General features: G+C 64.0%; 218 protein-coding genes, 3 tRNA genes, 1 other RNA gene and 1 riboswitch (1 of these 223 cut by a window edge). Of the genes, 128 read left to right on the plus strand and 94 right to left on the minus strand.

The features are described 5' to 3' along the window. Positions 1–16 precede the first annotated feature (16 nt). From FNB15_RS10360 to FNB15_RS10380, 5 genes are all read right to left on the minus strand, one after another. Positions 17–382 carry a response regulator gene (locus FNB15_RS10360; RefSeq protein WP_144068627.1) on the minus strand — a complete coding sequence of 122 codons (366 nt, stop codon included), beginning with the start codon at positions 380–382 and terminating at the stop codon, positions 17–19. Next, positions 379–693: an STAS domain-containing protein gene (locus tag FNB15_RS10365; protein WP_185973808.1), complete on the minus strand. Its 315-nt coding sequence runs from the start codon at positions 691–693 to the stop codon at positions 379–381. Before FNB15_RS10365 ends, FNB15_RS10360 begins: the two co-directional genes overlap by 4 nt. Before the next feature lie 176 nt (positions 694–869). Then, a complete protein-coding gene (locus tag FNB15_RS10370) occupies positions 870–1,328 on the minus strand; it encodes a hypothetical protein (protein WP_144068629.1) in 459 nt (152 codons plus the stop codon). Between the two features lie 195 nt (positions 1,329–1,523). Further along, the gene (locus FNB15_RS10375) at positions 1,524–2,060 is read right to left on the minus strand and encodes a hypothetical protein (protein ID WP_144068630.1); all 537 of its coding nucleotides are present in this window, start codon (positions 2,058–2,060) and stop codon (positions 1,524–1,526) included. A 108-nt stretch (positions 2,061–2,168) separates the two neighbouring features. Continuing rightward, positions 2,169–2,597, minus strand: a complete 429-nt coding sequence (locus FNB15_RS10380) for a hypothetical protein (RefSeq protein ID WP_144068631.1) — start codon at positions 2,595–2,597, stop codon at positions 2,169–2,171. 362 nt (positions 2,598–2,959) lie between these two features. Here FNB15_RS10380 and FNB15_RS10385 point away from each other — a divergent pair, with 362 nt between their 5' ends. The 4 genes from FNB15_RS10385 to FNB15_RS10400 all read left to right on the plus strand — a co-directional run bounded on the left by FNB15_RS10385 (position 2,960) and on the right by FNB15_RS10400 (position 5,914). Continuing rightward, positions 2,960–4,150 (plus strand): pentapeptide repeat-containing protein, encoded by a 1,191-nt coding sequence (locus FNB15_RS10385; protein ID WP_144068632.1) that lies wholly within the window; start codon positions 2,960–2,962, stop codon positions 4,148–4,150. 24 nt (positions 4,151–4,174) lie between these two features. Beyond that, complete coding sequence (locus FNB15_RS10390) at positions 4,175–4,831, plus strand: chemoreceptor glutamine deamidase CheD (protein WP_144068633.1); 657 nt, start codon at positions 4,175–4,177, stop codon at positions 4,829–4,831. 24 nt (positions 4,832–4,855) lie between these two features. Further along, positions 4,856–5,407, plus strand: a complete 552-nt coding sequence (locus FNB15_RS10395) for a response regulator (protein WP_144068634.1) — start codon at positions 4,856–4,858, stop codon at positions 5,405–5,407. Positions 5,408–5,488: 81 nt separating this feature from the next. Continuing rightward, positions 5,489–5,914 (plus strand): DUF2794 domain-containing protein, encoded by a 426-nt coding sequence (locus FNB15_RS10400; protein WP_144068635.1) that lies wholly within the window; start codon positions 5,489–5,491, stop codon positions 5,912–5,914. Positions 5,915–5,994: 80 nt separating this feature from the next. Here FNB15_RS10400 and FNB15_RS10405 read toward each other — a convergent pair whose 3' ends face one another. From FNB15_RS10405 to FNB15_RS10420, 4 genes are all read right to left on the minus strand, one after another. Continuing rightward, complete coding sequence (locus FNB15_RS10405) at positions 5,995–6,219, minus strand: hypothetical protein (protein ID WP_144068636.1); 225 nt, start codon at positions 6,217–6,219, stop codon at positions 5,995–5,997. 149 nt (positions 6,220–6,368) lie between these two features. Continuing rightward, the gene (locus tag FNB15_RS10410; RefSeq protein WP_144068637.1) at positions 6,369–7,682 is read right to left on the minus strand and encodes a tetratricopeptide repeat protein; all 1,314 of its coding nucleotides are present in this window, start codon (positions 7,680–7,682) and stop codon (positions 6,369–6,371) included. A 1-nt stretch (position 7,683) separates the two neighbouring features. Further along, positions 7,684–9,189: a M81 family metallopeptidase gene (locus tag FNB15_RS10415; protein ID WP_144068638.1), complete on the minus strand. Its 1,506-nt coding sequence runs from the start codon at positions 9,187–9,189 to the stop codon at positions 7,684–7,686. Between the two features lie 163 nt (positions 9,190–9,352). Beyond that, positions 9,353–10,078 (minus strand): Bax inhibitor-1/YccA family protein, encoded by a 726-nt coding sequence (locus FNB15_RS10420; protein WP_144068639.1) that lies wholly within the window; start codon positions 10,076–10,078, stop codon positions 9,353–9,355. Positions 10,079–10,331: 253 nt separating this feature from the next. Between FNB15_RS10420 and FNB15_RS10425 the strand changes: the two genes are divergently transcribed. Continuing rightward, a complete protein-coding gene (locus FNB15_RS10425) occupies positions 10,332–11,534 on the plus strand; it encodes a Bcr/CflA family multidrug efflux MFS transporter (protein WP_144068640.1) in 1,203 nt (400 codons plus the stop codon). 1 nt (position 11,535) lies between these two features. Here FNB15_RS10425 and FNB15_RS10430 read toward each other — a convergent pair whose 3' ends face one another. Genes FNB15_RS10430 through FNB15_RS10440 form a run of 3 tightly spaced genes read right to left on the minus strand, consistent with a single transcriptional unit; the run spans position 11,536 to position 15,415 of the window. Then, positions 11,536–12,141, minus strand: a complete 606-nt coding sequence (locus tag FNB15_RS10430) for a class I SAM-dependent DNA methyltransferase (RefSeq protein WP_221932629.1) — start codon at positions 12,139–12,141, stop codon at positions 11,536–11,538. After that, the gene (locus FNB15_RS10435) at positions 12,138–14,645 is read right to left on the minus strand and encodes an ABC transporter permease (RefSeq protein WP_144068641.1); all 2,508 of its coding nucleotides are present in this window, start codon (positions 14,643–14,645) and stop codon (positions 12,138–12,140) included. The genes FNB15_RS10430 and FNB15_RS10435 overlap by 4 nt, the downstream gene beginning before the upstream one ends. Beyond that, positions 14,645–15,415 (minus strand): ABC transporter ATP-binding protein, encoded by a 771-nt coding sequence (locus FNB15_RS10440; RefSeq protein WP_144068642.1) that lies wholly within the window; start codon positions 15,413–15,415, stop codon positions 14,645–14,647. Before FNB15_RS10440 ends, FNB15_RS10435 begins: the two co-directional genes overlap by 1 nt. Before the next feature lie 98 nt (positions 15,416–15,513). Between FNB15_RS10440 and FNB15_RS10445 the strand changes: the two genes are divergently transcribed. The 5 genes from FNB15_RS10445 to FNB15_RS10465 all read left to right on the plus strand — a co-directional run bounded on the left by FNB15_RS10445 (position 15,514) and on the right by FNB15_RS10465 (position 20,255). Then, entirely contained in the window at positions 15,514–16,116 is a 603-nt protein-coding gene (locus tag FNB15_RS10445) for an arylesterase (RefSeq protein WP_246068659.1), read from the plus strand. Positions 16,117–16,221: 105 nt separating this feature from the next. Continuing rightward, positions 16,222–17,280 carry an NADP(H)-dependent aldo-keto reductase gene (locus FNB15_RS10450; RefSeq protein ID WP_144068644.1) on the plus strand — a complete coding sequence of 353 codons (1,059 nt, stop codon included), beginning with the start codon at positions 16,222–16,224 and terminating at the stop codon, positions 17,278–17,280. A 51-nt stretch (positions 17,281–17,331) separates the two neighbouring features. After that, positions 17,332–17,979: an RNA 2',3'-cyclic phosphodiesterase gene (gene thpR, locus FNB15_RS10455; RefSeq protein WP_144068645.1), complete on the plus strand. Its 648-nt coding sequence runs from the start codon at positions 17,332–17,334 to the stop codon at positions 17,977–17,979. A gap of 9 nt (positions 17,980–17,988) precedes the next feature. Beyond that, the gene (gene cobB / locus FNB15_RS10460) at positions 17,989–18,699 is read left to right on the plus strand and encodes a Sir2 family NAD+-dependent deacetylase (protein ID WP_144068646.1); all 711 of its coding nucleotides are present in this window, start codon (positions 17,989–17,991) and stop codon (positions 18,697–18,699) included. A gap of 128 nt (positions 18,700–18,827) precedes the next feature. Further along, positions 18,828–20,255: a sensor histidine kinase gene (locus tag FNB15_RS10465; protein ID WP_144068647.1), complete on the plus strand. Its 1,428-nt coding sequence runs from the start codon at positions 18,828–18,830 to the stop codon at positions 20,253–20,255. Positions 20,256–20,273: 18 nt separating this feature from the next. Here FNB15_RS10465 and FNB15_RS10470 read toward each other — a convergent pair whose 3' ends face one another. Continuing rightward, a complete protein-coding gene (locus FNB15_RS10470; protein ID WP_144068648.1) occupies positions 20,274–20,681 on the minus strand; it encodes a metallopeptidase family protein in 408 nt (135 codons plus the stop codon). A gap of 92 nt (positions 20,682–20,773) precedes the next feature. On the opposite strand from FNB15_RS10470, the gene FNB15_RS10475 reads away from it, so the two are divergent. The 7 genes from FNB15_RS10475 (at position 20,774) to FNB15_RS10505 (ending at position 25,605) form a co-directional block, all read left to right on the plus strand. Then, positions 20,774–21,106, plus strand: a complete 333-nt coding sequence (locus FNB15_RS10475) for a 4a-hydroxytetrahydrobiopterin dehydratase (RefSeq protein WP_144068649.1) — start codon at positions 20,774–20,776, stop codon at positions 21,104–21,106. Next, the gene (locus tag FNB15_RS10480; RefSeq protein ID WP_144068650.1) at positions 21,103–21,720 is read left to right on the plus strand and encodes an SCO family protein; all 618 of its coding nucleotides are present in this window, start codon (positions 21,103–21,105) and stop codon (positions 21,718–21,720) included. Before FNB15_RS10475 ends, FNB15_RS10480 begins: the two co-directional genes overlap by 4 nt. 193 nt (positions 21,721–21,913) lie before the next feature. After that, the gene (locus FNB15_RS10485) at positions 21,914–23,158 is read left to right on the plus strand and encodes a polyhydroxyalkanoate depolymerase (protein ID WP_144068651.1); all 1,245 of its coding nucleotides are present in this window, start codon (positions 21,914–21,916) and stop codon (positions 23,156–23,158) included. A 64-nt stretch (positions 23,159–23,222) separates the two neighbouring features. Further along, positions 23,223–23,693 carry a YcgN family cysteine cluster protein gene (locus tag FNB15_RS10490; protein ID WP_144068652.1) on the plus strand — a complete coding sequence of 157 codons (471 nt, stop codon included), beginning with the start codon at positions 23,223–23,225 and terminating at the stop codon, positions 23,691–23,693. A 59-nt stretch (positions 23,694–23,752) separates the two neighbouring features. After that, entirely contained in the window at positions 23,753–24,046 is a 294-nt protein-coding gene (locus tag FNB15_RS10495) for a hypothetical protein (RefSeq protein WP_144068653.1), read from the plus strand. Between the two features lie 108 nt (positions 24,047–24,154). After that, positions 24,155–24,667, plus strand: coding sequence for a KdsC family phosphatase (locus FNB15_RS10500; protein WP_185973515.1), 513 nt, complete (start codon positions 24,155–24,157; stop codon positions 24,665–24,667). Positions 24,668–24,699: 32 nt separating this feature from the next. Then, positions 24,700–25,605, plus strand: a complete 906-nt coding sequence (locus FNB15_RS10505; protein ID WP_144068655.1) for an SDR family oxidoreductase — start codon at positions 24,700–24,702, stop codon at positions 25,603–25,605. An 11-nt stretch (positions 25,606–25,616) separates the two neighbouring features. On the opposite strand, the gene FNB15_RS10510 is transcribed toward FNB15_RS10505, so the two are convergent. After that, complete coding sequence (locus tag FNB15_RS10510; RefSeq protein WP_144068656.1) at positions 25,617–26,939, minus strand: 3-deoxy-D-manno-octulosonic acid transferase; 1,323 nt, start codon at positions 26,937–26,939, stop codon at positions 25,617–25,619. Between the two features lie 117 nt (positions 26,940–27,056). Here FNB15_RS10510 and FNB15_RS10515 point away from each other — a divergent pair, with 117 nt between their 5' ends. Next, positions 27,057–27,827: a crotonase/enoyl-CoA hydratase family protein gene (locus FNB15_RS10515; RefSeq protein WP_144068657.1), complete on the plus strand. Its 771-nt coding sequence runs from the start codon at positions 27,057–27,059 to the stop codon at positions 27,825–27,827. On the opposite strand, the gene mutY is transcribed toward FNB15_RS10515, so the two are convergent. Further along, positions 27,784–28,893, minus strand: coding sequence for an A/G-specific adenine glycosylase (mutY, locus tag FNB15_RS10520; protein ID WP_144068658.1), 1,110 nt, complete (start codon positions 28,891–28,893; stop codon positions 27,784–27,786). The two genes, FNB15_RS10515 and mutY, sit on opposite strands and share 44 nt — an antisense overlap. Before the next feature lie 101 nt (positions 28,894–28,994). Between mutY and FNB15_RS10525 the strand changes: the two genes are divergently transcribed. From FNB15_RS10525 to FNB15_RS10555, 7 genes are all read left to right on the plus strand, one after another. Continuing rightward, a complete protein-coding gene (locus FNB15_RS10525) occupies positions 28,995–30,164 on the plus strand; it encodes an ABC transporter substrate-binding protein (RefSeq protein ID WP_185973516.1) in 1,170 nt (389 codons plus the stop codon). Between the two features lie 9 nt (positions 30,165–30,173). Further along, positions 30,174–30,554: a fluoride efflux transporter CrcB gene (crcB, locus tag FNB15_RS10530; RefSeq protein ID WP_144068660.1), complete on the plus strand. Its 381-nt coding sequence runs from the start codon at positions 30,174–30,176 to the stop codon at positions 30,552–30,554. Continuing rightward, positions 30,551–31,063: a DUF721 domain-containing protein gene (locus FNB15_RS10535; RefSeq protein WP_144068661.1), complete on the plus strand. Its 513-nt coding sequence runs from the start codon at positions 30,551–30,553 to the stop codon at positions 31,061–31,063. The genes crcB and FNB15_RS10535 overlap by 4 nt, the downstream gene beginning before the upstream one ends. Before the next feature lie 106 nt (positions 31,064–31,169). Further along, a complete protein-coding gene (locus FNB15_RS10540; RefSeq protein ID WP_144068662.1) occupies positions 31,170–31,787 on the plus strand; it encodes a DsbA family protein in 618 nt (205 codons plus the stop codon). A 35-nt stretch (positions 31,788–31,822) separates the two neighbouring features. Further along, a complete protein-coding gene (locus FNB15_RS10545) occupies positions 31,823–35,944 on the plus strand; it encodes an AAA family ATPase (RefSeq protein WP_144068663.1) in 4,122 nt (1,373 codons plus the stop codon). Between the two features lie 71 nt (positions 35,945–36,015). Next, positions 36,016–36,651, plus strand: a complete 636-nt coding sequence (locus FNB15_RS10550; protein WP_144068664.1) for a hypothetical protein — start codon at positions 36,016–36,018, stop codon at positions 36,649–36,651. A 26-nt stretch (positions 36,652–36,677) separates the two neighbouring features. Then, a complete protein-coding gene (locus tag FNB15_RS10555; protein WP_144068665.1) occupies positions 36,678–37,280 on the plus strand; it encodes a hypothetical protein in 603 nt (200 codons plus the stop codon). Here FNB15_RS10555 and FNB15_RS10560 read toward each other — a convergent pair. The 6 genes from FNB15_RS10560 to FNB15_RS10585 form a co-directional block, all read right to left on the minus strand. Beyond that, positions 37,277–38,209 carry a pentapeptide repeat-containing protein gene (locus tag FNB15_RS10560; RefSeq protein ID WP_185973517.1) on the minus strand — a complete coding sequence of 311 codons (933 nt, stop codon included), beginning with the start codon at positions 38,207–38,209 and terminating at the stop codon, positions 37,277–37,279. The genes FNB15_RS10555 and FNB15_RS10560 overlap by 4 nt on opposite strands. 139 nt (positions 38,210–38,348) lie before the next feature. Next, positions 38,349–39,341, minus strand: coding sequence for a 2-hydroxyacid dehydrogenase (locus FNB15_RS10565; RefSeq protein ID WP_144068667.1), 993 nt, complete (start codon positions 39,339–39,341; stop codon positions 38,349–38,351). Positions 39,342–39,524: 183 nt separating this feature from the next. After that, a complete protein-coding gene (locus FNB15_RS10570; RefSeq protein WP_144068668.1) occupies positions 39,525–40,136 on the minus strand; it encodes a hypothetical protein in 612 nt (203 codons plus the stop codon). A gap of 201 nt (positions 40,137–40,337) precedes the next feature. Then, positions 40,338–41,282 carry an Hsp33 family molecular chaperone gene (locus tag FNB15_RS10575; RefSeq protein ID WP_246068660.1) on the minus strand — a complete coding sequence of 315 codons (945 nt, stop codon included), beginning with the start codon at positions 41,280–41,282 and terminating at the stop codon, positions 40,338–40,340. 19 nt (positions 41,283–41,301) lie between these two features. Beyond that, a complete protein-coding gene (gene argF, locus FNB15_RS10580) occupies positions 41,302–42,273 on the minus strand; it encodes an ornithine carbamoyltransferase (protein WP_144068670.1) in 972 nt (323 codons plus the stop codon). Next, entirely contained in the window at positions 42,270–43,457 is a 1,188-nt protein-coding gene (locus FNB15_RS10585; protein WP_185973518.1) for an aspartate aminotransferase family protein, read from the minus strand. The genes argF and FNB15_RS10585 overlap by 4 nt, the downstream gene beginning before the upstream one ends. Before the next feature lie 303 nt (positions 43,458–43,760). Between FNB15_RS10585 and FNB15_RS10590 the strand changes: the two genes are divergently transcribed. The 4 genes from FNB15_RS10590 (at position 43,761) to FNB15_RS10605 (ending at position 46,116) form a co-directional block, all read left to right on the plus strand. Continuing rightward, positions 43,761–44,927, plus strand: coding sequence for an iron-containing alcohol dehydrogenase (locus FNB15_RS10590; protein WP_144068671.1), 1,167 nt, complete (start codon positions 43,761–43,763; stop codon positions 44,925–44,927). A gap of 2 nt (positions 44,928–44,929) precedes the next feature. After that, positions 44,930–45,376: an acyl-CoA thioesterase gene (locus FNB15_RS10595; protein ID WP_144068672.1), complete on the plus strand. Its 447-nt coding sequence runs from the start codon at positions 44,930–44,932 to the stop codon at positions 45,374–45,376. Further along, positions 45,373–45,771, plus strand: coding sequence for a DUF4440 domain-containing protein (locus tag FNB15_RS10600; protein WP_144068673.1), 399 nt, complete (start codon positions 45,373–45,375; stop codon positions 45,769–45,771). The genes FNB15_RS10595 and FNB15_RS10600 overlap by 4 nt, the downstream gene beginning before the upstream one ends. Before the next feature lie 159 nt (positions 45,772–45,930). After that, positions 45,931–46,116 carry a hypothetical protein gene (locus tag FNB15_RS10605; protein ID WP_144068674.1) on the plus strand — a complete coding sequence of 62 codons (186 nt, stop codon included), beginning with the start codon at positions 45,931–45,933 and terminating at the stop codon, positions 46,114–46,116. A gap of 313 nt (positions 46,117–46,429) precedes the next feature. Here the strand turns inward: FNB15_RS10605 and FNB15_RS10610 are convergent, their stop codons facing one another. Next, complete coding sequence (locus tag FNB15_RS10610) at positions 46,430–47,245, minus strand: ABC transporter permease (protein ID WP_144068675.1); 816 nt, start codon at positions 47,243–47,245, stop codon at positions 46,430–46,432. 59 nt (positions 47,246–47,304) lie between these two features. Between FNB15_RS10610 and meaB the strand changes: the two genes are divergently transcribed. The 4 genes from meaB to FNB15_RS10630 all read left to right on the plus strand — a co-directional run bounded on the left by meaB (position 47,305) and on the right by FNB15_RS10630 (position 51,888). Beyond that, on the plus strand, positions 47,305–48,270 hold the full coding sequence (gene meaB / locus FNB15_RS10615; RefSeq protein ID WP_144068676.1) for a methylmalonyl Co-A mutase-associated GTPase MeaB: 966 nt from the start codon (positions 47,305–47,307) through the stop codon (positions 48,268–48,270). A gap of 12 nt (positions 48,271–48,282) precedes the next feature. Then, the gene (locus FNB15_RS10620; RefSeq protein WP_144068677.1) at positions 48,283–49,446 is read left to right on the plus strand and encodes a pyridoxal phosphate-dependent aminotransferase; all 1,164 of its coding nucleotides are present in this window, start codon (positions 48,283–48,285) and stop codon (positions 49,444–49,446) included. An 18-nt stretch (positions 49,447–49,464) separates the two neighbouring features. Then, the gene (locus FNB15_RS10625; RefSeq protein WP_144068678.1) at positions 49,465–50,613 is read left to right on the plus strand and encodes an acyl-CoA dehydrogenase family protein; all 1,149 of its coding nucleotides are present in this window, start codon (positions 49,465–49,467) and stop codon (positions 50,611–50,613) included. A gap of 90 nt (positions 50,614–50,703) precedes the next feature. Continuing rightward, a complete protein-coding gene (locus FNB15_RS10630; RefSeq protein WP_144068679.1) occupies positions 50,704–51,888 on the plus strand; it encodes an acetyl-CoA C-acyltransferase in 1,185 nt (394 codons plus the stop codon). Here the strand turns inward: FNB15_RS10630 and FNB15_RS10635 are convergent, their stop codons facing one another. Together FNB15_RS10635 and FNB15_RS10640 are read right to left on the minus strand one after the other, a co-directional pair. Continuing rightward, complete coding sequence (locus FNB15_RS10635) at positions 51,889–52,314, minus strand: DUF3293 domain-containing protein (RefSeq protein WP_144068680.1); 426 nt, start codon at positions 52,312–52,314, stop codon at positions 51,889–51,891. Next, positions 52,311–53,012: a lipid-binding SYLF domain-containing protein gene (locus FNB15_RS10640; RefSeq protein WP_185973519.1), complete on the minus strand. Its 702-nt coding sequence runs from the start codon at positions 53,010–53,012 to the stop codon at positions 52,311–52,313. The genes FNB15_RS10635 and FNB15_RS10640 overlap by 4 nt, the downstream gene beginning before the upstream one ends. A gap of 169 nt (positions 53,013–53,181) precedes the next feature. On the opposite strand from FNB15_RS10640, the gene FNB15_RS10645 reads away from it, so the two are divergent. The 6 genes from FNB15_RS10645 to FNB15_RS10670 are packed head-to-tail and all read left to right on the plus strand — an operon-like array spanning position 53,182 to position 59,747. Next, the gene (locus tag FNB15_RS10645; protein ID WP_144068682.1) at positions 53,182–53,457 is read left to right on the plus strand and encodes an exodeoxyribonuclease VII small subunit; all 276 of its coding nucleotides are present in this window, start codon (positions 53,182–53,184) and stop codon (positions 53,455–53,457) included. A gap of 1 nt (position 53,458) precedes the next feature. Next, complete coding sequence (locus FNB15_RS10650) at positions 53,459–54,400, plus strand: polyprenyl synthetase family protein (protein ID WP_246068661.1); 942 nt, start codon at positions 53,459–53,461, stop codon at positions 54,398–54,400. A 16-nt stretch (positions 54,401–54,416) separates the two neighbouring features. Continuing rightward, complete coding sequence (gene dxs / locus FNB15_RS10655; RefSeq protein WP_144068683.1) at positions 54,417–56,339, plus strand: 1-deoxy-D-xylulose-5-phosphate synthase; 1,923 nt, start codon at positions 54,417–54,419, stop codon at positions 56,337–56,339. Between the two features lie 15 nt (positions 56,340–56,354). Next, the gene (locus tag FNB15_RS10660) at positions 56,355–57,713 is read left to right on the plus strand and encodes an MATE family efflux transporter (protein ID WP_144068684.1); all 1,359 of its coding nucleotides are present in this window, start codon (positions 56,355–56,357) and stop codon (positions 57,711–57,713) included. Continuing rightward, the gene (locus tag FNB15_RS10665; protein WP_144068685.1) at positions 57,710–58,471 is read left to right on the plus strand and encodes a TlyA family RNA methyltransferase; all 762 of its coding nucleotides are present in this window, start codon (positions 57,710–57,712) and stop codon (positions 58,469–58,471) included. The genes FNB15_RS10660 and FNB15_RS10665 overlap by 4 nt, the downstream gene beginning before the upstream one ends. Continuing rightward, the gene (locus tag FNB15_RS10670; protein WP_144068686.1) at positions 58,464–59,747 is read left to right on the plus strand and encodes a class I SAM-dependent RNA methyltransferase; all 1,284 of its coding nucleotides are present in this window, start codon (positions 58,464–58,466) and stop codon (positions 59,745–59,747) included. Before FNB15_RS10665 ends, FNB15_RS10670 begins: the two co-directional genes overlap by 8 nt. A 192-nt stretch (positions 59,748–59,939) precedes the next feature. Here FNB15_RS10670 and FNB15_RS10675 read toward each other — a convergent pair whose 3' ends face one another. After that, the gene (locus tag FNB15_RS10675; protein WP_221932630.1) at positions 59,940–60,827 is read right to left on the minus strand and encodes a decaprenyl-phosphate phosphoribosyltransferase; all 888 of its coding nucleotides are present in this window, start codon (positions 60,825–60,827) and stop codon (positions 59,940–59,942) included. A gap of 109 nt (positions 60,828–60,936) precedes the next feature. Here FNB15_RS10675 and FNB15_RS10680 point away from each other — a divergent pair, with 109 nt between their 5' ends. Both FNB15_RS10680 and FNB15_RS10685 read left to right on the plus strand, forming a co-directional pair. Continuing rightward, positions 60,937–62,184 carry an FAD-binding oxidoreductase gene (locus FNB15_RS10680; protein WP_221932631.1) on the plus strand — a complete coding sequence of 416 codons (1,248 nt, stop codon included), beginning with the start codon at positions 60,937–60,939 and terminating at the stop codon, positions 62,182–62,184. A gap of 10 nt (positions 62,185–62,194) precedes the next feature. After that, positions 62,195–62,935 (plus strand): SDR family NAD(P)-dependent oxidoreductase, encoded by a 741-nt coding sequence (locus FNB15_RS10685; RefSeq protein ID WP_144068688.1) that lies wholly within the window; start codon positions 62,195–62,197, stop codon positions 62,933–62,935. Here the strand turns inward: FNB15_RS10685 and FNB15_RS10690 are convergent. Further along, positions 62,909–64,072, minus strand: coding sequence for a hypothetical protein (locus tag FNB15_RS10690; protein ID WP_144068689.1), 1,164 nt, complete (start codon positions 64,070–64,072; stop codon positions 62,909–62,911). The two genes, FNB15_RS10685 and FNB15_RS10690, sit on opposite strands and share 27 nt — an antisense overlap. Positions 64,073–64,326: 254 nt before the next feature. Between FNB15_RS10690 and FNB15_RS10695 the strand changes: the two genes are divergently transcribed. The 3 genes from FNB15_RS10695 (at position 64,327) to FNB15_RS10705 (ending at position 65,509) form a co-directional block, all read left to right on the plus strand. Continuing rightward, positions 64,327–64,560, plus strand: coding sequence for a hypothetical protein (locus tag FNB15_RS10695; protein WP_144068690.1), 234 nt, complete (start codon positions 64,327–64,329; stop codon positions 64,558–64,560). Between the two features lie 84 nt (positions 64,561–64,644). Further along, positions 64,645–64,718: transfer RNA gene (locus FNB15_RS10700), tRNA-Gln, on the plus strand. Positions 64,719–64,804: 86 nt separating this feature from the next. Next, positions 64,805–65,509, plus strand: coding sequence for a hypothetical protein (locus FNB15_RS10705; RefSeq protein WP_144068691.1), 705 nt, complete (start codon positions 64,805–64,807; stop codon positions 65,507–65,509). A 27-nt stretch (positions 65,510–65,536) separates the two neighbouring features. Here FNB15_RS10705 and pgmG read toward each other — a convergent pair whose 3' ends face one another. Further along, positions 65,537–66,955: a phosphoglucomutase/phosphomannomutase PgmG gene (gene pgmG / locus FNB15_RS10710; protein ID WP_144068692.1), complete on the minus strand. Its 1,419-nt coding sequence runs from the start codon at positions 66,953–66,955 to the stop codon at positions 65,537–65,539. A 969-nt stretch (positions 66,956–67,924) separates the two neighbouring features. Between pgmG and FNB15_RS10715 the strand changes: the two genes are divergently transcribed. The 12 genes from FNB15_RS10715 to FNB15_RS10770 all read left to right on the plus strand — a co-directional run bounded on the left by FNB15_RS10715 (position 67,925) and on the right by FNB15_RS10770 (position 85,372). Beyond that, positions 67,925–68,740, plus strand: a complete 816-nt coding sequence (locus FNB15_RS10715; RefSeq protein WP_144068693.1) for a response regulator transcription factor — start codon at positions 67,925–67,927, stop codon at positions 68,738–68,740. A 94-nt stretch (positions 68,741–68,834) separates the two neighbouring features. Beyond that, positions 68,835–70,304 carry a sensor histidine kinase gene (locus tag FNB15_RS10720; protein ID WP_185973520.1) on the plus strand — a complete coding sequence of 490 codons (1,470 nt, stop codon included), beginning with the start codon at positions 68,835–68,837 and terminating at the stop codon, positions 70,302–70,304. A gap of 133 nt (positions 70,305–70,437) precedes the next feature. Continuing rightward, on the plus strand, positions 70,438–71,901 hold the full coding sequence (locus FNB15_RS10725; RefSeq protein WP_144068695.1) for a mannose-1-phosphate guanylyltransferase/mannose-6-phosphate isomerase: 1,464 nt from the start codon (positions 70,438–70,440) through the stop codon (positions 71,899–71,901). After that, complete coding sequence (gene galE, locus FNB15_RS10730; RefSeq protein WP_144068696.1) at positions 71,888–72,898, plus strand: UDP-glucose 4-epimerase GalE; 1,011 nt, start codon at positions 71,888–71,890, stop codon at positions 72,896–72,898. The genes FNB15_RS10725 and galE overlap by 14 nt, the downstream gene beginning before the upstream one ends. A 54-nt stretch (positions 72,899–72,952) precedes the next feature. After that, positions 72,953–74,254: an outer membrane beta-barrel protein gene (locus FNB15_RS10735; protein ID WP_144068697.1), complete on the plus strand. Its 1,302-nt coding sequence runs from the start codon at positions 72,953–72,955 to the stop codon at positions 74,252–74,254. A gap of 157 nt (positions 74,255–74,411) precedes the next feature. Continuing rightward, positions 74,412–75,092: a polysaccharide biosynthesis/export family protein gene (locus FNB15_RS10740; protein ID WP_144068698.1), complete on the plus strand. Its 681-nt coding sequence runs from the start codon at positions 74,412–74,414 to the stop codon at positions 75,090–75,092. Continuing rightward, the gene (locus FNB15_RS10745; RefSeq protein WP_144068699.1) at positions 75,092–77,374 is read left to right on the plus strand and encodes a GumC family protein; all 2,283 of its coding nucleotides are present in this window, start codon (positions 75,092–75,094) and stop codon (positions 77,372–77,374) included. The genes FNB15_RS10740 and FNB15_RS10745 overlap by 1 nt, the downstream gene beginning before the upstream one ends. Before the next feature lie 3 nt (positions 77,375–77,377). Then, entirely contained in the window at positions 77,378–79,834 is a 2,457-nt protein-coding gene (locus FNB15_RS10750) for a glycosyltransferase (protein WP_144068700.1), read from the plus strand. A gap of 142 nt (positions 79,835–79,976) precedes the next feature. Next, a complete protein-coding gene (locus FNB15_RS10755; RefSeq protein ID WP_144068701.1) occupies positions 79,977–81,569 on the plus strand; it encodes an undecaprenyl-phosphate glucose phosphotransferase in 1,593 nt (530 codons plus the stop codon). Positions 81,570–81,587: 18 nt separating this feature from the next. Beyond that, a complete protein-coding gene (locus FNB15_RS10760) occupies positions 81,588–82,778 on the plus strand; it encodes a glycosyltransferase (protein ID WP_144068702.1) in 1,191 nt (396 codons plus the stop codon). Further along, complete coding sequence (locus tag FNB15_RS10765; RefSeq protein ID WP_144068703.1) at positions 82,775–84,130, plus strand: hypothetical protein; 1,356 nt, start codon at positions 82,775–82,777, stop codon at positions 84,128–84,130. Before FNB15_RS10760 ends, FNB15_RS10765 begins: the two co-directional genes overlap by 4 nt. 3 nt (positions 84,131–84,133) lie before the next feature. Then, positions 84,134–85,372: a glycosyl hydrolase family 28-related protein gene (locus tag FNB15_RS10770; RefSeq protein ID WP_144068704.1), complete on the plus strand. Its 1,239-nt coding sequence runs from the start codon at positions 84,134–84,136 to the stop codon at positions 85,370–85,372. A 16-nt stretch (positions 85,373–85,388) separates the two neighbouring features. Here the strand turns inward: FNB15_RS10770 and FNB15_RS10775 are convergent, their stop codons facing one another. From FNB15_RS10775 to FNB15_RS10790, 4 genes are read right to left on the minus strand one after another with little or no spacing between them, the layout of a single operon-like run. Then, on the minus strand, positions 85,389–86,942 hold the full coding sequence (locus FNB15_RS10775; RefSeq protein ID WP_185973521.1) for a lipopolysaccharide biosynthesis protein: 1,554 nt from the start codon (positions 86,940–86,942) through the stop codon (positions 85,389–85,391). Then, positions 86,939–87,907: a GDP-L-fucose synthase gene (fcl, locus tag FNB15_RS10780; RefSeq protein ID WP_221932632.1), complete on the minus strand. Its 969-nt coding sequence runs from the start codon at positions 87,905–87,907 to the stop codon at positions 86,939–86,941. The genes FNB15_RS10775 and fcl overlap by 4 nt, the downstream gene beginning before the upstream one ends. Then, complete coding sequence (gene gmd, locus FNB15_RS10785) at positions 87,900–88,976, minus strand: GDP-mannose 4,6-dehydratase (protein ID WP_144068706.1); 1,077 nt, start codon at positions 88,974–88,976, stop codon at positions 87,900–87,902. Before gmd ends, fcl begins: the two co-directional genes overlap by 8 nt. Before the next feature lie 46 nt (positions 88,977–89,022). Continuing rightward, positions 89,023–90,192, minus strand: a complete 1,170-nt coding sequence (locus tag FNB15_RS10790; protein ID WP_185973522.1) for a glycosyltransferase family 4 protein — start codon at positions 90,190–90,192, stop codon at positions 89,023–89,025. A 263-nt stretch (positions 90,193–90,455) separates the two neighbouring features. Here FNB15_RS10790 and FNB15_RS10795 point away from each other — a divergent pair, with 263 nt between their 5' ends. Continuing rightward, a complete protein-coding gene (locus FNB15_RS10795; RefSeq protein ID WP_144068708.1) occupies positions 90,456–91,649 on the plus strand; it encodes a glycosyltransferase family protein in 1,194 nt (397 codons plus the stop codon). 17 nt (positions 91,650–91,666) lie between these two features. Here the strand turns inward: FNB15_RS10795 and FNB15_RS10800 are convergent, their stop codons facing one another. After that, entirely contained in the window at positions 91,667–92,443 is a 777-nt protein-coding gene (locus FNB15_RS10800) for an FkbM family methyltransferase (RefSeq protein WP_185973523.1), read from the minus strand. A gap of 164 nt (positions 92,444–92,607) precedes the next feature. On the opposite strand from FNB15_RS10800, the gene FNB15_RS10805 reads away from it, so the two are divergent. The 5 genes from FNB15_RS10805 to FNB15_RS10825 all read left to right on the plus strand — a co-directional run bounded on the left by FNB15_RS10805 (position 92,608) and on the right by FNB15_RS10825 (position 96,473). Further along, on the plus strand, positions 92,608–93,810 hold the full coding sequence (locus tag FNB15_RS10805; RefSeq protein ID WP_144068710.1) for a multidrug effflux MFS transporter: 1,203 nt from the start codon (positions 92,608–92,610) through the stop codon (positions 93,808–93,810). 204 nt (positions 93,811–94,014) lie between these two features. After that, positions 94,015–94,320, plus strand: coding sequence for an HU family DNA-binding protein (locus FNB15_RS10810; RefSeq protein WP_144068711.1), 306 nt, complete (start codon positions 94,015–94,017; stop codon positions 94,318–94,320). Between the two features lie 196 nt (positions 94,321–94,516). Then, positions 94,517–95,374: a UDP-2,3-diacylglucosamine diphosphatase gene (locus tag FNB15_RS10815; RefSeq protein WP_144068712.1), complete on the plus strand. Its 858-nt coding sequence runs from the start codon at positions 94,517–94,519 to the stop codon at positions 95,372–95,374. Positions 95,375–95,509: 135 nt separating this feature from the next. Beyond that, a complete protein-coding gene (locus FNB15_RS10820; RefSeq protein WP_246068662.1) occupies positions 95,510–95,923 on the plus strand; it encodes an FKBP-type peptidyl-prolyl cis-trans isomerase in 414 nt (137 codons plus the stop codon). A gap of 118 nt (positions 95,924–96,041) precedes the next feature. Beyond that, the gene (locus FNB15_RS10825) at positions 96,042–96,473 is read left to right on the plus strand and encodes an FKBP-type peptidyl-prolyl cis-trans isomerase (RefSeq protein ID WP_144068713.1); all 432 of its coding nucleotides are present in this window, start codon (positions 96,042–96,044) and stop codon (positions 96,471–96,473) included. Positions 96,474–96,561: 88 nt separating this feature from the next. Here FNB15_RS10825 and acnA read toward each other — a convergent pair whose 3' ends face one another. Beyond that, positions 96,562–99,258, minus strand: coding sequence for an aconitate hydratase AcnA (gene acnA / locus FNB15_RS10830; RefSeq protein WP_144258724.1), 2,697 nt, complete (start codon positions 99,256–99,258; stop codon positions 96,562–96,564). Between the two features lie 631 nt (positions 99,259–99,889). On the opposite strand from acnA, the gene FNB15_RS10835 reads away from it, so the two are divergent. The 21 genes from FNB15_RS10835 (at position 99,890) to FNB15_RS10935 (ending at position 119,994) form a co-directional block, all read left to right on the plus strand. Next, positions 99,890–101,869: an AMP-binding protein gene (locus FNB15_RS10835; protein WP_144068714.1), complete on the plus strand. Its 1,980-nt coding sequence runs from the start codon at positions 99,890–99,892 to the stop codon at positions 101,867–101,869. Between the two features lie 5 nt (positions 101,870–101,874). Continuing rightward, positions 101,875–102,666, plus strand: a complete 792-nt coding sequence (locus tag FNB15_RS10840; protein ID WP_144068715.1) for an ABC transporter ATP-binding protein — start codon at positions 101,875–101,877, stop codon at positions 102,664–102,666. Between the two features lie 12 nt (positions 102,667–102,678). After that, positions 102,679–103,563, plus strand: coding sequence for a branched-chain amino acid ABC transporter permease (locus FNB15_RS10845; protein ID WP_144068716.1), 885 nt, complete (start codon positions 102,679–102,681; stop codon positions 103,561–103,563). Positions 103,564–103,585: 22 nt separating this feature from the next. Further along, a complete protein-coding gene (locus FNB15_RS10850) occupies positions 103,586–104,650 on the plus strand; it encodes a branched-chain amino acid ABC transporter permease (RefSeq protein ID WP_144068717.1) in 1,065 nt (354 codons plus the stop codon). Between the two features lie 123 nt (positions 104,651–104,773). Beyond that, positions 104,774–106,084 carry an ABC transporter substrate-binding protein gene (locus tag FNB15_RS10855; protein WP_144068718.1) on the plus strand — a complete coding sequence of 437 codons (1,311 nt, stop codon included), beginning with the start codon at positions 104,774–104,776 and terminating at the stop codon, positions 106,082–106,084. 67 nt (positions 106,085–106,151) lie between these two features. Further along, positions 106,152–106,994, plus strand: a complete 843-nt coding sequence (locus FNB15_RS10860; RefSeq protein ID WP_144068719.1) for an ABC transporter ATP-binding protein — start codon at positions 106,152–106,154, stop codon at positions 106,992–106,994. A 115-nt stretch (positions 106,995–107,109) separates the two neighbouring features. Then, positions 107,110–108,342: a phenylacetate--CoA ligase family protein gene (locus FNB15_RS10865; protein ID WP_144258725.1), complete on the plus strand. Its 1,233-nt coding sequence runs from the start codon at positions 107,110–107,112 to the stop codon at positions 108,340–108,342. A 48-nt stretch (positions 108,343–108,390) separates the two neighbouring features. After that, the gene (gene ccmA / locus FNB15_RS10870) at positions 108,391–109,023 is read left to right on the plus strand and encodes a heme ABC exporter ATP-binding protein CcmA (RefSeq protein WP_144068720.1); all 633 of its coding nucleotides are present in this window, start codon (positions 108,391–108,393) and stop codon (positions 109,021–109,023) included. Continuing rightward, a complete protein-coding gene (ccmB, locus tag FNB15_RS10875) occupies positions 109,020–109,685 on the plus strand; it encodes a heme exporter protein CcmB (protein WP_144068721.1) in 666 nt (221 codons plus the stop codon). Before ccmA ends, ccmB begins: the two co-directional genes overlap by 4 nt. A 25-nt stretch (positions 109,686–109,710) precedes the next feature. After that, a complete protein-coding gene (locus tag FNB15_RS10880; RefSeq protein WP_144258726.1) occupies positions 109,711–110,442 on the plus strand; it encodes a heme ABC transporter permease in 732 nt (243 codons plus the stop codon). Between the two features lie 72 nt (positions 110,443–110,514). After that, entirely contained in the window at positions 110,515–110,703 is a 189-nt protein-coding gene (ccmD, locus tag FNB15_RS10885; RefSeq protein WP_144068722.1) for a heme exporter protein CcmD, read from the plus strand. Beyond that, on the plus strand, positions 110,700–111,167 hold the full coding sequence (ccmE, locus tag FNB15_RS10890; protein WP_144068723.1) for a cytochrome c maturation protein CcmE: 468 nt from the start codon (positions 110,700–110,702) through the stop codon (positions 111,165–111,167). Before ccmD ends, ccmE begins: the two co-directional genes overlap by 4 nt. After that, positions 111,164–113,143 carry a heme lyase CcmF/NrfE family subunit gene (locus FNB15_RS10895; protein WP_144068724.1) on the plus strand — a complete coding sequence of 660 codons (1,980 nt, stop codon included), beginning with the start codon at positions 111,164–111,166 and terminating at the stop codon, positions 113,141–113,143. The genes ccmE and FNB15_RS10895 overlap by 4 nt, the downstream gene beginning before the upstream one ends. A 4-nt stretch (positions 113,144–113,147) precedes the next feature. Continuing rightward, positions 113,148–113,702, plus strand: a complete 555-nt coding sequence (locus FNB15_RS10900) for a DsbE family thiol:disulfide interchange protein (protein ID WP_144068725.1) — start codon at positions 113,148–113,150, stop codon at positions 113,700–113,702. Continuing rightward, positions 113,696–114,166 (plus strand): cytochrome c-type biogenesis protein, encoded by a 471-nt coding sequence (locus FNB15_RS10905; RefSeq protein WP_144068726.1) that lies wholly within the window; start codon positions 113,696–113,698, stop codon positions 114,164–114,166. The genes FNB15_RS10900 and FNB15_RS10905 overlap by 7 nt, the downstream gene beginning before the upstream one ends. Beyond that, complete coding sequence (ccmI, locus tag FNB15_RS10910; RefSeq protein ID WP_144068727.1) at positions 114,163–115,542, plus strand: c-type cytochrome biogenesis protein CcmI; 1,380 nt, start codon at positions 114,163–114,165, stop codon at positions 115,540–115,542. The genes FNB15_RS10905 and ccmI overlap by 4 nt, the downstream gene beginning before the upstream one ends. Positions 115,543–115,662: 120 nt before the next feature. Next, the gene (locus tag FNB15_RS10915; protein WP_144068728.1) at positions 115,663–115,950 is read left to right on the plus strand and encodes a hypothetical protein; all 288 of its coding nucleotides are present in this window, start codon (positions 115,663–115,665) and stop codon (positions 115,948–115,950) included. A gap of 109 nt (positions 115,951–116,059) precedes the next feature. Then, positions 116,060–117,094 (plus strand): ABC transporter substrate-binding protein, encoded by a 1,035-nt coding sequence (locus FNB15_RS10920; RefSeq protein ID WP_144068729.1) that lies wholly within the window; start codon positions 116,060–116,062, stop codon positions 117,092–117,094. A 23-nt stretch (positions 117,095–117,117) separates the two neighbouring features. After that, on the plus strand, positions 117,118–117,891 hold the full coding sequence (locus tag FNB15_RS10925; RefSeq protein ID WP_144068730.1) for an ABC transporter ATP-binding protein: 774 nt from the start codon (positions 117,118–117,120) through the stop codon (positions 117,889–117,891). After that, positions 117,884–118,678 (plus strand): ABC transporter permease, encoded by a 795-nt coding sequence (locus FNB15_RS10930; RefSeq protein ID WP_144068731.1) that lies wholly within the window; start codon positions 117,884–117,886, stop codon positions 118,676–118,678. The genes FNB15_RS10925 and FNB15_RS10930 overlap by 8 nt, the downstream gene beginning before the upstream one ends. A gap of 11 nt (positions 118,679–118,689) precedes the next feature. After that, positions 118,690–119,994 (plus strand): FAD-dependent oxidoreductase, encoded by a 1,305-nt coding sequence (locus FNB15_RS10935; protein ID WP_221932633.1) that lies wholly within the window; start codon positions 118,690–118,692, stop codon positions 119,992–119,994. Between the two features lie 24 nt (positions 119,995–120,018). Here the strand turns inward: FNB15_RS10935 and FNB15_RS10940 are convergent, their stop codons facing one another. Next, entirely contained in the window at positions 120,019–120,498 is a 480-nt protein-coding gene (locus FNB15_RS10940) for a MarR family winged helix-turn-helix transcriptional regulator (protein WP_144068732.1), read from the minus strand. A 177-nt stretch (positions 120,499–120,675) separates the two neighbouring features. Between FNB15_RS10940 and FNB15_RS10945 the strand changes: the two genes are divergently transcribed. Continuing rightward, positions 120,676–121,212, plus strand: a complete 537-nt coding sequence (locus FNB15_RS10945; RefSeq protein ID WP_144068733.1) for an NUDIX hydrolase — start codon at positions 120,676–120,678, stop codon at positions 121,210–121,212. A gap of 9 nt (positions 121,213–121,221) precedes the next feature. On the opposite strand, the gene ftsY is transcribed toward FNB15_RS10945, so the two are convergent. The 5 genes from ftsY to FNB15_RS10970 form a co-directional block, all read right to left on the minus strand. Then, on the minus strand, positions 121,222–122,169 hold the full coding sequence (gene ftsY / locus FNB15_RS10950; protein ID WP_144068734.1) for a signal recognition particle-docking protein FtsY: 948 nt from the start codon (positions 122,167–122,169) through the stop codon (positions 121,222–121,224). After that, a complete protein-coding gene (mtaB, locus tag FNB15_RS10955; protein ID WP_144068735.1) occupies positions 122,166–123,425 on the minus strand; it encodes a tRNA (N(6)-L-threonylcarbamoyladenosine(37)-C(2))-methylthiotransferase MtaB in 1,260 nt (419 codons plus the stop codon). Before mtaB ends, ftsY begins: the two co-directional genes overlap by 4 nt. Beyond that, entirely contained in the window at positions 123,425–124,246 is an 822-nt protein-coding gene (dapF, locus tag FNB15_RS10960; RefSeq protein WP_144068736.1) for a diaminopimelate epimerase, read from the minus strand. Before dapF ends, mtaB begins: the two co-directional genes overlap by 1 nt. 136 nt (positions 124,247–124,382) lie before the next feature. Continuing rightward, positions 124,383–124,889 (minus strand): Hpt domain-containing protein, encoded by a 507-nt coding sequence (locus tag FNB15_RS10965; protein ID WP_144068737.1) that lies wholly within the window; start codon positions 124,887–124,889, stop codon positions 124,383–124,385. A gap of 14 nt (positions 124,890–124,903) precedes the next feature. Continuing rightward, positions 124,904–125,401, minus strand: coding sequence for a response regulator (locus FNB15_RS10970; protein ID WP_144068738.1), 498 nt, complete (start codon positions 125,399–125,401; stop codon positions 124,904–124,906). Positions 125,402–125,625: 224 nt separating this feature from the next. Between FNB15_RS10970 and FNB15_RS10975 the strand changes: the two genes are divergently transcribed. Continuing rightward, complete coding sequence (locus FNB15_RS10975) at positions 125,626–126,831, plus strand: multidrug effflux MFS transporter (protein WP_144068739.1); 1,206 nt, start codon at positions 125,626–125,628, stop codon at positions 126,829–126,831. 30 nt (positions 126,832–126,861) lie between these two features. Here FNB15_RS10975 and thyX read toward each other — a convergent pair whose 3' ends face one another. Next, on the minus strand, positions 126,862–127,800 hold the full coding sequence (thyX, locus tag FNB15_RS10980; protein WP_144068740.1) for an FAD-dependent thymidylate synthase: 939 nt from the start codon (positions 127,798–127,800) through the stop codon (positions 126,862–126,864). A gap of 110 nt (positions 127,801–127,910) precedes the next feature. Between thyX and ssrA the strand changes: the two genes are divergently transcribed. The 3 genes from ssrA (at position 127,911) to FNB15_RS10995 (ending at position 130,589) form a co-directional block, all read left to right on the plus strand. After that, positions 127,911–128,252, plus strand: a transfer-messenger RNA (tmRNA) gene (gene ssrA / locus FNB15_RS10985). A 155-nt stretch (positions 128,253–128,407) separates the two neighbouring features. Further along, positions 128,408–128,920: an SspB family protein gene (locus FNB15_RS10990; RefSeq protein ID WP_144068741.1), complete on the plus strand. Its 513-nt coding sequence runs from the start codon at positions 128,408–128,410 to the stop codon at positions 128,918–128,920. A 58-nt stretch (positions 128,921–128,978) separates the two neighbouring features. After that, entirely contained in the window at positions 128,979–130,589 is a 1,611-nt protein-coding gene (locus tag FNB15_RS10995; protein WP_144068742.1) for a fumarate hydratase, read from the plus strand. Between the two features lie 49 nt (positions 130,590–130,638). On the opposite strand, the gene FNB15_RS11000 is transcribed toward FNB15_RS10995, so the two are convergent. From FNB15_RS11000 to FNB15_RS11040, 9 genes are all read right to left on the minus strand, one after another. Next, complete coding sequence (locus FNB15_RS11000) at positions 130,639–131,352, minus strand: ABC transporter ATP-binding protein (protein ID WP_144068743.1); 714 nt, start codon at positions 131,350–131,352, stop codon at positions 130,639–130,641. Further along, positions 131,349–132,080: an ABC transporter ATP-binding protein gene (locus tag FNB15_RS11005; RefSeq protein ID WP_144068744.1), complete on the minus strand. Its 732-nt coding sequence runs from the start codon at positions 132,078–132,080 to the stop codon at positions 131,349–131,351. The genes FNB15_RS11000 and FNB15_RS11005 overlap by 4 nt, the downstream gene beginning before the upstream one ends. Then, a complete protein-coding gene (locus FNB15_RS11010) occupies positions 132,077–133,078 on the minus strand; it encodes a branched-chain amino acid ABC transporter permease (protein WP_144068745.1) in 1,002 nt (333 codons plus the stop codon). Before FNB15_RS11010 ends, FNB15_RS11005 begins: the two co-directional genes overlap by 4 nt. Next, a complete protein-coding gene (locus FNB15_RS11015; RefSeq protein WP_144068746.1) occupies positions 133,075–133,944 on the minus strand; it encodes a branched-chain amino acid ABC transporter permease in 870 nt (289 codons plus the stop codon). The genes FNB15_RS11010 and FNB15_RS11015 overlap by 4 nt, the downstream gene beginning before the upstream one ends. Before the next feature lie 36 nt (positions 133,945–133,980). Beyond that, a complete protein-coding gene (locus FNB15_RS11020; RefSeq protein WP_144068747.1) occupies positions 133,981–135,213 on the minus strand; it encodes an ABC transporter substrate-binding protein in 1,233 nt (410 codons plus the stop codon). A gap of 29 nt (positions 135,214–135,242) precedes the next feature. After that, on the minus strand, positions 135,243–135,881 hold the full coding sequence (locus tag FNB15_RS11025; RefSeq protein ID WP_144068748.1) for a MarR family winged helix-turn-helix transcriptional regulator: 639 nt from the start codon (positions 135,879–135,881) through the stop codon (positions 135,243–135,245). A gap of 296 nt (positions 135,882–136,177) precedes the next feature. Further along, a complete protein-coding gene (locus tag FNB15_RS11030; RefSeq protein WP_185973524.1) occupies positions 136,178–136,777 on the minus strand; it encodes a response regulator in 600 nt (199 codons plus the stop codon). Between the two features lie 160 nt (positions 136,778–136,937). Then, a complete protein-coding gene (gene dapD / locus FNB15_RS11035; RefSeq protein ID WP_144068750.1) occupies positions 136,938–137,792 on the minus strand; it encodes a 2,3,4,5-tetrahydropyridine-2,6-dicarboxylate N-succinyltransferase in 855 nt (284 codons plus the stop codon). 83 nt (positions 137,793–137,875) lie between these two features. Beyond that, a complete protein-coding gene (locus tag FNB15_RS11040; protein WP_221932634.1) occupies positions 137,876–138,592 on the minus strand; it encodes a pyrimidine 5'-nucleotidase in 717 nt (238 codons plus the stop codon). Between the two features lie 122 nt (positions 138,593–138,714). Here FNB15_RS11040 and FNB15_RS11045 point away from each other — a divergent pair, with 122 nt between their 5' ends. Both FNB15_RS11045 and FNB15_RS11050 read left to right on the plus strand, forming a co-directional pair. After that, positions 138,715–139,971 (plus strand): sensor domain-containing diguanylate cyclase, encoded by a 1,257-nt coding sequence (locus tag FNB15_RS11045; protein WP_144068751.1) that lies wholly within the window; start codon positions 138,715–138,717, stop codon positions 139,969–139,971. Continuing rightward, positions 139,968–141,203: a DUF2336 domain-containing protein gene (locus tag FNB15_RS11050; protein ID WP_144068752.1), complete on the plus strand. Its 1,236-nt coding sequence runs from the start codon at positions 139,968–139,970 to the stop codon at positions 141,201–141,203. The genes FNB15_RS11045 and FNB15_RS11050 overlap by 4 nt, the downstream gene beginning before the upstream one ends. A gap of 10 nt (positions 141,204–141,213) precedes the next feature. Here the strand turns inward: FNB15_RS11050 and xdhC are convergent, their stop codons facing one another. The 5 genes from xdhC to FNB15_RS11075 are packed head-to-tail and all read right to left on the minus strand — an operon-like array spanning position 141,214 to position 147,401. Next, the gene (gene xdhC / locus FNB15_RS11055; RefSeq protein WP_144068753.1) at positions 141,214–142,017 is read right to left on the minus strand and encodes a xanthine dehydrogenase accessory protein XdhC; all 804 of its coding nucleotides are present in this window, start codon (positions 142,015–142,017) and stop codon (positions 141,214–141,216) included. Beyond that, positions 142,014–144,338, minus strand: a complete 2,325-nt coding sequence (xdhB, locus tag FNB15_RS11060; RefSeq protein ID WP_144068754.1) for a xanthine dehydrogenase molybdopterin binding subunit — start codon at positions 144,336–144,338, stop codon at positions 142,014–142,016. Before xdhB ends, xdhC begins: the two co-directional genes overlap by 4 nt. Beyond that, on the minus strand, positions 144,335–145,792 hold the full coding sequence (gene xdhA, locus FNB15_RS11065; protein WP_144068755.1) for a xanthine dehydrogenase small subunit: 1,458 nt from the start codon (positions 145,790–145,792) through the stop codon (positions 144,335–144,337). The genes xdhB and xdhA overlap by 4 nt, the downstream gene beginning before the upstream one ends. 44 nt (positions 145,793–145,836) lie before the next feature. Continuing rightward, entirely contained in the window at positions 145,837–146,610 is a 774-nt protein-coding gene (locus FNB15_RS11070; RefSeq protein ID WP_221932635.1) for an ABC transporter permease, read from the minus strand. Further along, positions 146,607–147,401, minus strand: coding sequence for an ABC transporter ATP-binding protein (locus tag FNB15_RS11075; RefSeq protein WP_144068756.1), 795 nt, complete (start codon positions 147,399–147,401; stop codon positions 146,607–146,609). The genes FNB15_RS11070 and FNB15_RS11075 overlap by 4 nt, the downstream gene beginning before the upstream one ends. 212 nt (positions 147,402–147,613) lie before the next feature. Between FNB15_RS11075 and FNB15_RS11080 the strand changes: the two genes are divergently transcribed. Beyond that, a complete protein-coding gene (locus tag FNB15_RS11080) occupies positions 147,614–148,837 on the plus strand; it encodes an MFS transporter (protein ID WP_144068757.1) in 1,224 nt (407 codons plus the stop codon). On the opposite strand, the gene FNB15_RS11085 is transcribed toward FNB15_RS11080, so the two are convergent. The 4 genes from FNB15_RS11085 to FNB15_RS11100 all read right to left on the minus strand — a co-directional run bounded on the left by FNB15_RS11085 (position 148,803) and on the right by FNB15_RS11100 (position 154,898). Then, positions 148,803–149,876, minus strand: coding sequence for a PepSY-associated TM helix domain-containing protein (locus FNB15_RS11085; protein ID WP_144068758.1), 1,074 nt, complete (start codon positions 149,874–149,876; stop codon positions 148,803–148,805). The two genes, FNB15_RS11080 and FNB15_RS11085, sit on opposite strands and share 35 nt — an antisense overlap. A gap of 29 nt (positions 149,877–149,905) precedes the next feature. Continuing rightward, entirely contained in the window at positions 149,906–152,056 is a 2,151-nt protein-coding gene (locus FNB15_RS11090; RefSeq protein ID WP_185973525.1) for a TonB-dependent receptor family protein, read from the minus strand. 161 nt (positions 152,057–152,217) lie between these two features. After that, a complete protein-coding gene (locus FNB15_RS11095; protein WP_144068760.1) occupies positions 152,218–154,434 on the minus strand; it encodes a xanthine dehydrogenase family protein molybdopterin-binding subunit in 2,217 nt (738 codons plus the stop codon). Positions 154,435–154,436: 2 nt separating this feature from the next. Beyond that, positions 154,437–154,898, minus strand: a complete 462-nt coding sequence (locus FNB15_RS11100; protein WP_144068761.1) for a (2Fe-2S)-binding protein — start codon at positions 154,896–154,898, stop codon at positions 154,437–154,439. 350 nt (positions 154,899–155,248) lie between these two features. Here FNB15_RS11100 and FNB15_RS11105 point away from each other — a divergent pair, with 350 nt between their 5' ends. Further along, complete coding sequence (locus FNB15_RS11105; protein WP_144068762.1) at positions 155,249–155,695, plus strand: winged helix-turn-helix transcriptional regulator; 447 nt, start codon at positions 155,249–155,251, stop codon at positions 155,693–155,695. On the opposite strand, the gene FNB15_RS11110 is transcribed toward FNB15_RS11105, so the two are convergent. Next, entirely contained in the window at positions 155,692–156,168 is a 477-nt protein-coding gene (locus FNB15_RS11110; protein ID WP_144068763.1) for a PAS domain-containing protein, read from the minus strand. The two genes, FNB15_RS11105 and FNB15_RS11110, sit on opposite strands and share 4 nt — an antisense overlap. Before the next feature lie 255 nt (positions 156,169–156,423). Here FNB15_RS11110 and FNB15_RS11115 point away from each other — a divergent pair, with 255 nt between their 5' ends. Then, a complete protein-coding gene (locus FNB15_RS11115) occupies positions 156,424–156,789 on the plus strand; it encodes a nuclear transport factor 2 family protein (protein ID WP_144068764.1) in 366 nt (121 codons plus the stop codon). An 88-nt stretch (positions 156,790–156,877) separates the two neighbouring features. Here FNB15_RS11115 and efp read toward each other — a convergent pair whose 3' ends face one another. Next, positions 156,878–157,450 (minus strand): elongation factor P, encoded by a 573-nt coding sequence (gene efp, locus FNB15_RS11120; RefSeq protein WP_144068765.1) that lies wholly within the window; start codon positions 157,448–157,450, stop codon positions 156,878–156,880. A 121-nt stretch (positions 157,451–157,571) separates the two neighbouring features. Here efp and epmA point away from each other — a divergent pair, with 121 nt between their 5' ends. From epmA to argE, 9 genes are all read left to right on the plus strand, one after another. Beyond that, complete coding sequence (gene epmA, locus FNB15_RS11125) at positions 157,572–158,654, plus strand: EF-P lysine aminoacylase EpmA (RefSeq protein ID WP_144068766.1); 1,083 nt, start codon at positions 157,572–157,574, stop codon at positions 158,652–158,654. Beyond that, positions 158,633–159,325, plus strand: a complete 693-nt coding sequence (locus FNB15_RS11130) for an extensin-like domain-containing protein (protein WP_144068767.1) — start codon at positions 158,633–158,635, stop codon at positions 159,323–159,325. The genes epmA and FNB15_RS11130 overlap by 22 nt, the downstream gene beginning before the upstream one ends. Positions 159,326–159,496: 171 nt before the next feature. Continuing rightward, positions 159,497–160,837, plus strand: a complete 1,341-nt coding sequence (locus FNB15_RS11135) for a Y-family DNA polymerase (RefSeq protein ID WP_185973526.1) — start codon at positions 159,497–159,499, stop codon at positions 160,835–160,837. Positions 160,838–160,993: 156 nt separating this feature from the next. Next, the gene (locus FNB15_RS11140) at positions 160,994–162,016 is read left to right on the plus strand and encodes a glycosyl hydrolase family 28-related protein (protein ID WP_144068769.1); all 1,023 of its coding nucleotides are present in this window, start codon (positions 160,994–160,996) and stop codon (positions 162,014–162,016) included. A gap of 117 nt (positions 162,017–162,133) precedes the next feature. Beyond that, positions 162,134–162,215: riboswitch (SAM riboswitch) on the plus strand. Between the two features lie 77 nt (positions 162,216–162,292). Then, on the plus strand, positions 162,293–163,507 hold the full coding sequence (metZ, locus tag FNB15_RS11145; RefSeq protein WP_144068770.1) for an O-succinylhomoserine sulfhydrylase: 1,215 nt from the start codon (positions 162,293–162,295) through the stop codon (positions 163,505–163,507). A gap of 154 nt (positions 163,508–163,661) precedes the next feature. Next, the gene (locus FNB15_RS11150) at positions 163,662–164,702 is read left to right on the plus strand and encodes an OmpA family protein (RefSeq protein ID WP_144068771.1); all 1,041 of its coding nucleotides are present in this window, start codon (positions 163,662–163,664) and stop codon (positions 164,700–164,702) included. A 218-nt stretch (positions 164,703–164,920) separates the two neighbouring features. Next, a complete protein-coding gene (gene apaG / locus FNB15_RS11155; RefSeq protein WP_144258730.1) occupies positions 164,921–165,313 on the plus strand; it encodes a Co2+/Mg2+ efflux protein ApaG in 393 nt (130 codons plus the stop codon). A gap of 79 nt (positions 165,314–165,392) precedes the next feature. Beyond that, the gene (gene folE / locus FNB15_RS11160) at positions 165,393–166,004 is read left to right on the plus strand and encodes a GTP cyclohydrolase I FolE (protein WP_144068772.1); all 612 of its coding nucleotides are present in this window, start codon (positions 165,393–165,395) and stop codon (positions 166,002–166,004) included. 76 nt (positions 166,005–166,080) lie between these two features. Further along, a complete protein-coding gene (argE, locus tag FNB15_RS11165) occupies positions 166,081–167,277 on the plus strand; it encodes an acetylornithine deacetylase (RefSeq protein WP_144068773.1) in 1,197 nt (398 codons plus the stop codon). On the opposite strand, the gene FNB15_RS11170 is transcribed toward argE, so the two are convergent. Next, a complete protein-coding gene (locus tag FNB15_RS11170; RefSeq protein WP_144068774.1) occupies positions 167,254–168,648 on the minus strand; it encodes a formimidoylglutamate deiminase in 1,395 nt (464 codons plus the stop codon). The genes argE and FNB15_RS11170 overlap by 24 nt on opposite strands. A 72-nt stretch (positions 168,649–168,720) precedes the next feature. Here FNB15_RS11170 and ybaK point away from each other — a divergent pair, with 72 nt between their 5' ends. The 3 genes from ybaK to FNB15_RS11185 all read left to right on the plus strand — a co-directional run bounded on the left by ybaK (position 168,721) and on the right by FNB15_RS11185 (position 170,932). Further along, positions 168,721–169,200, plus strand: a complete 480-nt coding sequence (gene ybaK, locus FNB15_RS11175; protein WP_144068775.1) for a Cys-tRNA(Pro) deacylase — start codon at positions 168,721–168,723, stop codon at positions 169,198–169,200. A 9-nt stretch (positions 169,201–169,209) separates the two neighbouring features. Further along, positions 169,210–170,451, plus strand: coding sequence for an imidazolonepropionase (hutI, locus tag FNB15_RS11180; RefSeq protein ID WP_144068776.1), 1,242 nt, complete (start codon positions 169,210–169,212; stop codon positions 170,449–170,451). A 133-nt stretch (positions 170,452–170,584) separates the two neighbouring features. After that, positions 170,585–170,932: a hypothetical protein gene (locus FNB15_RS11185; protein WP_144068777.1), complete on the plus strand. Its 348-nt coding sequence runs from the start codon at positions 170,585–170,587 to the stop codon at positions 170,930–170,932. Positions 170,933–170,945: 13 nt separating this feature from the next. Here the strand turns inward: FNB15_RS11185 and FNB15_RS20955 are convergent, their stop codons facing one another. Next, complete coding sequence (locus FNB15_RS20955; RefSeq protein ID WP_185973527.1) at positions 170,946–171,755, minus strand: creatininase family protein; 810 nt, start codon at positions 171,753–171,755, stop codon at positions 170,946–170,948. Between the two features lie 591 nt (positions 171,756–172,346). Here FNB15_RS20955 and FNB15_RS11195 point away from each other — a divergent pair. Then, a complete protein-coding gene (locus FNB15_RS11195) occupies positions 172,347–173,741 on the plus strand; it encodes an RsmB/NOP family class I SAM-dependent RNA methyltransferase (RefSeq protein WP_246068663.1) in 1,395 nt (464 codons plus the stop codon). Here the strand turns inward: FNB15_RS11195 and FNB15_RS11200 are convergent. The 3 genes from FNB15_RS11200 to FNB15_RS11210 form a co-directional block, all read right to left on the minus strand. Next, positions 173,685–174,437, minus strand: a complete 753-nt coding sequence (locus tag FNB15_RS11200; protein WP_221932636.1) for a glutamine amidotransferase-related protein — start codon at positions 174,435–174,437, stop codon at positions 173,685–173,687. The two genes, FNB15_RS11195 and FNB15_RS11200, sit on opposite strands and share 57 nt — an antisense overlap. Positions 174,438–174,521: 84 nt before the next feature. Continuing rightward, positions 174,522–175,283, minus strand: coding sequence for a glucose 1-dehydrogenase (locus FNB15_RS11205; RefSeq protein WP_144068779.1), 762 nt, complete (start codon positions 175,281–175,283; stop codon positions 174,522–174,524). 72 nt (positions 175,284–175,355) lie between these two features. Continuing rightward, positions 175,356–176,582: a threonine ammonia-lyase gene (locus FNB15_RS11210; RefSeq protein ID WP_144068780.1), complete on the minus strand. Its 1,227-nt coding sequence runs from the start codon at positions 176,580–176,582 to the stop codon at positions 175,356–175,358. A gap of 114 nt (positions 176,583–176,696) precedes the next feature. Between FNB15_RS11210 and FNB15_RS11215 the strand changes: the two genes are divergently transcribed. Continuing rightward, a complete protein-coding gene (locus FNB15_RS11215) occupies positions 176,697–177,212 on the plus strand; it encodes a DUF2244 domain-containing protein (RefSeq protein WP_144068781.1) in 516 nt (171 codons plus the stop codon). A gap of 1 nt (position 177,213) precedes the next feature. On the opposite strand, the gene dapB is transcribed toward FNB15_RS11215, so the two are convergent. From dapB to dnaK, 3 genes are all read right to left on the minus strand, one after another. Next, positions 177,214–178,029, minus strand: a complete 816-nt coding sequence (dapB, locus tag FNB15_RS11220) for a 4-hydroxy-tetrahydrodipicolinate reductase (protein WP_144068782.1) — start codon at positions 178,027–178,029, stop codon at positions 177,214–177,216. 85 nt (positions 178,030–178,114) lie between these two features. Continuing rightward, entirely contained in the window at positions 178,115–179,263 is a 1,149-nt protein-coding gene (dnaJ, locus tag FNB15_RS11225; protein WP_144068783.1) for a molecular chaperone DnaJ, read from the minus strand. A gap of 85 nt (positions 179,264–179,348) precedes the next feature. Beyond that, complete coding sequence (gene dnaK, locus FNB15_RS11230) at positions 179,349–181,292, minus strand: molecular chaperone DnaK (RefSeq protein ID WP_144068784.1); 1,944 nt, start codon at positions 181,290–181,292, stop codon at positions 179,349–179,351. Between the two features lie 198 nt (positions 181,293–181,490). Between dnaK and rarD the strand changes: the two genes are divergently transcribed. The 3 genes from rarD (at position 181,491) to FNB15_RS11245 (ending at position 183,916) form a co-directional block, all read left to right on the plus strand. Beyond that, positions 181,491–182,423 (plus strand): EamA family transporter RarD, encoded by a 933-nt coding sequence (gene rarD, locus FNB15_RS11235; RefSeq protein ID WP_144068785.1) that lies wholly within the window; start codon positions 181,491–181,493, stop codon positions 182,421–182,423. A gap of 96 nt (positions 182,424–182,519) precedes the next feature. After that, positions 182,520–183,230, plus strand: a complete 711-nt coding sequence (pncA, locus tag FNB15_RS11240) for a bifunctional nicotinamidase/pyrazinamidase (protein WP_144068786.1) — start codon at positions 182,520–182,522, stop codon at positions 183,228–183,230. A gap of 53 nt (positions 183,231–183,283) precedes the next feature. Continuing rightward, a complete protein-coding gene (locus FNB15_RS11245; RefSeq protein WP_144068787.1) occupies positions 183,284–183,916 on the plus strand; it encodes an alpha-ketoglutarate-dependent dioxygenase AlkB family protein in 633 nt (210 codons plus the stop codon). On the opposite strand, the gene FNB15_RS11250 is transcribed toward FNB15_RS11245, so the two are convergent. From FNB15_RS11250 to FNB15_RS11275, 6 genes are all read right to left on the minus strand, one after another. Further along, positions 183,888–185,111, minus strand: coding sequence for a sensor histidine kinase (locus FNB15_RS11250; RefSeq protein WP_144068788.1), 1,224 nt, complete (start codon positions 185,109–185,111; stop codon positions 183,888–183,890). The two genes, FNB15_RS11245 and FNB15_RS11250, sit on opposite strands and share 29 nt — an antisense overlap. A gap of 156 nt (positions 185,112–185,267) precedes the next feature. Continuing rightward, complete coding sequence (gene grpE / locus FNB15_RS11255; protein WP_144068789.1) at positions 185,268–185,957, minus strand: nucleotide exchange factor GrpE; 690 nt, start codon at positions 185,955–185,957, stop codon at positions 185,268–185,270. Between the two features lie 92 nt (positions 185,958–186,049). Further along, entirely contained in the window at positions 186,050–187,087 is a 1,038-nt protein-coding gene (gene hrcA / locus FNB15_RS11260; protein ID WP_144068790.1) for a heat-inducible transcriptional repressor HrcA, read from the minus strand. A 140-nt stretch (positions 187,088–187,227) separates the two neighbouring features. Then, complete coding sequence (locus FNB15_RS11265) at positions 187,228–188,031, minus strand: transporter substrate-binding domain-containing protein (RefSeq protein ID WP_144068791.1); 804 nt, start codon at positions 188,029–188,031, stop codon at positions 187,228–187,230. A gap of 77 nt (positions 188,032–188,108) precedes the next feature. Next, the gene (locus FNB15_RS11270) at positions 188,109–188,627 is read right to left on the minus strand and encodes a TspO/MBR family protein (RefSeq protein ID WP_144068792.1); all 519 of its coding nucleotides are present in this window, start codon (positions 188,625–188,627) and stop codon (positions 188,109–188,111) included. A 216-nt stretch (positions 188,628–188,843) separates the two neighbouring features. Then, positions 188,844–189,686 (minus strand): dCTP deaminase domain-containing protein, encoded by an 843-nt coding sequence (locus FNB15_RS11275; protein WP_144068793.1) that lies wholly within the window; start codon positions 189,684–189,686, stop codon positions 188,844–188,846. 30 nt (positions 189,687–189,716) lie between these two features. Here FNB15_RS11275 and FNB15_RS11280 point away from each other — a divergent pair, with 30 nt between their 5' ends. Continuing rightward, a complete protein-coding gene (locus FNB15_RS11280) occupies positions 189,717–190,208 on the plus strand; it encodes a deoxycytidylate deaminase (RefSeq protein WP_144068794.1) in 492 nt (163 codons plus the stop codon). A gap of 74 nt (positions 190,209–190,282) precedes the next feature. On the opposite strand, the gene FNB15_RS11285 is transcribed toward FNB15_RS11280, so the two are convergent. After that, positions 190,283–190,357, minus strand: a tRNA-Gly gene (locus FNB15_RS11285). 332 nt (positions 190,358–190,689) lie between these two features. Here FNB15_RS11285 and FNB15_RS11290 point away from each other — a divergent pair. Continuing rightward, positions 190,690–190,765, plus strand: a tRNA-Glu gene (locus tag FNB15_RS11290). A 35-nt stretch (positions 190,766–190,800) separates the two neighbouring features. Here the strand turns inward: FNB15_RS11290 and FNB15_RS11295 are convergent. Next, positions 190,801–191,604, minus strand: a complete 804-nt coding sequence (locus FNB15_RS11295; protein ID WP_144068795.1) for a class I SAM-dependent methyltransferase — start codon at positions 191,602–191,604, stop codon at positions 190,801–190,803. 56 nt (positions 191,605–191,660) lie between these two features. Beyond that, positions 191,661–192,158, minus strand: coding sequence for an Lrp/AsnC family transcriptional regulator (locus FNB15_RS11300; protein ID WP_144068796.1), 498 nt, complete (start codon positions 192,156–192,158; stop codon positions 191,661–191,663). 739 nt (positions 192,159–192,897) lie between these two features. Between FNB15_RS11300 and trxB the strand changes: the two genes are divergently transcribed. From trxB to FNB15_RS11315, 3 genes are read left to right on the plus strand one after another with little or no spacing between them, the layout of a single operon-like run. Further along, positions 192,898–193,869 carry a thioredoxin-disulfide reductase gene (gene trxB / locus FNB15_RS11305; RefSeq protein WP_144068797.1) on the plus strand — a complete coding sequence of 324 codons (972 nt, stop codon included), beginning with the start codon at positions 192,898–192,900 and terminating at the stop codon, positions 193,867–193,869. Positions 193,870–193,903: 34 nt separating this feature from the next. Next, positions 193,904–194,800 carry a LysR family transcriptional regulator gene (locus FNB15_RS11310; protein WP_144068798.1) on the plus strand — a complete coding sequence of 299 codons (897 nt, stop codon included), beginning with the start codon at positions 193,904–193,906 and terminating at the stop codon, positions 194,798–194,800. A gap of 2 nt (positions 194,801–194,802) precedes the next feature. Next, on the plus strand, positions 194,803–196,995 hold the full coding sequence (locus FNB15_RS11315) for a PAS domain-containing sensor histidine kinase (protein ID WP_144068799.1): 2,193 nt from the start codon (positions 194,803–194,805) through the stop codon (positions 196,993–196,995). 270 nt (positions 196,996–197,265) lie between these two features. On the opposite strand, the gene FNB15_RS11320 is transcribed toward FNB15_RS11315, so the two are convergent. The 5 genes from FNB15_RS11320 to FNB15_RS11340 form a co-directional block, all read right to left on the minus strand. Continuing rightward, positions 197,266–197,919, minus strand: coding sequence for an HAD family hydrolase (locus FNB15_RS11320; protein ID WP_144068800.1), 654 nt, complete (start codon positions 197,917–197,919; stop codon positions 197,266–197,268). Positions 197,920–197,943: 24 nt separating this feature from the next. Further along, a complete protein-coding gene (gene msrP, locus FNB15_RS11325; protein ID WP_144068801.1) occupies positions 197,944–198,912 on the minus strand; it encodes a protein-methionine-sulfoxide reductase catalytic subunit MsrP in 969 nt (322 codons plus the stop codon). A 143-nt stretch (positions 198,913–199,055) separates the two neighbouring features. After that, the gene (locus FNB15_RS11330; protein WP_144068802.1) at positions 199,056–199,535 is read right to left on the minus strand and encodes a Dps family protein; all 480 of its coding nucleotides are present in this window, start codon (positions 199,533–199,535) and stop codon (positions 199,056–199,058) included. Between the two features lie 148 nt (positions 199,536–199,683). Continuing rightward, on the minus strand, positions 199,684–200,775 hold the full coding sequence (gene ada / locus FNB15_RS11335; RefSeq protein ID WP_221932637.1) for a bifunctional DNA-binding transcriptional regulator/O6-methylguanine-DNA methyltransferase Ada: 1,092 nt from the start codon (positions 200,773–200,775) through the stop codon (positions 199,684–199,686). A gap of 56 nt (positions 200,776–200,831) precedes the next feature. Beyond that, entirely contained in the window at positions 200,832–202,628 is a 1,797-nt protein-coding gene (locus FNB15_RS11340) for an acyclic terpene utilization AtuA family protein (RefSeq protein WP_144068804.1), read from the minus strand. A gap of 88 nt (positions 202,629–202,716) precedes the next feature. Here FNB15_RS11340 and FNB15_RS11345 point away from each other — a divergent pair, with 88 nt between their 5' ends. The 3 genes from FNB15_RS11345 to FNB15_RS11355 are packed head-to-tail and all read left to right on the plus strand — an operon-like array spanning position 202,717 to position 204,685. After that, on the plus strand, positions 202,717–203,505 hold the full coding sequence (locus FNB15_RS11345; RefSeq protein WP_144068805.1) for a ComF family protein: 789 nt from the start codon (positions 202,717–202,719) through the stop codon (positions 203,503–203,505). Positions 203,506–203,548: 43 nt separating this feature from the next. After that, positions 203,549–203,806, plus strand: coding sequence for a glutaredoxin 3 (gene grxC, locus FNB15_RS11350; protein ID WP_144068806.1), 258 nt, complete (start codon positions 203,549–203,551; stop codon positions 203,804–203,806). 21 nt (positions 203,807–203,827) lie between these two features. Then, positions 203,828–204,685 carry a carbon-nitrogen hydrolase family protein gene (locus FNB15_RS11355; protein ID WP_144068807.1) on the plus strand — a complete coding sequence of 286 codons (858 nt, stop codon included), beginning with the start codon at positions 203,828–203,830 and terminating at the stop codon, positions 204,683–204,685. Here the strand turns inward: FNB15_RS11355 and FNB15_RS11360 are convergent. Genes FNB15_RS11360 through FNB15_RS11370 form a run of 3 tightly spaced genes read right to left on the minus strand, consistent with a single transcriptional unit; the run spans position 204,640 to position 206,520 of the window. Then, the gene (locus tag FNB15_RS11360) at positions 204,640–205,473 is read right to left on the minus strand and encodes an inositol monophosphatase family protein (RefSeq protein WP_144068808.1); all 834 of its coding nucleotides are present in this window, start codon (positions 205,471–205,473) and stop codon (positions 204,640–204,642) included. The genes FNB15_RS11355 and FNB15_RS11360 overlap by 46 nt on opposite strands. Positions 205,474–205,525: 52 nt before the next feature. Next, the gene (locus FNB15_RS11365) at positions 205,526–206,083 is read right to left on the minus strand and encodes a GNAT family N-acetyltransferase (protein WP_144068809.1); all 558 of its coding nucleotides are present in this window, start codon (positions 206,081–206,083) and stop codon (positions 205,526–205,528) included. Beyond that, the gene (locus FNB15_RS11370) at positions 206,080–206,520 is read right to left on the minus strand and encodes a class I SAM-dependent methyltransferase (protein ID WP_246068664.1); all 441 of its coding nucleotides are present in this window, start codon (positions 206,518–206,520) and stop codon (positions 206,080–206,082) included. The genes FNB15_RS11365 and FNB15_RS11370 overlap by 4 nt, the downstream gene beginning before the upstream one ends. 189 nt (positions 206,521–206,709) lie before the next feature. Between FNB15_RS11370 and FNB15_RS11375 the strand changes: the two genes are divergently transcribed. Continuing rightward, positions 206,710–207,129: a DUF1178 family protein gene (locus FNB15_RS11375; protein WP_144068811.1), complete on the plus strand. Its 420-nt coding sequence runs from the start codon at positions 206,710–206,712 to the stop codon at positions 207,127–207,129. A gap of 3 nt (positions 207,130–207,132) precedes the next feature. Here FNB15_RS11375 and ubiG read toward each other — a convergent pair whose 3' ends face one another. Continuing rightward, entirely contained in the window at positions 207,133–207,876 is a 744-nt protein-coding gene (ubiG, locus tag FNB15_RS11380) for a bifunctional 2-polyprenyl-6-hydroxyphenol methylase/3-demethylubiquinol 3-O-methyltransferase UbiG (protein WP_144068812.1), read from the minus strand. A 165-nt stretch (positions 207,877–208,041) separates the two neighbouring features. Between ubiG and FNB15_RS11385 the strand changes: the two genes are divergently transcribed. The 8 genes from FNB15_RS11385 to FNB15_RS11420 all read left to right on the plus strand — a co-directional run bounded on the left by FNB15_RS11385 (position 208,042) and on the right by FNB15_RS11420 (position 218,037). Then, complete coding sequence (locus tag FNB15_RS11385) at positions 208,042–209,262, plus strand: aspartate kinase (protein ID WP_144068813.1); 1,221 nt, start codon at positions 208,042–208,044, stop codon at positions 209,260–209,262. 69 nt (positions 209,263–209,331) lie between these two features. Further along, the gene (gene ptsP, locus FNB15_RS11390; protein ID WP_342777558.1) at positions 209,332–211,602 is read left to right on the plus strand and encodes a phosphoenolpyruvate--protein phosphotransferase; all 2,271 of its coding nucleotides are present in this window, start codon (positions 209,332–209,334) and stop codon (positions 211,600–211,602) included. A gap of 64 nt (positions 211,603–211,666) precedes the next feature. Continuing rightward, positions 211,667–212,791: a helix-turn-helix domain-containing protein gene (locus FNB15_RS11395; RefSeq protein ID WP_144068814.1), complete on the plus strand. Its 1,125-nt coding sequence runs from the start codon at positions 211,667–211,669 to the stop codon at positions 212,789–212,791. 96 nt (positions 212,792–212,887) lie between these two features. Then, complete coding sequence (gene ispG / locus FNB15_RS11400; RefSeq protein WP_144068815.1) at positions 212,888–214,024, plus strand: flavodoxin-dependent (E)-4-hydroxy-3-methylbut-2-enyl-diphosphate synthase; 1,137 nt, start codon at positions 212,888–212,890, stop codon at positions 214,022–214,024. A 30-nt stretch (positions 214,025–214,054) separates the two neighbouring features. Further along, the gene (gene hisS / locus FNB15_RS11405; protein WP_144068816.1) at positions 214,055–215,293 is read left to right on the plus strand and encodes a histidine--tRNA ligase; all 1,239 of its coding nucleotides are present in this window, start codon (positions 214,055–214,057) and stop codon (positions 215,291–215,293) included. Positions 215,294–215,295: 2 nt separating this feature from the next. Next, positions 215,296–216,387: a peptide chain release factor 1 gene (gene prfA, locus FNB15_RS11410; protein ID WP_144068817.1), complete on the plus strand. Its 1,092-nt coding sequence runs from the start codon at positions 215,296–215,298 to the stop codon at positions 216,385–216,387. After that, the gene (prmC, locus tag FNB15_RS11415; protein ID WP_246068665.1) at positions 216,380–217,264 is read left to right on the plus strand and encodes a peptide chain release factor N(5)-glutamine methyltransferase; all 885 of its coding nucleotides are present in this window, start codon (positions 216,380–216,382) and stop codon (positions 217,262–217,264) included. The genes prfA and prmC overlap by 8 nt, the downstream gene beginning before the upstream one ends. A gap of 377 nt (positions 217,265–217,641) precedes the next feature. Next, positions 217,642–218,037, plus strand: a complete 396-nt coding sequence (locus tag FNB15_RS11420; protein ID WP_144068818.1) for a DUF4167 domain-containing protein — start codon at positions 217,642–217,644, stop codon at positions 218,035–218,037. An 82-nt stretch (positions 218,038–218,119) separates the two neighbouring features. On the opposite strand, the gene FNB15_RS11425 is transcribed toward FNB15_RS11420, so the two are convergent. Then, positions 218,120–219,142 carry an alpha/beta hydrolase family protein gene (locus tag FNB15_RS11425; protein ID WP_185973528.1) on the minus strand — a complete coding sequence of 341 codons (1,023 nt, stop codon included), beginning with the start codon at positions 219,140–219,142 and terminating at the stop codon, positions 218,120–218,122. Positions 219,143–219,450: 308 nt separating this feature from the next. On the opposite strand from FNB15_RS11425, the gene trxA reads away from it, so the two are divergent. Further along, positions 219,451–219,774, plus strand: coding sequence for a thioredoxin TrxA (trxA, locus tag FNB15_RS11430; RefSeq protein ID WP_144068820.1), 324 nt, complete (start codon positions 219,451–219,453; stop codon positions 219,772–219,774). Here the strand turns inward: trxA and FNB15_RS11435 are convergent. From FNB15_RS11435 to FNB15_RS11465, 7 genes are all read right to left on the minus strand, one after another. Further along, on the minus strand, positions 219,771–221,117 hold the full coding sequence (locus FNB15_RS11435) for a bifunctional folylpolyglutamate synthase/dihydrofolate synthase (RefSeq protein WP_144068821.1): 1,347 nt from the start codon (positions 221,115–221,117) through the stop codon (positions 219,771–219,773). The genes trxA and FNB15_RS11435 overlap by 4 nt on opposite strands. Then, complete coding sequence (accD, locus tag FNB15_RS11440; protein WP_144068822.1) at positions 221,089–222,033, minus strand: acetyl-CoA carboxylase, carboxyltransferase subunit beta; 945 nt, start codon at positions 222,031–222,033, stop codon at positions 221,089–221,091. Before accD ends, FNB15_RS11435 begins: the two co-directional genes overlap by 29 nt. A 16-nt stretch (positions 222,034–222,049) precedes the next feature. Then, positions 222,050–222,871 carry a tryptophan synthase subunit alpha gene (trpA, locus tag FNB15_RS11445; protein WP_144068823.1) on the minus strand — a complete coding sequence of 274 codons (822 nt, stop codon included), beginning with the start codon at positions 222,869–222,871 and terminating at the stop codon, positions 222,050–222,052. Continuing rightward, positions 222,868–224,079: a tryptophan synthase subunit beta gene (gene trpB / locus FNB15_RS11450; RefSeq protein ID WP_144068824.1), complete on the minus strand. Its 1,212-nt coding sequence runs from the start codon at positions 224,077–224,079 to the stop codon at positions 222,868–222,870. The genes trpA and trpB overlap by 4 nt, the downstream gene beginning before the upstream one ends. 44 nt (positions 224,080–224,123) lie before the next feature. Next, complete coding sequence (locus FNB15_RS11455) at positions 224,124–224,768, minus strand: phosphoribosylanthranilate isomerase (RefSeq protein WP_144068825.1); 645 nt, start codon at positions 224,766–224,768, stop codon at positions 224,124–224,126. Position 224,769: 1 nt separating this feature from the next. Next, positions 224,770–225,507, minus strand: coding sequence for an orotidine-5'-phosphate decarboxylase (pyrF, locus tag FNB15_RS11460; protein WP_144068826.1), 738 nt, complete (start codon positions 225,505–225,507; stop codon positions 224,770–224,772). A 71-nt stretch (positions 225,508–225,578) separates the two neighbouring features. After that, on the minus strand, positions 225,579–225,592 hold the final stretch of the coding sequence (locus FNB15_RS11465; protein ID WP_144068827.1) for an SGNH/GDSL hydrolase family protein. Its footprint extends 760 nt past the window's final position; the window shows 14 of its 774 coding nt (coding positions 761–774); its start codon lies off the right edge, out of view; its stop codon occupies positions 225,579–225,581.

Here is a 225,592-nt window from a genome sequence, read left to right on the forward strand (position 1 = left end):
CCGTTCCGCCGGCCCGTTACGGGCTGACCTTGCGGATCACTTCCAGCAGTTTGCCCGGGTCGAACGGTTTGACGATCCAGCCGGTGGCACCCGCGCTGCGACCCTCTTCCTTCTTGGACTGGCTGCTTTCGGTGGTAAGAATCAGAACCGGCGTCGCCTTGTTCTTCGGCTTCTTGCGCAGTTCCTTGATGAAGGTGATGCCGTCCATCACGGGCATGTTGATGTCGGTGATGATGACGTCGACGGTATTGGCTTCCAGCAGGTCGAGACCTTCCTGGCCATTCTCGCCCTGAATGACTTCAAAACCACCCTGCTTCAGCGCGAATTGCAGCATCTGCAGCATGGTCTTCGAGTCGTCGACAGTGAGAACGCGCTTGGTCATGTCTGTACCGGCCATTTCATGAGATACGAGAAGAGGCCCAGGTCGTCGAAGGCGCTCACGAAGGCATCGCTGGGCGATTTCACGACGAAGGGAATGCCATGCTGTTCCATATGCTGGGCAGCCGACAGCAGGATCTGCACGCAGGGGGTCGACAGGCGCTCGACGGGCGCTGCGTCGATCACCACCTTGCCGCCCTGCGCCATCATCTCGTGCAGGCTGTGCAGCAGCGGCTCGGCGGCGCGCAAATCCATGCTGGCCACCAGGCCGAGCTGGCTCGCATCGTCGGTCTTCGTAACCGTGAACGGTTCCATCAACTCCCCCACAGCACCCGCAGAGCGAGCGCTGACCGCCCCCATATCGGCAGTCGTAAACCTTTATCTGCGCGAGCCTAGCCGAGGGCCCGGCGCGACGGAAGGGGGATGCTTCGGGGGTTATTAAAAAACCACATGCCTATCGGCACTTCGGCTCACCCAAAGGGCTGAGCCGGTTACTGGTTGCGGCCCAGATCGATGGTGGCGAGGCTCTGCGCCCGCATGGCCAGCTTGATTTCGTGATAACGCTGGCGGAGCTCCTGGCGGGTGCCGCCGGCGAGCTGGAACATCATGATGATGGCGCTTTCCAGGTCATCGGCGCAGCGGCCGATGCTGTCGAGATCGCCGTCGGCCATCTCGGTTTCGCCGAGCTGACGCAGATAATCCGCGATCCACAGGGAATGAACCGCAAGTTGCGAAAGCGACTGGCCCTGGAAGCGGGTTTCGGTGTTGAAGCGTTCGCTGATCCGGGGCAGGCGCGCCACCGGCGGAGCCGGCTCGATATCCTCGGCCTCGACGTCGATGATGGCATCGTCGGACGGCCCATAGCCGAAGCCCGCCCCATGACTGTAGGCGGCATCGTCCTGACCGTAATCCCGGTCGTGTTCTGCGAACAACCCTTGATCGAGATCCACGGGTGTTCCAATCCCTGAAGGCAGAATCTGGCATGACGAATCGGCGCCTGGTCCGATTCGGTTTCAACTTACCTGCCACGATTCGGGGGGTCAAGGAGAACCGCTAGATGACGGGGTTCAGCCCAGAGTCAACACAATCCGTTGGGGTTAGGCGGATTTCCGGCTCAGATGGTCGCCACAGCGGAGCGGGGCGGTTCAGCCGCCGATGCGGGCACCGGTCTTGAGCACCACTTTTTCCAGGCCCGACACCAGTTCGCGGCCGATGGCCCCGCCGTCGCCGCTGATCTTCTGGCTCAGCACGACATAAAGCGCGTCGATATGCGGCGACACCACGGCGGTACTGACCTTGGCACCTTCGGTATTCAGGCAATGTTCGAGATAGTTGCTCAGGTAATGCGTGATCGTGGTGACCAGCGGATAGCCGAAGGTGCCGCCCAGGCCCTTCATGTCCCAGCAGATGCGCAGCATCTTTTTGACGCTGTCCGGGGAATCGAGGTCGGTCGCTTTGAGTTCCTCGAAGGAGGCGCGCATGCGGCCGAGATCGTCATCGGCCCATTTCGCATACATCTTGTGGCCGAGCACCTGTACGGCGATCTCGGCTTCCTTGATGGCTTCCTTGTCGATGCCACCGCCGCCTACCTTCATTTTGAGGTAATTGGGCGGGGTGACGAATTCCGCACCCTTGGAGGGTTTGGACGCGCCATCCGTCTTTGCGCTGTCGTTGTCGGCCATTCTAGCTTTCAAAGCTCCCGCAGCGGCGTAACAGCCGTGCAATACCACAGGCAAAGTAAACGTCCCGTTTCACAGCCGCAACCGAATACATACTGATCCTTACAAAGACTAGAACAGTTCGACGTCGCTCTTGGCTGCGATTGTGGGAGCACTGCGGCCTGCATCCTCAGATGGAGCGCCGAGCAGGTAATGCTGGAAATGCGCCCGCACCTGTTCCAGCGTCTGGCTGGCAATGAGGCCTTCGCCCCAGCCTGCCGCACGTTCGGTCAGGCGCGGCGCCCAGTCGCGGCCCGACTGGTCGCGGATGATGTCCTCGACATACCGGAGTGCGTTGATCAGATGCTGCTGGCGCTGGCTGCGCAGGTCGTCGCCCTGCATCAGCGCGATGGCTTCGCCCATGAGAGGCGAGCCCGGCATCTGGCTGCCAAGCTCGACCAGTTTGGCGGCAAAGGCCTGGCCATTGGCGTTCTGCGCCTTCTGCAGGTCCTCGACCTCTTCTTTCAGGGCGAGCAGCACCAGCGCGATGAAATCCAGCAATTCGCGCGAACCGGCAGGGCTGATGCCCTCCGTGCTGCCCGATTGTGTAGTGTGATTATCCCTCGGCAATGCCCGAGCCTTCCCCATTTGCTGACTTTTGGCACAGTTCAGGCCGCTTTGCACCCGTTCTGCCGGTTGCTGTTGCGGTAATCTTTGGTCGTATCCGGTCCTCTTCGGTGGGAGTTCGCCCTTGCGGACTACGACCGGTGGTTGTTGTCAGATCTGGCCTCGCCGCCATCCTCCCACTTTGGCCAAAACCGTTGCGAGCCGGTACTTAAAAGCCGGTAATGATGGCCAGCATACATATGCCGCTGTGGAGAAACGTGCTAACTAGCTGACTGATAAGGGGGCGACGCGCGGATATGGATCCGATCGACATCAAAGAGATGCTGCACCATCACCATCTTTGGCTGAAGGGCATGCCCAGCGGCAAGCCGGCGGATTTCGCTGGCCGCGATCTGACGGGTGCAGATTTCAGCGGCGCCGATCTGCGTCGTGCGTCATTCCGCATGGCGAAGTTGCGCGATGCCCGCCTGACCAAGGCGCAACTCGTGCAGTGTGATCTCTTCAAGGCCGATCTCAGCGGCGCCGATCTCAGTGAAGCCGATCTCAGCCGCGCCGACCTGCGCGGCGCGACGCTGGAAAGCGTCAACATGGCCGGCGCCAATCTCACCGGCGCGAATTTCCGCCGCGGCCTCGAACTTGGCCAGGATGCCGGCGAAGGCGTCGAAGTGCTGCGTCAGAATGTCACCGGCAGCAATTTCGCCGGCGCCACGCTGGTCGGCGTCGATGCGCTGGGCGCGGATTTCAGCGGCAGCAATCTGGCGGGTGCAAACCTGCAGGATGCCGCACTCACCGACTGCCAGCTGGTCAGCGTCGATCTCACCGGCGCTGATCTGGCCGGCGCCACGCTGGCGAGTGCCAATCTGGTTGGCGCGGAACTGAGCGGCGCCAATCTTGCCGGCGCCACATTGCAGGGCGCCAACCTGACCGATGCGCATCTGCACGGCGTCGATCTCAGCAATGTCGAAACCTTCGGCGCCAATGTGGTGATGGCCAATATGGCCCCCGAGCCCGCATCTGCGGCACCCAAGCCGATGACCGAGGCGGAAATCCACGCCGCGCTGGCCGCTCACAAGAGCTGGGTCGGCGGTGGCGATGGCCGCCCGGCCAACCTGCGCGGCCAGGATCTCAGCGGCTTCGATCTCGCCGGTCTCGATCTCTCGGGCATCAAGTTGCGGGGCGCGGCCCTGCGCGATGCCACGGTCGACAACACGACCTTCCAGTTCGCCGATCTCTCGGGCGCCGACATGCGCGGCTGCAGCGCGCTGGGCACAACCTTTGCCGGCTGCAACCTGACGGGTGCCGATCTGCGCAATGGCCGGTTCAGCGGCAGCCGGTTTGCCAGCGCCGAAATCCTCTCGGGTACGGGGGAGCGGACCGGCCGTCGGATCTATACGGATTTGTCGAATGCGCGCCTGGCCGGTGCCACCTGCGACGGCGTCGACTGGGCGGATGCCATCCTCCACGACGTCAGCGGTCTTGAACCGTGACCGGCGCATAGCCATGATGATCCGATGAACACCACTCCCGGCAGCATCCTGCGGCGTCCCGCCGCGACCGAGGGCAGCGCGGCTGGCCCTACGGCGGAGCGCCGGCGGTATTACGACCCGATTCTAAAAGTTAACGTGGTCCAGGTGTTCCAGGGCGATTTCTTCGTCTCCACCCGCGAGGGTGAGATGCTGGCGACAGTTTTGGGCTCTTGTGTGGCAGCCTGCATCCGCGATCCGGTGGCCGGAGTCGGCGGGATGAATCACTTCCTGCTGCCCGACAAGGGCGGCGACACCAATCCGGATTTGCCGTTCTCCGCCTCGTTGCGCTACGGTAGTTACTCGATGGAACAGTTGATCAACGGAATTCTCGGCGCTGGCGGACGGCGCGAGCGGCTGGAGGTGAAGGTCTTCGGCGGTGCCAATGTGCTGGCCGGCCTGCGCGGTATCGGCCATCAGAATGCCGACTTCGTCGAACGCTATCTGAAGGATGAAGGCTTCCGGGTCATGGGGGCCGACCTGCGCGGCACGCTGCCGCGCAAGGTTCAGTATTTCCCGGCCACCGGCGTGGTGCGCATGAAGCAGATCGAGGATGCCAGCGCCAAGGCCGTGTTCCAGCGTGAGAGCGCCAAGAAGATCACTGCGGTGCAGACCACGGCCGGCAGCATCGAGCTGTTCGACTGAGGCTGGCTTACAGAGCACCGTTCCATGCCATATAAACTCAACAATGTCGCAGTGCTTGTGATCGACAGCAATCACAACCACATGCAGCTTATTAAAGAGGTTCTTCGACCGCTCGGTGTCACGCGCATTGCAGAATGCCTGAATGCGAAGGATGCACTCACCTATCTCGAAAACAACGTCGTCGATATCATCTTCACCGAGTGGCATATGGACGGCGAGATGGATGGCCTTGGCCTCGTCGAGTGGATCCGCAAGAACCCGGCGTCGAAGAACGTGTTCGTGCCGATCGTGATGGTGACCGCGCAGTCGGAAGAGTGGAAGGTAATTAAGGCGCGCGATGTCGGCGTCACCGAATTCCTGGTGAAGCCGTTCTCGGCCAAGACGATGGCGCGCCGCATCACCATGGTGATCGAATATCCGCGCCAGTTCGTGCGCACCGACGACTTCTTCGGCCCCGACCGGCGGCGCCACAAGGTGTCGAACTACACCGGCGAGGAACGCCGCAAGGACATGCTGGAGAAGGGCGACCAGCAGATGGACGACAGTGCGGTTCAGAACCTGCTGAACGAGCTTTGAGAGTTTTCTCGGCTTGACGGCCCGCAATTGCGGGACCAAGATTCACATCACCGAAACATGCGGGAGGTTGGCCGTTCCGGTATGAGCGAGGTTGTCACCTTGCAGCAGTTCAGGCGTTTGCCAGAGGACTCTGCCCATGACGGGGCGGGGCATGGTGCTGACGTCAAGCTGATCGTTGCCAGAAGCACCGACCCGAGGCCGGCGACAGAGCCGGCCGTTTTTTTTGACCGCCGCGAATTCAACCTGATCCTCAATCTCTACGCCCGCATGGTCGGGATGGGCGAATGGCGCGACTATGCCATCGGGCATGACCGCGAAAGCTGCAGTTTCGCCGTTTTCCGCCGCACCGCCGACGGCGCGCTTTATCGCATCGTGAAAACGCCGAAGCTGGCGCGCAAGCAGGGTGCGTTTGCCATCGTCGCGCAGGGCGGTCGCATCGTGCGGCGCGGTAAGGAGCTTGCTGTCATGCTGCGCTTCTTCGAGCCCAAGCGCGAAGCCACGCTTTAATTCTGCAAAGAAAAAGGGCCCCCGCCAATCAGCGGAGGCCCGGACCAGAAATCAGTCCTGATCAAACGGTCAACTGGTGATCAGACCTTCTTGGCCTTCTTGGCGGCCGGCTTGGCAGCAGCCTTCTTCTCGCCAGTCTTTTTCTTGGCGGGCGCAGCAGCCTTTTTCTCGGCCTTCTTGGCCGGCTTGGCGCTCTGCGTCTGGCCGGCGGCCTGCGCGGCCGGGGCGAAAGCAGGAGCAACGGTGCCAGCCAGGAAGCCGGCCATTGCGAAAGCAGCGGCAATCATTTTCACGCGGGTCAACATCAGGGTCCATCCCTATGCAATGTGCTGCAAACCGGTCCGTCGCATAGCTTGGCGAATCACCGGCTGCATCGCGTTCACGTTGCGCCTCTCGCATGCAATCGGCAATGGGCGATATTTTGCCTGCGACGCTGTGTCGGTTTACGGGAAGTTTATACCTGCAGGAGCGTGACGAGCTCGCGACGATGTTTCGCGACGTTTGGCCGATCCTGCAAACGACGCTCCAGATGCGGCTTTATCGCGGCTTTCTCGCCTGCTTTCGCACCGGCCTGCAGCCACACCTGCCAGAACAGATCGCGTTGCGCATGGCTGCCGCCGATCTGCTGCAGGCCCTCCAGTGCCGAAGGTAATTTTTCGTATACCTGTCGCCACTCGCCGCGACCGTAGGCCACAACCCCCTCGGCCAGCGGCAGACCGACCAGGCGCCAGATCTGCGTCGTCAGCTGCTCAGGCTGGCTGGCGACGTGATTGCGCAGGCTGCGGAGCAATTCCTTGGCAGCAGCATCTCGTCCGGCGCGGCTGAGCGCCAGCAGGTAATGCGCATCCAGGAAAGGCTCGACATGCTCGGGCCCGCGCTTCTCGATATAGTCCGCGACATCCTGCCAGCGGTTGCCGATCTCGAGACCGGCGAATTCCAGCCGCGCCAGCAAAGCCACGGCATTCACCTGGTCCTGGCTGTAGTCCTTCCACACCCCCCAGACCTGTTCGTCATAGAGGCGGAGCGCGTCTTCGGGCCGGTCGGCGTCGATCGCGAACAGCGCGGCATGCCACCAGTTGTGGCTGCGCATGAAGGAATTCTTCTCGGCCCAGCAATCGGAAAAGCCGAGCATGGTCTCCAGACCCTCGGCGCAGCGGCCCTGCGTTTCCATCACATGCGCCAGCGCATGATGCGCCCATGGTTCGCAGCGCTTCAGCGCGATCGCCTGCCGCGCGGCGGCTTCGGCCTCGTCCAGCCGGTTCATTTCCTCCAGGCCAAACGCCAGCATGCCATGCATCTCGGCCGCATCGCGATGATGCGGCAGGGCGGCCTGCGCGATGCGCAGCATCCCGGCGAGGTCGCCGACATGGAACATATGGAACTGCGTCATCTTCACGGCGGCCAGGTCCTGCGGCCAGCGTGTGGCGATATCTTCGGTCAGCCGGATCGCTGTCTCGGCGTCATTGGCCACCCAGGCAGACACCTGCGCATGCCACAGCCGCTCGCGTTCGGTGGCACGCGCCAGATGCGGTTCAGCATTGCGCAGCCAGGGCCGGGCCTTGGTGACCGACTCTCCGGTCTGCAGGAACATCTCCAGCGCCGCCGCCTTGGCCTGCGCGATCACGCAGGCCGGGTCGGCGCGCGCCGCCTCCCACACGGCGGCTGCCGTGGTGCCGTAAGTCAGGAAGCTGGTGTCGAAGGTGTTCAGGCCTTCGATGCAGGCCGGGTTGTCGGTGGCAATCTCGAGGCCCCAGCGGTCTTTCAGCATGTTATTTCGCGGCGTCCTGCCAGTCGTTGATCTTGTCGAGCGGATAGATCGGCCGGCGCACGTTCCGGTAGGGGATGATGCTGTTGTCCGACGTCGTGACGCCTTCGCCATCCAGCGTAAACGTCGCTTTGGCCAGCGGTGCGAAACCGGCGCGATAATGGATGCGCGATTTCAGCAGCAGGAATTTCTTGTGCTCAGGCTCAATGCCGACCGAGCGGAACACGCCGGTATCCCAGGGCTCGTGATGCCGCGACACGATCACGATCTGCATCCGGCCGTCGACTTCCAATACGGCTGTGGGGCCCATCATCACCTTGTAGCCCGTATACATCGGGCCACGCACGATCCATTCGCCGTCGGTCAGCGTCTTGACCTTGCCGGTGACTTTCAGCGGCTTGCCCTTCAGTTTCAGCGACGGCATGTCGCTCTTGCCGCCGAGATCGAGCGTCACGGTCGCGCCGACGCCGGCCTTCTGCATCGCCTCGACCGCCGCCGGATCCCAGACCGCGCCGACGGCGACGTCTTCCAGACCCTGCTTCAGCACTTCGGCGATCACCATCATCACATCCTGCGTGCCGCCCGAGCCGCAGTTGTCGGCGTGATCCAGCAGGATCACCGGGCCGCCGAGATTTTTCGCACCGGTCTGCTTGGCCTTGGCCACCGTGTCGCCGAGGTCGCGATGCTGGTAGATATGCAGATCGCGCTTGTCCCACACCTTGGCAGCGATCGCATCGGCGGCGGTATCGGCCTGCTTCTGGTCGTTGCCGACGGTGATCACCGTGGTGCCGGCTTCCGTGATGTCGGCCATGGCAAAACCGCCGAACACACTGGCGCAGGGCAGGCCTTTGGCTTCCTCATCCACGCAGGCCTGGATCGCCGATTTCATCGGCTCGTCATCCGTGCCCTGGCACAGCGTCTGCGACAGCAGCGGCAGCTGGCGCAAGGCCATCGCCGGTTTGGCCCGCTTGCCGGCCAGGAAATCCATCACCACGCGGCCGACCTGGCCGGCCACCACGTCCATGTCGACATGGGGATAGGTCTTGTAGCCGATCAGCGCCGTGCAGTTGTTCACCATCTTGGGCGTCAGGTTGCAATGCAGGTCGAGCGTGACGGCAATCGGCAGGTCGGGCGCGATCTTGCGGATGTTTTCCAGCAGCGTGCCTTCGCCGTCTTCCAGGCCTTCCACCGCCATGGCGCCATGCAGGTCGAGCAGGCAGCCATCGCAGCCGGCGCGCACCGCCTCCAGGATCGGATCGGTCAGCCGCTTGTAGGCGTCGGCCGTGACCGGTCCGCTCGGCATGGCTTCCGCGGCCATCGGCAGTACGACCTCGGCGCCGTATTCCCTGGCGAGGTTGAGATAGACGCCGAGCGGCATGTTGGTCTTGCCATAGGCGTCGATGGCGGCCTGGCCCGTGTACAGCCCCCAGGCCTCGAAGCGGGCGAAATCTGTGACGAGCGGCGAAAACGTATTGGTTTCGTGCTTCACCATCGCGAGGACAAGTTTCATGGGGCCGGCAATCCTTGTTCGTAAGCAGATGATTTCAGCTTACGGCTGCCGGCTTGGGCTTGTCACGGGGGAAGCGAATGGTTCAGGCGTGGTTCGGCACTGCACAAAAAAAGCCCCGGCAGTTACCTGCCGGAGCTCTTTGGAAACCGGGTTTTAGCCGGGATCACTCGTTCTTCTGGCCGAACAGGCTGAGCAGGGCCATGAAGATGTTCAGGAAGTTCAGGTACAGCGAGGTCGCGCCGAACACCGCCTGCTTGGTCTGGATATCCGAGGCATCGCCCTCGTAGAACTCAGACTTGATGCGCTGCGTGTCGAAGGCGGTCAGGCCGGTGAAGACCAGGACGGTGATCGCCGAGATCGCGAACTGCAGCACGGTCGAGCCCAGGAAGATGTTCACCACGCTGGCGATCACCAGACCGATCACGCCCATGAACAGGAACGTGCCCATGCCGGTCAGGTCGCGCTTGGTGGTGTAGCCCCACAGGCTCATCGCGCCGAACATCGCCGCGGTGATGAAGAAGATGCGCAGGATCGACGTGCCGGTGTAGACCATGAAGATGGTCGAGATCGACAGGCCCATCGTGGCGGTGAAGGCCCAGTAAAGGCCCTGCACTGCGGCGGCCGACATCTTGTTGGCGCCGAAGCTCATCACCAGCAGGATGCCAAGCGGAGCCAGCATGACCACGAAGGACATGCCGCCGGTGAAGAGGGTGCTCATCAGGGCGGGAGACTGCGAAACCACGAGGGCGACGATGGCGCTCAGCGCCAGGCCCGAGCCCATGTAGTTGTAGACCCGCAGCATGTAGCTGCGCAGGGCCTGATCCACCACGGCACGATCGATCGTGGTGGTGCCGTAGCCAAAGCGCGGCTGATTGAACGGGGTCGCCATAGGTTTGCCTCCTCAGACAAATGTTGTTCCCAGCATATTGTCAGTGCCGGGGTGAAATTCAAGAATAAACCCTGCATAAAATTTCTTTATAAGTCATTCAGGTGACGGAGATTTTTCATCCGGATGGGGGATTTGCCGCCAAACTGGGCTGCTGCAGATTTTGTGAGTCCGGCCCTCGTCAGGCGGCAGGGCGCGGCGTACAAAGACGACGCCCCGACGTGATGGCGGAAAACCGCCAATTTTTCAGGTTCTTATGACCGCAACCCCGAGCAATCCAACGGCCAGTGCGCCCTCACTCTGGCGTCTGACCCTGATTCTGGGGGCGCTCAGCGCCTTCACGCCGCTGGCGGTCGACATGTATTTGCCGGGCCTGCCGGCGCTGGAGCGCACGCTCGCCACCGATTCAGGCGGCGTGCAGCGGACGCTCTCGGTGTTTTTTCTCGGCCTCGCCATCGGCCAGCTGGTTCTCGGGCCGCTCAGCGATCGGTATGGCCGGCGCGGACCGCTGCTGGTCGGCAACCTGCTGTTCATCGCCGCTTCCATCGCCTGCGCACTGGCGCCCACCATCGACAGCCTGATCGCCGCGCGCTTCGTGCAGGCTTTCGGCTCCTGCGCCGGCATGGTGATCTCGCGCGCCATGGTGCGCGACCTGTTCGAGCCGCGCGAAGGCGCGCGGGTGATGTCGCTGCTGATGCTGGTCACCGGCGTGGCGCCGATCCTGGCGCCGCTGATCGGCGGCTACATCCTGGCGGTGTTCGACTGGCACGCGATCTTCTGGCTGATGGCCGGCATCGCCACGCTGGTGATGATCGCGGCAAGGCTGTGGCTGCGCGAAACCCGCGGGCCCCAGCCCGACATGCGGCTGACCCTCGGCTCGGCCTTGCGTGTCTATGCCGACCTGCTCACCACGCGGCGCTATATGGGCTACGCGCTGGCCTCCGGTTTCGGCCTGGGCGGGCTGTTCTCCTATATCGCGGCCTCGCCCTTCGTGTTCATCGATCTCTTCCATCTGTCGCCGCAGGCCTTCGGTTGGGTGTTCGGCATCAATGCGGTCGGCATCATCGGCTTCTCGCAGGTCAACCGCGCGCTGCTGCGGCGCTTCACGCTGGACGAAGTGCTGATCGTCGCGCTCTTTGTCATGGCCTCGGCCGGTTTGCTGCTGCTGGTCTGCACGGGCTTTTCCATTGGCGGCATCTGGGGCGTCTGGCTGCCGCTGTTTCTCTACATCACCAGCCTGGGTGCCGTGCTGCCCAATGCCGGTGCGAGCGCCATGGCCGCCGAAGCACATCGCGCCGGTTCGGCCGCGGCATTGATCGGCACGCTGCAATTCGGCCTGGGTGCGGTGACCAGCGGCCTTGTCGGCCTGCTGGCGGCCAGCCCGGCGCTGGGCATGGGCATGATCGTTGCCGCCTGCGGTGTCGCCGGCCTCGCGGCGCGGCTGACTTTGGCGCGCTGACTTAAGCCTTTCGCTGCGCCAGCCAGACGGTATGGCCGGCGCAGTCGGCGTCATTCGCTTTATGCGCCACGACGGTAAAACCGGCTTCCGCCAGTAGCAGGCGATATTCTTCGGGCGCGAGGCTGGCATGATACAGCGCCTCGCCGGCATGGTCGCCGGTGGCTTCGCCATGCGCCGGCCCGCTGGTGAACATCAATGCGGCATCGGGCGCGGCATGGCGGCGGAAAGTCTCGAACATGGCGCGCTGGTCGTCATAGGTGAGATGGAAGAAGCTGTCCCAGGCGACAATGCCGTTGAAGCTGCGCTGCAGCGCAAGGCCGCGCATGTCGGCCTCGATCCAGTCATGCGCGGGGAAGCGCTGGCGACAGAGTGTGAGTAAAGTCGGCGCGGTATCGATGCCGGTGACGCCGAAACCCTGCGCGATCAGCCAGGCCGCGATCGGCTCCGCATGACCGCAGCCGAGATCCAGTACGGCAGCCTTCGCGGGCAGCAAAGCGGCGAAACGCTCCAGCCAGCTACGCTCGAACAGCGCGCGGCTGCGGCGGGTGTCGAATTCGCCCGCCTTGCGTTCGTAGATGCCGATGATCTGCTCTGGCTGTGCCATCATACAGTGCGCAGCAGCGGTGCGGGTTTCGCGGCCAACGCCTGCCAGGCACCGGCCAGACCGAGCAGCAGCGTGGCCGCGACACCGCCCAGTGCCGTTGCCGCGGCCACGCCAGGTGCGAAGTAGAATTGCGCATTCATCATCACCGTCACCATCGCCCAGGCCGCCGCCCAGCCGAGCAGGAAGGCGAGCGCCGCGCCGACCAGACCGACAGTGCCGTATTCGATCACATGCGCCAGGATGATGTCGCGGCGTGTAGCCCCCAGCGCTTTCAGGATCGCGCCTTCCTTCAGGCGGCGGCGATGTTCGGCGGCCAGCGCACCGGCCAGCACGATCAGGCCGGCGACCAGCGTGATCGCCGCCGCGCCACGTACGGCGGCGCCGAGCTTGAGCACGATGCTGTTCAGTTCGGTCAGCACGTCTTTCATGCGCACGACCGAGATGCCGGGGAATTTCTGCGTCACGATGCGGAACAGGTTAAGTTCCGCCGCCGGGCTGGCTTTCACGGTGGCGAGGAAGGTGTGCGGTGCGCGTTCCAGCAGGCCGGGCGAGAAGACCAGCACGAAGTTGATACCCATCGAACTCCAGTCGAGCTGGCGGATGCTGGCGACCTCGGCCTCGATGTCGCGGCCCAGTACATTCACCGTCAGCTTGTCGCCGATGCCGACATTAAGCCCCTGCGCGGCCTTCTCCTCGATGGAGATCAGCGGCGGGCCGTTATAGTCGCGCGGCCACCATTGCCCGGCGGTCAGCTTCGAGCCGGCCGGCAGGTCGCGCGCATAGGTCAGGCCGCGATCGCCCTGCAGCACCCAGCGCTGCTCGGCCGCCACGTCGATCTGCGCCGAGGGCACACCCTTCACCTGCGTGATGCGGCCGCGCAGGTTGGGCACGGTTTCCAGATCGCGCGCCCCGGGCGAGCCGAGCACGGTGGCGCGGAAGTCGTCCATCTGGTTGTTCTGGATATCGACAAAGAAGAAAGCCGGCGCTTCGTCTGGCAGGCGTTCCTCCACCTGGGCATGCAGGTTGCTTTCCACCAGCGTGATCGCCACCAGCAGCGTGAGCGACACCCCGAGCGACAGCAGCAACGCGGCGGTGGCCGCACCCGGCCGGTGCAGGCTGGCAAAGGCCAGTTTCAGCCGCACGTCGCGCGGGCGGATGTGGCGGGCCACTTTTGCCACGCCGGCCGCGATCACACGGAACAGCACAAAGGCAATGATGGCGGCGAAGACGAAGGCCGAGGCGAAGCGGCGCTCCTCGGTGCCGAGGATGGCGAGGGCGGCCAGCGCAACAAACAGCGCCAGTGTCGCGATCACATAGCCGGGGCGGGGCAGACGGCGACCGGGCGCGACCAGATCGCGATACAGGGCGGCCGGGCGTATTTCGGCGGCGCGCGCCAGCGGCCAGATGGTGAAGGCCAGCGCCACCAGCAGGCCGTAAGCCGCCGCCAGCGCGAGTGGCTGCCAGTAGACGCCCGGCACGAGTGGCAGCGGCAGCACCTGGGCCAGCGCGCCGGCGGCGAGATTGGGCAGTGCGGCGCCCGCGACGAGCCCGATGCCGATACCGAAGACGGCGAGCAGCAGCGTCTGCCACAGATAGACACGGAAGATGAGTCCTGATGTCGCGCCGAGCGATTTCAGCGTGGCGATGGTCGGCGTCTTGCCGCTCAAGTGAGCATGCACGGCATTGGCGACGCCGACGCCGCCGATCAGCAGCGCGGTCAGGCCGACCAGTACGAGGAACAGTCCGGCACGATCGAGGAAGCGCCGCACGCCGGGGCTGCCTTCCTTCCAGTCACGCATGCGCCAGCCGGACTCGGCGAAGTCGCGCTTGGCGATCTCCTGAACCTGCGGTGCGGTCAGGCCCGAGGTCAGCTTCACGCTGTAATGCCAATAGGCCATGGTGCCGGGCTGCACCAGTTTCGTGGCGCCCAGCGCACTGGTGGCGATCATGACGCGCGGGCCAAGAGTCAGTCCCTCGGTGGCGCGGTCGGGTTCGCGTGCGATGACCGTGCGGATTTCAAATTCGGCTTCACCGATGCTCAGCCTGTCGCCGATGGCGGCATCCAGCCGGATCAGCGTCTGCGGATCGACGGCCACGCCGGCCACGCCGTTCTTCACCGCCAGCAGGTCGTGGATATTTCCCGGCTGTTCCAGATCGATGTGACCATAGAGCGGATAGGCGCTGTCGACGGCCTTCAATTCCACCAGCGTGCGCTGGTCGCTGCGGATGGCATGCGCCATGGCGCGCATCTGCACGGCCTGCGCCACTTGGCCCTGACTTTCGAGGAAGGCCTGTTCCTGCGGCGTGGTAGGGCGGTGGATCAGGCGGAATTCGATATCGCCGCCGAGCAGGCTGCGGCCATCGCGTTCCAGGCCGGCCACGATGGATGCGCCCAGCGTGCCGATGCCGGCAATCACCGCGACGCCGAGGCCGAGACAGGCAACGAACAGGCGGAAGCCGCGCAGGCCGCCGCGCAGCTCACGAAGCGAGAAACGCAGGGACAGCATCAGTCGGCCGCCTGCTGCCGGGAAGCAGTATTGGGACTGGTTTCAATTGCTTTCACCTTGCCGTCCTCGATCCGCACCACGCGGTCGCAGAGCGCGGCCAGGTTTTCGTCATGCGTGATCAGGATCAGCGTCGAGTTCAGCTTGGCGGCCTCGCCGAACATCAGATCGATAATGGCATGGCCAGTGCTGCCATCCAGGTTGCCGGTCGGCTCATCGGCCAGCAGCAAGGCCGGATGCGGCGCCACGGCACGGGCCAGCGCCACGCGCTGCTGCTCGCCCCCCGAAAGCTGCGCCGGATAATGCGTTTCGCGCTTCGCCAGTCCCACCTGCGCCAGCGCTGCGCGGGCGCGGTCGATGGCATCACGCGCGCCTGCCAGTTCCAGCGGAACGGCGACGTTTTCCAGCGCCGTCATGGTCGGGATCAGGTGGAAACTCTGGAACACGATGCCGACGCGGCTGCGGCGCCATAGCGCCAGCTTGTCTTCATTCAGCGCATTCAGATCGCCGCCGGCGACCTGAACCTTGCCGCTGGTCACGCGTTCCAGCCCGGCCAGCACCGCCAGCAGGGTGGATTTGCCAGATCCCGAAGGGCCGACAATGCCAATGCGTTCGCCCGGCATCACATCCAGGTCAATGCCGCGCAGGATATTGACCGGCCCGGCCGTGCTGGCGAGAGTGAGGTGGACATCGTTCAGTTGAACAATGGGGTTCAGGCGAACGATGGGCTCGCGCTCGGCTTGAGTGGGCGGGTTCGCGCTGGATGACGCCATCGGTGGTCAGGTCCCCGTCAGGAAGGCAGATTGTGAAGTTATACGAAAGATATGGGTTTTTCCGGCGCTGTCACAATGTCGCAGCCCTGCTTGGGGTGATGCTGATCACGCTGTTGTCAGCGGCAACGCCTGTTCAGGCGCAGAATCAGGCGCCGAGCCGCCTGCTGGTGTTCGGCGACAGCCTGGTGGCGGGTTACAGTTTGCCGCCCGATGCTTCTTATCCGGCCCAGCTTGAAAAGGCGCTCAAGGCGAAGGGCGTCAATGTCGCGGTGATGAATGCCGGCGTCTCGGGTGATACTACGGCGGCTGCCGCGTCGCGGCTCGACTGGGCGCTGGCCGACAAGCCGACCCATGTGATTGTCGAACTGGGCGCCAACGACATGTTGCGAGGACTGGCACCTGAACAGGCGCGCGCCAATCTGGACAGCATCCTCGCCAAACTGAAACAGGCCAACCTGCCGGTCCTGCTGATGGGCATGCTGGCGGCACCCAATCTGGGGGTCGATTACGGCCGTCGCTTCAACAGCATCTATCCGGATCTGGCCGCCAAGCATGGCGTGCCGCTCTACCCCTTCTTCCTCGAGGGCGTGGCTGGCGATGCCAAGCTGAATCTCGGCGACGGGATCCACCCCACGCGGGACGGTGTTGCCATCATGGTGGATCGCACGCTCCCCCACATTTTGCGGTTCCTGGGGCAGTGACCCTCAATTCGTTGTTGTAAAAGCCGAGTCTGGCCGACAAAATAGGCTTGCCGCCGAAACAGCTGGGCGGCTTTTTGGCGCCAGTACCGGGTTGGGAGTTTTGTCATGGAGTTCCGTCGTTTAGGCCGCACCGACATTCAGGTCAGCCTGATCTGTCTTGGGACCATGACCTGGGGCGAACAGAACACCGAGGCCGAGGCGCATGCCCAGCTGGATTATGCGCTGGACCACGGCATCAATTTCATCGACGCAGCCGAGATGTATCCGGTGCCGCCCAAGGCGGAAACGCAGGGCCGCACTGAAAGCTACATCGGCACCTGGCTGAAAAAGCGCAAGGATCGCGACAAGATCGTGCTGGCCACCAAGGTGGCCGGGCGCGGTGGCGGCCCGCGCGGCGAGTTCGACTGGCTGCGCGACGACAAGCAGCCGCCGAATCTGAGCCGCAAGCAGATTTTCGAAGCCGTCGACAAAAGCCTGAAGCGGCTGCAGACCGACTATATCGATCTCTACCAGACGCATTGGCCGGATCGCCTGACCGTCAATTTCGGCCGCGCCGAATATCCGTGGAACGACGAGGCCTCGATCGCCATCGCCGAAACGCTGGATGCGATGGGCGAGCTGGTGAAGGCCGGCAAGATCCGCACCATGGGCGTGTCGAACGAAACCGCCTGGGGCGTGATGCAGCATCTCAAGGATGCCGACGCCCATACAGCGCGCCCACGCATCGTGTCGATCCAGAACCCGTACAGCCTGCTCAATCGCTGGTATGAAGCCTCGCTGTCCGAGGTCACCAGGATGGAAGAGGTCGGCCTGCTGGCCTATTCGCCGCTCGCCATGGGCGTGCTGAGCGGCAAGTATCTCGGCGGCGCCAAGCCTGCGGGCGCGCGGCTCACGCTGTTCACCCGGTTCACCCGCTACAGCAATCCGCGCGTCGACAAGGCGACGGAGAAATATGTGGCGCTGGCGCAGCAGCACGGCCTCGATCCGTCGCAGATGGCGCTGGCCTTCGTGAATACGCGGCCCTTCGTGGCCAGCAACATCATCGGTGCCACCAGCCTCGAACAGCTGAAGGCCGATATCGACAGCCTCAACGTGAAACTGCCGCAGGAGGTGCTGGACGGGATCGAAGCGATTCACCGCGAATATCCGAACCCGAGTGCCTGAATAGGGCGCTCGTTCCGGGCCGCAAGGTCACTTTCAGCGGAGGCCCCAGCCATGATCCGCTTGTTCGTCGCCCTGAGTTTCCCTGATGAGATTCGCCAGTCGCTGGCCGCACTCTGCGCCGGCGTCCCTGGCGCGCGCTGGGTCAATCCCGACCAGTTTCACCTCACGCTTCGCTTCATCGGCGAAGTCGATGGCCGCACCGCTCGCACGGTGTCGGATGCGCTCTCCACTATCATCATGCCGGATTTCGACCTCGAACTGTTCAGCGTCGGTACCTTCGGCGACAGGCGCAAGGCCAATTCGCTCTGGGTCGGCGTGCGGCCGAATGCTGCGCTCAACCGCCTGCAGGAAAAGGTCGACAATGCCGTGCTGCGCTCCGGCATTGCACCCGATCGTCGCAAGTTTGCCCCGCATGTCACGCTGGCGCGGCTGAACAACGCGCCGTTCGACCGCATTGGTGCATACTTGAGCCATCACGCGCTCTATGCCGGGCCGCGCACTCGCTGCGACCGCTTCACGCTTTATTCCAGCTTCCTGTCCTCATCGGGCGCGATCTATACGCCGGAGCAGGTCTATCGCCTGGATGGCGGCCTCGCCGAGGATGCCGAGCATGACTGGATGGCGGATGAGGCCGAGGCCTGGGATCAGGATCACGGCGACTGGGACAAGGCGGAAGCGGCGGCCTACGGTGCAGAGTAGTTGGGCCGGGTGACGCGACGTTTTAAGTCGATCGTCATCCTCACCGGCGCCGGCATCTCGGCCGAGTCCGGGCTTGGCACTTTCCGTGACAAGGACGGCCTCTGGACCAAATACGATCTGAACGAGGTGGCGACGCCGGAAGGCTTTGCGCGCAATCCTGAGCTGGTGCACGACTTCTACAATGCGCGGCGCAGGAATCTGGTCGAGGCCTCGTGCAATGCGGCGCATGTCGCCCTTGCCGAACTTGAGCAGAAATTCGACGGCGACGTCCTGCTGGTGACGCAGAATGTCGATGACCTGCATGAGCGCGCCGGCTCAGCCAGGCTGATGCATATGCATGGCGAGCTGCTGAAGATCCGTTGCGAGGCCTGCGGCAGCGTGCTGGCATGGCGCGAGGATCTCGATCTCGCCACCACCTGTCCCGCCTGTGCCATCACGGGCCGCTTGCGGCCGCATGTGGTCTGGTTCGGCGAAATGCCGCTCTACATGGAGGCGATTTACGACGCGCTGGCGCTCTGCGACCTGTTCGTCTCCATCGGCACCTCGGGGCAGGTCTATCCGGCGGCGGGTTTCGTGGCCGATGTGCGCCGGCGCGGCCTGGCCCATACCGTCGAGCTCAATCTCGATCCCTCCGACGGCTTTTCGCTGTTCGCCGAGAAAATTTATGGCCCGGCGACGCAGGTGGTGCCGACTTTCGTCGAACGCCTGCTCAGCGTCTGAACTTCCGCGGCTGTTACTCGCGGCTTAGGTTCTGGCGTGCGATGCGCCGCATAGGTTGAAACTCGTTCCGTATCCTGATTCTCAGTTGCGACAAGGGAGTTGATACGACTAGGTTTTCGGTCGCCATCATGACCGCCTCCCCCAACATGTCCGCCCTGTCGTCTGCGACCGCCCTGCGCTGGTACGACACTGCTTTTGCCGATGCGGCGAAGGAGCGCGAGTTCCAGCAGGCGGAGGGGCCGAGCGCGATTGTCTATGCACGGCTGGCGCTCGGTCTGGCCGCCGTGCTGTTCGCCAGCTTCGGCATTACGGACTGGCTGTTCGCGCCCAATGCGCTGGCGATGAGCGCGATCCGCGCCGCCAGCATCCTCGTCCTGCTGATCGCCTTCGGCGCCACATACTCGCCGCGCGTCCTGCCGCATCACCAGTTGCTGATGCAGGTCGGTGCGCTGTCGGTCAGCATCGGCTATATCGGCATCGTCGCGCTGGCGCCGCCGCCGCTGCTGCCGCTTTACCTCGATTGCGTGGTGCTGATCATCATCGGCATCTTCGTCGTGCTGCGCATGGGCACGCTGCGCGCGTCCCTCTCGGTGCTGGTCGTGATGGCGCTGCTGGATGCCACCTATCTTTATGTGGGTCTGGGGACACAGCAGGATTTCATCGTCTATCAGCTGATCATGCTCACGGCCTTCGCGATTGGCTTCTTCTCCAACTACATCTACGAACGCCAGCGCCGCATAGCCTATCTCGGCCGTCGCGGTGCCGAGCAGCAGGCCGCCCGGCTGGAGCAGGCTTTGCGCCGCGCCGCAGAAGCCCAGATGCAGGCCGAACAGGCCGCCCGCGTCAAAAGCGATTTCGTCGCCCATGTCAGCCATGAACTGCGCACGCCGCTGAATGCGGTGATCGGGTTCGGTGAAGTGCTGGAACGCCAGATCTTCGGCCCGCTCGGACATGCCAAATATGCCGAATATGCCCGCGACATCCGCGAGAGCGGCCAGCATCTGCTGTCGCTGATCAACGACGTGCTCGATCTGTCCAAGGTCGAGGCCGGCCGCATGGAGCTGCATCGCGAACTGCTGGCGCCGCATGAACTGGCGCGCGCCAGCCTGGTGCTGGTGTCGGGCCTGTCACATGTCCGCGGCACGCGGATCGCGGTCGATGTGTCGCAGGAGCTGCCGCCGGTCTTTGGTGACTCGCGCGCGATCAAGCAGATGCTGGTCAACCTGCTGTCGAATGCGCTGAAATTCTCGCCGCCGGGTGGTCAGGTCAGCATCACGGCGGACGCCGGCGACCGCCATATCCGCTTCGTGATCAGCGACAACGGTCCGGGCATGACGGCCGAGCAGGTGCAGATCGCGATGACGCCGTTCGGCCAGGTCAGCGGCATGGTGGCAGACAGCGAACGCGGCACCGGGCTGGGACTGGCGCTGGCCAACAGTCTGGCCGAATTGCATGGCGCGCCGCTGCGGCTCGAATCCGAGCCCGGGCGCGGCACACGCGCCATCATCACGCTGCCGCGCGGCCATGCGCATCTGCTGGCCCCCGCAGAAGTGTAATCCGTGTAAGCCTGGGCTTTAGTCGGGAACACTGGCCTCGATGCGGTCCATGTCGTCGTCCGACAGGCCGACATGGTGGCCAATCTCGTGGATCAGCACATGGCGCACGACATGGCGCAACGATTCGCCGCTCTCGCACCAGTAATCCAGCAGCGGCCGGCGATAGAGGAAGATCATCGCCGGCATCGTGCCGGTCTCGCCGCGCTGTTCGGCCAGGAAGCTGCCGCCGGTATATAGCCCCAGCAGGTCAAACGGCGTCTCGCAGCCCATCTCCTGCAGCACCTCGTCGTCGGGGAACTCCGCCACCTGGATCGGCACGCCGTCGATATAGCGGCCCAGCGCCGGACGCAGGCGTTTCAGCTCGGCCTCGCCGAGGGCGGCGAGGTCATCCAGCGTCGGAGCGATCAATTTGGCGGCATCACTCATGCGGCAGAACGTCTCAAGCGGTTGGGGCGTGGTTGAAGCGGGGTATCCTGCGCGCTAGCTTGCGCAGCAACGAAGGGTCCGAGGAGGATGACATGGCCATTGCCAAACTGGAAGGCGCCGCCCGCCAGGCCGCAGTGCAGGCGCTGGCCGGCTGGCAGGAGGCCAAAGGCCGCGATGCCATCGTGAAGACTTTCGTCTTCGCCGATTTCAACACGGCTTTCGGCTTCATGACGCGTGTCGCGATCCAGGCCGACAAGGCCGATCATCATCCCGAATGGTTCAATGTCTATAACCGCGTCGAGATCACGCTGACCACGCATGATGCGGATGGCCTGAGCGAGCGCGACGTGAAACTGGCGACATTCATCGATACGGCGGCTGCAGCCGCCGGCGCCAAGCATAGCCAAAGCGGGGTAAAATCATGAGCGCGGCATCCCGCGGCCTGAAGCGCGGCCTGGTTCTGGCCGCCATCGTCGCGCTGTTCGGCGTCGTCGGCTATCTCGCCATGCCCTATCTGCTGCCGCAACGCGGCGACGAAAATGCCGGTAGCGGCGTGGTCAGCATCGGCGGGCCGTTCAGTCTGACCGACCAGGACGGCAGGGCCGTCACCGACAAGGATTATGCCGGCAAGCTGATGCTGGTCTATTTCGGCTTCACCAACTGCCCCGATATCTGCCCCACCGGCCTGCAGACGATTGCACTGACGATGGACCAGCTCGGCAATGATGCAGCCAAAGTGCAGCCGATCCTGATCACCGTCGATCCCGAACGCGACACCGCGCCGGTGATGAAGGACTACGTGCAGGCCTTCCACGAGCGCCTGGTCGGCCTGACCGGTACGCCGGAGCAGATCGCCGCCGTCGCCAAGGCCTACCGCGTCTACTACCAGAAGGTCACCCTGAAGGATTCCAGCCTCGGCTACTCGGTTGACCATTCCGGCTTCATCTATCTGATGGATGGAAAAGGGCAGTATCTGACCCATTTCCGTCATGATGCGACGCCGGATCAAATGGCGCAGCGAATCCGCCAGCGCCTCTAATTCCTTGGGATTACTGGATTTCCACCCGCCTGCACGCATATGTTGCAGTGCAAAATAAATCGTGCGGCCACGGAGGAAGCAGCGTAAGCTGTGACCTGTCAGGCCGGGCGGCCACGATTCTCTAACGGTTATGTCCGAGCCTTGTTATGCGGCCGCCTTACTTGGGCCGCGCTCCGGCATCAGGGTGGGACCTATGCTCTACCAGCTCTTCGAAATACATCAGGCGGCTCTGCAGCCCTTCCGCGTCCTCGCCGAGGCGCAGACCCAAGCGCTGAAACTGCCCTATCTGCCGATGAACTACACGGCGGCGGCGCGCACGCTGGCCGCCGGGCTGGAAGTGTTCAGCAATATCACCCGCCGCTATCCGAAGCCGGAATTCGGCCTCGCCACCACGATGGTGGACGGTATCGAGTGCGACGTGACCGAACATGACGTGCTGGTGCTGCCATTCTGCCGGCTCAAGCATTTCCAGCGCGCGGGCTGCGAGGCCCGCAACGATCCCAAGCTGCTGATCGTGGCGCCGCTGTCGGGCCATTATGCCACGCTGCTGCGCGGCACCGTGGAAGCGATGCTGCCTAATCACGAGGTCTACATCACCGACTGGGTGGATGCCCGCGACGTGCCGCTGAGCGAAGGCACGTTCAGTCTCGACGATTACGTCGATTACGTCCGCGAATTCTTCGCCGCCCTGGGTCCGGGCGCGCATGTGATGGGCGTGTGCCAGCCTTCGGTGCCGGTGCTGGCCGCCGTGGCGTTGATGTCGGCCGAGAATGACGCGCATGTGCCGCGTTCGATGACGCTGATGGGCGGCCCGATTGATACCCGCCTCAGTCCCACCGTGCCGAACGACCTGGCGCAGGAACATTCCATCGAGTGGTTCGAGCACAGCGTGATCAATCGCGTGCCCTTCCCGCATGCCGGTTTCATGCGTCCGGTCTATCCCGGCTTCATCCAGCTGACCGGTTTCATGACCATGAACCTGGATCGCCATGTCGGCGCCCATGTCCGCCTGTTCCATAACCTGATCAAGGGCGACGGCGACAGCGCCAAGGCGCATACCGATTTCTATGACGAATACCTCGCCGTGATGGACCTGCCGGCCGAATACTACCTCCAGACCGTGAAGACCGTGTTCCAGGACCATGCCCTGCCGCGCGGCATCATGACCGTGCGCGGCGAGACGGTGGATTGCACCGCGATCCGCAGGACCGCGCTGCTGACGGTGGAAGGCGAGAAGGACGATATCTCCGGCGTCGGCCAGACCATGGCGGCACACGACCTCTGTCCGAATATCCCCAAGGCCATGCGCGGCCACTACCTGCAGGCCGGCGTGGGGCATTACGGCGTGTTCAACGGTCGGCGCTGGCGCGAGGAAATCGCCCCGCGCGTCACGGCCTTCATCCGCCAGCACGACGGCAAACCCGCCAAGAAGCGTTAATCGGGAAGCGCTAAGGCTCGGCTGAATCCTTTATAGAAGCGCCATCCTGGCGTAATCTGCCGCCATGCCCCGCAGCCTGCCCTTCTGGCGCCGCAAGCGCCTCGACCAGATGACGCCTTCCGAATGGGAGTCGCTGTGCGATGGCTGCGGCAAATGCTGCCTTTACCGCCTGGAGGACCAGGATACCGGCGAGTTGGAGCAGACCAACGTGGCCTGCAAGCTGCTGAACTGCGCCACCGGCCAGTGCAGCAACTATCCCAAGCGCAAGAAGATCGTGCCCGACTGCATCCAGCTCACACCGGCGAAAGTGCAGAAGATGAACTGGCTGCCGGCCACCTGCGGCTATCGCCTGGTGGCGCAGGGCAAGGACCTGTACTGGTGGCATCCGCTGAAAAGCGGCAGCAGCCAGACCGTGCACCAGGCCGGCATTTCGGCGGCCGGCCGCGTCATTTCGGAAAAAGACGCCGGCGAGCTGGAAGACCATGTCGTCTACTGGCTCGACGACAAAGGCCCGCCCAAACCCAAGAAGCGTTAGCAGGGAACGCTGCGGCAATTGCAGCGTTTACATGTCGAACCGTTTTTCAGGGCAGGCAGATGACCACCACCACCTCGACTCGCTTATGGCTGATTACCGGCGCTTTGCTCAGCGTTGCCGCGGCGGCGCCGGTTTCGGCGCAGCCGGGCCTGCAGACCGAGGCGGATCGCATCCAGGCCGAAACCCGCCGGGTGGAGCAGGAGCGCGAGCAGCGCTTCCAGCAGCAGCAGGCTGAACGCCGCATCGAGGCCGACCGGCAGGACCAGCGCCGGCAGCAGGAGTTGCGCTTGCAGGAGCGCACGCCGCCGTCCTCACGCCCCACACCGCTGATCCCGCAAAACCCGAAGAACTGAGCGGCTGACGTAGCGATACGTCCTCCCGGATACTGGAACGCCGCCCGGCTTCCCCGCTAATCTGCGCGCCTGCGTCAGCCATGCCCCGTGTGGGGCCGGGGGATCTCCGTGTTCAGCCTGCCAGCCATCGATGCCGACCTTGCCGCCAAATTCCGCGCGGTGAAGCTGCTGTCGCTCGATCTTGACGGCACACTGACCGATGGCGGGCTTTACTATGCCGAGGACGGCAGCGAATTGCGCAAATATCATGTGCAGGACGGCTTCGGGATTCTGCTGGTGAAGGATGCCGGCATCGAGGTTGCGCTGATCACCCGCAGCGACACGCCAGCCATCCAGAAGCGCATCGACCGGCTGAAGATCCGTTTCGGCCTGATGGGCATCTATGAAAAGCTGCCGCGCCTGAAGGAAATCTGCGCCGAGCTCGGCATCGGCCTCAACGAAGTCTGCCATGTCGCCGACGACGTCAACGACATGGACGTGATGGAGGCGGTGGGGCTTCCCATAGCCGTGTCGAATGCACGGCCGATGGTGAAGAACGCCGCTGCCTATATCACCGAAACCGCTGGCGGCGCCGGCGCCGTGCGCGAAGTCTGCGACCTGCTGCTGGCGCACCAGGTCTGATCGAACATATCTGAACGGGAAGGGGAGTCCTCATGGCCATCGATTTTCAGGGCCGCGTTGCCATTGTCACCGGAGCCGGCGCGGGTCTGGGCCGTAGCCACGCGCTGTTGCTGGCGGAGCGTGGCGCCAAAGTGGTGGTCAACGATCTGGGCGGTGGCGTGGATGGCACCGGCGGCTCGTCCAAGGCAGCCGACCTGGTGGTGGCCGAGATCAAGGCCAGGGGCGGCGAGGCCGTGGCGAATCATGACAGCGTGTCGGACGTGGCGTCTGCCGCCAATATCGTCAAGACGGCGATGGATGCCTTCGGCCGCGTCGATATCCTGGTCAACAATGCCGGCATCCTGCGCGACAAGAGTTTCGGCAAGATGGAGATCGCCGATTTCGACACCGTGGTCGACGTGCATTTCCTAGGCTCGGCCTATGTCACCAAGGCGGCCTGGCCGATCATGCAGCAGCAGCAGTATGGTCGAATCGTCATGACCTCGTCGAATTCCGGCCTCTACGGCAATTTCGGCCAGGCGAATTATGCCGGCGCCAAGATGGCGGTCGTCGGCCTGATGAACTCGCTGAAGCAGGAAGGCGCCAAATACGGCATCTTGGTCAACACCATTGCGCCGGTCGCGGCCACGCGCATGACCGAAGCGCTGCTGTCGCCTGAACTGCTGCCGCATCTGAAGCCTGAATATGTTTCGCAGGCGGTGGCGTATCTGTGCTCGGAAGCCTGTGGTGCGACCGGCGACATCATCTCGGCCGGTGCTGGCTTCTATGCCAAGATGCAGGTCATGGAATCGCAGGGCATGTTCTTCGGCATCGATGCCAAGGTGACGGTCGAAGACTTCGCCGCCAATTATGCGAAGATCACCGATATGTCGAAGCCGCAGCATTTCGGCTCGTCGATGGAAGAAGTGGCGCATATCGCCAAGCCCTTTATCAAATAGGGCTTGCGTCGCTAAATAGCCGGCAGGCGCTCCAGCACCGCCTGGCTCAGGCGCTCGATCACCGCGTCTTCGGCGCTGGCAAAGCGCTGGCCGGCGGCGGCAATCGCCTCGCGCCGTGCGTCATCCTGTAACAGGCTGGCCACGGCGTCGGCGATGCCGGGCACATCCTGCACCTGCAGCGCGCCGCCCTCCATCAGCAGCCCGGCGGTTGCTTCGCTGAAATTGAACATCTGCGGGCCGAACAGCACGGCGCAGCCGAGCCGCGCCGGCTCCAGCGGATTCTGGCCGCCATGCGGGATCAGTGAGCCGCCCATCATCACGACAGGGCAGAGGCGATACCACAGGCCGAGTTCGCCCATCGTGTCGGCGACATAGAGATCGGTGTCCTGATCCGGCAGTTCGCCGGCCGAGCGCAGTGCGATCCGCAGATCGCCTTGCGCTGCCAGCTCCTGCTTCAATGCCGCGCCGCGATCGGGATGGCGCGGCACGATCATGGTCAGCAGGCCGGGTAGCTGTGGTTTCAGCAGCCGGTGCGCGGCCACGATCTGCGCTTCTTCGCCGGGATGCGTGCTGGCGGCGAGCCAGAGCGGCCGCCCTGTCGGCAGGGGCTCGGCCAGTCGCGCGCGCCACTCGGTCAGCAGCGCGTCATCGGCGGGCAGCGGCGGTGCCGCCTGCTTCAGGTTGCCGGCCTCCAGCACTCGGGGCGCGCCAAGGCGCTGCAGACGTTCGGCATCGCCGCCGGTCTGCGCGTAGATCGTGTCGAAGGCCGCCAGCAGCCAGCGCGCGGTGTTGGGCGCCAGCAGCCAGCGCGACACCGAGCGTTCCGACAGCCGCGCATTGGCCAGCAGGGCGGGAATGTTGCGCTGCCGCAGTTCGTTCAGGATGCCGGGCCAGAAATCAGACTCGCTCCACAGCACCAGGTCCGGCCGCCAGTGATCGAGGAAGCTGTCCACCGCATCGGGCAGGTCGACCGGGATGAACTGATGAATGATGCCCGTCTCGGCGAGCCGCTGCTCGACCAGCGCGGCCGAAGTGACAGTACCGGTGGTCAGCAGCAGCGTGATGTCGGGCCGCTGCCGATGCAGGTGTTGTAAAAGCGGCAGGAGCGCCTGCGCTTCGCCCACGCTGGCGCCGTGACACCAGACCAGCGGGCCGGGTGGGCGCGGGCGTACGGACTGACCGAAACGCTCACCCAGACGCGCGGCATTTTCCTTGCCCTGCACCACGCGGCGCTGCAGCCACAGGCGCACCACCGGCGTCAGCAGATGGCCGATGCCGCGCCACAGTGCGCGCCGTCCGTCGAAAGCCGGCTGATATTTAGATTGGCCGTTCATTGCGGCGCAGATTGCCGTAACGGGAGGGGCAATGAAAGGGCTGCGACCAGCCCTTGCGATGTATCCCGGGCGCTGTCAGCCTGTGCTCAAGCAGACACAACACGGGAGGGCAGCGCCATGGCGGTGCATGTCGAAAAACGCGGCGCGGTGACCACGGTAATTCTCGACCGCCCGCAGGCGCGCAATGCCGTCGACCGTCCGACCGCTGACGCGCTGCGCCAGGCCTTCAAGGATTTCGATGCCGATGACGACGCCAAGGTCGCCGTGCTGTGGGGCGCGGGCGGGCATTTCTGTGCCGGCGCTGATCTGAAAGCCGTCGCCGATGGCGACCAGCGCAACGATGTCTCGCCTGAAGGTGAAGGTCCGATGGGGCCGACGCGGCTGATGATGTCCAAGCCGGTGATCGCAGCGGTGTCAGGTTTTGCCGTTGCTGGCGGGCTGGAGCTGGCCTTGTGGTGCGACCTGCGCGTCGCCGAGAATGACGCCACTTTCGGCGTCTATTGCCGGCGCTGGGGCGTGCCGCTGATCGATGGCGGCACGGTGCGTCTGCCGCGCCTGATCGGCCACAGCCGCGCGCTCGACATGATCCTGACGGGTCGTGCCGTCGGTGCCGAAGAGGCCTTGCAGATGGGCCTGGCCAATCGCGTGGTGGCCAGGGGGGAGGCGCGTGCTGCGGCGGAAGCGCTGGCCGGGGAAATCAGTCGCTTCCCGCAGGCCTGCATGCTGGCTGATCGCAGTTCCAGCTATCGCCAGTGGGACATGTCGCTGGATGCCGCCCTGCATGATGAGGCCGAGGGCGGTCTGCCGATCATCGAGCAGGAAGCCATCAAGGGCGCGGCCCGCTTCAAGAGCGGGCTCGGCCGCCACGGCGACTTTTCGTCGATCTGATTTCGGCAGTCGGCAAAAGCCCGAGCATCTTTTTCATCACGGTGGGCAAAGCCGCCTCCTGCGGCTGCTGCCACTGGCCGTCGAGTTTTGCGGCCTCACGCGCCGCCACGCGGCCCAGCATGGCGCCGATGCGCAGTTCAAAATGCGTGAACACATGCGCGGCATCGCCATTCAGCATCAGCCAGTCGGTCTGCGCCGGCGCATGGTCGAGCGCGTCGCCGCTGGTCCAGGGCGTGTCGCGCCACGGCGCACTGGGCACTTCCAGCATGCCGCCCAGCAGGCCTTCCGGCGGGCGGCGGCGCAGCAGCACCGCGCCATCGTCTGCGCGCTGCAGCAGGAAGGCGATGGTATGGCGCACCGGCCGGGCGGCTTTCGCCGCCTTGCGCGGTAATGTCTCGGCGATGCCGCGTTTGAAGGCTGCACAGCGCGCCTGCAGCGGGCAGAGCAGACAGTCCGGGCCTTTCGGCGTGCAGACGGTCGCGCCGAGATCCATCATGGCTTGCGCGAAATCGCCGGGGCGGTGTTGCGGCGTCACCTGTGCGGCGAGTTTGCGCAGTTCGACCCGCGCCTGCGGCAGTGGCGTTTCGACGGCGAACAGCCGCGCCAGCACGCGTTCGATATTGCCGTCCAGCACGGCGGCGGGTTCGTCGAAAGCGATGGCGGCAATCGCGGCCGCCGTATAAGGCCCGATGCCGGGCAACTCAAGCAGCCCGGCTTCGCTGTCCGGGAATATGCCGCCATGCTGTTCGCTCACGGCTTTGGCGCATTTGTGCAGGTTGCGGGCGCGCGCGTAATAGCCAAGCCCGGCCCAGGCCTCCATCACATGCTCGACGGGTGCGTTGGCCAAGTCATGCACGCTGGGCCACAGGGTGAGGAATTTCTCGAAATAGGGTTTGACCGCCGGCACGGTGGTCTGCTGCAGCATCACCTCGCTGAGCCAGACGCGATAAGGCGCGGGCGGCGGCGTGCCGGGCGGGCTGCGCCACGGCAGGGTCCGGTGATGCCGGTCGTACCAATCCAGCACCAATGCGGCAATTTCCGGTGGATTGGTGCGGGCTTTGGGCATGCGGCGACTGTAACATTCGTCGAAAGCCCCTGCCATGCGGATGCGCTTGCATCCGGGCTGCGGTCTGCGCCATTTTGTCCCCGCCTGACTGGGAGAAACTCATGCGGCATATCCTTCTGGCAGCGGCCCTGATCGGTCTGGCTGCACCCGTTTCGTCCTATGCGCAGGACAAATCCGACATCGTCGTCGGCACCATCACCGACCTGTCCGGCCCCGCCGCTGTCTACGGCCATGCCGTTGTCAATGCGATGCGTCTGCGTTTCGATGCCGTGAATGCCGCCGGCGGCATCCGTGGCCGCAAGCTGAAGCTCGTGGTGGAAGATCACCAGTTCCAGGTGCCGCGCGCCGTGCAGGCGGCCAGCAAGCTGCTCAAGCTTGACCGCGCCCAGGTTTTCGTGGGCTCGCTCGGCACCTCGCAGGTACAGGCCGTGCTGCCGCATCTGCGCCAGGCCGGTGTGGCCAACCTGTTCCCGATGGCGGCCAGCCGCGAGCTGGTGCATGCGCCGGATTCGATCAGCTGGATTTCCGGCTCGCTGTATTACGACCAGATCCGCGCCGGCGTGAAATGGATGGTCGAGACGAAATCCAAGCAGGCGATCTGCGTGATGGCGCAGAGCACCGATTACGGCGAGGAAGTGCAGCAGGCGGTGAAGGACCAGCTGGCGCAGCATGGCCAGAGCATCAAGGCGGTGGTGACGCATCGCCCGATCGACACGGATTTCTCAGCACCCGTGCAGCGCCTGCGCAATACCGGCTGCGACCTCGTTGTGCTGGCCACGCTGCTGCGCGACACCATCCTGCCGATGGCTGCCGCGCGCACCTCGGGCTGGGACGTCGATTTCCTCGGGCCCTCCACCACGCATGACTATCTGCTGGCCAGCGCACCCGGCGGCGCCACGCAGGGGCTGTACAGCGTGTCGTCGGTGGCATTGCCCGACCGCGCCACCGCGCCGGCCGAGGTGGTGGCCTGGATGGACGCTTACAAGGCGCGCTTTGGGGCTGAGCCGAATGCCGGCGCGATCTATGGTGCCACCATTGCCGATCTGGCCGTGCTGGCGCTGGACCGTGCCGGGGGCGACACCAGCATGGCGAAGCTGACCCGTGGCGTCGCCAGCATCCGCGGCTGGCGCGACCTGTTCGGCGGCACGCTGCAGGCCTTTGGCGATGGCGGTCGCCAGGGCACCCGGCAGGCCTATGTCTACCAGCTGCGCGGGGCGCGGTATGAGAAGCTCACCAGCGAGGCAGTGGGCTACCAGGCTGGTCTGCGCTAGACTGGCGGCATGAACTACCTGATCGTTTTTCTCGGCGCCGGCATCGGCGGGGCCATGCGGCATGGCGTGAATGTCGCGGCCCTGCGCCTGCTCGGCGCGAATTTCCCGTGGGGCACGCTGGCGGTCAACGTCGCCGGCTCTTTCGTCATGGGGCTGGTGGCCGAGTATTTCGCGCTGAAAAGCGGCCTGCCGCAGCAATGGCGGCTGTTCCTCACCACCGGCATTCTCGGCGGCTTCACCACCTTCTCGGCCTTCTCGCTGGAGGTCGCACTGCTCTACGAACGCGGCGAGCTGATGGCGGCCGGCCTTTACGTGCTGGGCTCGGTCGTGCTGGCCGTGGTGGGGCTGTTCGCCGGCCTGTATGTGATCCGCAGCATCGTGGTCCCGTGACCGCGCCGAAAAAACCGCCACGCGATCCGGCGCAGCGCACCAATGCGCCAAAAGCACTCGGTGTCTCGCTCGGTCGGCTGACGCGGCCGATCATGAAGCAGCGCGGCGTCGCGCTGGCCGAGATCATCAACCGCTGGAGCGAGATCGCCGGGCCGCTGCTGGTGAAGGAAACCCAGCCCGAGAAAATGGTCTATGCCTCGGGCGCGGGCCATGCCGCCACGCTCGAGATCGCGGTCAGTCCGTCGTTTGCGCTTGAGCTGCAGCATCTCTCGCCGCTGATCATCGAAAAGATCAACGGCCACTTCGGGTTTCGCGCGGTCGAGAAACTGCGCCTGAAACAGACTCCGATCCACCGCCCCGAGTCGCAGACCCAAGCGGGACGCAGCAGTCGGCCCCTCACGACGGAAGAGCAGGCCAAACTCGAAGATTTGCTCACCGGAGTCGAAGATCGCGACCTTCGCCAAGTGCTTGAAAGCCTTGGCAGATCACTTTTCGGTGCGAGTCGCTGACTGGCCTTGAGTCGGCCAGATTCTTGTGGATAACGGCAGAGTCCGGTTGCAGGCCGGACGTGCAACCATACAATGCCCCCAACATGTAGGGGGTCGGAGTATCTCCATGAAATATATACAGCGTTTCGTCCTGACCCTGGCGTTCGTCCTCGGTGGTTTCTTAGCACTACACGCGCAGGCCCAGACGGCACCTGCCGCAGCAGACCCGCGTCTGCAGGACATGGTGCTCGGCAAGGCCGATGCCCCGATCACCATCGTTGAATATGCCTCGCTGACCTGTCCGCATTGCGCGGCCTTCCATGCCGATGTGCTGCCGACGCTGAAGACGGAATACATCGACACCGGCAAGGCGAAGCTGGTCTTCCGCGACTTCCCGCTCGACCAGCTGGCCTTTGCCGGCGCGGTGCTGGCGCGCTGCGGCGGGCCGGAGAAGTACTACACCTTCCTCAACGTGCTGTTCGCGCAGCAGCGCCAGTGGGCCGGCTCGTCCGACCCCAAGGGCGCGCTGGTGCAGATCGGCCGTCTCGGCGGCATCTCGTCGGAGCAGTTCGAGAAGTGCCTGCAGGACAAGGCGCTGGGCGACTACATCCTGAATTCGCGCCTGGAAGGCAACCAGAAGCATGGCGTCAACTCGACGCCGACACTGATCATCAACGGCAAGGCCGAGTCCGGCGTGCCGTCGCTGGCCGATTTGCGCAAGAAGCTCGACGCGCTGGCGAAGTAATCGCCAAGCGCTGCGTTATTTGAAAGGGAGTCCCCGTGCAGTTCACCAAGTTGCGCTTGTCCGGTTTCAAGTCCTTCGTCGAACCGACGGATTTCATTATCCAGCCCGGCCTGACCGGGATTGTCGGCCCGAATGGCTGTGGCAAGTCCAACCTGGTGGAAGCCCTGCGCTGGGTGATGGGCGAGAATTCGGCCAAGCGCATGCGCGGCACCGGCATGGACGATATGATCTTTGCCGGCACCGCCACGCGCCCCGCCCGCAATATCGCCGAAGTCACGCTGACGCTGGACAACAAGACCCGCACCGCGCCCGCCGCCTTCAACGAGATGGAAGAGGTGGCGATCACCCGCAAGATCGAGCGCGAGCGCGGCTCGGACTATTCGATCAACGGCAATGACGTGCGCATGCGCGACGTGCAGCTGCTGTTCGCCGATCTGGCGTCCGGCGCCAATTCGCCGGCCATGGTCAGCCAGGGCCGCGTCGGTGCGATCATCAACGCCAAGCCGACCGACCGCCGCATGCTGCTGGAAGAAGCGGCCGGCATTTCCGGCCTGCATTCGCGCCGGCATGAAGCCGAACTGCGCCTGAAGGCCGCCGAGCAGAATCTGGAACGCGTGGTCGATGTGATCGGCCAGATGGACAACCAGCTGCAGTCTTTGAAAAGACAGGCGCGTCAGGCCAGCCGCTATCGCAATATCGCCGGCCAGATCCGCAAGACCGAGGCGATCCTGTTCCATCTCAAGCATGAAGCGCTGAAAAACGCGCTGGCCGAGGCCGAGCAGGCGCTGCAGGCCGCCGAACGCGAGGTGGCCGACCGTACCCTGCAGGTGTCGGAAGCGCATGAAGCCGAGCGCATCGCCGCTGAGGCGCTGCCGCCGCTGCGCCATCACGAGGCCGAAGCCGGCGCCCGCCTGCATCGCCTGACCGTGGCGCGCGAAGGCCTGGAGGCTGAATCCGCCCGCGCGCAGGAGGCCGCCGAAGCCGTGCGCGCGCGTCTGGCGCAGATTTCCTCGGATGCCGAGCGCGAAACCGCGCTGTCGCAGGATGCCGAGGAAACGCTGGCGCGGCTCGCTGCCGAAACCGAACAGCTGGAAGCGCTGCGTGCCGGCGAGGCCGAAGCGCAGACGGCTGCTGAAGCGTCTGTCACCGAAGCGCAGGGCAAGGTGGATGCCAGCCAGGGCGAGCTCGATACCCTCACTGGCCGCGCCGCCGAAGAACAGGCCCAGCGCGCCCGCCTGCGCCAGGCCATCGAGGATGCCGGCCGCCGTCTGGAGCGCCTGAATGCGCGTCTGACTGAGCTGAACGCCGAAGAAGCCCGCCTCAACGAGCAGACCGAGGCGCTGGTCGAAGCCGAAACCATCACGGCCGAAGTCGAAGCCAAGCAGGCCGCCGTCGAGGCGGTGCGCAATGCACTCGATGGCGTCGAGGCCGAACATGCGGCGAAGATCGATGCCGCCCGTCAGGCTTACGAAGCCGTGGAGGCCGAGCAGGCCCGTCTGATCGACGCCGCCCGCGCAGCCCTGGAGGCTGTCGAAGCCGAGCATGCGCAGAAGATCGAAGCCACGCGCGCCACGCTGGCGCAGGCCGGCCATGAGCATGAGCAGAAGATTGAAGCCGCCCGCGGCGGGCTGAACGCCGTCGAAGCCGAACATGCGCAGAAGATCGAAGCGGCCCGCGCCGGGCTGAACGCGGTCGAAGCCGAGCATGCCGAGAAGCTCGCCGAGGTTCGTCGTGGCGTGGAGGCGGCCGAAGCCGCCCGCGCCGCCAGGCAGCAGGCGGAGCAGTCCAGCCGCGATGCCTGGCAGGGCGCGCAGGGTGAACTCACCCGCCTGAAGGCGGAAGAGACCGGCCTGACCAAGCTGCTCAAGCTGGACGAAAGCAATCTCTTCCCGCCGCTGATCGACCAGGTCACCGTCGAGCCCGGCTTCGAGAAGGCGCTGGGCGCGGCGCTGGCCGATGAACTGAATGCCGCCACCGATCCCAATGCGCCGATGCACTGGGATGCGCTGCCGCCGATGACTGACGCGCCGGGCCTGCCGTCCGGCGCCGAGCCGCTGTCGAAATACGTGACCGGTGCGGCCGCTTTGCAGCGCCGTCTCAGCCAGATCGGTCTGGTGGCCGACGACGCCGACGGCGCCCGCCTGCGCGCCGATCTCAAGCTCGGCCAGCGTCTGGTCACCCGCTCGGGCGCGCTGTGGCGCTGGGACGGTTTCACCGTCAAGGCCGGCGCGCCGACCTCGGCCTCGATCAAGCTGGAACAGCGCAATCGCCTGGCCGACCTGCGCGAGGAACTGCGCGAGATGGAAAGCCGCTTGCGCGATGCGCAGGCCGTCTATGAAGAGGCGCGCCGCGCCACAGAAGACGCCGCCGCTGCCGAACGCACCGCGCGTCAGGCTGTCGCCTCGGCCGAAGAGCAGCGCAGTGCCGCGCGCCAGCAGGCCGCCGGCGTGGTGCAGACCGCCGAGCAGAACCGCAACGAGGCGCGTGCCACCGCGTCCGCCGTCGTGCAGTCTGCCGAACGCGATGCCGCCGACTCGCGCAACCAGGCCGCCCAGGCTGTCGCCGCTGCTGAACGCGACCGCCAGTCGGCGCGCGATCGCGCCAACCATGGCGTCGCCAATGCCGAGCGCGAACGCAACACCGCGCGCGAACATGCCAACCAGGGCATCGCCACGGCGGAACGCGAACGCAATGCCGCCCGCGAACGCGCCAATCAGGATATCGCCCGCGCCGACCGCGAACTGGGCCAGGCGCGTGACCGCCAGGCCGAGATGGTGCGCAGGGAAGCCGAGCGCCAGTCGCGTCTGGCGGCTCTTGCCGAACAGAAGCAGCAGACCGAAGGCGAGATCGCCGAGACCACGCAGGCCCGCGACGCCGAGGACGCCGCTCTGGCTGCCATGCCGGCGGAAGACGAAGTGCGCCAGCTGATCGGCATGATCCGCGAGGAACTGACGGCGCTGCGTCAGGCGCTGGTCGAACGCCGCGCCGCGCTGGAACAGCTGCGGCTGGATGCCCAGGCGCGCGCCCGTCGTCTCGACGGCATCGTGATCGAGCGCCGTGCCGCCACGGCGCGCAACGAAAGCGCTTCGCAGCAGCTTGCCCAGTTGGGCGCCCGCCAGGCCGAGGCGACCACCGAACTGGAAAAGCTGGAACAGATTCCGCGCGAACTCGAAACCCGCCGCAACGCGCTGCAGGAGCAGATCGACATCGCCGAAATCGCCCGCAAGGAAGCCGCCGACCACCTGGCGAATGCGGAAGGCGCGCAACAGCTTGCCGCGCGGACGGCGCGCGAGATCGAGCAGCTGCTGGGCTCGGCGCGTGAAGCGCGCGTGAAGTCGGACAGCGACCTCGAACACCAGCGCGTCAGCCTCGACGAACTGGCGATCCGCGTGCGCGAGGTGCTCGACTGCACCCTGGATGCCGTGCTCAAGGCCGGCGAAGTTGAAGACGGCGAGGAATTCCCCGAACTCCATACCGTGGACAACCGGCTCGAGCGTCTGCGCAAGGAGCGCGACAATATGGGCCCGGTCAACCTGCGCGCCGAGCTTGAAGCCAACGAGGTGGAGGAGAAGCTCACCGCGCTCTCGACCGAGCAGACCGATCTGGTCACCGCGATCGAGAAACTGCGCCAGGGCATCACCAGCCTGAACAAGGAAGGGCGCGAACGTCTTCTGGATGCCTTCCAGAAGGTCGACGGCCATTTCCAGAAGCTGTTCGTCGAAGTCTTCGGCGGCGGCCGGGCGCATCTGCAGCTGGTGGAAAGCGATGACCCGCTGCAGGCCGGCCTGGAAATCTACGCCTCGCCGCCGGGCAAGCGCCTGCAGGTGATGTCGCTGCTCTCGGGCGGCGAGCAGGCGCTGACGGCACTGTCGCTGCTGTTCGCGGTGTTCCTGACCAACCCGGCGCCGATCTGCGTGCTGGACGAAGTGGACGCCCCGCTCGATGACGCCAACGTCGAGCGCCTGTGCAACCTGATGGAAGCGATGGCGCGCCAGACCTCGAATATCGGCGAGGGCACGCGCTTCGTGGTGGTGACCCACCATCCGATCACGATGGCGCGCATGGACCGCCTGTTCGGCGTCACCATGGCCGAGCGCGGCGTCTCCACGCTGGTCAGTGTCGACCTCGCCGGCGCAGAGTCGCTCCAGGCGGCGTAACGAACTTTACTGAAAACAGGCGCTTCGGCGCCTGTTTTTTTGCCTGTGACTGCTACTTAAGGGAGAGGGGTGTGCAGTTTATAAGCAGTAAAGTCGCGGCATTTCGCGCGGTGTCGCACCTCTGCATGCTGGCCGCGCTGCTGACACTGGCGGGTTGCGCCGCTGGCACATTCGGGTCGTCGTCATCCTTCGATGCCGCAGATCCGAAGGGGCTGGTCATCCTGGGTGTCATCGAACAGGGGACGCCCGGCGGGCTGGTTCTCGGCCGGTTCGATGCCGCCACGCGAAAGATCACCGGGGTCACGAATTTCGGCGGCAACATGGGCCTGCATGTCGGCAGCGGCGGCGCCATGTTGCCAGACGCATTCGGGCGGGCATCCCGTTTCTATGTCTTGCGCATGACGCCGGGCGACTATGCCCTGATCCAGGTGAGCAGTGCCGTGCAGCGAACGCTGGCGAGCACGAATGTGCAGGTCACGCGGTTGGTCGATTTTGACGCCTGGGCCGTGCGGGATACGACGCCCGTATTCTCGGTGCGTGCCGGTGAAGCGGCGTATGTCGGTGACCTGCAGGTCAATTACGGCATGTTCCCGGCGCAGATCGTCACTGGCGCCGATATTCCGGCAATGCAGGCGTTCATGGTCGGATTCCCGAATGTCAGAATCGCAGACGTGAAGATGCAGCCGCTGCGGAATTTTCAAAACTGATGACGAACGGATAACCGGGGGACAGGATGGTGAAGCAAAGTCGGTTCTGGCAGGTCGCGCTGATCTGTCTTGTCGCGGTTATGCTGGCTGGTTGCGGCAATCGCAGCATGAACAAGAGCACACCTTTCACCGCTGCCGATCCGGAAGGCATGATTGTGGTGGGCGTGGTGCGAACTGCGGGGCATGGCGGTCCCATCATGATCGGACGGTTTGATCCCGCGACTGGCAAGATTTCCGGCCTCACCATGTTGCCCGGCAATACGCTGAAGGTGAATGCCGACGGAATGATGCTCAATGTCACGGAGCGCTTTTACGCCTTTCGCACGCCGCCGGGCGAATATGCCATTGCTCAGTTCCAGTCGGTGGGCGGTGGCTTCGGGCCTCCCACCATCAACAACACCTGGCTGATTGACCGCGAGACCATGACGGTGCGCAACAACACACCCATTTTCACGGCGAAGCCCGGTGAACTGACATATATCGGCGATCTGATCATCAATTACGCACAGTTCCCGGCCGGAGTGACAATCGGTGCCGATCCGGCGGCGATGCAGAAATTTCTGGGCGAGTTCAGCGGAGTGAATGCCGGTGCGCCGAAATTCGCGCCGGTGCGGTCGAACAAACCCTAAAGGCTTCCGCTCGGCATGAAGCCATACGCGCCATCCAGCATGGCGCCGCGGAAGTCGGCCTCGGCCAGTCGCGCGCGGCTCAGGTTTGCATTGCGCAGATCCGTGCAGATCAGCTTGGCGCCGGATAGGTCCGCGCCGGCGAGATTGACCTCGCTCAGGTCCGCACCGCTCAGGTCGGCGCCGATGAAGCGGCCGCCGGCCAGATTCAGGCCATGCAGCATGGCGCGGCTGCCGCGCCGCCCGTCGCTGTGGATCCATTCGGCATGCTGGGCGATGGCTTCCGCCAGATGCTCGACGCTCATCGGCCGCGCGACCTTGCCGCCGGCCGCCTCGATCACCTCGGCCATGCCGGCACCGAGATCGGTCTTGGCGAAATTGGCGCCGCGCAGGTCGGCGCCGCGGAAGCTCACATTGTCGAGCCGCGCATAGGCAAAGGACGTATCCTGCAGGTTGGCTTTATCAAAAGCGGCCTCCAGCAGCGTGGCGCCGGAGAAGCTGGCGCCGGTGATCCTGGCGGAATGCAGCCTCGTCGCCTGGCTGGCGAGATCCTGCGACGACTGATACGGCCCGAGCTGGGCATCGTTAAACCGCGTGTTGGTCAGCACGGCGCGGCTCAGGTCGGCGCCGCGCAGGTCGGCCTTGATGAAATTGGCCGAGGTCAGGTCGGCTGCGCTCAGGTCGCAGGCCATCATCTCGGCTTCAGCAAAGCTGCTTTCGCGCAGGTCGGCGCAGGACAGCTTGCACATCGGCAGCGAGGCGCGGGTCAGGTTGCGGCCCATCAGCTTGATGGCGCCGAAATCGATGCGCTCGCATTGCAGGCGACGGCCCATCTGCACCTGCTTGCCCATCGAGGTGATGAAACGGGAATGCGATTCCAGCAGATCGCTGAAGCTGGGCGGGCAGGGCGAGTAAGTTGTCAGGGCGGTCATCCGGAACAGCTTCGTAGCGCCCGGCAGTATGACGCAGCCGCTCGCCAGCTGAAATGGAAATATTCCAGTCTGGATCGGCCCTGAAGGCCGGAAACGGCGCGATTCGGATCTGAGAAGTGCAGCCTGGAGACGACCGGCTCTAGAGAAGACCGGCGATGACGCGGTCGGGCGGGGCATGACCATCGGCGAAGGTCTTGATGTTGATCAGCACCTTCTCGCCCATGTCGATACGGCCTTCCAGCGTGGCCGAGCCCATATGCGGCAGCAGGATCACGTTGTTGAGTTCCAGCAGCTTGGGGTTGACCGCCGGCTCATGCTCGAACACGTCCAGCCCGGCGCCGGCGATCTCGCCCTTGCGCAGTTTGCGCACCAGGGCGTTCTCGTCGATGATTTCGCCGCGCGCGGTGTTCACCACATAGGCATGTGGCGGCAGCAGGTCGAGCCGGCGCGCCGACAGCAGGTGGAAGGTGGCCGGCGTGTGCGGGCAGTTCACCGAGATGATGTCCATGCGCGCGAGCATCTGGTCGAGGCTTTCCCAGTAGGTCGCCTCCAGCTCCTGCTCGATGCTCTCATGCACCTTCTTGCGGTTATGGTAGTGGATCGACAGGCCAAACGCCTTGGCGCGGCGCGCCACGGCCTGGCCGATGCGGCCCATGCCGATGATGCCGAGCCGCTTGCCCCAGATGCGCTGGCCCAGCATCCAGGTCGGCGACCAGCCCTCGAACTTGCCCTCGCGCAGCGCCTGCGCGCCCTGCACCAGACGGCGCGGCACGGCAAGGATCAGCGCCATGGTCATGTCGGCGGTGTCTTCGGTCAGCACGCCCGGCGTGTTGGTGACGGTGATGCCGCGCTGGCGGGCGGCGGCCAGGTCGATGTGGTCGACGCCGGTGCCGAAATTGGCGATCAGGCGCATGTTGGGGCCGGCATGGGCGAGGACTGCGCCATCGATCCTGTCGGTGATGGTCGGCACCAGCACGTCGGCGGTCTTCACCGCGTCGATCAGCTCGGCCTGACCCATCGGCTTGTCAGCGATGTTCAGTCGGGTGTCGAACAGCTCCATCATCCGGGTTTCGATCGGGTCCGGCAGTTTCCGGGTCACGATCACCAGGGGGCGCTTTTTCGGCGTGGGCATGACTGGCGTTTCCGCTTCCCGGCAGGAGTGTCGACGTGAGTTTCTTGGGCTTCTCTAGCAGATCGACCCGGTCGAGACAAACCTCGACCGGGTCGGAAAGCATCTGCCTAAAGTATGACCTTAGGTTAGGTCCCGCCACGGCCATTCGTATACGAACGGCCGTGGTTTCAAGGCCTTAACGCCTTACCGAACGTAAAGCGGCATATACTGGCGGATATTGCGCTCCAGCTCGCGATTGACGTCCATCATGGTCTCGCGCACCAGCTCGTGGATCAGGCGGTCACGGTCGTTCAGCGTCGCCTTTTCGCTCATCGAGTTCGAGCGGCGCGCCGAGGCCTGTGCCTCGCCGACGCGGAAGCCGCGGGCATCGCGGACCTCGACGGCCATTTCGACCTCGGTGTCGAAGCGGGCGACCTGGTCCTCGGTGAAGCTGCCGCGCAGGCCCGGCGTCTTCTTCAGGTCGATCTCGGTCACGCTTGCCTTGCGGACGATCACGGTGACGCGGTTCTGCTGGCTGTTGTCGACCGCCACGCGGTCGCGTGTCCAGCGCATGGCCACGCTGGCCGGCGGCTGCGGAATGGCCAGCTCGATATGCGGCGGCTGCGCCGTCGGCTGGTATTCCATGATGGTTTCCACCGTGCTGGCGGCGAAGGTCAGCTTGGGCTGATTGGAGAAGGTGATCTCGGGCAGGATCGACTTTTCCATCGGGCCGCCGCAGGCGGCAGCGGCGAGAGCGAGGCCGGCCACGACGAACAGCCGCGGCAGGGCAAATAAGCGGGCGAGGCGGGTAGACATGGGTCGTTTCTCCTTGTTTTCCGCCCCCAAATAGGCGGCGAAAGTGGGCAATTTCAAGGCCCGGCCATGACAAGCGCGGGATCGTTTGCTCCGCGGCGGGACGATCGTGCGGGATGTCGGCAGTCGGCGGGATGGCCGGCCTCAGGGTTAGAAACGCCCGAAAACCGGTTTTGTCGCGTGATGGGAATCAGTTTGGGCCGGTCAGCTCGACGAAGGGGTGCCGGTGTTAACGCTTTCGGCCGGGAAGCTGTAGCTGTCGCTGCAGAACTGGCAGGTCACCGTGATCAGGCCCTCCGGAGTGGCCATGTCGGCGATCTCGTCGGGGGCGAAGGTCGCGAGGATGCCGCGCACCTTGTCGGCTGAGCAGGTGCAGCGGTCCTGCAGGGCGGCCGCCTCATAGACCCGCACGCCGTCCTCGTGGAACAGGCGGAACAGCAGCTCATTGTGGCTTAAGGCGGGATCGGTCAGTTCCTCGGGCTTCGTGGTGCCCAGCAGCGCGGTCGCCTTTTCCCAGGCAAAGATTCTTTCCTCCGCAGAGAGCCCGCCGGCCTGCGACGGCAGCTGCTGCAGCAGGATGCCGCCCGCCCGCCAGTGCCTGCGGGCCTCGCCCGGGGCCTTGCGATGCGTGGCCGCCAGCACGATGCGGGCATTCAGCTGCTCCGACTGGGCGAAATAGGCATGCGCCGCTTCGGCCAGGGTGGCGCCCGACAGGTCGACGATGCCCTGGTAGCGTTCCATATCCGGCCCTTGCGGATCGATGGTGAAGGCGAGGTAACCCTTGCCGAGCAGCAGCGGGATCAGGGCGCGTTCCGAACCGGGGCCAAGCTCCAGCCCGTCCAGCCGTTCGGCGTCGAAATTCGCGTAGCCGCGCAGGTCGCCCGGCGTGCGGAAATCCACCACCAAGGTCGAGACCGGGCCGTCGCCCTTGGCCTGCACCGAGAAGACGCCGTCGAATTTCAGCGCACTGGCCATGGTGGCGACCAGCACGGTGGCTTCGGCCAGCAGATGCGCGACAGGTTCGGGGTAACTATGGCGCGACAGCATGCGGTCGAGGGCTGGGCCCAGCCGCACCAGGCGGCCGCGCACATCGCACTGCTCGATCTGGAACGGCAGCGACAGGTCGTCGTGAAGGGGTGCGGTACTCACGGGCCTAATATAATGCGGGTTATGCCCCGAAGCACCAGGCCAGGATTGCCTTCTGGGCATGCAGGCGGTTTTCCGCCTCGTCGAACACCACCGACTGCGGACCGTCGATCACCTCGGCGGTCACTTCCTCGCCGCGATGCGCCGGCAGGCAGTGCATGAAGATGGCATTCGGCGCCGCCTTGCGCATCAGCGCGGCATTGACCTGGAACGGCGCCAGGATCTTGTGGCGCTTGTCGGCATCCTTCTGGCCCATCGACACCCAGGTGTCGGTGATCACGCAGGATGCATCCTTCACGGCTTCGGCCGGGTCGCTGACGACGCGGATCTGGCCCTGCCGTTCGGCCGCCCATTTCAGCACTTTGGGATCGGGCTGCAATTCGGGCGGGCAGGCGAGGTCAAGGCGGAAGCCGAACTGCACGGCGGCATGGATCAGCGAGGTCGCCATGTTGTTGCCGTCGCCGACCCAGGCGAGCTTCTGGCCTTTGATGGGCCCGAGCTTTTCCTCGAAGGTCATTACGTCGGCCATCACTTGGCAGGGATGGCTTTCATCGGTCAGGCCGTTGATCACCGGCACGCTGGCATTGGCGGCCAGGTCACGCAGGTTCTCCGCCTTATTGGTGCGCATCATGATCGCGTCGACATTGGCCGACAGGATCTTGGCCGTATCGGCGATGCTCTCGCCGCGGCCGATCTGCAGCTCGTCGCCGCGCACCACGATGGTCTCGCCGCCGATCTGCCGCATCGCGCTGTCGAACGACAGTCGCGTGCGGGTCGAGGGCTTCTCGAAGATCATCGCCAGGATGCGGTCGCGGCCCGGATGATCCTTTTCCACAGTGCCCTTGGGCAGGCCCTTGCGGCCGGCCTTCATGCGCACGGCATGACTCAGGATGCCGCGCAGCGTATCCGGCGCGAACTGGTCCAGGTCGATGAAATGGCGGATGCCAGCCTTGCTGGCCGGGCCGCCAGTCTTGCTTTGACCGAGGATCGTCATGCCGCCGCTTTCGATTTGTCCTGCAGCTTCTGGCAGGCGGCTTCCAGCCGGCGGATGCCTTCGACGATGTCTTTCTCGGGCACGGTCAGCGGCGGAATCAGGCGCAGCGTATTGTCGCCGGCCAGCACGCCGAGCATATGCTCGTCGCGCAGCGCGGTCTGGAATTCGGTGTTCGGAATCTTCGTCTTCACGGCCATCAGGAAACCCTGGCCGCGCACATCCTCGATCACCTCGGGATAGCGATCCTTCAGCATCACCAGTTGCTGCATGAAATAGCTCGACCGCTTCTGCACGCCGTCGAAGAAGCCGGGCTCCAGCATCACGTCCAGCACGGCATTGCCGGCGGTCATCGACATGATGTTGCCGCCAAACGTCGTGCCATGCGTGCCGGGCGTCATGCCCTTGGCCGCTTCGGCCGTGGCCAGCACGGCGCCCACCGGGAAACCACCGCCCAGGCCCTTGGCCAGCGAGATGATGTCCGGCGTGATGCCCGACCATTCATAGGCGAACAGCTTGCCGGTGCGGCCCATGCCGGTCTGCACTTCGTCCAGGATCAACAGCAGGTCATGCTCGTCGCAAAGCTGACGCAGGCCGCGCAGCATCTCGGTCGGCACGCTGCGGATGCCGCTTTCGCCCTGGATCGGCTCGATCATGATCGCCGCCGTCTCCGGCGTGATCGCCGCCTTCGCCGCCTTCAGGCTGAATTCGACCTGGTCGAAGCCTTCGACCTTGGGGCCGAAGCCGTCGAGATACTTGGCGTTGTTGGTCGCCGCCAGCATGGCCAGCGTGCGGCCGTGGAAGGCGCCCTCAAACGTGATGATGCGGAACTTCTCCGGCTTGCCGCTGACGGCAAAATACTTGCGCGCGCACTTCACGGCACCTTCGTTCGCCTCGGCGCCCGAGTTGCAGAAGAAGGCCTTGTCGGCAAAGGAATTGTCGACCAGCCGCTGCGCCAGCCGTTCCTGCTCCGGAATCCGGAACAGGTTCGAGGTATGCCACAGCTTGGCAGCCTGGGCCTGCACCGCCTGCACCAGATGCGGGTGGGCATGGCCGAGCGACGTCACGGCGATGCCGGAGCCGAAGTCCAGGTAACGTCGACCGTCAGCGGTGAAAAGGTAAGACCCCTCGCCCCGCTCAAACGCAAGGTCCTGCCTTGCGTAGGTCGACATCAATGCTTCGCTCACGACACCTCTCCTTGGGTCTTGGGCGTCCGGACAATTCCGGGCCCAGAAAATAATGACGCCAGCCCCGGGGTTTTACACGGCCGGGCTGGCGGTAAGGCCAGACTCTACGGGGGGCTAAGGCCTTGTGTCAATTCAGCGAATGTATGGGAGCAATGGTTGCCGGATGGTTGCCGGATGGTTTCTGGGGCAAGGGACTCCCGAAACGGCCAAACTGCCGTAAGGACAGGGCTTTCCGGCTCTGGCCGGCACTCGGGCACCGGGCTAGTGTTCGGAAAACGCTGAACGAATTGCCGGAGGGCCGCCATGACCACCCTGAGTTTTGAAACCACACGGCGGGTTTATTGCGAGCCAGGCGCCAGCGCGAAACTGGGCCAGCTGATGGCCGAACTGGGCTCGACCCGCGTGGTCCTGGTCACCGATCCGGGCGTGATGAAGCTGGGCCTGCCGCAGGCCGGGCTGGACAGTCTGAAGGCCGCCGGCATCGCTGTGACCATCTACGACCGTACCGAGGCCGATCCGCCGGAAAAGCTGGTGCATGAGGCCGTGCAGGTGGCGAAGGATTTCAGGGCCGACGGCGTGATCGGCTTCGGCGGCGGTTCGTCGATGGATATCGCCAAGCTGGTCGCCTTCCTGCCGGTGGCCACGCAACCGCTGTCCGAGATTTATGGCGTGGGCAATGCGCGCGGCAAGCGCCTGCCACTGATCCAAGTGCCGACCACGGCCGGCACCGGCTCGGAAGTGACCGGCATCGCCATCATCACCACCGGCGAATCTGAGAAGAAGGGCGTGGTCTCGCCGCTGCTGCTGCCCGATATCGCGCTGCTGGATGCCGATCTCACGCTGGGGCTGCCGCGCCATGTCACGGCGGCGACGGGCGTGGATGCCATGGTGCATGCCATCGAGGCCTATACGTCCAGGAACAAGAAGAATGCGATGTCGGATGCGCTGGGCCGCGAGGCCTTGCGCCTGCTCTCGAAGAATATCCGCACGGTCTGCAGCCCCGAGGGCATGAAGGATCGCGCGGCGCGGTCCGAGATGCTGCTCGGCGCCATGCTGGCCGGCATGGCCTTTGCCAATGCACCGGTCGCCGCCGTGCATGCGCTGGCCTATCCGGTGGGCGGCCATTTCCATGTGCCGCATGGCTTGTCGAACGCGCTGATGCTGCCGCATGTGCTGCGCTTCAACCTCGAAGTCGAGACGGCGGCCGCGCAATATGCCGAACTCGCGCCGATCTTCGTGCCGAACAAGAGTTTCAGTTCGGCCACGGCCGGTGCGGGCGCATTGCTGGCGGAACTTGAGGCGATCATAGACGACGTGAAGCTGGAAAAGCAGCTGCGTCAGGTCGGCATCAGCCACAACCACCTGCCGATGCTGGCGAAAGACGCGATGAACCAGCAGCGCCTGCTGGTCAACAATCCTCGCGAGGTCGGTTACGACGACGCGCTGAAGATCTACGAACGGGCGCTGTAAGCATGAGTGAAGTTGTCGACCCGAAGCTCGAAGTCCGCGAGAACTATCGCCACTGCCTGATGATCCCGACGCGTCTGTCGGATATCGACGTCTACCAGCATGTCAACAACGTGCAGTATTACGCGTATTTCGACACGCTGGTGAACGACTACATGATCCGCGTCGGCGGGCTCGACATGCCGAATGACAAGGTGATCGGCCTGCTGGTGGAAAGCGGCTGCCGCTTCCACAAGTCGCTGAACTACCCCGAGACGGTGGAGGGCTGGCTGCGCACCGTGAAACTCGGCAATTCCTCGGCGCGGCACGAGATCGCGCTGTTCCGCCAGGGCGAGCCGCATCCCGCGGCGACCGGCCATTTCGTGCATGTCTTTGTCGAGCGCGGTGTGCAGAAGCCGGCACCGATCCCGCCACGAATCAGGGCGGCGCTGGAAAAGATTCTGGTGTCATGACCGCCGGTATCACCGCTTTCTTCGAAAGCTATCGCGCCGCCTTCGATGCGCTGGACGCCCGTGCGGTGGCCGCGCATTTCGCCGTACCCAGTATGCTGATCGACGAGCAGGCCTATACCTGGGCCAGTGAAGCTGATGTCGTCGCCGATATCGAAAAGCTGCTGACGCTCTATCGCAACAGCGGCTTTGTCAATGCCACCTACGAGGTGGCGAATTCGCTGCCGCAGGGCGATGCCGGCGTGACGGCCAATCTGTACTGGACCATCACACGGCGCAGCGGCATGCCCTGGCGTTTTCATACCGGCTACACGCTGCGGCGGTTTGACGATCAGTGGAAGATCGTGCTCTGCATCGCGTATGAGGAGCGCTCGGCGCGCGAAAAAGTACAGGCGTGACAGCTTGCGTGTGAAGCACCGGGATTTAGCGAAGCTTTGCCGCAGTTGAGCCTGCGACACTCCTATCCATAAATTTACCTCGGATTTTTTCAGTCTCCGGCTATTCTGCCCGCAGGCAGGTTGCACCGCACGTGCGGTGTCTGAGGGGAAGATACACGAATGCAGTTCCGCGACATGCCGGCACAGCCGGGCAACAAGAAGATTGTGCTGATCGGCCTCGTCGCCGCCGCCATTGCCGCGGTGGCCATCGCCGACAACGACCGTTTCTCGGCCATGCTGGCCGGCGCCGCCCTGCTGGGCGTCGGCCTGCTGCTGGTCCTGCCGGTGCGCAAGCCGGCCAGCTGACCACAGCCCGCCGGCAGGCCGATCTCAGCGATTGAAAATCGGGCCTTTTTAATGTACGCTATATGTTCTCATGCTGCCCGGCGGTTCCCGCCGCGTGGCCTGATTGCTGTTGTGCATCGTGAAAAAAACAGCAGGCTGATCGGCGCCAGAGTGCCGATGGCAGTTTACCGCCGTTTGGTCCGCCCCAGGTGGCTGGGAACGGGCTCAAACGGGACGAAACAGGACGAAACGGGACGGAACTGGCTCTAACTGGCTCAAACGGGACGGAACTGGCCCTGCAACAGGACGAAACAGGCCTGAACTGGCGCGTTTTTTAAGGCCGCAGGCGATAGCCGCGTTTCAGCAGGGCATAGCAGCCGAGCCAGAGCGTGACAGCCACGGCCCCCAGCGCCAGGCCGCCGAGCAGCACGTCGCCGTCGGTATGGCCGGTCAGGCCATAGCGGAAGCCGTCGATCATGAAAAAGAACGGGTTGGCATGGGCGGCGGCATACCAGAAGGGCGGCAGCGCCTGCACCGAGTAGAAGGTGCCTGAGAGAAACGCGAGCGGCGTGACAACGAAGTTGGTCACCGCGGCCATATGGTCGAATTTCTGGCTCCACAGGCCGGCGATCACGCCGGTCAGGCTCAGGATCAGCGCGCCGGCGACGGCGAAATACAGCGCGGCGAACCAGTCATGCACATGGATCGTCGCAAACGGGAAGATCGCGGCGGCCACGGCCACGGCGACCAGCAGGCCACGGGTGACGCCGGCCAGCGCATAGGCGACCAGCAGTTCGCCCGGGCTGATCGGCGGCATCAGCACGTCGACGATATTGCCCTGCACCTTCGAGATCATGATCGAGGAGGAGGTATTGGCGAAGGCATTCTGGGTGGTAGCCATCATGATCAGGCCGGGCGCCAGGAAATCGACAAACGGCATGCCGGCGATGTGGCGCACCGCGCCGCCCAGCGCCAGGGCGAAGACGGCGAAGAACAGCAGCGTCGTCACCATCGGCGCCAGCACGGTCTGGGTCACGACCTTGAGGAAGCGCTGCACTTCCTTGACGTAGAGCGTCCACAGGCCGAGCCAGTTGACCGGACCGTATTCCCGAGGAGCAAGATTCTTGGGCGCTAACAGGGGTGTCGACATGCGGGACTTTCGCCGGGTGGCTGTTGTTTGGGCGTCTACATAGCGCGTATGGTGCAGCTATGCAAAAGCCTGCCGAATCCAGCGCAGAACCAGCGGTCCAGCCGGACTGGCTGCCGGCGCTGCTGGCCGGCGAACGCGCCGCGCTCGCCCGCGCCATCACGGCAGTCGAAAATGAGACCGACGAGGCGCGGCTGGTGCTGCAGGGCATCCGTGGCCGGCTCGGCAATGCGCTGGTGGTCGGCTTCACCGGCGCGCCGGGCGCCGGCAAGTCCACGCTGGTCTCGGCCTATGTCGGCGAACTGCGCAAGCGGAACCAGAGCGTCGGCGTCGTCGCGGTCGATCCATCCTCGCCGCTCACCGGCGGGGCCATCCTGGGCGACCGCATCCGCATGACGCAGCACGCCGCTGATCCGGGCGTCTTCATCCGCAGCCTCGCCAGCCGCGGCCATCTTGGCGGGCTGTCGCGCACGGCGGCGCGGGTGATCGATGTGTTCGATGCCTCGGGTCGCGCCGTGGTGGTGGTCGAAACCGTCGGCACCGGCCAATCGGAAGTCGAGATCGCCGAGATCGCCGATGTGCGCGTGGTCGTGAATGCGCCGGGCCTGGGCGACGACGTGCAGGCGATCAAGGCCGGCATCCTCGAAATCGCCGATGTGCTGGTGGTGAACAAGTCCGATCTTCCGCTGGCCGAACGCTCGGCGCGCCAGCTGGCCGCGATGAGCGCGCAGCGTGGCCAGGGCCCGGTGCCGGTGTTGCAGACCAGCGCCAGCAACGGCACCGGCGTGGCTGAGCTCGCCGATGCCATCGCCGCCATCGGCCGGCGCAAGCGGCCCGATCCGCGCGCCCGCACGCGACGCCTGCTGCAGAACCTGGTGCTCGATCGCCTGCGCCGCAATCTGGCCGATCTGCCGGCCACCGAGATCGATCTGCTGGCCGATGCAGTCCTTGCCGGCCGTCTCGATATCGAAGCCGCGTCCTATCAGATCATCGACAAACTTGTCTCGTCCCTCCCCAAACAGAAGTAGCTCAACGCCATCATGTCCGAAGCCGTCATCTGCCCGAATATCCTCGACCTGCCCGGTTCCCGCATTCGCGTCGTCACCCGCGCCTCGGCCGATATCCCCAACATGATCAAGCTGTGGTTCGGCGAAGGCGACGAGCCGACGCCGGTCTTCGTGCGCGAGGGCGCCAAGGCGGCGCTGGATCGCGGCGAGACTTTCTACGCCGCCAATCGCGGCATCGCGCCGCTGCTGCAGGCGATCAGCGATTATCTGAAGCGCGGCTACGACGCCGAGATCGGCTCCGACCGCATCGTGGTCACGGCGTCCGGCATGAACGCCATCATGATCACCATCCAGTGCCTGATCGAACCGGGCGACAGCGCGGTGATCATCGGACCGCTGTGGCCGAATGGCCGCTCGGCGGTGCGCGCCATGGGTGGCGAGCCACGCGACGTCTACCTGCAGCCGCAGGAAGACGGCCGCTGGAAGCTCGACATGCAGCAGCTGTTCGATGCCTGCGACGAGACCACCAAGCTGATCATGATCAACAGCCCGGGCAATCCGACCGGCTGGGTGGCGACCGAGGAAGAGCTGAAGCAGATTCTCGATTTCTGCCGCGAGCGCGGTATCTGGATTCTGTCAGACGAGGTCTATGGCCGCATCGTCTACAGCGGCGCCAAGCATGCGCCGAGCTATTACACGCTGGCCGGCCCGGAAGATCCGGTGGTGATCGTCAATTCATTCTCCAAGAGCTGGTCGATGACCGGTTGGCGGCTCGGCTGGATCGTGGCGCCGCCGCGGCTGTGCACCGCCGTCGAGAAGATGACCGAGTTCAACATCTCGCATCCGACCACCTTCGTGCAGTGGGGTGGCGTCTCCGCGCTCAATGAAGGTGACGACTATATCGACGGTCTGGTCGAGCGCTACAAACGCGCTGCCGACATGGTCTATCAGGCGCTGGCGCCGCTGCCGCGCGTGACGCTGGGCAGGCCGGAAGGCGCCTTCTACGCCTTCTTCGCGCTGGATGGCCTGACCGACAGCGTCGAACTCTGCAAGGAGATCGCGCGCGAGGCCCAGGTCGGCCTGGCGCCGGGTGTCGCTTTCGGCCCGGCCGGCGAGGGCCGTATCCGCCTGTGCTACGCGGCCTCGCTGCCGAAACTGTCGCAGGCGCTCGAACGGCTGGTGCCGCTGCTCAAATAAAAAAATATCGGAGGATGAATGCGGACGATCTATGAGAGCGACGATCACGCCGCCCTGCGTGAACAGGTCGCCCGTTTCATCGACAACGAAGTCCGCCCGCATGGCGACAAGTGGGAAGAGCAGGGCATGGTGCCGCGCGACGTCTTACGCAAAATGGGCGCGCTCGGTTTCTTCGGCATCCGCTATCCGGAGGCTTACGGCGGCAGCGAGCAGCTGCCGATTGCTTCCGCCATTTTAGCTGAAGAGTGCGGTCTCTCGGGTTATGGCGGTTTTTCCGCCACCGTGCTGGTGCATACCGACATGGCCTCACCGCATCTGGCCCATGCCGGCAGCAAGGCGCAGCTGGATCGCTGGTTCGCGAAAGTCATCGCCGGCGAACTGATCACCGCTGTGGCCGTCACCGAGCCGGATGCCGGCTCGGATGTCGCCGCGATCCGCACCCGCGCCAGACGTGATGGCGATCATTATGTGCTGAGCGGCAGCAAGATGTTCATCACCAATGGCGTGCATGCCGATCTGTATTTCGTCGCCGCCAAGACCGACCCAGACGCCAAGGGCTCGCGCGCGATCTCGATCTTCGCCGTCGAGAAAGGCACGCCGGGTTTCAATATCGGCCGCAGCCTGAAAAAGCACGGCTGGCTCTGCTCGGACACGGCAGAACTGGTGTTCGATAACTGCCGCGTGCCGGCCGAAAACCGGCTGGGCGAGGAGAACCGCGGTTTCTACGCCATCATGCGCAACTTCCAGAACGAACGGCTGGTGCTGGGTGCGATGGCGGTGGGCGAATGCCGCCGCGCACTGCAGATCACGCGCGAGTATGTCACGACGCGCAAAGCCTTCGGCGGCGTGCTGGCCGACAAGCAGGTGATCCGCCAGCGGCTTGCCATGCTGGAGGCACGCACCGAAGCGGCGCGCCAGCTGGTATACTATGCCGCCTGGCTGATGGGTGACGGCAAGGACGCCGTGCGCGAGGTGTCGATGGTCAAGGCGCTGTGCGGCGAACTGGTCAACGACGTGACCTACGATTGCCTGCAGTTCCATGGCGGTGCGGGTTACCTGCGCGAAAGCGCGATCGAGCGCATGGCGCGCGATGCCCGCATCCACCCCATCGGCGGCGGCGCCACCGAGGTGATGCTGGAAGAGATCGCCAAGCGCTGGCCGGGTTGACGCACAGGTAAAGCCCTGCCGTAGCGGCAGGTTTGCGTCGCAATAAATTTGGGTCTAGCGTTCGGCCCGGACCATTTTCGGGAGGATAAAATGCGCGAAGCCGTCATCGTTTCCACTGCCCGCACACCGATCGGCAAGGCCTATCGCGGTGCTTTCAACAACACCGATCCAGCCACACTGGGCGCGCATGCGATCCGCGAAGCCGTGAAGCGCGCCGGGATCGACGGCGCCGAAGTGGATGACGTGATCATGGGCGCAGCCCTGCAGCAAGGCGGCACGGCCGGCAACATCGCTCGCCTGTGTGCTGTGCGCGCGGGTCTGCCGGTGTCGGTGGCCGGCATGAGTCTGGACCGCCAGTGCGGCTCCGGCCTGATGGCGATTGCCACGGCTGCCAAGCAGGTGATCCAGGACAACGCGCCTATCGTGGTGGGCGGCGGCCTGGAATCGATCTCGCTGGTGCAGAACGAGCATATGAATACCTTCCGCGCCCGCGATGAATGGCTGATGAAAAACAAGCCCGATATCTATATGGCGATGATCGACACCGCCGAGACGGTCGCCAAGCGTTACAACATCAGCCGCGAGGCGCAGGACGAATACGCGCTGGAAAGCCAGAAGCGCACGGCGGCCGGCCAGGCGGCCGGCAAGTTCGACGACGAGATTGTGCCGATGCAGAGCAGCATGGCGGTGGTCGACAAGGAGACCAAGGCCGTCAGCTATAAAGACGTCACCCTGACCAAGGACGAAGGCAATCGCGCCGACACCAAGCTGGAAGGCCTCGCCGGCCTGCAGCCGGTGCGTGGCCCCGGCAAGGTGATCACGGCCGGTAATGCCAGCCAGCTGTCGGATGGCGCCTCGGCCTGCGTGGTGATGGAAGCCAAACTCGCCGAGAAGAAAGGTCTCTCGCCGCTGGGTATCTATCGCGGCATGGCAATCGCCGGCTGCGAGCCGGACGAGATGGGCATCGGACCGATTTATGCTGTACCGAAACTGCTGCAGCGTTTCGGCCTCAAGATGGACGATATCGGCCTGTGGGAGCTGAATGAGGCTTTCGCCGTGCAGGTGCTGTATTGCCGCGACAAGCTCGGCATCCCGAACGACCGCCTGAACGTGAATGGCGGCGCGATCTCGATTGGCCACCCTTACGGCATGTCGGGTGCGCGCATGACCGGCCACGCCCTGATCGAGGGCAAACGGCGCGGCGCCAAGTATGTGGTGGTGACCATGTGCATCGGCGGCGGCCAGGGCGGCGCCGGGTTGTTCGAGGTCGCCTGATTACTTCAGCGCGAGTCGGGTGAGGATCAGTTCCGCCACGCCGCCGCGCTCATAACGAACCAGTCCGAACTGGCCATGGCGCTGTGCAAGCGCCATGGCCTTTTCCGTTTCGAGATCCAGCACGGCAAATCCTGGTTCCGGCCGCCAGGTCGAGCGATCCGGCACGCCGAGATGTGGCAGGGCGACGTAGCCGGCCAGGTCGCGACGCAGGCGCTGATGCGCCGCCATGTTGCGCGTGACCGGCAGCGCGATGCTGCGCGGATTCCAGGCGTTCAGGCAGGTGATCGTCTGCGCTTTCGCCCGGCGCAGAAATGCGTCGGCCTGTATGCTGGGTTCATTCAGCCGCAGGCCGAGCGGGCTTTCATCGGGCAGCGTCACCGCATAGGTGGTGGCGCGATACCCTTGCAATGTCGCCGCAGAGATCACCGCATCTCCGCATTCGCCAGCGCCTGGCGCAAAGCCATGGTGCCGGGATTGCTCACCACGTTGTCGTAGAGGATGTTGCGCGGATGGGCTTCCTTGCCGTAGTAGGCCGTGTTGCGGCCGTGGCGCGCGGTGATGACGGCACCCTCGACCGAGATGCCGGCGGCAAGGCCCTTGGTCTTGGCGAAGGAGTAGATGTCGGCACCGAGATTGGTGGTGGTGGCGGCTTCGACGCCCATGCCGACCGGGCCGGCGGCGACGGTGGCATCGGCACCCAGCTTGAACTCGTTGCGCAGGATAGCGTTCACGGCTTTTTCGTTCATCAGTACCAGCATGACCTGCGAGGCTTCGCCGCCAATCTGGAGCCCGATCGAGCCCGCGCCCATCGTGTAGATGCAGGGCTCGCTCCAGCCATTGGCGGTTTTGGCCAGCAGCACGCCCGAGCCACCTTCGCCGCCGATGATGAAGCTGGCTTTCAGCAGCTGCGGCACCACGAAGACGCCCTGGGCCTGGGCCAGCTTACGGCGCAGGTCGCTCATCTGGCCGTCATGCGCGAAGGCATCCACGGTGATGCGGGCCGAGTCGATCAGTGACTGGTCGTCGGAGGCCGCGCGGGCCAGCCGGGGGCCGAGGGCGAGAATGCCTGCACCGGCAAAGGCGGAGGCGAGCAAAGCGCGACGATGGAGGGTGAGGCTGGACATGGCAGAGTCTCCCGTTGTCTGGGTTTTTGTCGGGCGGGGTTGGCAAATACTACAGCGCGTTATATTGCTTCGGCCACGCCGGATTTGCGGCTCGAATCGGCCGGCGGCGCGGGTTGTTGGCATCATAGCTAGACCGTAAACTGTGGCGGCTTTGTGGAACGGAGGCGGCATGTCCAAGGCTGAAAAAGACGCCCAGCAGGAAACCATCCCGGCGGATATCGCGGCGATGAGTTTCGAGGCGGCGCTGAAGGCGCTGGACGAGATCGTCGCCAAGCTGGAAGGCGGCCGCGTCGACCTGGAAGATTCGATCGCCCTGTATGGCCGTGGCGCCCTGCTTAAGCGGCACTGCGAAGCCAAGCTGAAGGCCGCCGAAGAGAAGATCGAGAAGATCGTGGTCGGCGCCGATGGCCAGGCCGCCGGCACGCAAGCGTTCAAGGCAGACTGACGTGAGCGAGCAGCCGTCGCCCGCACTCGCGGCGGCGATGCAGGAGGTCGGCGCTGCCGTCGAGGCGGCGCTGGACCGCCTGCTTCCGGCCGTCAGCCATCTTTCTTTGGAGAAGCGGGGCGGCACCGCGAAACTCGACGAGGCGATGCGTTATGCCAGCCTGAATGGCGGCAAGCGGTTGCGCGCGCTGCTGGCGGTGGCATCAAGCGATCTGTTCGGCGTGCCGCGCGAGCGCAGCCTGCGTGTCGCGGCCGCCATCGAGATGCTGCATGCCTATTCGCTGGTCCACGACGACCTGCCCTGCATGGATGACGACGACCTGCGGCGTGGCAAGCCGACCGTGCATAAGGCCTTTGATGAGGCGACCGCCGTGCTGGCGGGCGATGGCCTGCAGAGCCAGGCCTTCCTGGTGCTGGCCGATACCGCCACCCATCCCGATCCGGCGGTGCAGGCCGGGCTGGTGGTGGGTCTGGCGCAGGCCTCGGGGGCACGCGGCATGGTGGGCGGCCAAGCCATCGACCTGGCCGCCGAGGACCGCACCGCGGCCGGGCAGCCGCTGAGTTACGAGGAAATCACCGACCTGCAGGCGTTGAAGACCGGCGCCCTGATCCGCTTTTCCGCCGAGGCCGGCGCCCTGCTGGGTGGGGCGGGGGCGGCGGAACGCGCGGTTCTGCGCGAATATGCCGCAGAGCTCGGCCTGGCCTTCCAGATCGCCGACGACCTGCTGGACCATGAAGGCTCGGCCACCGAACTGGGCAAGGCGGTAGGCAAGGACGCTGCGGCGGGCAAGGCCACTTTCGTGGGCCTGCTGGGCCTGGAGCCGGCCCGGGCCAAGGCGCGGGCGTTAACCAATTCCGCCAAAAGCCGGCTGTCGTCGCATTTTGGTCCCAAGTCCATGGTTTTACAGGAGCTGGCGGAGTTTGTTATAACCCGCCGCTCGTGACACCCTCAGGCCAGCAATGATCAGCAATCGCACGCCCCTGCTGGATACCGTGACCAAGCCGTCGGATATCCGCCAGTACGATCTCGACCAGCTCAAGCAACTCGCCGACGAAGTGCGTCGCGAGATGATTGATGCCGTCTCGGTGACGGGCGGTCATCTCGGCGCCGGCCTCGGCGTCGTCGAACTGACGGTGGCGCTGCATCACGTCTTCGCCACGCCCGTCGACAAGCTGATCTGGGATGTCGGCCATCAGGCCTATCCGCACAAGATTCTCACCGGCCGCCGTGATCGCATCCGCACGCTGCGCCAGCCCGGCGGCCTGTCGGGTTTCACCCGCCGCAGTGAGAGCGAATACGATCCTTTCGGCGCCGCGCATTCCTCGACGTCAATCTCGGCCGGTCTGGGCATGGCGGTGGCGCGCGACCTCAAGGGCGAGACCAACAATGTGATCGCCGTGATCGGCGATGGCGCGATGTCGGCCGGCATGGCCTATGAGGCGATGAACAATGCCGGCGCGATGAACAGCCGGCTGATCGTCATTCTCAACGACAACGACATGTCGATTGCGCCGCCGGTCGGCGCGATGAGCGCCTATCTGTCACGCCTGATGTCATCGCGCTCCTATATCGGGCTGCGCCAGATGGCCAAGCAGATCGGCGAGAAGATCCTGCCGCGCACTCTGAACTCAATTGCCGAGAAGGCCGAGGAATATGCGCGCGGCATGGTGGCCGGCGGTACGCTGTTCGAGGAAATGGGCTTCTATTATGTCGGTCCGGTCGATGGTCATAACCTCGACCATCTGGTGCCGGTGCTGAAGAATATCCGCGACACCGACAAGGGTGGCCCGATCCTGATCCATGTCGTGACGCAGAAGGGCAAGGGCTATGGCCCGGCCGAGGCTGCTGACGACAAATATCATGGCGTGTCGAAATTCGACGTCGTTACCGGCACGCAGGCCAAGCCCAAGGCCGGGCCGCCGAGCTACACCAGGGTGTTTGCCGACAGCCTGATCAGTGAGGCCGCGCGCGACGACAAGATCGTGGCGGTGACGGCGGCGATGCCGTCAGGTACCGGCCTCGACCTGTTTGCCAAGAAATTCCCCGGCCGCTGTTTCGATGTCGGCATCGCCGAGCAGCATGCCGTCACTTTCGCTGCCGGGCTGGCCACCGAAGGCTTCAAGCCCTTCTGCGCGATCTATTCCACCTTCCTGCAGCGCGCCTATGACCAGGTGGTGCATGACGTGGCGATCCAGAGGCTGCCGGTGCGCTTTGCCATCGACCGCGCCGGCCTGGTCGGCGCCGATGGTGCGACGCATGCGGGCAGTTTCGATATCGCCTATCTCGGCTGCCTGCCCGACATGGTGCTGATGGCGGCGGCCGACGAAGCCGAACTGATGCATATGGTGGCGACCTCTGCCGCGATCAACGACCGCCCGTCCGCCTTCCGCTATCCGCGCGGCGAGGGCACTGGTCTGCTGATGCCGGAGCGCGGCTCGGTGCTGCAGCTTGGCAAGGGCCGAGTGCTACGCGAAGGCAGCAAGGTGGCCATTCTGTCCTTTGGTGCACGCCTGCAGGAAGCCATGAAGGCGGCCGACGAGCTTGGCGCACGCGGCCTCAGCACCACGGTGGCCGATGCACGCTTCTGCAAGCCGCTTGATGTCGATCTGGTGCGCCAGCTGGCGCGGCATCATGAAGTGCTGATCACGCTGGAAGAAGGTTCGGTCGGCGGCTTCGGCAGCCATGTGCTGCAGTTCCTCAGCCACGACGGGCTGCTGGATCACGGGCTGAAGATCCGTCCGCTGGTGCTGCCCGACCACTTCATCGATCATGAAAACCCGATGAAGCAGTATGACGAGGCGGGGCTGAACGCGCCGCAGATCGTCGCAATGGCTCTTTCCGCGCTCGGTCGTTCGAGCGACGCAACCGCCACCAGCGCCTAAGCAGGATTTCACAGCATGATCCTGACCGAAGCGCGGGCCACGCTCACGCTGGCGTTGCCGATCATCGGTACGCAGCTGGCGCAGATGGCGATCCACACCACCGATGTCTGGCTGCTGTCGCACTACAATGCGGCGGCGCTGGGCGCTGGCGCGCTCGGCGTGGCGATTTTCAGCTTCCTCTGGATGCTGGGTCTTGGTCTCGCCATGGCAACGCCGGCGCTGGCGTCGCAGGCGCGCGGCCGTGATCCGAACGATATCGAGGGCGTGCGGAATGCGGTGCATGACGGGCTGATCTCGACGGGCATCGTCAGCTTGGTCTGCACCGGACTTCTGTTGGTGATGGAGCCCTTCCTGCGTCTGATCGGTCAACCCGAAGAGCTGGTCACGCTGGCGGGCGATTTCATGCAGGCGGTCAGCGGCATGTTCCTGCCGGCGGTCTGGTTCATGGTGCTGCGCGGTTTCGTGGCCGCGCTGGAGCGGCCGCGTTCGGCACTGCTGCTGACCCTGCTGGCTGTTGCGCTGAACGCCGCGGTGAACAGCGTGCTGATCTTCGGCTTCTGGATCATTCCGGAAATGGGCGTGGTTGGTGCCGGGCTCGGCTCCAGCCTGGTCAATATTCTCGTGCTGTTGCTGTTCTTCTGGTACATCGCGCGCGATCCGCAATTCAGCAGCTATCACCTGTCGCGCGGCTGGTGGCACACCACGCCGCAGCGCATGATAGCTTTCCTGCGCATCGGTGCGCCGATCTCGCTGGCGCTCAGCGCCGAAATCGGACTGTTCTCGGCTGCCGCGCTCCTCATGGGCCGGCTCGGCAGCGTCGAGGTCGCCGGCCATCAGGTGGCGCTGCAATGGGCCGCACTCGCCTTCATGGTGCCGATGGGGCTGGGACAGGCTGCGACGGTGCGCGTCGGCCTCGCCACCGGCGCGGGCAATATCGCGGGTGCCGCGCGCGCCGGCTGGATCGCCATCATCATGGGCATGACCTTCATGCTCTGCACGGCACTGATCTTCCACTTCGCCGGCGCGCATCTCATCGCCGTCTTCCTCAGGGAAAGCAGTGCGCCGGTTTATACGCTGGCGCTGACCTATCTCGGCATGGCGGCCTTGTTCCAGCTGGTCGATGGCGCGCAGGGTGTGGCCAATGGCGCGTTGCGCGGGCTGAAAGACACCGCGATCCCGATGGTGCTGACCCTGGTCGGCTACTGGCTGATCGGCTTCCCGGTGGCGATCTGGTTCGGTTTCTTCACACCGCTGCGCGGTATTGGTGTCTGGGCCGGGCTGGTGGTCGGCCTCGCGGTCGTCGCCGTCATGCTGCTCTGGCGTTTTGCCGTGATGACCCGTAGGCTGGCGCGCGAACAGGTCATGGCCGCATGAAAGCCCCGAAGCTGCGCCTCGATCAGATGCTGGTAGAGCGCGGCCTGGCGGAAAGCCGGGCCAAGGCGCAGGCTGCCATCATGGCAGGTCTGGTCTTCTCCGGCGAAAAACGCCTCGACAAGCCGGGTGTGGCACTGGCTGTCGATACGCCGATCGAACTGCGCGGCAAACCGCATCCCTGGGTCAGCCGCGGTGGAGTCAAGCTTGCGCATGCCATCGCGCATTTCTCGCTGAAGGCTGAAGGGCGCGCCGCCATCGATGTCGGCGCCTCCACTGGTGGCTTCACTGACGTTCTGCTGCATCACGGTGCTGTGAAAGTTTTTGCCGTCGATGTCGGCGAGGGCCAGCTCGACTGGAGGCTACGCACCGACGAACGTGTCGTCGTGCTGGAAAAGACCAACGCGCGGCACCTGACAGCGGAAATCATTCCCGGTGCCATCGATTGCGTCGTCTGCGATGCCAGTTTCATCGGCTTGCAGATCGTTCTGCCGGCCGCGCTGTCTCTGGCCAGGCCGGGCGCCTGGGCTGTTGCGCTGATCAAGCCGCAATTCGAAGTCGGACGTACGCGTGTCGGCAAGGGTGGCGTGGTGCGCGATCCGGCCCTGCATGACGAGGTCTGTGCCACAATCCATGACTGGTGGTCGGGCCTGCCGGGCTGGCGTGTGCTGGGCATCGAGCCGAGCCCGATCCTTGGTCCCGAGGGCAACCGCGAATTCCTGATTGCGGCCCAAAAAAGCGAAGCGACATCCAATGCGTGACATCGAGGGCGTGATCGAGCGCATGGGCGGGCAGGGCCATGGCGTGCTGGACAGCGAGGGCGAGCGCTTCTACGTGCCCTTCACCGTGCCGGGTGACCGCATCGCGGCGAAAGTCGGCGAGAAGCGCGGCGACGGTTTTTCCGCCAGCATCAGCGTGCTGGAAGCGGCCGGACCGGACCGTATCGATGCGCCATGCCCGCATTTCCAGGCCTGTGGCGGCTGCACGCTGCAGCACTGGAGCGATGCGGCCTATCGCGGCTGGAAACGCGACAAGCTGGCGGCAGCACTGGCGCGGCGCGAAATTCGTGATGTTGTCATCGGCGATCTGGTGGCGGTGCCGGACGCGTCGCGGCGTCGTGCCGAGTTCATCACGCGGCGCGTGAAGGACAAGGTGCTGATGGGTTTCCACGAGGCACAGAGCCGCAAGATCGTCGATCTCGAAACCTGCCTGGTGCTGAAGCCGGAATTGTTCGCGCTGCTGCCCACGCTGCGCGCGATGATCATGCCGGTGCTGGGCGATGGCTGGGCCGTCGACCTGAAGGTCACCGTCACCGAAACCGGACCTGACGTATTGATCACCGGCAAGCTGAAGATGCGCGTGCAGGAACGCATCGAGTTGAGCAAGGCGGCCAAGGCCGCCGGCCTCGGCCGGCTGAGTGCGCGTTTCGACGAGCGCAGCGATCCCGAGCTGCTGTATCAGGGTGTCGAGCCGCCGCGTGTGCGCTTCGGCAACGCGATGGTCACGCTGGCGCCGGGTGGCTTTTTGCAGGCGACGCCCGAAGCCGAACAGGCGATGGCGGATTTCGCGCTCGAGGCGCTGAAAGATTCCAAACGTGTCGCCGATCTTTTCTCCGGCTGCGGCGCCTTTGCCTTGCGATTGGCCGAGGCGGGCAAGACCGTATGGGCGGTGGATGCCGACCGGCCGGCGATTGCCGCACTGACGGCGGCCGCCAAAACGGCGAACTTAAGCCGGGTGACGGCGACGGCGCGCGATCTCGAGCGACAGCCGCTGACCCGTGGCGAGCTCAAGAAGCTGGATGCCCTGTTGCTCGATCCGCCGCGCGCCGGTGCCAAGGCCCAGGTGCAGCAGATCGCCGAAGCCGCGAAATTCGGCGAGGCGCCCGGCCTCATCGTGATGGCCTCCTGCGATCCTTCCAGTTTTGCCCGCGATGCCAAGGGGCTGCTGGAGGCCGGCTATCGCCTCGAACAGACCGTGCCGATCGATCAGTTCCGCTGGTCGCCACATCTGGAAATCGTCAGCATTTTCAGGCGCTAGGCTGGCCCGGCCGGGGACCGGGATGCGGCCAGAAAGGGTGCAAAGTCTCCAGGGAACGGCTATATCCCGGGCCCGATCCTTGCTGGGGGATCGTCTGATGACAGGATTTCAGACTCTGGCTCTGGTTGTCCAGGTTCGAATCCTAGTCCCCCAGTCCTGCTCTGGACTGCCAGGCGGTTCCTGCCGCAATGGTTAGTTGGGCAGTGGCCACAGACCCCAGATGCAGGCTGCAATCCACAAGACTGCCACCAACAGCAGCAGCCAGTCGCCGAGCAATGCTTCCGCAGGCGATTCTCCACCCTTGAGTTTTTCCGCGACATACCAGTAGCGGAACAGCCCGAACAGCACGAGCGGAATGGTCATTCCCAATTGAGGTTTGGCTGTAATCACGAACGCACTATAGGAAAGCTGAGCGGCCAGCGCCGACATCTTGGCATAGCGGTCGATCAAGGCCGGCGAGTAGCGTGACAGTGCGGCGCGAGCACCCGCTCCATTTTGCAGAAGTTCCTGACGCCGTTTCATGGCAGCGAGATAAAGTGCCAAGCATAGCGTGGTGATGAACATCCACGATGATAGGGGGACATCGAGCACCACGGCGCCAGTATAGACGCGCAGGACGAAGCCAGTCGCAATGGTGAAGATGTCAAGCACTGGCTGCTGCTTCAGCACGAAAGTGTAGGCGAGATTGATGGCGAGATAGCCGCCGATGAGCAAACCCACGAACGGCGCTAGCAGCCAGCTAGCCACAAATAATATTACATAGAGCGCAGCCAGCAGTGTTTTGGCTTGGGCCGGCGTGACAGAGCCCTCGGCCAGCGGTCGGCTTGTGGATTTTTCTTGATGCAGACGATCATGAGCAACGTCATGCAGGTCGTTAAGGATGTAGGCTGCCGATGAGCCCAAGCAGAACAGCAACGCGGCTACACATGCCTGCATAATGGCGTCCGGTTGCAGGAACTGGCCGGAGAAAATGAGCGGTGCAAGAACGAAACCGTTCTTGATCCATTGCCTCGGCCGCATCAACTTGATCAGGGCAGGCAGCACGACTAGGGTAGGCCGCGATGCTGCGGAGATGGTCATAATTTATTCCAGATCGTTTTGTTCTTCAGGCTGGACAGTGTACACAATGCAACAACCGCAGACCCGCATTTTCTCGTGGGGCAGACTAAAAGCGGAGCCGCACAGGATCATGTCGCCTGGCACCGCGGAGGAATTTTCTGCTCGTCTGCCGCATACGGATGGCAAGGGTCTTGCCCACGGCATGGGGCGTAGTTACGGAGATGCCTGCCTCAATAAGGGCGGGACGCTCTGGCTGACTGCGCGGCTCGACCGGTTTATAGCTTTCGACCCCACGACCGGTATTCTGGCCTGTGAGGCTGGCATGCTGCTCCGTGACATACAGAGGCTGACCGAACCATATGGCTGGATGCTTCCTGTGATGCCGGGCACCTTGATGGTCACGGTCGGCGGCGCCATTGCCAATGATGTGCATGGCAAGAATCACGTCGGTTTTGGATCATTTGGCGATCACGTCCGTCGCATCACTTTGGTTCGCACGGATGGCGAAATTATAGAGTGCAGCCCGGCGTATAGAGCTGGGTGGCTCGCTGCGACCGTGGGTGGACTTGGCCTCACCGGAGTCATTGTCGCGGCCGATCTCCAGTTGCGGCGGATGCCTGGTCCCTGGCTCGACACTGACATCCAGCCATTCGCAGGATCTGATGAGTTTTTCCAGATTGCCGATGAATCACGTCACGACTGGGAGCATATGGTGGCATGGCTCGATTGCACCTCTGTCGCTGGCCGAGGTATTTTCCAGCGCGCTAAACCTACCTGTATCAGATCGCGACCCGCTCCGCGGGTGCGGCAATGGACCGTACCTTTCACTCCGCCTGTCTCGTTTGTGAATCGCATATCACTCGGCTTACTCAACGCCGCCTATTTCCATGTCAACCGCAGCCGTTCCGGCCGAACCGTCAGACATTATGCGGCTTATCTTTTTCCACTGGATAACCTGCAACACTGGAACCGCCTTTATGGTCCGCGCGGTTTCTATCAGTATCAATGCGTATTGCCGCCAGCAGATGCACCGCATGCGGTCAAGGCCATGCTGGCCGATATTGCGCATTCAGGCGATGGCTCGGTGCTGGCAGTTCTAAAGGTATTCGGTGATCGGTCGGCCAAGGGCATGCTCAGCTTTCCGCGTCCGGGTGTGACGCTTGCTCTGGATTTTCCCAATCGCGCGGACCGCACGCTGCGGATTTTTGAACGCCTGGACGACATCCTGCGAGACGCTGGGGGATGTATCTATCCTGCCAAGGATGCGCGCATGCCGCGTGATCTGTTTGAGTCTGGATATCCTCGCCTGGACGAATTTTCCGCCTATCGCGATCCCGGCATCAGTTCGAGCCTTTCACGCCGTCTGATGGGGAGTTGATCTAGCAGCCATGACACGGATTGTCATTATCGGTGCCACTTCCGCAATCGCGGAGCATTGTGCTCGGCAGTGGATTGCAAGCGCCGAGGATATCGTGCTGGTCGGACGAAATCTTGCAGCCTTGTCGGCAGTAGCGCGGGATCTGAGGGTCCGTAATTCGCAGGCATCGATAGATGTCATGGTGTCCGGGCTTGTCGTGACGGGAGAAATCGAGTCGGTCGCAGAGGCGATATTCCAGCGGGGACGGATCGATATCGTTCTGATCGCACATGGATACTTGCCGCAGCAGGAAAGCTGCCAGCACGATCTCGCCTTATGCGGCGAGGCGATGGTGGTGAATGGCATTTCGCCGGTTCTGTGGTGCGAAGCATTTGCGACCAGGCTGGAAAAGGCCGGGCGTGGCACTCTGGCTGTCATCGGTTCTGTTGCAGGTGATCGCGGACGAAAGTCAAACTACGTCTATGGCGCGGCCAAGGGCCTTATAGCTCGCTATGTCGAGGGATTGAGGCACCGCCTGGCGGCATCGAAGGTCCGGGTCATTCTGGTGAAACCTGGACCCACGGACACGCCTATGACGGCGGCGCTGAAAGAGGATGGAGGAAGATTGGCGAATCCTAGAGATGTCGCCAGGACAATCGTGGATGGGATCGCGACAGGGAAGTCGACCATCTACGCACCTAGGAAATGGGCCTGGATTATGATGGTGGTCCGCCACCTGCCCGAGTCAATCTTCAACCAGCTTGATATCTAGCTGGCCTTGTCGGTCTCTCACCAGCAGTACAAGCGCGGCTGCAAGGAACGGGACAGTGAAGTACACATATCCTTTACCCTCCCAGTTCGCGATGTCATTGATGGATAACTCGGAGCCCCGGAAGAGTTCGGCAAAACCAATTGTTGCGAAAGGCACGAACAGGATAGCCCATACAAACAGGAACCACGACGACAGACTGGAGTCCGTTCTGAGCCACATATAAATCGAGATCACGATCCAGAGCGCTATGACGACGATAAACTGCGCTGGTGATTGGCTGTTGGCAGCGCGACCGAAAACATGCGCTGGCTGATAAAAGAGCGAGAGACGGTCGGCCCAGAGGTAGAAGATGCCATGGATGGCGATCAGGACGGAAACGGCTACCGTCGCGAAAACCAGGGCTTTTGCGCGATCGGTGCGAAACAGGCAGGTGGCTATGGCGACTGGGAACAGGAAAAAAGGCAGGCGCGCAGTGGCGACGATGCCGGACAATATCGCGATCAGGGTGATCACGAGCATGTTGTTGCGCTGCTGATGCGCAGCAATCGTCAAGGCGACGCCTGCCAAAGAAAATCCCAGAAGGTCGTGAGCCACAACATTCATCTGAAGAAAGCAGATGGAAGGGACAAGGAATAGGACAAGAGCATTTCCCCGCCAGGCCTCAATGCGGGATACCGCGTAACATGCAATCCCCATATATACTGGGATCAAGGCGAAAATCATTCCAGTTAAGGTAATTGGCGCATTCAGGATGATCCATCCTGGCCCCGGGCTGATCGGGGCGCCGTCGAACAGGGTCACCGCATAGGGATGCTGGCCCTCGAAAAACGCCACGGCAGGATCAATCAGCGCATTCGGAGCCGTACTGGGGTGTGCGGCAGTTCGGGTCAGGGGATAAAGGACGAAATTCAGCGTAGCCAGGATGAAGGCTCCCGAGAGCCAAGGTAAATTCGAGTTCGCGATCTTGTACTTCCGCAGATCGAGTCTTTCCGTGGCAATAAGCAAGATCAGTATTGCAAAGGCATAGGCCGCCCAAGGCCAAAGGAATCCCTCCGCAAACCTTTTGGCAAAGAAAGGGAGGGCAGTGATGAGCACGATCCCGAGATACAGGGTTGCCGGCCATTTCCATTTTGACATGGCTCTGTATAGCAATCCGCGCCGGTTGGGCCTAATTGATTGGTTCATGCTTGAGGAGAAGCTTGCGGTCGATTGAATATCTATCGTGATATACAAGATCCCAGGCTTGAAGCCGAAGCGTTATCCAGTGATCGAGGGGGCTTTCACTGCTGGCTCCATCTGCGCTGATTGGGCGATAGGCAAGTGGCGAATGAGCCCTCCCTGGACCTGAGCGGCCAGACAGAAGACCTGAGATCGTACTGGCGATGCCGTTTATGGTGCTTCTTGATCCGCCGCGCCGGCGCCAAGGCCAGGTGCAGCAGATCGCCGAAGCCGCGAAATTCGGCGAGGCGCCCGGCCTCATCGTGATGGCTTCCTGCGATCCTTCCAGCTTCGCCCGCGATGCCAAGGGGCTGCTGGAGGCCGGCTATCGCCTCGAACAGACCGTGCCGATCGATCAGTTCCGCTGGTCGCCACATCTGGAAATCGTCAGTATTTTCAGGCGCTAGGCTGGCCTGGCGAAGTCTGCACCGGACAGCCAAGAAGGGTTGCAAAGCCCTTCGGGACGGGCTATATCCCGGCCCGATCCCTGCTGGGGGATCGTCTAACGGTAGGACCCCAGACTCTGACTCTGGTTGTCTAGGTTCGAATCCTAGTCCCCCAGCCATTTCCCAGAATTAGATTCCCGAAATCAGCCCCCTTGCATCGGCCTTTGGGCCGCCCCAAATGCTCTGGACTGATATGGGGTAAATCATGAACATTGAGCCTCCAGGAATATTCCCTCAGCCGATTTATGCTCCGCTGGCCTTTGACTACAACCGCGCCGGCGTTGAACACGAACTGCTGGCGCTCGTGCCGCAGTTTCGCCCGATCCTGATCAGCGAAAGCTCCACTTTGCCGGAAAACCGGCGGCGCTGGTTCATGGTCGTGGATGACGAACAACTCGATCATGTCGACCGGCACCGCAATGGCGAGGCGATCGTCGGCAAGTATCGCTCACTCGAAGGCCTCGGCCTGCGTCGCGGGCCGACCGGCCTTACGGTGGATGACAGCGTGACGCGGCGCAAAGCCGATGACTGCGCCGGCTGGGACTGGGACCTGCGTTACGACGTGCCGTTGACGCGCGCCACCATCGAACGTCTGCCGTTCACGCGGTTGCGCGGCGTGCGGCTGCTCAGTCTGCCGCCCGGCGGTTTCCTGCCCACGCATCGCGATGCGGTGGATGACAGCTACTGGGAGCAGGGCCATGCCACGCTGTCGCTGCTGGTCACCGATGGCGGCCAGCCGATGCTGATGCAGGCAGAGAACGGCGAGATAAAAGCCGTGTCTGACGCAGCTTTCCTGTTCAGGGATTCGGCGCCGCATGGCGTGGCACCGGTGACGTCGCGCCGGCTGCTGCTGCGAGTCAGCGGCATCTGCGACCAGGCAGCGCTTGCTGCCATGGTGCAGATGCCGTGAACGCCAGAGGGCCTGAAGCTGCTGCGATCAGGCCGCCGTGCGTTCTTCGTCTTCGCCCAGGGCGGAGGAGATGACCGCGGGCGGGACGCCACTGGCGCTGAGCTGCTCACCCAGCGCATGTTTCAGCCGGGACAGGCCGGCCTCGTCATTGGCTTCGCAGCGCGCGACCAGCACATTCTGCGTGTTGGAGGCGCGCAGCAGCCACCAGCCATCCGCGGTTTGCACGCGCACGCCGTCGATGTCGTTCACCGCGGCGCCCGCGGCCTGCAGCCGCGACTTCACGGAATCGACGATGGGGAATTTGTCCTGCTCGCGGCATTCGATGCGCAGCTCCGGCGTATTCACCATCTCGGGCAGGCGGTCGCGCAGGTCGGCCAGGCTGCGCGGGGAGCGCGCCACGATGTTGAGCAGGCGGATGGTGGCATACAGCGCATCGTCGTAGCCGAAGTAGCGGTCGGCGAAGAAGATATGCCCGCTCATCTCGCCGGCCAGTTGCGCGCCGGTCTCGCGCATCTTCGCCTTGATCAGTGAATGGCCAGTGCGCCACATGATCGGCTTGCCGCCCATCCGCTCGATGGCATCGAACAGTGACTGGCTGGTCTTGACGTCGGCGATGATGGTGGCACCGGGCTGGCGCCGCAGGACCTCTTCCGACCACAGCATCATCAGCTGGTCGCCCCATAAGACGCGGCCCTTGTTGTCGATCACGCCGAGCCGGTCGCCATCTCCGTCGAAGGCGATGCCGAGGTCGAGATTCTGGCTCAGCACAACCTCGCGCAGCTGCTCCAGAGTTTCGGGCAGCGTCGGATCTGGATGGTGATTGGGGAAGGTGCCGTCCACGTCGCCGTTCAGCACCACATGCCGGCCGGGCAGGCGCTTGGTCAGCCGCTCCACGATAGGGCAGGCGGCGCCGTTGCCAGGATCCCAGGCCACCGATAGCGGCCGTGCCAGATCGGCATCCTGCAGGATGCGCATCGCGTAGTTGCCGGCGACCGAGCGGCGCAGCACCTTGCCGGCGCCGCTGCTGAAACTGCCGTCGCGGATGATCGCGCCCAGTTTCTGAATTTCGTCCCCGTAAATGGTCTTGCCGCCGATGGTGAGCTTGAAACCGTTATAATCGGGCGGATTATGCGAGCCGGTGATCATCGCGCCGGCATCTGTACCAAGATGATGCTCGGCGAAATACAGCATCGGCGTGGGTCCGAGACCGACCGTCAGCACATCGGCTCCGGCATGGCGCAGGCCTTTCGAGAAGGCGCGGCTGATCTGCGGTGAACTCAGGCGTCCGTCGCGGCAGAGCGCGACGCTGCGGCCGCCAGACTTGCGCACCAGAGTGCCGAAGGCCTGGCCCAGCAAATAGGCATCTTCCATCAGCAGGGTTTTACCCACGATGCCGCGAATATCGTATTCGCGCAGGATTTCCGGATTGAACTTTTCCTTGGCCATCGTCGTTTTCAACCTCCTCAAACCTGATTCTGCGCCAAATGGCGCGTACTACGGCGACGATCCAGATGATGGAAAATGCGGATCGTTTTGGGTGTGGTAAAAGCGTGGCCTTGCTGCGTGCAGGGCATATATCCATCAGTGCTGTGACTATTCCGTGGTTCGGCCACAGGTCTGACTCACGAAACTTGAAGCACATCAAGGCCGGCCTAGAATGACGAGGCTCCCGTCATGCGGCGCTGTCTCGCAATCTGCGAACTGAATCCCCCCAGCAACGTTAGGAGCGCATTGGTTTATACCCGGCTGCAACGACAGTTGGGGTACGACAGGGGAAACTCGAGAAGGCAGTGGCAGGCTTTGCGCCTGCCGCAACGACACTTGGGCGGATGCAGCTTGGCCGTGGCGACACAGTCAGGCTTCCATCCGGGAGATTATGTGTGACCCAAACAGTCCGGACGGGACATGACATGAAGTGCGCCTTGACCTGGTCTGTGACGGTACCCTGCCTGCTGGCGGTGACCGGGCTGCTTGCCGCCTGTGATGCGCGGCAGGGGCCGCTCGCGGATTACAGGTCCGGCCAGCCGAACGCGACCGCGTGGCGGCAGCCCTCCGGATCCAATGCCGCGACGGCCAGTCACGTTGCGCCCAGCAAGCGACAGACCACGGCCAGGCCGGCTGTGTCGCGATCTGGGCCGGATGACGCGTCGACTGGCACAGCCACCCCCGCGAGTGGTCCCGTCACAGCTTCCACAGCAATGCCGGGGCCGGTCGATGACAGCGGCGGCGACGTTTCGCTGGTCGGGTTGAATATGCAGCAGACGCGTGACCGGCTCGGATCGCCCACCGAAGAGATCGAGCAGTCGCCGGCCAAGGTTTGGCGTTACCGCACGACACAATGCAGCGTGGATGTCGCGATGTATCCCGACGTCCATACCCAGGTTTTCCGAGTCCTCAACTACGAGGTTAAAGGCAATGACGGTACTGAACAGGGAAGACGCAAATGCATCTCCGGCCTACGCTCCGGTTCCCTCCTCCGATGAGGGAACGGCGCGTGGCGACGGGATCAAGGTCGTCCTGGTCGATGACGATGAGGATTACCGCGAGGCCGTCGGCGGAGAACTGAGCGATCTGGGCTTCCAAGTCGTCAGTCTGCCCGATGGCGCGGCGATGTTCGAGTATTTCGGCAATGGCAACAGCAGCGACGTGATTCTGCTGGACTGGCGCATGCCGGGCGTCTCGGGCCTCGACCTTCTGGGTCAGGCGCGGCGTCGCGGCATCAACGTGCCGGTCGTTTTTCTCACCGGCATGCTGGCGGCGTCTTATGAGAATGCCGCGCTGGATGGCGGCGCGCTCGACTTCGTCAACAAGTCGCGCGGAGCAACCATCCTGGCCAAGCGGCTGAACCTGATCGTCAAGGCCGGCAAGCGGCCGCCGGAACAGCAGCAGGAAGAAGTGCTGGATTGCGGCGCGCTGCAGCTGCGCCCGCAGATCAGCCGCGCCTTCTGGCATGGCACCGACGTCAATCTCACGGTCGTGGAATTCAATATCGTGAATCTGCTCGTGCGCACAGCCGGCGAGTATGTCACCTATCGCGCAATTTACGACTGCGTTCACCATGTCGGCTTCATAGCCGGGGCAGGCGAGGATGGTTATCGAACCAATGTCCGGTCCTCTATCAAGCGGATCCGCAACAAGTTCAGGGCCATCGATGGCGACTTCGGCGAGATCGAGAATTTCCTCGCCTTCGGATACCGCTGGCGGGGAGCGGTTCGCGACACAGCGGACTGACGCGCGAGGCGCAGACGTACGGGAGGCGGAGGTTCGTAGCGAATCACTCGGCCGGCGCATACGCCGCGTTGGCGCATCGCTGACGATCAAGCTGATGGCGCTCATCGTGGTCTTCGTCGCATTACCCATCGCGCTATACGGCCAGTTCGAGGCGGCTGACGTGCAGCGTCGTGAACTGGTCAGTCGCGGTATTCAGCAGCGCAGCTGGCTGATCGCGCAGGCGCTGACGCCGATTCTCAACCAGCCCAACACGCCGCCACATAAATCGCTGAATGCAGAACTGCAGCGCTTCAGCAATGACGACCGCACGCTGCTGAAGCTGATGTTCCGTCCCGTCAATTCGCCGGGCGGTGGCAGCTTCTACTATATCGCGTCGGCGCCCGAATCGCGCATGGAACGCATCGGGCCCGAGCTGGAGACACTGGCCGAACGCGGCATCCTGCACCAGTTGGCGGAAAGTTGCGCCTGGGATAAGCCGATCGACATTCGTTACCGTCAGGCCGACGGGCATGAGGAAATCATGACCTCGATCCTGCCGATCCAGTCGCGCTGGGGCTGCTGGGTGCTGATCTCGGCGCATCCCACCACCGAATTTCTCAACATCTCGATCGGGCGATCCTACTGGCAGACGCGGGAAATCCGCATCGCCGCGGCGATCTATTTTGCCTTCGCCCTGCTGGCGATCCTGATTGCACTCAGCGTCTGGCGCAGCCTGCATCATTTCCGCAAGGCGGCGCGCGAGGTGCGCCAGGGCCGCGTGACGGAGTATCCCTTTGCCGATCGCAATATCGTGCCCGAGCTGACCAGTGTGGCGAAGGACTTCGACTATCTGGTGCACGACCTGCGCAACATCGCGCAGGACATCCGCCAGACTGCCGAGGACAATGCGCATTCCTTCAAGGGACCGCTGGCCACCATCCATGCCTCGCTGGAGCCGATCCGGCGAACTCTGCCTGAAGGCCATCCGCGAGCCAGTCGCGCCGTTGGCCTGATCGAGGCCTCGCTCACCCGACTGAACATGCTGGTGAACTCCACCCAGCGCCTTGATCTAAACACCGCCGACATGATTGACGCACCACGCCTGCAGATCGACATCACCCGGCTGGTGGCCGACGTGTTGCTGCGCTACCGCGACATCCTGCAGGAGCGGCAGATCAGGCTGGTCCGCACGCTGGAGGAAGATGCCGTCATCCGCGCCGCGCAGGGCGTGGTCGATATCGTGTTCGAGAATATCCTCGATAATGCGATCAGCTTCTCGTCGCCGGTCGGCACCATTGCTGTCTATCTGTTCCGCGAAGCCAACAGTGTGCATCTGCATGTCGATGACGAAGGGCCGGGCGTCGATCCGCGCAAGATCGAGCATATCTTCGATCGTTACTTCTCGGTGCGGCCGAAGGAGCACAAGCTGCAGCATGATTCTGCGAATGGCGAAGGTGCGAAACACGCGGGGCTTGGCCTGTGGATCGTTCGCCGCAACATCGAGGCGATCGGCGGCAGCATCAGCGCGGTAAACCGCATCGGTGGCGGCCTGAGCGTGCGTATCGTGCTGCCCTATGCGCGCTGACGCCAATCTGTCGATGCATTTTATGTATTGATTCTGCTGCATTTCTCGCGCAGGCAACCACAGTTTGATCACTGGCTCCTGTAAGTGGCCATCGACATAGTCGGCTGAAGTTCATGCAGCCACGAGGTCGACAATGAATGCCATCATCGAGCAGCGCCAGACTCTTCAGCAGGGTGCGTCGCGCATTCATCCGGTGATTCTTGCCGGCGGTTCCGGTACGCGCCTGTGGCCGCTATCACGATCCGCCTTCCCGAAACAGCTGCTGTCGCTGGTCTCCGAGCGCAGCCTGTTGCAGGAAACAGTGCAGCGCAGCGGCGGGGAGTTCGGTTTCGCCGGGCCGGTGCTGATCTGCAACGAGGATCACCGCTTCCTCATCGACGACCAGATCCGCGAGCTCGGCATCGAGCCACAGAAAATCCTGCTCGAGCCGTCGGCGCGCAATACTGCGCCGGCGCTGGCTGCCGTGGCGCATTGGCTGCTGGCGCAGGATCCGAAGGCGATGATGCTGGTGCAGCCAGCCGATCACGCCATCGGCGCGCCGCAGGAACTGCACCGCGCCATACAGACCGGTATGGTGGCAGCCGAGAAGGGGCATCTCGTCACCTTCGGCATCCGGCCGGATCGTCCGGAACCGGGCTACGGCTATATCAAGGTTGGGCCGATGATGGAGCAGTCCGACCATGTCCGTGTCGTCGACCGCTTCGTGGAGAAGCCCGATGTGGCCACCGCGCAGCAGTATCTCGATAGCGGCGCCTATTGCTGGAACAGCGGCATCTTCCTGATGTTGGCGCGGCGTTATCTGGAAGAACTGGAGCGCCTGCATCCCGAAATCCATGCAGCCAGCGCCCGCGCGGTGGCTGATGGCAAGGAGGATCTCGGTTTTCTCCGCCTCGACGCCGACGCATTCGCCTCGGCGGCTGCCCTGTCGATTGACCATGCGGTGATGGAACACACCAAAGATGCCGCGGTGGTGCCGGTCGATATGGCTTGGAACGATCTCGGTTCGTGGAAGGCGCTGCGTGAAAATACGACGAGCGATGGCGACGGCAACGTGATCTGCGGCGACGTGGTAACACGCGATTCGCATAACTCCTACCTGCGCAGCGAAGACAAGCTGCTGGCCGTGATCGGTCTGGATGACGTTGTGGTGGTATCGACGGACGATGCCGTGCTGGTCGCCAGGGCCGACCGCGTGGATGAAGTGTCGCGCGTGGTCGAGCAGCTCAAGCAGCGCAACCGGTCTGAATCGGTCTCGCACAGCACCTGCTATCGCCCTTGGGGCAGCTATCGCTCGGTCGATATCGGCGACCGTTTCCAGGTCAAGCGCATCACCGTGAAGCCGGGCGGCAAACTGAGCCTGCAGAAGCACTATCATCGCGCCGAACACTGGGTCGTGGTGCATGGCACCGCGCTGGTGCAGCGCGACGACGAGAGCCTGCTGCTGCGTGAGAATGAATCGGTCTATATCCCGATCGGTGCGACGCACCGGCTGGAGAATCCGGGCAAGCTGCCGCTGCATCTGATTGAGGTGCAGGCGGGCTCGTATCTGGGTGAGGATGATATCGTGCGCCTGGTGGACACCTATGGTCGCGCCTGATCGGCCGGCTATCCTGGTTACTGGCGGTGCCGGCTATATCGGCAGCCATGTCTGCAAGGCATTGGATGCGGCCGGCTATCTGCCGGTGACCTACGACAATCTCTGCGCCGGCCATCCCTGGGCGGTGCGCTGGGGTCCGCTGGAAGGCGGTGACCTTGTCGACTCTGAACGGCTGGACGAGGTGATGCGCAAATACAAGCCCATCGCCGTGATCCATCTCGCCGGTCTGATCGTGGTCAGCGAGTCGGTGAAGGACCCGGCGCAGTATTACCTCAACAATGTCAGCGGCAGCATCGATCTGCTGGATGCCATGCGTCGCAACGGCATCGAGCGCATCGTGTTTTCCTCCAGCGCCGCGGTTTATGGCGAGCCGGAAACCACGCCGATGCCGGAGAGTCATCCGCAGCATCCGCTCAATCCCTATGGCACCAGCAAGCTGATGATCGAGCGTGTGTTGCAGGATTATGCCCGCGCTTACAACATGCATTCGGTGTCGCTGCGCTACTTCAATGCTGCCGGCGCCGATGCCGGCGGCGAGATCGGCGAGGCGCATCCGGTGGAAACCCATCTGATCCCGCTGGTGCTGGAAGTCGCGGCCGGCAAACGGCACTACGCCGCCATCTTCGGCGACGGCTATCCCACCCCGGATGGCACCTGCATACGTGATTATATCCACGTCTCGGATCTGGCTCAGGCCCATGTCCTGGCCTTGCGCTATCTCGACAGTTCGGTCGGCGCCCATGCCTTCAACCTGGGCAACGGGACCGGGGCGACGGTGCGCGAGGTCATCGAGGTGGCGCGCAAGGTCACCGGTCATGCAATTCCTGCGCGTATCGAGCCGCCGCGGCCGGGCGATCCGGCCGTCCTGCTGGCCGATCCGGGCCGGGCCCGGCAGCTGCTTGGCTGGCAGCCGGCCCTCTCCGGGCTGGAGCAGATGGTTTCCTCAGCCTGGTCCTGGCAACAACGAGTTCCCTCGCCCCAGCAAATTATGCTATAAGCCCCAATCAAATCAGCGCTTTGACAAAAAACAGCAGTATCGACGAGGGCGTGCATGCGACAGTATTTCGGGGCGGCGACGGTAGTCCTGTCGGCAGGACTGGCGGTTTTCTCCATGGGCTCGCTGACGGTGAGCCGAGCGGTGGCACAGACGCCGCCACGGACCTCGCAGGACGCGCAGATTTCGGCCGCACCCGAACGCGGCGAAACCGTACTGACCCGCCCGCGCCCGGAATATGATCCGGTCGGCGTGCGCATGGGCGGCTTCATGCTGTATCCCGAGCTTGGCCTGCAGCAGAGCTACAACAGCAACATCTTCGCCACATCGTCGAACGAGCAGAGCGATTTCATCACCTCGGTCGAACCCAGTCTCGATCTGCGCTCGAACTGGAACAACCATGCCCTGAACCTGCATGCCGATTCCCAGGTCGTGAGCTACTGGGACAACGACGACGAAAACTACACCGACTACACGCTGTCGGCCGATGGCCGCGTCGATGTGCTGCGCGACCTTCGTCTGTTTGCCGGCGCGGGCTACCAGATCCGCCACGAACCGCGCTCCTCGCCCGACAACCAGGGCGGTACCGAGCCGACTGAATACAGCGTGACCGGCGCCAATCTGGGTGCGGAGAAAGACTTCAATCGCCTGTCCTTCCGCCTCGACGGCAAGACCGAGCGCTACGAATACGACAGTGTGCGGACGTCGGCGGGTGCGTTGATCGACCAGAGCGGCCGTGATCGCGATCAGCATGAGATCGGCCTGCGCACCGGCTACGAGATCGCACCGCTGCGCAAGGTCTATCTGCTCACCAGCTTCAACACGCGCGACTACGACACGCTGACCGGTGGCTTCAACCGTGATTCGGACGGCTACCTGGTTGCCGCCGGCACGCAGTATGATCTCACCGGCCTGGTCTTCCTCGATGCCTATGCCGGTTATCGCAGCCAGGATTACTCCGACAGCCGCCTGCGTGAGATGAGCGGCTGGGCCAGCGGCATCAAGGTCACCTGGAACGTCACGCCGCTGACCACCGTCACCGGCACGCTGGATCGCGATATCCAGGAAACCACGCAGGCCAATGCCTCGGGTTATTTCCAGACCAAGGCTGAGCTGCGCGTCGATCATGAACTGCTGCGCAACCTGATCCTGACGGCGTCGCTGGGCTACCAGAACGACGACTTCCAGGGCATCTCGCGCGATGATGACTACACCCTCGCCGGGTTGGGCGCGAAATACCTGATCAACCGCAATTTCACGCTGTCGGGTGGCTATGGCTATCGCAGCCGCGAGTCCAACGTCACCGGCGGCGATTTTGACGAAAATGTGGTGATGGTGCGTCTCGGCGCGCAACTCTAAGAGAACCGGCATTTTTGCCGGCTCAAAACCACTGTTAGGTCACACCAAAAATAGCCGGCCGTTGCTAGCGTAAGCATGCACGGCCGCACTGGCCACGCCTGCAAAGGCGGTCGCGTCTGTACGGCGCCGTGCGTTCTGAAACAACAGACGTGCCGCCATGCAAACCCGCCATACCCTCCGCACCGTAAAGGTGTCCGCAATCGTCCCTGCCATGCTGGCTGTTGTGCTGCTCGCCACGCAGGCAATGGCCCAGCCTGCGTCCCAGGGCGCTGCGCCGTCGCAGCCTCTCACGCAGCGCGCCGCACCGGCCGCGGCGTCAGGTCAGGCAGCACCTAGCCAGGCTGCACCGGGTCAGTCCGCCGCGCTCAAGGCCGATGACAGCTATCGCCTCGGTTCCGGCGACCGTGTCCGTGTCACCGTCTATGGCCAGCCCGAACTGACCGGCGAATACGCCGTCGATGGCGGCGGCCAGATGTCCTATCCGCTGGTCGGCCAGATCCGCGCCGGCGGCATGACGGCGCACGAGCTGGAACGCGCGCTGATCGGCAAGCTCTCGCCGGACTACCTGAAGAATCCCAGCATCAGTGTCGAGGTGCTGACCTTCCGGCCCTTCTATATCGTCGGCGAAGTTCGTACCCCGGGCAGCTATCCCTTCGTCAACGGCATGACCGTGTTGAATGCCGTGGCGCTGGCAGGTGGCTTCACCTACCGCGCGCGCGAGAATTCCTTCTACGTTACCCGCACTGGCGAAGACGGCGCGAAGAACAAGGTCAGCGCCGGTGCCGATGCAACCATTTTACCGGGCGATATCATCACCGTCCGAGAACGGTATTTCTGATGGCTCTCCCTGATCGCTTCAATCCGCAGCCGATCCATCCGCCGGTTGCCTATGCTCCGCCGCCGGTCTACGTGCCGCAGCAGGGCAAGGAAACCGATTTCTTCGACACGCTGCGCAAGCTGTGGCGTCATCGCGGTACGATCTTCGTCAGTACTTTCGTCTTTACGGCTGCGGCGGTTCTGGTGGCTCGCCAGATTCCGGCGCATTACATCGCCGATGCCAGGATTCTGGTCGGGGTACCCACGGCGCGGGCGCTGAATATCGAGGCGATCATTGCTGATATCAGCCCCGACGCCGAGCGCATCCAGAACGAATCCTATGTGATCCAGTCGCGCGATGTGGCGCGCAGTGTGATCGACAGGCTGAAGCTGAAGGACAATCCCGAATTCAATCCGGTCTTGCGCCCGGAACCCGGCTGGCTGACCTATCTCGACCCGATGCGTTACCTGCCGGATTCGATCAAGGCCTATATGCCGGGCCAGAAGGCCCCAAAGGACCAGGCGGATGTCTCTCCCGAGGTGAAGGCCGAGCAGGAAATGAACGGCATCATCGATACGCTGCTGGCCAAAGTCGAGGTGACGACGCTGGGCCGGTCGCATGTGCTGAACATCGAGGCGCGTTCGATCGCGCCTGACACTGCCGCGGCCGTGGCCAATGGTTTCGGTCAGGCCTATCTGGCGCGCCAGCGCAGCGACAAGGTTGAGGCCGGCGAAGAAGTCGAGAAATTCCTGGCCGACCGCATCGCGAGTTTGCGCGACCAGGTGGAGAAATCCGACCGCGCGGTGGAGGAATATCGCCGCGCCAACAATCTATACCAGGGTGCCAGCGCCAGCGTGACGGCGCAGCAGATGACCGAACTCAACACCCAGCTGATCGTGGCGCAGACCGCCAAGGCCGAGGCCGACTCGCGCCTGGGCGAGGCGCAGGCCCTGCGCCGCACCGGTGTGGATAACCAAAGCGTGCCGCAGGTGCTGCAGTCGCCGGTGGTGCAGCAGCTCAAGGCGCAGCAGGCCGAGGCGGATCGCCGTCTTGCCGACCTGTCCGGCAGCCTGGGTCCGCAGCATCCGCGCGTGGTCGGTGCCAAGGCAGAGATCGCCGATATCCGCGGCAAGCTGAATGCCGAGGTCGGCCGCATCATTCAAAGCCTGCAGCACGAGGCACGCACGACAAACGCCCGTTATGAAGCATTGCGTCAGAACTTCAGCCGCCTGCAGGGACAAGCCGGCGGCGTGAACGAAAAATCGATCCGCCTGAATGCGCTGGAGCGCGACGCCACGGTAAATCGCAACCTGCTTGAGCAGATGATGAGCCGCGCCAAGGAAACCGTTGGCCAGGATCTGCTGCAGAAGCCGAATGCCAAGCTGATCTCGGCTGCGGCCCCGCCGACGCAGCCGGGCTTCCCGCCCAAGACCCTGCTGGTCTTCCTGGGCGCCGTGGCCGGTGCGCTGATCGGTATGGCCTACGCCTTGTTGCGTGAGGGTGTCGATCGCACCTTCCGTCGCGCCGACCAGATTGAATCCCTCACCGGCCTGCCGGTACTGGCCATGATTCCAACGCTGCGCGGCAGCATCACGCCGATCGCGCATGTGCTGCGCAAGCCGGTCTCGCCTTACAGCGAGGCACTGCGCAAGCTGCATATCGGGCTCGAACTGTCCGAGGCGGCGCAGTCGCCCAAGACCGTGCTGTTTGGCTCCGCCGTGCCGGGTGAGGGCAAGACAGTGCTGGTCGCCTCAATGGGCCGCATGCTGGCCAGCCATGGTCGCCGCATCCTGATGATCGACTGCGACTGGCGCAATCCCCGCCTGCACAAGGCATTCCAGTGCCAGAACCGCAACGGCTTGGCTGAACTGCTGTGCGATCAGCCCGAGCGAATCGAGGACTGCATCTTTACCGACACGCTGTCGGGTGCCGACCTGATTCCGTCGGGTGTTTTCACGCCGCAGGCGATGCGCTACCTCACCACGGATCGCATGAAAATGATTCTGCATGCGCTGGCGCCGCGCTACGACATGATCTTCCTGGATACCGCCCCGGTTCTGGTCGGTGCCGAGGTGCTGACGCTGTCGCGCATGGTCGACAAGGTCGCTTTCGTCGTGCGCTGGGGCGATACCAAGCGCGATGCGGTGATGGAGGCCATGAAAGACCTGATCGAGGTAAACGCCGATGTAGCCGGAATCGCCATGACCCGCGTCGATCCGAAGGGCTATCGCAGCTATTCCTACAGCGAGCTGAACTACGAATATGAAAGGCCGATGCTGGCCAAGCCGGTCAACTGGAGTTGACGCATGGTTCGTCAACTCGAGGATTCGCGTGAGCCGGTCCTCTTCGTGACGCAGCATTACTCACCGGAAGTGATCGGTTCCGCGCCGTATTGCGTCGATCTGGCCGAGGGGCTGGTACGCAGGGGCCGGCAGGTCACCGTGCTGGCCGGTCTGCCGCATTATCCAGATCCGGCTGAATTCGAAGCTTTCATGGACGACCCGCCGCTGCGGCAGAACCTGTCCGGTGTAATGGTCGAGCGGCTGCACAGCTGGCTGCCGAAACGCCGCTCGGCGCTGCTGCGGGTGGCTGGTGAACTTGCCTTTATGCTCACCGGGCTGTTTGCGCTGCTGCGCGGCCGGTTCAAGCGCCATGAAGTGGTGATCTCGCTCTGCCCGTCGATCTTCGCGGTCCTGCTCGGCATGATGGCGAAGATGCGCGGCGGTCGCCATGTCGCCATGGTGCATGACGTTCAGTCCGGCCTGGCGCAAAGCCTGGGCATCGTCCGTTTCGGATTTCTGGTGCGGCTGATGCGGCTGGCTGAACGCTTCATTCTCAACCGCGTCGACCTGATCCTGGTGCTGTCGACTGAAATGGCCGCCACCTTGCGCGGCCTGGGCGTGACGCAGCCGATCGAAGTGCTGCCGATCTGGGTCGATATCGATGCCATCCGGCCACGTCCGGTGCCGACGGACCAGCCGATCACGGTTCTCTACAGCGGCAATTTCGGTCGCAAGCAGGGGCTGGATCAGCTTGTCGAGCTGGCTGCTGAACTGGCGCAAAAGCGCCCGGAGGTACGCCTGCTGCTGCGCGGCTCGGGCGGCGAGCGTGCCGCCGTGATGGCGGCCGTGGCCGAACGCAGCCTGACCAATGTCGAATTCGGAGATCTGGTAGCACGCGAACAGCTGGGCCGGGCGCTGGCCGAGGCCACATTGCATCTGGTGCCGCAAAAGCCCGACGGCGCCGATTTTGCTGTGCCATCGAAAATCTACAACATCATGGCGGCCGGCCGCTGCTTCGTCACGACGGCCTTGCCGGGCAGTGCCCTGTGGAACCTGCAGGCGCAGACCAGGGCTTTCATCTGCGTGCAGCCTCAGGATACGGCCGCGCTGACCCAGGCGGTGATTGAGTTGCTGGATGATCCGGCGCGTTGTCGTGCCATGGCGGGGCTGGGCCGGGCGCATATCGAGGAGCAGCACGCTCGCGACACGCTGGTCGCGCGAATCGATACATGGCTGATCTCGCTGTGCCGCGAAGGCAGCCTGCCGGGGCATCGCCGTGATCTGTTGGTGCTGGAACCCGACGGCGACGGCCATGCAGAGGAATGGCTGCGGCATCTGCTGGTGCATCTGGGGCGTCAAAGCCAGGTCGAACGCATCTGGCTCGCGATTCCGGGCAACCTGCGCGACCGCCTGACCGAGCAGTTACCGGCGCATCTGCGCCACCGTATCGGCCTGCTGGCGCTCACGCCAACGGAGCTGCACTACTGTACGCATCGCCGCCTGGCGATCAGCGGCATGGCACGCTGGTGGGTGATGCGCCGCTACCTGATCCGCACCGGCGCCGAGATCGGCTATTTCCTGTCACTGGATCATCTTTCGCTGCCGCTGGGCCTGGGTCTTGGCGCTGGCGGACGGCGGTTGAGCGGCATCCTGTTCCGCCCCTCGGTGCATTACCACGAGATCGGTAATTATAAGCCGAGCCTGGGTGAGAAGCTGCGCGACTGGCGGAAAGCAGTGCTGTACCGCGGCATGTTGCGCAATCCGGCCGTAGATGCCGTGTTGACGCTCGATCCGTTTTTCGCCGATTTCGCGTCTGAGCATTATCCGGGCGGCAAGAAGGTGGCACCGGTGCCGGATCCGGCCTTTCCCGTCGTGGCAATTCCCGCCAACGACGACCACACGCCGGCCGGCCTGCCGCAGGATCGACAAGTGCTGCTGCTGTTCGGGGCGCTGACCGAGCGCAAGGGCGTGCTGCATCTGCTGGAGGCGCTGCGGCGCCTGCCGGATGCCACCGCGAGCAAAACCGCTGTGATCATTGCAGGGCGGGTGGCACCTGAGATCAGCGACAGGTTCTTTGCGAAAGAAGCGCATGTCCGCCGCGAAAAAGCGGGGCTTTGGCTGAAAGTGGAGAATCGCTGGCTGAGCAGCGCCGAAATTGCCGCGCTGGTGCGGCGTTGCGACATCGTGCTGGCGCCGTATCAGCGCTTTGTCGGCTCCAGTGGTGTTCTGCTCTGGGCGGCGCACGCCGGAAAACCGTTGCTGACCCAGGACTACGGTCTGCTCGGTCGGCTGGTGCGAGATCACGGTCTCGGCATTGCCGTCGATACGGGCAATCCGAACGATCTGGCGGCAGCCATCACCGGCATGATCGACCAGAATCCGCAAACCCTGCTTGATACGCGTGCAGCTGCCGCATTTGTATCGCAGCGCACACCCGAAACGTTCGCATCGCATATCTACGCCAGCTTGCGCGGTTCCTGACGCGCGGTGACCGTTCTGTTGCATCGCAACGGAACAACCCCGGCTTGGTCACAAGACCTTGCATAAGCCGTATGGCACATCGAACCGGTAGCGCGGCGGATCGTCTCCGCGCCGAGTGAAAATGCCGAACCTGGAGTAGCGCATGTCGTTCGACATTCCCACCTTAGACCGCAGGTCCACGGCGCGTGCCAATTCATCAGCCTCGCCTGTCCAGACCAAGCCCCAGGCGCGCGCGATAGCGCATCCCGCAGCATGGCGCAGCAACGACAGTGTCAGGACAGATGGCGCGCACCCGGCGCGCAGCTCGCGTCGCATCGAATCTGTGGTGCGCGAGCCTATCTCGCTGCCTATTGTCAGCGGACTGCTGCGCGCGTGCGATGCGTTCTCGATTCTCGCTGCCGGTCTGGTCGCGCTGATGCTCGCGGCGCCAGATCTGCCGATGGATGGTTCATATTACGTCGCGCTGTCCTTCTTCGGTGCTGTGGTGGCTGGCAACTGCCTGCATCTCGCCGGTGCGTACCGCGTCGAAAAGCTGCGGCTCAGCAATATCGGCTGGGCCCGGCCGGTCGGTGCCTGGACGGTCGCGGCGGCCATCACCGCCGCGACGGTGATGGCGACCGGCGCGTCGCTCGAGCAGAACTGGACCTGGCTGGCGCTGTGGTTCACGCTCGGCCTGTTCCTGCCGCTGCTGGCGCGTGGCGCCCTTGCCATCCGCATGGATTACTGGCGCAAGGCCGGCCGCCTGCGTCGCCGTCTTGCCATTCTTGGCGCCGGCCCCGGCGGTCAGATGCTGCTGCGCCGCTTCCTGGCGGCGCGCAGCGACAACGACGTCGCCATCGTCGGGCTGTATGACGACCGCACTGGCCCGTTGCCATCCGGCTGGCGTGGCCATGCTGTGCGCGGCAACTGCACTGACCTGCTGGAAGATATCCGGCGCGAACGCATCGACATGGTGGTGATCGCTGCAGCACCAGGCGATGCCGGCATGGATGAGATGCTGGCGCAGCTGCGCTGCGTCGCGGTGGATATCTGCTTCTGCCCCAATGCCGACTATGCCGTGAAGGCACGCAACGGGGTGGAAACTATCGGCCAAGTGCCTTTGATGGTAATCGAACGGCGGCCGCTGCGTGACTGGAGCGGCATCGCCAAGGAAATCGAAGACCGTGCCTTTGCCGCGATGATCGTGGTGCTGATTTCCCCGGTTCTGGCAGCGATTGCTCTGGCGATCAGAATCGACAGTCCCGGTCCGATCCTGTTCAAGCAGAAGCGCTACGGCCGCAACAACCAGCTGATCGAGGTGCTGAAGTTCCGCAGCATGTATCACCATGTGCGCGATCCCAACGGCACGCAGCTCGCCACGCGCAATGATCCGCGAGTGACCAGAGTTGGCGCTTTCATACGCCGTACCAGTCTCGATGAGCTGCCGCAGTTCTTCAATGTGATCCGCGGCGATATGTCGGTGGTGGGGCCGCGCCCGCATGCACTGCTCTGCAAGGCCGGCGGTGTGCTCTATCAGGATGCGGTGGAGAATTACGATTGGCGTCACCGGATCAAGCCGGGCATCACCGGTTGGGCCCAGGTCAACGGCTGGCGCGGCGAGACCGAGACGGTCGAGCAGATTCAGAAGCGCGTCGAGCACGACATTTACTATATCGAAAACTGGTCCCTGCTGCTGGACGTGAAGATCATCATCAAGACGATCTTCTGCGGCTTTACCGGCAGTAAGGCCTATTGATCATGGTGAACACCTTATATGAGATGTCTCTGGCTGACACTGGCTGACCCCGAGCCGCGCCATAACGGGCAGTATATCTACTCCGGCGGCCTGATCGACGCGATGGAGCAGGGCGGCGCGCAGATGCATGTGCTCGGCCTTGCCCGTCCGGAATCGCCGCAGCGCGTGAATGGTGCTGATGACGACGGGATACATTGGTGGCTGTCGGACCATCGGCCACGCTCCAACTTGCAGAGCCTGGTCTCGACCCTGCCGCATATCGCCGACCGCAGCTGGACACCCGGCCTGCGCCAACTGCTCGAATCCCGTCTGCAGGAGGGGCCCTGGGACACCATCGTCTTCGACGGCATCTCGGCCGGCTGGGCGCTGGATCAGGTGCTGAATCGTTTCCCGAAACGCAGCCGGCGGCCGAAGCTGGTCTATGTCTCGCATAACCACGAGGCCAGTCTGCGTCGGGAAGTGGCCAACCACCATGAGGATTTCCTAAAACGTCAGGTACTGCGCTACGACTCGCTGAAGGCGGCGCGGCTGGAGCATCGCCTGGTCGATGCGTCCGATTTGGTCACGGCCATCACCGAGGATGACGCGCACCAGTATCTGGCGCGCCGGCCCGATCGCCGCGTCGAGGTGCTGACGCCAGGTTATGCCGGCGACCATGGCATCAGCCGGCGGATCACCAATGCTACGCCACGTCGTGCCGTGATCATCGGCAGCTTCGACTGGATCGCCAAGCGGATGAATCTCGAGCAGTTCGTAGCTGTCGCCGATCCGCTGTTTGCCGCGCATGGTGCCGAGCTGCAGGTGATCGGCAGCGCGGAAGAATCCTTCCTCAACCGCATGCGGCGCAATGCCTCGGCCACGCAGTTCACCGGCCCGGTGGATGGCGTGCTAGATTTCATGCGCGATGCCCGCATTGCCCTGGTAGCTGAGCGCCATGGTGGCGGCTTCAAGCTCAAGGTACTGGATTACATCTTCAACCGCATGCCGATCCTCGCGCTCTCCGGCTCGGTGGCCGGTGTGCCGTTGCGCCACGAGGACAGCATTCTGTTGTACGAGGACTATGAGGCGCTGGCGCGCGGCGTACTGCAGGTGATCGACGACTGCGACCGGCTGAACCAGCTGCAGGATCGCGCTTACGCGGCTTGTCGTGACCAATTCGACTGGACCAGTCGCGGCGAGCGGCTGATGTCGGCAGTGGCGACGCTATGAGGCTGAAAATCATCCATGAACCGAAGCTTGGCACCACCGACATGGTGCTGCTGCTGATCTTCTTCATCGGGATCTATCTCGGCGTGATCGTGCAGATCACGGCGAAAATCCCGTTCCCGTCCGCGCCGTCGGGCGTGGCGGGCCTGTTCTTGTTGTGGCGGCGGCGCGACGATATCGTCCCGGCGCATCTGGGCGCGCTGTTCGGCATCGTGCTGCTTTATCTGTTCGCCAGCTTCTGCACTGGCGACCTGACCGGGCTGTCCAAACGCTTCACTGGCCTGGTGCAGCTGACCTATTCGTTCGTGATCGGCTACGCCATGTTCCTGACGCTGCTGCAGGCCAGTCGGGCGCAGCTCAGCAGGATGTTCCTGGGGCTAAGCCTGTTCATCCTGATCGGCAGTCTGTTGGAAAGCTATGCCGGCCTTGATCGACTAAGCGATGCAGTTCGCCAGAAGCTCTATGATTCCGGTATCTACGAAGCCGACATGCGCGACCAGCTGCTCTATGGCAAGGTGCGACCGAAGCTGTTTACCTCCGAGCCATCCGCCGTTACCTTCGGCTATACACTCTTTACCTTCTCCTGGTTCGTGGTGTCGCAGCACCGCCGCAAGCTGTTGCTGTTCGTGCTGCTGATGGCTGGCGGCCTGGTCGCCATGCCGGGGCCGACGCTGCTGCTCGGCCTGTTGCTGTTGCCGCCGTATTATCTCTTCGTGCTGCCCGACACGCCGCCGATCGGCAATTTCGGTGCCGGTTACCGGCTGGCGGTGTTGATATTCGGCAGTATCGTGCTGCTGGTCTTTGCCGTGCTGGGCGCAACGGTCTATGCGGAGCGCCTGGGCCAGATCCTTAATGGCAACGATCCCAGCTTCTTCTATCGCGTGATTGGCCCGGCGCTGGTGGCCTTCGAGGTGATGAAGGAACGTCCTTGGGCCGGCGCTGGCCTGACCGGTGAAAACTTCATCGCCGATCTGGTGATGAATGTGTTCGTGCAGTCGTCGCACTTCTCGGCCGGCTGGCGTATCAGCAAGATTTCCGAAGTGCTGACCAATTATTTCTGGTTGCACTGGATTTATCTCGGTGTGGTCTGGGGTATCATTACCTTTGCCGGCGTGAGCATCTGGCTGCGGTTGCTGGGCGCGCCCAGCCTGCTGTTCTGCTGGATCGTCTGGATCGTTTTTGGTCAGGCCTCGGGTGCTTATGTCGCGCCCAAGACCTGGGTCGTGCTGCTGCTCGCGGCGGCGCTGTCGATGCTGCATCAGCGCGTGGCCGTGCCTGTCGCGCCGCAGCCCGCGATGCCATTCGGGCGGCCACCGCGGTTGCGCCGTCGGTTCGGCCTGGCGCCGCAGGTCTGACCGATGCAGCGGCGCGATCTCCTGGCACTCGGTGGTGCTTTCATTGGCGGCTCGGCGCTGGCGGCTGCTGCCGAGGCCGCACCGGCGCCGGCCGGTCGCCAGGTCTCTGCCACCGACTTCGGCGCAAAAGGCGATGGCAAAGCTGACGACACCGCCGCATTGCAAGCTGGCCTGGATGCCACCTATGCTGGCACGGGCGGCGTGCTGCTGGTTCCGCCCGGAACATACCGGATCACCCGTACGCTGCGCATCTCGCCGAAACACAATGTGGTGCACCAATCCGGCATCTTCGGCATGGGTGCGCGAATCGTCTCCGAGATCCGCGATGGCAGCAACATCATCGACATCGACAGCCAGTCCACCTTCCGATACCTGCTGATCCAGGGTCTGGATATCCTTGGCAGCGGCGAGGACGGCCATGGCATCCGGCTCGCCTGCGCCGGCAACAAGAACTACCTGTATAATTTCTGCCTGCGCGACCTGGTGGTGCATCGCTGCGGCAAGAACGGCGCGCAACTGACCGGCAATGTCTTCGAAGGCCAGATCGCCAACTGTTATTTCCGCAACAACCGCGGTCACGGCGCCAGCTTTCATCACGAGGCCGGAGGTAAAGGCATCCTGTCGGCAGTGCGGGTGATCGGTGGCGTATTCGGCGAGAATGGCATTCACGGCGCCGCCATGCTGGACGGCTGCTATGATGTCAGCTTCCATGGCTCGTATTTCCTGCTCAACAAGCGATATGGTCTGGTGGCGGAAAACGGTTGCACGCTGCTGTCCAGCTGCGGCTTCGAGAACAACCATGAAGGTGCTGACGGCTTTGCTCGCGGCGATGCCGGCGTCTGGCTGCAGGGTTTCGGCACACTGGTCGGCTGCACCGCCTATTCGATGTTCAAGCAGCGCAACCTGATCCGTGCCGTGCTGGCCGGCCGCCTCGTGCTGGTCGGCTGCTCCGGCAGCGGCGATGCCAAGGCGGCCGAGGCCGGACTGGCGCTGCTGCGGGGCGATCCGCGCAGCAGCGCGACGGTGATCGGCTGCAGCGGTGCGGTACGTGGCGAGGGCGGTTTCGAAGCGATCGAGATGGGTGGCACGGATACGGGCCTGCGCGTCGGTGGCGACTGGCAGAGTCGCCACCTGATGCAACTCGGCGACCACCGACTCTGGGTCGATCGCCAGGGACGCCTGCGCATCAAGCGCGGCCGCCCGGATGGCGACGACGACGGCGCGCCGGTCGGCCTGACCTGACCCTCACATCGGAAGTCTATTCTCCCGCGCTGCCCAGCGACGAAGGAGCTGCGCCATGCCGTATCGTCTGCGGCAGGCGGCGCAGGATGCCGAGGATGCGGCGGCTGCGCGGGATTGCCAGGAAGATGGCGAAGGCGACCGGCAGCGCAACACCCAGGCTTAGCGCGAGGCCTGCCAGCGGCTCGGCGGCGACCAGCCAACCGGTATGGCGCAACGCCGCGACGCTGCCAGCCACCGCAGCAGCCGTGGCCAACGACGGCAGCAAAGCGGCGGCCAGGTCGCGGCGATTGACGGGTCCCTGGCGGCCGCCGATCCAGATTGCCAGCGGCAGGCGCAACGTCAGGTTGGCCACCGCATAGGCCACGGCGATACCGACCGCACCGAAGGACAGACCGGCGAGGATGGCGGTAGCCACGGCGGCGGTGTCGGCAAGGCCGGCGCGCAGCATATCGCCCGAACGGTTCTGGCTCAGATAGAGCAGCGCGACGGCCATGGTGGCGGGCAGGGTGATCGCCGCCACCGAGAAGCTGGCGACGAAAGGTGCCGCGTCATGCCATTGCGGCCCGAACAGAAGGCCCACGACCCAGTCGGCGGTGACCGCGGCCAATGCTGCCGGCGGCATCGTCACCATGGCGAATTTCTCGAAGACCAGCAGGAAGGCATGGCGGTAACGCTCTGGCTGGCTTTCCAGGCGGCTGAGCGCCGGCATCGCCACGGCATAGAGCGGCGCATTGAGATTGTTCAGCGGTACCAGCACCAGCTTGGCGGCGCGTTCGTAGAAGCCGAGTACGACCGGACCCCACAGCGCACCGATCAACACCTGGTCCAGGCTGCGCGCGGCGGCGGCCAGCAGGTTGAAGCCGGTGTAGGAGCCTCCGAAGCGCAGCATGTCGGCGATCTCGGCATCGCGCGTCGGCAGGCCGGGGCGCCAGGGGCAGAGCGCCCAGGTGGCGACCAGCGTGATGGCGGGCCCGGCGACGCGCTGCACCACCAGTGCCCAGTAACCGGCACCTTTCAGGGCGCAGATCACGGCCAGCGCCAGTGCCAGCAGTTCGGCGCCCGTTTCGATGACGGCAATCATCGTGAAGCGCATCTGGCGGCGCAGCAGCGCCCAGTGCTGGATCGTCAATCCGCTGACGACAAAACCGAGCCCCAGCCAGCGCGTGATGGAAGTGAGTTCAGGCTCGCCGTAGAAGCCGGCGATGACCGGCGCGGCCAGCAGCAGCGCCAGCGCCAGCAGGCAGCCAAAACCGGCATTGATCCAGAACAGCGTCGAAACCTGCTGCTGGGTGATCACCGGGCGCTGGATGGTGGCGGCCGACAGGCCGAGTTCCTTGATCAGGTCGAGCAGGATGGAGAGCGCCGCGATCATCGCAACCAGGCCGAAGGCATGCGGCGTGAGCATGCGGGCGAGCAGGATGGTGCCGCCGAACTGGGCCGTAAAGCGGACGGCCTGACTGCCGAAAGCAATCAGGCCGCCACGCAGGCTGCGTCGGGTCAGATCCTGCTGCAGATGCTCGGTCGACAGCGGATCGTAGGACCCAGTCTTCGATTGATGACCTGGGCTCAAGCGATCGCCCGCTGCTCGGCCAGATGGTGGTTCACATACCAGCGATAGGTCTGCTCCAGGCCAGTCTGCAGGCTGGTACCGGCCTGCCAGCCCATGGCGCGCAACCGCTCGACGTCCATCACTTTGCGCGGCGTGCCATCCGGCTTGCTGGTATCGAAAGTCAGCCGACCCTTGAAGCCGATCACCTGCGTCATCAGTTCGGCAAGGTCGCGGATGGTGATCTCGTCGCCGGTACCGAGGTTGACATGTTCGGCGCCGGAATAGTGCTTCAGGATATGCACGATCCCGTCGGCGGCATCGTCGACATAAAGGAATTCACGCAGCACACGGCCGCTGCCCCAGACATCGACAGTCTCCGCAGCGCTTTCCTTCGCTCGGTGAATCTTCGACATCAGGGCTGGAATCACATGCCCCTGCATGACGTCGAAATTGTCACCCGGGCCATAGAGGTTTGTCGGCATCGCCGAGATGTAGTCGCAGTCATACTGCTTACGATAGGCTTGGCAGAGCTTGATGCCAGCAATCTTGGCGATGGCATACCATTCGTTGGTCGGCTCCAGCGGCCCGGTCAGCAAAGCGGATTCCGGGATCGGCTGCGGCGCCAGGCGCGGATAGATGCAGGACGAACCGAGGAAGATCAGCTTCTCGACACGGCTTTGCCGTGCCGCCTCGATGATATTCGCCTCAATCATCAGGTTGTCGTAGAGGAATTCGGCTGGCCGGGTGTCGTTGGCATGAATGCCGCCGACCCGCGCTGCCGCTACGACGACCGCCTGCGGACGTGCGTCGCGCATCCACTGACTCACCTGAGCCGGCTGGCGCAGATCGACATGCTGGCGCGGTGCGGTGAGGATCTCGCAATCCTCATACTGCAGTCGCCGCACCACGGCGGAGCCGACGAGGCCGCGGTGACCCGCGACCCAGACGCGCTTGCCGGCGAGTGGATAAAGCATGGTCTCAGGCATAGGTCATCGCTCCGGCGTCGGCGTGATTCTGTTTCAGCGCGGCAAGGTCGGCATCAACCATTTCCGTCACCAGCTGTTCGAAGCTGGTCTTGTGCTGCCACCCCATCTGGCGCCAAGCTTTTTCCGGGCTGCCATGCAGGTAATCGACTTCGGTCGGGCGGTAATATTCCGGATCGACCGCGACGAGGATGTCGCCGGTCTTGCCGCAATAGCCCTTCTCATCCGAACCCTTGCCATCCCACTGGATTTGGCGGCCGATGCGCTTGAAGGCCAGTTCGGTGAATTCGCGCACACTGTGCACTTCGCCGGTGGCCAGTACGTAGTCGTCCGGATTGTCCTGCTGCAGGATCATCCACATGCCTTCGACATAGTCGCGGGCATGGCCCCAGTCGCGCTGGGCGTCGATGTTTCCGAGATAGAGCCGCTTTTGCAGGCCGTGCTCAATGGCGGCCACGGCGCGGGCGATTTTGCGGGTCACGAAGGTTTCGCCACGGATCGGGCTCTCATGGTTGAACAGGATGCCGTTCGAGGCATGCATCTTGTAGGCCTCGCGGTAGTTCACCGTGATCCAGTAGGCATAGAGCTTCGCCACTGCATAGGGGCTGCGCGGATAGAAGGGTGTGGTCTCGCGCTGCGGGATTTCCTGCACCTTGCCGTAGAGCTCGGAGGTCGAAGCCTGGTAGAAGCGGACTTTCTCCTCCATTTTCAGGATGCGAATGGCCTCCAGCAGGCGCAGCGTGCCCATCGCATCGGTATTCGCCGTATATTCCGGCGTTTCGAAGCTGACCTGCACATGGCTCTGCGCCGCGAGATTGTAAATCTCATCCGGCTGGGTTTCCTGGATCAGGCGGATCAGGTTCGACGAATCCGTCATGTCGCCGTAATGCAGGAAAAAGCGCACATCCTCTTCGTGTCGGTCCTTGTAGAGGTGATCGACACGGCGGGTGTTGATTGAGGACGAGCGGCGCTTGATGCCGTGGACCGTATAGCCCTTGGCAAGCAGCAGCTCGGAAAGATAGGCACCGTCCTGGCCGGTCGCGCCGGTAATCAGGGCTGTCTTGTTGGACATTGTCGGGTTTCCTTTTTGCTTAGTCGGGGAGGGGTATGTTTGGGTATCAGCCGAAGGCGATGCGGTTGGCCACTGCATCCCAGGAATAGGTCTGCAGCACATGTTGCTGACCGCTCCAGCCCATCTCGGTCAGACGCTGCGGGTCGGACAGGGCATCGAGAATGGTCGATGCCAGTGCCTGTGGCGTGGCTGCTTCGACCAGAAAGCCGTGCTGACCATTCTCGATGATTTCCGGCAGGCCGTTGCGGTGGAGACCGATGACCGGTGTGCGCGACAGCATTGCCTCAAGATAGACCTGGCCCCAAGGGTCGTTCAGCATCGGCTGCACCAGCAGGGTTGAGACCCGATAGAGCCGTTGCAGTTCGCGCCAGGGCAGATGCGGATGAAAATGGATGCCGGGATGTGTTGCCACATGGTTGGCGCTGGATGGGTCGCCGACGATATTGAGCAGCAGGTCCGGTCGCTGCCGTTGCGCAATGCGGAAGGCATCGACCAGCAAGTTGCCACCCTTGGCCGCAAAAAGGTGCTTGGCAACGAACAGCAGATGCGGCCGGCTGTAATCCTTGGGCTGGTCGTAGGGTTCGATCTGGCCCATGCCCGAGCCAACCGCGGTCACCTTTTCCGGTGGCAGGCCGTAATGGGCGATCATGTGATCGCGCACGTAGTGGCCGAAGGTGAAGACATGCTCCACGCTGTCCAACGCGGCACGCTCGGTCTTTTCGAAATTTTCGACGGCGCGCCGGCTGTAATCCGAAAGGTCGGGTCGGTGCGCCAGCGACAGCGCCCAAGTCTGATCGCAATACAGGTAATGTTTCACGCCGTCTTCGCGATCGACTGGCGGCAGGTCCAGCGTGCCGGTGTGGATGATATGGCGGATGCGGCGACGGCGTGCCGTCTCGGCTAACCGCTCGGCAGCCTTGCGGCGTGCCGATGGCAACCGCAGCACGGCCTCGCTGCTATGTGGCCGGCCGTAGCCGGTCATCACGTAATGCAAGGCGAGCAGGCCGCGCTCGCCGCGTGTACCGCCGGAATGGATGCCTTCCACGGCAATACCAAGTTTTTGCAGGCATGAGGCGACGCTGTAGGGCGCAGCCGACCAGGTGCGGCGATCCATCGGGTCGCCGAAGATGCTGCTGACCGCAACCCGCTCGAAGCGGCGGTGCGGTGTCGCATAGGCATGCGAGTGTGAAGCGTGTTGGGCGGCAATTGCTGTCACGTGTAAATCCTGATTCGCAAACGGATCGAACAGATGCATCGAAGCGGACAGACCGGCCAATCTCCAGTGATCAACCTGTGACCGCCCTGTGCAGTGCAAAACGCGTAAAAATCTGGATTTTACAGGTGGTTACATACAGTCGTTACGGGTGCCGCGGCACAGATTGATCACACCCCAGAACACATGCCGCAACCTAGCATCGCGCAGGATTCACCAGCGCGAAGTCAGCCACGATTTCGCCATGCTTTATCGCGCGGACCCGTATGCATCATCCGGTCAAACAGAAACGAACGGCAGTTTTCTTCGCCCCCGACATCAGCGACGTCAGTACCGTGAAGCGTGCCGAGGCCTTTCTCGCTCATGGTTACCAGCTGCAGGTCTTCGGTTTCCGGCGTGACAATTACAACCGTGATTTTGAACCCGCCTGGCCCTATACGCCGCTGGGCCGGACGCAGGATCGCCGGTATGGTCGCCGGATCGCAGCCTTGCTGGGCGCGATCCCGCGCGTGATTGCCAAGCATCGTGCGCTCCGCCGCGCTGCTTTCTATTACGCACGGAATATCGACCAACTGTTGCTCGCCCTGCTGGCGCGTGTGATCGGCCGCCGTCCGGCACGGATGATCTACGAGGTGCTGGACGTACAACCGGCTTTTGTCGGGGCCGGCTGGAAGGCGCGTCTGCTGCGACGGGTCGAGCGTCTCGCCCTGCGCCATGTCGATCTGCTGGTAGTGTCATCGCCCGGTTTTCTGCGGCATTATTTCCAGCCGCTGCAGGGCTATCGCAAACCGTGGTTCCTGCTGGAAAACAAATTGCCCGCGGATTTTACCGCGATCACCGGCGCGGCGCGGGGCAGTGGCGGCCGGCAGGCGCGCCAGCACGCCTATCGCTGGGTAGTGGGTTATTGCGGCCTGATTCGTGGCCAGGAAACGCTCGACCTGATCCTGCGGCTTGCCCAACGACTGCAGGGTCTGGTGCTGTTCAAATTTCGCGGCATCTTCACCACGGTGGATCGGCAGGCTTTTGCCGAAGCCATCGCAGGCCTCGACAATGTGGTCTACGAGGGCGACTACGTGAATCCGCGCGATCTCGAGAATATCTACAGCGACCTCGATTTCGCCTGGGCCATTGATCTGGAGCATCGCGCGCATAATTCACGCTGGCTGTTGCCCTGCCGCTACTACGAGGCCGGTTATTTCGGTGTGCCTTGCCTGACAGTGGGAGATTTCGAGGTCGGCCGTCTGGTGCGCGAGCGCCGCATCGGCTGGAATTTCTGCGAGCCTTACGAGGATGAACTGGTCCGCTTCTTCATGACGCTGACCGACACCGAATATCAGGACACCCGGCGCCGCCTGCTGGCGTTGCCGGACAGCGATTTCGTCGCCGGCGCGGATACCAGCGAACTGATCAGTCTGATCGACCGGCCCGAGACGCCCCAGAGGGCAACCCAGGGCGCCTGAAGCCGGCCAATCGTGGCCTAGTGCCTGGGCGCAGCGGCCGACTCCGCGATGGCGCGGTTCACCATCACGCAATCGAATTCGATCAGGCGCATGCCCGGATCGCGGCTGATCGGATACAGGCCCGAGATATCGAAGCCACGCTCGTTGAGGAAGCGGATCGTATCCATGTAACCCGGCATGCCTTCATAGATGTTGATGATCGAGGCTTCGGTCTGCATGGCGACGACATTGCGTAGCGTGGTTGCGGCACCCTGCACGACTTCCAGGTCAAAGCCCTGCGTGTCGAGCTTCAGGTAGGGCCTGCGGAATCCCAGCCGCTGCTGCAGTACCGGAAACACTTCGTCCAGTGGGTAAACGGCCACCGTCTCGACATGCTCGGGTTCGTTCAGGCCATCGAAATCCGGTACGCCGGAATTGTCCGGCGTCAGGAACGAGCTGAACTGGTCGGATTTCATCACATGGATCGGGAGGCTGCTGCGGCTGCTGCCCAGCGCATGGCCGACGATCTCCCAGCGCGGATCTTCGGCGGCGCGCTGCTGCAGGATCGTCACATTCCGGCTGACCGGCTCGAATGACACAATGGTGCCAAGGAAGCCGACCTTGTCGCGCAGGAAGTCGTGATATTGACCGACATTGGCGCCGACATCGAAGACGCAGTCGATCTGCAGGAAGCGGAACAGCTGTCCGAGATGAATGGCGAAATCGCGGTCCTTCATATCGCGGAGCGGCACGATGTCGTAGCCAAGCGCGCGCGAGGTGTTGCGGATCCAGGTTTTCAGGGGGCGAAGCATCATGGGCAATGTGGCTCGGGTTGGATGAATGGGTTGAAAACGCCAGTCTGGCCTGCCGGTATCTGAAGCAGAAGTGACCATTGGGTGGCAGGTCCGCTGCCGGTCAGGCTTGGTTGCGGCAGTGATTGGCGGTATACGGAGCAGCCTTTTCTTGGAACCCCCGCCCCATGTCCGCCCCGCCGGTTCGCATCCAGCCCTCCGTTTTCATTCTGGTCGCCATGTCGGCGCTCGGGCCGCTGGCGCTCAACATCTTCCTGCCCTCGATGCCGGGTCTGGCGAAGGAACTCAGCGTCGATTACGGCACGGTCCAGCTTACGCTCACCTTATTCCTGGTCGGCCTCGGTATGGCGCAGCTCATCTATGGCCCGATCAGCGACCGCTGGGGCCGCCGGCCGGTGCTGCTCTGGGGACTGGGCATCTACTGTGTTGGCAGCATCGCCTGTGCGCTGGCACCGTCGATTTTCTGGCTGATGCTGGGCCGCGGCCTGCAGGCGATCGGCGGCTGTGCCGGGTTGGTACTGGGGCGCGCCATCGTCCGCGATCTGTACGAACGCGATCGTGCCGCCGCCATGATTGGCTATGTCACCATGGCGATGTCGCTGGCGCCGATGCTGTCGCCAGCGCTTGGAGGCTATCTCGATACGCTGTTCGGCTGGCGCACCAGCTTCGCGTTTTGCAGTCTGGCCGGCGTCGCCATCTTTGTCTGGGTCAGCCTGACCCTGCCGGAAACGCTGGCGCAGCGCGGACTTGGCGAGGGTGCCGGGGCATTGTTGCGCGGTTATGGCGAGCTGCTGCGCTCGCCGGTTTTTTGCGGCTATGTGCTGCAGACCGCGTTCACCTCAGGTGTATTCTTTGCCTTCATCGCCGGCGCGCCGTTCGTCGTCGTCACGGTGATGGGTCATCCGGCTTCCGACTATGGCCTGTGGTTCATCGTGGTATCGCTCGGTTATCTCACGGGTAACTTCTTCACCGGGCGTTTCGCTGTGCGGCTTGGCGTCGATCGCATGCTGGCTTGCGGTGCCATAGTGCAGCTCTTTGGGACCGGCGCGCTGGCGCTGACCAGCTGGCTCGGCGCGCTCAGCCTGCCGGGCATTTTCCTGCCGATGACGGTGGTGGCGCTGTCGAATGGCCTGGTGCTGCCCAACGGCATCGCCGGCGCGATCTCGGTCAATCCGCGGATGGCGGGCGCCGCCGCCGGCCTGTCCGGCGCGCTGCAGATGACGACCGGTGCCATTGCCGCGATGCTTGTCGGCAACGGCCAGGATCATGATCCGAGCCAGTATCCGATGATCTGGACGATGCTGGGCTGCGGTATTCTCTCGCTACTGGTTTTCGTACTGGCCGCGAAATTCCGCACCAGCCGCCCCTGAATCGACACTGCGTCCGGCCATGGATGCGATAAACCCGCATGGTTCGCGGCTCCGAATCGCCCGGGAGTGCGAGAATCCGCATGCCTAGCGGTTTTTTTCACATTCACCGATGGGCAAAACCCGGAGGCGGTGCTATGGAGGATTCGGGAACCAACTCCCGATTCGTTCAAAAACCAATATCTGACGCACTCTGAGGAGAGAACCATGGCTAAAGCAGCCGCCGCCGCTAAGACGGTTACCGTGACAGCGAAGCAGATCGCCCAGGCACTGGCCGAGAAGCATGAGCTGCAGAAGAAGTCGACCATTGCGCTGTTCGACGATTTCTTCGCGGCGATCACCAAGTCGCTGAAGAAGGGCGAGCGCGTCCGCATGGGCGATATCGGCATCCTCCAGGTCCGCAAGCGCGCTGCCCGCATGGGCCGCAATCCGCAGACCGGCGAGCCGATCAAGATCAAGGCCTCCAAGAAGGTTGCCTTCCGCGCCTCCAAGGTGCTGAAGGAAGCGATCTGATCTCTCCCGCAAGGGTGAAATGATCGAAGGGCCTGCCGCACGGCAGGCCCTTTTTCTTTGCCTGCAGCATGTCTGGCAGCGCTGTAACCGAACCGTCATCTGGGTCATGGAAAATTCACGGGACACCGTGATTTAAGCGATTCATCTTCCCGGCCAACGATTTGCACTTCCCCGCGATTCGTCGAGCAGGTCACCGATGAACATGGCGCTGATGCCGGCCCATTACCGCACCATCTGGATTTCCGACATTCATCTCGGAACCCGTGGCTGCAAGGCCGACCTGCTGCTCGAATTCCTGAAACACACCGAATCCGACACGCTCTACCTAGTCGGTGACATCGTCGACGGCTGGCGGTTGAAACGATCGTGGTACTGGAACCAGAGCCATAACGACGTGGTGCAGAAGCTGCTGCGCAAGGCGCGCAAGGGCACCAACGTGATCTACGTGCCCGGCAATCATGACGAGGCGCTGCGCGACTTCATTGAGGGGGCGGGGCTGCAGTTCGGCGGTATTACCGTGCAGATGGAGGCCATCCATCAAACCGCGGATGGCCGGCGTTTCCTGGTCACCCATGGCGACCATTTCGACGGCATCGTCAGTTGCGCCAAATGGCTGGCGTTGCTGGGGGATGCCGCCTATGGCTTCGCGCTCAGCCTGAATACCTGGTTCAACCAGCTGCGCCGCCGCATGGGTCTGCCATACTGGTCGCTCTCGGCCTACCTGAAACACAAGGTCAAGAACGCCGTCGCCTTCATCTCGGAATACGAGCAGGCGATTGCCGAGGAGGCGCGCCGCCGCCATGTCGATGGCGTGGTCTGCGGCCATATCCACCATGCCGAGATTCGCGACATCGACGGCATCCTCTACTGCAACGACGGCGACTGGGTGGAAAGCTGCACCGCCCTGGTCGAGCATTCCGACGGCCGGCTGGAGATCCTGCACTGGGCCTCGCTGCGCGAGGATCTGGGCCAGTTCCTGCCCGTTGCGGCCGATCATCCCGATGCGGATTACCTCCCGGTGCCGGCAGGTCCGGCCCCGGTCGTCGCTGACTGACGCCCCGGTTGGCCTCAGGCGGACCGCCACAACCTTGCCGATGATTGAAAATTCGGCAAATTCTCGCAAGATTCGCCCTTCCATAACCCCTTAACAAAGCTGGGCAGGGAGGAATTTGCTTGATATTCTCAGGGCATGGGAGTGCTTGATTCTCTACTGGGGGCTATCGGCCTCGGCGGTAAACAGGAAGCCGTCAATATGCGCCAGACCGCATCGGGGATGCGCGTCGGGGATATTGTCGTGGGCTCGGGCGCCAAGGCCGAGAACGGAAAGATGGTTTCCGTGCATTACGCCGGGTGGATTTGGGAAAACAACAAGCCCGGCCGCATGTTCGACAGTTCTTACAAGCGCGGACAGCCCTTTGAATTCGCCCTGGGTCAGGGCAAGGTGATCAAAGGCTGGGACGAAGGCGTCCTCTACATGAAGGTCGGGGGCAAACGTGCCCTGCTGATCCCGTCCTATCTTGGCTATGGCGCGCGCGGCAACGGCCGCATCATCCCGCCGGGCGCCACGCTGTTTTTTGAAATTGAACTGGTCAACGTCCGCTGACGGATCGTCTGCGGTCGGTTGAATGGCGCCGCGCCACGCTGCTGCCTTAATGCGGCGGCAGGTTGCCCGCCGTTATCATTCGTCCGCACATTTTTTCATGAACAGGGAGCTGCTTTCGATGTCGTTGTCTCGCCGTGCTTTCGCCAGCCTCGCCGCTGCTGCCGCCCTTCTGGTGGCTCTGCCTGCCACTGCGCAGGAAAAGACCACCGCGTCGGGTCTGCGCTATACCGACACCAAGCTTGGCAACGGCGCGACCGCGCAGCCCGGCCAGACCGCCACCGTGCATTACACCGGCTGGCTCTATATCGCTGGCGAAAAGGGCCGTCAGTTCGACAGCTCGCGCACCCGCGGCCAGCCATTCTCCTTCCCGCTGGGCGGCGGGCGCGTGATCAAGGGCTGGGATGAAGGCGTGGTCGGCATGAAGGTGGGCGGCCAGCGCACCTTGATCATCCCACCGCAGATCGCCTATGGCGCACAGGGCGCCGGCGGCGGTGTGATCCCGCCGAATGCGACGCTGATATTCGATGTTGAACTCATGGATGTGAAGTAAACACTTCACGGATTGCGCAATAAAAAAACGGCCGGCCAGGAAATACCCCGGGCCGGCCGTTTCTGTTTGTGCGATCTGCAGTGTTGCGTTACGCGGCCTTGGCCAGGTTGCGCAGCACATAATGCAGGATGCCGCCGTTCTTGTAGTAATCGATCTCGTCAAGCGTATCGATGCGGCACAGTACTTCGATGGTCTGGGTCGAGCCGTCGGCGCGGGTGATGGTCACCGGCGTCTTCATGCGCGGTTTCAAGCCGACAGCAATACCGGAGATGTCGAACTTCTCCGAGCCGTCGAGCTTGAGGTCGAAGCGGGTCATGCCGTTGAGGAACTGCAGCGGCAGCACGCCCATGCCCACCAGGTTCGAGCGGTGGATGCGCTCGTAGCTTTCGGCGATCACGGCCTTCACACCCAGCAGGATGGTGCCCTTGGCCGCCCAGTCGCGCGAGGAACCGTTGCCGTATTCCTTGCCGGCCACGATCACCAGCGGCGTGCTGGCAGCCTTGTACTTCATGGCAGCGTCATAGATCGACATCACCTCGCCATGCGGCATGTGCTTGGTGATGCCGCCCTCGGTGCCCGGCACCATCTCGTTCTTGATGCGGATGTTGGCAAACGTGCCGCGCATCATGATCTCGTGGTTGCCGCGACGGGCGCCATAAGAGTTGAAGTCGGCGTAATTCACCTTGTGGTCCATCAGGTACTTGCCGGCCGGACCATCCTTTTTGATCGAACCGGCAGGCGAGATGTGGTCCGTGGTGATCTTGTCGCCCAGGATCGCCAGCAGACGGGCGCCCTTGACGTCGGTGATCGGCGCCGGCGTCGTGCTCATTCCCTCGAAATACGGGGGATGCTGCACGTAGGTCGAGGCGATGTCCCAGCCATAGGTCTGGCTGCCATCGACCTTGATCTTGCGCCAGTTCACGTCGCCCTTGAAAACATCGGCGTAGCGCTTCTTGAACATCGCGGGCGTCACGTACTTGCGCACGGTGGCGGCGATTTCCTTGTTCGAGGGCCAGATGTCCTTCAGGTAGACCGGCTTGCCCTTCTTGTCATGGCCGAGCGGTTCGTTGGCCACGTCCATGTTCAGGTTGCCGGCCAGCGCATAGGCCACCACCAGCATCGGCGAGGCGAGATAGTTCGCCTTGGTCAGCGGATGGACGCGGCCTTCAAAGTTGCGGTTGCCCGACAGTACGGCGCCGACGACGAAGTCGTTGTCGGTGACGGCCTTCGAGATGTTGTCCGGCAGCGGGCCTGAATTGCCGATGCAGGTCGTGCAGCCGTAGCCGACAATCTGGAAGCCCAGAGCATCGAGATCCTTCTGCACGCCAGACTGTGCCAGATAGTCGGTGACGACCTGACTGCCCGGAGCGAGCGAGGTCTTCACCCACGGCTTGGTGGTCAGGCCCTTCTTGAGCGCATTGCGCGCCAGCAGGCCCGCACCCAGCAGCACACTCGGGTTCGAGGTGTTGGTGCACGAGGTGATCGCGGCGATCACCACGTCGCCATGGCCGAGATCAAAATTGGCGTTCTCGACCTTGGCGCGGAAGTCCACGGCGGTCTTCTTGCCATAGAAGTTGCTCATCGCATCCTTGAACTCGACCGCGGCGCGGCTGAGCGGCACGCGGCCTTCCGGGCGGGTCGGGCCGGCCAGCGAGGGCTCGACCGTCGAGAGGTCGAGTTCCAGCGTGTCGGTAAAGACCGGATCGACGGCCTTCGGGCCGCGCCAGAAGCCTTGCGCCTTGGCATAGGCTTCCACCAGCTTGACGCGCTCGGGGTCGCGGCCGCTGGCCTTCAGATAGGCGATGGTTTCGCCATCGACCGGGAAGAAGCCGCAGGTGGCGCCGTATTCCGGTGCCATGTTGGCCACCGTGCAGCGGTCGGCGATCGACAGTTCGTCCAGGCCGGGGCCGTAGAATTCGACGAACTTGTTGACCACGCCCTTCTTGCGCAGCATCTGCGTCACGGTCAGCACCAGATCGGTGGCCGTGGTGCCTTCCTTCGGCTTGCCCGAGAGGCGGAAGCCAACGACTTCCGGCAGCAGCATGGAGATCGGCTGGCCCAGCATAGCGGCCTCGGCCTCGATGCCGCCCACACCCCAGCCCAGCACGGCCAGACCATTCACCATGGTGGTGTGGCTGTCGGTGCCGACCAGCGTGTCGGGATAGGCAACTTCAGTCTTGCCGTCGATGCCGGTCCACACGGTCTGCGCCAGGTATTCAACGTTCACCTGGTGGCAGATGCCGGTGCCCGGCGGCACGACGCGGAAGTTGTCGAAGGCGGTCTGGCCCCAGCGCAGGAAGGCGTAACGCTCGCCGTTGCGCTCGTATTCCAGGTCGACGTTCTTCTGGAACGCGCCCTTTGTGGCCGAATAGTCCACCATCACCGAATGGTCGATCACGAGATCGACGGGCGACAGCGGATTGATCTTCTTGGTGTCGCCACCCAGCTTGGTCATGGCATCGCGCATGGCGGCGAGATCCACCACGGCGGGGACGCCGGTGAAGTCCTGCATCAGCACGCGGGCCGGACGGTAGGCGATCTCTCGATCCGAGCGCTTGTCCTTCAGCCACTGGGCGACGGCCTTGAGGTCGTCGACCGTCACGCTGCGGCCGTCTTCGTAGCGCAGCAGGTTTTCCAGCAGCACCTTCATCGAATAGGGCAGGCGGGTGAGGTCGCCCAGGCCAGCCTTCTCGGCGGCCTTGATGCTGTAATAGGCGTAGCTCTTATTGCCGACCTTGAGCGTGCGGCGGGTCTTCAGGGTGTCATGGCCCACCACGATCGGCACGGCGCGGGCGGCACCGATGCTCTTGCTCGCGGTCTTGGCGGGCGCTTTGCGGATGGCCGCCTTCTTGACGGCGCCCTTCTTGGTGCCAGCCTTTTTGATGGGGGGGGTCTTCTTGCGGGCGGCGGCGACCTTCCTGGCGGCCTTCTTCACCGCCTTGCGCGCAACGGCCTTCCTGGCGGCCTTAACCACCTTCTTGGCCTTCACAGCCTTCTTGGCGCTCTTGGCGGCCTTCTTGGTCTTGACCACCTTCCGGGCTGCCTTGACTGCTTTCTTGGCTTTCACGGCCTTGTTGCCCTTGGCTTTCGCCGGGCTCTTCGCCTTCGCGGCCTTGCGCTTAGTCTTCTTCGCGGCTGTCACGGGGCAATCCTTTCGTAGCGGAAACAATATTGTACGGCTGGTCGGGCGGGCGGGACGGCCCGTGCTGATGCCGCAAATAGGTGACGCAAAACCAACCTTTTGCCAAGCAGTTTCGGCTGGAGGAAAGTTCAATGGGGGTCGAAATTTAGGCAAGACAAGGGGGCTGTCCCGGGGGGGAATCTACCGCCCCTTGACGGGGATTGGCCCGGACCTTTATCAACGAGTGATAACGACGGCGTGGCTACGGTTACGTCGCGGAGCAGGAGGCGAACATATGTCCGAGACGTCGGGGAAACCCGATGGGCGTGACCCGTTGGGCCGCGATACCATCCCGAAGTTCTTCGCCTACAACGCCCGGCATCGCCGCGACCGCCCCGCCATGCGCGAAAAAGCGCTGGGCATCTGGCAGACCTGGACCTGGGGCGAGGTCAATGGCCGGGTGCGCGATCTGGCCGGCGGCCTGGCTGCGCTGGGACTGCGGCGCGGCGACAAGGTCGCCATCATCGGCGACAACCGGCCTGAACTGTACTGGACCATGGCCGCTTCCCAGGCGCTTGGCGGCATTCCGGTGCCGGTCTACCAGGACAGCGTCGCCGACGAGATACAGTATGTGATCGAGCATGCCGAGGCGCGCTTCGCCGTGGTTGAGAACCAGGAGCAGGTGGACAAGCTGCTGTCGATCCGGGACCGCCTGCCGATGCTGGAGATCATCGCCTATGGCGATCCGCGGGGCCTGCGTCATTACGATCAGCCTTTCCTGCGCAATCTTGCCGATGTGTCGAAGCAGGGCGCCGCGTACAACACGGCCAATCCGGACTTTGTCGATGCCGAGATCGTCAGGGGTAACGGCAATGACCTTTCGATCATCTGCTATACGTCTGGCACCACCGGCCGGCCCAAGGGGGTCATGCTCAGCCACGATAACGTGGTGCGTTCGGCCAATCTGGCGGTTGCTTTCGACAAGCTGAATGAAAACGATCAGGTACTGGCTTATCTGCCGATGGCCTGGGTCGGCGACAACTTCCTGTCCTATGTTGAAAGCGCGGTGACGGGCTTCTGCATGAACTGCCCCGAGTCAGCCGACACGGTGCTGCAGGACCTGCGCGAAGTAGGGCCGACCTATTTCTTCGCACCGCCCCGCATCTGGGAAAACCTGCTCACCACGGTGATGATCCGCATGGAGGATGCCGGCACGATCAAGCGCCGCATGTTCCATTTCTTTATCAGACTGGCGCGACGCGCCGGCCGCAACATCCTGGAAGGCAAGCCGGTCGCAGTCACGGATCGGCTGCTGTATGCGCTGGGCGAAATCCTGGTCTATGGTCCGCTCAAGAACGTGCTGGGGCTGAGCCGCCTGCGGCTCGCCTATACGGCGGGCGAGGCCATCGGGCCGGATATCTTCGATTTCTTCCGCGCGCTGGGCATCAATCTCAAGCAACTCTACGGCCAGACCGAATGCACGGTGTATCTGTGCATGCACACCGATACCGACGTGATTCCCGATACCGTCGGTCCGCCGGCCCCGGGTGTTGAACTGAAGATCGACGAGGCAACCGGCGAGGTGCTGTTCCGCAGCCCCGGCGTATTCGTCGGCTACTACAAGAATGACGCCGCCACCGCCGAAACCAAGACGGCGGACGGCTGGGTGCATACCGGCGATGCCGGCGTGTTCACAGACAATGGTCACCTGCGCATCATCGATCGCGCCAAGGATGTCGGCCGTCTCACTGACGGCGCATTGTTCGCGCCGAAATACATCGAGAACAAGCTGAAATTCTTCCCGCACATCAAGGAAGCCGTGGCCTTCGGCGACGGCCGGGATCATGTCGCCGCCTTCATCAATATCGACCTTGCCGCAGTCGGCTCCTGGGCCGAGCGCAACGGTATTTCCTACGCCTCCTATGCCGACCTTGCCGGTCGGCCCGAGGTCTATACGCTGATCCGCGGCTGCATCGAGCAGGTCAATCGCGACCTGTCATCCGACAGCAGCATGACGGCGAGCCAGATCAAGCGCTTTCTGATTCTGCACAAGGAGCTGGATGCTGATGACGGCGAGCTGACCCGCACCCGCAAGGTTCGCCGCAGCACGATTGCCGAACGCTACGGCACGCTGATCGAAGCGCTGTATTCGGGGCAGCCGTCGATTGCGGTGGAAGCCAAGATCACCTTTGAGGATGGTCGGACCGGCACCTTCAATGCCAACCTGAAGGTCGACGAAGCCACCACTTATTCGACGATGCGTAAGGCAGGCTGACCGGGATGAGTGTTCCAGACAAGAAGATCGGTGACGTCCTGCTCAAGGTCGAGAATATCAGCCTGTCTTTTGGCGGCGTGAAGGCGCTGACTGATATCAGCTTCGAAATCCGAGAGCAGGAAGTGCTGGCAATCATCGGGCCCAATGGCGCCGGTAAATCGTCGATGCTGAATTGCATCAATGGTTTCTATCATCCGCAGCAGGGCACAATTACCTACCGCGGTGAAAAGCGGAAACAGATGCGACCGCATCAGGCGGCCACACAGGGCATCGCGCGCACCTTCCAGAATATCGCGTTATTCAAGGGCATGTCGACGCTGGACAACATCATGACCGGCCGCCTGCTCAAGATGAAGGCCGGCCTGTTCACGTCAGCCATTTACAAGGGGCCGGCGGAGCGTGAGCAGATCGAACATCGCGAATTCTGCGAACGCATCATCGACTTCCTGGAAATCGAGGCGATCCGCAAGGTGCCGGTCGGCCGGTTGCCGTACGGGTTGCAGAAGCGTGTTGAGCTGGCGCGCGCCCTGGCCGCCGAGCCGACGCTGCTGCTGCTCGACGAACCGATGGCCGGCATGAACCTGGAAGAAAAACAGGATATGTGCCGCTTCATCCTGGATGTGAACGATGAATTCGGCACCACCATCTGCCTGATCGAGCATGACATGGGTGTGGTGATGGATATTTCCGACCGCGTCGTGGTGCTCGACTACGGCCGCAAGATCTGTGACGGCGTGCCGGAAGACGTAAAGAACAATCAGGCCGTCATCGACGCCTATCTTGGCGTGCAGCATTAGGGCGGGCGGGCAATGGCATTTTTCCTGGAAGTCCTGATCGGCGGCCTGATGGCCGGTGTGATGTATTCGCTGGTGGCGCTCGGCTTTGTGCTGATCTTCAAGGCATCCGGCGTGTTCAATTTCGCGCAGGGCGCGATGGTGCTGTTCGCCGGCCTGTTTTTCGTTGGATTCAGCGAGATGGGCGTGCCGGTGTGGCTGGCGCTGCTGCTGACCGTCGCCGTCATGGTGGTGCTGGCCGGCGTGATCGAGCGGCTGGTGTTGCGCCATCTGGTCAACCAGGAAGGCATCATCCTGTTCATGGCCACCATCGGCGTATCCTTCTTCCTCGACGGTTTCGGCCAGACTATCTGGGGCAGCAACGTGAAACAGCTGGATATCGGCATCCCGACCGATCCGATCTTCCTGATGGACGGCGAGATTCTGATCCAGTCCTTCGACCTCTGGGCTGCGCTGGTGGCCGGCACGCTGCTGGCGGCGCTGGTGGTGTTCCAGAAGACCCGCACCGGGCGCGCGCTGCGCGCGGTGGCCGACGATCACCAGGCCGCGCAGTCGGTCGGCATTCCGCTCAATGTGATCTGGATTATCGTCTGGGCGATTGCCGGTCTGGTCGCGCTGGTGGCTGGCGTCATGTGGGGCTCCAAGCTCGGCGTGCAGCCGGCCATTGTCAGTCTCGCGCTCAAGGCGCTGCCGGTGCTGATCCTCGGCGGCTTCACATCCATTCCGGGTGCCATCATCGGCGGGCTGATCATCGGCGCCGGCGAAAAGCTGGCCGAGGTCTATATCGGGCCTTTCGTGGGCGGCGGCATCGAGAACTGGTTCGCCTATGTGCTGGCGCTGGCCTTCCTGCTGGTCCGGCCACAGGGCCTTTTCGGCGAAAAACTGATCGAACGCGTGTAGCGGCCAGCGAAGGATTATTCACATGCTCTACCGCGAATCCGGACAATACAAGACCACTTACAGCGCCGATCAGGCGATCTTCACCATCCCGCAGGACCGCGTGTTTTTCGCGTTGCTGATGCTGGTGGCGTTTGTCGGCATTCCGATGGTGGCGACCAACTATGTCTACACCGCGCTGCTGATCCCGTTCCTCTGTCTCTCGCTGGCGGCGCTCGGGCTCAACATTCTGACCGGCTATTGCGGCCAGCTTTCACTCGGTACCGGGGCTTTCATGGGCGTGGGTGCGGTCACTGCCTGGAACCTTGCAACGCGCATGCCCGACCTCAATCTTCTGGTGGTGTTTGCGCTGGCCGGGCTGGTCACCGCGGCAGTTGGCATGTTCTTCGGTCTGCCGTCCTTGCGCATCAAGGGCTTCTATCTCGCCGTCGCCACGCTGGCGGCGCAGTTCTTCCTGCCCTGGCTGTTCGTCAAATGGGGCTGGCTCACCAACCATGCGACGTCAGGTGTTATCACTGCGCCGCAGCTCAGGATTCTTGGCTGGGAAGCAGATACGCCGATGGAGAAGTATCTGCTTGCGCTTGGTATCGTTACGCTGCTGGCGCTGGCGGCAAAGAATCTGGTGCGCAGCAATCCAGGCCGGCAGTGGATGGCGATCCGCGACATGGATATTGCCGCCGAGATCATCGGCATTCGTCCGGTGGTGGCCAAGCTGACCGCTTTTGCGGTCTCGTCCTTCTATATCGGCGTGGCTGGCGCGATGTACCTCTTCATCTATCTCGGCTCCACCGAGCCGGATGGCTTTGGCATCAGCCTCTCGTTCCAGGCGCTGTTCATGATCATTATCGGTGGTCTGGGGTCGATCCTAGGCAGTTTTCTCGGCGCCTTCTTCATCCTGCTGCTGCCGATCTTCCTGACCCGGGTGCCGCCCACACTCGGCTTCGACCTGTCGACTGCCTTGGTGTCGCATCTGGAATTCATGGTTTTCGGCGCCCTGATCGTCTTCTTCCTGATCGTCGAGCCGCATGGCCTTGCCCGGCTCTGGCAGATCGCCAAGGAAAAGCTGCGTATCTGGCCGTTCCCTTACTGATCTACCCTTCTGAGGCCCGCGATACCTGCGCGGCCGGGGAAAACCGGGTTTGTACTGTGTTTTTAGCGTGCTAGGCTAACTGCAATTCCTGCCGGATAAGGCAGGTATAACCGGGAGGATAAAATGAAAGCATCCAAATGGATTGCGTCCCTTGTTGCGGGCGCGGCCCTGGCGGGCAGCGCATTTGCGGCGCTGGCGCAGGAGCAGGTCATTCCGTCGATGGTCTACCGCACCGGCCCTTATGCGCCGAGTGGTATTCCGGTTGCCGACGGATTTGCCGACTACATCAATCTGGTCAACGAGCGCGATGGCGGCCTGAACGGCGTCAAGCTGCGTAACGAAGAGTGCGAGACGCAGTACAACACCGAGCGCGGCGTTGAATGCTACGAGCGTCTCAAGGCGCTGGGTGGTACCATCTTCAGCCCGTATTCCACCGGCATCACCTACGCCCTGATCGACCGTGCACCGACCGACAAGTCGGTGATCTTCTCGATGGGCTACGGCCGTGCTGCGGCGACGGTTGGCAACATCTTCCCCTGGGTGTTCACCGCGCCTGCGACTTACTGGGGTGGCGCCAGCGCCGGCATCCAGTACATCGCCAAGGAACTGGGCGGCAAGGACAAGATGAAGGGCAAGAAGGTTGCCTACGTCTATATCGACATCGCCTATGGCAAGGAGCCGATCCCGGTCTTCCAGAACTACGCGCAGGAACTCGGCTTCCAGCTTGAGCTCGTGCCGGTACCGGCGCCGGGCCTGGAGCAGAAGTCGATCTGGCTGCAGATCCGCCAGATGCGTCCGGACTATGTGTATCTGCAGGGCTGGGGCGCCATGAATGCCGTGTCGCTCAAGGAGGCTGCTGCAGTCGGCTTTGCGCGCGAGAAGATGGTTGGCGTGTGGTGGGCGAGCCAGGACAGCGACGTGCAGGCGGCAGGCGCAGTGGCCAAGGGCTACAAGGGTCTGACGTTCCACGGTGCTTCCAAGGATCTGCAACTCCTCAAGGACCTGAAGAAGCACCTGCTCGACAAGGGTAAGGCTTCGCAGGGCGGCAAGCATTTCGGTGAAATCGGCTATCTGCGCGGCGCCATGAACGCCATGCTGACCGTCGAGGCGCTGCGTGCCGCGCAGGAGAAGCATGGCAAGGGCAAGGTGATGAACGGCGAGCAGTCGCGTGACGGCTTCGAGGCCCTCAACCTCACCGATGCCAGCATCGACAAGCTGGGCCTGAAGGGCTTCCTGCAGCCGCTGAAGCTGGCCTGTGACAATCATCTGGGTGACGGTAAGATCCAGGTGGTGCAGTGGCAGGGCGACCAGTGGAAGCCGGTCAGCGACTGGATACTTCCGGAAAACCAGAAGCTCTGGCCGCTCTATCTGAAGGACGCGGATGCCTATGCGCGTGAAAAGAACGTTGCCTCGCGCAGCTGCGCGCGGTCGTAAAGACTGAACGAACCCCCGCCGGCACCGAACCGGCGGGGGTTTTCTTTTCATAGTCCCGGATACCCCCATGACCGCCCAGACCGCAGCCGTCCAGACGAATGCCAGCGCCGCACCGCTGCTGACCGTCAACAACATCGAGGTGATCTACAATCACGTCATTCTCGTGCTGAAGGGTGTGTCGCTGCAGTTGCCCAAGGGCGGCATCGTGGCCCTGCTGGGTGCCAACGGCGCCGGCAAGACCACCACATTGAAGGCGATTTCCAACCTGCTGCGCGCCGAGCGCGGCGACATCACCAAGGGCCATATCGATTATCATGGCGAACGTGTCGACCAGCTCAGCCCGTCGGCGCTGGTGAAGAAGGGCCTGATCCAGGTGATGGAAGGCCGGCATTGCTTCGGCCATCTCACCATCGAGGAGAATCTGCTGACTGGCGCTTACACGCGCAGTGACGGCGGTAAGGCGATCGATCAGGATCTCGAGAAGGTCTATTCCTATTTTCCGCGTCTGAAGGTGCGGCGCAAATCGCAGGCTGGCTATACCTCCGGCGGCGAGCAGCAGATGACCGCCATCGGCCGCGCGCTGATGAGTAACCCCGACACCATCCTGCTGGATGAACCTTCGATGGGCCTGGCGCCGCAACTGGTGGAAGAGATTTTCGAGATCGTCCACCGGCTCAACAAGGATATGGGCGTCAGCTTCCTGATCGCTGAGCAGAATACCAACATGGCGTTGCGCTATGCCGATTACGGCTACATCCTGGAAAACGGCCGCATCGTGATGGACGGCCCGGCCGAGAAGTTGCGCGAGAATTCCGACGTGAAGGAATTCTATCTCGGCCTTGGCGCCGGCGGCCGCATGAATTTCCGCGACACCAAGCATTATCGTCGGCGCAAGCGCTGGCTCACCTGATCCGTTTTCAAGGAGACGACCTGTGGCGCGAGCAGCGAAGAAGGCCGTGAAGAAAGCTGTCAAAAAATCCGCGAAGCCCAAATCCGCGAAACGGGCGGGCCGCGCGGATGAATATCTGGACAAGCGCGAGACGCGCAGTCCGGCTGCGCGCCTGAAAGCGCAGCTGGCGGCCCTGCGCACGCTGGTGACGCATGCCAAAAAGACCAGTCCGTATTATCGCGACCTGCTGAAGGACGTGAAGCCGGCGAAGCTGACCTCGCTGGCGGCACTGGCGAAACTGCCGGTCACACGCAAGTCCGATCTGGCCCCGCGGCAGAAGGCTAAGCCTCCGCTTGGCGGATTACAGGCCGGCAAGCGCTCGGACGTGGCTCATTATTTCCAGTCACCGGGTCCGCTCTATGAGGCTTATCCGCATCCGACGACAAAAGCGAAAGACCCCTTCCGCTTCAGCCGCGCCATCTGGGCTGCCGGCTGCAGACCGGGCGATCTGGTGCATAACGCCTTCTCGTATCACATGACGCCGGCTGGCCGCCTGACGGAAGGTTCGGCGCATGCGATCGGCTGCCCGGTCTTTCCGGCTGGCACCGGCAATACCGAACAGCAGCTCGACGCCATCGCGCAACTGCAGCCGCGCGTCTATACCGGCACGCCGTCTTTCCTGAAGATTCTGCTGGAGAAGGGCCGCGAACTCGGCAAGCCGGCGGCCTCGCTGAAGAAAGGCCTGGTCGGCGCCGAGGCGCTGCCGCCGTCCCTGCGCGCCGAGTTGAAGGCGCTCGGCGTCGATGTGCTGCAATCCTACGGCACCGCTGATCTCGGCCTCGTCGCCTATGAGTCGACGGCACTTGAAGGCATGATCCTGGATGAAGACGTGATTGTTGAGATCGTGCGGCCCGGCACCGGCGATCCGGTCACGCCGGGCGAAGTGGGCGAGGTGGTCGTCACCGTGCTGTCCGGCAATGCGGTTTATCCAATGATCCGTTTCGCCACCGGCGACCTCTCGGCCGTGCTGTCTGGTAGCAGCCCCTGTGGCCGCACCAACACGCGCATCAAGGGATGGATGGGGCGTGCGGACCAGACCACGAAAGTAAAGGGCATGTTCGTGACGCCGGGCCAGATTGCCCAGATCGTCGCCCGCCATCCCGAAATCGCCAGGGCGCGGCTGGAAGTCAGTTCGGAAAACAATCTCGACGCTATGACTCTGAAGATCGAAAGCACCAAAGCCACGGCCGCCGCCGTGGCCGAGACGCTGCAATCGGTCTGCAAGCTGCGAGGCAAGGTCGAGGTGGTGGCGTTGGGCAGTCTGCCGAATGACGGCAAGGTGATTGCCGATCTGCGAACCTACCAGTAAGGCCCGCACTTCCGGCAAGCCATTGAAGCGGCTACACTCCGCCGCATTATGGCTTTGGCGGTTGAACAGCTCGCCTGTATCCGTGGCGAGCGCCAGCTCTTCTCCGATCTGACCTTCCGTCTCGCCCCCGGCGAGGCGTTGTTGCTGCATGGCCCGAATGGCAGCGGCAAATCCAGCCTGCTACGCCTGCTGGCCGGCTTCCTGCCGCCAGCCGGCGGTCGTGTGCTGTGGGACGGCGCCTCCGCGCTGGAGGATGCCGAGGCGCATCGTGCCCGGCTGCAGTATCTCGGCCATCAGGATGCGGTGAAGTCGCAGCTTGGCACCGGCGACAACCTGCTGTTCTGGGCACGGCTCTATGGCCTCGATCCGGTGGCGGCAGCCACGGCGGTGAGTGCCGCGCTGGACGCCGCCGGCCTGCAGCGTCAGCGCGATCTCCCGGGCCGCTATCTCTCGGCGGGGCAGAAGCGCCGTCTGGCACTCGCCCGCCTGCTGCTGAAACCCGCCACGCTCTGGCTGCTGGATGAGCCGACCAACGCGCTCGACACCAGCGCAGTCAGATGGCTTGGCGAGTTGCTTGCGGCGCATCGTGCCAGGGGTGGCATGATAATTCTCGCCAGCCATGTCACCGTGCCGATGAATGATGCGCGCGAGCTTCTCCTGCCCGAAGGTGTTCTGACATGAACGCCTTCCTTGCCATTGTCGCGCGCGACCTGCGGTTGGGTTTCGGCGCTCAGGGTGCGATGCTCACGACACTGCTATTCTTCGTGCTGGCGGTTAGCCTGTTTCCGTTGGGCGTCGGCCCGGAACCGCAGATTCTCGCGCGTATCGCTCCCGGCGTGATCTGGGTTGCGGCATTACTTGCCGCCATGCTGTCGCTCGACCGCCTGTTCCAGACTGATCAGGAGGACGGCACGCTCGATCTGCTGGCACAGGCGCCGCTGCCGCTAGGTCTTGTCGCCTTGGCCAAGACGCTGGCGCACTGGCTGACGACGGGGCTGCCCTTGAGCCTGATCGCGCCGCTGCTGGCGATCCTGCTGCAGATGGATGGCGAAGCGATCCCGGTGCTGCTAGGCGCACTTCTGCTCGGTACGCCATCGCTCAGCCTGATCGGCGCCATCGGTGCGGCGCTCACCCTGGGGGCGAAACGCGGCGCGGTGCTGGTGCCGCTGCTGACCCTGCCGCTGGTGATCCCGGTTCTCATCTTCGGTGTCGGCGCCGTGGAGGCTGCGGCTTATGGTCTCAGTGCCGGGCCCCATTTGCTGTTGCTCGGCGCCTTCCTCGCTGGCGCCCTGGCGCTCACTCCCTTTGCCATCGCTGCCGCCGTCAGGCTGGCTCTCGAATAACCCGCAGCTTATATAGACAGCCATGCTGCATGCCCTTGCCAATCCTGCCCGCTTCCTTCGCCTGATGACGGCGATCCGCCCCTGGGCGGCAGGTGTTGCCGTGCTCGGCCTCGGTATCGGGCTGGCCTGGGGCCTGCTGTATTCGCCGCCGGATTACCAGCAGGGCGAAACCGTACGCATCATGTATATCCATGTGCCCGCGGCCTGGATGGGCATGTTCATCTATGCCGCGATGGCGGTGGCCTCGGCCACGGCGCTGATCTGGCGACATCCGGTTGCTGAGCTGGTCGCCAAGGCTTCCGCCCCGGCCGGGGCGGCGTTCACGCTGATTTGTCTGATCACCGGATCACTTTGGGGCAAGCCGATGTGGGGTGCCTGGTGGGTGTGGGATGCACGCCTGACCTCGATGCTGATCCTGTTCTTCCTCTATCTCGGCTACATCGCGCTGTGGGAAGCCTTCGACGATCCGGCGCGCGCCGGCCGCGCCGCCGCCATTCTGGCGCTGGTGGGCGCGATTAATCTGCCGATTATCAAGTTTTCCGTGGATTGGTGGAACACCATGCACCAGCCAGCCAGCGTGCTGACCCTGGAAGGGCCGAAAATTCACCCTGACATCCTCTGGCCGCTGCTGATCACTGCTTTGGGTGCCAAGGGGTATTATGTCTGGCTGTTGACCGTCCGGGTTCGGGCGGAAATCCTGAAGCGTCAGGCCCGCATCCTGCGCTTCGCGGCCGCGACCGATCGCCGCGCCGGCTAGCCGCGCCGCCGGGAAGGTTATATTTTCCACCTGCCGTGGCCATAGGGGCCAAGGGAAACAAAGGGTTATCGCGTGTACTGGGCATCGCTCGGCGATTTCCTGGCCATGGGCGGCCATGCTGCCTTCATCTGGCCGGCTTTTGCCATCGCATTGATCGCGCTGTTCGGCCTCGCGTTGCTGAGTCGCTGGGGGCTGACGGCGGCCGAGCGTGACCATGCCCAGGCGCGCCGTGAAGCCGGCAGAGACGGAGCTGACGCGTGACCCGCAAGCGCAAACGCCTGCTGGCGGTGCTCGGCCTGGTCAGTGGTCTTGGCATTGCCACCGCGCTGGTGCTCAGCGCCTTCAACGACAATCTCGTCTTTTTCCATTCGCCGTCCGACGTGGCTGACAAGCAGCTGCCGGCGGGTCGTTTATTTCGCCTTGGCGGCTTGGTCGAACAGGGCAGCGTGAAAAAGGACGGCCTGATCACCGACTTCATCGTCACCGATCTGCGCGCCACGCTTCCGGTGCGCTACACCGGCATCCTGCCCGACCTGTTTCGTGAAGGGCAGGGTGTGGTGGCGAATGGCAGGCTGGATGCGCAGGGTCGCTTCGTCGCCACCGAAGTGCTGGCCAAGCATGACGAGAATTACATGCCACCCGAAGTGGCTGAAGCGCTCAAGAAGTCCGGCCAGTGGCATGAGAAGTCCGGCGATCACTCCAAGCTGGTGAAACCCGGTTCATGATTCCCGAACTGGGTCATATCGCGCTGATCCTCGCGCTCTGTCTGGCGCTGGTGCAGGGCGTGCTGCCGCTGGTGGGGGCCGCGCGCGGCATGCCGGGCTGGATCGCGCTCGGCCCGCAGGCTGCATTGGGCCAGGCCGTGCTGGTCGCGTTTGCTTTCGGCTGCCTGACCTACGCTTACGTGACCTCGGACTTCTCGGTGCTGAACGTGGCCGAGAATTCGCACACGCTGAAACCCATGCTCTACAAATTCAGCGGCGTCTGGGGAAATCATGAAGGTTCACTGCTGCTCTGGATCCTGATCCTGGTGATCTTCGGCGCCGCTGTCGCCGCCTTCGGCGGCAACCTGCCGGCGACGTTGAAAGCTCGCGTCCTCGGCATTCAGGGTCTGATCGGCGTCGGTTTCTTGAGCTTCATTCTCTTCACCTCCAATCCGTTCGCGCGGCTTTTGCCGACACCGCTGGAAGGCCGCGGCCTCAATCCGCTGCTGCAGGATCCCGGCCTCGCGTTCCATCCGCCGTTTCTCTATCTCGGCTATGTCGGTTTTTCGGTGGCGTTCTCGTTTGCGGTCGCCGCCCTGATCGAAGGCCGCGTCGATCCGGCCTGGGCGCGCTGGGTGCGACCCTGGACGCTGGCAGCCTGGTGCTTCCTCACCATCGGCATCGCGCTCGGCTCCTGGTGGGCCTATTACGAACTCGGCTGGGGTGGCTGGTGGTTCTGGGACCCGGTCGAGAATGCCTCATTCATGCCCTGGCTCGCCGGCACGGCATTGCTGCATTCCGCCGTCGTGGTGGAAAAACGCGACACGCTGAAAAGCTGGACCGTGCTGCTGGCGATCCTGACTTTTTCGCTCAGCCTGCTCGGCACCTTCCTAGTGCGTTCGGGTGTGATCAATTCTGTGCATGCCTTCGCCACCGATCCGACGCGCGGGGTGTTCATCCTGATCTTTCTGGTGCTGGTGGTCGGCGGCAGCCTCGTGCTTTACGCTTTCCGCGCGCCTGTCCTTCAAGGCGTGGGAGTCTTTGCACCATTGAGCCGCGAAGGCGCGCTGGTGCTCAACAATCTGCTCCTGGCGGTGGCCTGCGCCGCCGTGCTGCTCGGCACGCTCTATCCGATCGCGCTGGATGCTATCAACGGTGCCAAGGTTTCCGTTGGCCCGCAGTATTTCAACGCCGTCTTCATCCCGCTGACCGCGCCGCTGGTGGCGGCCGTGGCGATAGGGCCGTTGCTGGCCTGGAAGCGCGGCGATCTCTCGGCTGCCCTGCGTCGCCTGCTGCCGGCCGCGGTTGCCATGCTGATCGCGCTCAGCATCGGTCTGTGGCTGATCGACGGGCGCAGCTTCATGGCGTTGCTGGGCCTGGGGCTGACCGCCTGGCTCGGTATCGGCACGCTCTGCGAACTCAGCCTGCGTCTCAAGCTGTTTGCCGCGCCAGTATCCGAGACGCTGTCGCGTGCCCGCCATTTGCCGCGCGCCGCCTGGGGCATGACGGTGGCGCATCTTGGTGTCGCGCTGTTGGTCATGGGCATTACGGTTTCGGAAACCTGGCAGGTCGAAGTGCAGCAGGTGATGAAGCCGGGCGAGACCGTTCAGGTCGGCCCGGTGCAATACCGCTTCCTCGGGGTTGCGCCCTACAAGGGCCCGAACTACACGGCGCAGCGCGGGCGTTTCGAGATTCTCGAAGATGGCCGCGTTGTTCATGAACTGCGTCCGGCGCAGCGGCGCTACCAGCAGCCGCCGATGGAAACCACCGAAGCCGCGATCCGGCCTTCGCTGCTGGGCGACCTCTATGCCGTGGTGGGCGAGGGCGATGCCGGACGCGGCTGGGCCGTGCGGCTCTACTGGAAACCGCTGGTCAGCTGGATCTGGCTCGGCGCGCTGATAATGGCACTGGGCGGCTTCCTCTCGCTGTCCGACCGCCGCCTGCGCGTCGGTGCGCCTGCGCGACGTCGCAGTGAAGCTGCGGCGCCGGCAGAGTGACGCCATGCGCCTGACCTCTCTCGTTCCACTCGTGCTGTTCGTGGTGATCGGCATCGGCCTTGCCATCGGCCTGACGCTGAACCCGCGCGACATTCCATCTGCCCTGATCGGCAAGCCGGTGCCGGAATTCTCTCTGCCGCCGGTGCAGGGCCGGACGCAGGGTCTGAGTACGGCCGATCTCAAGACCGGCCAGCCCAGCGTGGTGAACGTGTTTGCCTCCTGGTGCGTACCCTGCCGCGTCGAGCATCCGCTGATCATGGCGCTGAAGCGCGACAATCTCGCACCGATCCATGGCCTGAACTACAAGGACGATCCGGCTGATGTGGCGAAGTGGCTCGACCAGCTCGGCGATCCCTTCACCCGCACCGGCGCTGACCGTAACGGCCGTATCGGTATCGACTGGGGCGTCTATGGCGTGCCGGAAACCTTCGTAGTGGACGGCGCCGGTCAGATCGTCTGCAAGCATGTCGGTCCGCTGATGCAGTACGACCTCGACACCAAGATCCGGCCACTGCTGCAGGATCTCGTCGCTGGTCGCCAAAGCAAAGTCAAATGCTGAGGCTGCTGGTTGTTCTGCTTTTACTGACTGCGGCGCCTGCCATGGCGCAGCAGATCGAGGATCGCCTGGCCGATCCGGCGCAGGAGATGCGTGCCCGCGAGCTGTCGCGCGAGCTGCGCTGCCTGGTCTGTCAGAACCAGTCGATTGAAGACTCGAATGCGCCGCTCGCGCGCGATCTGCGCCGCATCGTGCGCGAGCGCGTTGTTGCTGGCGACAGCGACCGCGCCGTGCAGGACTATCTGGTGCAGCGCTATGGCGAATGGGTGCTGCTCAAGCCGCGCTTCAATGCGCAGACGTTCTTGCTCTGGCTCGGACCGGTTCTGCTGCTGCTGCTCGGTGGCGGGATTGTCTTTGCGCTCTATCGTCGGCAGGCAAGGGCGCAGGTGGTGGCGCCCGTGGCGCTCGATGCCGACGAACAGCGCCGGCTGGATACGCTGCTGCGCGATGACGAGGTCGGAAAATGATCTGGCTCGGCTTCATCATTCTCACTCTCGCCACGCTGGGCTTTCTGCTCTGGCCGCTGCTGCGTGCGCAGCGCCAGATGGCCGACCGCAAGGCGCATGACGTCACGGTTTATCGCGCGCAACTGACCGAGATTGACGAAGAACTGGCGCGCGGCAGCCTGACCGCGAGCGAAGCTGGCGCAGCCAAGCTGGAAATCCAGCGGCGCCTGCTGCGCGCTGATGCCGCGGCTGAGGGCAAGACGGTCATGGCGTCGCGGCGCAGCGTCGTCACCGGTACGATTGTCGTCCTGCTGCTGGTACCGATGCTGGGCGGCGGCATTTACCTCTCCATCGGCCGGCCCGAGGCTACGCAGGTCGATCTTGCGAGGATGCAGCAGCGCGCCGCCCAGGAAGCGCAGATACGCGCCGAGACCGAGCGGATGATCGCGCAGCTGCGTGAGCGCTTGGCCGCCGAGCCGAACCGTGCCGATGGCTGGCTGCTGCTCGGCCGGTCGCTGCTGGCAATCGACCGTGCCGATGAGGCCGTGCCGGCGCTGGATCGTGTCATTGCCTTGCAGCCTGACGATGCCGAGGCCTATGCACTGCGTGCCGAAGCCCAGACGCTCGCCGCGGACGGTTCGGTGACGGCGCCGGCGCAGCGCGATTTCCGTGCCGTGTTGGAGCGCGATCCGCAGCATCCCGGCGCGCGCTACTATCTCGGCCTCGCGCGGCTGCAGGAAGGCGACACGCGCGGCGCCTATGACGACTGGTATGGACTGGCGGCCGAATCTCCGGCCGATGCGCTCTGGCTGGATGTCGTGCAGGCCCGCTTGCGCGAACTGGCGCCGCGGCTGGGTATCGCGCTGGCCCAGGCTGTGCCGGACTCCAAGCCACCCGCACAGGCTGGCCCGAGCCGCGAGCAGATGGACGCTGCGCAACAGATGTCGGCCGAGGACCGCAACGCCATGGTGCGCGGCATGGTCGACCGGCTGGCCGAACGGCTGCAGGACAACCCGAATGATGCCGATGGCTGGCTGCGGCTGGCGCGTGCCCGCGAGGTGCTGGGCGAGGTGGATGCTGCCCGTGAGGCACTGCGCCGCGCAGTCGCCGTGGCCCCCCAGCGGGTCGATGCCCGGCTGGCGCTGGCCTTCAATCTGGCTGGGCCGGCGGTGACCAGCCGCGATCCCCTGCCAGCCGAGGCCGCTGTGGAATTCGGCAAGGTGCTGGAGCAGGCCCCGGATCATCCCCAGGCGCTCTGGTTCGTCGGCCGCTCGGCCTACGAGTCGGGGAATAACGCGGCGGCCTCGGCAGCCTGGACCCGCTTGCTGGCCCAGCTGCCGCCCGAGTCGCCGGAGGCGAAAGAGCTGGCCCAGCGGCTGGCCGGTCTGTCGCGCTGACCCCGGACGTTAAAAACCGGAAACCTGCCTTGGCCGTTAATACCTGTTTAAGGGACTCCTGCGCGTAATCGCCCCCGGGTTGAGAGGCCATTCCGGCCTCCGGTGGAATGGGTCAGGGTCATGGCAGTCGGTCCCAGCAGTAATCTTCTCTCGGCGCTTTCGCAGTTGCAGAACACCCGTCCGATCCAGCCGGCCCGCGCACCACAGGCTGCGCAGAATACCGGCGCTGCCGCCCAGACTACTTCCACGCAGAAGACCAGCTTTGCCGCCCAGCTCGGCAGCATCGGCAACAGCATCCAGGTTGCTTCGGAGCAGCGTTCTGCGCCGCCGCCGGCCGTGCAGACCCAGCAGCGCCCGATCCAGACCCGTGGCGGCCTGATCGGCCAGCACGTCAATATCGTCGTCTAAAAAACCCGTAATCCGGACGATTTCCCAGCAGTCAGCCCGTCTGATTGACGCAGGCGGCGACGGCCTTTAGCTTGGCCGACAACCGCATACAAACGACTGGGGAAACGTCATGTTGAAGCGCACGCTGCGTCTCGCGGCTCTTTTTGCTCTTGTGCTATTGCTGCCGGGCCTTGCGCTCGCCCAGCCCAAGGAAAAGGTCACGATCTCGGCCCTGCCGTTCATTTCCACGGCGCCGATTTTCATCGCCAAGGAGCGCGGCTATTTCGACGCCGAAGGCATCGACCTCGACATCAAGATCTTCAACGCCGCGCAGGCCGTCGCCGTGGCCGTCGCCTCGGGCGATGCCGATTTCGGCATCACGGCCTTCACTGGCGGTTTCTTCAACCTGGCCGGCAAGGGCGCGCTGAAGGTGATCGCGGCACAGAGCCGCGAGGAACCGGGCTACAACTTCGTCGCCTATGTGGCCTCGAAGAAGGCCTATGACGCCGGCTTCCGCTCACCCAAGGATTTCGCCGGCAAGAGCGTGGCGATCACCACGGTCGGCTCCAGCTTCCATTACAATCTCGGCATGCTGGCCGATAAGTACAATTTCAAGCTCGACTCCGTGCAGATGAAGCCGGTGCAGTCGATCCCCAACATGATGGCGGCGCTCAGCGGCGGCCAGGTCGATGCCACCATCCTGCCGGCCAACAACGCGCTGAAGCTGGAAGCCGACGGCGCCGGCAAGATCATCGGCTGGGTGCACGAGCATACGCTGTGGCAGCTTGGCGCGCTGTTCGCCTCCAGCAAGATCGTCAAGGAGAAGCGCCCACTGGTGGAGCGTTTCGTGCGCGCCTATCAGAAGGGTCTGGCCGATTATGCCGCTGCCTTCCTGGCCAAGGACAGCCAGGGCAATCGCATGATCGGCGAGAAGGCGCTGGGGCTGATGCCGGCGCTGGAAAAGTGGGTGCAGCCCAAGCCGAGCATCGACACCGTGAAGATCGCCGCCAACTACATGGACCCGCAGGGCCGCCTGCTGGTGAAGAACATCTATGACCAGGTGGCCTGGAACCAGGCGCAGGGCATGGTCGACAAGTCGGTGAACGCGGCAGACTTCATCGACCTCAGCTTCATCAAGGGCCACCTCGACATTCCGAAGAAGTAAGTTCACAGCGACGAGTAGCGTTCATGCAGGTTGTTCTGGAGGATGTCGGCTACGCCTACGGCGATCTGCCGGTCCTCGACGGGGTGGGCTTTACGGTCAGCGAAGGCGAGACGGCGGTTCTGATCGGGCCGTCCGGCTGCGGCAAGTCCACCCTGCTCAACCTGATCGGTGGCCTGCTGCCACAGCAGACCGGCCGCATCAGTACGCTGGGTGCACCGCCCGCCGGCTGTCTCAATCCACTCACCTTCGTGTTCCAGGATTTCGCACTGCTGCCCTGGCGCAGCGTGGCCGGCAATGTGGCACTGGCGCTGGAGCATCATCGGCTGGGCCGCGCCGAGCAGCAGGCCCGCATCGCCGAGGTCCTGAAGCTCTGCGGCCTCAGTGACTTTGCCGATGCCCTGCCCAAACAGCTGTCCGGAGGCATGCGCCAACGTGTTGGCATCGCCCGCGCCATCGCTGTGAAGCCGGCTGTTATGTTGATGGATGAACCGCTGTCGGCGCTGGATGCGCAGACCCGCGAATTGCTGATGGAAGACCTGATCGCGATCTGGGCGCGCGAGCGCACCACGACGCTCTATGTGACGCATAACCTGAATGAGGCTGTGCGGCTGGCCGACCAGGTGGTGGTGCTGTCGCGCCGGCCCGGCCGGATCAAGCGTATCGTCAGCATCCCGGTGCCGGTGGCCGAGCGCATGGAGCCCGCGCATGCCGGACTGCTGAAAAATCTCCATGACGAGCTATGGGGCCTGATCAAGGCCGAGGCGCAGGTGGCGGATCGCGAGATGCAGCATGTCTGATGTCGCGAAGAACACGGTGACCTTCCGCGGCGGCGGCTTCGTGCCCGGCACCAGGCGCTGGGCACCCTGGCTCGCTTTCCTCGTGATCATCGCCTGCTGGGAAGCCGCCTCGCAGCTGCGCTGGCTGCCGGCACTGTTCATGCCGGCGCCCAGCGAAGTGGTGAAGGCGCTCCACGTGTTGATGGTCGACGGCAAGCTCGTCGCTCATGTTGTTGCCTCGCTGAAGCGGATCGTCTCGGGCTGGATTCTGGGCAGCATTGCTGGCATCACGCTGGGCTTCATGATGGGTATTTTCGTGCTGGCACGCTCGGTTGGCCTGCCCATCGTCTCGGCGCTATTCCCGATTCCCAAGATCGCCCTGCTGCCGCTGTTCATCCTGTGGTTCGGTATCGGCGAGCCGTCCAAGGTCGCCACCATTGCGCTTGGCGTGTTCTTCCCCACCGTGGTCAGCGCCTTCTCGGCGGTCGACAATGTGTCGCGGAACCTGATCCGCATGGCGCAGAGCTTCGGGCTCAGCACCCGGATGATCGTGTTAAAGGTGATCCTGCCCGGCGCGATGCCGGGCATCCTTGCCGGTTTCCGGATTTCCAGTTCGATTGCGCTGATCCTGGTGGTGGCGGCCGAGATGATCGGCGCGGATACCGGCATCGGCGCCTTCGTGCTGGCGGCGGGCAATCTGATGCAGATCGACCAGCTGATCGCCGGCGTCGTGCTGCTGTCGATGCTGGGCCTGAGCGTCAGCGCGCTGCTCAGCTTTGCCGAAAAGATTGTGCTGCGCTGGCGCTAGGAGACTCTGCCGTGAGCGATTATCCGATTCCGGAAACCCGCGTTGTCCGCAATACCGGCGCAGCAGCGCGCGTGATCGAGGCCGATATCGTCGTGGTTGGCGCCGGTATCAGCGGCATTTCGGCAGCACTGGAAGCCGCGAAACTCGGTCGCCGTGTTGTGCTGGTCGATGCCGGTCAGCAGCTCGGCGGCCAGTCGACCGGCTCGATGCTCGGCACTTTCTGCGGCTTCTATTCCAATGGCCCGGAACCCTATCGCGTCGTCTACGGGATGGTGGATGACATGTTCGCGCATCTGAAGCGCGCGGATGCCTTCCACCTGCGCCGGGGCCGCAACAGCTACATCCCGCTCTACCAGGAGCAGGTGCTGGTGCGCTGGATCGAGCAGGCGGTGCATGCGGCCGGTATCGAGGCCCTGCTGGGCGCCACCTTGCTGCAGGTGCAGCGCGATGGCGGGCGCATCACGAGCCTCGGCCTCGCCACGCGCTTTGGTCAGGTCGAGTTGCGCGGACAGGGTTTCGTCGATGCCTCGGGCGATGCGGCGCTGAGCTATCTCGCCGGTTTCGAGTGTCGCGAGCCGGTCAGCCCGATCATGGGCACGCTCATGTTCACGCTGGAAGGCTATGATGAAGCCTTGGCGTTGAAGCTGGACCGCTGGGCGATACAGAAGCGCCTCGCCGAAGCCGGCGCCAAGTATGGGCTGGTGCGACGTGATGGTTTCGTTTTCGCTTTCCCGGGGAAAGGCCAGGCCACTGTCAACATGACGCATGTCGAAACGCCGCTCGATGCCGCCGGCTATGCCAGGTCGCAGGCGGAAGGGCGCGCGCAAGCCGATCGCGTGGTGGCTTTCCTGCGCGGCGAATATGCCGACGTATTCTCCAATGCCCGTGTGCGGCAATACGGCTTCCTCGGCATCCGGCAGACGCGCTGGATCGTTGGCGGCCACAGCCTGCAGGTCGACGAGGTGCGGCAGGGGCTCAAGCCGGACGATGCGGTGCTGCGCTGCTCATGGCCGGTCGAGCTGCACGACCGCGCCGAAGATGTGCATTGGGAAGAATTCGGCGACGACCATCTGCATTACGTGCCGTTCCGCAGCATGGTGCCGCGCGGTGCCGACAACGTGGTAGCGGCAGGCCGCTGCATCGACGGCGATCCCGCCGCGCTCAGTTCGGTGCGCGTGATGGGGCCCTGCGTCGCCATGGGTGTGGCAGCCGCACAAGCCCTCGACCTCGCCAGCGCCGGCTCGGTGACACAGATCGACATCGCCGCCTTACGGCAGCGACTGCACGACAATCTCGAACGGCGCGACCCGGCCTGAGCCGAACCGCGCCGTCGAAACCCCTTACGGTCGCGCTTCCAGAGTATCCACCAGCTGCCTAAGCAGCGTGATGAACTCCTCGCGTTTGCCGGCCGGAAGCGGATCCAGGATGCGATCCTGTGCCCGCGCCACGCCCGGCTGCGCCGCCCGCAACTGTCGTTCGCCTTCTGGCGTCACCGCCAGGGCATTGGTCCGGCGATCACTCTCGGTGCGCTGACGGATCAGCAGGCCGCGCTTGATCAACCGCGCCACCATCTCGGCCACCGTCGATCGGTCGATGCCAGTCTGGCGGACGAGGTCCACCTGGCTGATACCGCTTTTCTGGTAGATGGCGAGAAGCAGTGCGAATTGCCGGGGCGTCAGTCCGTTGCTGCCAACTTCCGCCGTATAAAGATCGACGGCGAGTTGCTGACAACGACGCAACAGATGCCCAGGAGCGTCCTGCAAATTGAAAACGCCGAGGGTGTCCCCGGTACCGTTATGGGTGGTCTTGTCCCCCGACATGGAACCTCCCGGTTTCTTATTATTTTTTACAAGCCTACCTGTTTACTGGGCGGGTATTTAATCCCGCTTCTCAGTCCACTGATAAAACGCCTTTGCAGCGGATTCGTCTAGTGGAAGCCGCAATATTTTACGCCATGCCATAAACGTGATCCTTGAGACTGCAAACACCGGTGCCCCATGCAAAATCCAAGAAACTACCGCTTTTCCAGACTTGTACCTGAGGGTGATAACCGCGAGCGCCATGTCTGCGGCGACTGCGGCTGGATCCACTACGTCAATCCCAAGATCGTGGTCGGCGCGGTCGTCACGCAGGGCGAGCAGATCCTGCTCTGCCGGCGCGCCATCGAACCGCGCCAGAGCTTCTGGACCATACCGGCCGGGTTCATGGAAGAGCGCGAAACCTCCGAAGCCGGAGCAATGCGCGAAGTAAAGGAAGAGGCCTGCGCCGACATACACATCAATGCACTGCTGGCGGTTTATAACATTCCCCGCATCAGCCAGGTGCAGTTGATCTATCGCGCCACGCTGGCCAGCCCGGACTATTCCGCTGGTCCGGAATCGCTCGAGGTGAAGCTGTTCAACTGGGATGACATCCCATGGGACGACCTGGCGTTCCCGTCGGTGCACTGGGCGTTGCAGCACCATCGCAGCGTGATCGGCCGCGACGGCTTCCCGGCCTTTTCAAATCCGCCGGGCGAATTCGGGAACTACTGATCAAGTCAGTTACTGATTGAGACCGGCGAGCGCGCGGGCAAAGCCCTGCGCCGAGAATGACTGTAGATCAGCAGCCTGTTCGCCGACGCCGATGTAATGCACCGGCAGTCCGAACTTGTCGGCGATCGCCACCAGCACGCCGCCACGCGCGGTACCATCCAGTTTGGTCACCACCAGACCGGTGACGGCGCAGATCTCCTTGAAGATCTGCACCTGGTTGATGGCGTTCTGGCCCGTCGTGGCATCCAGCACCAGCAGCACATGATGTGGCGCATCGGGCACCTGCTTCTTCAGCACGCGCACGATCTTGGCAAGCTCCTGCATCAGGTCGGCCTTGTTCTGCAGCCGGCCGGCGGTATCGATCATCAGCACGTCGATGCCGTCGGCTTGTGCCTGCGTCATGGCATCGAAGGCGAGGCCAGCCGCATCGGCGCCGGTCTCGCGCGCCAGCACCGACGCTCCGGCCCGTTCGCCCCAGACCTTCAGTTGTTCCACGGCGGCAGCGCGGAATGTGTCGCCGGCGGCCAGCATCACGCGCTTGTCATTGTCACGCAGCTTGCTGGCGATCTTCCCGATCGTCGTGGTCTTGCCGACACCGTTGACGCCGACCACCAGAATCACTTGCGGTTTCGCACCTTCCAGCAGCAGCGGCTTTTCCACCGGCTGCAGCAGTGACGTCACGGAGTCTGCCAGTGCAATGCGAATCTCTTCGGCTGAGATGTCCTTGTCGAAGCGATCCTTGGCGATCGCAGCGACGATCTTGCCGGCAGTGCTGACGCCGAGGTCAGCGCCGATCAGCGTCTCTTCCAGTTCATCCAGCGCGGCGCGATCAAGCTTGCGCTTGGTGAACAGTGCGCCGATCTGCTCGCCCAGCTGTCCGGCCGAGCGCGACAGGCCGGCTTTCAGGCGGCCGAACCAGCCAGTTTTCTTGTCGCCGCCAGTTTCCGTTTCGCTCATGCCGCATCCAGCCAGAGTTTGCCATCGCGCACTGCTGCGATGCGGGCCGCGATAATGCTGCCCTTGGTCATGTGATCGGGCAGCACGACGGGCGCATAGGTCTCGTCACGGCCCACGCCAGCCTGCTCGACCAGGATCTGTGCTTCCACGCCAATGCGTCGGCTGAGGAAACGTTGCAACGCTGCATCGGCGGTCTGGCGCAGGATGGCGGCACGCGCCTTGCGCAGCTCGACCGGCAATTGCGGCATGCGCGCGGCCGGCGTACCGGGGCGCGGCGAATAGGGAAATACATGCACGAAGGCAAGGCTGGCCTCGTCGATCAGGCTGCGACTGTTCTCAAACGCCGCTTCGCTCTCGGTCGGAAAGCCGGCGATCAGGTCGGCACCCAGCGCGATGCCGGGCCGCAACTCCTGCAACCGCTGCGCCATCTCCAGGGCTTGGGCGCGGCTGTGGCGGCGTTTCATGCGTTTGAGGATCAGGTCGTCGCCGGCCTGCAGGCTCAAGTGAGCATGCGGCATCACGCGCGGTTCGTCGGCATAAAGCTGCAGCAGCTCGTCGTCGATCTCGGCGGGATCCAGCGAGGAAAACCGCAGGCGATCCACGCCCGGCACCAGATCGAGCAGCCGGCGCGCGGCATTGCCCAAAGTCGGCTTGCCCGGCAGGTCATGGCCATAGGAGGTGATGTCGACGCCAGTCAGAACGAATTCGCGATAGCCACGCCCGACCAGCGCGCGGGCCTGTTCGATCACGGCGCCAAGCGGCAGCGAGCGGCTCGGGCCACGACCATAGGGAATGATGCAGAAGGTGCAGCGGTGATCGCAGCCCTGCTGGATTTCGAGATAGGCGCGCGGCCGGCCGGGGAAGTGGCTGACGGCGGGCAAGGCTGCCGGCGCGTCCTGCAGGATATCGCCCACTGCGATGCGACTGCTGCCGGCGCCGAGATCGCGCCAGACAGTCTCGTTCAGCTTCTCGCGATTGCCGATCACATGGTCGACTTCCGGCATTGCCGAGAAAGCGGCGGCATTGATCTGCGCGGCACAGCCGGTGACGACGATGCGGGCATTGGGCTGTTCGCGGCGCAGTCGGCGGATCGCCTGCCGCGCCTGCTTCTCGGCTTCCGCGGTCACGGCGCAGGTATTCACCACCACGATATCGTTGCGGCCATGCTTATCCAGCGCGGCGCGGATCGCCTCACCCTCATAGGAGTTGAGGCGGCAGCCGAAATTCAGGACGTCGGACTCTTTCGCTGCCGACATCACGCGGCGTCGTGCAGGGCGGCCCAGAAGGTCGGCGGGATTTCGCCGCGGAAGGCCTCGGTGGCCGGGCCGGTCATGTAGATATGATTGTCAGCGCCCCATTCGATGGTCAGCACGCCGCCATCCAGCACGATCTGCGCCTTGCGCTCGCTCAGATCGCGGCGGGCAGCGGCGACCAGCGTGGCGCAGGCGCCGGTGCCGCAGGCGCGCGTGATACCGGCGCCGCGTTCCCAGACGCGCATGCGGATCTGCTTGCGGTCGATGATCTGCGCGAATTCCACGTTGATGCGCTGCGGGAACAGCGGATCATGCTCGATCTGCGGGCCGATCTCGGCCAGCGGTACGGCCTCGGCATTGGGCACGAAGAACACGACATGCGGGTTGCCGACATTGACGCCGCCCGGCTTGTCGTAGCCGGCATGACTGTAGGCCATGCTCATCGTGTTCATCTCTCGCGACAACGGAATCGCCTGCCAGTCGAAACGCGGCTCGCCCATGTCAATGGTGATCACGCCGCTGGCGCCGGACCGGGCATTCAGCCAGCCGCCCAGCGTGTCGATGCTGACGGCATCCTTGCCATTCTCACGCATCAACAGGGTGGCGACGCAGCGCGCCGCATTGCCGCAGGATTCCACCTCGCCGCCATCGACGTTGTGAATACGCATGAAGGCATCCGCCTTGTCCGAGCGCTCGATGGTGATCATCTGGTCGAAGCCCACGCCGCGCTTGCGGTCGCCGAGCAGCTTCACGGCCGCCAGGTCGAGCGGCAGGCTGTGGGCGCGCGCGTCCAGCACCACGAAATCGTTGCCGAGTCCGTGCATTTTGACGAAGGGCAGGGGGCGGTGGGATACATGCGGGGGTTATAGGGCTGGTGAGGGGGTGGAGTCCAGATAAGGTCGGCCGGGCTGGAAAAACAGGGGCGGGAAAACCCGAAGTCCCGAGATATTCCGGGGCGGCCTACGGGGTTGGTTTGCCCGGCTTGGCTTTGTCCACCGCGGCTTTCAGCGAGGCGCGCAGTTGGGCCTCCAGCGGGCCACCCGAACCTTTGATCTTGTGCGACACCACCACGTAGAGGGTGTCGACATGGATGGAGACGATTTCCTGCTGCAGCTCGTCGAGGTCTTCCAGCTCTTTGAGGAAATCGTGCAGTGATTTGGCAAACTCGGTCAGCAGCGGATAGCCGAATACGCCGCCCATACCTTTGATCTGGAAGGCTTCCTCGCGGATGTGGTCCAGCACCTCGCGGCGGGCGGAGGGATCGGTGGCGGCGCGGCCCAGCGCCTCGCGCAGGCCTTTCAGGCTTTCCACCGTCTCATTCAGGAACTCGGCCGAGGAATTCTCGACCAGCTGCTCCATCTTCTTGAGGGTTTCCTCGTCAAGCTTGATGCTCATGCCGGTCTTGTAATTGACCGCCTTGCGCTTCAACTCGCCGCGATTGGGGATGATCTGGGCTTTGTTACGCATCGCGCGTGGCCCGGCTATTCCGGCTTCTGCTGGCGACGGTCGGGCCCTTCGAAGGGAATCTGCTGCCGGCGGCGGTCGGGGCCGAAATAGCCTTTCACGCTGACGAAGTCGCGCGGCCGTGCAATCACCGAAACCAGGCGGCGATACATGCCGTCCGCCGTGAAGGGTTTGGCAAGGAACTCGGTCACACCCTTGTCGCGCGATTCCATAACGTATTCGACTTCGGAATTTGCGGTCAGCATGATCACCGGCATCATGCGGTCTGGCGAGCCGCCGTCGGTGCGCAGCCAGTCGAGCAGTTCCAGGCCGGACCGCGGCTTGAGATTCCATTCGGTCACCAGCACGTCGTAGCCGCCGGCGCGCAGGTTGGCGATCGCCTTCTCGCTGTCGCGCGCGGTGGTCACCTGCGTGCAGCCGAGCATCATCAGGATGTCTTTCACCAGCTGGCACATCAGCCGATTGGTATCGACGACCAGAAAGCGGACATGGCTGAAATCGATTTTTTCCGACATCCCCTTCGACCGCCCCTCTGCTCACAACCCGAATACGCGGGTAGGTCAGCTTTTTCTGACTGCACGGGCTCTTGCCCGTGCTTGACTGCGCTGTGCTAGAATCGTGGAAATACTTTTGCGATCATATATATACTGGCAGTCCGGTGAAGCCAACCAATCCGTGACACCTGTGAGGGGATTGGCTGGCCTTTTATTCTACCTGCCACTTACCGCCTCTGGGCCCGATGTCCAAACCCCCTGCGCCGGCCGGCCTGCTTCTGCTCATTACGATCCTGTATTCCAACGGGATTCTGGCGGCCACCATGTACCTGCCGTCGCTGCCCACCATCGGCGAGCAACTCTCTGCGCCGGCAGATGTTCTGCCCATTACCCTGACGGCCTATTTCCTCACTTTTGCCGGAGGCCAGCTGCTGTTCGGTCCCTTGAGCGACCGTTACGGCCGGCGGCCGCTGCTGCTCGGCGGCCTGATGATCATGGTGGCCGGTTCCACGGCCTGCGCCCTGGTCGACAGCCTGCAGGGTCTGCTCTGGTCCCGCGCGGCGCAGGGGCTGGGCGCTGCCAGTGCCATGGTCATCGGCCGGGCCATCATCAACGATGCCTACGACCGTACACAGGCTGCCCGCGCTACCTCGGTGATCAGTGCGGCGATGGCCCTCGCGCCGATCGTGTCGCCGCTGCTGGGCGGCCTGATCGAGCATTATATCGGCTGGCGCGCCAATTTCTGGATCAGCGGCGGCATCACGCTGTCGGTGATGCTGATGCTGGCGCGGCGCATGCCGGAAACCTATACGCCGGGCCTGAACAGTGGTCCGCTGCTGCCGGGCATTCTGCGCGCCTACGGTTTCCTGCTGGGCAGCCGCATCTTTCTCACCTTTGGTCTGCTCAACATGGCCATCTTCGCCGGCCTGCATGGCTTCAGCGCCGCCGCGCCTTCGGTGCTGATCGGCAGCATGGATCTCGATCCGGTCAGTTTCGGCCTTCTGATGGCGTTCGGCAGCGCCGGCTTCTTCATTGGCGCGGTGGTCTCCTCCTGGCTTGGCGCGCGGCTTGGGCTGCGGCGCATGGTCGATCTCGGTGTGGTCTGCATGCTGGGCGGCGCCCTCGGCCTGGCGGTCTGGGTCGAGGTTTTCGGCCCCAGCATCACCGCCATTGTGGTGCTGCGCATGATCTGGGCCATCGGCATGGGACTGGCGCTGCCCAACTCGGTGGTGGCCGCGGTTGGCGTCAATCCGGCCACCATCGGCGCCGGAGCCGCGCTGTCCGGTTTCCTGCAGACAATGGGTGGCATCATGGGATCAGCGGTGAATGCGCTGTTCCCGGCCGGCGACGCACTTTCGCTCGGGCTGGCATTTGCCTGCACCGCGCTGTTCGGTGCCACAGTGTGGTGGATGAACCGCGATGCCGCCGCACCGACCCTGAGGGCCGGTTGACGCTGTAGCCCAAGGGCATCAGCCCAGGAATCAGCCCTGGGGCTTCAGCACATCCATCAGCTCACGCCATTCGCGCGCGCTCAGGCCTGATCCGGCCTGGTCGACCTGCTCGCCGGCCAACATGCGGCGCACGGCCTTGATGGCGGTGGCGGAAAGCGCTGCCCCGCCGATGCGATATTCCCTGAAGGCGTCGTAGCAGGCCGGCACCCAGCGCTGCACGGTGTCGAGCATGGCTTCGGCATAGACGCGGATTTCGTACTGCGCATGGCTGTCGGCCCGCAGGCTGAGGAAGTGCAGCAGATTCAGCAGGTCGGTCTTCCAGTACCACTGGGTGTAGAAGTTCACCGTCAGGTTCATGCGGGCAAGTTCGCGCGCCAGGCCTTCGCGATCCTCGTCGCGCTTGCTGCCATCTGGCTTCTCGTTGAGCATTTCCTCATACGAGGCGTAGCTCTGCGCGGCGTCGCGCTTCAGCAGGTCCAGCACGCGGGCGGCTTCTGAACCCGTCAGCACATCGCCGCGGCCCTGGCGGTTCGAGCTGGACTGCGCCGCCAGCTGGTCCGGCGCCGGGATGTAGAATTCGTTGTCGAGGATCGAATAGCGCGCCGAGTATTCGTTCACATTGGCGGTGCGATGGCGGATCCACTGGCGCGCCACGAAGATCGGCAGCTTCACATGGTACTTGATTTCGCACATCTCGAACGGCGTGGTGTGCCGATGGCGCATCAGGTAGTTGATCAGGCCGCGATCCTCGCTGACCTTCTTGGTGCCGCGGCCATAGGAGACGCGGGCCGCCTGCACTACCGCCGAGTCGTCACCCATGTAATCGATGACCCGGACGAAGCCATGGTCGAGCACGTTGAGCGGCTCGTACAGGATCTCTTCCAGCGCCGGCACGGTGGCGCGGCGGGTGGTCTGGCTCTGGCTGCGCAGGGCGGCGATTTCGGCGGCCTGCTCCGGCGTCATGGTCATGCGGCAAATCTCCGGGCAATACCGGCGACTCGGGCCGCCGGGCGAAAGCAGGAGGTTATAGACCGCCACCCCGAGTCCGCCCAAGTCTCCCGGAAGACCGTTCGGGTGGGGCCCTTCAAAAACCCCTCCGGACACACTAGATTAGGTCTGTCGGGGCAACCCGACTATGGCGATAAACGCCGTGCGGAATAGGCGTTACGGACCCGGGGGCAGTACCCGGCGCCTCCACCATGAGCCCAGACTGGTGACCCCAGATTGGGCCGTTATCGGCCACTCTGGGCTGATGCTGGGGGCGAATCAGCTTCGACGTGCGCAGTAAAAACACGGTTTTTGCCCGGCATGATACCGCCGTTATCGGGTCAACCTCTAAGTGCCAACGACAATCGCGTTGCACTCGCTGCCTAATAGGTAAGCGCGGCTCGGGGGGCGCCGGGCAACAGAAGCCCCCCACTTTCCGTTAAGACCCTCTTTTCTGATAAGGGCCCCCTTTTCTGATAAGGGTACGGACAATAGCTGTGGATGACCCCGGCTATAGCCCGGCTTGGAATTGAACCCCCCGAAGCAGAGGGGTAAAATGGTGCAATCGCGTTATCGAGAAGATTCAGTCATGGCCGGCAAGCTGCTCGACTATAACCTCCTGGTGGAAACCGCGCTGCGTGGCGCGGTGCGCGAGGCGCTGAAGCGCGCCGCGGAATTCGGCCTGCCCGGCAACCACCATTTCTACATCACCTTCCGCACCGACCAGACCGGCGTCGAACTGCCGGACTATCTGCATGAGCGCTATCCGGAAGAGATGACCATCGTGCTGCAGCACCAGTATTGGGGGCTGGAGGCGCATGAAGACTGGTTCCAGGCCACGCTCAGCTTCAATAAGGTGCCCGAGCGCCTGGTGATCCCCTATGCGGCGATCACGGCCTTTGCCGATCCCAGCGTGCAGTTCGGCCTGCAGTTCCGCGTCATGCCGAATGCGGAAAACCGCCCGGCCATGGCCACGCCCGCGCCGATCGGCAATGCCGAGCCCGGCCAGGCCGGGGATGCCGACGCGACTACTGAGGATTCAGCCGAGCGCAAGACCGGCGACGTGGTTGCGCTGGATGCCTTCCGCAAGAAGAAACCCTAGACCGCCTTTTCTTTGCCGGCTCAAACCCTGGAGCCGCAGACCAGCCCCGGAGACGACAATGCCCGAGTTCCGCTACGAGGACCTGCTTCCGCTCGGTCCCGACACCACGCCCTATCGCAAGATCTCCGGCGACGGCGTCGAAGTCATCAAGGCGGCCGGCAAGGACATCCTGCAGGTCAGCGACCAGGCGCTCGGCGATCTCACCTTCAACGCCATGCGCGACATCGCGCATCTGTTCCGTCCCGGCCATCTGGCGCAGCTGCGCGCCATCCTGGACGACAAGGATGCCTCGCCCAACGATCACTTCGTAGCATTAGAGCTTCTGAAGAACGCCAATATCTCGGCCGGCATGGTGCTGCCGTCCTGCCAGGATACCGGCACCGCCATCGTGATCGGCAAGAAGGGCCAGTATGTCTGGACCTCTGGCAGCGACGAGGCGGCGATCTCGAAGGGCGTCTACCGCACCTATACCGAGACCAGCCTGCGCTACTCGCAGCTCGCGCCGCTCACCATGTTCGAGGAAAAGAACACCGGCACGAATCTGCCGGCGCAGATCGAGCTCTATGCCACCGAGGGCGACGCCTACAAGTTCCTGTTCATGGCCAAGGGCGGCGGCTCGGCCAACAAGACTTATCTGTTCCAGCAGACGCCTGCCGTGCTGCGTGGCGACAACCTGATCAAATTCCTCGATACCCAGATCAAGACGCTTGGTACGGCCGCCTGCCCGCCCTATCACCTGGCTATCGTGATCGGCGGCCTCTCCGCTGAATTGAACCTCAAGACCGCCAAGCTGGCCTCGGCGCGCTATCTCGACCATCTGCCGACCAAAGGCAGCGACGCCGGCCATGCCTTCCGCGATATCGAATTCGAGCAGAAGATTCTCGAACTCACCCGCGCCAATGGCATCGGCGCGCAGTTCGGCGGCAAGTATTTCTGCCACGACGTGCGCGTGATCCGTCTGCCGCGGCATGGCGCCTCCGTGCCGGTCGGCATGGCGGTGTCCTGCTCGGCCGACCGCCAGGCGCTGGGCAAGATCACCCGCGATGGCATCTATCTCGAACAGCTCGAAACCAATCCGGCGCAGTATCTGCCCGAGCGGGAAGACAAGCTGTCGGCGGAAGTGGTCAGGATCGACCTGAACCAGCCGATGAGCGAAATCCGCAAGACGCTGTCGCAGTATCCGGTCAAGACGCGGCTGTCGCTTAGCGGCACGCTGATTGTCGCCCGCGATCTGGCGCATGCCAAATTCGCCGAACGCATCGAGCGCGGCGAGGGCCTGCCCGACTATGTGAAGAACCACATGATCTATTATGCAGGCCCGGCCAAGACGCCCGATGGCATGGCGTCCGGCTCGTTCGGCCCGACCACGGCCGGCCGCATGGATTCTTATGTCGGCACGCTGATGGAAAACGGCGGCGGCTTCATCAGCCTCGCCAAGGGCAACCGATCCAAGCAGGTGACCGAAGCCTGCAAGAAATACGGCGGCTTCTATCTCGGCTCGATCGGCGGTCCGGCCGCGATCCTGGCCAAGAACTGCATCAAGAAGGTCGAGCAGCACGAATATCCCGAACTCGGCATGGAGTCGGTGTGGAAGATCGACGTGGAAGACTTCCCCGCCTTCATCATCGTGGACGACAAGGGCAACGACTTCTTCGCCAATCTGGCGTAGCCCACGCTTCTTCAGAAAATGAAAAGGCCACCGCGAGGTGGCCTTTTCATTACAGCCCCATATAGGCCTGTCGCACGCGATCGTCATGCAGCAGGTCCTGCCCGCTGCCCTGCATCACGATGCGGCCGTTCTCCAGCACATAGGCATGGTCCGCCAGCTTCAGCGACACCGCGACATTCTGCTCAACGAGAATGACGGTCAGGCCGCGTTTCTCGTGCAGCAGCCTGATGATGCGGAACACCTCCTGCACCACGGCAGGGGCAAGACCGAGCGACGGCTCGTCGAACATGATCAGGTCTGGCTGGCCCATCAGGCAGCGGCCAATCGCCAGCATCTGCTGTTCGCCGCCCGACATGGTGCCGGCCAGCTGGTCGCGCCGTTCGGCCAGACGCGGGAAGAGCTGGAACACTTCCTCCAGCGTCGCCTTTTCCTTGCCACGCGCACGCGGCAGCAACGCGCCCATTTCCAGATTCTCCATCACACTGAGCGAAGGGAAAATCTGGCGGCCTTCCGCCACCTGGCCGATGCCGAGGTTACAGACTTTATAGCTGGGCAGTCCGCCGATCTGCGCGCCCTTGTAGCTGATCTGGCCGCGTCGCGGCGTCTCGATGCCGGCGATGGTGCGGATCAGCGTCGACTTGCCGGCGCCATTGGCGCCGACGATGGCGACGATGCTGCCCTGCGGCACTTCCAGCGACACGCCATCCAGCGCCTGCGCATCACCGTAGAAAACATCGAGGTCTTTCAGGACGAGGCTGCTCATACCTCGGCCTCCTCGCCCAGATAGCATTCCAGCACGGCCGGGTCGCGCACCACCTGCTCCGGTGCGCCATCGGCGATCACCTGGCCATGATGCAGCACCACCACATGCTGCGACAGCGCCATCACAGCGCGCATCACATGCTCGATCAGCAGAATAGTCAGCCCCTTGCGGTTCAGGTCGCGGAACACCGCCACCATCTGGTCGGTCTCGGTCGGGCGCAGGCCCGCCATCACTTCATCCAGCAGCAGCAGCTTCGGATCGGTGGCGAGTGCGCGCGCCACTTCCAGCCGTTTGCGTTCGGGCAGCGTCAGCTGCGCGGCCGGCTGGTCGCGCTTGTCGAGCATGCCGAGCTGGTCGAGCACGCCCTCGGCTTTCTTGCGCGCCGCGCGCGTGCTGGTCTCGTTGCGCAGCGCGCCGACGATCACGTTTTCCAGCGCGGTGAGTTCCTTGAAGGGCTTCACGATCTGGAAGGTGCGCCCGATGCCGGCGTGGCATATCTGGTCAGGCCGAAGCCCCGCGATGCTGCGGTCGCCGAACATGATGCTGCCTTCGTCGGGATTGAACACGCCGGCGATCATGTTGAAGCAGGTGGTCTTGCCGGCACCGTTCGGGCCGATCAGGCTGACGATGCCGCCTTGCGGCACGGTCAGGCTGGCCTGGTTCACCGCGCGCAGGCCGCGAAAGCTTTTCGAGATGCCGGTGACGGCAAGCAGCGGCGTCGCGCTCATGAGCGGTCCTCCAGCTTCAGCCATTTGCGCAGGGGCGGCCAGATGCCGTTCGGCAGCCACATCACCACGGCCAGCAGGCAGAAGCCGTAGAAGAGCAGCTTCACGCCCGGCAGTTCATAACCCAGCGCCACCATGATGTCGTTGAGTGCCTCGGCCAAAGCGGTCAGCACGAAGGCGCCGAGAATAGGTCCGAACAGCGAGCCGACGCCGCCGATGATGGGCCCCAGGATCAGTTCGATCGAGCGGTTCATGCTGAAAATCTGCTCGGGGAACAGGTTGTTGTAATAGAAGGCGAAGAACACGCCGCTGAGCGCGGTCATGCCGGACGAGATCGCCACAGCGATCATCTTGTAGCGGAAGATGTTGATGCCCAGCGTCTGCGCGGCCTCAGGCTCCTCGCGGATCGCCAGCCAGTAATAGCCGATGCGGCCGGTCAGCAGCCAGCGGCAGAAAATGAAGGCCAGCACGGTGATGGCGAGCAGAATGTAATAGAACATCATCGGCGAGCCGCGCAGGTTGAGCGGATCGTTCATGCTGTACTGCGTCACCGGCAGGAAGAAGCCGCCCGAGCCGTTCACCCACATGAAGTGATCGAAGCCGACGCGGGTGAATTCGGCAAAGGCGATGGTCAGCAGGGCGAAATACACGCCGCCGATGCCGAAGCGGAAGGCGAGGAAGCCGATCACCAGGCCGGCGGCCATGCTGATGATGATGGCGATCCAGACGCCCACCCATGGCCCGATGCCGAAATGCACATAGAGCGCGGCCGCGGTATAGGCGCCGAGGCCGACATAGAGCGAATGGCCGAGGCTGAGCTGGCCGGCGAAACCCATCATCACGTTCCAGGCCTGGCCGGTGTAGGCGAAATACAGCACTAGGATCAGCACCGACAGGATGTAGTTGCCGACGAACAGCGGCGCGACCAGCAGGAAGGCCAAGAGCAGGCCGAGCAGGACCAGGGCGCGCTTCGGCACGCCATCGAGCAGACGCGCGATCATGCCTTGCGCCCCAAGAGGCCCTGGGGCCGGAACAGAAGAACCAGAATGAGGATGGCGACGCCGAACATGGTTTTGGCCGAGGGTGCGAAGAACAGGCCGGACATGGCTTCCGACAGGCCGATCAGCACACCGCCGAGCAGCGCGCCGGGCATCGAACCGAGGCCGCCGATAATGACGATGACGAAGGCCTGCAGGGTGAAGACGGGGCCAATGTTAGGCGTGGTGTCGATCAGCAGCGTCATCATTGCACCGGCGGCGCCGACGATGGCCGAGCCGATGCCGAAGGTGAGGGCATAGAGGTGTTTGATGTTGAGGCCGATCACCAGAGCGCCGAGATGATTGTCGGCGCAGGCGCGGATCGCCTTGCCAGTGCGGCTCAGCTTGAAGAAGGCAAACAGCCCGGAGGTAATCACCAGGGCCAGAACGGCGGTGATCACGCGCACCTTGTCGATCAGCAGCGGACCGACCTCGATGGAGTCGAGTGCATAATCGACCAGCACGTTGCGGGCATCGGGCCCGAAGATCATCAGCAGGCCGTTGACCATGATGATCGCCACGGCGGCCAGCAGGATGAACTGGCTGTGTTCCGGGCGATTGATGAAGGGATTGATCAGCACCGACTGCATCGCATAGCCCAGCGCGAACAGCAGGACGGCAATCGGGATCATGGAAATCAGCGGGTCGATATTCCAGGCGCTGAAAGCGACGATCGCGGCATAAGACGCGATCGTCATCATCTCGCCATGGGCAAAATTGACCACGCGGACCACTCCGAAGATGACCGACAGGCCCAGGGCCATCAGGCCGTAAACCAGTCCGGTCAGGATGCCCTGTACGGCAACAGTCAGAATCAAATCAGCAGGCATCGGTTTCTTCGTGTGGTCATGCGTGGGTTATGACGATCAGGCCCGCTTCTGCCAGCTCGGCAGCGGCAGGGTCAGGTTGTCTTCCGCGATGTCGAGCGGCAGCACAACCTTCGGGCGCTGGTCGAGATTCTGCAGCGTCACCGACTTGATGTTGACGTTCTGGCCCTTGGCATCGAACTGCAGCGGGCCGCCCGCCATCACATGATCGGTGATGTTGGTCTTGCGGATCGCATCGGCCAGCGCCGCACCCGCCGTGCTCTTGGCGGCGTTATGTGCCATGACGGCCACCATGACGGCCTCGAAGGAGAAGCCGACGTTCAGTTCGAACAGTTCGCCCTTGTAGCTCTTGGTGAACTCGTCGAGTAACTTCTGCGTCATGCCTGAACGCGGGTTATACCAGGGCACATTGGTCAGCAGGTAGTTCGAGAACTTGCCCAGCGTCTTGTAGAACTGGCCTTCGTAGAAGCCCGGCGCGCCGGGGCTCATCACGATCTTCGGTTCCCAGCGCTGTTTTACCATCTCGCGCACCATCAGGATGGCATCGTTCAGGCGCGTCACCGGCATCAGCAGTTCGGCGCCGGTCGCCTTCGCCTTGGCGATTTCGACCGACAGATCCTTGGCCTGCGGATCGTAGGAGATCGTCTCGACGATCTGGAATGGCAGGTTGAAGCGCGGCGCCATCGCCTTGATCGCGCCGGCCATCGCCTGGCCGAAGGTATCGTTGACATGCATGAACACGGCGGTCTTCGGCGTGATGCCGCTCTTCTCGAACACGCCCTTCATCAGGTTCAGTCCGTCGCCGACCAGCATCGGCGCGGTCGGGAAGTTGCGGAACACGAACTTGTAGCCCTGTTCGGTGATCTGCGGCGCGGCGGCCACGTTGATGATATAGGGCACGCCCTTCTGCTCGGCGACCTGGGCGATGGCGGCGGACTGGCCGCTGTCAAAGGCGCCGATCAGCACATTGGCGCCGTCGTTGATCAGCTTTTCGGCGCGGGCACGCGCGACGTCGACATTCGACTCGGTGTCGGCGTTCATGATCTCGACATCGGCCTTGATGCCAATCTGCTGCAGCACTTTCGGCGCCAGATCGATGCCGCGCTGGCAGGCGATGCCGAGCTGGGCCTGGAAGCCCGAACGCGGATGGATCGAGCCGATCTTCAGTTTGCCGGTCTGCGCCTTCACGATGTTGAAGGGCGCGGTGCCGGCGGCGAGTGCGACGCCGGCAGCAGATGCTGCAAACTGGCGGCGAGTAAGCTTGATGCTCATGATTTCCTCCGTTTTTTATCCATTGTGACTCAGGACAGGGATGCGCGCCGTCCGGCAGGGACGGCGCGTTTGGTACGCGATGCTACTGGATCGTCGTCGACGGCGGATAGCCTTGCGGCTGGCTGGCCGCCCTGCGCGCGACGCTCTTCGGCGATCGGGGTGGGGGCGGCGACGAATTTGTGCAGCAGCTGCATCAGGGTGCGATGCTCGTCCGGGCTCAGTGCCTGGTTGATCAGCATGTCATGCTGCTGGACCCGGGCGACGAATTCCGCCATGCGGCGGTCGCCGTCGGCGGTCAGGAACAGGCCATAGGCGCGGCGGTCATGTGGATCGGCGCGGCGTTCGACCAGGCCCAGCCGTTCCAGCCGGTCGGTCATGGTCATGGCGCCCGAACGCGCGACGCCGAGCGCTTCGCCCAGCCGGCTCTGCTGGATGCCGGGATTGCTCCGCACCAGCATCAACGCTGAAAACAGCGCCGGGCTGACGCCGGTATCGCCCATGCGGCCGTAGAAATCCTCCCAGACGCGCAGCTGCGCGAGGCGGAGCAGGTAGCCGACATGATCGGGCAGGGTGCCGTAATCGACCACGCTGGCGGCGCGGCGCTCCAGCTTGGGGCGCTCGGCCTTGGCTCCATTGCGGATCGCAGGACTGCGCAGGGGCGCTGGCAAGGTGACTGTCCTCCCCGGACATCTCTGACCACGGCTCTGGCGGCCGGGCGAATTCTTGTGCGGCGGATTGTAGCGGGGAATAACAGTAATGCAAGCGAACGAATTTTCTGTCCGCAGGCGCCCAGGCGACACGGGGGCGATCCGGCCGGGTCAGTACAACAGGACTGGTCCCGTCACACCAGAGTCATGGCCGCGTATCAGACTGCGAATTGTCCGGTGCAGGGTGTACCGGTCCCAACTTGCCTGGCCGGTCTGGCTTCCCCGCCCTGACCGGCCTTTTTTTGGCACGTGGAGATTTAAGCCGATTTGGGCGGCTTGCGGCGCTCATCGCCGCTGCGGCGGCTCGGCTTCTGGCGCCGTTCCTGTTCGGCCGGAAGCGGGGTTTCGGTCCGCCGTTCGGTGCGGCGGCGGTCAACCAGGCGGCGGCGGTCGGGACCGAGGAAGCCGGGACTGCGGATGAACTTGCGCGGCACCTGCAGCACATGCATCAGACGCAGCACCAGGCTTTCCATCGACAGCGGCTTGCGCACGATCTCGTTCACCCCGGCATCGCGCGCGGCCGCCACCAGGGCAGCATCGGGCGCGGTGGCCATCAGGATGATCGGCAGAGGATCGTTTTCGCGGCGCAGCCGGCGGGTCAGCGTCAGGCCGTCGCCGCCGGCAGCACCGCTGCCGGGCAGCTTGTGGTCCAGCAGCACCACGCTGGGGCGTTGCTCCACGATCTGGCGCATGGTTTCGGCCGAATTCGAGGCCAGCACGATGGACGGGAAGCCCATCCCGAGCAGCACATCGCGCAGCGTACGGCGCAGGCCGCGATCTCCCTCGGCCACCAGGATGGTGGAACGGCGGAAGGCGCTCGGGTCGATGCGGCGGCCTTTGGGTTCTTGGAACGTCATGATCGCGGGACTCAAGGGATTAGATTCTTGAGCCTCGCCATTCATCGTTAAGGAAAGGTGTGCGCGCCGCAGTTTCAACCAAAAGGATGAGCTCTGCGGCGGCGCATTGCCACCGGAAGGATGTCAGTCGCGGAGCAGATCGTTGATCCTGCCTGCGCGATTAATCGCGCAGGAGATCATTAATGGATGTCTTTGAACGGGTCTGTGCATCCACGCGCTTAACGATCACGGCGCAGTACAGCGACGGGCCCGGTGTGCCGTCCGGCAGCGGCTTGCCCGGGATATTGCCCGAAACCACCACCGAATAGGCCGGCACGCGGCCGACGAAGACCTCGCCGGTGGCGCGGTCGATGATCTTGGTGCCGGCGCCAAGATAGACGCCCATCGACAACACGGCGCCTTCTTCCACGATCACGCCCTCCACCACTTCGGACCGCGCACCGATGAAGCAGTTATCCTCGATGATCACCGGGTTGCCCTGCAGCGGTTCCAGCACGCCGCCGATGCCGACGCCGCCCGACAGATGCACGTTCTTGCCGATCTGCGCGCACGAGCCGACGGTGGCCCAGGTATCGACCATGGTGCCGCTGTCGACATAGGCGCCCAGGTTCACGAAGCTCGGCATCAGGATCACGCCCGGCGCCACATAAGAACCGCGGCGCGCCACGGCGCCCGGCACGGCGCGGAAGCCGGCGGCGCGGAAACGCTGCTCGTTCCAGCCGGCGAATTTCGACGGCACCTTGTCGAACCAGCTGGCGCCGCCCGGCGCGTCGCTGATCAGCATGTTGTCGGTCAGGCGGAAGCTCAGCAGTACGGCCTTCTTGGCCCACTGGTTCACGCTCCATTTGCCATCGGCCTTTTCGGCGACGCGCAGCTTGCCTTCGTCGAGCGCGTTCAGCGTGGCTTCGACCGCGTCGCGCACTTCGCCCTTGGTCTGGAAATTGACCTGGTCGCGCGCCTCCCAGGCGGCGTCGATCACGGGCTGGAGCTGCTTGGCGAGGGCGGCGTCGGTCATGGCGGAAATCCTTGCGAAATGCGGGTCTGCGAGATCGCGAGACAATAGCCGGCAGGCTTTCCGAGTCAACCCGGAGAGGGTTTTTAGGCCGGCAAAGCGGCCAGGAACGCGGTCAGATCGGGGGCGGTGTAATGGATATGCGACTGGTCGTCGCCATCCGGCTTGGACCAGGCCGCCGCGGTCGGCACCCAGATCGTGGTCATGCCCAGTTCGGCGGCGGGTTTCAGGTTGCGCGCCATGTCTTCCACCATCACTGCGCCCATGGGCTCGACACCATGCGCCTTCAGCATCGCGCGATAGGGCGCGATCTCCGGTTTGGGCAGGTAGTCGGAAGCGACGATATCGAACACTGCCTCGAAATGGTGATGCACGCCGAGCTTGCGCATGATGCGTTCGGCATGCGCCACCGTGCCGTTGGTGTAGATCAGCTTGCGGCCGGGCAGGCGCTGCAGCTGCTCGGCCAGCGCGGGCATGGCGGCCACGACGCTCAGGTCGATGTCGTGCACATAATCCAGAAAGGCGACCGGATCGACGCCATGCTCCACCATCAGGCCGCGCAACGTCGTGCCGTGCGTCTGGAAGAAATACTTGCGCTTCTCGGCTGCTGCTGCTGCATCCAATGCGAAGGTGGTGGAGATGAATTCGCCCATCCGCTGCTGCACCTGGTCAAACAGGGCGCATTCGGCGGGATAGAGCGTATTGTCCAGATCGAACACCCAGGTATGGGCATCGCGCAGGCTGGCACCCGATAGCGGAGCCGTGGCGGAAGTCTGGATGGGTGTGGATGGCCGGGAGATCACGGTTTCGCAGCTTAGGGGCTTCCGGCTAAAATGGCGAGCATCCGGGCGGTAAAGCCCGTCTGAAGGTTAGGGGTCACGCTTTGAGTTCCGGCAGGGCAGCACAGGAAACCGCAGCGCAAGGCGTGGGTCTCGACCCCGCCCAGCTGGTGCCGCAGTTTCCCGGTCCGGCTGCGCTGCTGGCCGGCGACGGCGCGGCCCTGCTCGCCAATGCGGCTGCTGCTCCCCTGCTTGATGCCCTGGCCGAACAGAAGCTGCCGGGCCTGGCAGCCGCGATGAGCGCGGCGCTGCGTGACGGCGAGATGCGGCAGGATCGCGCCGATCTGTCCGGTCCGCGCGGCGGTACCGCCCTGCAGGTGACGCTGATCCCGGTTGGTGAAGCGCCCGGCCGCCGCCTGCTGCTACTGGCGCGTGACGGCACGCTGGAGCGCAACTTGATCAACGCGCTGATGCAGTCGCGCCAATTGTTCAAGGACCTGGTGTCCTGCTCCACCGATTTCGCCTGGGAGACCAAGCCGGATGGCCGGCTGGGATTCGTGTCACCGCGCGGTGCGCTCGGCTATACCGCGCGCGAGCTGGAAGGCCGCATCGCCAGCGAACTGGTGGCCGCACACAGCGCCGATACGCCGGTGCCGGCGCTGTTGCCGTTCGAGGCGCAGGCGCCGCAGGACGCCACCGAGATTTTCCTGCAGCGCAAAGACGGCACGCTCGGCTGTTTCGAGGTCTCCTGCGTGCCAGTGCGCGATCCACAGGGCAACTGGCTCGGCGCGCGCGGCGTTGCCCGGGACGTGACCGAGGCGCGCGAACGCGTCGATGCGCTGCGCCGCGCCCATCAGCAGCTCAATAAACTCGCCAGCACCGACGGCCTGACCGGGCTGCTGAACCGCCGCGCTTTCCTGGCCGAGTTGGAGAAGCGGCTGGGCCGGCATATTCGTAACAAGGTGCGCGGCACGCTGATCTATTTCGATCTCGACAATTTCAAGAAGGTGAACGACGTGCGCGGCCATAAGGTCGGCGACGATGTGCTGACGCATGTTTCCGATGCGGCGAAGCGGCTGATGCGCGGCGTCGATCTGGCCTCGCGGATCGGCGGCGATGAGTTCCTGCTCTGGCTCGAGGAAACCGACCGCAACGCGGCGGAATCGATCAGCCAGCGGCTGCACGAGATCGGCCGCGAGCTGGATGCGCAGTATGGCGTCGAAGGTTTCCCGCTCGGCCTGTCGGTCGGCGCGGTGTTTTCGCGCCTTGATGAACCCGAAACCACCGAGGCGCTGATTGCCCGCGCCGACGAAGCGATGTATGCCGCCAAGAAAGGCGGCAAGGGGCGCAGTCATATTGCCGCGTTGCCTGATTCTGGGCCCGACAACGAGGATCAGACGTGAGCGGGATCGAATACGACAAGGCGAAAGCGCTGGCGGCCTCGGCCGATGCAGCCGAGCGGCTGAAGCTCGCCACCCGCGCCGATACCCAGCCGGAGATCCTCTATTACCTCGCCATCGACCAGGCTGAGGAAGTGCGCCGCGCCATCGCCGACAACGAGGCGACTCCGGCGCAGGCGCATCTGCTGCTGGCCAATGACGAGTCCGAGGAGGTGCGGCATCGCCTGGCCGCCAAGGTGGCGCGCCTGCTGCCCGACATGACGGAAGACGAAGCCGGCAAGGCGCGTGAACTGGCCATCCAGACACTGGAACTGCTGGCGCAGGACGAACTGGCCCGCATCCGCGCGGCGTTGTCGGAGGCACTGAAATCGGCCGTCAACGTGCCGCATCACCTGGTCAAGCAGCTGGCGCTCGATGTCGAGGTGATCGTCTCGGCCCCGGTGCTGCAATTCTCGCCGCTGCTGACCGACGACGACCTGCGCGAGATCGTCTCCAGTTCGGCGCATACCGGCGCGCTCTCGGCCATTGCCCGCCGCGTCGGACTTTCGTCGGGCGTGTCGGATGCGATTGTCCAGACGCGTGACGTGTCGGCCGTGACGGCGCTGCTGGCCAATGACTCGGCGCAGATTCGTGAGGAGACGCTGGATCTCATTCTGGATTCCGCGCCCGGCATCGAGACCTGGCATGAGCCGTTGGTGCACCGGCCGAACTTGCCGGGTGGCGCGGCCAAGCGCATCGCCGGTTTTGTCGCCGGTTCGCTGCTCAAGATGCTGGCCAGCCGCAAGGACCTGTCGGCAGATACGCTGGCGGAAGTTCGCCAAGTGATGGAAAAGCGCCTGGAAGTGACGCTGGAAGAGGCTGACGGCGAAACTGACGCGCAGACGCCGATGGCCGAGGCCGAGGCAAAAGTGAAAAAGCTGATCAAGGACAAGAAGCTCGACAACGACATGGTGCAGGATGCCATCGAGCGCGGCGACAAGAACTTTGTGCTACAGGCACTGATCCAGAACGGCCGCATCCCACTGTCAGTGATCCAGAAGGCTTTCGAGGTGCGCAATGGCCGCCTGATCACCTCGCTGGTCTGGCGCGCCAAATTCTCGATGCGCACCGCCGTGATGGTGCAGCGCGACATGGCCCGTGTGCCGCCGCGTATGATGCTGAATGCACGCAACGGTTCGGACTATCCGATGACGGAAGCCGAACTGCAGGACCAGCTGAAGATTCTGGGGTTGTAAAGCGTAGCTGCTAGGCCGCGCTCTCGTCGACCACGCGTAAGGTCGTGCGCTTCGCCTCGCGCAGGCGCAGCAGCTGTGCCGCCGTCGCAATCGCGATCTCGCCGGGATGCTTACCGGTCACACCGTCGATGCCGATCGGGCAGGTCAATTTGCCGATCTGCGCCTCGTTTAAGCCCAGTTCGCGGAACCGCTTGATGAAGCGCGCGCGCTTGGTCTCCGAGCCGATCAGGCCCACATAAGAGAAGCGATCTTCCTGCAGGGCTTTCGCCGCGATGCCGAGGTCCAGCGCATGGCTGTGGCTCATGATCAGCAGCCAGGCATCGTCAGGCAGGCTGCTCACCTCGCGTTCGGGCGCGTTACTGATCTCGATCTCCACGCCGGGCGGTACATGGTCGGGGAATTCGTCGGGCCGCGGATCGATCCAGCGAATTTTGCAGGGCAGGGCGCTGAGAACCTGCACCACGGCCTTGCCGACATGGCCAGCACCGAACAGAGCCACCGTGAAAAGATCCGGCCGCTGCGGCTCGAACAGCAGCGTCATGGTGCCGCCGCAGCATTGCCCCATCGAGGGCCCGAGCGGGAATTTGCGTAAACTTGGCCCCTGTTTGCCGGTCAGCATCTGGCGCGCGATCTCGATGGCGCGGAATTCGAGCGTGCCGCCACCGATGGTGCCGACGGTGTCGTCGGGCGTCACCACCATCTTGGTGCCGGCCTCGCGCGGCGCCGAACCGTCGGTGGCGGCCACCGTGATCAGCACGGCGGGGATGCCGCGAGTCTCCAGGTCGGTCAGGGCATTCAGCCAGTGCGCGCTCATGTTCCGGCCGCCATATCCGTGGCGACCGCAGTCGCCGTCCGCTTTGCCGCTTCAATCGCCAGCAGCACGCGTTCCGGGGTTGCTGGCGCATCGAGATGTACCTGTCGCGTGCCGGCTGCGGCGGCGACGGCATCCTTCAGCGCCAGCCAGCCCGAAATGCCGAGCATCAGTGGCGGTTCGCCCACGGCCTTGGAGCGGAACACCGTGTTGGCCGGATTGGCGCGGCCAGAAACCAGTTGCACGCGGAAATCTTCCGGCAGGTCGCGGGCGGTGGGAATCTTGTAGATGCTGGGCGCATGCGTCCGCAGACGGCCTTTATCGTCCCACCACAGCTCTTCCATGGTGAGCCAGCCCAGGCCCTGGATATAGCCGCCCTCGACCTGACCGAGATCGATGGCCGGGTTCAGCGATGTGCCGCAGTCATGCAGCAGGTCGGCGCGGGTGAAGCGGTATTCACCGGTGAAGCAATCCACCAGCACTTCGGTCGCCGCCACGCCATAGGCGAAATAGTAGAACGGCCGGCCACGGCCGTTGGCGCGGTCGAAATGAATATCGGGCGTGGCATAAAAGCCCGATGCCGCCAGCGACACGCGCTCCATCCAGGCCTTATGCGCCACCTCGGCAAAGGTCGCCGACTTGCCGCCGGCGCTGGCGCAATCATTGGCGAACACCACCTGATCGGGCGCGGCGCCCAGCATCGCGCCAGCCACGACTGCCAGCCGGCCACGAATCTCCAGCGCGGCAGTCTCCGCAGCCTTACCGTTCAGGTCGGCGCCGGCCGAGGCTGCCGTGGCCGAGGTATTCGGCACCTTGTCGGTGCGCGTCGCCGTGATGCGGATATGGTCGAGCGAGATGCCGAAGGTTTCGGCCACCACCTGTGCCACCTTGATATAGACGCCCTGGCCCATCTCGGTGCCGCCGTGATTGAGCTGTACCGAGCCGTCCTCGTAGACCAGCACCAGCGCGCCGGCCTGGTTGAGGAAGGTGGTGGTGAAGGAAATACCGAACTTCACCGGCGTCAGCGCCAGGCCTTTCTTCAGGTAAGGGCTTTGCGCGTTGAAGGTGTCGATCTCCTGTCGGCGACGCTTGTAGTCGCTGCTCGCCAGCAGCTCGTCGAACAGTTCGGGCAGGATATTGTCGGTGATGGTTTGAAAATACGGCGTAACGTTGTTGGTATCCTTGCCGTAGAGATTGGCGAGGCGGATTTCCAGCGGATCGCGATTCAGGTAACGCGCGATCTCGTCGATCACATATTCCGTGGTCGCCATGCCCTGTGGTCCACCGAAGCCACGAAAGGCGGTGTTCGACACCGTGTTGGTTTTGCAGCACAGGCCAGTGATGATGACATCCGGCAACCAGTAGCTGGAATCGGCATGGAAGACGGCGCGGTCGACCACGGCGCCGGTCAGGTCGGCCGCCCAGCCGCCGCGCCCGGCCAGCGTCAGCTCATAGCCAAGGATGCGGCCCTCGGCGTCGAAACCGACCTCGTAACGCGACAGGAAGTCATGCCGCTTGCCGGTGATGATCATGTCTTCGTCGCGGTCGAGCCGCAGCTTGACCGGTCTGGCCGTTTTCAGTGCCAGTACGGCGGCGATGCAGGCGAATTGCGCCGCCTGGGTTTCCTTGCCGCCGAAGCCGCCGCCCATGCGCCGGCATTCCACGGTGACGGCATGCATCGGCGCGCCGAGAACACGCGCGATCAGCTTCTGCACCTCGGAGGGATGCTGTGTCGAGCAGCGCACGATCACGTCGCCATCCTCGCGCGGCTCGGCCAGGCTGGCCTGACCTTCGAGATAGAAATGATCCTGCCCGCCGATATTCAGGTCACCCTTGAGGCGATGCGGTGCTTTCGCAATCGCCGCCGTGGCATCGCCGCGTTTCAGGCCAAGTGGCGGCAGCAGGAAACTCTGCTTCTCGATGGCATCAGTGATGCTCAGGATCGCCGGCAAGTCTTCATATTCCACTTTCACCAGCCGGGCAGCGCGGCGCGCGGTCGGCAGATCGATTGCCGCAATTGCCACCACCGGCTGGCCATGGAACTCGACCGCGCCCTGCGCCAGCATCGGCTCGCCGCGCACCACCGGCGCGATATCGGGGTCGCCGGGCACGTCGTCCACCGTGATAGCAGTTATTACGCCGGGTAGAGCCAGAGCAGCCGAGACATCCACTTTCAGGATTTTCGCATGCGTGCGCTCGCTTAAGTAAAGGGCAGCGTGCAGCAGGCCTTCGGGCTCGGGCAGGTCGTCGATATAGCGCGCGGTGCCGGCGACATGCTTGGGCGCGCTGTCATGCTTGATCGGTTTATGGACCACAGACGTCATTCGGCGGCTTCCGCCGAAATGGACTTGCCGCTGCTGACCTCGACACAGAATTTGCGCAGCAGGTTCTGCGCCGCCAGCAGGCGGTATTGCGCTGAGGCGCGCATGTCGCTCATCGGCGTGAAGTCCTGCGCCAGTACTGCCACGGCTGGTTCGACCTCATCCGGTGTAAAGCGCTGGCCGGTCAGCAACGCTTCGGCCTTGCGCGCGCGCGCCGGCGTGCCGGCCATGCCACCGAAGGCCAGCCGCGCGCTTTTCACCACACCGTCCTCCAGCACCAGATGGAAGGCGGCCAGCACGGCGGAGATATCCTGATCAAACCGTTTGGAGAGCTTGTAGATGCCGACGTGGCTATCCTTGCCGGGTTTCTGCACGGTCACGCTGGCGACGAACTCACCCGGCTGCAGGGCGGTCTTGCGATAGGCGAGGAAGAAATCCTCCAGCGGCATCTCGTGGCTGCCAGCTTTACTTTGCAGCTTCAAGGTCGCGCCCAGCGCAATCAGCGCCGGCATGCTGTCGCCGATCGGGCTGCCATTGGCGATATTGCCGCCGAGCGTGCCGGAATTGCGGATCTGCGTGGAGCCCAGCCGTCGCACCATGCGCGCAAATGCCGGATGCAGTTTTTCGATGCTCTGATACGCATCAGTGTAGGTGACGCCGGCGCCGATCTCGATGCGGTCGCCGTGATCGATGATCTGCTGCAGCTCTGCCACGCGGCCAAGATAGACGATGCTGCGCGGCACGCGATGCTGCTTGGTCACCCACAGGCCGACATCGGTGCCGCCGGCCAGCATCCAGTTTTCGCCGGCGGGCAGGCGATGCAGCAGTTCGGCCAGTTCATCGGCGGTGCGGGGTGCCAGGAAACTGCCTTCCGGCGTGGAGTGATCCAGCATGCGCTCGCGCGCCAGCCCGGAGAGTTGCTTGCGGAGGGCTGCCTCCTGCGGCGCGAAACGGTCGTCACGGCCGCCGTCGTACATCTTTTCGCCGGCTTCCAGGATCGGGCGATAGCCGGTGCAGCGGCACAGGTTGCCGGCCAGCGCATCCTTCAGACTGCTGTCGTCGGCCTTGTCATGGGTCTTGTAATAGCCGAACAGCGACATGACGAAGCCGGGTGTGCAGAAGCCGCATTGCGAGCCATGCGTCTCCACCATCGCCTGCTGCACCGGATGCAGCGTCTCGCCGTCTGCCAGGTCATCGACGGTGAACAGCGCCTTGCCGTCGAGCTGGTGTACGAACAGGATGCAGGCATTGACCGCGCGATGCCGCAGCCTGCCATCGGGCCCGGCGTCGGCTACCACCACGGTGCAGGCGCCACAGTCGCCCTCGGCGCAGCCTTCCTTGGAACCGGTACGGCGCAAGCGGCTGCGCAGATACTCCAGTACCGTCATGGTGTGGGGCACATCCGGTGCCACCGTCACCACCTGGCCGCGCGATACGAACCTTACGGGTTCGGACATGCTGCCTCCGGTATTGTTTCCTCCCGTCCCGGCAAAGCCCGGGATCAGGACATCAGGTCGCTGCCGCGGAAGGCCCAGCCGGTCATCCGGCGTTCGAACCACACGGCGACGGCATACATCACCACGCCCATGACGGCGACGACGACCAGGCCGGCAAAGACCAGTGGCACATTATAGCTCGAAGAAGCCGACAGCATCAGGTACCCAATGCCCTCGTTGGAGGCGACCGTCTCCGCGATCACCGAGCCAACGAAAGCCAGCGTGATCGCGATCTTCAGCGAGGCGAACAGATAGGGCATGGCCCGTGGAAGTCCAATCTTGGTCAGGATTTCCGTCTTGCTGGCGCCCAGGGAACGCAGCACGTCGCGCAGTTCAGGCTCGATGGTGGCCAGGCCGGTCGCCACATTCACCACGATGGGGAAGAAAGAGATCACGAAGGCCGTGATAATGGCCGGCACCGTGCCGATGCCGAACCAGATCACCAGCACCGGCACCAGCGCCACTTTCGGGATCGAGTTGAAGCCGACCAGCACCGGATAAAGGCCGACGTAAACCAGCCGCGAGGCGCCGATGAAAACGCCGAGCAGGCCGCCGCCGACCACGCCCAAAGCAAAGCCGGCCGTCGTGGTCATCAGGGTCTGCAGCGAATGATGCGCGATCTGCGGCGCGAATTTCACCATCGCCTCGAACACCACGGTGGGCGCCGGCAGGATGAAGGTTTCCACCTTGGTGACGACGCAGACGACTTCCCACAGGATCAGGAGGCCGAGGGTCACCAGCCAGGGCATCGCACGGATCAGGTTTTTCTCGTTCATCATGATTCGCGCACCGAATGGATGTGTTCACGCAGTTCATGCACGATCTCGCCGAAATGCGGCTCGAAAGTGGTGTCCAGCGTGCGCGGTCGCGGGATGTCGATCTCCTTTGACAGGATGATCCTGCCCGGACGCTTGCTCATCACAAATACGCGGTCGGCCAGATAGGTTGCTTCGCGCAGGTCGTGGGTGATCAGGATGGCGGTGAATTTCTTTTCCATCCACAGGGCCTGCATCACGCCCCAGAGTTCCTCGCGCGTGAAGGCATCCAGCGCACCGAACGGCTCGTCGAGCATCAGCAGGCGTGGATTGTGGATGATCGACCGGCAGACATTGGCGCGCTGCTGCATGCCGCCTGACAGCTGCCAGGGGAATTTGTCGGCGAAATCGGCCAGGCCCACGGTCTTGAGCAGGGCCATCGCCTGCTCGACATAGGCCTTCTTTTCCTTGCGCAGTTTGCGCTTGTGCGGCTCGACGATCTCGAGCGGCAGCATCACGTTGTCGAGCGTGCTGCGCCAGGGGAGCAGGGTGGAATTCTGGAAGGCCATGCCGACGCCCTGCACGGGGCCTTTCACCGGCTTGCCACCGATGGTGATCTTGCCGGCGCTGGTATCGAGCAGGCCGGTGACCAGCTTCATCAGGGTGGATTTGCCGCAGCCCGACGGGCCGACCACGGCGACGAACTCGCCTTCCTGGATGTCGATATTGAGGTCCTCGACGGCGAGGGTTTCTTCCTCGGCCTGCCGGTAGACCAGGCTGACGCCGTCGATCTTGACGAAAGCGGGGCCCTGCATCAGCGTGCCCCGCCGACGGCGATTTGGCCGCATCCTCTTGTCATCGCCTGCATGATGCGATCTTGTCCCCCTGCGAAATCCTGTCGGATTGTCGTGTGCCGGTCGGCGCCCTGCCCTCAAGTGCGCCGCATATAAAAGGAATTGTAACCACGCGCCATGCAAAATTGTAGACAATTTTGCTCTGCCCGATTCGCGGGCAGCCGGAGCATTTCATGAGCGCCCCAGTGTCCAGCGATCCGGCAACCGGTGCTGTGGAAAACCGTCGCAGCATCGGCTGGCGCATCAGCCTTCATTACGCGGCGCTGTTCCTGGTTCCCGGCGTGTATCTGCCGTTTTTCGCGGCCTGGCTCGAATCGCGCGGCCTGCGTCCGACTGAAATCTCGATCATGCTGGCCGTCGGCATCCTGATGCGCCTCGTCGCCGGCCCTGCAGCTGCGCATGCCGTGGATCGCAGCGGCCGTCGCAAGCTGGCGATCCTGCTGCTCGTCTGGGTCAGCATTGCCAGCTTCGCGCTGCTCGGATGGGTGGAAGGCTTCTCGGTGATGCTGCTGGTCTGGGTCGTGCATTCCGCCGCCTGGGCGCCGATTACGCCGTTCAGCGACAACATCGCCCTGCTGGCGGCCGCACGGCATCAGCTGAATTACGGCCGCATGCGGCTATGGGGCAGCGTCAGCTTCCTGCTCGCGGCCTATCTCTCCGGTCTCTGGCTCAAGGGCAGGGACGAGGACTGGATTTTCATCCTGCTGCTGGCCGGTTATGCGGTCCTGGTCGGCGGCGCGCATCTGCTGCCCGATCTGCGCCTGCCGCTGGCCAGGCCACGCGCCGGTGCGCCGGCCGTGATGCTGCTGCGTCAGCGCCGCTTCCTGCTCTTCGTCGGCGCCACCGCCTGCCTGCAGGCCAGCCATGCCGCTTTCTACACTTTCGGCACGCTGCACTGGCGCAGCATGGGCCATAGCGATGCCGCCATCGGCTGGCTCTGGGCCGAAGGCGTGCTGGCCGAAATCGTGCTGTTCGCCTTCGCGCAGCAATTGCCGGCGCGTCTGGGCGGCGCCGGCCTGCTGCTGATCGCCGCCGCCGGTGGCGTGCTGCGCTGGAGCATCACGGCGGGCGCCGAGGAATACATGCTGCTGGTGCTGCTGCAGTTTCTGCATGCCGCCACCTTCGGCGCGGCGCATCTCGGCGCCATGCGGCTTCTGACGGAGGGGTGTTCGCCGGAAACCTCGGCCACCGCGCAAAGTCTTTACGTGGCCGCCAACAGCACGATGCTGGCGCTGGCCACACTGGCCGTGGGTCCGATCTTCGCGGCCGGCGGCGGTGCGATCTACTGGGCGATGACGGTGCTGTCGCTGGGCGGCGGTGTCTGCGCCTTCATGCTGTGGCGTCGGCGTGACGGGCTGAAGTTCAGCGGCGACGCAGCCACAGAACCAGGCCGGTAACGAACAGCAGCAGCGGCAGAATGCCCGCCATGAAGACCACGAAACGCCCGGCCTCGCCGAACATGTAGCCGGTATGCAGCGGGTAGGGCAGCTGGTCGAACACCAGATTGGCAGCGGGAAGCTCCGACACGCGCTGCAGGTCCAGCACGGTGCCGGCGGCATCGAGCAGCACATAGCTGCGGCCGTTCTGGTGAATCTCGTCAGGTTGCCGCAGGCGGATGCGGGTGGCGCCGCCCGGCCGCGCCGGCGGTGAAATGAAAACCAGTCGCGCGCCGGGAATCTGTCGCAGCGCTTCGTCGACCAGCGCATCCAGTGATCGTGCATTTTCGAGTGTCATCGGGCGCACGGCTGGGCGCGCCTGCGGGATCCCGCCCAGTGCGGTCATCAGCGGCAGCAGCGGCTCGCGGAAGGTCAGGGCGCTGCCGCTCAGCGCGATCAGCAGCATCGGCATGGCAATGACAGAGCCCATCACCTTGTGCAGATCGAAGCTGCGGCGTTGCCAGCTCATGTTGCGCCACTTCAGCTGCAATGCCTGTTTCCATGCACGCAGGCGCGGTTGCGGCCACCAGAGGATAAGCCCGGTGATCGCGCTGATTGCCAGTACGACACCGACCCAGCCGACGATCTCGCGACCGAGTGCCTGCAGCATCAGGCGGCTGTGCAGTTCCAGCAGCACCGAAAAGATCTCTCCGCCCGGCAGCGGGCCGAGCAGCGTTGCGTTCGCCGGATCGACCAGCAGGGTGCGGCGCTCACCGCCATGCTCGATCAGGGCCTGTATTGGCCGGCCGGGATTTTCAGGATAGCGCAGGATGACGACGCGACCGTCGCCTGCAGGCAATGCGGATTGCGCGGCAGTCAGAATGCGCGACGGCGCAGCGGTTTCGCTGACGGTCACGCGCATCTGCCGCGGATAGAGCAGGGAGAGGATCTCGTCCTGGTAGACCAGGGCGCTGCCGGTGAGGCCGAGCAGCACGAAAATGATGCCGCCGGCCAGACCGATCCAGAGATGCAGACGGCGCCAGAACTGTCGCAATGTCACTGGCGCCGTCCTGCTTTCGGATTAGGGCCTCAGAACACGAACTTGGTCTGAATATAGGCCGTTCGCGGCGCACCGGCAAAGATGCCGCCATTCGCTTCAACGCTGGCGCGGGTGAAATAATCCTTGTCGAGGATATTCACCATGCCGGCGGCGATGGTCACGCCGCTGTCGAAGTCATAGGCGACCTGGCCATTGAACAGCAGATAGCCCGGAATGGTGCCAAGCTTGCCGTTGGCGCTTTCCGCCACGGTGTTGGCATCATCGGCGAACTGCGACGACTGGGCGTAGGCATTCAGGTTGAGGGTCCAGTTGTCGATGCGGTAGCGCGTGCCCAGCGTGGCAACATGTGGCGAGTAGAGCTGCACATGGTTGCCGCTGTTCACGCCCTGCTCGCGCGTGGCCTTGGTCCAGGCATAGGTGCCGTAGAGGCTAAGGCCCTTCATCGCCGGGTTGATCATGCCGAGGTCGTATTCGGCCGCGGTCTCGATGCCGCGATGGCGGGTGGCACCGGTATTGATATTGACGCCGCCGACCGACTCGATCTGGTTGTCGAAATCGATCCAGAACACGCCGGCTTCCAGCGACAGGCCACCGGTGCGATAGCGCGCGCCGAGTTCATAGGTCTTGGCGCGCTCCGGTTCCAGGCTGGTTTCCGCCGCCGTCGTGGCGCCCAGCGCCAGATGCGTCACCGGGTTGAACGAGGTCGAGTAGTTGGCATAGCCGAACCACTCCCTGGTGGCTTCCCAGCCCAGACGCAGTGACGGCAGCGGCTCGTTATACTCTTCGGTGTCGCGGAAGCCGCCATTCATGTTGGTGCGGTCGACTTCCACCTTCTCAAAGCGCAGGCCGGGCGTCACTGTCACAGTGCCGATCTTCACGGCATCGTCGACATAAACGGCATGCGCCTCGGTCGAGCCGGTCGACGAACGGATCATCACTTCCGGTGCGCCGAACGGGTTGCCACCGGCCGCGAAAGTGCGACGCATCTGGCGTTCGTCGGTCGATTCCGTCATGTAGCGATAGCCGACCGACATGGCATGCTTCACGCTGCCGGTTTCGGCCAGGGCCGTGAAGCGCGGCTCGAAGCCGTAGACGCTGTAATTGCGCGGCAGACGCTCCAGGCGGTTGGCCGTGGCGTCGCTGCCACCGCCCACCACGGCAGTATTCGAATTCGAGGCCAGCGTGAATTCGCGCATGGCATTCGTGTGGAAGGCCGTGGTTTCCAGGCGATAGTCGCCGTTGAACTCGTTGACGTATTTCACCACATATTCGTCGCGCTCGCCGAGGAAGCGTTCGCGCGAATGTGTCGACTGGTACGGATCGGCCCGATAGGCCGCCAGGTTCAGCGGGCCGGGCAGGTTCACATCGGCATAGTAATGATGGATGCGGGCTTCCAGGCGGCTGTTTTCGGTCAGCGCGAAGCGGCCCTTCAGCATGAAGTCATCGATGTCCTGCCGATGGTTTTCGCGGAAACCTTCGCCATGATTGCCGGAATACAGCACGGCGAGGCCGGTGCCATTCTCCAGCGAGCCGCCGAACAGCAGGTCGGTCTTGCCGTTCATGCGGCCGTCACTGCCGGAAAGCGTGCTGTCGCCGCGCAGGCTGATCTCGCCGCCATAGGGCGTGGTCGGGATGTCCTTGGTGACGAAGTTGACGACGCCGCCCGAGATATTGGGCCCGTAGCGGACCGAGCCGCCGCCCTTCACCACGTCGATCGCCTGCAGCATGCCGAGCGAGACGCCGGCCAGCGAGGTTTCCGGCTGGCCATAGGGCGCCACCGACATCGGCACGCCGTCCAGCAGGAGCGTGGTGCCGGCGCTGAGTCGCGAGGTCATGCCGCGGATGCCGATATTGAGCGCGGAATCGGCGCTGCCGGTGCCGTTATTCGGCGGGGCCTGCACGCCGGGAATGGCACGGATGGCCTCGGTCACGGTCGAGGCGCCGCTCTGCTCGAACTGCTCCTGGCGCACCACGCCGCGGCCGCCGGCATGGGTGCGGACCACTTCCGGATCCGCCTCGCCAAGCCAGTCGCCGGCCGCGTTGACGGTGATGGTCTGCAGCTGGACAGGCTGGCTGTCCTGCCCTGTGCTTTGGGCATGGGCCTGACCGGCGAAGAGCGCGGCGGCGGGCAAGGTGAGCAGAAGGCCAAGCGTGCTGGCCGATCCCCGGATGTTTTTCATTATGAGACTCATTCTTAATATCAGGAAATGGCATCTTTCAGCCAAGGGGATGGTTCCTGTCAAGAATGGTTGCGGCCGCTCAGTTACAAATGCGTCGCAGTGACAAAAAAGCCACTGGTCCGTGGACCAGTGGCTTTTAGGATGATTCTAAATTTTATCGTCTAGGCTGATTTCGTCGCTGTGGCGGGCAACGGCAGGGCGCGGAACACCATCTTGGTGCCGCTCATCAGCGCATTGGCCACCGCCGGCGCCACCGGCGGCGTGCCGGGTTCGCCGATACCGGTCGGCTTTTCCTTTGACGGCACGATATGCACTTCCACCTTCGGCATCTCGTGGATGCGCAGCACTTCGTAGTCGTGGAAGTTGGACTGCTCGACCGCACCGCCCTTGGCCAGGCTGATGCCAGGCTTGATCGTGGCGGAGAGGCCGTAACCTATGCCGCTTTCCATCTGCGCGCGGATGATGTTGGGGTTGATCGGCGTGCCGCAATCGACGGCGGCAACGATCTTCTCCACTTTCCAGCTGCCATCGGGCTGCAGCGCCACTTCAGCCACTTCCGCCACAAAGGAGGCGAAGCTTTCATGCACGGCGATGCCGCGCACTTTGCCCGCCGGCAGCGGCTTGCCCCAGCCGGCTTTCTCGGCCGCCAGGTTCAGCACACCAAGATGGCGCGGATGCCTGGCCAGCAGCTTGCGGCGCAAGGCCACCGGATCCTGGCTGGTCGCATTGGCGATTTCATCCAGGAAGACCTCGGTAGCGAAGGCGGTATGCGTGCTGCCCACCGACCGCCACCACAGCACCGGCACGCCGGTCTTCGTAGTGTGCAGCTCGACGCTCATGTTGGGGATGGCATAGGGCAGGTTGGAGGCGCCCTCCACCGAGGTGGCGTCGATGCCGTCCTTGACCATGAACTGCTCAAACGCCGTGCCGGCCATGATCGACTGGCCGACAATGCGATGCTGCCAGGCGATGATATCGCCCTTGTCGTCCACACCGGCCTTCAGCACGTGGTGATACATCGGACGGTAGCGGCCGCCCTGGATATCGTCCTCGCGCGTCCACACCAGACGCACCGGCGCGCCGCTATTGCTTCCCTTGGCAGCCATCGCCTTGGCGATCTCGACGCCTTCCACGATGTAATCCGACTGCATCGTGGCGCGGCGGCCGAAACTGCCGCCGGCATACAGCGTGTTGATCTTCACCTGCTCGGGCTTGAAGCCCAGCACATGGGCGGCATTGCCCTGGTCGACGGTCTGGAACTGGTCGCCGGCCCAGATCTCAACTTTGTCGGCCTCCAGCTTCACCACGCAGTCGAGCGGCTCCATCGGGGCATGCGCCAGATAGGGGAAGTCGTAGCTCGCCTCGATGACCTTCGCGGCTTTGACAAAAGCCGCATCGACATCGCCTTCCTTGCGCGCCGGCAGGCCCGGCTTTTTGGCCAGTTCCTTATACTCGGCCATCACCTCATCCGTGCTGCGCTTCTCGGCCCTGGAGTCGTCCCACTGGATTTCCAGCGCTTCGCGGCCGAGCTTGGCGGCCCAGAAGTTCTTCGCCACGACAGCGACGCCGTTGGAAATCTGCACCACATCCACGACACCGGGCACGGCTTTCGCCTTGCCGGCATCGAAGCTTTTCACCGTGGCGCCGAACAGCGGCGCGCGCTGCAGCAGCGCGGTCAGCTGGCCAGGCAGTTTCACGTCGATGGTATACTGCGCGGTGCCATTGCTCTTGGCGCGGGCATCCAGACGCGGCACATCCTTGCCGATCAGCGTGAACTTCGCCGGGTCCTTCAGCGGCACGTCCGCCGGCGGCGCAATCGTGGCGGCCCTGGCCGCGAGCTGGCCGAAGGTGGCCTTCTTGCCACTGGCATGGCTCACCACGCCTTTCGCCACGGTGATCTCGCGCGCCGGGACCTTCCAGTCCTCTGCCGCGGCCTGCACCAGCATGGCGCACGCGGTGGCACCGGCCTTGCGCAGCTGATCCCAGGAATTCGCCATCGCCGTGCTGCCGCCGGTGCCCTGCATGCCGAAGGCGAGGTTGGCATAAAGCTTCACATCGGCCGGCGCGCCCTCGGTGCGCATCTGTTTCCAGTCGGCATCCAGTTCCTCGGCCACGATGGTGGCGAGGCCGGTATAGGTGCCCTGGCCCATTTCCAGATGCTTGGACAGCACGGTGACGGTGTTGTCCGGCGCGATGCGGATGAAGGCGTTGATCAGCTTAGGCTCAGCCGCAGCAGCCTTCTGGGCCATCGCATGGCGCGGCGCCCAGTGGAAGCCGACGACGAGGCCGACCGACGCGGCGCCTGCACCCTGCAGGAAACGGCGGCGCGACGACACGATAGCTTTTTGGGCAAGTTTGATCTTTGTCTGGTCGGTCATGATCAGGCCCTCACGGTCTTGGCGGCGTCATGGATGGCGGCGCGGATGCGGACGTAAGTGGCGCAGCGGCAGATGTTGCCCTGCATCGCCTCGTCGATCTCGGCGTCAGACGGCTTCTTGTTGTCGCTCAGCAGCGCCACGGCCGACATGATCTGGCCGGACTGGCAGTAGCCGCATTGCGCCACTTCATGCTTCACCCAGGCAGCCTGCACGGCCTGCGCCACCTTGCCGCCGAGGCCCTCGATGGTGGTGACCTTCTGGCCTTCGATGGCGGAGATCGGCGTGGAGCAGGCGCGTACCGGCTGGCCGTCCACATGCATGGTACAGGCGCCGCACTGTGCCGCGCCGCAGCCGAATTTGCTGCCGGTCAGACCGATCTCGTCGCGCACGGCCCAGAGCAGCGGCATGTCGGGGTCGACATCCAGGCTGACTGGCTTGTTGTTCAATGTGAATTTGGTTGCCATCGTGGTCCTCCACCGGGGCTTGTGAAGACAAAACGCAGATCACGCCTCCGAGGCCGGAGCGCGTCTGCAGGAAATTTCAGAAGCATCGTCGGGGCATTCGGACGGCCCCAATTCATTCCGCATAACGGGCTGGTCAGCGTGGTCAGTATACCTCATGCGGGCGGGCGCCCGCTGCGGATTCTTTTCGACGATGTGTGACTGCCGACAGAAATTGGTCTGACAGCCGGCGGAAAACTATGGCCTTGCCGGTCGTCGTGCGATTATCTGTCTGCATCGCGCAATCATATAAACAGCTGCTTCCGATCAGCAATAAGGCACTTATGGCATCCGATAGGCACCCGGCAGAAACCATGAAAAGCGACACGGCGGAGCGCACCCCACAGCTATCGCCGGCCGCCTGCGCGCAGCCCTGCGTGATCAGCAAGGAAGCCGAGGATCTCGTGCGCAATCTGCTGGTGCGCTTCGGCGACAAGTGGAGCATGCGGGTGATGGACGAACTCTACGAACGCGGCGCGCTGCGATTTACACGGCTGCGCGAATGCCTGCCGGGCGTCAGCCAGAAAATGCTGACCCAGACGCTGCGTCAGCTGGAACGCGACGGCGTGGTGGCGCGCCGTGTCTATGCCGAGGTGCCGCCGCGGGTGGATTACGAACTCACGCCGATCGGCATCGATCTCGCCGAGGCACTCTGCGGCGTCTGGGAATGGGCGATGAAATACGAGCAGACGGTTGCCGGTGCACGACAGGCCTATGATGGCCAGATGAAAGCTCCGGCGAAGGATAGCTCGCCGGTCTAGCCGGCGATGGCAAATTTCTGGTCGGCCTGGCTGCAGGCGTCATTGGCCGACAGCGGATAGATCGCCACCAGGATGCGGTCGACGGTAACGCCGTCCTCGCTCAGCGGCAGCAGCAGCTTGCCCATACTGGTGTAGATCGCGCTGTTGGGTGAATTGTCGTGCACGAAATGCACCGGCGCGGCGCGCGCCACGCAGTCGTGGTAATGATGTGTGGTGCTGGCGATGTTGTGGCAGATCTCGTCCACATACTGTCCGGTGATGCTGTGGCCGCGATAGCTGTCGAGCTGCGTACCCGACAGCACCACGCGGAAACGCGTCTCTGCGTCGCTGCGTTCCACCGTGACGATGCCGATATTGCCGAGCCAGGCGCGCAGTTCGTGCGGCGGGAAATCGCAGCGGCTGGGCAGGGCGCGGTCGCCGCGCTTCATCTGCCAGAAGGCTTCGAGCGTACGCAGTTCTTCCGGGCATGACATGACGCATCACTCCCTGTGTCGGTCGCCGGCCTGCAGGGTATGCAGGCCGGCGGCGTGAACGATTGCGAGACGAAGTGGGGATGGGGACTGTTTTTTGCAGAACGTCTGGGGTGAGGGCGTTGTAGCCCGGCCAGCGAGACGCGGCTGTGCTCCCCATCACAGGTCGTGAAGCATCGAAACGGGCCTGTGCCGGCCGTCACACTTTGCTCTAGACTGGCGACCAACAGCCGGAACGGTCAGCGGGGAGGACGCACCATGATGGCACTCGAAGACATGGTCGATACCTATTGTGCGGCATGGAATGCGGCGGAGGCCGCCGAACGCAACCGCCTGCTGCGCGTGGCCTGGACGGCCGATGGCCGCTACAGCGATCCGATGGTGCAGGAGCTCGACCGCGCGGCGCTGGTGGCGCATATCGGCGTGCTGCTCGACCGCTTTCCCGGCAGCACGATCCGCCGTACCACCGCCGTCGACAGTCATCACGGCGGGCTGCGCTTCGGCTTCGTGCGTCTGGACGCCGGTGGCAGCATGATGCGCGAGGGTGTCGATTTCTGCCAGCTCGGCGAGGGCGGGCGGCTGCACCGGATCATCGGCTTTTTCGGGGCACTTCAGTCAGTCTAGCAGATGTGGGGCAGGCATGAAAAAACCCGCCGCATCGCTGCGGCGGGTTCCAATTCTCGCCCATGAGGCGGGAGACGGGCGCGCAGGTTCAGTCCTTGGCGCGTTCCATATAAGTGGCGCCTTCCTGGATGTTGATCACGATGCGCACGCCCGACGACACATGCGGCGGCACCATCACGCGCTGGCCGTTCTCGACGATGGCCGGCTTGTAGGACGACGAGGCTGTCTGGCCCTTCACGGTCGGCTCGGTCTCGGTGATGGCCATGATCACGGTCTGCGGCAGGCTGACCGACACCGGCTTGCCGTCATACAGCGCGATCTCGACTTCCATGCCTTCCTGCAGCCACACGGCCTGCTCGCCCACCACTTCGGCTGGCACGGCGACCTGCTCATAATTTTCCTTGTCCATGAAGGTGTACATATCGCCTTCGGCGAACAGGTAGCTGAATTCGCGGGTGTCGATGAAGACGCGCTCGACCGACTCGGTGGTGCGGTAGCGCTCGGTGGTCTTGATGCCGCTGGTCAGGTCGCGCAGGTCGAGCTGCATCACCGGCGTACCTTTGCCGGGCTGGATATTCTGCGCGGTGATCACGGCGAGCAGCTTGCCATTGATCTCGACCACGTTGCCCTTGCGGAGCTGGTTGGCGTTTACCTTGGGCATGGGACCTGTATCTCCAAACGAATAGCGGGCCCTCGGCGGGACCCGCTTGCGAAAAAACCGCGCGGAAACTATCAGGTTGGCATTGCCTTCTCAACCCGAGTCGGCGCGAAAAGTACCGCACATGACGGCTTCTGGACGATCCGGCCCTCCGCCCTGGTGGCATCCCGAGCTTTATGCCCGGCGGCGCCCCAACCTGATGCTGCGCCAGGCCGCACTGGCCGCGCTGCGCTCGGGCTTTGCCGGGCTCGGCTTCGTCGAGGTCGAAACCCCGGTCCTGCAGGTCTCGCCCGGGTTGGAGCCGCATCTGAAGGCCTTTGCCACCGAGCTGGAAAACCCGGATGGCAGCACCCGGCCGCTTTACCTGCATACCTCGCCCGAATTCGCCATGAAGAAGCTGCTGGTGGCCGGCGAGCAGAAGCTGTTCCAGTTCGCACCGGTCTTCCGCAATGGCGAGCGCGCCGCCACCCATCATCCGGCCTTCCTGATGCTGGAATGGTATCGCGCCCAATCTGATGACGGAAAGCCGTGCGATTACCGCGTGGTGATGCAGGATTGCGAAACCCTGCTGCGTGCCATCGCGGTCGCCACCGGGAAGTCGATCCTGCACTGGCAGGGCCAGATCGCCGATGTGATGCTGCCTTGGCAGTATCTGACCGTGCATGAGGCTTTCGCGCGCTACGCGCAGCTTGACCTCGCGGCCTGCATTGGCGCCGATCCGTATAAGCCCGATCTTGCCGCCATGCGCGCGGCCTGTACCGCCACCGGCATCCGTATCGATGACGGCGACAGCTGGGATGATCTGTATTTCCGTGTCGCCCTCGACAAGGTCGAGCCCCATCTCGGTATCGGCGCGCCCTGCATCCTGCATGACTATCCGATCCACCAGGCGGCACTCAGCCGGCCCAAAAAGGGTGCGCCGCATCTGGCCGAACGCTTCGAGCTCTATGCCTGCGGCATGGAACTGGCGAATGCCTTTTCCGAACTCACCGACGCCGAGGAGCAGCGCCGCCGCTTCGAGGCCGATATGGCGCTGAAACAGCGGCTCTATGGCTATGACTATCCGATCGATGAGGATTTTCTGGCGGCGCTGCGGCATGGCCTGCCCGAGTGCGCCGGCATTGCATTGGGCATCGATCGCCTGATCATGCTGCTGGCCGGTGCGGCGCGCATTGAGGAGGTTTTGTGGCTTCCCGTATCCGAATAACGCCGCTCCGAGTCATTGCTGTCTCCGCCCTGCTTCTGCTGGCGGCCGCCTGCGCGCCGCGTCGCGAGGTGGTGCCGCAGGTTCCGCCGCCGGTGCCGACCCAGCCGCAGGCCAGCACGCAATGGATCGGCCGCGACGTGATCCAGGCCGCCTGCCTGAATGATCTGCAGGCGAGCGGCGCGAAATTCGAGCTGATCGCCCAGGCTGAAACCGGCAAGGATGGCTGTACCCTGCAGAACGGCGTGCGGCTGATCTCGACCTCGGTGGAGCTGGTGCGGCCGGTCGAACTGACCTGCCCGATGGCGCTGCGCCTGATGCAGTTCGAAAAGGAAATCCTGGTCCCCGATGCGCAGCGCATCTTTGGCCAGCCGCTCGGCCAGATCAATCACGCCGGCGGCTTCACCTGCAAGCGCATGACCGGCAATTCCAGTCGTATCAGCGAACACGGCCATGGCCGCGCCATCGATATCTGGGGCTTTTTCCTGCGCGACGGCACCCGCATCTCGGTGGACCAGCATTTCCGCGCCCGCGGCAGGGAAGGCCAGTATCTGCGCGAGATCAACCGCGCCGCCTGCCGCTATTTCTCGGTCGTGCTCGGCCCCAATGCGGATAGCGCCCATGCCAAGAGCTTCCACTGGGATATCGGGCAGTGGAACAGGTGCGGAGCGTAAGTCAGGAACTGTCAGCAGTACAAATGAGCTCCCGGCTCTGCGCGGCGCTTCGGCCGGGATGACGGCTTTAAGTTATTCGTCATCCCCGCGAAAGCGGGGATCCCATTTTTACATCGGCCCAAGACTACGTTCCCATTTGGGATGATCGCGCGCCGCGCTAGACTGACCGCCATGACCCTGCCGCCGAGATCCGCTGCCGACATTGCCGCCCGCGAGGCCTGGGCGGCCTCGTCGCTGCGCTTTCTGTATCTCGACCTCAACAGCTTTTTCGCCAGCGTCGAGCAGCAGGACAATCCCTTGCTGCGCGGCAAACCGGTCATCGTCGTGCCGGTGATGAGCGATACGACCTCGGCGATTGCCGCCTCCATCGAGGCGAAAAAGTTCGGCATCAAGACCGGTACGCCGGTCTGGGAGGCGAGGCAGAAATACCCCGGCATCGCCATCGTCAATGCGCGGCATGACCGCTACGTGGAATTCCACCACGAGATCGAGAAAGAGATCGACCGTCATATTCCGGTCTACAAGACCTGGTCGATCGACGAAGTCTCCTGCGAACTGGTCGGGCCGGAACGGCTGAAAGAGAATGCGATCGCGCTGTCGCATCGCCTGCGTGCCGGCCTGCGCGACAATCTCGGCGAATGCGTGCGCTGTTCCATCGGTATCGCGCCGAACCAGTTCCTCGCCAAGCTGGCCAGCGACATGCAGAAGCCGGATGGCCTCACCGTGATCGAAAGCCATGAGTTGCCCGCGCGCCTGCTGCCGCTGCCGCTGCGCGACCTGCCCGGTATCGGTCCCAATATGGAAGTGCGCCTCAACGATGCCGGGATCAGCACGATGGCGGAACTCTGGGCGCTGGGGCCGGTGGAGGCCCGCCGCATCTGGGGCAGCAAGGAGGGCCCGGCCTTCATCCAGCGCATGCGCGGGATCGGCGATTACGAGCAATCGACGGCGCATCGCTCGATCAGCCATGAGCATGTTCTGCCGCCACAGAATCGCGATGAGGAATCGGCCCGCCTGATCGCGCGTCGCCTCGGCGTCAAAGGCGGTGCGCGGCTGCGCCGCCTTGGCTTCGTTGCCGGCAATCTCGGCCTCAAGGTCCGCTTCGACAACGACACGCGCTGGGCCACTGAATTCCGCCTGACCCAGACGCAGGACAGTTTCGTCATCCTCGATGCCATCGAGCGTTTATGGGCGCAGATGCTGAAGGAAACCGGCGCTGGCCGTCCACGCTTCCGCGGCCGCTACATGAAGGTGGGCATGTGGCTCAGCGGCCTGGTGCCGAAAGACGACGTGACTCTCGATCTGTTCGGCGGTGCGTCCGGCCTGGCAAATGACGATGCCGCAGCGGCTGCCAAGCGGGCGAAGCTGTGGGCGGCCATGGACAAGCTCAACCAGAAATACGAGCACAAGGACACAGTGCGCATCGGGCCGCTGCCGAAGCACAAATCCGATTTCATGGGGGCCAAGATCGCCTTCAACCGCATTCCGAACAAAGAAGAGTTCAACGAATAGCCCCCAAAGAACAGAGCCGCACCCTATACGCGGCGACGTTGCCAGGCATGTGAGTTCCCGCGCCAAATCTGATCCTGGCCTGTGATCCTTTTTCCACAGGGCAACTTTTCGCACCTCCCTCCTGTTGCATCCGCGCCACTGCAACAGGAGGTTTCCATGGCTCTGCTTTCTCCCGCCAAGCGCATGCTGTCCGTCGCCGATTTCGGCGCCATCGGCGACGGTGTCGCTGACGACACGGCCGCCTTGCAGGCCGCGCTTGACCGCGTGCCCGCCAATGGCGGCACTTTCGTCGACATCCCGCCGGGCACCTACAAGGTCACGGCCACGCTCAACATCAACTTCACCCAGGATTCCGCGGCCCATGTCGGCATCATGTCGCATGGTGCCATCCTGAAATCGGCGATCACCGACGGTTCGCCGGTGCTGCAGGTGGTCAGCAATGCCGTGGTGCGCTTCTTCCTGATCGAAGGACTGCAGATCAGGGGCAATGGCGATGAAGGCCATGGCCTGGTGCTGCGCGCCGACAACCAGGCGGTGTTCCTTTACAATATCTGCCTGCGCGATGTGTTCATCGAGGGCTGCGGCGGCGATGGCTGCCAGCTGCTCGGCAATGTGTTTGAATCGCAGGTCGACAACTGCTTCTTCCGGCAGAACCAGAATGGCCTGGCGATGGGTAACTCGCCATCCGGCGGCGTGCTGTCGGCGATCCATCTCTATGGCTGCGTCTTCGGCCAGAACCGCGAGACCGGCTGCCTGCTGGTCAACGATGCCACCGATGCCGGCTTCCACGGCTGCTATTTCCTCGAGAACGGCGCCTGGGGCGCAAACTGCCCGAACGGCTTCACGCTGATGTCGAATTGCGGCTTCGAGAATAACTGGATGTCGGCGGGTGGCTTCGCCGCTGGCAATGCCGGTGTCGCCTTCCAGAATTTTGGCAACATGATCGCCTGCAGCGCCACCTCGCGGCATTACCAGACGCATCTGGTGAACGGCTATGTCACAAGCATCTTCTCGATGACCGGCTGCTTCCGCTCCGGCGTCGAAACCGCCGGCAACATGCATCTGAGCAATCTCAGTGGCACGTCCGACGGGCGGGCCACGATCATCAGCTGCAACGGCGAGCGCGATTACCGCGACGGCTTCCAGGTCCGTGCCACCGAGATCGGCAGCCGACCTTAAACCGAAAGAAAAACAGGCAGATAGTTCGCGGAACCACCGGCAGGCCCAGTCCCGGGCCGCCGGTGGTTCCGGGCCGCCTCGCGTTTGCCGCTTGACGATGCCGCCCCCACGCCGTATGACCCAGCCTGTGGTGATTTGGAGCCGACCGGCTTGCGGACCACGTTAAACAAACCGCTAAAAAGGTCGGGCGGTTGTTCAAACCCCGGCCTCGCGGCACGGGGTTTTTTGTTGCCCTGGCGCCCGAGGCCTGCGGGATCGGAAGAGGCGGGGCAGTTAATGAGCAAGAACGAGAACGAGAAATCCTGGCGTCTGGCGACCCAGCTGGTGCGCGGCGGCACCCTGCGCAGCGGGTTTGGCGAAACCTCCGAGGCGATCTTCATGACCTCGGGTTTCCGCTATGACAGCGCCGAGGCCGCCGAGGCGCGTTTCAAGAACGAGCTGCCCGGTTTCGTCTACAGCCGCTTCGGCAATCCCACCGTGGAAATGTTCGAGCAGCGTATGACGCTGCTGGAAGGCGCCGAGGCCGCGCGCGCCACCGCCAGCGGCATGGCTGCGGTGAATGCCGCGCTGATGTGTCAGCTCAAGGCCGGCGACGAAGTGGTCTGCGCACAGGCGGTGTTCGGCTCGATCCGCTATATCATGGAAGAGTTGCTGCCGCGCTTCGGTGTGAAGGCCGTGCTGGTTGATGGCACGGATCTCTCAGCCTGGGAGCGCGCGGTTACGCCGAAGACCCGCATCGTCTTCCTGGAAACCCCGGCCAATCCGACGCTGGAGGTGATCGACCTGCCGGCCGTGGCCGCCATTGCCCACAAGCATGGCGCCCGCGTCGTGGTCGACAATGTCTTCGCCACCCCGGTGCTGCAGAAGCCGTTGCAGCTCGGTGCCGATATCGTGGTCTATTCGGCCACCAAGCATATCGACGGGCAGGGCCGCTGCCTGGGCGGTGTGATCCTCGGATCGCAGGATTTCGTCACTAACGAACTGACCCCTTACCTGCGTCATACCGGCCCGGCGCTCAGCCCGTTCAACGCCTGGGTCATGCTCAAGGGGCTCGAAACCCTCGAACTCCGAGTCGCGCGGATGACGGAATCGGCCGCCCGGATCGCTGATGCCTTGGCCGGCCATCCGGGCCTGGCCGCCCCGACCAATGTGCCGGCGCTGCTGTATCCCGGCCGGTCCGACCACCCCCAGGCCGCGCTGGTCCGTAAACAGATGGCCGGCGGCGGCAATATGATCGCTTTCCGGCCGAAGGGTGTAAAGGCGGGGGCCTTCCGGCTGCTCAATGCTCTCAAATTGGTGGATATCTCCAATAATCTCGGCGACTCAAAAAGCCTGATCACACACCCCGCTACCACCACACACCAGAGGTTGAGTGCCGAGGAGCGTGCCCGACTCGGCATCGGCGACGATCTTGTCCGCCTGTCGGTGGGCCTGGAAGACCCCCAGGATCTGATCGACGACCTCAGCCATGCACTTGAAAAAGCGGGCTGATCCGGTGTTGCCAATATGCCACAGCCGGGCATTATCGTTTGGTAACCTGGGATGAAGACGTGCGGTCGACGTTCGGTCGTGGGTATATTGCCCCCGGTTGAGGCGTCGAAGCCGCGGGGCGCGGCCAAAGATTTTTTCGTTTGAGGAGAAACCCATGAATATTCGTCTCGCTCTGCTGACTGTTGCCGCTGCTGCGGCTCTGGTTTCGGCTCCGGCGTCGGCCCAGCAGCAGGGTCCGTATGTCGGTATCGGCCTCGGTGCCACCTGGCTCGATGAAGCCGACGTCAAGGGCACTCCTTCGGGCAAGTTCGATTTCGACACCGGCTATGCCGGCCTGTTGAAGGGCGGTTACGCTTTCGGCAACGGCTGGCGCGCTGAAGGCGAGTTCGGTTACCGCAACTGGGACGCCGATGGCGCCGGCAGCGGCGACCTGCGCGCCTACAACATCTTCGCCAACGCGCTGTATGACTTCATGCCGAACAGCAACTGGAGCCCCTACCTGGGCGCCGGTGCCGGCGTGGTCCGCTACACCTCGGACGGCCTGGCCTTCAGCACCGTGACCAGCAACGACCAGTCCAACACCTGGGGCGTGCAGGGCATCGCCGGCATGTGGTACGCGCTGAACGACAACTGGCTGCTCTCGGCTGACTATCGCTACATGTACACGGGCGATGCCAAGCTGGACACCAGCGGCGCTTCGACCATCGAGCCGGACAACACGATCCACACCGTGATGCTCGGCATCACCTACCGCTTCGGCGCTCCGGCCAAGCCGATGCCGGCTGCGGCTCCGATGGCCGCTCCGGCCCCGGCTCCGGCACCTGCCCCGGCTGCTGCGGCTCCGGCACCGGCTCCGCGTGCGCCTGAGACCTACATCGTGTTCTTCGCCTTCGACAAGTCGGACATCAGCCCGGTTGCGTCGCAGGTTCTGGATCGCGCTGTGGCCGACTTCCGCGCTACCGGTTCGACCAACGTGCGTATCGAAGGCAACGCCGATCGCTCGGGTGGCAACGCCTACAACCAGCGTCTGTCGCAGCGCCGCGCCGACTCGGTCGCCGCCTACCTGCGCAGCAAGGGCATTGCCCAGGGTGCGATCACGACGAGCGCCAACGGCGAAGACAAGCCGCGCGTCCCGACTGCCGACGGCGTCCGCAACGACGAAAACCGCAACGCCCAGGTCTTCCTGCGCAAGTAAGCGGACAGTCATTCGACTGCGGCACGGCCGCCCCTCACGGGGCGGCCGTTGCTTTTTCTGGGGCAGGCCTCGGTGCGGCCATACGGGCCACGCCTCACGTGACTGTTCCGGCCGCTTGGCTGGACATTCGGCCGCCGGCACCTAATATCCTAGGCAGGGCAATGGCATGACTGCCGGCCCGGCCATGGAGTGGGTGAAAAGCCATGACCAGCGAGAGCATGTACAGCAAGACGACCCAGGATATCTCGGTCACGGTTCAGCCGGTCTATCTCGACGAGCAGTCCTCGCCGGACGAGAACTATTTCGTCTGGGCCTACAACGTGAAGATCGAGAACAGCGGCGCCGGCACCGTGCAGCTGCGCAGCCGCTACTGGAAGATCACCGATGCGCGCGGCCGCGTGCAGGAGGTGCGCGGGCCCGGTGTGGTCGGCGAACAGCCGGTGCTGGGGCCGGGCGACAGTTTCGAATATACCAGCGGCACGCCGCTGCCCACCTCGTCCGGCTTCATGGTCGGCACCTACCAGATGGTGAACGAGGCGGGCGAGCAGTTCGATGTCGCGATCCCGGCCTTTTCGCTCGACAGCCCGCACGAAGCCCGCCGCCTGAATTGATCACCCCGACACTGGACCACCTGCGAGGCTGAGCTATATCAGGCCAGCCCGTCAGAAGGATTTCCCGGAGGAAGACCCCGTGAGCGAGAATAACAAGATCCAGCGCCCCAGTCGCGCCGAGGCCGAAGAAGCGGTGCGCACGCTGATCCGCTGGGCCGGCGACGATCCTACCCGCGAAGGCCTGCGCGGCACGCCCGATCGCGTGGTGCGCTCCTACAACGAATTCTTCGCCGGCTACGAGGAAGATCCCGTCGCCATGCTCGAGCGCACCTTCGAGGAGATCGAGGGTTACGACGAGATGGTGGTGCTGCGCGACATCCGGATGGAAAGCCATTGCGAGCATCATATGGTGCCGATCATCGGCAAGGCGCATGTCGCCTACCTGCCCGGCAAGCGCGTGGTCGGCATTTCCAAGCTGGCCCGCGTGGTCGAGGTCTATGCCAAGCGGCTGCAGATTCAGGAAAAGCTGACCGCCCAGGTCGCCAACACGCTGCAGGACGTGCTGCAGCCGCGCGGCGTCGCCGTGGTGATGGAAGCCGGGCATCAGTGCATGACCACGCGCGGCGTCCATAAGCATGGCGTCACCATGGTGACCAGCCGCATGCTGGGCGCCTTCCGCGACGATCCGCGCACCCGCCACGAATTCCTCACCATGATCGGTGGCGGCACGGCCCGCGGCATGGATGATTGAAGTGGGGGGCGACTGAACCAATTCCTGCCGGTGATTCACTGTTGACCGGCGGAATTCGCCGCCCTAAACCGGATACATGACATCTCCTAGCCAGGCCTCGCTCGACTGGATCGCCCGGCTGGTCGGTTTCGACACCACCAGCAGGCTCTCCAACCTCAACCTGATCGACGACATCGCCGCCTATCTGGCGCAGCATGGCGTGGCATCGGAAAAGATATTCGACGCCACGGGCAAGAAGGCCAATCTCTACGCCACCATCGGGCCAAAGGATGTCGGCGGCATCGTGCTGTCGGGCCATACCGACGTGGTGCCGGTCGACGGCCAGCCCTGGACCAGCGATCCCTTCAAGGTGATCCAGCGCGGCGAGCGGCTGTTCGGCCGCGGCACCTCGGATATGAAGAGCTTCATCGCGCTCTGCCTGGCGCTGCTGCCCGAGATGCTGGAAAAGCCCTTGAGCGTGCCGCTGCATTTCGCCTTTTCCTACGACGAGGAAGTGGGCTGCATCGGCGTGCATGGCATCATCGAATTCATCAATCGCGGCGGCCCGATGCCCAAGCTCGCCATCATCGGCGAGCCGACCGACATGCAGGTGGTGAACGCGCATAAGAGCGTCTGTGCCTGCAACACCACGGTGCGCGGCTTCGAGGCGCATTCCTCGGCCACGCATCAGGGCGTCAACGCGATCCAGATGGCGGCCGAACTGATCGCCGAGATGAACCGCATCCAGGTGGAATACCAGAAGCCGGAGCATCGCGATGCGCGGTTCGAGCCGCCTTATACCACCATCACGGTGGGCGAGATCCATGGCGGCACCGCGCGCAATATCCTCGCGCGCGAATGCAGGCTGGCCTGGGATATCCGGAGCGTGAAGCCCGAGCATGACACCGTCATCCTCGATGCCGTGAAGCGCTATGCTGCCGAAACGCTGGAGCCGCGGATGAAAAAGATCCGCCCCGAAACCGGCATCGATACCGAGATGGTTGCCTTCGCGCCGGCCTTGCTGCCGGCCGAGCGCAATCCTGCCGAAACGCTGGCGCTGAAGCTGGCCGGCCAGAACCAGACCCACGCCGTCTCTTACGGCACCGAAGCCGGCATTTTCCAGATCGGCGGCGTGCCCGCCGTGGTCTGCGGTCCGGGCAATATCCGCGAGGCGCACAAGCCGGACGAATATATCGAGATCAGCCAGGTGGCCGAGGGCGAGGCTTTCCTGCGCCGTCTGATCGCCTTCTGCCGCGAACCCGGCAGCCGCTCATTCCTCGAGCAGGCGGCGTAACGTCCGGGCGTGCCGCGCAGCGAGCGCTTCGCTGCGGATATGTAGGCCATTCTCCACCACGCGCGTGCCGGCGACATAGACGTCGCGAATGGCGGAACGTGTTTGATTGGAGAAGATCCAGGCATCCAGCGCCATGTCGCCGCTGCGGCTGCTCATGCAAGGCGCGTCCCGATCAAGCAGAATGAAATCGGCGCGATGGCCCGGCGCAATCGCACCCATCGGCTGGCCCAGCGCCTGTGCGCCGCCTTTCAATGCCGATTCATACAGCCGTCGCCCGGTGGAGCGATCCGCGCCGCCGGCCAGCACGGTGCGGTTGCGATGCAGCAGCCGCTGGCCGTATTCCAGCAGCCGCAGATCTTCCGCCACCGAGACGCTGATATGGCTGTCCGAGCCCATGCCGATGCGGCCACCGGCCGCCATGTAATCGACGGCCGGGAAGATGCCGTCACCCAGATTGGCTTCGGTGGTAGGACAAAGCCCGGCGACGGCTTTTGATTCCGCGAGCCGTCGCGTCTCGTCGGCATCCAGATGCGTGGCATGCACCAGGCACCAGCGCTTGTTGACGATGCCCTGATCCAGCAGCCACTGCACCGGCCGCTTGCCGCTCCAGCCGAGGCAATCGTCCACCTCCGCCGTCTGTTCGGCGATATGGATATGGATCGGCGCGGCGTTGTCGATGGCGTCGAGTGCGGCGATGCCATCGCGCAGCAGCTCTGGCGTGACCGCGCGTAAACTATGCGGCGCGATGCCGAGGCGGCGGTCGCTGCGGTTCTGCAGCTGCGGGGCCAGCGCCTGCAGCAGGCGGACATAGGCGTCAGCATCATGCAGGAAGCGGCGCTGGCGCTCCTGCGGCTCTTTGCCGCCGAAGCCGCCATAGCGATACAGCACCGGCAGATGGGTCAGGCCAATGCCGGCGGCATCTGCAGCCGCCAGAATCCGCCAGCTGAGTTCGGCCGGATCGGCGTATGACGCGCCGCCGGGCTGGTGATGCAGATAATGGAATTCGGCCACCGCCGTGAAACCGGCTTCCAGCATCTCTGCATACAACTGCCCGGCGATGGCCTCGACATCTTCGGGCGTCAGCTTTGCCGCGAAGCGATACATGGTTTCGCGCCAGGTCCAGAAACTGTCGCTGCCGGGTCCGCTGCGTTCGGCCAGGCCGGCCATGGCGCGCTGGAAGGCATGGCTGTGCAGGTTGGGCATGCCGGGCAACACCGGGCCATTCAGCAGCGTCGCTGCATCGTCACTGCGCCCCGTATTCGCTGATTGGGGTGTCGCCTTGGCGATCAGGCCGGCCGCATCCACGCTGACCAGCACATTGTCGTGCCAGCCATCCGGCAGCAGGGCCTGACGCAACAGGAAGCGACGCATGACGGACTCTCCAAACTTGTATATATAAGTTGGCAGAAACTGCCGCTTTCCGAAAGACACACAGAGGCTGACGTGTCGAAGACCACCCGCGCAACCCTGTTCCTGAAGCAGAAGGGCGCCCAGTTCACTGTCCACACGTATGACTACGACCCGGATGCCGACAAGGTTGGTATCCAGGCGGCCGAAGCGCTGGGTGAACGCCCCGAGCGCGTATTGAAAACCCTGATGGCGCTGGTTGATGGCAAGCCGGTCTGCGTGGTGGTGCCGTCCGACCGCGAAGTCTCGATGAAAAAACTGGCTGCCGTGTTCGGCGGCAAGTCGGCGCAGATGATGAAGCCGGCAGATGCCGAACGCGCCACGGGATATGTTGTCGGCGGCATCAGTCCCTTTGGCCAGAAGAAAGCCGCACCCACAGCCATCGAAGAGGCCGCCCTTGTGCATGACCTCGTCTACCTGAATGGCGGCCAGCGCGGCCTGCAGGTGCGGCTCAGGCCATCCGATATTGCCGGCCTGCTGGATGCGAAGATGGCGCCGCTGGTCAGCGATGAGTAGGCTGCAGACATGATTGATACTTGGGACAGCGTCTGGCGCGGCGCCGATCTTGCCACCATGAAAGTCGGCAGCGCCGACGGCTTCGGCAGCATCCGCGACGGTGCGCTGGCGCTGAAAGGCGGCCGCATCAGTTGGGTCGGCCCGGCGGCGCAGTTGCCGAAAGACGGCATCGGGCGCCACACCGCCGTGCATGATGTCGAGGGCGGCTGGATCACGCCCAGCCTGATCGACTGCCATACGCATCTGGTTTATGGCGGCGACCGCGCGCAGGAATTCGAATTGCGGCTGAATGGCGCGACCTATGAAGAGATCGCGCGCGCCGGCGGCGGCATCCGCTCCACGGTGACGGCCACGCGCGGCGCCAGTGAGGACGAGCTGCTGGTGCAGAGCGAGAAGCGGCTTAGGCCTTTGCTGACCGAGGGCGTCGCCACGCTGGAAATCAAGTCGGGCTACGGCCTGGATCTCGACAACGAGCTGAAGGCGCTGCGCGTCGCACGCCGGCTGGGAGAGAAATATCCCGTACGCATCTGCACGACGCTCCTCGCGGCTCATGCCCTGCCGCCGGAATACGCCGGCAATGCCGATGGCTATATCGATCTGGTCTGCAACGAGATCATTCCGGCCGCCAAAGCCGCGGGTCTTGCCGATGCGGTGGATGCCTTCTGCGAAAATATCGGCTTCACGCCGGAGCAGACGCGGCGTGTGTTTGAAGCGGCGAGGCAGCATGGTCTGCCGGTGAAACTGCATGCCGAGCAGCTCAGCAACCTGAATGGCGCAGCACTGGCCGCGAGTTTCAACGCGCTGTCGGCCGACCATCTGGAACATCTGGACGAAGCCGGCGCGCAGGCGATGGCCAGGGCCGGCACGGTGGCGGTGCTGCTGCCCGGCGCCTTCTATGTGCTGCGCGAGACGAAGCTGCCGCCGGTCGGCCTGCTGCGCCAGTATCAGGTGCCGATGGCGGTCTCGACCGACTGCAACCCCGGCACCTCGCCGGTCACGTCGTTGCTGCTGATGCTCTCGATGGCCTGCACGCTGTTCCGGCTGACCCCGGCCGAGGCACTGGCCGGGGCGACGCGCGAGGCCGCCCGGGCGCTCGGGCTGGCAAGTGAGACCGGGACGTTAGAGGTTGGGAAAACCGCCGATTTCACGCTTTGGGATATCGCCCGGCCGGCGTCTTTGGCCTATCAGGTGGGCTTAAATCCACTACGCCAGGCGGTGTTCCGCGGCCGGCCGCTGCCGGGCCGGAGCTGATCCCGGACTGATTCGCCCGCCAATCGACTCCGGGCATTAACTACAAAAGTCACGTTGCGCTGGAACGGAACAGGCCTATATCCTGTTTATAGCGCAGGTCTGCACCGGGGTGCGCCATGGCGAAAGGTGACGCATGAACGATTGGCTCTATGTGATGGGTGGCGGCATCGTCCTGCTGTGGCTGGGCGCGTGGCTGCTGTTGCATCTGGGCAATTTCGAGCAGCGCATCAGCCAGGTGCGCATGTCTCTGGAAGTGCGCATGGGCGCCATCGAGAAGCAGTTCAACGCCTATAACAAGTTCTTCGCCGACAACGAGCGCAGCTCGCAGCTCACCCATGTCGAGTTGAGCGACCTTAAGAGCGACATCTCCGATCTCAAGAACCAGCTGGATGAAGTGAAGCGCGCCATCAACGTGATGGAAGTCGCGGTCAACGACCTCAAGCTGCGCACCAACAATCCGCGCAATCTGCGGATCGTCTGACGCTCTGATTTCTCTACAGATCCGTCCAGAGCAGGCGCAGGTCGGCGACGATCTCGTCGACCATCGCAGCCAGCAGCGCTTCGCCTTTTTCCGCCGTCGCCGTGGTGGCATCGCCCGTGGTGCCGCTGCGGTTCAGCACGCCACCGGCGCGCTCTTCCGGCGTGAAGCGCAGCGGACGGCGCAAGCTCAGCAGCCGCGGCTCGTCGCTGTCCTCGGGCGGCAGGTCGTCTTCGTCGTCTTCGGCATCGGCGGCCATCTCCTGCAGCCGGTCGAGCCGGACCAGCGCCGGCTGGATCGCCAGCAGCAGCGACGTGTCGCGTTCGTCAAGGTCGTCCGCGCTGGCGGTGCTGCTGCCGAGCCCCAATAATCCAAGTCTGGGCAGATCGGCCGTGGCGATGCGCACGCCATGTCGATGCAGGATGTCCTGCGCCACCAGTTTCAGCGGTGCCTCGGTGGCGATGCCGTTGTTCAGCAGCAGGATGCGTTCGCTGCCGTGGCGCAGATAACCCTCGATCACTTCGGTGACCAGCGCCTGGAAGGTGGCTGCCTCGAGATGCTGGCTGCCGGGATAATCCATGAAGGCGGGCTGAAAGCCCTGCGCGATGCAGGGCGCGACCAGCACGGGAAGGGTGGCGAGCAGGCGTTCAGCCACCACCTCGGCCACCAGCCGGTCGGTGCCGAGCGGCAGGTGCGGGCCATGGGCGCGGCTGGCGGCCCCGATCGGAATCACCACGGGCAGGCCGTCGCCCAGCAGGTTGGCGGCGTCCACCCAGGTCAGATCGGCCAGCCGGAAGCCGGAGCGGGGATGCGAGGAAGCAGTCACGAGCGGATAACGCAAAGTCCCGTTGGTTGGTTGCCTCCAGCCTAGCACGGGCTGGGGCGGGCGGGCAGCCCAAGTCTTGTGGTGGGCGGGCAGGCGGCCTATGACAGCCCCATGTCCCGTCGTCCCCCTTCCAAGTCCTCCGGCAAAGCCCCAGGCAAAGCTCCCGGCAAGGCTTCCGGTAAACCGCCCGGAAAAGCCTCCGGCCGCGCCCCCTCTGCTGGCGGCAAGCCGTCTGCGGCCCGCCCGCCTGCTGCCCGTCCGACTGGCGGCAAGCCTGCCCGTCCTGCCAAGGCCGGTGGCGGCAAACCCGCCACCTCCGGCCGTCCGGCCAGGTCTGCCGGCTCCAGGCCGACAGGCGCCAAACCTGCCCGTCCCGCCAAGGCGGTGAGCTGGGGCGAAACCCGCAATGCCGAACGTGAGGCTCTGCGTCGCGGCCCCCGTGCCGAAGCAGCACCCCGCGACGACCGGCCCCGCGAGGACAGGCCGCGCGAAGACCGGCCGCGCCGCGACGACCGTCGCACAGACAGACCCCGCGACGACCGGCCCCGTCAGGATCGCCCGCGTGAGGAGCGTTCGTTCGGAGATCGGTCGTTGAGAGATCGGCCGCGCGACGATCGCCGTTCGCGCTCTGACGACCGCGGCCAGCGCCCGGACAGAGCGTCCGAGGCCCGCCCCGAGCGCAAGCAGGATAAAATCCGTGTCGGCAGCAGCCGCAAGGTGCTGGAAGGCGCGGTGAACCTGCTGGATGCCATGTTCCCCAGCCGCGACACCGGCGACCGCGTGCGCCAGGCCTGGATGAAGCAGCATCACAAGCTTTACGACGAAGCCGAACGCGAGGCGCTGCTGCACACGGTCGACGACGTGCTGCGCCTGCGCGGCCGGCTCGACTGGTGGATCACTGGCGGTAAGAACGGCCTGCCGGCCGATGCGCGCCTGCGTGTCGCGGCCTATCGCATTCTGACCAGCGGCGCCAAGGCCGATGGCCTGCTCTGGCTGTTTGGCGGCGAGGACGATGCGGTCGGTGCTCTGCTGCGCCGGCTCGAAGGCCACACTCTGGAACACCCCGACATGCCGCCGGCGGCCCGGCACAGCGTGCCGGACTGGATCATGCCGCAGCTGAAGCATCGCTTTGGCGCCGATCTCGATCTCGAACTGGCCGCCATGCTGCGCGCGGCGCCGCTCGATGTGCGCGTCAACCGGCTGAAGACCACGCGCGAGGCCGCCGCCAGCGCTTTGCAGGCCGAAGGCCTGCGCAGCCAGTCCACGCCGTTTTCGCCGATCGGTCTGCGCCTGTCGCCGCAGGCTTACGTCAATAACACGCAGGCGCATGGCGAAGGCCTGGTCGAGCCGCAGGACGAAGGCTCGCAGCTGGCCGCTCAGCTGGTCGATGCGGGCGGCTGCAAGTTCGTGGTCGATTTCTGCGCGGGTGCGGGCGGCAAGACGCTGGTGCTGGCCGCGGCGATGAAGAATTCCGGCCGCCTGGTGGCGATGGATGTCAGCACGATCCGCCTGACGCAGGCCAAGCAGCGCTTCCGCCGTGCCGGCGTGCACAATGCCGAAACGCGCGAGATCGACGGCAAGTGGATCAAGCGCCATGCCGAGAAGGCCGAGCGCGTGCTGGTCGATGCGCCCTGCACCGGCACCGGCACCTGGCGTCGCAAGCCCGATGCCAAATGGCGGCTGAGCCAGCAGGACCTGAATGAACTGGTGCCGCGTCAGGCCGAGATTCTCGATCGTGCCGCGCGGCTGGTCGCGCCGAAAGGCGGCCGGCTGGTCTACGTTACCTGCTCGGTGCTGGTGGAAGAGAACGAAGACCAAGTGGCGGCTTTCCTCAAGCGCCATCCCGACTTCAGCCTGCTGCCGGTCAACGATGTCTGGGCGAAAACGGTGGGTGGCGCCTGTCCGGTGCCGGGGCCGTATCTGAGCCTGTCACCCGGCCGCCACGGCACGGACGGCTTCTTCGCCGCCATCCTGCTGCGCAGCTGACGTCCTGTTGAGCCAGCGGTCGAGAAAACCGCTGAGCCAGCTTGCCACGCCGGCATCGTATTTCGCGCAACTGGCGCGCATCTGGTCGCGCGCCTGCGCGCCCGGCAGCACCAGGCGATGGCCGGCATATTGCGACCACCTGCGCATCACTGTTTCCGTCACTTCCGGGTGGAACTGCACGCCATAGGCATTGCTGCCGATGCGCATCGCCTGGTTGGGGAACCAGCCGGTCGAGGCCAGCCTTACTGCGCCGCGCGGCAGGTCAAAGCCTTCGCCATGCCACTGGAAGATATGCAGCGGATCGGGAAACAGGTCGCGGCCCTTCGGCGTCGGCTTCACGGCGTAATAGCCGATCTCGTGCCAGCCCTCGGCATGCGGCGCCACGACGGCGCCCCCAGCGCGCGCCAGCAGCTGCGCGCCAAGGCAGACGCCCAGGTAAGGCTTGCCGCTGGCGACAGCCTTCGGAATGAAGTCGATTTCCTTGCGGATGAACTCCAGGTGATCGTCGTTGGCCGACATCGGGCCGCCGAAGACCACGCAGCCGTCATGGCCGCTCATGTCGCTGGGCAGCTCCTGGCCCAGGCAGGGCCGGCGGATGTCGAGATGATAGCCACGCGCCCGCAGCTGCTCGCCGATGCGGCCGGGATCGGAACTCTCCTGATGCACGATGATCAGGATGGAGGGCATGTCCGCCATGGCGTTCATGCCTCTCAATATGGCGCGATTCGGCGAGCCTGAGAAGATGAGATGACGACCGCTTGTGGCGGCCGTCACGCCCAATTACTGGGCGGTAATGCCGCCATCCAGCACAAATTCCGTGCCGGTGACGAATTTCGACTCATCCGAGGCCAGATACAGGATGCAGTTGGCGACATCGATCGGTTCGCCGAGCCGACCGAGCGGCACCTGTGCCTCCAGCTTGGCGCGGCGGTCGGCCGGATCGCCACCGGCATGGATCATGCCCTGCACCATCGGCGTGTCGATGAAGGTCGGATGCACCGAGTTGCAGCGGATGTCGTATTTGCGCTTGGCGCAATGCAGGGCCGTGGTCTTGGCCAGCATGCGAGCGGCAGCTTTTGAGGTGTTGTAGGCCGACATGTTGTGGCCGGCGATAATGCCCGACACCGACGAGATGATGATGATCGAGCCCGGCGCATGCTGCTTCATGCGCGGCAGGCCGTGTTTGATGCCCAGGAACGGCCCGTGCAGGTTCACGTTATGCACGAAGTGCCATTCCTCGACGCTGATGTCCTCGATGTTCTTCAGCACGCCGACACCGGCCGAATGCACCATCACGTTCAGCTTGCCGAACGCGGCATCCACCACATCCAGCGCCGCGATCCACTGCTGCTCGCTGGTGACATCCAGATTGATGGCGATGGCATTCTTGCCGATCTTCTCGGCCACCTCGCGGGCGCCGTCGAGATTGCGGTCGGCGACAGCGACCTTGGCGCCTTCGGCCGCCAGCAGTTCGGCGGTGGCCTTGCCCAGACCGGATGCACCGCCGGTGATCAGCGCGACTTTGTTGGCTACGCGGGCCATGATGTCCTCCCTTTGATTTGACGGAAGGATAGCCATGTTTCGGGCGGGGTCGCAAACCTGCCGTAGCGGCAGTTAGTCCGGTTCTTCCACCTTGGCCGGCAGGCCGGCGGCAGCCAGCGCCACGAGAAGGTCCTTCAGGTGGGCGCGGTCGCGCGCCTCGACCACGAATTCGATCTCGGTCGACTTGGCCGAGGCCAGGGTGAACAGGCGCTGGTGCGCCACTTCCACGATATTGACGCCGGCCGCACCGATCACGCCGGCCGCCTTGGCCAACCGCCCCGGCGCGTCGTCGGTCATGACGATGACGCGGGCGAGACGGCCGTCGCGCACCAGGCCGCGCATCAGCACGCTGGCGAGCAGGCGGGTATCGATATTGCCGCCTGACAGCACGATGCCTACGTGGCGCCCCTTGAAGCGGGATGAATCCGCCAGCAGCGCGGCAAGTCCCGCAGCACCCGCGCCCTCGGTGACGGTCTTCTCGATTTCCACCAGCGCCACGATGGCGCGTTCGATATCGGCCTCGCGCGCGATCAGCACGTCATCGACATAACGCCGCGCCACATCCATCGGCGCGCGGCCGATATCGCGCACGGAAATGCCTTCCGCAATCGAGATGCCGCCCACTTGTACAGGTAAACCGTGCATCTCCTGATACATCGCGGTGTAAAGCTCGGATTCCACGCCGAAGATGCGCAGCTCGGGCTTGAGCGCCTTGGCCGCGACAGCAATACCGGCGATCAGCCCGCCGCCGCCGACCGGCACGATCAGGTCCTGCAGCTCGGGCGCCTGGCCCAGCATCTCGATCACCGCGGTGCCCTGGCCGGCCATGATGGCGGGATCGTCATAGGGATGCACGAAGACGAGATTCTGCGCTTCCGCCAGCGCGCGGGCATGCGTGGCGGATTCCACCAGCGTGTCGCCTTCCATCACCACATTGGCGCCGAAGGCCTTCACATGCCGCACCTTCACAAAGGGCGTAATCGTCGGCATCACGATGGTGGCCGGTATACCGAGGCGACCCGCGTGATAGGCGACGCCCTGTGCATGATTGCCGGCCGACATGGCGATGACGCCGCGCTTGCGCTCGGTGTCTGTCAGCTGCAGCAGCTTGTTGAGCGCGCCGCGCTCCTTGAAGCTGGCCGTGAACTGGTGGTTCTCGAATTTCAGCCAGACCTCCGCGCCGGTCAGTCCCGACAGCGTGCGCGAATGCAGGCAGGGCGTCTCGGCCACGGCGCCCTTGATGCGGGATGCTGCGGCGCGGATATCGGCGAGCGTGATTTGCGGGGCCAGACTGGTCATCGGTGTGCCAACTAAACTGCGGATAACCCAGTATAATCTGGCATTGGCGGCAGGTCACTCGATATAGGGGAGTTTTACTTGGCCAATGGCTGCCTCGGGATTAGCCTAAGCGGCATGGACCAATCGCCAAACCATAGCCGGGCGCCCATTTTCGACATCGAGCTGAAACCCTACCGCTCGCTGGGGCCGCGCGGCTTTGCCATCCTGATCGGCGTGGTGGCCCTGGGCAATCTCGGCGCCGGGCTGGCCTTCTGGCTGCTGGGCGCCTGGCCGGTCTTCGCCTTCTGTGCACTGGATGTGCTGCTGGTCTGGCTCGCCTTCAAATACAGCTACCGCCAGCAGCGCGCGCGCGAATTCATCCGGCTCGACGACAGCACACTGGAAATCCGCCGCGTCGATATCCAGGGCCAGGAAACGGTCTGGCGGCTGCAGCCCTACTGGCTGCGGATCGAATGCGATGCCGAAGATGAGAGCGCCAACTTACGCATCTGGAGTCATGGCCGCGCGCTGCCGCTCGGCACTTTCCTGAGCCCTGATGAGCGCCGCCATCTGGCCGATGGCCTGCGCGAGGCACTGTGGCGCTGGCGTCAGCCGCAAGGCGCGGGATTGCGGCCTCTGACTGAAGCCTGATTTAGTTATTGAGGCCGAGCACATCGGCCATGCGATAGAGGCCGGGCAGCTTGCCCTTGGTCCAGATCGCCGCGCGCACCGCGCCGCGCGCGAAGATGCTGCGGTCGGTCGCCTTGTGCGTCAGTTCGATCCGCTCGTTATCGGCGGCAAAGATGACGGTGTGTTCGCCGGCGACATTGCCACCGCGCAAAGCCGCGAAACCGATATCGCCGCGCTTGCGCTCACCGGTGATGCCGTCGCGGCCGCGATCGGAAATCTTGTCGAGCGGCTGGCCCCGACCCAGCGCTGCCATCTCGCCGAACAGGATCGCGGTGCCGCTCGGCGCATCCACCTTCATGCGGTGATGCATCTCCACGATCTCGATATCCCAGTCCTCGCCCAAGGACGCCGCTACCTGGCGGGTCAGGCCGGCCAGGATGTTGACGCCGAGGCTCATATTGTAGCTCTGCACCACGGCGCAGTGATGCGCCGCCTTTTCCAGCGCCTCGAACTGCGTCGGCTCAAGCCCGGTGGTGCCGACCACATAGGCGGTCTTGCCCTGGGCGGCGAGTGTCGCATGGCGGCTGACGGCGGCCGGCGGCGAGAAGTCGATCACCACGTCGACAGTGCCGAACAGGGCGGCGGCATCCTCGGTGATCGCCACGCCGGTCGGGCCGATGCCGGCGAGTTCGCCCGGATCCTTGCCCAAAGCGGGATTGCCCGGCTGCTCGATGCCGCCGGCCAGCACAGCTGCGCCCTTGCTGGCGGCGATTTCGCGCGTGATGGCCTGGCCCATGCGGCCGGCGACGCCGACGATACCGATGCGGACTGCGGACATGATGATCCCCAAGAAGACGTGGCGACGAGATGGTCGCGCAGTCTAGCAGAGGGGCAGGCAGGGCGTGAAGGCTGTGGAGGGTGGGCTACTCGGCCTTGCCGCCGAGCATTTCCTTCACCTTGTCGAAGAAGCCGGTGCTTTCCGGGCTGCTTTCCTCGCCATCCAGCTTGGCGAATTCCTCCAGCAGCTCGCGCTGCTTCTTGGAGAGCTTCACCGGCGTTTCCACCATCACCTGGATATAGAGATCACCGTTGCCGGCACCGAAGCCGGACTGCTGCAGCGAGGGCATGCCCTTGCCGCGCAGGCGGAACTGCTTGCCGGTCTGCGTGCCCTCGGGCAGCGTGATGCGGGCCTGGCCGCCATCCAGCGTCGGCACTTCCACGCTGCCGCCGAGCGCGGCCGTGGTCATCGAGACTGGCACGCGGCAATGCAGATGCTGGCCCTCGCGGCGGAACAGCCGGTGCGGCTTCACAGTCAGGAAAACATACAGATCGCCAGATGTGCCGCCGCGCAAACCGGCTTCGCCTTCGCCGGCCAGCCGGATGCGGTTGCCTTCATCCACGCCGGGCGGGATATCCACGCTCAGCGTCTTTTCCTTGTGGGTGCGACCGGCGCCGCCGCAGACCTTGCAGGGCTTTTCGATCACACGGCCGGCGCCGCCGCAGGTGGGGCAGGCGCGTTCGATGGTGAAGAAGCCCTGCTGCGCGCGCACCTTGCCGGCGCCCTTGCAGGTCGGGCAGGCGATCGGCTGCGCACCGGCTTCGGCACCCGAACCGTCGCAGGATTCGCAGGCGATCGATGTCGGCACGCGGATCTTGGCCGCCTTGCCCTTGAAGCAGTCTTCCAGCGTGATTTCGAGATTGTAGCGCAGGTCCGAGCCGCGATTGCCGCCGCCGCGCTGGCCGCCACGCTGGCCGCCCATGAATTCGCCGAACAGGTCGTCGAAAATGTCGGAAAACGATGTGAAGTCGAAGCCCTGGCCGCCGCCGCGACCGCCCATGCCGCCCTCGAACGCCGCATGGCCATACTGGTCGTAGGCGGCACGTTTTTGATCGTCGCGCAGCACGTCGTAGGCTTCGCTGACTTCCTTGAACTTGTGCTCGGCCTCGGCATTGTCCGGATTGCGGTCCGGATGGAATTGCATGGCCAGCTTGCGGAAAGCCTTCTTCAGCTCTTCCGCATTCGCCGTCTTGGCCACGCCAAGAACTTCATAGTAATCGCGCTTGTTCGCCATGCCGCGAAAATCCCGCCCGCTGCTCAATCCCTAAAGCGGAACCGGGCGCCGTCGGTTTGCGACGGCGCCCGGTTTGCCCGCAGGCTTACTTCTTTTTCTTGTCGTCTTTCACTTCTTCGAATTCGGCATCGACGACGCCGTCATCCTTCTTGGCGCTTTCGCCGCCGCCGGCCGACGATGCATCGCCGCCAGCAGCGTCTGCACCGGCGCCTTCAGCAGCGCCCTGCGACTTGTACAGCGCTTCGCCCAGCTTCATGGCGACCTGGCTCAGGCTCTGCGCCTTGGCCTTGATCGCCTCGGCGTCATTGGCCTCGATGGCCTTGCGCAGCTCGGCAATCGCGGCTTCGGCTTCACCCTTCTCCGTGGCCGGGGCCTTGTCGCCCAGGTCGGTGATGGTCTTTTCGGTGGCGTGGATCAGGGCTTCTGCCTGGTTCTTGGCCTCGACCGCATCGCGCCGCTTCTTGTCTTCCGCGGCATGCTCCTCGGCGTCCTTCACCATCTTCTTGATGTCGTCTTCCGACAGACCACCAGACGCCTGGATACGGATCTGCTGTTCCTTGCCGGTGCCCTTGTCCTTGGCCGAGACATGCACGATGCCGTTGGCGTCGATGTCGAAGGTCACCTCGATCTGCGGCACGCCGCGTGGCGCCGACGGGATGCCGACCAGGTCGAACTGGCCCAGCAGCTTGTTGTCGGCCGCCATCTCGCGTTCGCCCTGGAAGACCCGGATCGTCACCGCGCCCTGATTATCTTCGGCGGTGGAGAAGACCTGGCTCTTCTTGGTCGGGATCGTGGTGTTGCGCTCGATCAGCTTGGTGAACACGCCACCCAGCGTCTCGATGCCCAAGCTGAGCGGAGTCACGTCGAGCAGCAGCACGTCCTTGACGTCGCCCTGCAGCACGCCGGCCTGGATGGCGGCGCCGATGGCAACCACTTCATCCGGGTTGACGCCCTTGTGCGGCTCGCGGCCGAACAGCTGCTTGACGGCCTCGATCACCTTCGGCATGCGGCTCATGCCGCCGACGAGCACGACTTCGTCGATGTCGCCAGCCGAAAGATCAGCGTCCTTGAGCGCCTTCTTGCAGGGCTCGACGGTGCGCTGGATCAGGTCGTCGACCAGCGCTTCCAGCTTGGAGCGGGTCAGCTTCATCACCAGATGCTTCGGACCCGAGGCATCGGCGGTGATGAAGGGCAGGTTCACTTCGGTCTGCGTCGCCGACGACAGCTCGATCTTGGCCTTTTCGGCAGCTTCCTTCAGGCGCTGCAGCGCCAGACGGTCGCTGCGCAGGTCGATGCCCTGTTCCTTCTTGAATTCTGTGGCGAAGTAATCGACCAGGCGGAGGTCGAAGTCTTCGCCGCCGAGGAAGGTGTCGCCATTGGTGGAGCGCACTTCGAACACGCCGTCGCCGATCTCAAGGATCGACACGTCGAAGGTGCCGCCGCCCAGATCGTAAACCGCGATCTTCTTGCCGTCGCTCTGCTTGTCGAGGCCATAGGCCAGCGCCGCCGCGGTCGGCTCGTTGATGATGCGCAGCACTTCAAGACCGGCAATGCGGCCGGCGTCCTTGGTCGCCTGGCGCTGCGCGTCGTTGAAGTAGGCGGGAACGGTGATGACGGCCTGCGTCACCTTCTCGCCGAGGAAGCTCTCGGCGGTTTCCTTCATCTTCTGCAGGATGAAGGCCGAGACCTGACTCGGGCTGTATTTCTCTTCCTGCACGCCAACCCAGGCGTCGCCGTTGTCGCCCTTGACGACCTTGTACGGCACCATCTCGGTGAAGCGGCGGGTCGCGTCATCGGTGAAGGCGCGACCGATCAGGCGCTTCACGGCGAAGAGCGTGTTTTCCGGGTTGGTGACGGCCTGGCGCTTGGCCGGCTGGCCGATCAGGCGCTCGCCATCCTTGGTGAAGGCGACCATCGACGGCGTGGTGCGCGCGCCTTCGGCGTTCTCGACAACCTTCGGATTCTTGCCATCCATGATGGCGATACAGGAATTCGTGGTACCCAGATCGATGCCAATGACTTTGGCCATAGTCTCACTCCTTTGTCCGGCAGTCCGCAGCGGCCTTGATCCAAGCGCGGCGGCGAACCCCTTTCGGTTCAACTGTTCGCCGGGTATGTAAGTGGGCTCCCCCCGTCCCGCAACGGGTGAGAGATAAAAAATGTCCATAAAAGCCATGGCAATCCGGGAACTCTGCCCCGGTCCGGCCGCCCCGGCTGTGAGGAAACGATGACCGAATCTGCGATTCCGGGCCAGTCTGCCACCCCGGCGAAGCCGGCCCTGCCTTGGGCAGGCATCGGATTCGGGCTAGGGGGTTATTTTCTTTGGGGAATTTCACCCCTGTATTTCAAAGCCGTCGGCGCCGTCGGCGTCCCCCTGCTGGAGCTGAATGCCCATCGGGTGCTGTGGTCTTGCCTGCTCTGCCTCGCGATCCTGCTGGCCATGGGCAAGCGGAAAGAATGGCTGGCCGTGCTGCGCAACCCGCGCCTGCGCAAGGCACTGGCCGCCACCGCGGTCTTTCTGCTGTCCAACTGGCTGGTCTTCGTCTGGGCCATCGACCGTGGCCAGGTGATCGCCTGCAGCCTGGGCTATTACATCAACCCGCTGTTCACCGTGCTGCTTGGCCGGCTGGTGCTGAAGGAGCGGATGACGGCTGTGCAATGGGGGGCATTCGGCCTTGCGGCGGCAGGCGTGGCAGTGCTGATCGGCAATGCCGATTCCGCGATCTGGCTGTCGCTGATCATCGCGGTCAGCTGGGGTTTCTATGCCCTGATCCGCAAAAGCTTCCCGGTCGACAGCCTGATCGGCCTGACCGTCGAAACCATGGTGCTGCTGCCGTTCGCGCTGGCCTATCTGGGCTGGCTGGTCTGGACCGGGCAGGGCGCCTTCGGCGCGGCCGATGGCTGGACGCATTTCCTGCTGCTGCTGGCCGGGCCGGTGACGACCGCGCCGCTGGTGCTGTTCGCCGCCGGCTGGCGTCGGCTCCGCGTCGCCACCATGAGCCTGCTGCAGTATCTCTCGCCCACGCTGCAGTTCCTGCTCGCCGTGCTGCTGTGGAATGAAACCTTCACCGGTGCGCATGCCGTGGCGTTTGCCTTTATCTGGGGCGCGCTGATCGTCTACAGCTGGAATTCCTGGCAGGTTGCCCGCAGAAGCGCCTGATCCGCTGCCTGTTTCCCGGGCAGAAAAAAAGCATTGGACCCGCCGGGATAATGGGGCTTTGCTGACCCGCAGGATCAATCGCGAGCGGGGGCTTTCATGAATCGTCGTCAGGTGATGTTCGGCCTGGGTGGTGCGGCCGTGGCCGCCGGTCTGCCGGGCGCAGTCTTTGCAGCCGGCAAGGTCGCGCATGGCAGCAAGAGCGTGCTGATCGTGGTCGATGTGCAGAACTGCTTCGTGCCGGGCGGCAGCCTGGCGGTGAAGGAGGGCGATGTGATCGTGCCGCTGATCAACAGGATCGCCAAAGGTTTCGAGAATGTGGTGCTGACGCAGGACTGGCATACCGCCGATCATGTGTCGTTCGCGTCGCAGCATAGCGGCAAGAAGCCGTTCGAGGCCGTGAAGCTGCCTTATGGCAACCAGGTGCTGTGGCCTGACCACTGCGTGCAGGGCACCGAAGGCGCATCGCTGGTGAAGGATCTCAGCATCCCGCATGCGCAGCTGGTGGTCCGCAAGGGCTTCCACAAGGATGTCGACAGCTACTCGGCCTTCACCGAGGCCGATGGCAAGACCTCGACCGGCCTCGGCGGTTATCTGAAGCAGCGCGGCATGAAGCGCGTCTTCGTCGTCGGGCTGGCGACCGATTTCTGCGTGGCCTGGACGGCGATGGATGCGCGCAAGCAGGGCTTCGAGACCTATGTGGTGGAAGATGCCTGCCGTGGCATCGACGCGCAGGGCTCGCTGGCCAAGGCCTGGTCTTCGATGAAGACGGCCGGCGTGAAGCGCATCCAGTCGGGCGATCTCGCTTAAAGACCGCAAGACCCGGGCTGGACAATCGCGGGGCATGCGCCAGACTCAAGGCCATGCCCCGCGCCGATTCCGATACAGCTTTCGCACCCTTGCCGGGCTTTCGGCTGCTGCCGGGTTTCCTCGATGCCGCGCAACAGCGTGAACTGATGGCGCAGGTGCAGGCGGTGCTGGAAGACGCGCCGCCCTATCACGCGACCATGCCAAAAAGCGGCCAGAAGATGAGCGTGGCGATGAGCAATGCCGGCGCGCTCGGCTGGTATACGGATAAAGACGGCGGCTACCGCTATGTCGCGCAGCACCCAAAGACCGGCCGGCCCTGGCCGGCGATCCCCGGCATCGCGCGCGATGTCTGGCGCGCGGTCACATCTGACGCCCCCGCGCCGGAAGCCTGCCTGATCAATCTCTATCGCGGAGCAGCGAAAATGGGCCTGCACCAGGATCGCGACGAGGCGGATTTCGCGGCGCCGGTCGTGTCGATCTCGCTGGGCGACGAGGCGATGTTCCGGCTTGGCGGCACGTCTCGCAAAGAGAGTACGCGGTCGTTCAAACTGTCATCCGGCGATGTGCTGGTGCTGGGCGGCGCAGCGCGGCTGGCGTTTCACGGCATCGACCGCGTGCTGCCCGGCACCAGCCGTCTGGTGCCCGGCGGTGGCCGGATCAATCTGACGCTGCGGCGGGTGACGTAGCTTCCGCCAGCGCGGCCAGCCCCATTGCGCCGAGAATGGGCGGCGGCGGGAATTCCGCGCGGATCGTTGTGCCTTCGCCGGGCGTGGACTGGATCGCGAAGCGGCCGCCATGCATCTCGACCAGCGACTTCACCAGCGGCAGGCCAAGTCCCGTGCCCTCGTATTGCCGCGTCAGGTCGTTCTCCACCTGGCCGAACGGCGCCAGCACGACGGGGATATGTTCCGGCGCGATGCCGATGCCGGTATCCGTCACCCAGATGCCGAAGGCGCCGTCCTGCAACGGCGCGGCGCCCACCTCGATGCGGCCGCCGGCCGGGGTGAATTTCACCGCATTCGAGATCAGGTTGAGCAGAATCTGGCGCAGCGCCTGGCGATCGACGAAGCCTTCGAACAGCCGCGCATCCACCGTCATCGTCATGAACACGCCACGGCCTTCGGCGCGTTCGCGGAAGGTGCGCAGGCTGGCTTCCATGATCTCGACCGGATCGGTCATTTCCGGCTGGATGCGCCAGCTGCCGCTCTCGATCTTCGACATGTCGAGGATGTTGTTGATCAGGCTGAGCAGATGCTGGCCGCTGGACAGGATGTCATCGACATATTCGGCGTAGCGCGCATTGCCCATCGGCCCCAGCAGCTGCTTCTGGATCACCTCGGCGAAACCGATGATGGCATTCAGCGGTGTGCGCAATTCGTGGCTCATATTGGCGAGGAATCGCGTCTTGCTGAGTGAGGCTTCCTCGGCCTGCTGGCGGGCGCGGTCCAGCGCGCGGTTGCGCCGTTCGCTGCGCGCCATGCCGAGCTGCAGCAGCGACAAAGCGGTGCCGACGCCGTAATAGCGGCTGTTGCGGGTGACGATGAAGCCGCGCAGCAATGCACTCTGGTGTTCGTCGGCGATCAGGCTTTCCAGTCGGTCGACGCTGATGCTGGCATCCACAATGAGCGGCGCGCGGTCCATCAGCGCCGAGACCGGCTTCTTGGCATACAGCGCGCGGCCATAGTCGCGCGAAAGCTGGGTGATCAGGTCGTAGCGGTTGATCAGGCCGACGGGGCGGGCATCCTGCACCACCGCCAGGGCTGCCAGATCGGGGTCGGACTGGAAGCGGAGATCGACGTCCTCGCAACGCATGCTGCTGTGGACCGGCGGCAGGGCTACGGCAACGGTGCCGATGGTCTCGAGCGCCTCGGAAGTCATCATGTCCAACGGTCGATCCCCAGCCTCTGCCTGCGGGGCGACTATCGGCGAACCAGATTGCGGTTTTTTGACAAAGCCGGATGTTTGCGGCGAATTGTCGAGGCGAGTGACGCCAGCGACAATTCGCGCAGATTTAGCGGCGAACTCGCGCCGGCTGAATCAAGCCTTGGTGTTGATCGACTGGCCGGGCTGGATTTCCGGCGCCGGACCGCCCTTCGACACGCCGACCATGGCGGCGCGCAGCAGGCGGCCATGCTGCATGTAGCCGGCCGCGATCACCTGCACCACCATGCCGGCGGGCTGGGTCGGATCCTGCACCTCGAACATCGCCTGATGCTGGTTGGGATCGAAACGCTGGCCCTTCGGATCGATCCGCGTGATGCCATGGCGTTCGAACACCGACAGCAGCTCGCGCTCGGTCGCCTCGATGCCGATCACCAGGTTGCGCACCGGCTCGCTGGCGTCGGCCTCGGATTTCGGCAGGGTCTCAATCGCGCGGCGCAGATTGTCGGCCACGGTCAGCACGTCTTTCGAGAATTTGGCGGCGCCGTATTTCAGCGCGTCTTCCTTCTCGCGCTCCATGCGCTTGCGCAGGTTCTCGCTCTCGGCGGCGGTGCGCAGCAGGCGGTCTTTCAGTTCGGCGATCTCGGCCTGGGCTTTCGCGAGCGGATCGTTGGCGGCCGGCTGCTCGGGCACGGCGTCGGGCTTCGGCGTCAGCTGCGGTGCGTCCGGCGCGGGCGCGGCCGGATGCGACGGCTGGTGGCCGGACTGCTGCCCGGATTGCTGCCCGGTGCCCGGATTGAGGGGTGCGGTATTGAGGGTCGGTTCGATACGGTCGTTCTGGCTCATCGGGGTCTCTCTGCGCGCCCTGTCTGTTACGGGCCTGCATATACGGACGGCAGCACGGAAATGAAAGGGGGAAGGGTTAAGTTCCCCGGAAATTAGCCAATAAGCCTGCCAACCACTTGGGCGGTGAAATCCACCATCGGTACGACGCGGGCATAATTCATGCGCGTCGGCCCGATCACGCCGATGGCGCCGACGATGGCCTGATGCTGGTTCTGCAGCGGCGCCACGATCAACGAACAGCCGGCGCGGCGGAACAGCGTATTCTCCGAACCGATGAAAATGCGCACGCCCTCGCCGCCCTGGGTCAGGTCGAGCAGGCGCAGCATCTCCTCTGAATTCTCCAGCTCTTCCATCAGATTGCGGATGCGTTCCAGGTCGGCCATCGCCGCCACGTCGTCCAGCAGGTTGGTGCTGCCACGCACAATAAGAGTCCCGCGATTGGCTTCGGCGCCGCCCCAGACGGCCAGGCCGGCTTCCACCACGCGCGCGGCAAGCTGATCGAGCTCGGCCTTGCGCTGCTGCAGCTCGTGCAGGATCTCGGTACGCGCCACCGCCATGGTGCGGCCCTTGAGGCGCTGCGACAGGAACTCGCCGGCCTCGGCCAGCGCGCTGTCGGTCAGGCCGGCCGGCATGTCGAGCATGCGGTTTTCCACCTGGCCGGATTCCGACACCATCACCACCAGCGCCTTGCCCGGCGACAGCGGCACGAATTCGACATGGCGCAGCGGCGCATCCACCTTCGGCGCGACGACCAGCCCGGCATGGCCCGACAGGCCCGACAGCACGCCGGTGGCTTCCTTCAGCACGTCCTGGAAGCCGCGGCCCGAGGCGGCGCAGCGGCCTTCGATCGAGCTGCGCTCGTCCTGCGTCAGGTCGCCGACCTGCAGCAGACCATCGACGAACAGCCGCAACCCGCTTTCGGTCGGCAGTCGGCCGGCCGAGGTGTGCGGCGCATAGAGCAGTCCGGCCTCTTCCAGATCGGCCATGGTGTTGCGGATGCTCGCCGGCGACAGCCGGTGTTCCAGCTTCTTGGAGATGAAGCGCGACCCGACCGGCTCGCCGGTCGTCATATAGGTCTCGACCACTAGCCGCAGGATGTCGCGGCTGCGCTGGCTCATTTCCTGGATCATGCCACCAGACTTAAGAAGGTGGCGGGGTCCAGTCAATGCCGCAGGTGTTCCTTACGGCTTCATGCCGGCCAGAGGATTGCTTTGCCCGGCATGAGGCTACGGCTCATGCCGGCCAGAGGATTGTTTTGCCCGGCATGAGGCTACGGCTTCATGCCGGGCGGCGCGACCTGCGACGCGGTCAGCCCCATGGCATCCAGCGACCTGCGGATGCTGCCATTGGCCTTCTGTTCCTCGACAAAGGCGCTGACCCAGGCGAGCGCCGCCGCCTTGCCGCGCGGCACCGCCACCGAGGTGGTGGAGTTCAGGAAACCGCCATCCAGCACGCGCGAGCCCGGCAGCTTGTCGCGCAGGCCGAGCAGCGACTCCCGCGACAGCCCGATGGCCTCGGCATTACCGGCCTTCACCAGCGCCACCGCATCGTCCACGCCGCGCACATGGGTGATCTTCGCCTGTTTGAAATGCGCCGCCGCCGCGCGCGCCGTGGCGGTGCCTTCCACGCCGGCGATGCGGATATCGGGCCGGTCGACCTCGGCCAGCGTCTTTGCGCTCACCTTGTCCGACACCAGCAGCGTGCTCTGCAGCAGATGATAGGGCGTGCCGAAATCGACGAGTTTCGCGCGGGCCGCGTCATGCGGCATGAAGGTGACGTCCCAGGCATCGTTGTCGCCGGCCGCCGTGATTTCGCCAGTGGAGGCATAGGCCACGAACTGCACCGGCTTGCCGAGTTTGGCGGCCAGCGCATGGCCCAGATCGACCGTCACGCCCCGGTACTGCCCGTTTGAATCTTTGACAGCATAAAGCGCGGAGGGCGCCGGCGAGATCGCGATGGCGACGCGGACGCTGCCTTTCGGTGCGAGCTCGTTCAGGGGAGCGGTCTGTGCCATGGCTTCAGACCCCGTCAGAACTGCGGCTACCGTCACGGCCCGCATCAGCATGCTGCGCATTGTTTCCTCCTGCTTTTGTGGCGGGAAGTCTAGCGCAGCAACGGGCCAGCGGCGATCACACAGTTGCGATGGCGCGGCTAATTCAGCTGCCAGATCGCAAAGGTCAGATATGCCGCGAAGCTGACCCAGAGCAGATAAGGGGTCAGCAGCAGCGCCGCGATGCGGTCATGCCGCGCGAAGGTGACGATGCAGGCGACGATCGCCAGCCACAGCAGGCCGATCTCGGCCAGCGCCCAGCCGATCATCTGCTGGCCGAAGAACAGCCACGACCAGCCGAGATTCAGCACCAGTTGCAGCGCGAACAGCAGCAGCGCGGCGCGCGCCTGGTTCAGGCCAGCCCCCGTTCGACTTGCTTGGCGCCAGACCCGCCAGGCGGCAATCGCCATCAGCGCATAGAGCGCGGTCCAGACGATGGGGAAGGCGAGATCGGGCGGCGTCAGCGCCGGTTTGGCCAGCAGCGGATACCAGGTCTTCACGGGCTCAGCCGTAATGGCGCCGCCCAGCGCCGAGATGCCGAAACAGGCCGCGAAAGACAGCGCCAGCGCGAGCAGGCTGCGGGGCGCAGTGAAAGGCGGGGCGCGATGACGGGTTTGCATGTGCAGGACATAGCCCGCAGCTTCGGCCAAGCAAGGGGCGCAAACGCAAGGCTGCGACGCTGCTGTGAGCGCTGTGATGATGGTCGGTCTGGAGATGGGCAGAGAAGAAATGGGGCGGGCGAAGGGATTCGAACCCTCGACCCCAACCTTGGCAAGGTTGTGCTCTACCCCTTCAGCACATCTCCACTCTGACTAGCCTTTTCGAGAGGAACAATTTTAGCGTGCTCCGGGAGAGGGTTTGGTCTTAGAGGTTAGTTCATCAATCTTTCTTGCGAGAGCGCGGTACTGAGCTTCAATTTCATGCAGCTTCTCGTCTTGAGTCCCGATCTTTAAAGTCCGCTCCTTCAAAGTATTAATTTCTGAAGTATGCAATTTATGGTTTTCCAGCAAGGAATCGACCTTAGCATTATCTTTTTGTAGCGAATTATAAATTGGAGGAACGGAAAGCCACGCAACCGGTACGGTTACGCTGAGAATCGCAATTACCAAAGCAATTAAGCCAATCCGCATTGTCAATTTCGGACTGATAAAGCCGAAAATCTTTTCCGATAACTCAGGCGCTAAAGAGTCGATAGTGAGGAAGGTGTTCGAAAATGATTTCGTCAGCTTCTCAACTTGCTTCGTGTATTGTTCAACTGATTTTCTTTCAGGTTTAGGAGTTGTGGCCTCGTGATTCATGAATAACAGACGGAAAAATGGTTTGCCTTTCTCAATTTCGAACTCTTCTCTGCTAAAATTGACTATGGCTGTAGCTAAGGGGCCATCCCACCCGGGATCAACAATGCCTAATGTGAGAGCCAATACTCCATCATGAGTCCAACTGGTTTTGAGTGTCGCCAAACCAGTTACATCATGGGGGATTTTAAATGTTTCCCTAGACACCACCCAGACTAATCCACGAGGGCGTAGTGTATAGCTCTGGGATGAAATGGTCTTTCCACCTGTTATAATTTCGCCGACTGTTGCGTCATATGTTGTTGCGCGCGCTGATGCTTGAGCGGGCGCATCCCCAACAGTAACGATAGCTTTGGCTAGAATTTGTTGGCTCGTGAGTATCATGGAACCCTCAAATAGAAATTTATTACAAATATGAAACCTAAGGTATTTTTAAATCAAACGGAGGCTGATCGCCACTACTTATGGCGCGCCGTACTGGAGAGTTCGAAATCGGAGGATCCGAAAGCAAAACTTACCGCTACATCGGCCGTCGGGGCAGTAATTGCTGATAATAATAGTGTAATCGCAGCGTCAGCTAATGTTCTTCCTTACAAGCTCAAAGAAGCATTTAAAAAGAGCAGAAAACGCGTCACGCTTCAAAACAGAGAGTTTGTAATTGAGCACGCGGAGCGAGCGGCAATTTATAAAATGCTGCTGGACGGTCGAAGCCCCTCTGGTGCGACCTTATATTGCACTCGCTTCCCTTGTAGCGACTGCGCCCGCGCAATTGTGACTGCAGGAATTCGTCGAATAGTTCTTGCTCAAGGGTTTGGCAAAGACAAATCTCATTGGAGGCACCAACAAAGGGCCGCCAAAGATTTGCTAATTGATAGTGGCGTAAAGATTAGATTCTTTAAGTTATAGCGGAATCAATGGGGCCGCTCGCAAAGAGCCGAATACACTGCAATATTGAAAAGATACATAAATATTGGAGAAGATGGAGCGGGCGAAGGGATTCGAACCCTCGACCCCAACCTTGGCAAGGTTGTGCTCTACCCCTGAGCTACGCCCGCTCGGCGCCGGTAAATCCGGCCAAAACCGGTCTACCGAAGACTGGCCGGGGCGACCCGGCGACGTTCTGGCCGGAGCCTGAACGACCAACCGGCGGGGTGCCGGTTGCAGGCGCGCACTATACCCAGCCGAAAACCCGATGCAAGCGTCTCGTTTGACAAAATAACCGGCAAAAGAGTCGCCCGGCCAATGGCTTCCGCCAGTGGAAGATTGCCGCCAAGCGGCTGGCGAAACTGGGGTTATTCGGGCATCGGCGGGGGAAAGCCCTTGCGCGCTCAGGACGGCTCCTGTATCTGGTGCCACCTCGCGGGCGGCCGGTCCGCCGCGATTATGGGTCCCCATCGTCTAGAGGCCCAGGACGGCGCCCTCTCACGGCGCAAACCGGGGTTCGAATCCCCGTGGGGACGCCAACTTCTTTCTGGAAAATCTGGCAGCGCAGAACCGCTCACGCCACGCGGCGGGCGATGATCTCCATGCCGACGCGATAGCGCTGGCTGATCGTGTAATGCAGCGGCCGGAAGCCCTGCGCCTCCAGCAGCTGATACAGCCGGGCGCGGCCGAAATTGTGGAAATGCTCCAGCTCGCCCCAATAGGGATTGGCCTGCTGCGCCGTCAGGGCGCGCCACAGCGGGCAATCCGCATTCGGCATCGACAGGAACAGGATGCCGTCCGGCCGCAGCAGGCGATGCGCGGCGTCGAGTCCCGCCCTGGGGTAGGGCATATGCTCCAGCACATCGGCCATGCTGATCACGGCATAGCGGCCATTCTGGTCGAATTTGGTGATGTCGATGCAATGCCCCTCGATGCCGGCGCTGATCAGCGTCTGCACATTGTCGCGCCGCAGATCGGCGCCCACCGGGGTGAAGCCGTATTCCATCGCCGTGAACAGCAGAGAGGCATTGCCGAAACCGACATCGAGCCACACGTCTCCCGCCCCAGGGCCCGCGGCAGGGCCGGCCACATGGCGCGCGACACGCTCCACGATGGGCGAGAAGATGGCGCGCTGCTTCTCCATGTCCCAGCCGACCGCCTGGTAGTCGAGCACGCGCGAGAAGACCACCTCCGCCGCCGCATCGGTGAAATAGCCGTCGGTGAAGACATGACCGCAGTCGGCGCAGGCCATCCAGGCCATCACCGGCTCCAGGATGGGATTGTAGAGCGGATGCAGCGTGCAGTTCGCTTCCAGGATCTTGCTGAAGCTGCGCGAGCCGCAGAGCGGACAGGTCTCGTAAGGGATGCGGGAGGTCACGGGATTAAGCCGCCGGGCAGTGCCGCGTCAGATTCGGGGCGTGACACGCGCGCCACTCACTCCGCCGCGTGTTCCTCGGCCGGCATATCCACCGGCACGCCGGGCTCGCTCTTCGAGCAGCGGATGGTCAGCGCGGTTTTCACATGCGCGACGTTCTGCAACGCCGTCAATTCGCGCGTCAAAAACGTCTGGTAGGCGTCCCAGTCGCGCGCCACGATCTTCAGGATGAAGTCGTTCTCGCCGGCCAGCATGTAGCATTCGCGCACCTGGGCCCAGCCGGCCACGGTCTGCTCGAAGGCCACCAGGTCATGCTCGGCCTGGCTGCTCAGGCCCACCATCGCAAACACCGTCACGCCATAGCCGAGCTGCTGCGGGTTCAGGTCGGCATGGTAGCCCTTGATATACCCGGCCTCCTCCAGCGCGCGCACGCGGCGCAGGCAGGGCGGGGCCGAAATGCCGACCCGCTGGGCGAGCTCGACATTGGTCATGCGGCCATCAGCCTGCAGATCGGCAAGAATCTTGCGGTCGATGAGATCGAGTTTGACGCGTTGCATGTAAATTTTCTCGGGATGGGAGGTTGACGCAATAATATTATAAAATTGAGCAAGATTCCAAGCCTCGAGAGCGAAATAAAATTGCGTATGGCGCGCGGCAGGCGGGACGGGATTGATATTAAGCTGCATGTTTCCTATATGTTCTTATTATCCTGCCTGCCATGTGCCGGCGGGGCGATAAGTCGTTGTTGGACAACTGAATCTGCCTGGCTGGCCGGGCCCGGGCGGCACGAAGCGCCACGAACACTGGCGAACCGCCACGAACGCTGGCGAACCGCCACGAACGCTGGCGAACGCCCACGAACACTGGCGAAGCGCCGCGAACGCTGGCGAACGCCCACGAACGCTGGCGAAGCGCTGCGAACGCTCACGAACCCGACTCAGCACGAACCGGACCTGAATCAGCCCCAACTGACCCGAATTGGTTTCGACCTCCCCGGGGGCGATGGCGTCCCGGACGGCCTTATGGAGACTACCGGGCGCGGTTATGACCGCCGTCACCGCCAGATCCCGAGGAAATCTTCCGGGCCGCGCTATATCGACTGGCATGAATCGCGAGTCGCACAGGATGTTTCACCGGGATTTCACTGGTGTGTCATTTGACCTTGGGCGCAGGCCGCGTCATTGCTGCGCTTTCGCTGCACAGCCGGCCTTTCCCTTGCACCTGATCCACCCGCTGTCATAATCCGAAACCGCTCGTTTTCAGCGTTTTAGCCTGCGCCGGAGTCGCAATCGTCCCATGGCCACCACCCATCGCACCAAGGTTCTCATTCTCGGTTCCGGCCCGGCCGGCCTGACGGCCGCCATCTACGCGGCGCGCGCCTCGCTGCAGCCGATCCTGGTGCATGGCCTGCAGCCGGGCGGCCAGCTCACCATCACCACTGATGTCGAGAATTATCCGGGCTTCGCCGAAACCATCCAGGGCCCCTGGCTGATGGAGCAGATGGAGGCGCAGGCCAAGCATGTCGGCACCACCATCATCAACGACTACATCGTGTCGGTCGATCTGTCGAAGCGGCCCTTCGTCGCCAAGGGCGATGGCGGCGATACCTACATCGCCGACACGCTGATCATCGCGACCGGCGCGCAGGCCAAGTGGCTCGGCCTGCCCAGCGAACAGATTTGGCAGGGCTTCGGCGTGTCGGCCTGCGCCACCTGCGACGGCTTCTTCTATCGCGGCAAGAAGGTCGTGGTTGTCGGCGGCGGCAATACCGCCGTCGAAGAAGCGCTGTATCTCACCAACCACGCCACCGAGGTGGTGCTGGTGCATCGTCGCGACAGCTTCCGCGCGGAAAAGATCCTGCAGCAGCGCCTGTTCGCCAATCCCAAGATCAGGGTGATCTGGGATCACACGGTCGATGAAATCCTCGGCGAAGAGGGCAAGGGCGTCACCGGCGTGCGGCTCAAGAACGTCAAGACCGGCGTCACGCAGGAGGTCGCTACCGACGGCTTCTTCGTCGCCATCGGCCATACGCCGAACACAGACCTGTTCAAGGGCCAGCTGCCGCTCGATTCAGAAGGCTACCTGACCACCAGGCCGGGCACGACGCAGACAACGGTCGCCGGCGTGTTCGCCGCCGGCGACGTGCAGGACAAGATCTATCGCCAGGCCGTCACGGCCGCCGGCACCGGCTGCATGGCAGCACTTGAAGCCGAGAAATTCATCGCGCATCACGCGCACAGCGACGCGTCGGCCGAAGCAGCCGACTGAAACGCAGCTGCAACTGCGTTCATAAGGGGGGGATATGTCGGCGCTTGACTGGGACAAGCTGCGCATTTTTCACGCGGTGGCGGAAGCCGGCAGCCTGACCCATGCCGGTGAGGCGCTGGGCCTGAGCCAGTCCGCCGTCAGCCGCCAGATCGGCGCGCTGGAATCGCAGCTCAATGCCACGCTGTTCCATCGTCATGCGCGCGGCCTGATCCTGACCGAACAGGGCGAGCTGCTGTATCGCACCGCGCGCGACATCTTCGCGCGTCTTGCGGTGACGGAAGCCATGATCGCCGACGCCAAGGACAAGCCGTCGGGCGAGCTGAAGGTCACCACCACGGTGGCATTCGGCACGATCTGGCTGGCGCCGCGGCTCAAGGAGTTCATGGACCTCTATCCCGATATCCGCATCGAGATGGTGGTGGACGATCGCGAACTCGATCTCTCCATGCGCGAGGCCGATGTGGCGATCCGCATGTGGAAGCCGACCCAGGCCGACCTGATCCACCGCAAGCTGCTGACCGTGCACAACCACGTCTATGCCTCGGTCGATTACGTCACGCGCCGCGGCACGCCGCAGAGCATCGAGGACATCGACAAGCATCATGTCATCGTCTACGGCGAAGAAGCGCCGGCGCATTTCAACAACATCAACTGGCTGCTCAAGGTCGGCGATCCGGCCGTGCCGCGCGACCCGATCCTCACCGTCAACAATGTTTATGGCGTGATGCAGTCGGTCGCCAGCGGGCTGGGCATCGCTGCGTTGCCCGACTACATGGTGGAAGGCAATCCGCGCATCGTGCGCGTGATGCCCAATGTCGACGGCCCCAGCTTCGACACGTATCTCGTCTATCCTGAAGAACTGCGCAACACCAAACGCCTTGCCGTATTTCGCGACTTCCTGCTGCGCAAGGTGGCGGACTGGCGTTACTGAGCATGGACCGTAAACCGGACATGGTTGGCGGCGGCATGGCCCGGCGCAACGAGTTGCTGGTGCGTGTGCGCCAGCCGCTCGATATGGCGCTGCAGGTGCTGGCCGCCCTGGCGGTGGCGCTGCTGCTCGCCGACTTCCTCTCAGCAGGGCTGCGGATCGGCTATCTGGTCGCCACCGTCGCCGTCGCGGGCCTGCAATTCCTCACCCATCGCAGCTTCATGGCGGATCGCGACCGGCGCAGCCACGCACAGGCCTGGCGCTGGCGTCTGATGGCGGTCTACGGCCTGAACGGCGCGCTGTTCGGCGCCACCGCCGCCATTATTGTACGGCTGCCCTACGAAGGCGCGCCGCTGCTGGCGCTGCTCTGCGTGCTCGGCATGATCAGTTCGGTCAGCCTCACAGTTGCCGTGCAGTTCGCCGTCTCGGCCACGGTGATCCTGCTCAGCGCGTTGCCGGCGGTGATCTCGCTGCTGCTGGCCGATACGCAGGACCAGCGGCTGCTCGCCGGGGCCGGCGTCATCGTCATCGTGCTGCTGCTGAGTTTCGCGCGCCGGCTCAACCGCTATTTCCATCGCACCACCGAACTGGTCGAGCGTCTGCGGCAGATGCTGCAGGACCGCACGCGCAGCAGCAACGATGCCGAAGCCGCGCAGCGCCGCCTGCGCCAGATCCTGGACACCGCACCATTCCCCATCGTGGTGGCGCGGCGCAGTGATGGCGCCTTCCTCTACAGCAACCGCCCGGCCGCCGAACTCTTCGGCATCGAGGACGGCGATCCGGGGGCGGCGCCGCGCTTCGTGCTGGATCCGGCGCATCGCGACCGCATCTTCAGCGACGTCGCCCAGCCGGACGAGGAACTGCAGATCGGCACCGCGCAGGGCCGCGCGATCTGGGCCACCATGGCGGCCGTACCGATGCGCTATGGCGAGGATGAGGCAGCCCTCGTCGTTGTGAACGACATCACCGCGAAGAAAACCTCGGAAGCCCGCTTGCGCGAGGCCGAGCAGCGCCTGAGCGACGCGTTGTCGGTGGCGCCGGATGGCGTGGCGCTGTTCGATCCGGACCAGCGGCTGGTGATCTGCAATCCGGCCTATGCCCGCATCATCGGCGTGTCGCTGCATGCCATCGCCGGGCTGAACCATCGCGACATCTGCCAGGCGTCGGTGGGCAGCCGCCCGGCCCCGGCCGCGGCCGGTGTGAAGACGGATTACGACGACTGGGTCGCCACGCGGCTGCGCACCTTCAATCTCGCCAATGGCGAGCCGCATATCTTCTACGACACGCGCGACCGGCGCTGGCTGCAGATTCGCGACTTCCGCATGGAGTCCGGCGGCACGGCGTCGCTGATCACCGACATCACGGCGCTCAAGCGCGGCGAACGCGAGCTGCGCGTGGCCAACGAGACCCTGGCGGCGCGTACCGAAACCCTGGAGGCCGCGCGCAAGACCGCGATCAAGGCGCATCAGGATGCCGAATTCGCCAATCGCGCCAAGAGCCAGTTCCTCGCTCATATGAGTCACGAGCTGCGCACGCCGCTGAATGCCATCATCGGTTTCTCCGAGATCATGTCGCTGCAGCTGCTCGGCGCGTCGGGCGTGCCGCAATACGATCGCTATGCGAGCGATATCCTCGCCGCCGGCCGCCATCTGCTGGCGGTGATCGACGACATCCTCGACCTGTCCAAGGTAGAGGCCGGCAAGATGAAGCTGGACAGCGAGCAGGTCTCGTGGGACCGGCTGCTGCAGGATTGCTTCACGCTGCTGCGTCCGCTCGCCGCCGACCGCATGGTGACGCTCAGGATCGCGCCGGCGCCGGAAGGCGCGACGATCTTTGCCGACGAGCGCCTGGCCAAGCAGATGCTGGTCAACCTGCTGTCGAATGCCGTGAAATACACGGCGTCGGGCGGTGAGGCGATGATCCGGCTGCGGCCGGGCAGCGACGGCAGCGCGGTTGTCGAGGTGACCGACACCGGCGTCGGCATGGATGAAGCTGATATGCAGAAGGCGCTGGAGCCCTTCGGCCGCATCGATTCCGCGCTGGTGTCGCAGATGCGCGGCACCGGGCTCGGATTGCCCCTGGTAAAGGCGCTGATCGAGCTGCATGGCGGCCGGCTGGAGATCGAATCCGAGCCTGGTCGCGGCACCACCGTGCGGCTGCATTTTCCGGCCCAGACGGCCACGGACATCGTCCCGTAACGGATTGAATCGCATAGGCTTGTAGGCAAACACTTAGTTATGCAGCCGATGCATGCCTGTGTTGCCAATTCTCTGGATACTCAAACCTGTCGACAGGGGGTACACCAATCCCTGTCAGATGTTGCGTCGCAGCATCTCCCGGTTTTTGGCTTCGGCCAGAAACTTTGGTCGCTGCAGCTCCCCCGCTGTATCGACCAGTCCGCGCGTCTCGCGCGGAGCCTCCCTGTTATGACTTAGCCGGCCTGTTTTCAGGCCGGCTTTTTTTTGCCTTCAGCGCCGCAGCAGCAACGGCGGCAGTTCAGCCATGCGGCTGAATACGCGGCAGCCCAGCGCGGTAAAGGCGTCACCATCGCCGTCAGGGCGATAGGCAAACACCGTCATGCCGGCACGGAGGCCGGCGGTCGCGCCGGGCAGGCTGTCTTCGACCACGGCGCAGGCCCCGGGCGCCACGCCTCCCATCTGTTCGGCGGCGTAAAAGAAGAGATCTGGATTCGGTTTGCCGCGCGCCACCTGCTGCGCGCTGAAGATGTGGCTGCCGAAGTGATGGTTCAGACCGCAGAGCTGCAGGCTGACGGCGATCTTGTCGAGTTCGGACGACGAGGCGACGCATTTCTGCAGGCCGGACACGGAATCCAGCATCGCCGGCGCGCCGGGGATCGGCTTCAGGTCGCTGTGCAGGCGACGATAGGTTTCCGCCTGCAGGTCGTCCTCGAAATCGTCGGGCAGCGCGATGCCGTAGCGCTCGTGCAGCAGGGCGTAGCAGCTCGGCAGGCTCAGGCCGGTCAGGTCGCGGGCGAGGCAGGCTTCGTCCACCTCGGCCGGCAGGCCATGCGGCTGCAGCTTTTCAAAGAAGACGCGGTTGGCGAGCGGCTCGCTGTCGACCAGCGTGCCGTCCATGTCGAAGATGATCAGATCGTAGGCCATCCGGCAGGGATAGCCCGACCCAGCTCACATGAAAAGCTTTTCGCCCGCGCCGGCATTCTTGTAGAGATCGGCGACCTGCTCGCCGTAGCCGTTATACAGCTGGGTGGGAATGCGCCGGCCGCTGCCGATCACTTCCTCGGTCGCCTGGCTCCAGCGCGGATGTGCCACCATGGGATTCACATTGGCCCAGAAGCCGTATTCGTCGGCGGCCAGCCCTTCCCAGAAGGTCTTGGGGCGCTTGTCGGTGAAGGTGAACTGCACGATCGACTTCACCGACTTGAAGCCGTATTTCCACGGCACTGCCAGGCGCAGCGGTGCGCCGTTCTGCCTGGGCAGCGGCTTGCCGTAGATGCCGGTGGCGATATAGGCGAGGTCGTTGGTCGCCTCTTCGATGGTCAGGCCCTCGGTATAGGGCCAGGGATACCAGAACTGCTTCTGTCCGCTGGCTTCCTGCGGCCGCGAGAAGGTCTTCATCACCAGGTATTTCGCGCCCGACGTCGGCTGGGCAAACTCGACCAGCGCCTTGAGCGGGAAGCCGCTCCACGGCACCGTCATGCTCCAGGCCTCGACGCAGCGGAAGCGATAGAGCCGCTCATCGACCGGCATCTTGCGGATCAGTTCCTCGGCATCAATGGTGATATCCTTGGCCACCATGCCGTCGATCTTCACCTGCCAGGGCTTGATCGTGAGCGCCTGCGCCGAACGGTGGATATTCTTGCTGGTGCCGAATTCGTAGAAATTATTGTAGCTGGTGGCGACCTTCTCTTCGGTGAGGTCGCGGCCGGGATCGAAAGCGGTGTTGCGCTTGGCCGGATAAAGCTCCGGGGCAATGGCGGCGGCATCGGCCGCAGCGAAGGCCGGGCGAAGGCCGGCACTGGCCAGCAGGCCGGTCATACCCATGCCAGCGAGAAGCTTGCGGCGGTCGAGGAATACGGATTCCGGAGTTGCCTGGCTTTCCGGCAATTCCCAACTGCGATGTCGCCTGATCAGCATCGGTTTACTCCGCTCGCTGTACCTGTCCTGAAAAGCCGGCCCGCGACCGGCAGGATTGAATCTAGTGGGTCGCGGGCGGTCTTCCAATCAAGGTTCGGTGAGACGCGGTGAAACGTTACAGCCGAACAGAGATAATTTTCGCGTTACTTCTTTTCCAGCAGGCTGCGCAGCATCCAGGCGGTCTTCTCATGGATCTGCATGCGCTGGGTCAGCAGGTCGGCGGTCGGCTCGTCCGACGACTTGTCGACGACCGGGAACAGCGCACGGGCGGTCTTGCTCACCGCTTCGTTGCCCTTCACCAGGTCCTTGATCATGTCCTGCGCGCCCGGCACGCCGGTGACTTCCTTGATGGAAGACAGCTTGGCGTATTGCGCATAGGAACCCGGTGCGTAATGGCCCAGGGCACGGATGCGCTCGGCGATCAGGTCCACAGCCAGTGCCAGTTCGGTATATTGCAGCTCGAACATGGTGTGCAGGGTCTGGAACATCGGACCTTCGACATTCCAGTGGTAATTATGGGTCTTCAGATAGAGTGTGTAGGTATCAGCCAGCAGATGCGACAGACCGTCGGCAATCTTCTTGCGTTCCTTTTCGGCGATGCCGATGTCGACAGCGACAGCCATGGGGCTACTCCTTGTTTTCTGCGGTTCCGCTTCGTTAATTTAGAACTATTCCAAGAGGCTGCAAGTTCCCCTGCCATGCAAAGCTATCATGGCAGTCCCGAATCTGCGCCGATTGAAGCGAAAAATTGTTGCCGCAGGATGGCGTCCGTCACTCTGCGGGTTCGAGCGCCACACCTTCGCTGGTGAGCAGCTTTTCCTTGCGCTCCAAGCCCCAGCGATAGCCGCCGAGGCCGCCGTCGCTGCGCAGCGCCCGATGACAGGGCACCAGCACACCGATGATGTTGTTGCCGCAGGCCGAGCCGACGGCGCGCGAGGCCTTGGGTGCGCCCAGGCTCTGGGCGATCTGCTGATAGCTACGGGTCTCGCCGGCGGGAATGGCCTGCAGGGCTGTCCAGACGCGGATCTGGAACGGCGTGCCGCGCAGATCGAGGCGCAGACCTTTCGGCGGTTCCCTGCCGGCCAGCATGGCCTCCAGGGCCGCGAAGGCCGCCACGCCGGCAGCGTCATCGCGGTCGATGCGGGCGGCGGGGAATTCGTCGCGCAGTTCGGCCAGCATCGCTTTTTCGGTGTTGCCGAACAAAAGCGCCGCCACGCCGCGTGTGCTTTCCGCCACCAGGGTCGCGCCCATCGCGGTGCGGCGGATCGCCACCGTCAGCGTCAGCCCTTCGCCGCCGCGGCGGTAATCGGCTGGCGTCATTCCGAGCCAGCGTCCGGCTTTTTCATAGACACGGCTGGCGGCGCCGAAGCCGGCGCCATAGATCGCCTCGGTGACGCCGTTGCCATTGCGCAATTCCGTCTTGAGCAGCGCGACACGCTGCGCTTCGGCATAGGCGCGGGGACTCAGCCCATAAGCCGCTGCAAAGCGGCGCTGCAGATGTGTCGCCCCCATATGGGCTTCTTTGGCCAGCTGCGGCAGCGTCGGCGTCGACTCTCCGGCCGCCAGCCTGCGGTCGATCAGCTTGCGGGCACGTTCCAGCCGCGCATCCGCGGCCGGTGCCTGCCCCTTAATATAATTTTGGGGCTGGCAGCGTTTGCAGGGGCGGAAGCCGACAGCGGTCGCTGTTTCGATATCGGCAAAGATGCGGACGTTTTCGCGCTTCGGCGCCCGGCTGACGCAGGAGGGGCGGCAGAAAATCTTCGTGCTCGCCACGCCATAAAAGAAGCGGCCGTCGAAGCTGGCGTCGTTGCCGTTGATGGCGGCGAATTCAGTGTCTGTGGGCAGTCGCTGTGTCTGTTTCATGCCAGCAAACATAGGGGCCGGATGTCCCTGCCACTATCCGCCTTTTGCGCTGCGATTCATACCGCCCAGTTGGCGGGCACCGGAACCGGGAAATCCAGCAGCATCTGGGCGAAAGCCTTGCCCTGCGGGTCGTTGCGAAGCGAGGCAATGCCGCCGCCACCGAGCGCCTGGTGCAGCAGGAAATTCAGACCATGGATACCCGGCCAGTCGAACCGTTCGACCGGGCCTTCTACCAAATGTGCGAACCAGCCGGCGACGGCCTCGGTTGTGAGGGCCGCGCGGATCGCCGGCAGGTAGTCAGGCTTGCGCGCGATCACGCCGATATTGCTGTCGTTGCCCTTGTCGCCCGAACGGGCATAGGCGAGCCGTACCAACGGTACGGTCTTGGTTGGGCCAGCGGGCAGGGGAGCGGAGATATCCTGGCCGGCTGCCGCGCCACGCGGCTCGCCGCTGATCATCGGCACGGCGAAAGGCTTCTCCTCGCCCTCGGTGTCGAGCGCGATCGACAGGCTGGTTTTCGGAATGAAGCAGGAGAACAGCCGCACCACTGGCTGTGGGCTCGGCCGGCCGCCGAAGAAGCCGGTGGTGCCGGGCGAGAAGGATGTGCCGGCCGGGGCGATCTCGCGGCTGAAGATTTCCAGCGCAGCTTTATCCGTATGGCTGACCGCCAGCTTCATCACCACTTCGCGTGCGGCGCGCGCGCCGGCCGCAGCCTGCGGGCCGTACATCGCCTCGCTGCCGAGGATTTCAATCGAGGTGCTGCGATAGTCACCGATGTTGAGCGCGGCGAAAATCTTGCGTGTGCGCTTCAGGATCGCCTCGGCGCTGCGTTCGGCTTTCTCCCGCGCATCGATCCCGCCGATGGTCATATGCGCCACGGCGCGGAAGCCGTCGAGCCAGGTGGCCGAGACCTTGTAGCGGTCCGGTGGCGGGCGGCCTTTCGCGTTCGACACCCGCACGCGATGCTCGCCGATCTGCTCGATCTGCACGGCAGTGAAATCGCAGGTGACATCGGGCAGCATGTAGCAGGCCGGATCGCCGATCTCGTAGACCAGCTGCTCGGCCACCGTGCCGAAGCTGACCAGACCCCCGGTGCCTTTCGGCTTGATGACGACGAAGCTGCCGTCTGCGGAAACCTCCGCAATCGGATAACCGATATTGTCCCAGTCCGGCACGTCGCGCCAATCGGTGAACAATCCGCCCGAGGCCTGCGCGCCGCATTCGATGATATGGCCGGCCAGACTGCCGGCGGAGAGCTTGTCGAAATCCTGCAGGTCCCAGCCGAATTCATGCAGCAGCGGGCCGAGCACCAGGGCTGAATCGACGCAACGGCCGGTGACGACGATATCGGCGCCGGCTTTGAGCGCGGCGGCGATGGGTGCCGCGCCTAAGTAGGCATTGGCCGACATGAATTTCGCCGGCGTCTCGGCACCCTTTTGCATCGGCTCCAGCTGCGACTTCAGCGTGTCGATCTGCGGCAGCAGGTCGTCGCCCAGCACCACACCGACCTTCAGCGACAAACCGGCATCCGCAATCAGTGCGCGGATGGCGGCGGCACAGGCCGCCGGGTTCACGCCGCCGGCATTGGCCACCACCTTCACCTTGCGACGCGCCAGCTCGGGCAGCAGCCGCTTCATGGTCACAGCGACGAAATCGGTGGCGTAGCCCTGCGCCGGATCTTTCGCCCGCATGCGCGCCATGATCGACATGGTGATCTCGGCCAGGTAGTCGAAGATCAGGTAGTCGACCTCGCCCTGCGCCAGCAGCTGCGGCGCGGCGACCATGGAATCGCCCCAGAAGGCCGATGCGCCGCCGATGCGGATCGCCCGGGGCGCCTCTTGGCTGCTGCTCATGTTCCGTTTCCTCCGGCCGCGTTTTCTGGCAGCATAAACACCCGGAACTGCCGCGTCATGCCTGACGCTGCGTCATATCCGGATGTCCATGCAAGACACTCTCGCAGTGCAGATCGTCAGCCGCAGCTGGAAACGCCTCTGGCGCAGTGCATGGCGTGGGGGTGTCGACGCCCTGCTGCCACCGCAATGCATGCTGTGCACCGCGCAGGTGGATGAACCCGGGCGGCTCTGCCTCGATTGCTGGCCCAGCGTCGGCTTCATAGCAGACCCCTGTTGCCCAACCTGCGGCGTCCCGCATGCCGTGCCGGTGCCCGACGGACTGGTCTGCGGCGCCTGCCTGAAAGACACGCCACCGTTTGCCCGCGCGCGCGCCGCGTTTGTGTATGGCGGCGGCGGTCGCGACCTGGTGCTGCGCTTCAAGCGCGGCGACCGCACCGACCTCGCGCCCGGTCTCGCCGCCCTGATGCGGCAGGCCGGTGCGCCGCTGCTGACCGAGTGCGACATGATCCTGCCGGTGCCGTTGCATCGCTGGCGGCTGTGGCGCCGGCGCTTCAACCAGTCGGCGCTGCTGGCCCGGGCCCTCGGCGGGGTGACCGGCAAGCCTGTGCTGCTCGACCTGCTGCAGCGGCGCCGCGCCACCCGCAGCCTCGGCCGCCTCAACCGTGCTGCCCGCAGGCGGGAACTGGCCGGAGCCATCGCGGTTGATCCGGGGCAGGCGGCCGCCATCCGCGGCCGGCGCCTGCTGCTGGTGGATGACGTTTTCACCACCGGCGCCACGGTGAATGCCTGCTGCCGGGCGCTGCTGCGGGCAGGGGCCGCGGAGGTGACGGTGCTCACCCTCGCCCGGGTTGTTCGGGCCGAGCAGAGCGCCATATAATCTCAAAATTGCGAGGGGCAAACTCGCACAAGGAACCCGGACGATGGCTCAGATCGAAATCTACACCACCTTCATGTGCCCCTATTGCGCGCGCGCCAAGGCGCTGCTCGACAAGAAGGGTCAGACCTATGACGAGATTGACGTGTCCTACGACGCTGCCAAGCGCGAGGAGATGACCCAGAAGGCCGGCGGCGTCCGCACGGTGCCGCAAATCTGGATCAACGGCACGCATGTTGGCGGCTCGGATGATCTCTATGCGCTGGAGCGCGCGGGTAAGCTTGACGCCATGTTGGCGGCGTAAAGTCAGAACGGGGGCGGGGCGATGGCGCAGAAGGTAAAAGTCGGTCTGGTGCAGCCCAATATCTGGGACAACATGGACGCCAACATCGCCCATGTCTCCGCTCTGGTGCGCAAAGCCAGGGAAGCTGGAGCCGACTTCATCACCACGCCGGAGAATTCCGGCTTCATGGGCGTGAATGCCGCTGCCAGTGTCGCTGCCGGAAAGCCGGAAGAGAGTCACCCGGCGTTGCAGGCGTTCCGCAAACTCAGCGCGGAACTCGGCACCTGGCTGCTGGTGGGGTCGCTGGCGATCAAGCCGGCCGGCGCCAACCGCAACTTCAACCGCTCATACCTGCTGGCGCCCGATGGCGGAATTGCCGCGCGCTACGACAAGATCCATCTCTTCGATGTCGATCTTCCGTCCGGCGAGACTTATCGCGAGAGCAACTCGATCGCGCCGGGCGGCGAGGGCGTGCTGACGTCGCTGCCATTCGGCACGCTCGGCATGTCGGTCTGCTACGACCTGCGCTTCCCCGGTCTGTATCGCGGCTTGGCGCAGGCCGGCGCTGATCTGATCACCATCCCGGCGGCCTTCACCCGCACCACCGGCCAGGCACATTGGCATGTGCTGATGCGGGCGCGCGCCATCGAGACCGGCGCTTTCGTGATCGCGCCCGCCATGTGGGGCGACCATCCGGGCAACCGGCAGACTTATGGTCATTCACTGGTGATTGATCCCTGGGGCCGCGTGCTGGCCGATATGGGCGATGGCGTCGGCGCGAAAGTGGTCGAGATCGATCTGGGTGAAGTGGCCAAGGCGCGGGCGCAGATCCCGGCCTGGCGGCACGATCCTGTCTATACGTTGCCGGCGCGCAATTTGACCGGCCGGGCCGCCGAATAGAGCGGCAGGGTCACGTTCATCGCCTGGGCGAATGGCGCCCACAACGCGGGCGTCAGGGCCAGCACCGGTTCGGCCTGCGGCATGCCACGGCCTTCATAGTCGTTGGTGAAGCCACCGGCTTCGCGCACCAGCAGCAGGCCCGCCAGCGCGTCCCACGGCTTCATGCGTAGTTCATAAAAACCATCCAGCGCGCCTTCGGCCGCCAGCGCCATCAGCAGCAGGCCGCTGCCGAGCCGGCGATACTGGCAATGGGCCGCCAGCAGGTTGTCGATGACTTTCGCGTGCGGCCCCGGCGCCTCGCCATGGCCGTAGCCGATGCCGAGGCAGGCCTGGTCGAAACGCTGCATGCCGCTGACCGAGATCGGCTTGCCGTTGCAGAAGGCGCCATGGCCAGCACGCGCAGTGTAGAGCTTGTCGGAGACGGCATCGTAGATCAGGCCGAGTTCGATGCGGCCCTGCACCATCAGCGCAATCGCCACGCACCAATACGGTAGTCCGCGCACGTAATTCGCCGTGCCGTCGATGGGATCGATCACCCAGAGCGCATCGGTATCGCCGCCGCGCCGGCCGCGTTCCTCGCCGAGAATTCCGTCATGCGGAAATTCGCCGAGCAGGCGCGAGGCGATCAGGTCTTCGGTCTCGGCATCGGCCTGGCTGACGAAATCCTGCACGCCCTTCAGCTTGACCACCAGTTCGCTGCGATTGTCGAAAAAACCACGCGCCAGTTTGCCGGCCTCGCGGATCACCTGGCTCGCATGCTGCAGACGTTTGTCGATGTCGAAGGTCATGGCCGGATGCTACGCCTCGGCGGGCGATGGCCCAACTGCTAATTCGGAAAAATCACGCCGTAATATCGCTGGACACACTTTCCGTTTGCATCCTGTTCCAGGCTTCACGCGGAAGGTTGTGCCAGCTGACGATCCGCTCCCAGATCGGTCCCTCGCCGGTGTAGCTGAATCCCAGCTTGGCCAGCACGCGCTTCGAGCCGCGGTTTTCCGGCGCGGTCAGCGCGATCAGTTGTGTGAGGTTACAGCGCTCGAAGCCGAATTGCAGCGCGGCGCGACCGGCCTCACTCGCCAGGCCGCGGCCCCAGGCGGTCTTGCCCAGCAGATACAGCAGTTCGGTCTGTTCGGCCTCGGGCACCCAGCGCAACCCGCATTGCCCGAGCAGCCGGCCGCTCACGCGATCCTGCACGGCCCAGACCCCATGGCCGCGCCGATCCCAGTGGTCGTTGAAATTATGGATGTTGCTCTTGGCGCGCGCCTGCGCCTCGGCACGCGGCAGGCCGCGGCCGGGTAGCATGTGACGCATCACCTGGTCGTCGTTGTAAAAGCGCGCCAGCGCCTCGAAGTCGCGCGGCTCGAAGCGGCGCAGGATCAGGCGCGCCGTCTCGATCATGCAGGGCGCACCGCGCAGATGCGCTGCCGCACGGCATTCGCTTCCTCACCCTGCTCGAAAGCGCGAATCTCAAACCCGGCTTCGCGGCACCAGTCGAGCAGTTCATGCGGTGCCAGCAGGAAATCCGGATTGCTCGGCTTGCCGAAGCGCTCGTTGCCGCGCATGAAGGTCTCGTAGATCAGCACGCCCTTAGGGGCGAGTGCGGCGGCGATCTGCGGAAACAGCGGCCGCCACAGATAGTTGGTCACTACCACGGCATCGAACTGTTTTGCGGCCAGAGGCCAGGGACCGTTCTCGACATCGGCCTCGATCAAATCAGCATTGGCGTGTGCGCGCAGGTCGGCGACACCGGACAGATCGCGGTCAAGGAAGCACACCTTATGGCCGTTTTCCAGAAACCGCCGGCCATGCCGCCCGCCACCGCAGGCGAGGTCCAATACATTGCTCCTGGCACTGCCGCCGGAGGTGACGAGGGGCGCAAAGCGCTCAACCCAGGGAGATGGCAAGCCGCTGCCGTGCATGCTGTCGATCTGCCCCCTTGTTGCACCGCCGTGACTGCCCCATGTATAACGTGTTGCAGGTCAAGGCAGGTTTCGGCCCCCGTGCCGAATCACCCGGTAAGAGTCATGATCAAGTACGAACTGAAATGCCGCAAGGACCACGTTTTCGAGGCGTGGTTTTATGACAGCGCCACCTACGACAAGCAGGCGGCGGGCGGCAAGGTCGTGTGCCCGGTCTGCAACTCGCGCAAGGTCGAGAAGGCGCCGATGGCGCCACGCATCGGCAAGTCGAAAGGCGAGGTCGCCAAGGCCGAAGCCAAAGAGGCGGCCAAGATGCGCCAGGCGCTCACCGAGTTGCGCGATCATGTCGAGAAGAACGCCGATTACGTTGGCGACCAGTTCGCCGAAGAGGCGCGCAGGATCCATTACGGTGAAACCGACAAGCGGAATATCTACGGCGAGGCGACCAAGGATGAGGCCAAGGAACTGGTCGAAGAGGGCGTCGACGTTGCCATGATCCCCTGGCTGCCCAGGGAAGATGCCTGACGCTTAGGCGTCCTTCGTTGCCACCAGCATGTAATTCACGTCGGTGTCGCGGCCGATGCTCCAGCGGTCGTTGAGCGGGCTGTAGCTGACGCCGGCCACTTCGCCCAAGCTCAGCCCGGCGCGGCGCAAGGACCCGGCCAGCTCATGCGGCTTGAGGAATTTCTTCCAGTCATGCGTGCCGCGCGGCACCCAGCCAAGGATGTATTCGGCGGCGACAATGCCGAGCGCGAAGGATTTCGGCGTGCGGTTCAGCGTGGCGGCGATCAGCAGTCCGCCGGGTTTCACCATCTGGCCGCAGGCAGCGAGGAAGCCGTCCAGATCGGCGACATGCTCCACCACTTCCAGCGCCAGCACGGCATCGAACTGCTCGCCGGCCGCGGCCAGGGCTTCGGCGCTGGTGGCGCGGTAGTCGACGGTCACGCCGGCCTCAGTGGCATGCAGGCTGGCGACCCCGATATTGCGCTCGGAGGCATCGGCGCCGACCACGCTGGCGCCCAGCCGGGCCATCGGCTCCGACACCAGGCCACCGCCGCAACCGATATCCAGCAGACGCAGGCCTTCGAGCGGCCGGCCCGACAGGCTGTCGCGGTGGAAGTGCGCTGCAATACGGTCACGAATGAACCCCAGCCGCACGGGGTTGAATTTGTGCAGCGGTCTGAACTTGCCCTGCGGGTCCCACCATTCCGCCGCCATGGCGGAAAAACGGGCGATTTCGGCGGGGTCGATACTGGCAGCGGACTGGCTCATGCGGCGACTCGCTCGGGCCCGACAAAGGGCTAAGGAAACAGGGGATTTTTCCGCCCGGCTCGGCTTGCCCCGGACCGGTCCCGAGAGTATTAAGTACCCGCCTTTTAGCCGGCAAGGTTCTGCCGGTAACTATCGACAACGAACAGTGAAATGGGATCGAGCGACATGGCGCGCTTGGTGATGAAATTCGGCGGCACGTCGGTCGGTTCGGTCGACCGTATGAAGAATGTGGCCGCCAAGGTGAAGCGCGAGGTCGAGGCCGGCAACCAGGTTGCCGTCGTGGTCTCCGCCATGTCGGGCGAAACCAATCGCCTGGTGGACCTGTGCAAGCAGGTCGACCCGGTGCACGACCAGCGCGAATACGACACCGTCGTGGCTGCCGGCGAGCAGGTCACCACCGGCCTGGTTGCCATGGCGCTGCAGTCCGCCGGCGTGAAGGCGCGTTCCTGGCAGGGCTGGCAGGTGCCGATCCGCACCAACGACATGCATGGCCGGGCGCGGATTGCCGAAATCGACGGCGCCGCCATGCTCAGGGATATGGCCGCCGGCGTGGTGCCGGTGGTGGCCGGTTTCCAGGGCGTCGGTCCCGGCGACCGTATTGCCACGCTGGGCCGTGGCGGCTCGGATACTTCGGCGGTGGCGCTGGCTGCCGCGCTGCAGGCCGACCGCTGCGATATCTATACCGATGTGGACGGTGTCTACACGGCCGATCCGCGTATCGTGAAAAAAGCCCGCAAGCTGGATAAGATCACCTACGAGGAGATGCTGGAACTGGCCTCGCTGGGCGCCAAGGTTCTGCAGACCCGGTCGGTGGAAATGGCGATGAACCACCGGGTGCGGACCCAGGTTCTGTCGAGCTTTGCCGATGTGGCCGGCACGCTGGTTGTGGATGAGGAAGAGATCGTGGAAAAGCAGATTGTCTCGGGTGTCACTTATTCCGCCGACGAAGCCAAGGTCACCCTGATCGGCGTCGCCGACCGTCCCGGCATTGCCGCCGGCATTTTCGGCCCGCTGTCGGATGCCGGCATCAATGTCGACATGATCGTCCAGAATATCTCTGAAGACGGCAAGAAGACCGACATGACCTTCACCATGGGCCGCAGCGATCTCGATCGCGCCGTCGGCATCCTGGAGAAGCAGGAAAAGAATCTGGGCTGGGTCAAGCTGGTGCCGGATCGCAACGTGGTGAAGGTTTCGGTCGTCGGCGTCGGCATGCGCAGCCATGCCGGTGTGGCGCATATCATGTTCAAGGCGCTGGCCGAGAAGAACATCAACATCCAGGCGATCACCACTTCGGAGATCAAGGTCAGCGTGCTGATCAGCGCCGATTACACCGAACTCGCGGTGCGCGCTCTGCACACCGCCTTCGGACTCGACGCAGAATGAAAGCGGGAGACCGATGCGGGGAGGGCGTATCACACCAGCCTCTCCGGTAACTGGTAACGGAGAACGGCTGTGACGCCGGGCCGGGCGCAAGCCCCCGGGCCGCGTGGCCTGCTGCGCCGTCTCCGCGAGGTGATGGCCGAGGCCGGCACCGTCGATGAACGCCTCGCCCGCGTCGTGCGCAATATCGCCGCCAACATGGTGGCCGAAGTCTGCTCGGCCTATCTGCTGCGCGGCGACGAACTCGAACTCTACGCCACCGAAGGTCTGAATCCCGACGCCGTGCACAAGACCCGCCTGAAGGTGGGCGAGGGTCTGGTCGGCGACATCGCGGCGCATGCGCGCCCGCTGGCGCTGGCCGATGCGCAGGGCCATCCGCAATTCGCCTACAAGCCGGAAACCGGCGAAGAAGTGTATCACTCGCTGCTTGGCGTGCCGATCCTGCGCGACAATCGCGTGATCGGCGTGCTGGTCGTGCAGAACCAGACGCGGCGGCAGTATGCCGACGAAGAAGTCGAGGCGCTCGAGACCATCGCCATGGTGCTGGCCGAGATGGTCGCGTCGGGCCAGCTCAGCGGCGGCGAGGATCTGGTGGCCGCCTCGCGCGCCTCCACCATGCCGTTCCGCGCCGATGGCCGCACGCTGTCGGAGGGCCTCGCCATTGGCGTCGCCGTGCTGCACGAGCCGCGCATCCATGTCGAAAAGACTATGGCGGATGACATTCCGTATGAGAAACAGCGGCTCGATGCCGCCGTCACCTCGATGCGGGACCAGGTCAACAAGATGCTGGAAACGCCCGACAGCGACATTGTCGGCGAGAGCCGCGACATCCTTGAAACCTACAAGATGTTTGCCCATGACACCGGCTGGCTGTCCAAGCTGCATCAGGCGGTCGAGTCCGGCCTGACCGCCGAGGCCGCCGTGCAGCGCGTGCAGGGTGAGACGCGCCACCGCATGCAGGCGATCACCGATCCCTATCTGCGCGAGCGCCTAGCCGACCTCGACGACCTGGCCAACCGCCTGCTGCTGCACCTGACTGGCAAGCCGCAGCATACGGCGGCCGAGAACCTGCCTGAGAATGCCATCCTGCTGGCGCGCGCCATGGGGCCGGCCGAATTGCTGGATTATGACCGCCGCAAGCTGCAGGGCGTGATCCTGGAAGAAGGCTCCAGCATGAGCCATGTCGCCATCGTGGCGCGGGCCCTGTCGATCCCGGTGCTCGGCGGGGTTGCGGGCGTGATCGCCAAGGTCGAACCGGGCGATACCATCGTGGTCGATGGCGATCATGCCCAGGTCTTCGTGCGCCCGGTGCCTGATGTGGTTGCGGCGTTCCATCAGAGCGTCGGGCTGCGCAAGGCGCGACTGGCGAAATATGCCGCCCAGCGCGAGGACCCGGCGATCACCGCCGATGGCACCAAGGTCGCCATGCTGGTCAATGCCGGCCTTCTGATCGATCTCAGCCACCTCGATGAAACCAATGCCGACGGCATCGGGCTCTATCGCACCGAGCTGCAGTTCATGGTGCGGCCGACCCTGCCCAAGGCCGAGGCGCAGACCGCGATCTATCGCCGCGTGATCGAGCATGCCGGCGACCGTCCGGTGGTGTTCCGCACGCTGGATATCGGCGGCGACAAGGTGCTGCCCTACCTGGTGAAGTATCCCGAAGAAAATCCGGCGATGGGCTGGCGCGCGATCCGCCTGACGCTGGATCGCCCGGCGCTGCTGAAGGTGCAGCTGCGCGCGTTGCTGGAAGCGGCGGCTGGCCGCAGCCTGTATGTGATGTTCCCGATGATCGCCGAGGTGGATGAATTCCGCCGTGCCCGCAAGCTGCTGGATCGCGAGGTGCAGCGGCTGGTCAACCTGCGCAAGCCGGTGCCGCTCAAGGTGCAGGTCGGCAGCATGCTGGAAGTGCCGGCACTGGCCTGGCAGCTGCCGGCGCTGCTGCCGCTGGTCGATTTCATCTCGGTCGGTTCGAACGATCTGATGCAGTTCATGTTCGCCGCCGACCGCGGCAACACCAAGCTGGCCGACCGCTACGATCCGCTCAGCCCCGCCATGCTCAGCTTCCTGCACTGGGTGGTGCAGCAGTGCCATGCGGTGGGCAAGCCGATCACCATGTGTGGCGAGATGGGCAGCCGGCCACTCGAGGCCATGGCATTGCTCGGCCTGGGCTTCCGCCGCCTGTCGATGCCAGCCAACGCCATCGGCCCGGTGAAGGAAATGCTGCGTAGCCTGTCTGTTCCGCAACTGGCTGAATATATGTCCAAGTTGTATAGCTCGCCCGAGCACAGCGTACGCGGGCCTCTTGAAGAATTTGCTCGGGAAAATGGCGTAATTGTTTGAAAACGCTAGCCTGATCGGCACATTGCCGTAATATGGCGGCAGCTAAAAACCTGCGGGCGAGATCATGAATTCCCAGTCCGGCGGACAGCCGGCGATGGCCGACGCAGCGCTCCATGGCGAGCGTTACGAGGGTGTTGGTCATAGCCTGAAAGTGGTGCGTGAGCGGCGCGACCTCGCGCTGACGGACGTATCCGCACGCCTGCGTATCCGCCGCCCGTATCTGGAAGCCATTGAGGAGGGCCGGTTCGGCGAACTGCCGGGTGCCGTCTATGTCAGCGGCTTCCTGCGCCAGTATGCAGAATTCCTCGGCCTCGATCCCGACCAGGTGCTGAAAAGCTATCAGGCCGAAAGCGACGGCGCCGCGCATCATCGCACCGTGCTGAATTTCCCGTTGCCGCGTCCGGAAGAGCGCACGCCCCGGCTCTGGCTGGTGGTCGGCGCGCTGGTGCTGGCCGGCATCATCTATGCGCTGTGGTATCGCCATCAGGAAGCGTTGCGCGTAGGGCAGGACCTGATCCAGGCCGTGCCGTCGCGGCTCGCCGATCTGGTGCCCAGCCCGCAGCCAATTGCACCAGCCGCGCCACCTATCGTGTTGCCGCCGCCGCCGCAGATCGCGCAGGCACCTGCAACGCCGGCGCCTGCAGCACCTGCTCAGGCCCCGACTGCACAGGCCCCAACTGCACAGATACCGACAGCACAGGTACCGGCCTTGGCGCCGCCGCCCATGGCCGTGCCGGCACCCGTTGCGCCGCCGCCGGTGGCGCAGGCTCCGGCAGCCCCGGTTCCCGCTGCTCCGACTGCACAGGCGCCCATCGCGACGCCCGCTCCGGCTTCACCGCCGGCCGCCGTCGCCACCGCTCCGGCGACACCCGCACCGACCGCTGCTGCGCAGAATAGCTATGGCGCCGCCGAACCCGGCCGCATCCGGGTCGAGGCCACCGCGCCGGCCTGGATTCAGGTGCGTGGGCCCAACAATGAGCAGATTTTCACCCGCCTGCTGAATGCCGGCGAGCGCTACCAGGTGCCGGATCGCGCCGGTCTGACGCTGCTGACCGGCAATGCCGGCGGCGTGCGGATCGTCATTGACGGCCAGACACTGGCCCCGCTGGGCGCGGAAGGCGAGGTAAAGCGCGGTATTTCGCTCGATCCGGAACGGCTGAAAAATCCGGGCGGCGAGCGCCAGGGCTAGGGCGCCTGCCTTGCCATCCCATGGTAAAGACGCCATGTTACGCCCGCGTCCGCAGCCCCCGAAAGTCGGTCCTGTGAGCCGGACGAAAGTTAAGCCATGAGCATCCGCCCCTATCGCGATATCCAGCGCCGCAAGTCGCGCAAGATTTTCGTCGGCAATGTTCCGGTGGGCGGCGACGCGCCGATCACCGTGCAGACCATGACGAACACGCTGACCAGCGACGCCCAGGCGACGATCGAGCAGATCCGCCGCTGCGAAGAGGTGGGCGTCGATATCGTGCGCGTCTCCTGCCCGGATGAAGAGTCCACGAAGGCGCTAAAAGGGATCGTGCGGGCTGTGAAAGTCCCGATCATCGCCGACATTCATTTCCACTACAAACGCGCCATTGAGGCCGCCGAAGCCGGTGCGGCCTGCCTGCGCATCAACCCGGGCAATATCGGCTCGGCAGACCGTGTGCGCGAAGTGGTGAAGGCCGCCAAGGACCATGGCTGCTCGATGCGCATCGGCGTCAATGCCGGCTCGCTGGAAAAGCACCTGCTGGAAAAATATGGCGAGCCCTGTCCGGAAGCCATGGTGGAAAGCGCCCTGGACCATGCCCGTATCCTGGAAGACCACGACTTCCGCGAATTCAAGATCAGCGTGAAGGCGTCTGACGTTTTCCTCGCCGTTGCCGCCTATCAGGGCCTGGCCGAGGCCTGCGACTATCCGCTGCATATCGGCGTCACCGAAGCTGGCGGTCAGCGCATCGGCACGGTGAAGTCCTCGATCGGCTTGGGCATGCTGCTGTGGTCAGGCATCGGCGATACGCTGCGCGTGTCGCTGTCAGCCCCGCCGGAAGAAGAGGTCAAGGTCGGCTTCGACATGCTGAAGTCGATGAACCTGCGGCATCGGGGCGTGAACGTGATTTCCTGCCCGTCCTGTGCGCGCCAGAACTTCGACGTGATCAAGACCGTCGAGGTGCTGGAACAGCGTCTGGCTCATATCACCACGCCGATGACGCTTAGCGTGATCGGCTGCGTGGTGAACGGTCCGGGCGAGGCGCGTGAGACCGATATCGGTTTCACCGGCGGCGGCAAGAACACGCACCAGGTCTATCTCGCCGGTCAGCCGGCGCACCGGCTGCAGAACGAGGATATCGTCGCGCATCTGGTCAAGCTGGTCGAAGACAGGGCCCGCCAGATCGAAGCGGACAAGATCAAGCATTCCGAAGACGCAGCTGACGCCGCGTCTTAGCTACCCATCATCCACAGACGGAGACACGCCGTGGCCCAGTTCCAGCCCGTGCGCGGCACGCATGACATTCTGCCTGACGATTATGCCCGCTTCCGCCACGTGGTGGACACGGCGCGTCAGGCTGCACAACTGTTCGGCTATCGCGAGATGGCGACGCCGATCTTCGAATTCACCGATGTCTTCGCCCGCTCGATGGGCGAAACCTCGGATGCCGTGTCGAAGGAGATGTATTCGATCAACGACCGCGGTGGCGAGAACCTGGCGCTGCGGCCGGAATACACCGCCGGCATCTGCCGTGCCTTCATTTCCAACGGCCAGCAGCAGAATGTGCCGTTCAAGGCTTTCGCCTGGGGTCCGATGTTCCGCTACGAACGGCCGCAGAAGGGCCGCCAGCGCCAGTTTCATCAGATCGACGTGGAAGTGATCGGCGCCGCCGAACCGCAGGCCGATGTGGAAGTGATCGCGCTGGGCGCCGAAATCCTGCGACGGCTAGGCATCCTCGACAAGTGCACGCTGGAACTGAATACGCTGGGTGATCCGGAAAGCCGTGTCGGCTATCGCGATGCGCTGGTGAAGTATTTCTCCGGGTATGCCGACAAGCTGTCGGAAGACAGTCGCAAACGGCTGGAGAAGAACCCGCTGCGTATCCTGGATTCCAAGGATGAGGGCGACCGCAAGCTGGTCGCCGATGCGCCGCTGATCCACGATTATCTCACACCGGCCGCCCGCGATTTCTTCAAGGTGCTGCAGGATGGCCTGGCCGCCAGCGACGTGCCCTTCACCGTCAGCCCGCGTCTGGTGCGTGGCCTCGACTATTACACGCATACCGCTTTCGAGTTCGTCACGACGCATCTCGGCGCGCAGGGCGCCGTGATCGCCGGCGGGCGTTATGACGGCCTGATCGAGCAACTTGGCGGCAAGCCGACACCGGGTATCGGCTGGGCCGGTGGCATCGAACGCCTGGTGCTGCTGTCGGATCCGCAGCCGGTGGCGCCGCGCATCGTGGCGATCATTCCCATCGGCGCTGCCGCCGAAGCCGAAGCGGTGAAACTGGCCGGTGAACTGCGCCGCGCCGATATCGCCGTGGAACTCGCCTATGGCGGCAATGTCGGCAAGCGATTCAAGCGCGCCGACAAGGTGGGTTGCCATGCCGCCGTGGTGATCGGCGACGACGAGATCGCCAACGGCGTGGTCAAGCTGAAGGACTTCAAGAGCGGCGAGGAGGCTTCCGTGGCCCGCGCAGAACTGCTTGGCAAGCTGAAGGTCTGAGCATGGATACCTCCGGCCTGCCGGAAGCCAAGCTCGACAAGGTGATCGAGCGCTACGAGATGCTGCAGGCCGAGATGGCTGGCGGTGGCCTCGCGGCTGAGGCTTTCGTGAAGCTGTCGAAAGAATATGCCGAGATCGAACCGCTGGTGCAGGCGATTGGCGATTTGCGTCGTTTGCGGCAAGAGGTCGCCGACCTGATCGTCATGCGCGACGATTCCTCGTCGGACGCCGAGATGCGCAGCATGGCGGAAGCCGAATGGAAGGAAGCCCAGGCCGCCGTGCCCGAGGCCGAGCGCCGCGTGTTGATCATGCTGCTGCCCAAGGACGAAGCCGACGAGAAGAACGCCATCCTGGAAGTGCGTGCCGGCACTGGCGGCGATGAAGCCGCATTGTTTGCCCGCGACCTGTTCGAGATGTATCGCGGCTATGCCGCCAAGCATGGCTGGCGCTTCGAGGTGGAAAGCATTGCCGATACCGAACTGGGCGGCTTCCGCGAGGCGATTGCTACCATCACCGGCCGCAGCGTGTTTGCCCGGCTGAAGTTTGAGTCCGGCGTGCATCGCGTGCAGCGCGTGCCTGATACCGAAACACAGGGGCGCATTCATACTTCGGCCGCCACTGTGGCCGTGCTGCCCGAAGCCGAGGATGTCGATATCGACATCAACGAGAACGATCTGCGCATCGACGTCTATCGTTCGTCCGGCGCTGGCGGCCAGCACGTCAACACCACTGATTCCGCCGTGCGCATCACGCATATCCCAACCGGGATCGTGGTGGCGCAGCAGACCGAGCGGTCGCAGCACAAGAACAAGGCCAAGGCCATGAAGCTCTTGCGCGCGAAGATGTATGAGGCCGAGCGCGAACGCCTCGCCTCGACACGCGCCGCCGACCGCAAGGGCCAGGTGGGTTCGGGCGACCGCTCCGAGCGTATCCGCACCTATAATTTCCCGCAGGGCCGCGTCACCGACCACCGCATCAATCTTACGCTGTACAAGATCGAGCAGATCGTCACGGGTGAGGCGCTGGACGACGTGATCGAGGCACTGATTGCCGAGGATCAGGCCAACCGGCTGCTCGAGCTGAATCGTGCCTGACGCCCAGGGCAACCGGGCACTGACCATTGGCCTCGTGCTCAATGCCGCACAGGCGCGGCTCAAATCTGCGGGTGTCGATACGCCACGCCTCGATGCCATCCTGCTGCTGGCCGAAGCCAGTGCAATGAGCGAGGACCACATTCGCAGCCGCCCGGAAGCGCCGCTCACGCCTGAGGCCGGAACCGCCTTCGAGGCGATGCTGCAGCGCCGGTTGCGGCGCGAACCGGTGTCGAAGATCATCGGCCGGCGCGAATTCTGGAGCCTGGAATTCCGCACCAGTCCCGACGTGCTCGATCCGCGTGCCGATTCCGAAACGCTGGCGGCCGGCGTGTTGGCTGCGATCCCGGACCGTGCGGCTTCTTTGCGCATTGTTGATTTTGGCACCGGCTCGGGTTGCCTGCTGCTCAGCCTGCTGCACGAACTGCCCAATGCCACGGGAGTCGGCATCGACGTGTCGCCGCCGGCATTGGCGATTGCGCAGGATAATGCTGACCGCCTCGGCATGTCGTCGCGCTGCATTTTCCGGCTCGGCAGCTGGGGCAGGGGCATTGAAGGCACATTCGACATCCTGATGTCCAATCCACCCTATATTGAAAGTGGCGGGGTGCCGGGCCTCGAGCCGGAAGTGGCGGATTACGATCCACTGCTAGCACTGGACGGCGGCGCGGATGGTCTGGACGCCTATCGCGCGCTGCTGCCCGACATGGCACGGCTGGCGGTCAAGAACGCCCTCGCTGCGCTGGAAGTCGGCATGGGACAAGATGTCGCAGTAAGCCATCTGCTGGCCGGCGCAGGTTTTGGCCAGATTGCGGTATTGCCCGATCTCAGCGGGATCGGCCGCGTGGTAACCGGCCGGAAATCCGTGCAGATTCCCTGAAAAAGGGGGTTGGCAGGGGGGCGTACCCCCCTTATCTTAAGAGGCGGGGTGACGCAGTCCCAAGGAACCCGCCCAAGGATATGAGCCGGGGTGTTAACCGGGGGCGAGCAGGCAGGCAGCGTCGCCGCCTCATCGACAGCCGACATTCAGATGACGCACACCGCAGGGTGATACACATCGGATGATCGATTCATCGGGAGGCCGACCGTATCGGATGTCCGATACGCGCGCAGAACGCCTGATTGCGCTATTTCTAAAAACAAGCGAGATGCATTGTGAACAATAAGAATCGTCAGCGTGGTGGCCGTCCCCAGGGTCGGAGGCCGCATGGTGGTGGTGGCGGCGGCGGTAACAGCGGCGGCGGAAATAACGGCGGGATGAACAATTCCCACCGCAATTTCGACTCCAACGGCCCCGAAGTTAAAGTCCGCGGCACGGCCACCAACATTTTCGAACGCTATTGCCAGCTCGCGCGCGACGCCAATGCGTCGGGCGACCGCGTGGCGGCCGAGAATTACCTGCAGCATGCCGAGCACTATTACCGGATCATGCTGGCGCAGGGCGTGACGCCAATGCAGCGTGCCGCCACTCAGCAGCAGGCCCCGCAGCAGCCGAACGGCAACAGCCAGCAGCCGACGCAGTCGGCTGCCTCTGCAACAACCGAGGCCACTGAAGGCGGCGAGCAGCCGAGCCTGGAAATGGAACTCGAGGCTGCGCTGGACAGCAACGGCGACCCGATCCGGAAAGAGCGCGACGAGGCGACGGCCGCTTAACGGGGCCACCAGTCCGCAGTTACGAAAAAGGCCGCCGGAGCGATCCAGCGGCCTTTTTGCTTCCCCGAGAAAATCGGGATGATCAGTTGGTAGGCGGCAGTTCGCCCTGTTCGGCCTGGCTCCACATGGCCTCGTCGGCGAGGGTGAGCTGGCGGATCGGCAGGCTTTCGGTATCCGGCACCACCGGGGCAAGGGCGATATCGATTTCCAGTTCCTTGTCCAGCAGTCCGCGGTCACTGCCCAGATGGCGCTCGAAGAACTCGACCGTGCGGGTGATGCTGTCTTCCTTGGCGTCGCCGCGGAAGGTATGGCCCTGGCCCTTGTAAATCTTCACTTCGTGCTCGGCACCGACATCGTCCAGCAGGCTGGCGAGTTCATAAGCGCGGCGCACCGGCACGGTGGCATCCTTGTCGCCATGCAGCACCAGCGTCGGCGGCATACGATGCACGCCCTTGCGCTGGACTTCCGACGGCATCGCGCCCACCACGTTCACCACGGCCTGCACGCGCTCGTCGCGGCTGCCCAGGCTGAGCGCATGGAAGCCGCCGAGCGACAGGCCGAAGATACCGATCTTGTCGGCATCGACGTAATTCTGCTTCTGCACGTAGGAGATCGCCTCGCTCAGCACGCGCTCGCGCTCGTCATGCAGGTTGGCGGCGGCCTTGCGGGCCTGCGGCACGCCGTCGAAGTAATGCACCACGAAAGCGGTGATGCCCTTCTCGGCCAGCGCCTTGGCCTGCGGGTAGAACAGCGAGCCGTCGCCCAGGCCATGGGCGCCATGCAGCACCAGCACGGCCGGCGATTTGCCGTTGGAATCCAGCAGGTCCATGTCGGCCTTCACCACGTCGACGCGCACCTTGCGGCCGTCGATCGTGAAACCATTGGTATTCTCGGCCTCGGCGGCGCGGCGCGCGCCTTCAGCCGACTTCTGCTTGCGGGGCGTCACGGCAGCCGGCTTCGCGCCCGGCTTCGGGGTCAAAGCACTGGTTTTCTGGGCAGTGGCTTTCTGGCTGGCGCGCGGCTGGGCCTGCGCGGCCGGAACGGCGGCGACACTGGTCATCATCAGCGCAAGCGCGGAAATCATGCAGATCTGTCGGAATGCCATGGTTTTGGATCCCCCGGCATTCAGCAGTGTCGTGGCTTTTCCCCCGGCCATCGATCCCCCTGTAAAGCCTCAATTAATCAAACTGCGGGTCCCCACCCGCTGAGCTGTTTCAAGTTGTAACAAGCCCCGGCGGGCCCTGTCCACCTTTGATTCGTCCTAATATTTCCTGCTTTTCAAGGAAAATCATAGGGTTGTGGAAAAATCGGCCCGCTTGACCCTCGAGGGACAGCTACTTACCTTACTGATCTAAGCCGGATTCGAGCCTCACCCCGTCTCCGGCGCAGCCATTCCCAACTGAGGATTCCCGCATGTCCGCGCCCACCAAAGTCACCGACGCTTCCTTCGAGAGCGATGTCCTGAAGTCTTCCGATGCCGTGCTGGTCGACTTCTGGGCCGAATGGTGCGGCCCCTGCAAGCAGATCGCCCCGGCGCTGGACGAGATCGCCAGCGAGATGGCCGGCAAGCTGACCATCGCCAAGGTGAATATCGACGAGAACCCGATGACCCCGTCGAAGTTTGGCGTGCGCGGCATCCCGACCCTGATCCTGTTCAAGGACGGCAAGCCGGTCTCCACCAAGGTCGGCTCGATGCCGAAGAGCCGCATCGTCGAATGGATCAACTCGGCGATCTAAGAGTTCTCCGCCAGGATCCGGCCTGCGAGATATAGCGAGCCGGAGATGACGACACGAGCATGAACATCGAGGGCCGGTGCTGACGCAGCATCGGCCCTTATCGTTTGGGCGATCTGCCGCATGGCGGCAGCAGCGCTGCCGGCGGGCTCAGCTGTCAGGCCGACGCTGCGGGCGGCTTGGGCCAGATCCTCGGCCGACAGGCTGTTGGCCTCGCCCGGGATGACAATGCAGCGTGCACCTTCAAGGCCGGGCGCCAGAGGGCGCAGGAAGCCGGCGGCGTCTTTCGTATTGAGCATGCCGGCGACCAGCCAGGTCGGGCGCGGCGGCAGCAGCTTGAGGGTTTCTGCCAGGGCCTCGCCGGCCATGGCGTTATGGGCGCCGTCTAACCAAAGTTCAGTCCCAGGCGGCAGCAGGTCGGGCAGCGGGCCTTTGCTCAGCTGCTGCATGCGGGCGGGCCAGTCGACATGGCGCAGGCCGGCGGCGATGGCCTCCGGAGGTATGGTGAAACCGGAAAGATGCCGGGCGCAGGCAACCGCCACGCCGGCATTCACCACCTGATGCGCCCCCAGCAGGGCCGGGCGGGGCAGCGAGAGTTCGATCTCGCTGTCACGCCAGCGGATGCCCCCGGAATCCGTCGGGGAAGTTTCGCGCACCGTCCAGTCGCGGCCGTGCCGGAACAGCGTCGAGTGGGTCTCGGCAGCGCGTGCCTCGATCACCGCGATGGCGTCATCGGGCTGGGGCCCGACCACGCAGGGCACGCCGTCCTTCAGGATGCCGGCCTTGTTGGCGGCGATTTTGGCAATCGTGTCGCCCAGGAAAGCGACATGATCGATGCCGATGGGCGTGAGCGCGGTCAGCACCGGCTGCGGGATCACGTTGGTGGTATCGGCAATGCCGCCCAGCCCGGTCTCCAGCAGCACGATATCGGCTGGCACTTCGGCGAAGGCGAGATAGGCCGCCGCCGTGGTGATCTCGAAGAAGGTGATCGGCGCGCCGGCATTGACGCTTTCGCAGCGTTCCAGCAATGCGATCAGTTTTGCATCATCGATCAGCTCGCCGGCCAGGCGGATGCGCTCGTTGAACCGCACCAGATGCGGCGAGGTATAGGCATGCACACGATAGCCGGCAGCTTGGAGCATCGCCCGCAGGAAGGCGGTGGTGGAGCCTTTCCCCTTGCTTCCAGCGACATGGAAGACCGGCGGAAGCTGCAGATGCGGGTCGCCCAGCCTGCCCAGCAGGGCGCGGATACGGTCCAGCGAAAGGTCAATCGCCTTGGGATGCAGCGTGGTCAGGCGCTGCAGTATCTCGTCAAGATCAGCGGGCGCGAGGGCGGGTGGCGCCATGCGGAATCTCACCCGTCGGCGGAATTTCCAGGCCCGGCCGCGGCAGCGCGACGACATCGGCCTTCGGTGCCGGATCGAGCAGCAGACCGACGATACGTCCCAGCGTCTCGCGCAGCTGGTGACGATGCACGACCATATCGAGCATGCCGTGTTCCAGCAGGTATTCCGACCGCTGGAAGCCCTGCGGCAGGGTCTCGCGGATGGTCTGCTCGATCACGCGCGGGCCGGCAAAGCCGATCAGCGCGCCCGGTTCGGCCAGCTGGATATCGCCCAGCATGGCGTAAGACGCCGTGACGCCGCCGGTGGTCGGATCGGTCAGCACCACGATGAAGGGCAGATGCGCCTCGCGCAGGCGCTGCACGGCGATCACCGTGCGCGGCATCTGCATCAGGCTGAGGATGCCTTCCTGCATGCGGGCGCCGCCGGCGGCTGCAAACAGGATCAGCGCGGCGCGCTGGTTCACCGCCAGCGTGGCAGCCGCAATCAGCGCCTCGCCGGTCGCCATGCCCATCGAACCGCCCATGAAGGCGAAATTCTGCACGGCAGCCACGATGTCCTGACCTTCCAGCGTGCCATGTGCCACAGCGAAGGCATCCCTCTGGCCGGTCTTGCTGCGGGCGTCTTTGAGGCGGTCCGGATATTTTTTCGAATCACGGAAGTGCAGCGGATCCTGCACGACATCGGGAAGTTCGATGGTCTGGTATTCGCTCTTGTCGAACAGGGCGGCAAACCGCTGCTTCGGACCCACGCGCATATGGTGGTCGCATTTCGGACAGACGCGCTGGTTCTCATCCAGCTCCTTGGCATAGATCATCTGGCCGCAATTGCCGCATTTGGTCCAGAGGTTGTCCGGCGTGTCCTTCTTCGTGGTGAATTCACGAATCTTGGGCAGGACGGTGCGGGTCAGCCAGTTCATCTTGAAACTCCCTCTCTCAGGCCGCGGCTTTCGCGACGCCGCGGACGGCGGTGCTCAGTTCGCGCACCAGCTCCAGCACATGTTCGGCCGGATCGATCTTCTTCATCTGGGCCTCGGCAACCCGTTCCACAAGCGCGGTGCCCACCACGGCGGCATCGGCGACGGAAGCAATCGCGGCGGCGCGCTTGCCGTCGCGGATACCGAAACCGACGGCCACCGGAATTTTGGTATGCTGCTTGATCAGCGCCACGGCCTTGCCTACGGCATCCGGATCGGCCGCCGCCGCACCCGTGATGCCGGCAATCGACACATAATACAGGAAACCAGACGTGTTCTGCAGCACGGTTGGCAGGCGGGCGGCATCGGTGGTCGGCGTGGCCAGCCGGATGAAATGAATGCCGGCCTTCACGGCGGGAATGCAGAGCTCGTCGTCTTCCTCGGGCGGCAGGTCGACCACGATCAGGCCATCGACGCCGGCGGCTTTCGCATCGACCAGGAACTTATCGACGCCATAGGCCGAGATCGGATTGAAATAGCCCATCAGCACGATCGGCGTGTCGTTGTCTTTCTTGCGGAAGTCGGTCACCAGCTTCAGCGTCGTCTTCATGCTGGCGCCATTGGCGAGTGCGCGCAGGCCCGCGGCTTCGATGGAGGGACCATCGGCCATCGGATCGGAAAACGGCATGCCGAGTTCGATCACATCGGCGCCGGCCACCGGCAATTGCGCCAGCAGGCGCGCGCAGGTGTCGTGATCGGGATCACCGGCAGTGATGAAGGTGACGAGGCCGGCGCGGCCCCTGGCCTTCAGATCGGCGAAGCGCTTGTCGATGCGGCTCACAGTGTCACTCCCAGGGCCTTGGCCACCGTATAGATATCCTTATCGCCGCGACCCGACAGGCAGACCGCCATCAGATGATCCTTCGGCAGCTTCGGCGCCAGCTTCATCACCTGCGCCAGCGCATGACTGGATTCCAGTGCGGGGATGATGCCCTCCACGCGGGACAGCAGCTGGAAGGCTTCGAGCGCCTCCTTGTCGGTGGCGGAGACGTAGTTCACGCGGCCCATATCATGCAGCCAGGCATGCTCGGGGCCGATGCCGGGATAATCGAGGCCTGCGGAAATGGTATGCGCTTCGGTGATCTGGCCGTCTTCGTCCTGCAGCAGGAAAGTGCGGTTGCCGTGCAGCACGCCGGGCACGCCCTTGGCCAGCGAGGCCGCATGACGCGCGGTGTCCAGGCCTTCGCCGGCCGCTTCGACGGCATAAATCTGCACGTCACGGTCATCCAGGAAGGGATGGAACATGCCCATCGCATTCGAGCCGCCGCCGATGCAGGCGACCAGACTGTCCGGAATGCGGCCCTCGCGCTCGATCATCTGCTCGCGGGTTTCTTCGCCGATGATGCTCTGGAAGTCGCGTACCAGCATCGGATAGGGATGCGGGCCGGCAACCGTGCCGATGATATAGAAGGTGTCATGCACGTTGGTGACCCAGTCGCGCAGCGCCTCGTTCATCGCATCTTTCAGCGTCTTCGAGCCCGATTTCACCGCGCGCACTTCTGCGCCCAGCAGGCGCATGCGGAACACGTTGGGCTGCTGCCGTTCGATATCCACTTCGCCCATATAGATCACGCAGGGCAGGCCGAAGCGGGCAGCCACCGTCGCGGTCGCCACGCCATGCTGGCCGGCGCCAGTCTCGGCGATGATGCGGGTTTTGCCCATGCGCTTGGCCAGCAGGATCTGGCCGATGCAGTTGTTGATCTTGTGCGCGCCGGTATGGTTCAGCTCTTCGCGCTTCAGATAGATCTTGGCGCCGCCCAGGTGCTTGGTCAGCGGCTCGGCGTAATACAGCGGATTGGGGCGGCCGACATAATCCTTCAGCAGGTAGTCCATCTCGGCCTTGAAGCTCGGATCGGACTTAGCCTGCTTGTAATGCCGCTCCAGGTCGAGGATCAGCGGCATCAGCGTCTCGGCGACGAACCGTCCGCCGAATTTGCCGAAATGGCCCTTCTCATCAGGGCCGGTGCGATAGGAATTGATCGCAGTCATGGCTTCAGAACCTCAATACGCATTCAATTTACAGAGCCCAGGCATTACAGGCGACGGGCAGCGTCAAGAAAGGCACGGATTTTGGCCGGGTCTTTCTGACCAGGCGCGCTTTCCACTCCAGAAGATACGTCCACAGCACTGGCCCCGGATTGCTGCACGGCCTGCGACAGATTGTCCGGGGTCAGCCCGCCAGCCAGCAGCCAGGGCCGCTTGAATTCGGCGCCCTTCAGGATCGTCCAGTCAAACGCCTTGCCGTTGCCCCCAGGCAGCGCGACGCCGTCCGCGGCCGGGCGGGCGTCAAACATCAGCCAGTCGACGGCGTCTTCGTAGTCCTTGGCCATCTTCAGGTCGGCCTTGGTCGAAACCTTGATCGCCTTGATGATCGGCAGGCCGAAATAGACGCTGATCGCGCGGCAGCGTTCCGGCGTCTCGTCGCCATGCAGCTGCAGCAGGTCAAGTCGCGCCTTGGCCAGAATCTGATCGAGGAAATCGGTTTCCGGATCGACGAAGAGCCCGACGCGGTCGATGCCGCTCGGCACGTTGTGAAGCAGTGTTTCCGCCTGTTCGGCGCCCAGGTTGCGTGGCGAGGATGGGTAGAAGACGAACCCCACCATGTCGGCGCCATGCGTGACGGCCGCCTCGACGGCAGCCGCATCGGTCAGGCCGCAGATCTTGGTGAACAGCGGCATCTCAGGCGGCACCCAGAACGCTTTCTGCCAACTCTTGCGCAATCGCCTGCGCGCTCGCTTCCGGGCTTGCGGCTTCGGTGATCGGACGGCCGATCACCAGATGGTCGGCGCCCAGCTTCAGCGCATCGCCCGGCGTCATCACCCGCTTCTGGTCGCCCGCAGCCGACCCCTTCGGACGGATGCCGGGCACCACCAGTTTGAAGTCGGGACCGCAGGCCTTGCGCAGCATGTCGATTTCGGTGGCCGCGCAGATCACGCCGTCGGCACCGTTGGCCTGCGCCATCTTGGCCAGCCGCACGACGTAGCTGCTGACGTCTTCATTGACGCCAATGGCCTGCAGGTCGGAGGCATCCAGCGAGGTCAGCGCCGTGACGGCCAGGATCAGGGGGCGCTGGCGCGCCTGATGGGCGGCGTCGACCGCCTGACGGATCATCGCCGGGCCGCCGGTGGCATGCACGGTCAGCATCATCGGGCCCATCGCGGCGGCGGCGGAGCGCACTGCGCCGGCCACGGTATTCGGGATGTCGTGGAATTTCAGGTCGAGGAACAGCGGCGTGCCGACCGGCAGGATGGCGCGCACTTCCGCCGGGCCGTGGGCGGTGAAGAATTCCTTGCCCAGTTTGACGCCGAAACCGGCGGCCGCGGCGGCGCGGGCGCAGCGGGCGGCGAAGGCCAGTTCGATCGTGTCGATGGCGCAGAAAACAGGGGCGATGCGGGCGGAAAGGGACGTCTTGCTCATGGGCCGGGCTTATAGCGGAAAGCGATCCGGAAGTCTCCCCCCGGCAGCGGGCAAGATGGTGCGCGGCTGGATCAATTTTTACCGG

Origin of the sequence: Ferrovibrio terrae, from assembly GCF_007197755.1 — a bacterium.
Lineage (GTDB): Bacteria > Pseudomonadota > Alphaproteobacteria > Ferrovibrionales > Ferrovibrionaceae > Ferrovibrio > Ferrovibrio terrae.

Excerpts from the sequence above, each read along its gene's own strand:
- FNB15_RS10360 (WP_144068627.1), bottom strand. The coding sequence starts at position 382 with ATGACCAAGCGCGTTCTCACTGTCGACGACTCGAAGACCATGCTGCAG.
- FNB15_RS10365 (WP_185973808.1), bottom strand. The coding sequence starts at position 693 with ATGGAACCGTTCACGGTTACGAAGACCGACGATGCGAGCCAGCTCGGC.
- FNB15_RS10375 (WP_144068630.1), bottom strand. The coding sequence starts at position 2,060 with ATGGCCGACAACGACAGCGCAAAGACGGATGGCGCGTCCAAACCCTCC.
- FNB15_RS10385 (WP_144068632.1), top strand. The coding sequence starts at position 2,960 with ATGGATCCGATCGACATCAAAGAGATGCTGCACCATCACCATCTTTGG.
- FNB15_RS10390 (WP_144068633.1), top strand. The coding sequence starts at position 4,175 with ATGAACACCACTCCCGGCAGCATCCTGCGGCGTCCCGCCGCGACCGAG.
- FNB15_RS10395 (WP_144068634.1), top strand. The coding sequence starts at position 4,856 with ATGCCATATAAACTCAACAATGTCGCAGTGCTTGTGATCGACAGCAAT.
- FNB15_RS10400 (WP_144068635.1), top strand. The coding sequence starts at position 5,489 with ATGAGCGAGGTTGTCACCTTGCAGCAGTTCAGGCGTTTGCCAGAGGAC.
- FNB15_RS10405 (WP_144068636.1), bottom strand. The coding sequence starts at position 6,219 with ATGTTGACCCGCGTGAAAATGATTGCCGCTGCTTTCGCAATGGCCGGC.
- FNB15_RS10410 (WP_144068637.1), bottom strand. The coding sequence starts at position 7,682 with ATGCTGAAAGACCGCTGGGGCCTCGAGATTGCCACCGACAACCCGGCC.
- FNB15_RS10415 (WP_144068638.1), bottom strand. The coding sequence starts at position 9,189 with ATGAAACTTGTCCTCGCGATGGTGAAGCACGAAACCAATACGTTTTCG.
- FNB15_RS10420 (WP_144068639.1), bottom strand. The coding sequence starts at position 10,078 with ATGGCGACCCCGTTCAATCAGCCGCGCTTTGGCTACGGCACCACCACG.
- FNB15_RS10425 (WP_144068640.1), top strand. The coding sequence starts at position 10,332 with ATGACCGCAACCCCGAGCAATCCAACGGCCAGTGCGCCCTCACTCTGG.
- FNB15_RS10430 (WP_221932629.1), bottom strand. The coding sequence starts at position 12,141 with ATGATGGCACAGCCAGAGCAGATCATCGGCATCTACGAACGCAAGGCG.
- FNB15_RS10435 (WP_144068641.1), bottom strand. The coding sequence starts at position 14,645 with ATGCTGTCCCTGCGTTTCTCGCTTCGTGAGCTGCGCGGCGGCCTGCGC.
- FNB15_RS10440 (WP_144068642.1), bottom strand. The coding sequence starts at position 15,415 with ATGGCGTCATCCAGCGCGAACCCGCCCACTCAAGCCGAGCGCGAGCCC.
- FNB15_RS10445 (WP_246068659.1), top strand. The coding sequence starts at position 15,514 with ATGCTGATCACGCTGTTGTCAGCGGCAACGCCTGTTCAGGCGCAGAAT.
- FNB15_RS10450 (WP_144068644.1), top strand. The coding sequence starts at position 16,222 with ATGGAGTTCCGTCGTTTAGGCCGCACCGACATTCAGGTCAGCCTGATC.
- thpR (WP_144068645.1), top strand. The coding sequence starts at position 17,332 with ATGATCCGCTTGTTCGTCGCCCTGAGTTTCCCTGATGAGATTCGCCAG.
- FNB15_RS10465 (WP_144068647.1), top strand. The coding sequence starts at position 18,828 with ATGACCGCCTCCCCCAACATGTCCGCCCTGTCGTCTGCGACCGCCCTG.
- FNB15_RS10470 (WP_144068648.1), bottom strand. The coding sequence starts at position 20,681 with ATGAGTGATGCCGCCAAATTGATCGCTCCGACGCTGGATGACCTCGCC.
- FNB15_RS10475 (WP_144068649.1), top strand. The coding sequence starts at position 20,774 with ATGGCCATTGCCAAACTGGAAGGCGCCGCCCGCCAGGCCGCAGTGCAG.
- FNB15_RS10480 (WP_144068650.1), top strand. The coding sequence starts at position 21,103 with ATGAGCGCGGCATCCCGCGGCCTGAAGCGCGGCCTGGTTCTGGCCGCC.
- FNB15_RS10485 (WP_144068651.1), top strand. The coding sequence starts at position 21,914 with ATGCTCTACCAGCTCTTCGAAATACATCAGGCGGCTCTGCAGCCCTTC.
- FNB15_RS10490 (WP_144068652.1), top strand. The coding sequence starts at position 23,223 with ATGCCCCGCAGCCTGCCCTTCTGGCGCCGCAAGCGCCTCGACCAGATG.
- FNB15_RS10495 (WP_144068653.1), top strand. The coding sequence starts at position 23,753 with ATGACCACCACCACCTCGACTCGCTTATGGCTGATTACCGGCGCTTTG.
- FNB15_RS10505 (WP_144068655.1), top strand. The coding sequence starts at position 24,700 with ATGGCCATCGATTTTCAGGGCCGCGTTGCCATTGTCACCGGAGCCGGC.
- FNB15_RS10510 (WP_144068656.1), bottom strand. The coding sequence starts at position 26,939 with ATGAACGGCCAATCTAAATATCAGCCGGCTTTCGACGGACGGCGCGCA.
- FNB15_RS10515 (WP_144068657.1), top strand. The coding sequence starts at position 27,057 with ATGGCGGTGCATGTCGAAAAACGCGGCGCGGTGACCACGGTAATTCTC.
- mutY (WP_144068658.1), bottom strand. The coding sequence starts at position 28,893 with ATGCCCAAAGCCCGCACCAATCCACCGGAAATTGCCGCATTGGTGCTG.
- FNB15_RS10525 (WP_185973516.1), top strand. The coding sequence starts at position 28,995 with ATGCGGCATATCCTTCTGGCAGCGGCCCTGATCGGTCTGGCTGCACCC.
- crcB (WP_144068660.1), top strand. The coding sequence starts at position 30,174 with ATGAACTACCTGATCGTTTTTCTCGGCGCCGGCATCGGCGGGGCCATG.
- FNB15_RS10540 (WP_144068662.1), top strand. The coding sequence starts at position 31,170 with ATGAAATATATACAGCGTTTCGTCCTGACCCTGGCGTTCGTCCTCGGT.
- FNB15_RS10555 (WP_144068665.1), top strand. The coding sequence starts at position 36,678 with ATGGTGAAGCAAAGTCGGTTCTGGCAGGTCGCGCTGATCTGTCTTGTC.
- FNB15_RS10560 (WP_185973517.1), bottom strand. The coding sequence starts at position 38,209 with ATGACCGCCCTGACAACTTACTCGCCCTGCCCGCCCAGCTTCAGCGAT.
- FNB15_RS10565 (WP_144068667.1), bottom strand. The coding sequence starts at position 39,341 with ATGCCCACGCCGAAAAAGCGCCCCCTGGTGATCGTGACCCGGAAACTG.
- FNB15_RS10570 (WP_144068668.1), bottom strand. The coding sequence starts at position 40,136 with ATGTCTACCCGCCTCGCCCGCTTATTTGCCCTGCCGCGGCTGTTCGTC.
- argF (WP_144068670.1), bottom strand. The coding sequence starts at position 42,273 with ATGACGATCCTCGGTCAAAGCAAGACTGGCGGCCCGGCCAGCAAGGCT.
- FNB15_RS10590 (WP_144068671.1), top strand. The coding sequence starts at position 43,761 with ATGACCACCCTGAGTTTTGAAACCACACGGCGGGTTTATTGCGAGCCA.
- FNB15_RS10595 (WP_144068672.1), top strand. The coding sequence starts at position 44,930 with ATGAGTGAAGTTGTCGACCCGAAGCTCGAAGTCCGCGAGAACTATCGC.
- FNB15_RS10600 (WP_144068673.1), top strand. The coding sequence starts at position 45,373 with ATGACCGCCGGTATCACCGCTTTCTTCGAAAGCTATCGCGCCGCCTTC.
- FNB15_RS10605 (WP_144068674.1), top strand. The coding sequence starts at position 45,931 with ATGCAGTTCCGCGACATGCCGGCACAGCCGGGCAACAAGAAGATTGTG.
- FNB15_RS10610 (WP_144068675.1), bottom strand. The coding sequence starts at position 47,245 with ATGTCGACACCCCTGTTAGCGCCCAAGAATCTTGCTCCTCGGGAATAC.
- meaB (WP_144068676.1), top strand. The coding sequence starts at position 47,305 with ATGCAAAAGCCTGCCGAATCCAGCGCAGAACCAGCGGTCCAGCCGGAC.
- FNB15_RS10620 (WP_144068677.1), top strand. The coding sequence starts at position 48,283 with ATGTCCGAAGCCGTCATCTGCCCGAATATCCTCGACCTGCCCGGTTCC.
- FNB15_RS10625 (WP_144068678.1), top strand. The coding sequence starts at position 49,465 with ATGCGGACGATCTATGAGAGCGACGATCACGCCGCCCTGCGTGAACAG.
- FNB15_RS10630 (WP_144068679.1), top strand. The coding sequence starts at position 50,704 with ATGCGCGAAGCCGTCATCGTTTCCACTGCCCGCACACCGATCGGCAAG.
- FNB15_RS10640 (WP_185973519.1), bottom strand. The coding sequence starts at position 53,012 with ATGTCCAGCCTCACCCTCCATCGTCGCGCTTTGCTCGCCTCCGCCTTT.
- FNB15_RS10645 (WP_144068682.1), top strand. The coding sequence starts at position 53,182 with ATGTCCAAGGCTGAAAAAGACGCCCAGCAGGAAACCATCCCGGCGGAT.
- dxs (WP_144068683.1), top strand. The coding sequence starts at position 54,417 with ATGATCAGCAATCGCACGCCCCTGCTGGATACCGTGACCAAGCCGTCG.
- FNB15_RS10660 (WP_144068684.1), top strand. The coding sequence starts at position 56,355 with ATGATCCTGACCGAAGCGCGGGCCACGCTCACGCTGGCGTTGCCGATC.
- FNB15_RS10665 (WP_144068685.1), top strand. The coding sequence starts at position 57,710 with ATGAAAGCCCCGAAGCTGCGCCTCGATCAGATGCTGGTAGAGCGCGGC.
- FNB15_RS10670 (WP_144068686.1), top strand. The coding sequence starts at position 58,464 with ATGCGTGACATCGAGGGCGTGATCGAGCGCATGGGCGGGCAGGGCCAT.
- FNB15_RS10675 (WP_221932630.1), bottom strand. The coding sequence starts at position 60,827 with ATGACCATCTCCGCAGCATCGCGGCCTACCCTAGTCGTGCTGCCTGCC.
- FNB15_RS10680 (WP_221932631.1), top strand. The coding sequence starts at position 60,937 with ATGTCGCCTGGCACCGCGGAGGAATTTTCTGCTCGTCTGCCGCATACG.
- FNB15_RS10685 (WP_144068688.1), top strand. The coding sequence starts at position 62,195 with ATGACACGGATTGTCATTATCGGTGCCACTTCCGCAATCGCGGAGCAT.
- FNB15_RS10690 (WP_144068689.1), bottom strand. The coding sequence starts at position 64,072 with ATGTCAAAATGGAAATGGCCGGCAACCCTGTATCTCGGGATCGTGCTC.
- FNB15_RS10695 (WP_144068690.1), top strand. The coding sequence starts at position 64,327 with ATGGTGCTTCTTGATCCGCCGCGCCGGCGCCAAGGCCAGGTGCAGCAG.
- FNB15_RS10705 (WP_144068691.1), top strand. The coding sequence starts at position 64,805 with ATGAACATTGAGCCTCCAGGAATATTCCCTCAGCCGATTTATGCTCCG.
- pgmG (WP_144068692.1), bottom strand. The coding sequence starts at position 66,955 with ATGGCCAAGGAAAAGTTCAATCCGGAAATCCTGCGCGAATACGATATT.
- FNB15_RS10715 (WP_144068693.1), top strand. The coding sequence starts at position 67,925 with ATGACGGTACTGAACAGGGAAGACGCAAATGCATCTCCGGCCTACGCT.
- FNB15_RS10720 (WP_185973520.1), top strand. The coding sequence starts at position 68,835 with ATGGCGCTCATCGTGGTCTTCGTCGCATTACCCATCGCGCTATACGGC.
- FNB15_RS10725 (WP_144068695.1), top strand. The coding sequence starts at position 70,438 with ATGAATGCCATCATCGAGCAGCGCCAGACTCTTCAGCAGGGTGCGTCG.
- galE (WP_144068696.1), top strand. The coding sequence starts at position 71,888 with ATGGTCGCGCCTGATCGGCCGGCTATCCTGGTTACTGGCGGTGCCGGC.
- FNB15_RS10735 (WP_144068697.1), top strand. The coding sequence starts at position 72,953 with ATGCGACAGTATTTCGGGGCGGCGACGGTAGTCCTGTCGGCAGGACTG.
- FNB15_RS10740 (WP_144068698.1), top strand. The coding sequence starts at position 74,412 with ATGCAAACCCGCCATACCCTCCGCACCGTAAAGGTGTCCGCAATCGTC.
- FNB15_RS10745 (WP_144068699.1), top strand. The coding sequence starts at position 75,092 with ATGGCTCTCCCTGATCGCTTCAATCCGCAGCCGATCCATCCGCCGGTT.
- FNB15_RS10750 (WP_144068700.1), top strand. The coding sequence starts at position 77,378 with ATGGTTCGTCAACTCGAGGATTCGCGTGAGCCGGTCCTCTTCGTGACG.
- FNB15_RS10755 (WP_144068701.1), top strand. The coding sequence starts at position 79,977 with ATGTCGTTCGACATTCCCACCTTAGACCGCAGGTCCACGGCGCGTGCC.
- FNB15_RS10760 (WP_144068702.1), top strand. The coding sequence starts at position 81,588 with ATGAGATGTCTCTGGCTGACACTGGCTGACCCCGAGCCGCGCCATAAC.
- FNB15_RS10765 (WP_144068703.1), top strand. The coding sequence starts at position 82,775 with ATGAGGCTGAAAATCATCCATGAACCGAAGCTTGGCACCACCGACATG.
- FNB15_RS10770 (WP_144068704.1), top strand. The coding sequence starts at position 84,134 with ATGCAGCGGCGCGATCTCCTGGCACTCGGTGGTGCTTTCATTGGCGGC.
- fcl (WP_221932632.1), bottom strand. The coding sequence starts at position 87,907 with ATGCCTGAGACCATGCTTTATCCACTCGCCGGCAAGCGCGTCTGGGTC.
- gmd (WP_144068706.1), bottom strand. The coding sequence starts at position 88,976 with ATGTCCAACAAGACAGCCCTGATTACCGGCGCGACCGGCCAGGACGGT.
- FNB15_RS10795 (WP_144068708.1), top strand. The coding sequence starts at position 90,456 with ATGCATCATCCGGTCAAACAGAAACGAACGGCAGTTTTCTTCGCCCCC.
- FNB15_RS10800 (WP_185973523.1), bottom strand. The coding sequence starts at position 92,443 with ATGATGCTTCGCCCCCTGAAAACCTGGATCCGCAACACCTCGCGCGCG.
- FNB15_RS10805 (WP_144068710.1), top strand. The coding sequence starts at position 92,608 with ATGTCCGCCCCGCCGGTTCGCATCCAGCCCTCCGTTTTCATTCTGGTC.
- FNB15_RS10810 (WP_144068711.1), top strand. The coding sequence starts at position 94,015 with ATGGCTAAAGCAGCCGCCGCCGCTAAGACGGTTACCGTGACAGCGAAG.
- FNB15_RS10815 (WP_144068712.1), top strand. The coding sequence starts at position 94,517 with ATGAACATGGCGCTGATGCCGGCCCATTACCGCACCATCTGGATTTCC.
- FNB15_RS10820 (WP_246068662.1), top strand. The coding sequence starts at position 95,510 with ATGGGAGTGCTTGATTCTCTACTGGGGGCTATCGGCCTCGGCGGTAAA.
- FNB15_RS10825 (WP_144068713.1), top strand. The coding sequence starts at position 96,042 with ATGTCGTTGTCTCGCCGTGCTTTCGCCAGCCTCGCCGCTGCTGCCGCC.
- FNB15_RS10835 (WP_144068714.1), top strand. The coding sequence starts at position 99,890 with ATGTCCGAGACGTCGGGGAAACCCGATGGGCGTGACCCGTTGGGCCGC.
- FNB15_RS10840 (WP_144068715.1), top strand. The coding sequence starts at position 101,875 with ATGAGTGTTCCAGACAAGAAGATCGGTGACGTCCTGCTCAAGGTCGAG.
- FNB15_RS10845 (WP_144068716.1), top strand. The coding sequence starts at position 102,679 with ATGGCATTTTTCCTGGAAGTCCTGATCGGCGGCCTGATGGCCGGTGTG.
- FNB15_RS10850 (WP_144068717.1), top strand. The coding sequence starts at position 103,586 with ATGCTCTACCGCGAATCCGGACAATACAAGACCACTTACAGCGCCGAT.
- FNB15_RS10855 (WP_144068718.1), top strand. The coding sequence starts at position 104,774 with ATGAAAGCATCCAAATGGATTGCGTCCCTTGTTGCGGGCGCGGCCCTG.
- FNB15_RS10860 (WP_144068719.1), top strand. The coding sequence starts at position 106,152 with ATGACCGCCCAGACCGCAGCCGTCCAGACGAATGCCAGCGCCGCACCG.
- ccmA (WP_144068720.1), top strand. The coding sequence starts at position 108,391 with ATGGCTTTGGCGGTTGAACAGCTCGCCTGTATCCGTGGCGAGCGCCAG.
- ccmB (WP_144068721.1), top strand. The coding sequence starts at position 109,020 with ATGAACGCCTTCCTTGCCATTGTCGCGCGCGACCTGCGGTTGGGTTTC.
- FNB15_RS10895 (WP_144068724.1), top strand. The coding sequence starts at position 111,164 with ATGATTCCCGAACTGGGTCATATCGCGCTGATCCTCGCGCTCTGTCTG.
- FNB15_RS10900 (WP_144068725.1), top strand. The coding sequence starts at position 113,148 with ATGCGCCTGACCTCTCTCGTTCCACTCGTGCTGTTCGTGGTGATCGGC.
- FNB15_RS10905 (WP_144068726.1), top strand. The coding sequence starts at position 113,696 with ATGCTGAGGCTGCTGGTTGTTCTGCTTTTACTGACTGCGGCGCCTGCC.
- ccmI (WP_144068727.1), top strand. The coding sequence starts at position 114,163 with ATGATCTGGCTCGGCTTCATCATTCTCACTCTCGCCACGCTGGGCTTT.
- FNB15_RS10915 (WP_144068728.1), top strand. The coding sequence starts at position 115,663 with ATGGCAGTCGGTCCCAGCAGTAATCTTCTCTCGGCGCTTTCGCAGTTG.
- FNB15_RS10920 (WP_144068729.1), top strand. The coding sequence starts at position 116,060 with ATGTTGAAGCGCACGCTGCGTCTCGCGGCTCTTTTTGCTCTTGTGCTA.
- FNB15_RS10925 (WP_144068730.1), top strand. The coding sequence starts at position 117,118 with ATGCAGGTTGTTCTGGAGGATGTCGGCTACGCCTACGGCGATCTGCCG.
- FNB15_RS10930 (WP_144068731.1), top strand. The coding sequence starts at position 117,884 with ATGTCTGATGTCGCGAAGAACACGGTGACCTTCCGCGGCGGCGGCTTC.
- FNB15_RS10940 (WP_144068732.1), bottom strand. The coding sequence starts at position 120,498 with ATGTCGGGGGACAAGACCACCCATAACGGTACCGGGGACACCCTCGGC.
- FNB15_RS10945 (WP_144068733.1), top strand. The coding sequence starts at position 120,676 with ATGCAAAATCCAAGAAACTACCGCTTTTCCAGACTTGTACCTGAGGGT.
- ftsY (WP_144068734.1), bottom strand. The coding sequence starts at position 122,169 with ATGAGCGAAACGGAAACTGGCGGCGACAAGAAAACTGGCTGGTTCGGC.
- mtaB (WP_144068735.1), bottom strand. The coding sequence starts at position 123,425 with ATGTCGGCAGCGAAAGAGTCCGACGTCCTGAATTTCGGCTGCCGCCTC.
- dapF (WP_144068736.1), bottom strand. The coding sequence starts at position 124,246 with ATGCACGGACTCGGCAACGATTTCGTGGTGCTGGACGCGCGCGCCCAC.
- FNB15_RS10965 (WP_144068737.1), bottom strand. The coding sequence starts at position 124,889 with ATGCGTAACAAAGCCCAGATCATCCCCAATCGCGGCGAGTTGAAGCGC.
- FNB15_RS10970 (WP_144068738.1), bottom strand. The coding sequence starts at position 125,401 with ATGTCGGAAAAAATCGATTTCAGCCATGTCCGCTTTCTGGTCGTCGAT.
- FNB15_RS10975 (WP_144068739.1), top strand. The coding sequence starts at position 125,626 with ATGTCCAAACCCCCTGCGCCGGCCGGCCTGCTTCTGCTCATTACGATC.
- thyX (WP_144068740.1), bottom strand. The coding sequence starts at position 127,800 with ATGACCATGACGCCGGAGCAGGCCGCCGAAATCGCCGCCCTGCGCAGC.
- FNB15_RS10990 (WP_144068741.1), top strand. The coding sequence starts at position 128,408 with ATGGCCGGCAAGCTGCTCGACTATAACCTCCTGGTGGAAACCGCGCTG.
- FNB15_RS10995 (WP_144068742.1), top strand. The coding sequence starts at position 128,979 with ATGCCCGAGTTCCGCTACGAGGACCTGCTTCCGCTCGGTCCCGACACC.
- FNB15_RS11000 (WP_144068743.1), bottom strand. The coding sequence starts at position 131,352 with ATGAGCAGCCTCGTCCTGAAAGACCTCGATGTTTTCTACGGTGATGCG.
- FNB15_RS11005 (WP_144068744.1), bottom strand. The coding sequence starts at position 132,080 with ATGAGCGCGACGCCGCTGCTTGCCGTCACCGGCATCTCGAAAAGCTTT.
- FNB15_RS11010 (WP_144068745.1), bottom strand. The coding sequence starts at position 133,078 with ATGATCGCGCGTCTGCTCGATGGCGTGCCGAAGCGCGCCCTGGTCCTG.
- FNB15_RS11015 (WP_144068746.1), bottom strand. The coding sequence starts at position 133,944 with ATGCCTGCTGATTTGATTCTGACTGTTGCCGTACAGGGCATCCTGACC.
- FNB15_RS11020 (WP_144068747.1), bottom strand. The coding sequence starts at position 135,213 with ATGAGCATCAAGCTTACTCGCCGCCAGTTTGCAGCATCTGCTGCCGGC.
- FNB15_RS11030 (WP_185973524.1), bottom strand. The coding sequence starts at position 136,777 with ATGACGTTCCAAGAACCCAAAGGCCGCCGCATCGACCCGAGCGCCTTC.
- dapD (WP_144068750.1), bottom strand. The coding sequence starts at position 137,792 with ATGACCGACGCCGCCCTCGCCAAGCAGCTCCAGCCCGTGATCGACGCC.
- xdhC (WP_144068753.1), bottom strand. The coding sequence starts at position 142,017 with ATGAGCGCGCACTGGCTGAATGCCCTGACCGACCTGGAGACTCGCGGC.
- xdhB (WP_144068754.1), bottom strand. The coding sequence starts at position 144,338 with ATGACGTCTGTGGTCCATAAACCGATCAAGCATGACAGCGCGCCCAAG.
- xdhA (WP_144068755.1), bottom strand. The coding sequence starts at position 145,792 with ATGTCCGAACCCGTAAGGTTCGTATCGCGCGGCCAGGTGGTGACGGTG.
- FNB15_RS11070 (WP_221932635.1), bottom strand. The coding sequence starts at position 146,610 with ATGATGAACGAGAAAAACCTGATCCGTGCGATGCCCTGGCTGGTGACC.
- FNB15_RS11075 (WP_144068756.1), bottom strand. The coding sequence starts at position 147,401 with ATGCAGGGCCCCGCTTTCGTCAAGATCGACGGCGTCAGCCTGGTCTAC.
- FNB15_RS11080 (WP_144068757.1), top strand. The coding sequence starts at position 147,614 with ATGAGCGCCCCAGTGTCCAGCGATCCGGCAACCGGTGCTGTGGAAAAC.
- FNB15_RS11090 (WP_185973525.1), bottom strand. The coding sequence starts at position 152,056 with ATGAAAAACATCCGGGGATCGGCCAGCACGCTTGGCCTTCTGCTCACC.
- FNB15_RS11095 (WP_144068760.1), bottom strand. The coding sequence starts at position 154,434 with ATGACCGACCAGACAAAGATCAAACTTGCCCAAAAAGCTATCGTGTCG.
- FNB15_RS11100 (WP_144068761.1), bottom strand. The coding sequence starts at position 154,898 with ATGGCAACCAAATTCACATTGAACAACAAGCCAGTCAGCCTGGATGTC.
- FNB15_RS11105 (WP_144068762.1), top strand. The coding sequence starts at position 155,249 with ATGAAAAGCGACACGGCGGAGCGCACCCCACAGCTATCGCCGGCCGCC.
- FNB15_RS11110 (WP_144068763.1), bottom strand. The coding sequence starts at position 156,168 with ATGTCATGCCCGGAAGAACTGCGTACGCTCGAAGCCTTCTGGCAGATG.
- FNB15_RS11115 (WP_144068764.1), top strand. The coding sequence starts at position 156,424 with ATGATGGCACTCGAAGACATGGTCGATACCTATTGTGCGGCATGGAAT.
- efp (WP_144068765.1), bottom strand. The coding sequence starts at position 157,450 with ATGCCCAAGGTAAACGCCAACCAGCTCCGCAAGGGCAACGTGGTCGAG.
- epmA (WP_144068766.1), top strand. The coding sequence starts at position 157,572 with ATGACGGCTTCTGGACGATCCGGCCCTCCGCCCTGGTGGCATCCCGAG.
- FNB15_RS11135 (WP_185973526.1), top strand. The coding sequence starts at position 159,497 with ATGACCCTGCCGCCGAGATCCGCTGCCGACATTGCCGCCCGCGAGGCC.
- FNB15_RS11140 (WP_144068769.1), top strand. The coding sequence starts at position 160,994 with ATGGCTCTGCTTTCTCCCGCCAAGCGCATGCTGTCCGTCGCCGATTTC.
- metZ (WP_144068770.1), top strand. The coding sequence starts at position 162,293 with ATGAGCAAGAACGAGAACGAGAAATCCTGGCGTCTGGCGACCCAGCTG.
- FNB15_RS11150 (WP_144068771.1), top strand. The coding sequence starts at position 163,662 with ATGAATATTCGTCTCGCTCTGCTGACTGTTGCCGCTGCTGCGGCTCTG.
- apaG (WP_144258730.1), top strand. The coding sequence starts at position 164,921 with ATGTACAGCAAGACGACCCAGGATATCTCGGTCACGGTTCAGCCGGTC.
- argE (WP_144068773.1), top strand. The coding sequence starts at position 166,081 with ATGACATCTCCTAGCCAGGCCTCGCTCGACTGGATCGCCCGGCTGGTC.
- FNB15_RS11170 (WP_144068774.1), bottom strand. The coding sequence starts at position 168,648 with ATGCGTCGCTTCCTGTTGCGTCAGGCCCTGCTGCCGGATGGCTGGCAC.
- hutI (WP_144068776.1), top strand. The coding sequence starts at position 169,210 with ATGATTGATACTTGGGACAGCGTCTGGCGCGGCGCCGATCTTGCCACC.
- FNB15_RS11185 (WP_144068777.1), top strand. The coding sequence starts at position 170,585 with ATGAACGATTGGCTCTATGTGATGGGTGGCGGCATCGTCCTGCTGTGG.
- FNB15_RS11200 (WP_221932636.1), bottom strand. The coding sequence starts at position 174,437 with ATGGCGGACATGCCCTCCATCCTGATCATCGTGCATCAGGAGAGTTCC.
- FNB15_RS11205 (WP_144068779.1), bottom strand. The coding sequence starts at position 175,283 with ATGGCCCGCGTAGCCAACAAAGTCGCGCTGATCACCGGCGGTGCATCC.
- FNB15_RS11210 (WP_144068780.1), bottom strand. The coding sequence starts at position 176,582 with ATGACCAGTCTGGCCCCGCAAATCACGCTCGCCGATATCCGCGCCGCA.
- FNB15_RS11215 (WP_144068781.1), top strand. The coding sequence starts at position 176,697 with ATGGACCAATCGCCAAACCATAGCCGGGCGCCCATTTTCGACATCGAG.
- dapB (WP_144068782.1), bottom strand. The coding sequence starts at position 178,029 with ATGTCCGCAGTCCGCATCGGTATCGTCGGCGTCGCCGGCCGCATGGGC.
- dnaJ (WP_144068783.1), bottom strand. The coding sequence starts at position 179,263 with ATGGCGAACAAGCGCGATTACTATGAAGTTCTTGGCGTGGCCAAGACG.
- dnaK (WP_144068784.1), bottom strand. The coding sequence starts at position 181,292 with ATGGCCAAAGTCATTGGCATCGATCTGGGTACCACGAATTCCTGTATC.
- rarD (WP_144068785.1), top strand. The coding sequence starts at position 181,491 with ATGACCGAATCTGCGATTCCGGGCCAGTCTGCCACCCCGGCGAAGCCG.
- pncA (WP_144068786.1), top strand. The coding sequence starts at position 182,520 with ATGAATCGTCGTCAGGTGATGTTCGGCCTGGGTGGTGCGGCCGTGGCC.
- FNB15_RS11245 (WP_144068787.1), top strand. The coding sequence starts at position 183,284 with ATGCCCCGCGCCGATTCCGATACAGCTTTCGCACCCTTGCCGGGCTTT.
- FNB15_RS11250 (WP_144068788.1), bottom strand. The coding sequence starts at position 185,111 with ATGATGACTTCCGAGGCGCTCGAGACCATCGGCACCGTTGCCGTAGCC.
- grpE (WP_144068789.1), bottom strand. The coding sequence starts at position 185,957 with ATGAGCCAGAACGACCGTATCGAACCGACCCTCAATACCGCACCCCTC.
- hrcA (WP_144068790.1), bottom strand. The coding sequence starts at position 187,087 with ATGATCCAGGAAATGAGCCAGCGCAGCCGCGACATCCTGCGGCTAGTG.
- FNB15_RS11265 (WP_144068791.1), bottom strand. The coding sequence starts at position 188,031 with ATGCGCAGCATGCTGATGCGGGCCGTGACGGTAGCCGCAGTTCTGACG.
- FNB15_RS11270 (WP_144068792.1), bottom strand. The coding sequence starts at position 188,627 with ATGCAAACCCGTCATCGCGCCCCGCCTTTCACTGCGCCCCGCAGCCTG.
- FNB15_RS11275 (WP_144068793.1), bottom strand. The coding sequence starts at position 189,686 with ATGATACTCACGAGCCAACAAATTCTAGCCAAAGCTATCGTTACTGTT.
- FNB15_RS11280 (WP_144068794.1), top strand. The coding sequence starts at position 189,717 with ATGAAACCTAAGGTATTTTTAAATCAAACGGAGGCTGATCGCCACTAC.
- FNB15_RS11300 (WP_144068796.1), bottom strand. The coding sequence starts at position 192,158 with ATGCAACGCGTCAAACTCGATCTCATCGACCGCAAGATTCTTGCCGAT.
- trxB (WP_144068797.1), top strand. The coding sequence starts at position 192,898 with ATGGCCACCACCCATCGCACCAAGGTTCTCATTCTCGGTTCCGGCCCG.
- FNB15_RS11310 (WP_144068798.1), top strand. The coding sequence starts at position 193,904 with ATGTCGGCGCTTGACTGGGACAAGCTGCGCATTTTTCACGCGGTGGCG.
- FNB15_RS11315 (WP_144068799.1), top strand. The coding sequence starts at position 194,803 with ATGGACCGTAAACCGGACATGGTTGGCGGCGGCATGGCCCGGCGCAAC.
- FNB15_RS11320 (WP_144068800.1), bottom strand. The coding sequence starts at position 197,919 with ATGGCCTACGATCTGATCATCTTCGACATGGACGGCACGCTGGTCGAC.
- msrP (WP_144068801.1), bottom strand. The coding sequence starts at position 198,912 with ATGCTGATCAGGCGACATCGCAGTTGGGAATTGCCGGAAAGCCAGGCA.
- FNB15_RS11330 (WP_144068802.1), bottom strand. The coding sequence starts at position 199,535 with ATGGCTGTCGCTGTCGACATCGGCATCGCCGAAAAGGAACGCAAGAAG.
- ada (WP_221932637.1), bottom strand. The coding sequence starts at position 200,775 with ATGAAACAGACACAGCGACTGCCCACAGACACTGAATTCGCCGCCATC.
- FNB15_RS11340 (WP_144068804.1), bottom strand. The coding sequence starts at position 202,628 with ATGAGCAGCAGCCAAGAGGCGCCCCGGGCGATCCGCATCGGCGGCGCA.
- FNB15_RS11345 (WP_144068805.1), top strand. The coding sequence starts at position 202,717 with ATGCAAGACACTCTCGCAGTGCAGATCGTCAGCCGCAGCTGGAAACGC.
- grxC (WP_144068806.1), top strand. The coding sequence starts at position 203,549 with ATGGCTCAGATCGAAATCTACACCACCTTCATGTGCCCCTATTGCGCG.
- FNB15_RS11355 (WP_144068807.1), top strand. The coding sequence starts at position 203,828 with ATGGCGCAGAAGGTAAAAGTCGGTCTGGTGCAGCCCAATATCTGGGAC.
- FNB15_RS11360 (WP_144068808.1), bottom strand. The coding sequence starts at position 205,473 with ATGACCTTCGACATCGACAAACGTCTGCAGCATGCGAGCCAGGTGATC.
- FNB15_RS11365 (WP_144068809.1), bottom strand. The coding sequence starts at position 206,083 with ATGATCGAGACGGCGCGCCTGATCCTGCGCCGCTTCGAGCCGCGCGAC.
- FNB15_RS11375 (WP_144068811.1), top strand. The coding sequence starts at position 206,710 with ATGATCAAGTACGAACTGAAATGCCGCAAGGACCACGTTTTCGAGGCG.
- ubiG (WP_144068812.1), bottom strand. The coding sequence starts at position 207,876 with ATGAGCCAGTCCGCTGCCAGTATCGACCCCGCCGAAATCGCCCGTTTT.
- FNB15_RS11385 (WP_144068813.1), top strand. The coding sequence starts at position 208,042 with ATGGCGCGCTTGGTGATGAAATTCGGCGGCACGTCGGTCGGTTCGGTC.
- FNB15_RS11395 (WP_144068814.1), top strand. The coding sequence starts at position 211,667 with ATGAATTCCCAGTCCGGCGGACAGCCGGCGATGGCCGACGCAGCGCTC.
- ispG (WP_144068815.1), top strand. The coding sequence starts at position 212,888 with ATGAGCATCCGCCCCTATCGCGATATCCAGCGCCGCAAGTCGCGCAAG.
- prfA (WP_144068817.1), top strand. The coding sequence starts at position 215,296 with ATGGATACCTCCGGCCTGCCGGAAGCCAAGCTCGACAAGGTGATCGAG.
- FNB15_RS11420 (WP_144068818.1), top strand. The coding sequence starts at position 217,642 with ATGAACAATTCCCACCGCAATTTCGACTCCAACGGCCCCGAAGTTAAA.
- FNB15_RS11425 (WP_185973528.1), bottom strand. The coding sequence starts at position 219,142 with ATGGCATTCCGACAGATCTGCATGATTTCCGCGCTTGCGCTGATGATG.
- trxA (WP_144068820.1), top strand. The coding sequence starts at position 219,451 with ATGTCCGCGCCCACCAAAGTCACCGACGCTTCCTTCGAGAGCGATGTC.
- FNB15_RS11435 (WP_144068821.1), bottom strand. The coding sequence starts at position 221,117 with ATGGCGCCACCCGCCCTCGCGCCCGCTGATCTTGACGAGATACTGCAG.
- accD (WP_144068822.1), bottom strand. The coding sequence starts at position 222,033 with ATGAACTGGCTGACCCGCACCGTCCTGCCCAAGATTCGTGAATTCACC.
- trpB (WP_144068824.1), bottom strand. The coding sequence starts at position 224,079 with ATGACTGCGATCAATTCCTATCGCACCGGCCCTGATGAGAAGGGCCAT.
- FNB15_RS11455 (WP_144068825.1), bottom strand. The coding sequence starts at position 224,768 with ATGCCGCTGTTCACCAAGATCTGCGGCCTGACCGATGCGGCTGCCGTC.
- pyrF (WP_144068826.1), bottom strand. The coding sequence starts at position 225,507 with ATGAGCAAGACGTCCCTTTCCGCCCGCATCGCCCCTGTTTTCTGCGCC.